This is a genomic window from Cytobacillus sp. Bva_UNVM-123, assembly GCF_046351715.2.
GTDB lineage: Bacteria > Bacillota > Bacilli > Bacillales > Cytobacillaceae > Cytobacillus.
On sequence record NZ_CM177772.1, the window covers coordinates 3,051,252 to 3,279,461 of the forward strand.

282 protein-coding genes, 1 pseudogene, 2 riboswitches and 2 other annotated features are annotated in these 228,210 nt (G+C 33.6%); of the genes and pseudogenes, 93 read left to right on the plus strand and 190 right to left on the minus strand.

Going from position 1 to position 228,210, the window contains the following annotated elements; all coding sequences use genetic code 11:
* Positions 1-7: 7 nt before the first annotated feature.
* The gene (locus KDN24_RS15445) at positions 8-415 is read right to left on the minus strand and encodes a hypothetical protein (protein WP_409971769.1); all 408 of its coding nucleotides are present in this window, start codon (positions 413-415) and stop codon (positions 8-10) included.
* Positions 416-1,266: 851 nt separating this feature from the next.
* On the opposite strand from KDN24_RS15445, the gene KDN24_RS15450 reads away from it, so the two are divergent.
* Positions 1,267-1,455 carry a hypothetical protein gene (locus tag KDN24_RS15450; protein WP_491348068.1) on the plus strand — a complete coding sequence of 63 codons (189 nt, stop codon included), beginning with the start codon at positions 1,267-1,269 and terminating at the stop codon, positions 1,453-1,455.
* 45 nt (positions 1,456-1,500) lie between these two features.
* On the opposite strand, the gene KDN24_RS15455 is transcribed toward KDN24_RS15450, so the two are convergent.
* The 3 genes from KDN24_RS15455 to KDN24_RS15465 form a co-directional block, all read right to left on the minus strand.
* The gene (locus tag KDN24_RS15455; RefSeq protein ID WP_409971768.1) at positions 1,501-1,788 is read right to left on the minus strand and encodes a hypothetical protein; all 288 of its coding nucleotides are present in this window, start codon (positions 1,786-1,788) and stop codon (positions 1,501-1,503) included.
* A gap of 60 nt (positions 1,789-1,848) precedes the next feature.
* The gene (locus tag KDN24_RS15460) at positions 1,849-2,031 is read right to left on the minus strand and encodes a hypothetical protein (protein WP_409971767.1); all 183 of its coding nucleotides are present in this window, start codon (positions 2,029-2,031) and stop codon (positions 1,849-1,851) included.
* Positions 2,032-2,312: 281 nt separating this feature from the next.
* Positions 2,313-2,516 carry a hypothetical protein gene (locus tag KDN24_RS15465; RefSeq protein WP_409971766.1) on the minus strand — a complete coding sequence of 68 codons (204 nt, stop codon included), beginning with the start codon at positions 2,514-2,516 and terminating at the stop codon, positions 2,313-2,315.
* A 119-nt stretch (positions 2,517-2,635) separates the two neighbouring features.
* On the opposite strand from KDN24_RS15465, the gene KDN24_RS15470 reads away from it, so the two are divergent.
* On the plus strand, positions 2,636-3,310 hold the full coding sequence (locus KDN24_RS15470) for an SOS response-associated peptidase (RefSeq protein ID WP_409971765.1): 675 nt from the start codon (positions 2,636-2,638) through the stop codon (positions 3,308-3,310).
* A 98-nt stretch (positions 3,311-3,408) separates the two neighbouring features.
* Here the strand turns inward: KDN24_RS15470 and KDN24_RS15475 are convergent, their stop codons facing one another.
* Complete coding sequence (locus KDN24_RS15475; RefSeq protein ID WP_409971764.1) at positions 3,409-3,585, minus strand: hypothetical protein; 177 nt, start codon at positions 3,583-3,585, stop codon at positions 3,409-3,411.
* 279 nt (positions 3,586-3,864) lie between these two features.
* Positions 3,865-4,107 carry a hypothetical protein gene (locus KDN24_RS15480; protein WP_409971763.1) on the minus strand — a complete coding sequence of 81 codons (243 nt, stop codon included), beginning with the start codon at positions 4,105-4,107 and terminating at the stop codon, positions 3,865-3,867.
* A gap of 231 nt (positions 4,108-4,338) precedes the next feature.
* Here KDN24_RS15480 and KDN24_RS15485 point away from each other — a divergent pair, with 231 nt between their 5' ends.
* Positions 4,339-4,551: a helix-turn-helix domain-containing protein gene (locus KDN24_RS15485; protein WP_409971762.1), complete on the plus strand. Its 213-nt coding sequence runs from the start codon at positions 4,339-4,341 to the stop codon at positions 4,549-4,551.
* A gap of 307 nt (positions 4,552-4,858) precedes the next feature.
* Here the strand turns inward: KDN24_RS15485 and KDN24_RS15490 are convergent, their stop codons facing one another.
* The 4 genes from KDN24_RS15490 to KDN24_RS15505 form a co-directional block, all read right to left on the minus strand.
* Positions 4,859-5,857, minus strand: coding sequence for a phage lytic cycle repressor MrpR family protein (locus KDN24_RS15490; RefSeq protein WP_409971761.1), 999 nt, complete (start codon positions 5,855-5,857; stop codon positions 4,859-4,861).
* 26 nt (positions 5,858-5,883) lie between these two features.
* A complete protein-coding gene (locus KDN24_RS15495) occupies positions 5,884-7,230 on the minus strand; it encodes a DNA sulfur modification protein DndB (RefSeq protein WP_409971760.1) in 1,347 nt (448 codons plus the stop codon).
* Between the two features lie 68 nt (positions 7,231-7,298).
* A complete protein-coding gene (locus tag KDN24_RS15500) occupies positions 7,299-8,345 on the minus strand; it encodes a tyrosine-type recombinase/integrase (protein ID WP_409971759.1) in 1,047 nt (348 codons plus the stop codon).
* A 1-nt stretch (position 8,346) separates the two neighbouring features.
* Entirely contained in the window at positions 8,347-8,496 is a 150-nt protein-coding gene (locus KDN24_RS15505; RefSeq protein WP_409971758.1) for a hypothetical protein, read from the minus strand.
* Between the two features lie 392 nt (positions 8,497-8,888).
* On the opposite strand from KDN24_RS15505, the gene KDN24_RS15510 reads away from it, so the two are divergent.
* Together KDN24_RS15510 and KDN24_RS15515 are read left to right on the plus strand one after the other, a co-directional pair.
* Positions 8,889-9,191, plus strand: coding sequence for a hypothetical protein (locus tag KDN24_RS15510; protein ID WP_409971757.1), 303 nt, complete (start codon positions 8,889-8,891; stop codon positions 9,189-9,191).
* A gap of 176 nt (positions 9,192-9,367) precedes the next feature.
* On the plus strand, positions 9,368-10,192 hold the full coding sequence (locus tag KDN24_RS15515; protein WP_409971756.1) for an ATP-dependent DNA ligase: 825 nt from the start codon (positions 9,368-9,370) through the stop codon (positions 10,190-10,192).
* A 183-nt stretch (positions 10,193-10,375) separates the two neighbouring features.
* Here the strand turns inward: KDN24_RS15515 and KDN24_RS15520 are convergent, their stop codons facing one another.
* From KDN24_RS15520 to KDN24_RS15610, 19 genes are all read right to left on the minus strand, one after another.
* Positions 10,376-10,546, minus strand: a complete 171-nt coding sequence (locus KDN24_RS15520) for a hypothetical protein (protein ID WP_409971755.1) — start codon at positions 10,544-10,546, stop codon at positions 10,376-10,378.
* 235 nt (positions 10,547-10,781) lie between these two features.
* On the minus strand, positions 10,782-10,979 hold the full coding sequence (locus tag KDN24_RS15525; RefSeq protein ID WP_409971754.1) for a hypothetical protein: 198 nt from the start codon (positions 10,977-10,979) through the stop codon (positions 10,782-10,784).
* A gap of 31 nt (positions 10,980-11,010) precedes the next feature.
* Positions 11,011-11,298 carry a hypothetical protein gene (locus tag KDN24_RS15530; RefSeq protein WP_409971753.1) on the minus strand — a complete coding sequence of 96 codons (288 nt, stop codon included), beginning with the start codon at positions 11,296-11,298 and terminating at the stop codon, positions 11,011-11,013.
* 48 nt (positions 11,299-11,346) lie between these two features.
* The gene (locus KDN24_RS15535; RefSeq protein ID WP_409971752.1) at positions 11,347-11,556 is read right to left on the minus strand and encodes a hypothetical protein; all 210 of its coding nucleotides are present in this window, start codon (positions 11,554-11,556) and stop codon (positions 11,347-11,349) included.
* A 55-nt stretch (positions 11,557-11,611) separates the two neighbouring features.
* A complete protein-coding gene (locus KDN24_RS15540) occupies positions 11,612-12,001 on the minus strand; it encodes a hypothetical protein (RefSeq protein WP_409971751.1) in 390 nt (129 codons plus the stop codon).
* Between the two features lie 21 nt (positions 12,002-12,022).
* Entirely contained in the window at positions 12,023-12,145 is a 123-nt protein-coding gene (locus KDN24_RS15545; protein WP_409971750.1) for a hypothetical protein, read from the minus strand.
* 28 nt (positions 12,146-12,173) lie between these two features.
* A complete protein-coding gene (locus KDN24_RS15550) occupies positions 12,174-12,662 on the minus strand; it encodes a DUF3841 domain-containing protein (RefSeq protein ID WP_491348069.1) in 489 nt (162 codons plus the stop codon).
* A gap of 103 nt (positions 12,663-12,765) precedes the next feature.
* Entirely contained in the window at positions 12,766-12,966 is a 201-nt protein-coding gene (locus KDN24_RS15555) for a hypothetical protein (protein WP_409971748.1), read from the minus strand.
* Positions 12,967-13,000: 34 nt separating this feature from the next.
* Positions 13,001-13,264, minus strand: coding sequence for a hypothetical protein (locus tag KDN24_RS15560; RefSeq protein WP_409971747.1), 264 nt, complete (start codon positions 13,262-13,264; stop codon positions 13,001-13,003).
* Entirely contained in the window at positions 13,261-13,422 is a 162-nt protein-coding gene (locus tag KDN24_RS15565; protein ID WP_409971746.1) for a hypothetical protein, read from the minus strand. The genes KDN24_RS15560 and KDN24_RS15565 overlap by 4 nt, the downstream gene beginning before the upstream one ends.
* A gap of 28 nt (positions 13,423-13,450) precedes the next feature.
* The gene (locus KDN24_RS15570) at positions 13,451-13,657 is read right to left on the minus strand and encodes a hypothetical protein (protein WP_409971745.1); all 207 of its coding nucleotides are present in this window, start codon (positions 13,655-13,657) and stop codon (positions 13,451-13,453) included.
* Positions 13,658-13,706: 49 nt separating this feature from the next.
* The gene (locus tag KDN24_RS15575) at positions 13,707-14,051 is read right to left on the minus strand and encodes a YolD-like family protein (RefSeq protein ID WP_409971744.1); all 345 of its coding nucleotides are present in this window, start codon (positions 14,049-14,051) and stop codon (positions 13,707-13,709) included.
* Between the two features lie 12 nt (positions 14,052-14,063).
* Positions 14,064-15,293, minus strand: coding sequence for a DNA polymerase IV (locus tag KDN24_RS15580; RefSeq protein ID WP_409971743.1), 1,230 nt, complete (start codon positions 15,291-15,293; stop codon positions 14,064-14,066).
* Between the two features lie 131 nt (positions 15,294-15,424).
* Entirely contained in the window at positions 15,425-15,574 is a 150-nt protein-coding gene (locus tag KDN24_RS15585) for a hypothetical protein (protein WP_409971742.1), read from the minus strand.
* A gap of 11 nt (positions 15,575-15,585) precedes the next feature.
* Positions 15,586-15,741, minus strand: coding sequence for a hypothetical protein (locus KDN24_RS15590; protein ID WP_409971741.1), 156 nt, complete (start codon positions 15,739-15,741; stop codon positions 15,586-15,588).
* 148 nt (positions 15,742-15,889) lie between these two features.
* Positions 15,890-16,075, minus strand: a complete 186-nt coding sequence (locus KDN24_RS15595) for a hypothetical protein (RefSeq protein ID WP_409971740.1) — start codon at positions 16,073-16,075, stop codon at positions 15,890-15,892.
* 124 nt (positions 16,076-16,199) lie between these two features.
* Entirely contained in the window at positions 16,200-16,334 is a 135-nt protein-coding gene (locus tag KDN24_RS15600; protein WP_409971739.1) for a hypothetical protein, read from the minus strand.
* A gap of 31 nt (positions 16,335-16,365) precedes the next feature.
* Positions 16,366-17,532, minus strand: coding sequence for an AimR family lysis-lysogeny pheromone receptor (locus KDN24_RS15605; RefSeq protein WP_409971738.1), 1,167 nt, complete (start codon positions 17,530-17,532; stop codon positions 16,366-16,368).
* 202 nt (positions 17,533-17,734) lie between these two features.
* The gene (locus KDN24_RS15610; protein WP_409971737.1) at positions 17,735-18,340 is read right to left on the minus strand and encodes a helix-turn-helix domain-containing protein; all 606 of its coding nucleotides are present in this window, start codon (positions 18,338-18,340) and stop codon (positions 17,735-17,737) included.
* 150 nt (positions 18,341-18,490) lie between these two features.
* Here KDN24_RS15610 and KDN24_RS15615 point away from each other — a divergent pair, with 150 nt between their 5' ends.
* Complete coding sequence (locus KDN24_RS15615; protein ID WP_409971736.1) at positions 18,491-18,652, plus strand: hypothetical protein; 162 nt, start codon at positions 18,491-18,493, stop codon at positions 18,650-18,652.
* 81 nt (positions 18,653-18,733) lie between these two features.
* Here KDN24_RS15615 and KDN24_RS15620 read toward each other — a convergent pair whose 3' ends face one another.
* From KDN24_RS15620 to KDN24_RS15660, 9 genes are all read right to left on the minus strand, one after another.
* Positions 18,734-18,907, minus strand: coding sequence for a hypothetical protein (locus KDN24_RS15620; RefSeq protein WP_409971735.1), 174 nt, complete (start codon positions 18,905-18,907; stop codon positions 18,734-18,736).
* A gap of 42 nt (positions 18,908-18,949) precedes the next feature.
* On the minus strand, positions 18,950-19,138 hold the full coding sequence (locus tag KDN24_RS15625; protein WP_409971734.1) for a hypothetical protein: 189 nt from the start codon (positions 19,136-19,138) through the stop codon (positions 18,950-18,952).
* A 24-nt stretch (positions 19,139-19,162) separates the two neighbouring features.
* On the minus strand, positions 19,163-19,483 hold the full coding sequence (locus tag KDN24_RS15630; RefSeq protein ID WP_409971733.1) for a hypothetical protein: 321 nt from the start codon (positions 19,481-19,483) through the stop codon (positions 19,163-19,165).
* 31 nt (positions 19,484-19,514) lie between these two features.
* On the minus strand, positions 19,515-19,748 hold the full coding sequence (locus KDN24_RS15635; protein ID WP_409971732.1) for a hypothetical protein: 234 nt from the start codon (positions 19,746-19,748) through the stop codon (positions 19,515-19,517).
* A 31-nt stretch (positions 19,749-19,779) separates the two neighbouring features.
* Entirely contained in the window at positions 19,780-20,010 is a 231-nt protein-coding gene (locus KDN24_RS15640; protein WP_409971731.1) for a hypothetical protein, read from the minus strand.
* Positions 20,011-20,039: 29 nt separating this feature from the next.
* A complete protein-coding gene (locus tag KDN24_RS15645; protein ID WP_409971730.1) occupies positions 20,040-20,354 on the minus strand; it encodes a hypothetical protein in 315 nt (104 codons plus the stop codon).
* 35 nt (positions 20,355-20,389) lie between these two features.
* Entirely contained in the window at positions 20,390-20,569 is a 180-nt protein-coding gene (locus KDN24_RS15650; protein ID WP_409971729.1) for a hypothetical protein, read from the minus strand.
* Between the two features lie 327 nt (positions 20,570-20,896).
* Positions 20,897-21,451, minus strand: coding sequence for a hypothetical protein (locus KDN24_RS15655; protein WP_409971728.1), 555 nt, complete (start codon positions 21,449-21,451; stop codon positions 20,897-20,899).
* Positions 21,452-21,501: 50 nt separating this feature from the next.
* Positions 21,502-21,699: a hypothetical protein gene (locus KDN24_RS15660; RefSeq protein ID WP_409971727.1), complete on the minus strand. Its 198-nt coding sequence runs from the start codon at positions 21,697-21,699 to the stop codon at positions 21,502-21,504.
* 134 nt (positions 21,700-21,833) lie between these two features.
* Here KDN24_RS15660 and KDN24_RS15665 point away from each other — a divergent pair, with 134 nt between their 5' ends.
* On the plus strand, positions 21,834-21,998 hold the full coding sequence (locus tag KDN24_RS15665; RefSeq protein ID WP_409971726.1) for a DUF8096 family protein: 165 nt from the start codon (positions 21,834-21,836) through the stop codon (positions 21,996-21,998).
* A gap of 52 nt (positions 21,999-22,050) precedes the next feature.
* Here KDN24_RS15665 and KDN24_RS15670 read toward each other — a convergent pair whose 3' ends face one another.
* The 23 genes from KDN24_RS15670 to KDN24_RS15780 all read right to left on the minus strand — a co-directional run bounded on the left by KDN24_RS15670 (position 22,051) and on the right by KDN24_RS15780 (position 30,062).
* Positions 22,051-22,218: a hypothetical protein gene (locus KDN24_RS15670; RefSeq protein ID WP_409971725.1), complete on the minus strand. Its 168-nt coding sequence runs from the start codon at positions 22,216-22,218 to the stop codon at positions 22,051-22,053.
* 245 nt (positions 22,219-22,463) lie between these two features.
* Positions 22,464-22,697, minus strand: coding sequence for a hypothetical protein (locus KDN24_RS15675; RefSeq protein ID WP_409971724.1), 234 nt, complete (start codon positions 22,695-22,697; stop codon positions 22,464-22,466).
* Positions 22,698-22,782: 85 nt separating this feature from the next.
* Positions 22,783-22,989 (minus strand): hypothetical protein, encoded by a 207-nt coding sequence (locus tag KDN24_RS15680; protein WP_409971723.1) that lies wholly within the window; start codon positions 22,987-22,989, stop codon positions 22,783-22,785.
* A gap of 37 nt (positions 22,990-23,026) precedes the next feature.
* Positions 23,027-23,386: a beta barrel domain-containing protein gene (locus KDN24_RS15685; protein ID WP_409971722.1), complete on the minus strand. Its 360-nt coding sequence runs from the start codon at positions 23,384-23,386 to the stop codon at positions 23,027-23,029.
* A gap of 28 nt (positions 23,387-23,414) precedes the next feature.
* Entirely contained in the window at positions 23,415-23,804 is a 390-nt protein-coding gene (locus KDN24_RS15690; protein WP_409971721.1) for a hypothetical protein, read from the minus strand.
* Entirely contained in the window at positions 23,785-24,108 is a 324-nt protein-coding gene (locus tag KDN24_RS15695; RefSeq protein ID WP_409971720.1) for a hypothetical protein, read from the minus strand. The genes KDN24_RS15690 and KDN24_RS15695 overlap by 20 nt, the downstream gene beginning before the upstream one ends.
* A 71-nt stretch (positions 24,109-24,179) precedes the next feature.
* Entirely contained in the window at positions 24,180-24,308 is a 129-nt protein-coding gene (locus tag KDN24_RS15700; protein ID WP_409971719.1) for a hypothetical protein, read from the minus strand.
* A gap of 44 nt (positions 24,309-24,352) precedes the next feature.
* A complete protein-coding gene (locus tag KDN24_RS15705; RefSeq protein WP_491348070.1) occupies positions 24,353-24,688 on the minus strand; it encodes a hypothetical protein in 336 nt (111 codons plus the stop codon).
* A gap of 23 nt (positions 24,689-24,711) precedes the next feature.
* Entirely contained in the window at positions 24,712-24,879 is a 168-nt protein-coding gene (locus KDN24_RS15710) for a hypothetical protein (RefSeq protein ID WP_409971717.1), read from the minus strand.
* Between the two features lie 32 nt (positions 24,880-24,911).
* Entirely contained in the window at positions 24,912-25,382 is a 471-nt protein-coding gene (locus KDN24_RS15715; RefSeq protein WP_409971716.1) for a hypothetical protein, read from the minus strand.
* Positions 25,383-25,631: 249 nt separating this feature from the next.
* Entirely contained in the window at positions 25,632-25,895 is a 264-nt protein-coding gene (locus tag KDN24_RS15720) for a DUF7446 family protein (protein ID WP_409971715.1), read from the minus strand.
* Between the two features lie 50 nt (positions 25,896-25,945).
* Positions 25,946-26,335, minus strand: a complete 390-nt coding sequence (locus KDN24_RS15725; RefSeq protein ID WP_409971714.1) for a hypothetical protein — start codon at positions 26,333-26,335, stop codon at positions 25,946-25,948.
* Between the two features lie 46 nt (positions 26,336-26,381).
* On the minus strand, positions 26,382-26,642 hold the full coding sequence (locus tag KDN24_RS15730; RefSeq protein ID WP_409971713.1) for a hypothetical protein: 261 nt from the start codon (positions 26,640-26,642) through the stop codon (positions 26,382-26,384).
* Positions 26,643-26,676: 34 nt separating this feature from the next.
* Complete coding sequence (locus tag KDN24_RS15735; RefSeq protein ID WP_409971712.1) at positions 26,677-26,913, minus strand: YodN-related protein; 237 nt, start codon at positions 26,911-26,913, stop codon at positions 26,677-26,679.
* Positions 26,914-27,164: 251 nt separating this feature from the next.
* Positions 27,165-27,515, minus strand: coding sequence for a type II toxin-antitoxin system PemK/MazF family toxin (locus tag KDN24_RS15740; RefSeq protein WP_409971851.1), 351 nt, complete (start codon positions 27,513-27,515; stop codon positions 27,165-27,167).
* Between the two features lie 112 nt (positions 27,516-27,627).
* Positions 27,628-27,843, minus strand: a complete 216-nt coding sequence (locus KDN24_RS15745; protein WP_409971711.1) for a hypothetical protein — start codon at positions 27,841-27,843, stop codon at positions 27,628-27,630.
* Positions 27,844-27,865: 22 nt separating this feature from the next.
* On the minus strand, positions 27,866-28,324 hold the full coding sequence (locus tag KDN24_RS15750; protein ID WP_409971710.1) for a hypothetical protein: 459 nt from the start codon (positions 28,322-28,324) through the stop codon (positions 27,866-27,868).
* A gap of 117 nt (positions 28,325-28,441) precedes the next feature.
* Positions 28,442-28,657: a hypothetical protein gene (locus KDN24_RS15755; RefSeq protein ID WP_409971709.1), complete on the minus strand. Its 216-nt coding sequence runs from the start codon at positions 28,655-28,657 to the stop codon at positions 28,442-28,444.
* A 36-nt stretch (positions 28,658-28,693) separates the two neighbouring features.
* On the minus strand, positions 28,694-28,939 hold the full coding sequence (locus KDN24_RS15760) for a hypothetical protein (RefSeq protein ID WP_409971708.1): 246 nt from the start codon (positions 28,937-28,939) through the stop codon (positions 28,694-28,696).
* A gap of 36 nt (positions 28,940-28,975) precedes the next feature.
* Positions 28,976-29,209, minus strand: a complete 234-nt coding sequence (locus tag KDN24_RS15765; RefSeq protein WP_409971707.1) for a hypothetical protein — start codon at positions 29,207-29,209, stop codon at positions 28,976-28,978.
* A 43-nt stretch (positions 29,210-29,252) separates the two neighbouring features.
* Positions 29,253-29,447 (minus strand): hypothetical protein, encoded by a 195-nt coding sequence (locus KDN24_RS15770; RefSeq protein WP_409971706.1) that lies wholly within the window; start codon positions 29,445-29,447, stop codon positions 29,253-29,255.
* Between the two features lie 36 nt (positions 29,448-29,483).
* Positions 29,484-29,786 (minus strand): hypothetical protein, encoded by a 303-nt coding sequence (locus KDN24_RS15775; protein WP_409971705.1) that lies wholly within the window; start codon positions 29,784-29,786, stop codon positions 29,484-29,486.
* Positions 29,787-29,846: 60 nt separating this feature from the next.
* On the minus strand, positions 29,847-30,062 hold the full coding sequence (locus KDN24_RS15780) for a hypothetical protein (protein ID WP_409971704.1): 216 nt from the start codon (positions 30,060-30,062) through the stop codon (positions 29,847-29,849).
* 343 nt (positions 30,063-30,405) lie between these two features.
* On the opposite strand from KDN24_RS15780, the gene KDN24_RS15785 reads away from it, so the two are divergent.
* The 3 genes from KDN24_RS15785 (at position 30,406) to KDN24_RS15795 (ending at position 32,135) form a co-directional block, all read left to right on the plus strand.
* On the plus strand, positions 30,406-30,816 hold the full coding sequence (locus KDN24_RS15785) for a hypothetical protein (protein WP_409971703.1): 411 nt from the start codon (positions 30,406-30,408) through the stop codon (positions 30,814-30,816).
* A gap of 154 nt (positions 30,817-30,970) precedes the next feature.
* The gene (locus tag KDN24_RS15790; protein ID WP_409971702.1) at positions 30,971-31,489 is read left to right on the plus strand and encodes a matrixin family metalloprotease; all 519 of its coding nucleotides are present in this window, start codon (positions 30,971-30,973) and stop codon (positions 31,487-31,489) included.
* A 19-nt stretch (positions 31,490-31,508) separates the two neighbouring features.
* Positions 31,509-32,135 carry a hypothetical protein gene (locus tag KDN24_RS15795; RefSeq protein WP_409971701.1) on the plus strand — a complete coding sequence of 209 codons (627 nt, stop codon included), beginning with the start codon at positions 31,509-31,511 and terminating at the stop codon, positions 32,133-32,135.
* Positions 32,136-32,451: 316 nt separating this feature from the next.
* Here KDN24_RS15795 and KDN24_RS15800 read toward each other — a convergent pair whose 3' ends face one another.
* From KDN24_RS15800 to KDN24_RS15930, 27 genes are all read right to left on the minus strand, one after another.
* Positions 32,452-33,078 carry a hypothetical protein gene (locus tag KDN24_RS15800; protein WP_409971700.1) on the minus strand — a complete coding sequence of 209 codons (627 nt, stop codon included), beginning with the start codon at positions 33,076-33,078 and terminating at the stop codon, positions 32,452-32,454.
* A gap of 51 nt (positions 33,079-33,129) precedes the next feature.
* The gene (locus KDN24_RS15805; RefSeq protein WP_409971699.1) at positions 33,130-33,321 is read right to left on the minus strand and encodes a hypothetical protein; all 192 of its coding nucleotides are present in this window, start codon (positions 33,319-33,321) and stop codon (positions 33,130-33,132) included.
* Between the two features lie 35 nt (positions 33,322-33,356).
* Positions 33,357-33,686 (minus strand): hypothetical protein, encoded by a 330-nt coding sequence (locus KDN24_RS15810; RefSeq protein WP_409971698.1) that lies wholly within the window; start codon positions 33,684-33,686, stop codon positions 33,357-33,359.
* Positions 33,687-33,741: 55 nt separating this feature from the next.
* The gene (locus tag KDN24_RS15815; RefSeq protein ID WP_409971697.1) at positions 33,742-34,131 is read right to left on the minus strand and encodes a hypothetical protein; all 390 of its coding nucleotides are present in this window, start codon (positions 34,129-34,131) and stop codon (positions 33,742-33,744) included.
* Between the two features lie 117 nt (positions 34,132-34,248).
* Positions 34,249-36,090: an LPD25 domain-containing protein gene (locus KDN24_RS15820; RefSeq protein WP_491348071.1), complete on the minus strand. Its 1,842-nt coding sequence runs from the start codon at positions 36,088-36,090 to the stop codon at positions 34,249-34,251.
* A gap of 206 nt (positions 36,091-36,296) precedes the next feature.
* Positions 36,297-36,917, minus strand: a complete 621-nt coding sequence (gene lepB, locus KDN24_RS15825; protein WP_409971695.1) for a signal peptidase I — start codon at positions 36,915-36,917, stop codon at positions 36,297-36,299.
* 175 nt (positions 36,918-37,092) lie between these two features.
* Positions 37,093-37,539, minus strand: coding sequence for a hypothetical protein (locus tag KDN24_RS15830; protein WP_409971694.1), 447 nt, complete (start codon positions 37,537-37,539; stop codon positions 37,093-37,095).
* A 92-nt stretch (positions 37,540-37,631) separates the two neighbouring features.
* Positions 37,632-37,856: a hypothetical protein gene (locus KDN24_RS15835; RefSeq protein ID WP_409971693.1), complete on the minus strand. Its 225-nt coding sequence runs from the start codon at positions 37,854-37,856 to the stop codon at positions 37,632-37,634.
* 94 nt (positions 37,857-37,950) lie between these two features.
* Positions 37,951-38,151: a hypothetical protein gene (locus KDN24_RS15840; RefSeq protein WP_409971692.1), complete on the minus strand. Its 201-nt coding sequence runs from the start codon at positions 38,149-38,151 to the stop codon at positions 37,951-37,953.
* Between the two features lie 82 nt (positions 38,152-38,233).
* Entirely contained in the window at positions 38,234-38,371 is a 138-nt protein-coding gene (locus tag KDN24_RS15845; protein ID WP_409971691.1) for a hypothetical protein, read from the minus strand.
* A gap of 105 nt (positions 38,372-38,476) precedes the next feature.
* Entirely contained in the window at positions 38,477-38,746 is a 270-nt protein-coding gene (locus KDN24_RS15850; protein WP_409971690.1) for a hypothetical protein, read from the minus strand.
* A gap of 117 nt (positions 38,747-38,863) precedes the next feature.
* Positions 38,864-39,280: a hypothetical protein gene (locus KDN24_RS15855; RefSeq protein WP_409971689.1), complete on the minus strand. Its 417-nt coding sequence runs from the start codon at positions 39,278-39,280 to the stop codon at positions 38,864-38,866.
* A gap of 38 nt (positions 39,281-39,318) precedes the next feature.
* Positions 39,319-39,807 carry a hypothetical protein gene (locus KDN24_RS15860; protein WP_409971688.1) on the minus strand — a complete coding sequence of 163 codons (489 nt, stop codon included), beginning with the start codon at positions 39,805-39,807 and terminating at the stop codon, positions 39,319-39,321.
* 109 nt (positions 39,808-39,916) lie between these two features.
* The gene (locus KDN24_RS15865) at positions 39,917-40,084 is read right to left on the minus strand and encodes a hypothetical protein (RefSeq protein WP_409971687.1); all 168 of its coding nucleotides are present in this window, start codon (positions 40,082-40,084) and stop codon (positions 39,917-39,919) included.
* 120 nt (positions 40,085-40,204) lie between these two features.
* Positions 40,205-40,441 (minus strand): hypothetical protein, encoded by a 237-nt coding sequence (locus tag KDN24_RS15870; protein WP_409971686.1) that lies wholly within the window; start codon positions 40,439-40,441, stop codon positions 40,205-40,207.
* A 58-nt stretch (positions 40,442-40,499) separates the two neighbouring features.
* Entirely contained in the window at positions 40,500-40,907 is a 408-nt protein-coding gene (locus tag KDN24_RS15875; RefSeq protein WP_409971685.1) for a hypothetical protein, read from the minus strand.
* 62 nt (positions 40,908-40,969) lie between these two features.
* The gene (locus tag KDN24_RS15880) at positions 40,970-41,494 is read right to left on the minus strand and encodes a hypothetical protein (protein ID WP_409971684.1); all 525 of its coding nucleotides are present in this window, start codon (positions 41,492-41,494) and stop codon (positions 40,970-40,972) included.
* Positions 41,495-41,882: 388 nt separating this feature from the next.
* Positions 41,883-42,521, minus strand: a complete 639-nt coding sequence (locus KDN24_RS15885; protein ID WP_409971683.1) for a hypothetical protein — start codon at positions 42,519-42,521, stop codon at positions 41,883-41,885.
* 423 nt (positions 42,522-42,944) lie between these two features.
* Positions 42,945-43,220 (minus strand): hypothetical protein, encoded by a 276-nt coding sequence (locus KDN24_RS15890; protein WP_409971682.1) that lies wholly within the window; start codon positions 43,218-43,220, stop codon positions 42,945-42,947.
* Positions 43,221-43,353: 133 nt separating this feature from the next.
* A complete protein-coding gene (locus KDN24_RS15895) occupies positions 43,354-43,509 on the minus strand; it encodes a hypothetical protein (RefSeq protein ID WP_409971681.1) in 156 nt (51 codons plus the stop codon).
* 231 nt (positions 43,510-43,740) lie between these two features.
* Positions 43,741-44,145 (minus strand): hypothetical protein, encoded by a 405-nt coding sequence (locus tag KDN24_RS15900; RefSeq protein ID WP_409971680.1) that lies wholly within the window; start codon positions 44,143-44,145, stop codon positions 43,741-43,743.
* A gap of 467 nt (positions 44,146-44,612) precedes the next feature.
* A complete protein-coding gene (locus tag KDN24_RS15905) occupies positions 44,613-44,804 on the minus strand; it encodes a hypothetical protein (RefSeq protein WP_409971679.1) in 192 nt (63 codons plus the stop codon).
* 1,211 nt (positions 44,805-46,015) lie between these two features.
* Positions 46,016-46,360, minus strand: coding sequence for a hypothetical protein (locus KDN24_RS15910; protein ID WP_409971678.1), 345 nt, complete (start codon positions 46,358-46,360; stop codon positions 46,016-46,018).
* Positions 46,361-46,398: 38 nt separating this feature from the next.
* Positions 46,399-46,971, minus strand: a complete 573-nt coding sequence (locus KDN24_RS15915; RefSeq protein WP_409971677.1) for a hypothetical protein — start codon at positions 46,969-46,971, stop codon at positions 46,399-46,401.
* Positions 46,972-47,000: 29 nt separating this feature from the next.
* On the minus strand, positions 47,001-48,221 hold the full coding sequence (locus KDN24_RS15920; protein WP_409971676.1) for a ParB/RepB/Spo0J family partition protein: 1,221 nt from the start codon (positions 48,219-48,221) through the stop codon (positions 47,001-47,003).
* Between the two features lie 312 nt (positions 48,222-48,533).
* A complete protein-coding gene (locus tag KDN24_RS15925; RefSeq protein WP_409971675.1) occupies positions 48,534-49,646 on the minus strand; it encodes an FtsZ/tubulin family protein in 1,113 nt (370 codons plus the stop codon).
* A gap of 1 nt (position 49,647) precedes the next feature.
* Positions 49,648-49,932, minus strand: coding sequence for a hypothetical protein (locus tag KDN24_RS15930; protein WP_409971674.1), 285 nt, complete (start codon positions 49,930-49,932; stop codon positions 49,648-49,650).
* A gap of 219 nt (positions 49,933-50,151) precedes the next feature.
* Between KDN24_RS15930 and KDN24_RS15935 the strand changes: the two genes are divergently transcribed.
* From KDN24_RS15935 to KDN24_RS16085, 31 genes are all read left to right on the plus strand, one after another.
* Positions 50,152-50,376 carry a helix-turn-helix transcriptional regulator gene (locus tag KDN24_RS15935; RefSeq protein WP_409971673.1) on the plus strand — a complete coding sequence of 75 codons (225 nt, stop codon included), beginning with the start codon at positions 50,152-50,154 and terminating at the stop codon, positions 50,374-50,376.
* A complete protein-coding gene (locus tag KDN24_RS15940; protein WP_409971672.1) occupies positions 50,369-50,854 on the plus strand; it encodes a nucleotide excision repair endonuclease in 486 nt (161 codons plus the stop codon). The genes KDN24_RS15935 and KDN24_RS15940 overlap by 8 nt, the downstream gene beginning before the upstream one ends.
* A 50-nt stretch (positions 50,855-50,904) precedes the next feature.
* Positions 50,905-51,108 (plus strand): helix-turn-helix transcriptional regulator, encoded by a 204-nt coding sequence (locus tag KDN24_RS15945; RefSeq protein WP_409971671.1) that lies wholly within the window; start codon positions 50,905-50,907, stop codon positions 51,106-51,108.
* Between the two features lie 163 nt (positions 51,109-51,271).
* Positions 51,272-51,451: a hypothetical protein gene (locus KDN24_RS15950; protein ID WP_409971670.1), complete on the plus strand. Its 180-nt coding sequence runs from the start codon at positions 51,272-51,274 to the stop codon at positions 51,449-51,451.
* A 145-nt stretch (positions 51,452-51,596) separates the two neighbouring features.
* Positions 51,597-54,212 carry a hypothetical protein gene (locus KDN24_RS15955; RefSeq protein ID WP_491348072.1) on the plus strand — a complete coding sequence of 872 codons (2,616 nt, stop codon included), beginning with the start codon at positions 51,597-51,599 and terminating at the stop codon, positions 54,210-54,212.
* Positions 54,213-54,391: 179 nt separating this feature from the next.
* Entirely contained in the window at positions 54,392-54,529 is a 138-nt protein-coding gene (locus tag KDN24_RS15960; RefSeq protein WP_409971667.1) for a hypothetical protein, read from the plus strand.
* Between the two features lie 62 nt (positions 54,530-54,591).
* Positions 54,592-54,873: an HU family DNA-binding protein gene (locus tag KDN24_RS15965; protein WP_409971666.1), complete on the plus strand. Its 282-nt coding sequence runs from the start codon at positions 54,592-54,594 to the stop codon at positions 54,871-54,873.
* A gap of 105 nt (positions 54,874-54,978) precedes the next feature.
* Positions 54,979-55,635, plus strand: a complete 657-nt coding sequence (locus tag KDN24_RS15970) for a PhoH family protein (RefSeq protein ID WP_409971665.1) — start codon at positions 54,979-54,981, stop codon at positions 55,633-55,635.
* 66 nt (positions 55,636-55,701) lie between these two features.
* Positions 55,702-55,908: a YonK family protein gene (locus tag KDN24_RS15975; protein WP_409971664.1), complete on the plus strand. Its 207-nt coding sequence runs from the start codon at positions 55,702-55,704 to the stop codon at positions 55,906-55,908.
* An 11-nt stretch (positions 55,909-55,919) separates the two neighbouring features.
* Positions 55,920-57,251 (plus strand): hypothetical protein, encoded by a 1,332-nt coding sequence (locus KDN24_RS15980; protein WP_409971663.1) that lies wholly within the window; start codon positions 55,920-55,922, stop codon positions 57,249-57,251.
* A gap of 67 nt (positions 57,252-57,318) precedes the next feature.
* Positions 57,319-57,846, plus strand: coding sequence for an NUMOD4 domain-containing protein (locus KDN24_RS15985; protein ID WP_409971662.1), 528 nt, complete (start codon positions 57,319-57,321; stop codon positions 57,844-57,846).
* A gap of 129 nt (positions 57,847-57,975) precedes the next feature.
* Positions 57,976-58,236: a hypothetical protein gene (locus KDN24_RS15990; RefSeq protein WP_409971661.1), complete on the plus strand. Its 261-nt coding sequence runs from the start codon at positions 57,976-57,978 to the stop codon at positions 58,234-58,236.
* Between the two features lie 356 nt (positions 58,237-58,592).
* Positions 58,593-59,522, plus strand: coding sequence for a YonG family phage-derived protein (locus tag KDN24_RS15995; RefSeq protein WP_409971660.1), 930 nt, complete (start codon positions 58,593-58,595; stop codon positions 59,520-59,522).
* On the plus strand, positions 59,515-61,305 hold the full coding sequence (locus KDN24_RS16000; RefSeq protein ID WP_409971659.1) for a hypothetical protein: 1,791 nt from the start codon (positions 59,515-59,517) through the stop codon (positions 61,303-61,305). The genes KDN24_RS15995 and KDN24_RS16000 overlap by 8 nt, the downstream gene beginning before the upstream one ends.
* Positions 61,306-61,353: 48 nt before the next feature.
* Positions 61,354-62,847 (plus strand): hypothetical protein, encoded by a 1,494-nt coding sequence (locus KDN24_RS16005; protein ID WP_409971658.1) that lies wholly within the window; start codon positions 61,354-61,356, stop codon positions 62,845-62,847.
* A gap of 192 nt (positions 62,848-63,039) precedes the next feature.
* On the plus strand, positions 63,040-64,536 hold the full coding sequence (locus tag KDN24_RS16010; RefSeq protein ID WP_491348073.1) for a DUF8531 domain-containing protein: 1,497 nt from the start codon (positions 63,040-63,042) through the stop codon (positions 64,534-64,536).
* A 45-nt stretch (positions 64,537-64,581) separates the two neighbouring features.
* Positions 64,582-65,022 carry a hypothetical protein gene (locus tag KDN24_RS16015; RefSeq protein WP_409971655.1) on the plus strand — a complete coding sequence of 147 codons (441 nt, stop codon included), beginning with the start codon at positions 64,582-64,584 and terminating at the stop codon, positions 65,020-65,022.
* Between the two features lie 48 nt (positions 65,023-65,070).
* A complete protein-coding gene (locus KDN24_RS16020) occupies positions 65,071-66,051 on the plus strand; it encodes a YonB family capsid-like protein (protein WP_409971654.1) in 981 nt (326 codons plus the stop codon).
* Between the two features lie 82 nt (positions 66,052-66,133).
* Positions 66,134-66,568, plus strand: a complete 435-nt coding sequence (locus KDN24_RS16025) for a hypothetical protein (protein WP_409971653.1) — start codon at positions 66,134-66,136, stop codon at positions 66,566-66,568.
* A gap of 15 nt (positions 66,569-66,583) precedes the next feature.
* On the plus strand, positions 66,584-67,003 hold the full coding sequence (locus tag KDN24_RS16030) for a hypothetical protein (RefSeq protein WP_491348074.1): 420 nt from the start codon (positions 66,584-66,586) through the stop codon (positions 67,001-67,003).
* A 2-nt stretch (positions 67,004-67,005) separates the two neighbouring features.
* A complete protein-coding gene (locus KDN24_RS16035) occupies positions 67,006-67,308 on the plus strand; it encodes a hypothetical protein (protein WP_409971651.1) in 303 nt (100 codons plus the stop codon).
* A complete protein-coding gene (locus KDN24_RS16040; protein WP_409971650.1) occupies positions 67,305-67,976 on the plus strand; it encodes a hypothetical protein in 672 nt (223 codons plus the stop codon). The genes KDN24_RS16035 and KDN24_RS16040 overlap by 4 nt, the downstream gene beginning before the upstream one ends.
* Positions 67,976-68,482: a YomW family phage-derived protein gene (locus KDN24_RS16045; RefSeq protein ID WP_409971649.1), complete on the plus strand. Its 507-nt coding sequence runs from the start codon at positions 67,976-67,978 to the stop codon at positions 68,480-68,482. Before KDN24_RS16040 ends, KDN24_RS16045 begins: the two co-directional genes overlap by 1 nt.
* Positions 68,479-69,195 carry a YomV family phage-derived protein gene (locus KDN24_RS16050; RefSeq protein WP_409971648.1) on the plus strand — a complete coding sequence of 239 codons (717 nt, stop codon included), beginning with the start codon at positions 68,479-68,481 and terminating at the stop codon, positions 69,193-69,195. The genes KDN24_RS16045 and KDN24_RS16050 overlap by 4 nt, the downstream gene beginning before the upstream one ends.
* 47 nt (positions 69,196-69,242) lie before the next feature.
* Positions 69,243-69,977 carry a YomU family phage tail tube protein gene (locus KDN24_RS16055; protein ID WP_409971647.1) on the plus strand — a complete coding sequence of 245 codons (735 nt, stop codon included), beginning with the start codon at positions 69,243-69,245 and terminating at the stop codon, positions 69,975-69,977.
* Between the two features lie 98 nt (positions 69,978-70,075).
* Positions 70,076-70,582, plus strand: coding sequence for a YomO family phage-derived protein (locus KDN24_RS16060; protein ID WP_409971646.1), 507 nt, complete (start codon positions 70,076-70,078; stop codon positions 70,580-70,582).
* 49 nt (positions 70,583-70,631) lie between these two features.
* A complete protein-coding gene (locus KDN24_RS16065) occupies positions 70,632-71,048 on the plus strand; it encodes a YomN family phage-derived protein (RefSeq protein WP_409971645.1) in 417 nt (138 codons plus the stop codon).
* 28 nt (positions 71,049-71,076) lie between these two features.
* Positions 71,077-71,736 carry a tyrosine-type recombinase/integrase gene (locus tag KDN24_RS16070; RefSeq protein WP_409971644.1) on the plus strand — a complete coding sequence of 220 codons (660 nt, stop codon included), beginning with the start codon at positions 71,077-71,079 and terminating at the stop codon, positions 71,734-71,736.
* Positions 71,737-71,793: 57 nt separating this feature from the next.
* Positions 71,794-72,060 carry a tyrosine-type recombinase/integrase gene (locus KDN24_RS16075; protein ID WP_491348075.1) on the plus strand — a complete coding sequence of 89 codons (267 nt, stop codon included), beginning with the start codon at positions 71,794-71,796 and terminating at the stop codon, positions 72,058-72,060.
* A gap of 137 nt (positions 72,061-72,197) precedes the next feature.
* The gene (locus KDN24_RS16080) at positions 72,198-72,497 is read left to right on the plus strand and encodes a hypothetical protein (protein ID WP_409971643.1); all 300 of its coding nucleotides are present in this window, start codon (positions 72,198-72,200) and stop codon (positions 72,495-72,497) included.
* A gap of 79 nt (positions 72,498-72,576) precedes the next feature.
* Positions 72,577-73,293 carry a type II toxin-antitoxin system PemK/MazF family toxin gene (locus KDN24_RS16085; protein ID WP_409971642.1) on the plus strand — a complete coding sequence of 239 codons (717 nt, stop codon included), beginning with the start codon at positions 72,577-72,579 and terminating at the stop codon, positions 73,291-73,293.
* A gap of 283 nt (positions 73,294-73,576) precedes the next feature.
* Here the strand turns inward: KDN24_RS16085 and KDN24_RS16090 are convergent, their stop codons facing one another.
* Positions 73,577-73,951 carry a YlcI/YnfO family protein gene (locus KDN24_RS16090; RefSeq protein WP_409971641.1) on the minus strand — a complete coding sequence of 125 codons (375 nt, stop codon included), beginning with the start codon at positions 73,949-73,951 and terminating at the stop codon, positions 73,577-73,579.
* 200 nt (positions 73,952-74,151) lie between these two features.
* Between KDN24_RS16090 and KDN24_RS16095 the strand changes: the two genes are divergently transcribed.
* The 20 genes from KDN24_RS16095 (at position 74,152) to KDN24_RS16190 (ending at position 98,052) form a co-directional block, all read left to right on the plus strand.
* A complete protein-coding gene (locus KDN24_RS16095; RefSeq protein ID WP_409971640.1) occupies positions 74,152-74,361 on the plus strand; it encodes a hypothetical protein in 210 nt (69 codons plus the stop codon).
* A 185-nt stretch (positions 74,362-74,546) separates the two neighbouring features.
* Positions 74,547-76,247 carry a homing endonuclease associated repeat-containing protein gene (locus KDN24_RS16100; protein ID WP_409971639.1) on the plus strand — a complete coding sequence of 567 codons (1,701 nt, stop codon included), beginning with the start codon at positions 74,547-74,549 and terminating at the stop codon, positions 76,245-76,247.
* Positions 76,248-76,330: 83 nt separating this feature from the next.
* A complete protein-coding gene (locus KDN24_RS16105; protein ID WP_491348076.1) occupies positions 76,331-76,984 on the plus strand; it encodes a hypothetical protein in 654 nt (217 codons plus the stop codon).
* A 49-nt stretch (positions 76,985-77,033) separates the two neighbouring features.
* Positions 77,034-83,816 carry a phage tail tape measure protein gene (locus KDN24_RS16110; RefSeq protein ID WP_409971637.1) on the plus strand — a complete coding sequence of 2,261 codons (6,783 nt, stop codon included), beginning with the start codon at positions 77,034-77,036 and terminating at the stop codon, positions 83,814-83,816.
* The gene (locus tag KDN24_RS16115) at positions 83,816-84,580 is read left to right on the plus strand and encodes a phage tail domain-containing protein (RefSeq protein WP_409971636.1); all 765 of its coding nucleotides are present in this window, start codon (positions 83,816-83,818) and stop codon (positions 84,578-84,580) included. Before KDN24_RS16110 ends, KDN24_RS16115 begins: the two co-directional genes overlap by 1 nt.
* 12 nt (positions 84,581-84,592) lie before the next feature.
* Positions 84,593-87,433 carry a phage tail spike protein gene (locus KDN24_RS16120; RefSeq protein ID WP_409971635.1) on the plus strand — a complete coding sequence of 947 codons (2,841 nt, stop codon included), beginning with the start codon at positions 84,593-84,595 and terminating at the stop codon, positions 87,431-87,433.
* 11 nt (positions 87,434-87,444) lie between these two features.
* Positions 87,445-87,600 (plus strand): hypothetical protein, encoded by a 156-nt coding sequence (locus KDN24_RS16125; RefSeq protein WP_409971634.1) that lies wholly within the window; start codon positions 87,445-87,447, stop codon positions 87,598-87,600.
* A gap of 23 nt (positions 87,601-87,623) precedes the next feature.
* A complete protein-coding gene (locus KDN24_RS16130) occupies positions 87,624-87,806 on the plus strand; it encodes a hypothetical protein (RefSeq protein WP_409971633.1) in 183 nt (60 codons plus the stop codon).
* A gap of 16 nt (positions 87,807-87,822) precedes the next feature.
* Positions 87,823-87,993: a hypothetical protein gene (locus tag KDN24_RS16135; protein WP_409971632.1), complete on the plus strand. Its 171-nt coding sequence runs from the start codon at positions 87,823-87,825 to the stop codon at positions 87,991-87,993.
* 39 nt (positions 87,994-88,032) lie between these two features.
* Entirely contained in the window at positions 88,033-91,380 is a 3,348-nt protein-coding gene (locus KDN24_RS16140) for a sialidase family protein (protein WP_409971631.1), read from the plus strand.
* Positions 91,380-91,541, plus strand: coding sequence for a hypothetical protein (locus tag KDN24_RS16145; RefSeq protein ID WP_409971630.1), 162 nt, complete (start codon positions 91,380-91,382; stop codon positions 91,539-91,541). The genes KDN24_RS16140 and KDN24_RS16145 overlap by 1 nt, the downstream gene beginning before the upstream one ends.
* Positions 91,542-91,594: 53 nt before the next feature.
* A complete protein-coding gene (locus tag KDN24_RS16150) occupies positions 91,595-91,744 on the plus strand; it encodes a CD1375 family protein (RefSeq protein ID WP_409971629.1) in 150 nt (49 codons plus the stop codon).
* Between the two features lie 116 nt (positions 91,745-91,860).
* On the plus strand, positions 91,861-94,770 hold the full coding sequence (locus tag KDN24_RS16155; RefSeq protein WP_409971628.1) for a hypothetical protein: 2,910 nt from the start codon (positions 91,861-91,863) through the stop codon (positions 94,768-94,770).
* Positions 94,767-95,030 carry a hypothetical protein gene (locus tag KDN24_RS16160; RefSeq protein WP_409971627.1) on the plus strand — a complete coding sequence of 88 codons (264 nt, stop codon included), beginning with the start codon at positions 94,767-94,769 and terminating at the stop codon, positions 95,028-95,030. The genes KDN24_RS16155 and KDN24_RS16160 overlap by 4 nt, the downstream gene beginning before the upstream one ends.
* Position 95,031: 1 nt before the next feature.
* The gene (locus tag KDN24_RS16165) at positions 95,032-95,262 is read left to right on the plus strand and encodes a hypothetical protein (protein WP_409971626.1); all 231 of its coding nucleotides are present in this window, start codon (positions 95,032-95,034) and stop codon (positions 95,260-95,262) included.
* 246 nt (positions 95,263-95,508) lie between these two features.
* A complete protein-coding gene (locus KDN24_RS16170) occupies positions 95,509-95,937 on the plus strand; it encodes a hypothetical protein (protein WP_409971625.1) in 429 nt (142 codons plus the stop codon).
* A gap of 12 nt (positions 95,938-95,949) precedes the next feature.
* On the plus strand, positions 95,950-96,252 hold the full coding sequence (locus KDN24_RS16175; RefSeq protein ID WP_409971624.1) for a hypothetical protein: 303 nt from the start codon (positions 95,950-95,952) through the stop codon (positions 96,250-96,252).
* Positions 96,253-96,600: a hypothetical protein gene (locus KDN24_RS16180; RefSeq protein WP_409971623.1), complete on the plus strand. Its 348-nt coding sequence runs from the start codon at positions 96,253-96,255 to the stop codon at positions 96,598-96,600.
* A 72-nt stretch (positions 96,601-96,672) separates the two neighbouring features.
* On the plus strand, positions 96,673-97,593 hold the full coding sequence (locus KDN24_RS16185) for an N-acetylmuramoyl-L-alanine amidase (protein WP_409971622.1): 921 nt from the start codon (positions 96,673-96,675) through the stop codon (positions 97,591-97,593).
* A 102-nt stretch (positions 97,594-97,695) separates the two neighbouring features.
* Positions 97,696-98,052 (plus strand): hypothetical protein, encoded by a 357-nt coding sequence (locus KDN24_RS16190; protein ID WP_409971621.1) that lies wholly within the window; start codon positions 97,696-97,698, stop codon positions 98,050-98,052.
* A gap of 193 nt (positions 98,053-98,245) precedes the next feature.
* Here KDN24_RS16190 and KDN24_RS16195 read toward each other — a convergent pair whose 3' ends face one another.
* Both KDN24_RS16195 and KDN24_RS16200 read right to left on the minus strand, forming a co-directional pair.
* The gene (locus KDN24_RS16195; RefSeq protein WP_409971620.1) at positions 98,246-98,554 is read right to left on the minus strand and encodes a recombinase zinc ribbon domain-containing protein; all 309 of its coding nucleotides are present in this window, start codon (positions 98,552-98,554) and stop codon (positions 98,246-98,248) included.
* Positions 98,555-98,556: 2 nt separating this feature from the next.
* Positions 98,557-99,528, minus strand: a complete 972-nt coding sequence (locus tag KDN24_RS16200; protein WP_409971619.1) for an asparaginase — start codon at positions 99,526-99,528, stop codon at positions 98,557-98,559.
* Between the two features lie 162 nt (positions 99,529-99,690).
* Here KDN24_RS16200 and KDN24_RS16205 point away from each other — a divergent pair.
* Positions 99,691-100,173 (plus strand): annotated as a pseudogene (locus KDN24_RS16205) (L-asparaginase family protein); the annotation flags it as partial.
* 48 nt (positions 100,174-100,221) lie between these two features.
* On the opposite strand, the gene KDN24_RS16210 reads toward KDN24_RS16205, so the two are convergent.
* From KDN24_RS16210 to KDN24_RS16260, 11 genes are all read right to left on the minus strand, one after another.
* Positions 100,222-101,199: a YpdA family putative bacillithiol disulfide reductase gene (locus KDN24_RS16210; RefSeq protein ID WP_409971618.1), complete on the minus strand. Its 978-nt coding sequence runs from the start codon at positions 101,197-101,199 to the stop codon at positions 100,222-100,224.
* Between the two features lie 119 nt (positions 101,200-101,318).
* Entirely contained in the window at positions 101,319-102,593 is a 1,275-nt protein-coding gene (locus KDN24_RS16215) for a Glu/Leu/Phe/Val family dehydrogenase (protein ID WP_409971617.1), read from the minus strand.
* Between the two features lie 272 nt (positions 102,594-102,865).
* Positions 102,866-103,444, minus strand: a complete 579-nt coding sequence (locus KDN24_RS16220; protein ID WP_409971616.1) for a genetic competence negative regulator — start codon at positions 103,442-103,444, stop codon at positions 102,866-102,868.
* 109 nt (positions 103,445-103,553) lie between these two features.
* Complete coding sequence (locus tag KDN24_RS16225; RefSeq protein ID WP_409971615.1) at positions 103,554-104,336, minus strand: metallophosphoesterase; 783 nt, start codon at positions 104,334-104,336, stop codon at positions 103,554-103,556.
* 138 nt (positions 104,337-104,474) lie between these two features.
* Positions 104,475-105,829 (minus strand): IS3 family transposase gene (locus KDN24_RS16230; RefSeq protein ID WP_491348077.1). Its coding sequence is split into 2 segments (ribosomal slippage): positions 104,475-105,376 and positions 105,376-105,829, totalling 1,356 coding nucleotides; the frame shifts between segments, so codons are not numbered across the junction.
* A gap of 94 nt (positions 105,830-105,923) precedes the next feature.
* Entirely contained in the window at positions 105,924-106,556 is a 633-nt protein-coding gene (locus KDN24_RS16235; protein ID WP_409970573.1) for a CBS domain-containing protein, read from the minus strand.
* A 196-nt stretch (positions 106,557-106,752) separates the two neighbouring features.
* Positions 106,753-107,211: a YpbF family protein gene (locus KDN24_RS16240; RefSeq protein ID WP_409970574.1), complete on the minus strand. Its 459-nt coding sequence runs from the start codon at positions 107,209-107,211 to the stop codon at positions 106,753-106,755.
* 117 nt (positions 107,212-107,328) lie between these two features.
* On the minus strand, positions 107,329-108,036 hold the full coding sequence (locus tag KDN24_RS16245; RefSeq protein ID WP_409970575.1) for a LysM peptidoglycan-binding domain-containing protein: 708 nt from the start codon (positions 108,034-108,036) through the stop codon (positions 107,329-107,331).
* Positions 108,029-108,628, minus strand: coding sequence for a CPBP family intramembrane glutamic endopeptidase (locus KDN24_RS16250; protein ID WP_409970576.1), 600 nt, complete (start codon positions 108,626-108,628; stop codon positions 108,029-108,031). Before KDN24_RS16250 ends, KDN24_RS16245 begins: the two co-directional genes overlap by 8 nt.
* Before the next feature lie 9 nt (positions 108,629-108,637).
* Positions 108,638-110,131 carry a RecQ family ATP-dependent DNA helicase gene (locus tag KDN24_RS16255; RefSeq protein WP_409970577.1) on the minus strand — a complete coding sequence of 498 codons (1,494 nt, stop codon included), beginning with the start codon at positions 110,129-110,131 and terminating at the stop codon, positions 108,638-108,640.
* Complete coding sequence (locus KDN24_RS16260) at positions 110,128-111,195, minus strand: YpbB family protein (RefSeq protein ID WP_409970578.1); 1,068 nt, start codon at positions 111,193-111,195, stop codon at positions 110,128-110,130. The genes KDN24_RS16255 and KDN24_RS16260 overlap by 4 nt, the downstream gene beginning before the upstream one ends.
* Positions 111,196-111,430: 235 nt before the next feature.
* On the opposite strand from KDN24_RS16260, the gene KDN24_RS16265 reads away from it, so the two are divergent.
* Complete coding sequence (locus KDN24_RS16265) at positions 111,431-111,679, plus strand: ferredoxin (protein WP_409970579.1); 249 nt, start codon at positions 111,431-111,433, stop codon at positions 111,677-111,679.
* A gap of 105 nt (positions 111,680-111,784) precedes the next feature.
* Here KDN24_RS16265 and KDN24_RS16270 read toward each other — a convergent pair whose 3' ends face one another.
* The 17 genes from KDN24_RS16270 to KDN24_RS16350 all read right to left on the minus strand — a co-directional run bounded on the left by KDN24_RS16270 (position 111,785) and on the right by KDN24_RS16350 (position 127,760).
* Positions 111,785-112,369, minus strand: coding sequence for an ECF transporter S component (locus KDN24_RS16270; RefSeq protein WP_409970580.1), 585 nt, complete (start codon positions 112,367-112,369; stop codon positions 111,785-111,787).
* Positions 112,370-112,532: 163 nt separating this feature from the next.
* Positions 112,533-112,705, minus strand: a riboswitch (FMN riboswitch).
* A 67-nt stretch (positions 112,706-112,772) separates the two neighbouring features.
* Positions 112,773-112,919, minus strand: a complete 147-nt coding sequence (locus KDN24_RS16275; protein WP_409970581.1) for a hypothetical protein — start codon at positions 112,917-112,919, stop codon at positions 112,773-112,775.
* Between the two features lie 172 nt (positions 112,920-113,091).
* Entirely contained in the window at positions 113,092-114,327 is a 1,236-nt protein-coding gene (locus KDN24_RS16280) for an RsiX family anti-sigma factor (RefSeq protein WP_409970582.1), read from the minus strand.
* On the minus strand, positions 114,314-114,853 hold the full coding sequence (sigX, locus tag KDN24_RS16285; RefSeq protein WP_409970583.1) for an RNA polymerase sigma factor SigX: 540 nt from the start codon (positions 114,851-114,853) through the stop codon (positions 114,314-114,316). The genes KDN24_RS16280 and sigX overlap by 14 nt, the downstream gene beginning before the upstream one ends.
* Positions 114,854-115,047: 194 nt before the next feature.
* On the minus strand, positions 115,048-116,829 hold the full coding sequence (locus KDN24_RS16290; protein WP_409970584.1) for an ATP-binding protein: 1,782 nt from the start codon (positions 116,827-116,829) through the stop codon (positions 115,048-115,050).
* The gene (locus KDN24_RS16295; protein WP_409970585.1) at positions 116,826-117,542 is read right to left on the minus strand and encodes a response regulator; all 717 of its coding nucleotides are present in this window, start codon (positions 117,540-117,542) and stop codon (positions 116,826-116,828) included. Before KDN24_RS16295 ends, KDN24_RS16290 begins: the two co-directional genes overlap by 4 nt.
* Before the next feature lie 199 nt (positions 117,543-117,741).
* Positions 117,742-118,926 (minus strand): c-type cytochrome biogenesis protein CcsB, encoded by a 1,185-nt coding sequence (ccsB, locus tag KDN24_RS16300; protein WP_409970586.1) that lies wholly within the window; start codon positions 118,924-118,926, stop codon positions 117,742-117,744.
* A gap of 28 nt (positions 118,927-118,954) precedes the next feature.
* On the minus strand, positions 118,955-120,607 hold the full coding sequence (resB, locus tag KDN24_RS16305) for a cytochrome c biogenesis protein ResB (protein WP_409970587.1): 1,653 nt from the start codon (positions 120,605-120,607) through the stop codon (positions 118,955-118,957).
* A 20-nt stretch (positions 120,608-120,627) separates the two neighbouring features.
* On the minus strand, positions 120,628-121,152 hold the full coding sequence (locus KDN24_RS16310; protein ID WP_409970588.1) for a thiol-disulfide oxidoreductase ResA: 525 nt from the start codon (positions 121,150-121,152) through the stop codon (positions 120,628-120,630).
* Between the two features lie 302 nt (positions 121,153-121,454).
* Positions 121,455-122,180, minus strand: a complete 726-nt coding sequence (gene rluB, locus KDN24_RS16315; protein ID WP_409970589.1) for a 23S rRNA pseudouridine(2605) synthase RluB — start codon at positions 122,178-122,180, stop codon at positions 121,455-121,457.
* 160 nt (positions 122,181-122,340) lie between these two features.
* Positions 122,341-122,874, minus strand: coding sequence for a spore maturation protein (locus KDN24_RS16320; RefSeq protein WP_409970590.1), 534 nt, complete (start codon positions 122,872-122,874; stop codon positions 122,341-122,343).
* A gap of 9 nt (positions 122,875-122,883) precedes the next feature.
* Positions 122,884-123,468 (minus strand): nucleoside recognition domain-containing protein, encoded by a 585-nt coding sequence (locus tag KDN24_RS16325; RefSeq protein ID WP_409970591.1) that lies wholly within the window; start codon positions 123,466-123,468, stop codon positions 122,884-122,886.
* Positions 123,461-124,609, minus strand: coding sequence for a D-alanyl-D-alanine carboxypeptidase family protein (locus tag KDN24_RS16330; protein ID WP_409970592.1), 1,149 nt, complete (start codon positions 124,607-124,609; stop codon positions 123,461-123,463). Before KDN24_RS16330 ends, KDN24_RS16325 begins: the two co-directional genes overlap by 8 nt.
* A 261-nt stretch (positions 124,610-124,870) precedes the next feature.
* Positions 124,871-125,761: a superoxide dismutase gene (locus KDN24_RS16335; RefSeq protein ID WP_409970593.1), complete on the minus strand. Its 891-nt coding sequence runs from the start codon at positions 125,759-125,761 to the stop codon at positions 124,871-124,873.
* 167 nt (positions 125,762-125,928) lie between these two features.
* On the minus strand, positions 125,929-126,348 hold the full coding sequence (locus tag KDN24_RS16340; RefSeq protein WP_409970594.1) for a hypothetical protein: 420 nt from the start codon (positions 126,346-126,348) through the stop codon (positions 125,929-125,931).
* 64 nt (positions 126,349-126,412) lie between these two features.
* On the minus strand, positions 126,413-127,000 hold the full coding sequence (scpB, locus tag KDN24_RS16345; protein ID WP_491348078.1) for an SMC-Scp complex subunit ScpB: 588 nt from the start codon (positions 126,998-127,000) through the stop codon (positions 126,413-126,415).
* Positions 126,987-127,760: a segregation/condensation protein A gene (locus KDN24_RS16350; protein WP_409970596.1), complete on the minus strand. Its 774-nt coding sequence runs from the start codon at positions 127,758-127,760 to the stop codon at positions 126,987-126,989. Before KDN24_RS16350 ends, scpB begins: the two co-directional genes overlap by 14 nt.
* 206 nt (positions 127,761-127,966) lie before the next feature.
* On the opposite strand from KDN24_RS16350, the gene KDN24_RS16355 reads away from it, so the two are divergent.
* The 4 genes from KDN24_RS16355 to ltrA all read left to right on the plus strand — a co-directional run bounded on the left by KDN24_RS16355 (position 127,967) and on the right by ltrA (position 130,520).
* Positions 127,967-128,062, plus strand: coding sequence for a YjcZ family sporulation protein (locus tag KDN24_RS16355; protein ID WP_409970597.1), 96 nt, complete (start codon positions 127,967-127,969; stop codon positions 128,060-128,062).
* A 109-nt stretch (positions 128,063-128,171) separates the two neighbouring features.
* The gene (locus KDN24_RS16360) at positions 128,172-128,684 is read left to right on the plus strand and encodes a DUF309 domain-containing protein (RefSeq protein ID WP_409970598.1); all 513 of its coding nucleotides are present in this window, start codon (positions 128,172-128,174) and stop codon (positions 128,682-128,684) included.
* A gap of 377 nt (positions 128,685-129,061) precedes the next feature.
* On the plus strand, positions 129,062-129,316 hold the full coding sequence (locus tag KDN24_RS16365; protein WP_409970504.1) for a hypothetical protein: 255 nt from the start codon (positions 129,062-129,064) through the stop codon (positions 129,314-129,316).
* Positions 129,258-130,520, plus strand: coding sequence for a group II intron reverse transcriptase/maturase (ltrA, locus tag KDN24_RS16370; protein ID WP_491348469.1), 1,263 nt, complete (start codon positions 129,258-129,260; stop codon positions 130,518-130,520). The genes KDN24_RS16365 and ltrA overlap by 59 nt, the downstream gene beginning before the upstream one ends.
* Before the next feature lie 65 nt (positions 130,521-130,585).
* Here ltrA and KDN24_RS16375 read toward each other — a convergent pair whose 3' ends face one another.
* The 6 genes from KDN24_RS16375 to KDN24_RS16400 all read right to left on the minus strand — a co-directional run bounded on the left by KDN24_RS16375 (position 130,586) and on the right by KDN24_RS16400 (position 136,055).
* Positions 130,586-130,948, minus strand: coding sequence for a GNAT family N-acetyltransferase (locus KDN24_RS16375; RefSeq protein ID WP_409970519.1), 363 nt, complete (start codon positions 130,946-130,948; stop codon positions 130,586-130,588).
* 488 nt (positions 130,949-131,436) lie between these two features.
* Positions 131,437-132,756, minus strand: a complete 1,320-nt coding sequence (gene lysA, locus KDN24_RS16380) for a diaminopimelate decarboxylase (protein WP_409970520.1) — start codon at positions 132,754-132,756, stop codon at positions 131,437-131,439.
* A 190-nt stretch (positions 132,757-132,946) separates the two neighbouring features.
* The gene (locus KDN24_RS16385) at positions 132,947-134,401 is read right to left on the minus strand and encodes a spore germination protein (protein ID WP_491348490.1); all 1,455 of its coding nucleotides are present in this window, start codon (positions 134,399-134,401) and stop codon (positions 132,947-132,949) included.
* A gap of 1 nt (position 134,402) precedes the next feature.
* Positions 134,403-134,990, minus strand: a complete 588-nt coding sequence (gene spoVAEA, locus KDN24_RS16390) for a stage V sporulation protein SpoVABEA (RefSeq protein ID WP_409970521.1) — start codon at positions 134,988-134,990, stop codon at positions 134,403-134,405.
* A gap of 32 nt (positions 134,991-135,022) precedes the next feature.
* Positions 135,023-135,448: a stage V sporulation protein AB gene (locus KDN24_RS16395; protein ID WP_409970522.1), complete on the minus strand. Its 426-nt coding sequence runs from the start codon at positions 135,446-135,448 to the stop codon at positions 135,023-135,025.
* Positions 135,435-136,055, minus strand: coding sequence for a stage V sporulation protein AA (locus KDN24_RS16400; protein ID WP_409970523.1), 621 nt, complete (start codon positions 136,053-136,055; stop codon positions 135,435-135,437). Before KDN24_RS16400 ends, KDN24_RS16395 begins: the two co-directional genes overlap by 14 nt.
* A 326-nt stretch (positions 136,056-136,381) precedes the next feature.
* On the opposite strand from KDN24_RS16400, the gene KDN24_RS16405 reads away from it, so the two are divergent.
* The 5 genes from KDN24_RS16405 (at position 136,382) to KDN24_RS16425 (ending at position 141,470) form a co-directional block, all read left to right on the plus strand.
* On the plus strand, positions 136,382-137,494 hold the full coding sequence (locus KDN24_RS16405; RefSeq protein ID WP_409970513.1) for a tyrosine-type recombinase/integrase: 1,113 nt from the start codon (positions 136,382-136,384) through the stop codon (positions 137,492-137,494).
* Between the two features lie 13 nt (positions 137,495-137,507).
* Positions 137,508-139,619, plus strand: a complete 2,112-nt coding sequence (locus KDN24_RS16410; protein ID WP_409970512.1) for a tyrosine-type recombinase/integrase — start codon at positions 137,508-137,510, stop codon at positions 139,617-139,619.
* On the plus strand, positions 139,612-139,992 hold the full coding sequence (locus KDN24_RS16415; protein WP_491348079.1) for a DUF6262 family protein: 381 nt from the start codon (positions 139,612-139,614) through the stop codon (positions 139,990-139,992). The genes KDN24_RS16410 and KDN24_RS16415 overlap by 8 nt, the downstream gene beginning before the upstream one ends.
* Positions 139,993-140,107: 115 nt before the next feature.
* The gene (locus KDN24_RS16420) at positions 140,108-140,884 is read left to right on the plus strand and encodes a DUF3888 domain-containing protein (protein ID WP_491348080.1); all 777 of its coding nucleotides are present in this window, start codon (positions 140,108-140,110) and stop codon (positions 140,882-140,884) included.
* A gap of 139 nt (positions 140,885-141,023) precedes the next feature.
* Complete coding sequence (locus KDN24_RS16425) at positions 141,024-141,470, plus strand: hypothetical protein (RefSeq protein WP_409970505.1); 447 nt, start codon at positions 141,024-141,026, stop codon at positions 141,468-141,470.
* Between the two features lie 119 nt (positions 141,471-141,589).
* On the opposite strand, the gene sigF is transcribed toward KDN24_RS16425, so the two are convergent.
* From sigF to KDN24_RS16500, 15 genes are all read right to left on the minus strand, one after another.
* A complete protein-coding gene (gene sigF, locus KDN24_RS16430) occupies positions 141,590-142,345 on the minus strand; it encodes an RNA polymerase sporulation sigma factor SigF (protein ID WP_409972474.1) in 756 nt (251 codons plus the stop codon).
* Between the two features lie 12 nt (positions 142,346-142,357).
* Positions 142,358-142,798, minus strand: coding sequence for an anti-sigma F factor (gene spoIIAB, locus KDN24_RS16435; protein ID WP_409972473.1), 441 nt, complete (start codon positions 142,796-142,798; stop codon positions 142,358-142,360).
* Between the two features lies 1 nt (position 142,799).
* On the minus strand, positions 142,800-143,150 hold the full coding sequence (gene spoIIAA, locus KDN24_RS16440; RefSeq protein WP_409972472.1) for an anti-sigma F factor antagonist: 351 nt from the start codon (positions 143,148-143,150) through the stop codon (positions 142,800-142,802).
* 249 nt (positions 143,151-143,399) lie between these two features.
* Positions 143,400-144,566, minus strand: coding sequence for a D-alanyl-D-alanine carboxypeptidase family protein (locus KDN24_RS16445; protein ID WP_409972471.1), 1,167 nt, complete (start codon positions 144,564-144,566; stop codon positions 143,400-143,402).
* A 175-nt stretch (positions 144,567-144,741) separates the two neighbouring features.
* Positions 144,742-146,046 (minus strand): pyrimidine-nucleoside phosphorylase, encoded by a 1,305-nt coding sequence (locus KDN24_RS16450; protein ID WP_491348081.1) that lies wholly within the window; start codon positions 146,044-146,046, stop codon positions 144,742-144,744.
* Positions 146,043-146,861, minus strand: a complete 819-nt coding sequence (locus tag KDN24_RS16455; protein WP_409972469.1) for a purine-nucleoside phosphorylase — start codon at positions 146,859-146,861, stop codon at positions 146,043-146,045. Before KDN24_RS16455 ends, KDN24_RS16450 begins: the two co-directional genes overlap by 4 nt.
* A 49-nt stretch (positions 146,862-146,910) precedes the next feature.
* Positions 146,911-148,095, minus strand: coding sequence for a phosphopentomutase (deoB, locus tag KDN24_RS16460; protein ID WP_491348082.1), 1,185 nt, complete (start codon positions 148,093-148,095; stop codon positions 146,911-146,913).
* Between the two features lie 218 nt (positions 148,096-148,313).
* Entirely contained in the window at positions 148,314-149,207 is an 894-nt protein-coding gene (gene xerD / locus KDN24_RS16465) for a site-specific tyrosine recombinase XerD (RefSeq protein WP_409972467.1), read from the minus strand.
* A 7-nt stretch (positions 149,208-149,214) separates the two neighbouring features.
* Positions 149,215-149,445, minus strand: a complete 231-nt coding sequence (locus KDN24_RS16470; protein ID WP_409972466.1) for a YqzK family protein — start codon at positions 149,443-149,445, stop codon at positions 149,215-149,217.
* An 87-nt stretch (positions 149,446-149,532) separates the two neighbouring features.
* On the minus strand, positions 149,533-149,688 hold the full coding sequence (locus KDN24_RS16475) for a hypothetical protein (protein WP_409972465.1): 156 nt from the start codon (positions 149,686-149,688) through the stop codon (positions 149,533-149,535).
* Between the two features lie 71 nt (positions 149,689-149,759).
* Positions 149,760-150,254 carry a ferric iron uptake transcriptional regulator gene (gene fur / locus KDN24_RS16480; RefSeq protein ID WP_409972464.1) on the minus strand — a complete coding sequence of 165 codons (495 nt, stop codon included), beginning with the start codon at positions 150,252-150,254 and terminating at the stop codon, positions 149,760-149,762.
* Between the two features lie 212 nt (positions 150,255-150,466).
* Complete coding sequence (locus KDN24_RS16485; protein ID WP_409972493.1) at positions 150,467-151,081, minus strand: MarR family winged helix-turn-helix transcriptional regulator; 615 nt, start codon at positions 151,079-151,081, stop codon at positions 150,467-150,469.
* Between the two features lie 102 nt (positions 151,082-151,183).
* Positions 151,184-151,423 carry a thioredoxin family protein gene (locus KDN24_RS16490; RefSeq protein WP_409972463.1) on the minus strand — a complete coding sequence of 80 codons (240 nt, stop codon included), beginning with the start codon at positions 151,421-151,423 and terminating at the stop codon, positions 151,184-151,186.
* Positions 151,424-151,769: 346 nt separating this feature from the next.
* Complete coding sequence (locus tag KDN24_RS16495) at positions 151,770-152,453, minus strand: MOSC domain-containing protein (protein ID WP_409972462.1); 684 nt, start codon at positions 152,451-152,453, stop codon at positions 151,770-151,772.
* Entirely contained in the window at positions 152,450-153,106 is a 657-nt protein-coding gene (locus tag KDN24_RS16500; RefSeq protein ID WP_409972461.1) for an HAD family hydrolase, read from the minus strand. The genes KDN24_RS16495 and KDN24_RS16500 overlap by 4 nt, the downstream gene beginning before the upstream one ends.
* A 304-nt stretch (positions 153,107-153,410) precedes the next feature.
* On the opposite strand from KDN24_RS16500, the gene asd reads away from it, so the two are divergent.
* Positions 153,411-154,211 (plus strand): archaetidylserine decarboxylase, encoded by an 801-nt coding sequence (asd, locus tag KDN24_RS16505; RefSeq protein WP_409972460.1) that lies wholly within the window; start codon positions 153,411-153,413, stop codon positions 154,209-154,211.
* Positions 154,212-154,236: 25 nt separating this feature from the next.
* Here the strand turns inward: asd and spoIIM are convergent, their stop codons facing one another.
* Positions 154,237-154,881: a stage II sporulation protein M gene (spoIIM, locus tag KDN24_RS16510; RefSeq protein WP_409972459.1), complete on the minus strand. Its 645-nt coding sequence runs from the start codon at positions 154,879-154,881 to the stop codon at positions 154,237-154,239.
* 236 nt (positions 154,882-155,117) lie between these two features.
* Here spoIIM and KDN24_RS16515 point away from each other — a divergent pair, with 236 nt between their 5' ends.
* Both KDN24_RS16515 and argS read left to right on the plus strand, forming a co-directional pair.
* Positions 155,118-155,681, plus strand: coding sequence for a GNAT family N-acetyltransferase (locus tag KDN24_RS16515; protein ID WP_409972458.1), 564 nt, complete (start codon positions 155,118-155,120; stop codon positions 155,679-155,681).
* A 46-nt stretch (positions 155,682-155,727) separates the two neighbouring features.
* Positions 155,728-155,936: a binding site (T-box leader), on the plus strand.
* Positions 155,937-156,004: 68 nt separating this feature from the next.
* A complete protein-coding gene (gene argS / locus KDN24_RS16520; RefSeq protein ID WP_491348083.1) occupies positions 156,005-157,702 on the plus strand; it encodes an arginine--tRNA ligase in 1,698 nt (565 codons plus the stop codon).
* A 73-nt stretch (positions 157,703-157,775) separates the two neighbouring features.
* Here the strand turns inward: argS and KDN24_RS16525 are convergent, their stop codons facing one another.
* The gene (locus KDN24_RS16525; protein ID WP_409972456.1) at positions 157,776-158,939 is read right to left on the minus strand and encodes an endonuclease Q family protein; all 1,164 of its coding nucleotides are present in this window, start codon (positions 158,937-158,939) and stop codon (positions 157,776-157,778) included.
* Positions 158,936-159,490 carry an NUDIX domain-containing protein gene (locus KDN24_RS16530; protein ID WP_409972455.1) on the minus strand — a complete coding sequence of 185 codons (555 nt, stop codon included), beginning with the start codon at positions 159,488-159,490 and terminating at the stop codon, positions 158,936-158,938. Before KDN24_RS16530 ends, KDN24_RS16525 begins: the two co-directional genes overlap by 4 nt.
* A gap of 75 nt (positions 159,491-159,565) precedes the next feature.
* Between KDN24_RS16530 and mciZ the strand changes: the two genes are divergently transcribed.
* Positions 159,566-159,703 (plus strand): Z-ring formation inhibitor MciZ, encoded by a 138-nt coding sequence (gene mciZ, locus KDN24_RS16535; RefSeq protein WP_409972454.1) that lies wholly within the window; start codon positions 159,566-159,568, stop codon positions 159,701-159,703.
* Positions 159,704-159,857: 154 nt separating this feature from the next.
* Positions 159,858-160,769, plus strand: coding sequence for an aldo/keto reductase (locus KDN24_RS16540; protein WP_409972453.1), 912 nt, complete (start codon positions 159,858-159,860; stop codon positions 160,767-160,769).
* A 207-nt stretch (positions 160,770-160,976) separates the two neighbouring features.
* On the opposite strand, the gene KDN24_RS16545 is transcribed toward KDN24_RS16540, so the two are convergent.
* From KDN24_RS16545 to KDN24_RS16585, 9 genes are all read right to left on the minus strand, one after another.
* The gene (locus KDN24_RS16545; protein WP_409972452.1) at positions 160,977-161,735 is read right to left on the minus strand and encodes an ABC transporter permease; all 759 of its coding nucleotides are present in this window, start codon (positions 161,733-161,735) and stop codon (positions 160,977-160,979) included.
* Positions 161,732-162,481 (minus strand): ABC transporter permease, encoded by a 750-nt coding sequence (locus KDN24_RS16550; RefSeq protein WP_409972451.1) that lies wholly within the window; start codon positions 162,479-162,481, stop codon positions 161,732-161,734. Before KDN24_RS16550 ends, KDN24_RS16545 begins: the two co-directional genes overlap by 4 nt.
* Positions 162,478-163,191, minus strand: coding sequence for an ABC transporter ATP-binding protein (locus tag KDN24_RS16555; protein WP_409972450.1), 714 nt, complete (start codon positions 163,189-163,191; stop codon positions 162,478-162,480). The genes KDN24_RS16550 and KDN24_RS16555 overlap by 4 nt, the downstream gene beginning before the upstream one ends.
* A 92-nt stretch (positions 163,192-163,283) precedes the next feature.
* Complete coding sequence (locus KDN24_RS16560) at positions 163,284-164,294, minus strand: histidine kinase dimerization/phospho-acceptor domain-containing protein (RefSeq protein WP_409972449.1); 1,011 nt, start codon at positions 164,292-164,294, stop codon at positions 163,284-163,286.
* The gene (locus KDN24_RS16565) at positions 164,291-164,968 is read right to left on the minus strand and encodes a response regulator transcription factor (protein ID WP_409972448.1); all 678 of its coding nucleotides are present in this window, start codon (positions 164,966-164,968) and stop codon (positions 164,291-164,293) included. Before KDN24_RS16565 ends, KDN24_RS16560 begins: the two co-directional genes overlap by 4 nt.
* 299 nt (positions 164,969-165,267) lie before the next feature.
* Entirely contained in the window at positions 165,268-165,513 is a 246-nt protein-coding gene (locus tag KDN24_RS16570) for a YqkE family protein (protein ID WP_409972447.1), read from the minus strand.
* 100 nt (positions 165,514-165,613) lie between these two features.
* Positions 165,614-166,282 (minus strand): CoA transferase subunit B, encoded by a 669-nt coding sequence (locus tag KDN24_RS16575; RefSeq protein WP_409972446.1) that lies wholly within the window; start codon positions 166,280-166,282, stop codon positions 165,614-165,616.
* Between the two features lie 24 nt (positions 166,283-166,306).
* Entirely contained in the window at positions 166,307-166,996 is a 690-nt protein-coding gene (locus KDN24_RS16580; RefSeq protein WP_491348084.1) for a CoA transferase subunit A, read from the minus strand.
* Positions 166,997-167,082: 86 nt separating this feature from the next.
* Positions 167,083-168,270 carry an acetyl-CoA C-acetyltransferase gene (locus KDN24_RS16585; protein ID WP_409972444.1) on the minus strand — a complete coding sequence of 396 codons (1,188 nt, stop codon included), beginning with the start codon at positions 168,268-168,270 and terminating at the stop codon, positions 167,083-167,085.
* Between the two features lie 179 nt (positions 168,271-168,449).
* Here KDN24_RS16585 and KDN24_RS16590 point away from each other — a divergent pair, with 179 nt between their 5' ends.
* The gene (locus KDN24_RS16590) at positions 168,450-169,358 is read left to right on the plus strand and encodes a hydroxymethylglutaryl-CoA lyase (protein WP_491348085.1); all 909 of its coding nucleotides are present in this window, start codon (positions 168,450-168,452) and stop codon (positions 169,356-169,358) included.
* Positions 169,359-169,439: 81 nt separating this feature from the next.
* On the opposite strand, the gene KDN24_RS16595 is transcribed toward KDN24_RS16590, so the two are convergent.
* Positions 169,440-170,036, minus strand: coding sequence for a hypothetical protein (locus KDN24_RS16595; RefSeq protein WP_409972442.1), 597 nt, complete (start codon positions 170,034-170,036; stop codon positions 169,440-169,442).
* A 70-nt stretch (positions 170,037-170,106) separates the two neighbouring features.
* Positions 170,107-170,237: riboswitch (molybdenum cofactor riboswitch) on the minus strand.
* 188 nt (positions 170,238-170,425) lie between these two features.
* Here KDN24_RS16595 and KDN24_RS16600 point away from each other — a divergent pair.
* Both KDN24_RS16600 and KDN24_RS16605 read left to right on the plus strand, forming a co-directional pair.
* Positions 170,426-170,557, plus strand: a complete 132-nt coding sequence (locus tag KDN24_RS16600; protein ID WP_409972441.1) for a hypothetical protein — start codon at positions 170,426-170,428, stop codon at positions 170,555-170,557.
* Positions 170,558-170,696: 139 nt separating this feature from the next.
* Positions 170,697-171,650: an alpha/beta hydrolase gene (locus KDN24_RS16605; RefSeq protein WP_409972440.1), complete on the plus strand. Its 954-nt coding sequence runs from the start codon at positions 170,697-170,699 to the stop codon at positions 171,648-171,650.
* Here the strand turns inward: KDN24_RS16605 and KDN24_RS16610 are convergent.
* The 5 genes from KDN24_RS16610 to KDN24_RS16630 form a co-directional block, all read right to left on the minus strand.
* Positions 171,647-172,177 (minus strand): hypothetical protein, encoded by a 531-nt coding sequence (locus tag KDN24_RS16610; RefSeq protein ID WP_409972439.1) that lies wholly within the window; start codon positions 172,175-172,177, stop codon positions 171,647-171,649. The two genes, KDN24_RS16605 and KDN24_RS16610, sit on opposite strands and share 4 nt — an antisense overlap.
* 83 nt (positions 172,178-172,260) lie before the next feature.
* Positions 172,261-173,214 (minus strand): hypothetical protein, encoded by a 954-nt coding sequence (locus KDN24_RS16615; RefSeq protein WP_409972438.1) that lies wholly within the window; start codon positions 173,212-173,214, stop codon positions 172,261-172,263.
* Complete coding sequence (locus tag KDN24_RS16620; protein WP_409972437.1) at positions 173,207-173,731, minus strand: RNA polymerase sigma factor; 525 nt, start codon at positions 173,729-173,731, stop codon at positions 173,207-173,209. Before KDN24_RS16620 ends, KDN24_RS16615 begins: the two co-directional genes overlap by 8 nt.
* A 202-nt stretch (positions 173,732-173,933) precedes the next feature.
* Positions 173,934-175,220, minus strand: a complete 1,287-nt coding sequence (locus tag KDN24_RS16625) for a histidine--tRNA ligase (protein ID WP_409972436.1) — start codon at positions 175,218-175,220, stop codon at positions 173,934-173,936.
* A gap of 253 nt (positions 175,221-175,473) precedes the next feature.
* A complete protein-coding gene (locus tag KDN24_RS16630; protein ID WP_409972435.1) occupies positions 175,474-175,797 on the minus strand; it encodes an iron-sulfur cluster biosynthesis family protein in 324 nt (107 codons plus the stop codon).
* Between the two features lie 120 nt (positions 175,798-175,917).
* Between KDN24_RS16630 and KDN24_RS16635 the strand changes: the two genes are divergently transcribed.
* A complete protein-coding gene (locus tag KDN24_RS16635) occupies positions 175,918-176,130 on the plus strand; it encodes a CDGSH iron-sulfur domain-containing protein (RefSeq protein WP_409972434.1) in 213 nt (70 codons plus the stop codon).
* 90 nt (positions 176,131-176,220) lie between these two features.
* On the opposite strand, the gene KDN24_RS16640 is transcribed toward KDN24_RS16635, so the two are convergent.
* A complete protein-coding gene (locus tag KDN24_RS16640; protein ID WP_409972433.1) occupies positions 176,221-177,363 on the minus strand; it encodes a glycosyltransferase family 4 protein in 1,143 nt (380 codons plus the stop codon).
* Positions 177,364-177,508: 145 nt separating this feature from the next.
* Entirely contained in the window at positions 177,509-177,961 is a 453-nt protein-coding gene (locus tag KDN24_RS16645) for a hypothetical protein (protein ID WP_409972432.1), read from the minus strand.
* Between the two features lie 192 nt (positions 177,962-178,153).
* Between KDN24_RS16645 and KDN24_RS16650 the strand changes: the two genes are divergently transcribed.
* The 3 genes from KDN24_RS16650 to KDN24_RS16660 all read left to right on the plus strand — a co-directional run bounded on the left by KDN24_RS16650 (position 178,154) and on the right by KDN24_RS16660 (position 181,334).
* On the plus strand, positions 178,154-179,281 hold the full coding sequence (locus KDN24_RS16650) for an MGDG synthase family glycosyltransferase (protein ID WP_409972431.1): 1,128 nt from the start codon (positions 178,154-178,156) through the stop codon (positions 179,279-179,281).
* A gap of 139 nt (positions 179,282-179,420) precedes the next feature.
* Complete coding sequence (locus KDN24_RS16655) at positions 179,421-180,638, plus strand: MFS transporter (protein ID WP_409972430.1); 1,218 nt, start codon at positions 179,421-179,423, stop codon at positions 180,636-180,638.
* Between the two features lie 30 nt (positions 180,639-180,668).
* A complete protein-coding gene (locus KDN24_RS16660) occupies positions 180,669-181,334 on the plus strand; it encodes a PadR family transcriptional regulator (protein WP_409972429.1) in 666 nt (221 codons plus the stop codon).
* 77 nt (positions 181,335-181,411) lie between these two features.
* Here the strand turns inward: KDN24_RS16660 and KDN24_RS16665 are convergent, their stop codons facing one another.
* Both KDN24_RS16665 and KDN24_RS16670 read right to left on the minus strand, forming a co-directional pair.
* Complete coding sequence (locus KDN24_RS16665) at positions 181,412-182,401, minus strand: ABC transporter substrate-binding protein (protein ID WP_409972428.1); 990 nt, start codon at positions 182,399-182,401, stop codon at positions 181,412-181,414.
* Positions 182,402-182,513: 112 nt separating this feature from the next.
* Positions 182,514-184,097 carry an AraC family transcriptional regulator gene (locus KDN24_RS16670; protein ID WP_409972427.1) on the minus strand — a complete coding sequence of 528 codons (1,584 nt, stop codon included), beginning with the start codon at positions 184,095-184,097 and terminating at the stop codon, positions 182,514-182,516.
* A gap of 192 nt (positions 184,098-184,289) precedes the next feature.
* Here KDN24_RS16670 and KDN24_RS16675 point away from each other — a divergent pair, with 192 nt between their 5' ends.
* The 3 genes from KDN24_RS16675 (at position 184,290) to KDN24_RS16685 (ending at position 187,005) form a co-directional block, all read left to right on the plus strand.
* Positions 184,290-185,105, plus strand: coding sequence for an ABC transporter substrate-binding protein (locus tag KDN24_RS16675; protein ID WP_409972426.1), 816 nt, complete (start codon positions 184,290-184,292; stop codon positions 185,103-185,105).
* Entirely contained in the window at positions 185,102-185,242 is a 141-nt protein-coding gene (locus KDN24_RS16680) for a hypothetical protein (protein WP_409972425.1), read from the plus strand. The genes KDN24_RS16675 and KDN24_RS16680 overlap by 4 nt, the downstream gene beginning before the upstream one ends.
* Positions 185,243-185,346: 104 nt before the next feature.
* On the plus strand, positions 185,347-187,005 hold the full coding sequence (locus tag KDN24_RS16685) for an ABC transporter substrate-binding protein (protein WP_409972424.1): 1,659 nt from the start codon (positions 185,347-185,349) through the stop codon (positions 187,003-187,005).
* Between the two features lie 228 nt (positions 187,006-187,233).
* On the opposite strand, the gene KDN24_RS16690 is transcribed toward KDN24_RS16685, so the two are convergent.
* From KDN24_RS16690 to KDN24_RS16740, 11 genes are all read right to left on the minus strand, one after another.
* A complete protein-coding gene (locus KDN24_RS16690; RefSeq protein ID WP_409972423.1) occupies positions 187,234-188,061 on the minus strand; it encodes an energy-coupling factor transporter transmembrane component T family protein in 828 nt (275 codons plus the stop codon).
* On the minus strand, positions 188,058-189,782 hold the full coding sequence (locus tag KDN24_RS16695) for an ABC transporter ATP-binding protein (protein ID WP_409972422.1): 1,725 nt from the start codon (positions 189,780-189,782) through the stop codon (positions 188,058-188,060). Before KDN24_RS16695 ends, KDN24_RS16690 begins: the two co-directional genes overlap by 4 nt.
* Entirely contained in the window at positions 189,769-190,392 is a 624-nt protein-coding gene (locus KDN24_RS16700) for an ECF transporter S component (protein WP_409972421.1), read from the minus strand. The genes KDN24_RS16695 and KDN24_RS16700 overlap by 14 nt, the downstream gene beginning before the upstream one ends.
* Before the next feature lie 169 nt (positions 190,393-190,561).
* Positions 190,562-192,313: an ABC transporter ATP-binding protein gene (locus tag KDN24_RS16705; RefSeq protein WP_409972420.1), complete on the minus strand. Its 1,752-nt coding sequence runs from the start codon at positions 192,311-192,313 to the stop codon at positions 190,562-190,564.
* A complete protein-coding gene (locus KDN24_RS16710) occupies positions 192,313-194,085 on the minus strand; it encodes an ABC transporter ATP-binding protein (protein ID WP_486303956.1) in 1,773 nt (590 codons plus the stop codon). The genes KDN24_RS16705 and KDN24_RS16710 overlap by 1 nt, the downstream gene beginning before the upstream one ends.
* Positions 194,086-194,164: 79 nt before the next feature.
* On the minus strand, positions 194,165-195,133 hold the full coding sequence (locus KDN24_RS16715) for a helix-turn-helix domain-containing protein (protein WP_409972419.1): 969 nt from the start codon (positions 195,131-195,133) through the stop codon (positions 194,165-194,167).
* 532 nt (positions 195,134-195,665) lie between these two features.
* The gene (locus KDN24_RS16720) at positions 195,666-197,381 is read right to left on the minus strand and encodes an ABC transporter ATP-binding protein (protein ID WP_409972418.1); all 1,716 of its coding nucleotides are present in this window, start codon (positions 197,379-197,381) and stop codon (positions 195,666-195,668) included.
* Positions 197,382-197,939: 558 nt separating this feature from the next.
* Positions 197,940-198,911 (minus strand): ABC transporter substrate-binding protein, encoded by a 972-nt coding sequence (locus tag KDN24_RS16725; protein ID WP_409972491.1) that lies wholly within the window; start codon positions 198,909-198,911, stop codon positions 197,940-197,942.
* Positions 198,912-199,010: 99 nt separating this feature from the next.
* Positions 199,011-200,567 (minus strand): ABC transporter substrate-binding protein, encoded by a 1,557-nt coding sequence (locus KDN24_RS16730; RefSeq protein WP_409972416.1) that lies wholly within the window; start codon positions 200,565-200,567, stop codon positions 199,011-199,013.
* Between the two features lie 193 nt (positions 200,568-200,760).
* Positions 200,761-202,353: an AraC family transcriptional regulator gene (locus KDN24_RS16735; RefSeq protein ID WP_409972415.1), complete on the minus strand. Its 1,593-nt coding sequence runs from the start codon at positions 202,351-202,353 to the stop codon at positions 200,761-200,763.
* A gap of 86 nt (positions 202,354-202,439) precedes the next feature.
* Positions 202,440-203,426, minus strand: coding sequence for an ABC transporter substrate-binding protein (locus tag KDN24_RS16740; protein WP_409972414.1), 987 nt, complete (start codon positions 203,424-203,426; stop codon positions 202,440-202,442).
* Between the two features lie 300 nt (positions 203,427-203,726).
* Here KDN24_RS16740 and KDN24_RS16745 point away from each other — a divergent pair, with 300 nt between their 5' ends.
* Positions 203,727-203,870, plus strand: a complete 144-nt coding sequence (locus KDN24_RS16745; RefSeq protein ID WP_409972413.1) for a hypothetical protein — start codon at positions 203,727-203,729, stop codon at positions 203,868-203,870.
* Between the two features lie 209 nt (positions 203,871-204,079).
* Here KDN24_RS16745 and KDN24_RS16750 read toward each other — a convergent pair whose 3' ends face one another.
* The 5 genes from KDN24_RS16750 to KDN24_RS16770 all read right to left on the minus strand — a co-directional run bounded on the left by KDN24_RS16750 (position 204,080) and on the right by KDN24_RS16770 (position 208,759).
* Entirely contained in the window at positions 204,080-205,078 is a 999-nt protein-coding gene (locus KDN24_RS16750; protein ID WP_409972412.1) for a helix-turn-helix domain-containing protein, read from the minus strand.
* Positions 205,079-205,169: 91 nt separating this feature from the next.
* The gene (locus KDN24_RS16755) at positions 205,170-206,339 is read right to left on the minus strand and encodes an MFS transporter (RefSeq protein ID WP_409972411.1); all 1,170 of its coding nucleotides are present in this window, start codon (positions 206,337-206,339) and stop codon (positions 205,170-205,172) included.
* Between the two features lie 169 nt (positions 206,340-206,508).
* Positions 206,509-206,769, minus strand: coding sequence for a hypothetical protein (locus KDN24_RS16760; RefSeq protein WP_409972410.1), 261 nt, complete (start codon positions 206,767-206,769; stop codon positions 206,509-206,511).
* Positions 206,770-206,983: 214 nt separating this feature from the next.
* Positions 206,984-207,712 (minus strand): SDR family NAD(P)-dependent oxidoreductase, encoded by a 729-nt coding sequence (locus tag KDN24_RS16765; protein ID WP_491348491.1) that lies wholly within the window; start codon positions 207,710-207,712, stop codon positions 206,984-206,986.
* Positions 207,713-207,793: 81 nt separating this feature from the next.
* Positions 207,794-208,759 (minus strand): MBL fold metallo-hydrolase, encoded by a 966-nt coding sequence (locus KDN24_RS16770; RefSeq protein WP_409972408.1) that lies wholly within the window; start codon positions 208,757-208,759, stop codon positions 207,794-207,796.
* Positions 208,760-209,092: 333 nt separating this feature from the next.
* Between KDN24_RS16770 and tagU the strand changes: the two genes are divergently transcribed.
* The 3 genes from tagU (at position 209,093) to namA (ending at position 212,622) form a co-directional block, all read left to right on the plus strand.
* Positions 209,093-210,019, plus strand: coding sequence for a polyisoprenyl-teichoic acid--peptidoglycan teichoic acid transferase TagU (tagU, locus tag KDN24_RS16775; protein WP_409972407.1), 927 nt, complete (start codon positions 209,093-209,095; stop codon positions 210,017-210,019).
* A 459-nt stretch (positions 210,020-210,478) separates the two neighbouring features.
* On the plus strand, positions 210,479-211,312 hold the full coding sequence (proC, locus tag KDN24_RS16780) for a pyrroline-5-carboxylate reductase (protein WP_409972406.1): 834 nt from the start codon (positions 210,479-210,481) through the stop codon (positions 211,310-211,312).
* A 290-nt stretch (positions 211,313-211,602) separates the two neighbouring features.
* Entirely contained in the window at positions 211,603-212,622 is a 1,020-nt protein-coding gene (gene namA / locus KDN24_RS16785; RefSeq protein ID WP_409972405.1) for an NADPH dehydrogenase NamA, read from the plus strand.
* A 56-nt stretch (positions 212,623-212,678) separates the two neighbouring features.
* On the opposite strand, the gene KDN24_RS16790 is transcribed toward namA, so the two are convergent.
* Both KDN24_RS16790 and rnz read right to left on the minus strand, forming a co-directional pair.
* The gene (locus tag KDN24_RS16790) at positions 212,679-214,019 is read right to left on the minus strand and encodes a sodium-dependent transporter (protein WP_409972404.1); all 1,341 of its coding nucleotides are present in this window, start codon (positions 214,017-214,019) and stop codon (positions 212,679-212,681) included.
* Between the two features lie 219 nt (positions 214,020-214,238).
* Positions 214,239-214,455 (minus strand) — a binding site (T-box leader).
* A 51-nt stretch (positions 214,456-214,506) separates the two neighbouring features.
* Positions 214,507-215,436, minus strand: a complete 930-nt coding sequence (rnz, locus tag KDN24_RS16795; RefSeq protein WP_491348086.1) for a ribonuclease Z — start codon at positions 215,434-215,436, stop codon at positions 214,507-214,509.
* A gap of 239 nt (positions 215,437-215,675) precedes the next feature.
* On the opposite strand from rnz, the gene zwf reads away from it, so the two are divergent.
* On the plus strand, positions 215,676-217,145 hold the full coding sequence (gene zwf / locus KDN24_RS16800; protein ID WP_409972490.1) for a glucose-6-phosphate dehydrogenase: 1,470 nt from the start codon (positions 215,676-215,678) through the stop codon (positions 217,143-217,145).
* A 143-nt stretch (positions 217,146-217,288) separates the two neighbouring features.
* Here zwf and gnd read toward each other — a convergent pair whose 3' ends face one another.
* From gnd to mce, 6 genes are all read right to left on the minus strand, one after another.
* A complete protein-coding gene (gene gnd, locus KDN24_RS16805; protein ID WP_409972402.1) occupies positions 217,289-218,698 on the minus strand; it encodes an NADP-dependent phosphogluconate dehydrogenase in 1,410 nt (469 codons plus the stop codon).
* Between the two features lie 81 nt (positions 218,699-218,779).
* Positions 218,780-220,066, minus strand: a complete 1,287-nt coding sequence (locus KDN24_RS16810) for a DNA polymerase IV (RefSeq protein ID WP_409972401.1) — start codon at positions 220,064-220,066, stop codon at positions 218,780-218,782.
* Positions 220,067-220,246: 180 nt separating this feature from the next.
* A complete protein-coding gene (locus tag KDN24_RS16815; RefSeq protein WP_409972400.1) occupies positions 220,247-220,723 on the minus strand; it encodes a chemotaxis protein CheW in 477 nt (158 codons plus the stop codon).
* Positions 220,724-220,889: 166 nt separating this feature from the next.
* Positions 220,890-222,008 (minus strand): tripeptidase T, encoded by a 1,119-nt coding sequence (locus KDN24_RS16820; RefSeq protein ID WP_409972399.1) that lies wholly within the window; start codon positions 222,006-222,008, stop codon positions 220,890-220,892.
* Between the two features lie 327 nt (positions 222,009-222,335).
* Entirely contained in the window at positions 222,336-223,886 is a 1,551-nt protein-coding gene (locus tag KDN24_RS16825; protein ID WP_409972398.1) for an acyl-CoA carboxylase subunit beta, read from the minus strand.
* Positions 223,879-224,301: a methylmalonyl-CoA epimerase gene (gene mce / locus KDN24_RS16830; protein ID WP_409972397.1), complete on the minus strand. Its 423-nt coding sequence runs from the start codon at positions 224,299-224,301 to the stop codon at positions 223,879-223,881. The genes KDN24_RS16825 and mce overlap by 8 nt, the downstream gene beginning before the upstream one ends.
* Positions 224,302-224,480: 179 nt before the next feature.
* Between mce and prli42 the strand changes: the two genes are divergently transcribed.
* Positions 224,481-224,576, plus strand: coding sequence for a stressosome-associated protein Prli42 (gene prli42 / locus KDN24_RS16835; RefSeq protein ID WP_409972396.1), 96 nt, complete (start codon positions 224,481-224,483; stop codon positions 224,574-224,576).
* Positions 224,577-224,717: 141 nt separating this feature from the next.
* Here the strand turns inward: prli42 and KDN24_RS16840 are convergent, their stop codons facing one another.
* From KDN24_RS16840 to KDN24_RS16855, 4 genes are all read right to left on the minus strand, one after another.
* Positions 224,718-225,713 carry an aromatic acid exporter family protein gene (locus KDN24_RS16840; RefSeq protein ID WP_409972395.1) on the minus strand — a complete coding sequence of 332 codons (996 nt, stop codon included), beginning with the start codon at positions 225,711-225,713 and terminating at the stop codon, positions 224,718-224,720.
* An 88-nt stretch (positions 225,714-225,801) separates the two neighbouring features.
* On the minus strand, positions 225,802-226,524 hold the full coding sequence (locus tag KDN24_RS16845) for an amino acid ABC transporter ATP-binding protein (RefSeq protein ID WP_409972394.1): 723 nt from the start codon (positions 226,522-226,524) through the stop codon (positions 225,802-225,804).
* The gene (locus KDN24_RS16850; RefSeq protein ID WP_409972393.1) at positions 226,517-227,176 is read right to left on the minus strand and encodes an amino acid ABC transporter permease; all 660 of its coding nucleotides are present in this window, start codon (positions 227,174-227,176) and stop codon (positions 226,517-226,519) included. The genes KDN24_RS16845 and KDN24_RS16850 overlap by 8 nt, the downstream gene beginning before the upstream one ends.
* A 125-nt stretch (positions 227,177-227,301) precedes the next feature.
* Positions 227,302-228,090 (minus strand): transporter substrate-binding domain-containing protein, encoded by a 789-nt coding sequence (locus KDN24_RS16855; RefSeq protein WP_409972392.1) that lies wholly within the window; start codon positions 228,088-228,090, stop codon positions 227,302-227,304.
* Positions 228,091-228,210: the final 120 nt, after the last annotated feature.

The window sequence follows — 228,210 nt, forward strand, 5'->3', positions numbered from 1 at the left end:
ATGGTGATTAACAATTAATACCTTCAATTTCAACTCCAAGAATTTCAAGTGTCCTCTTAACTGATTGCCAGCCTTGTCTAAATTGACTGCCACTTTGACCGTTATTTTCTAAACAGTTTTCACATTGAATCAAATCATGATAGTAAGCATGTAACTTATCTTCAGGCGTATTAAATTCAAACAGATACCCATCAACTAATGCATTATAATAATTAAGTCGATTCTGATTAGATTCCCTCACATAATTGACAACTGCATTAATACTATTTTGTAATTGCACATCATCATTATATTTCGTGCTACTCTTATAATGACTTAAAAGGTTCTCGATTTTATACAGTATATCTTCACCTAGTGTCTTTCTAATAAACTCAAGAGGTCTAACAATCTTGTATGGTAAAATCACTTTATTCATTGATATCTAACTCCTTTAATTTATTTCCTTTTAAAACAATCTTTTTATCTTACTCTTCCTTTAAAAAATGCTTCTTCAAGACTAATCGAATGTGGATATTCATGTATTAACCATTCTTCAGAAGGATAGTACATACTGCTTCTGTCATAAGGCTGTGCTTCTCCATTTTCGACTTCAATACTTCCGAGATATCATCCAGCAGCAGATTCCATTCTTACATGACCAATTAAACGAGCTTTTTTCATTTATACTTTAACTCCCCCTATAAACATTCTTTTGATTATTTTTCTTTTGAAGTAATCACATTACTTATTAATATCAATTGGAGGTACTAAACTTATGTGGGTAATTTCATTAGCTGCTGCAGCCTGTGCCCTATTTTTAGTCAGTAATGCAGAATCTAAAATTAAAAAGCTAGAAAAAAGAATTTCAGAACTAGAGAAACAACAGTAACATTCAGACCAGTACATAAACTGGTCTTATTTAATTAACTAATTTACTCTTTTGTTTCCTACTCTCCTCCATCATCACAATCTAGAACTTTGTTAATTTCGTATTTACTTTCATTCATACTGTAAATTGAAAATCTTCTTTGCCATTTGATTTTCAAATAAAATCAGGCAAGGTAAAAGTTTCAAGAACTTTCTCCCTTTCTTTATGATTTATTAGAAAAAATATTGTGACAACAACTGCTACTGCCAATAATTTCATAACCTCACTCCTTTATGGTCAGTATATATTTTATTAGAGTGAGGCGTGAGGCTAAACTAAGCTCACCTTTTGTTTACAAAAAATGCCTTTTTTATTAATGTTAGATTAATATTGTAAATATTTTCATGGTGGTGTGATATATGCAGTTAATTAAACGTCTAGCCTCTACTCTTCTTGGTTTAACAATAGGTTACATTATCGTTTATTTTTTATTTGGCGAAAGTAGTATTGATTGGGTGTTTGTTGGATTCCTTGTTGGAATTAATCTTATAGTTATGATATTAGCCAATGGTAAGCTTGGTAAAAAACTTAAATCGAAAAATAAATAACCAACTGAGCTATCAGTATGTTTCGCTAAAATTTTGTAACGTGTATTATAGTTTTGATGGATAGCTAAATCTAATTTGATTTGCATAATTTCCGACAACTATATCGGCAACAAAATCAGCAAATAAATTTTGCTTTTTGACCACTTCTGCATAAGCCTCAAATTCTTCTTCACTTGTTTCTTCTGGCATTGGAACATCACGTTTTATGCGAAGCAATACATCATCTAAGCCATCTTTAACAGAATGCTTAACTTTGAATTCGATGCCTAACTCCTTAGCTTTTTCAGTTACCTTCTTAGTAATCACACCTTCATAAATTTCACTAATCTTCATTATCATTCCCTCTCTTTCTTGCTTCACATTTTATTTAAGTGAATATACTGCTTATTTTTATTATCTGAACCTTTTAGAAATCAGTTCATTCTTAATTCGTTGCGCCTTTTTAGGATCTTCATTAAGTCCTAAAAAATAAATGCAAGATACGACGCCAACACCTTTTTTGACCTCCAAATGCCTTATTGCAACCCCACATCCACTCGGAATACTGTTCATCTGACAAACATTACATATTGACACTTTCTTTCCTCCTTTGTTTAGCATTTTTTCAATTGCGAAACTCGCTGCTTAAATAATTTCCTTATGGTTAATTATTGATCCATACGATCTAATCTGTTTTTTCTTCAGTCTTCTACCACACTCATTACATTTGAAAACTAGTATTCTTTCATCTTCATCATCTAATCCATTTGTTGTTCGAAATGTTGGAATCCACTCGTATTTCTTAATTAGTATCATATCGTCGTGATGACAAAATAATTTTCTAAACAACTATATTCATCCTTTCCAAAACTTTATTTTTACTCCAATCCCTCTACAACTATTCTTCCTTCTCTCCAAGCGTCAACTTCTTCTTGAAGCTCTTCAATTTTATATAACATTGAAAGTATAAGATTATCTCCAACAAGGTTTCTCCATTCTTCTCCATGTCGCAATGCTTTAAATACCCCATTTGGTAAATCCTCGATGACAGTATATTTATTACCTAATTCAACTTTTACCATTTATCTAACCTCCTTTCTCATCATTCACTATTTCAATAAATAGTATATTTCAATTTTAAATTTGTACACATTACTTCATTTTGCTACAATCACATTAAATAACTCTTGGATGTGATTGTATGTGTGGTAGATTTACTCTTTTCACAGAATTTGAAAAAATAATTAATCGATTTGATATTCAAGCTTCTATAGATGGAGAACAATATTCATTTAATTATAATGTAGCACCTTCACACTCTGTTCTATCAGTTATCAGTGATGGCAATGTAAATCGTCTAGGTTATCTTAGATGGGGTTTAATTCCTTCATGGGCTAAAGATATGAAAATTGGATATAAAATGATAAACGCTCGTGCTGAAACTCTCACTGATAAACCTAGCTATCGTAATGCATTTAAGAAAAGACGCTGCTTAATTCTGGCTGATTCATTTTACGAATGGCAAAAGTCTCCTGACAGAAAGATTCCTATGCGTATTAAACTAAAAAATGATGAACCATTTGGAATGGCTGGTTTATGGGAATCTTGGAAATCTCCTTCAGGTGATACGATCTATTCTTGCTCAGTAATTACGACAAAACCGAATGAACTGATGGAACCAATCCACGACAGAATGCCAGTTATCCTAAATCCAGACGATGAAAAATATTGGTTAGATCCTACAAATGAAAATACTACTGAACTAAGTAAATTATTAAAGCCTTTTGATTATAAAATGATGGAAGCTTTTGAAGTATCAAATGATGTAAATTCTGTAAAAAACAATTCCATTCATTTAACTCAGCGAGTTTGCTAATTATCATGTTGGCAAACTTCTTTTTATTTATGTTTAACACCCAATGACAACCATATCCTTATGTAATAGTTCTCTAATTAATTTTCTAATCTTCCTCGTCAAAGCTTCCCCTCCTGTTCAATTACTTCATTTATTAGTATCCATTTGGCAGCCTCAATGTCATATTCAACCTCATCAATCAATCCTATTGTTTTACGCTTTTCACATTCCTTAAGTGCCTCCAATGCTTTATTACAACTCTTGATGGCTTTTTTAATTTTTTCTTCAGCAGACACTTAACAGTATTCCCTCCTTTTTAAATTATTTTATATTATAACCTTATATTAGTTTAATTGTTTTATAATGTCAAGATAAAAAACTAAAATAATAATTTAATTGATTTAAATAGATGTTGTAAAGCTCACCATCGAATCCTCTCCCATTTTATGACTCAATGATGAACTTATTTACATTTGTTGTAATTTGATTAGGAGTTCTACTTTTAATCGTTTCTCATTTTATGGTATTATTGTCTTGACAGTTAAAAGCACCCAGTTATAACTGTTACTTCGCTACTATGCAATATGCTTAGTAGCTTTTTCTTTATCTATATTTTGATCCTCAAAGTCTACTAATGTCAGACTGTTTAAATTGACAAAGCTGGCTTTATGTACGCTTCCATCAGGTAACGTAATTTCAACCTTTGAATTGATTATAGTTTCAGTTGTTATTACATTTTTAATCTCATCTTCGTTTAAATTTGTTTCAAAGAGTAAGTATAATCCTGCTTCAAAATGTGCCGAATTTTTCATCTTCAATTGACTCCCCCTTAAACGTGATTTTTTATTTACTTTAGTTTAAATAAGCTAAACTATTATTCATAACATCACTCCCTTCAAAAAACAGGAACTAACGTTCGTATTTTTGTGTTAATCTCATTATAATGCGAACATTGTTCGAATACAATGTAAAACTAGGTAAATTTTTCTTGTCTAGCATGGAAATCATTGCTATGATATACAGAGACTTTTGGTTTAGGAGGATTTTCCGTGACTAGAGAAATAGTCGGAAAATGCCTGCTCCTTGAATTGTTAAATAAATCGTATATGACTCAAACAGATTTATCTATAAAAACTGGCATATCAAAACAACAGATAAATGAATACATAGGTGGAACACGTTTAATGTCGATTTATAACGCAAAACTTATTGCCAAAGCTTTAGCATGTAAAATTGACGATTTATATGAATGGAAGCTATAAGGAGTGGGCTAGGGCTAATTTTTATGATTAGTCCTAGCCTTTTGTTCACGAATAAGTTAACTTTTTATCAGTATTCTAACGTAATAACCTAATATTACAATACTTAACAGGTTTTGTCTTTGCTGACTTTTGTCGAATCTAATTATTGTTTGTCGAAAATTCGAAAAATATAGGAATTCATTATATGAAAAAATCCAAAATTTACTTTTGTAAAAATCGGAATCGAATAATATGTAATAGTATCAATTTAATTGTTTTTTTTATGTAAGTCAACACCCCCGATTTGAGGGTGAATATGTTAACTTTATTAGAATTTTATCTTTATCCCATAAAGCTCAAATAACTTTTCTTCGGTTAGAAATGTTTTCATTAAGTTAGTATTATAATACACATGGGAAACAGTGTGTATTTTACTGTAATCATATTTTATACCTATTTTTTCAAAATCTGCATAACTCATATCAATTTCTTTATTATTTTTTTTCTTCTCTTTAATTATCTCAGCAGCCATATGAATCATACCAGATTGTTTAAGAGCATTAGGTGTTAAATATTCTAAATCAAATTCACCTTTAATGTTATTTAGTCTATTATAAAACACCTGAAGTGAAACTGGTTCACCTTCTTTTGCTCTACTTTTAATATTTCTGAAGATATAATTTGAATCCAATAAATCTCTTTCTTTATAATCTCCAGTTTCTTTGTCATAATTACGATAAGTTTGCGCTTCATAAGCATTTTTAATATATCTCATAAAAGTATTATCTAGCTTGATTTTAAAATTATCTCTATTCCTGATTGTCAATTCATTATTATTCCAATCAACATCATAATAGCTAATGTTTCTCAATTCTTCAAACTTATCACCAACTACACCTTCAAACATTAGTGCCAAAAAAGCTTGGTCTTGAGCATTAGGAAGTCGCTCAATTAACTCAATAAGCTCATCTTTCGAGTAATGAATTTTCTTTGTTTTGTCAACTAAAGTGTCATACCAAGAATCGTTTATTCCCTTCATGGGGTGTATGTTATTTTCCCTTAATCCCATTGGTTCGATTGCCCATGAAATATATTTTGAAATAATTCTACCGTGTGATCTTGCAACACCAATTGAATGAGGGTTGGCATTTTTAATTACTTTTCCGATTTCAGGTAGACTAAAATTGTATAAATCTTTATTTAAGACATCCTCAATCAGTTCTGCACTTTTGAATACATATTTAATAGTAGTTCTACTGTCCTCATTCTCAAATCTTTCATTTAGATATCTTTCCTTAATTTCATTATTATAAAGCTTGGTAGACATAACAATTCACCCTTCGGTATTCTTCTTTAAATCTCAATGCTTTCAAAGTAGTTAGTAATAGCCTCTCTAACTTTATCAGTTTTCGAGAACTTACCATCAACCTCAATAACTCCAATTTCTTGCCAAAGTTTATTCTGTTTACTAAAATCAATATTTTCCACTATTTCAAGTATTTCGGAGGGATCAGCGTTCTTCTCCATCAATCTTCTGGCTAATACAATATATCCAATGAACATATTCTGATTATTTATTAAGCTTTTCTCTCTAAATTCATGATATTTATTAGTAAACTCATCTTCAAATGCACCTAATAAATAATTAAAAGTTTTCGTTAAAAATTTTGCAACTTTATACACATTAATCATCTTATCTAACTGAAAATGCTTAAACTGACTTTCAATTGTTTCTGCCAACAATTTATATGCAACAAGTTCATTATCTATTTTACGAACATGTCTACTATCTGAAACTCTGTCTCTTAAGTCTGATTTTGGAAGAAATTCTTGCATTACTGCATCGGCTTGTCTTGACCCAAGTAATTCTTCAGCTCTTTCTTTAGCAATTGGAGTAGCCTGTGCAAGTTGTCCCTGATATCTCCTAGCTCCTTCGTCAGTATCATTAAGAATTAGCAAAGTGAAAGTAAAATCTAGTTCACCTTGCTCATGATAAGCCATTTCAGTACCCTTAGCTCTATGATAACCGTCAACAATGTCTAATATTGTACCTCTTGTTATTGTAAGTCTTCTTGTCTCAGAATCATAAATAATTTCGTTTTCACCATAATCAGCAGTACCAATTGCAGCATTTAGCACTATTTGAGTAGGCTCAAGAGTTCCATTTTTTAAGTGATCTTTTATTTCAATAACGTTTTGCATAACTAACTTTGCTTCAGTGATCACCTCTCCTCTAACTTTTCTCTTAACTGATTCCCTTTGAATATTGAAATTATAATGAAGTTTCATTGAAGCAGAAAGTTTAGCTAATAAGTTTGCAGAAATAGTTCCAGCATACCTATTATGAGTAAGCCTTGTGAAATTCTCTAATGTTAATGGAAAGTCAATTTGATCGTCTAAATCATAAGTTCCAATATATTGCCTAGACTTTTTCATCTCTTGATCTGTAAAGTAATTTTCGGGATTAATATTCATTATTCCTGTCTTTAAGAATACTTGTTCAGTTAATAAGAATAATCCTCGTGTATCTAATTTTGGAACATGTGTTTCAGGATCATTTATCCACTCTTGAGTGTTGATTATTTTATATTTCCTAAATTCATTCTTTATGTCATTTACTGTTTTCTTCTTTGTTTTTAACTGGGAGGATTGCATAGCATTTATTAGATTTTCTTCTAATTCTTTCCGTTCTCCAATCAAATGTAACACCTCTTTCTAAGTACACTTTCTAATAAGTTAATTCTATATGACTGACCATAAATTGTAAACTACTGTGATTTAATTTCTTTTAAAATTTCTTTAATCTTCAAGTTTAAAATTGTTTGAAAGTCTTTTTTGCACATTCCAATAGCTTCAATTAAAATATCCTTATCTACTTTTTTGTATAATCCCATGTCTAAATTACCTTTTGTTGAAACAGCTCCCATAGCACCATAATCTTCAGCTTCCAAATATATCCTAGTTGTGTCGAGCCTAGAATGCTTTGCTGCTCTTTGTGCCTCAAGAATATCACCAGTCATTCTATATCTAAAATTCACACCAGCTTTTTTGATTGAATGAAATACGATATTTCTTTCTTTGGGTATTTTCATCTTATCGTCCCTAAGTCTTGCAAACATACGATCAATTGATTTTGAACTAATATTAAAAACATATTCAGATTTGTTTGTTTTAATTCTTTTTAATTCCTCGAAAAATTCTAACGATATACTTTCTCTAAAATGCTTATTACCTTTATCAATACCTTGTACGACTACAACATCTTCTTTTTCTATAAAGTTTGCCCATTTTAAACTTAGTAGTGCTTCTTTTCTAATACAAGTATCGAGTGAAAATAGTATAGCTAGGCTTTTAATATCTCCATCATTTCTCTCATTTGAAGCAAGCCTTGCCATTTCAAACACCTCGTGAGCCTCAAGTGCACCGTAATGATTTTTTACTTCTGGAAGAAATCTAATTAAAGGTAAATATGATATATCACTGATAAGTTTTTTAGCAGCCAAGTATTCAACTAGTCCTTTAACCGCTGTAACTTTCCGATTAATTGTTTTATTGGTATACTCCCTTTTTTGATTTTTGCTTTTTAAGTTATAAAGGTAATTAATAAAATCTTCGAAATCATCTAAAGTTAACTGAATATCATTATGTGATAAGTATTTAATTTCTTTATTTTTAATAATACTAAAAAATAACTTAATGTCTGCTAAATAAGCTTTCGCTGTACCTAAACTGTTATAACTATGATTATCAATAAATTTCTTTATCTGCTCATAAACTTCAGTGTTATTTAACTTAATTACTTTTTCAGATAACATTTTAAGCAGCTCCCTCTATTCTCTTTAACTTACTTTCCAAATTTCTTTGAATTCTTTCGACTTCTTTTAAAAATCTCTTTATTTGCTCCGCACTCCATCTCTTTGAGTTTCTATCTATAAATTGGAACAGTTCATTAGGTTTCATCATCATAGCACTTCATCCCCTGATAATTTTATTTAAATTCATTATAATCAAATTTTTATTTTTATATATTTAGTTTAAGTTAATTACTTTTATAACTAAAGTATACATTCAATCCAATTTTTTGTAAAGTAAAAACTGGATTGAATGTCCTATATTTCCTCTTAATAAAGAATATAATTATTTTTTGAAGTATATAAAACAGATGTTTTATAAAAATGGCTCTGTTAAAGATGAATGTTGATATTTAATACTATCCTAAATCCATAGTATAATCACCATAAGAACGTATATTCGTGAATGAGAGATAATAAGCAAAGCGTTTAGCATTGCGAAAAGACCTACCAATAATTAAGACATATGTTAAACTTAATTTAAGGACGACTATACGGAGGTGGCTTTTGAGAGTATTATTAGAGTTAATAAGAACTATCGTGATATTTGGTATTGTTGGTGGCATTTCCAGCTACTTACTTAAACATGTATATTTAGCGTTTGGTACTGATACGAATAATTACGGTTGGATAGGTTTTATAGCAATTCTCATTTTTCTTTTTGTTCTATATAGAAATAAATTGCAGTTTAGTGGATGGTATAAAGGAAAAGGACGGGAAAAACTTCCGAAGAAAGTATCACAATCGCTTAAATTTGGTGTAATTTTACTACTATTATTACCTCCTATTCTTAGTTTCGTAATGAAATAACAGTAACGTGGATACAAAAAGGGGAAGTCCTAAAAAATAGGAATTTCCCTAAATTTATTTTGGAAAATCAACATTAAAAATTTAACAGAGCCATTAATATTTATACTAATATTTACCACCGCTAATCCAGCAGACTAACTTCCAAATAAATGTTAAAATTGCTGTGAGGTGTTTTTATGTTCATATCCCCTATGTTATTACACAAATCAAATGTGCCATTTGACAATAACGACTGGATCTCGGAATTAAAATTAGACGGTTTTCGTTGCTTATGGACGAAATTTAATAATAAAGTAAAAATCTATACTCGCCATAATAATGAAATCACATCAATGTTTCCTGAGTTAATTAATCTAGAAGTATCTGATGGAACTGTTTTAGATGGAGAAATAATTGTATCAAATAATGAGGGTAAGCCTGATTTTGAGGCTGTTATTGAGAGGTTAAAATCTAAGAAGTCTCAACATAAAATTACATTTTGTGTCTTTGACATTCTTTATAGTGAAAACAAAAGAGTAACTTACATGCCTTTACTGGATAGAAAAGAAATACTCTCCCAAGCTATTCCTGTAGATTCAAGCTTACTTACTAAGACAAAATGGACACTCGGTAAAGGAGAGTCATATTTTGATTTAGTAAAACAACTAGACCTAGAAGGAATTGTCCTCAAGAGAGCAAGCTCAATTTATCAAATTGATAAACGCTCAAAAAACTGGCTGAAAGTGATTAATTATAAATATGCAAATGTCTATGTCTGTGGACTTCGTAAGGATGAATTTGGGCTATTGCTAAACTTTGAAGATGGCTCTTATGCAGGATTACTTGAATTTATGCCACCATCTAATCGAAAAGAGTTTTATAAAGTTCACAGTAATTTAATTATTAAAGAAAATGATAAATTTAAATATCTCAATCCTAAATTGAAGATGAGTGTTAAATATCGAAATTTGACAAGTCAGGGTTTACTTCGTATACCAAGCTTTGTGGAGTGGGTTTCATAAGCTCCACGCCTACATAAATTATTTGAACTACATCAAATCCGTCTGATTCCTATCTATCATTATTAAACAAAAATTCTCATAAGAGTATTTATTGAACAGACTACAGCAACTAACCAAATAATGAATATAAATATTAATGTTTTAAATTTCATCTCACCTGTCCCCTTTTATAAAATGAACATTTTAACTAAGCATTTCTATAACACCTTGACCAGTCAAATAGACAACAGCCAGTACAAATATAATTAAAATTGAATAAGCAATTATTTCAGGCTTTTTCTCCCACACTAAAATCACACCAACAAACAGTCCCACTGTCAGTAAACCAATTAATAGTGAATACAAGTGAATCATTTGACCACCTCATAATTATTTATTGTATGTATAATTTGACAAGTAGCACCAATTCCTAAGAATATGTACCAGTATACTATCGTTGAAATAGGCTTATTTAAAATTTCAGACAATCCATGAGCTACTATCTGATCAAATTCAAATAACCAAAGGAATATTGCCATTATCAAAAACATAATTAATATCAATTTATTTCTCCTTTTAACGAAATTCAATTTTTATAATGATTTATTATTTATGTAAATAGCCAAATTGCTTTATTACACTTTTCACAAACTATTCCAACTACATCATGCTGCTCCCAAAAAGAAAATTTCGAATGATCTATTCTTACATATTGTCCTTCACCTTCTGTATTTTCATTTTCTTCACCAGTATCTTCGTCAATATTGTTGAATTCCATTTCATTACCACAATCGCAAATGATTTTCAAAGTATTCACTCCTTTTATATGTATTTAACTACTAAATAAATGAGTCGTTTATTAGCTTCCTGTAACCCTGAATCTCTCTTCTTCGTTCGTCAGTTAGTTCTCCTAGTGCTTCATTCGCAATTTCTTTTGCACGATTAACATTTGTAAAGTCATATTGCCTTGTAATCTCTTCTAATGCTTTTTCATAAGTGTAATTTTTCTCTGCCTGTTCGATAAGCCAATCATAACTATCTAAGGAAATTATACATTGACCTCCACATAAATACTCAAATGTATTCAGTTCTTTCAATTCCTCTTTTACTTCATCTAATTTACTCATTTCTACTCTCCTTGTTTTATAATTTAATTTCTATTTAAAAGCATTATTTTAATTCCTATTTACTAGCTCTTTAATTTCCTTCAGTCTATTTCTACATTTCCTTAAATTGTTAGCCGTTTTCTCTTGTAATCTATCTAGTTTTTCAAGCTTTTCAGCTTGCTCTACAAGCCAGTCAAATTCGACCTTAGACAGACAAACACTAGGAAATACACCTTGATGACTAACTACAGCCCAATGCTTTACATCATCCAAATTCATTATTTTCAACCTTTCTAACTTCAATATTCATGTTAAAATCGTTCTTATAATTAGTTTAACTAAAAACGTACTCGACTCTCACTGGTAAAGTTGCAGTGTCCCTCATTCCGTTAAAGTGCTTTACTTTAACTCCATATTCTGATTCTAAGATTATGTCTCCAATTGTATAATTAATATCAGTTACAGTCTTTAATTGAGCTTCGGTTATTGTGTTTTTACTATAAGATTGCTTTTTAATAATAGGAAATAAAACTTCATCTATTAAATTTTGAGTAAATAAAAGTGTTCCATCATGTTCTAGTGATCTAATTATCTGATAATCATAAGAACTATTTACATTCTCATTGTATGTAACGTGTCCAAGTCTAAGATTTTCTCCATAACCACTAGAACTTAATATGTCTGATATACGCCCTAATGGGTTAATTCGATTAGTTTTATTCATTTTTTCGACTCTCCTTAAAATCTACTCTTTATCAGGTTTTTTTCTTTTGATTTCCTCTAGTTGTTTTCTTTCTACTTCGAGAATTTCCTTATAATATTTACCCTTATTTTCTTCGATAAAATTAAGAAGTTTTGTAAATTTCAAATACAGTCCACCTTTTTTTCTAGAAAATTTATTTTGCTATGAATCTATTAACCTTCTTAACTTGTTCCATCGAAATTCTAGGTGTTACCCCTTGTATCCATTCCTCATTAAATTCTCCACGCCAATCTTTATCACCATTTCTTAAATATTCGAAGTCGAATATTTTTTCCCAAGTTTCCTCAACAGGATAATTATATTCATCCTTTAAATACTTTTCCCAATCTTCTTCATTATCACAAACAGGGGAATTGTTAAGTACGCTATGCCATGAATCGAAATCTGAAAATAAAATTTGATCATCAGGAATTTCTAAAGTTAAAATTACACCACGAGTTCCTCTTTTAAACAAAGCTTTTTCATTTCTATTTGGTCTCCTTTTCCATACCCAAATTGGATAGTTCTCTCCTTTGAAATTTGGAATTCTAGTTTTCATTTTGGATACCATCCATTTATATGGTTTTTCAAAGTAATCCCATGCATACTTTTCTTTTCCTATTAGGTAACCTTTTTCACGCATTTCTCGGTATGCTTCAATTCGCTGAACAGTATATACTCGCATTGTTTTACTCCCTGTTTTTTAACATATTTTATCATTAAACTATATAAAAGAATCAATTTATTTAGTCTTGAATATCTACAATGATATAAAATCCACCTAACATACCATCATAGTATGAATCTATATAGACATACTTTTCATTACTATACATTACCCTTCTGTCCTTAATCAGCCTTAGAAAGTCTTCAATCTGTAATGGGGTCATTCTACCAACATTTTTAGAAAAATTAACTCCTGATTCTTCAATATAGACATTTATCATTTTAATTCCTCCTTATCCTTATGAAATAAATGTTTTATGATATTTCAAAATTAATTTTCAATTCCTTGACCTCTTTTGGTGGATTTTCTTCATCAAATAAAACTAATAAATTGGTATTTCCTGATATTGTTTCATCAATACACCTTTGAGCATTCTCTCTTGTTCTAAATAAGTCAGCATCTATAGGATTGTCTCTAGTATGAATATGTACTCGCATTGAAACCAAATCATCTAAGTCTTGAATCATATAGTCTCCATTATTCATTTTGACTACATATCTAATTACTTCATTCATCATTTATCACTCTCTTTTTCCTTTCCATCCTCTATAATTTGTGCAATTTGTCTTGTTGATGTAGCCAATACATAAAATAACTCTTGTAAATCATTTGCAAAATCATTAGCTTCTAATGAGATTTTGCCTTTATGATTCAATCTAATCGTGACTGCTCTCATGTTTGCCCCTCCTTATAAAACTAATCTTTTATCTTGATGATTCTAGTTTAACTTCTAGCTTTACATTTTCAGTAATTAATCTTTTTATTTCCCCTTCTTTTAGCTTGTTGCCATTTTGTAGTTCTATTACATATTCCTTAATCTCTCTTATCGTAAAATTATTAAATATTTCATCCACTGACATTGTAAAGTTATAGCTGGATAAACTGCTTAATGATTCGCTAATTTTACTCATTAAAATCCTCCATTTATTCATTTAATTATATTAAAAACTATAGGACTGTCTAAACAATCCTAATATCAATCACATTTTCTATTTTCACTTTTTCAATGCTATCCTCAACTGTGACATTCAGCTCTCTCAACATTTGATCTATCTTATTTATATAACACTTGAAAGTTTTTATGCTCCCCTCGTGAAAGACATCCAAATAAACAGGCGTGTAATCCTCAATAGCAATTCTTAAGACATCATTGATCTCCTCAATTTTTTGTTCATCTAATATAGGCTTTGTAATTTTTCCGTTATCTCTTCTATATTGTATAAATTGCTCCACATGCTCTGGTAACATCATTCTTGATGACTCCCATCTTAGGTTATGCCCTTTACTTAATTTATTTACCGCCATCCTAAATCACCTCTATTTGTAATGACCGCCTATTTTCCTTGCTCTCTCTGAAGCTTGCCCTGCCTTTGTTAAAGAAGAAGCTCTATATATTGCTGTGCGTCCATATTTATCCCAAATGGCGTCCAAAGCTGTATTAAGGTTTTCCCTGTTTAAATAATTGTCAAACAGATCAATTTGATAATTATCCGATGTTTGCAAGTTTGTTATTGATACTCCCAAGCTTCGTATTGGTTCTCTGTCCCAAAATTCGAGTAACAATTTAAACGCTGCATTAAAAATATCCATGTCATAATTTGTAGGAATCGGTAATGTTGTTTGTCTGTGAAATCCAGTAGGATTATCAAAGTCAACTCCACGTATTCCACAAGTGATTGTCGTTCCCATATATCCCTTTAACCTACATCTTCTCGCTACCTCAGTACTCAATTCTAAAAGGACTGTCTTGATCTCATCTAATTTTTTATAGTCTCTAGGAAGCGTCATATGATGACCGACAGCTTTTTGTCTGTTATGTGTAGCTGGCTTAACAGGTGAATAGTCAATACCATTTGCTGTTTGCCAAAGTACCTCACCATTTATCCCCCAACGTTTTCTAAGAGTTTGTATAGGTGTTCGAGCTAATTGCCCTATTGAAAAAATCCCCATACCTTGTAAATGCCTCTCCATTTTTCTCCCTACTCCAAACATTTTACCAATAGGTAATTTCCATAATCGATCCATGCTTGAATCATCTAACTTAAATATCCCATTCTCATTTTTCTTAGCAAAGTTATCACAAGCTAGTTTAGCAAGGATCTTATTCTTACCTATACCGACACGAGAATATATTCCTGTGTCAGTCATAATTTTTTGTTGTACTTTCTTAGCTATTTCATACTCATTACCAAATAACTTCTGACTGCCTGTTACATCCATAAACTGTTCATCGATCGAAAATGGCTCAATTACATCTGTAAATTGCTCCATTATTTGACTAATTGCAATTGATACATTTATATAGTCCTGCATAGCAGGCTTTACAATCACTAGATCGGGACATTTATTCAATGCTTGCCACAGTGTTTCAGCAGTCTTTACGTCAAACTTTTTAGCGATTGGACAAGCAGCTAATATGATTCCACTCCTACGTTCAGGATCTCCAGCTACTACTAGAGGTTTATCTTTGTATTCATCATTTTTTACTTTTTCAACGGATGCATAGAAGGATTGCATGTCTACTAAGAAGATAACTTTCTCTTTCATCTTATCCACCCTTTACGGAACGTTTGTTCCTTATTATTATATACGAACGTTAGTTCTTTATTCAATATAATAAAAATGTTTTTCGTTCCAATTATTGGGTAAATCTTACGGCATTTCAATTATGTATTAAATTAATTATTTTCATTTGGGTTTATTATTTTAGTTTCTCCAATAAAATGCAAACCTCGCTTCTTCAAACAATCAAAAAGGATAGTTAAAAATTCCTTATGTGTTAAATCATCATATGTATTAATCCTCCCTTTAATTTCAAACTCTTTCATTTTTTCACCTCCTATGATGACTTTAATTTATTTTTAATCTCATACACACTTTTTGGAGCACTTCCCACCATACCTAAAGCACGATTGTAGTTTTCAGTGTTACCGTAGAACTCTTTATATTGCTTTTCAATTTGAAATCTTTTTAGTGACACTATATTATTTTTCATGAGTCACCCTCCCTAGACTTAAGTTATAAAACAATTAAACTATATATCTAAATTATAGCACTTTAGGTATTTTTGTCTAGTATTAATTTAAATAATTTAAAAATAGATGTAGACAGTATTAGACTAATTCTAACACCGTCTACATCTATTAGACATATTGTAACTCTTCTTCAGTAAGATTAAGGAAATAATCAGTTTCAACATTTATATTTGTATTGCATTCACAATTAGATTTCCAACATAATACACATTTTTCATTTTGTTCACTTACTTGTTCTCTCAGTGTTATTGGTAAATACGCTGCTTGAAGAACTCTTAATGAGTATTTTTTCATTTTTATCTCCCTTTCGTTCCAATTTTTTATTTTTATATTTTTGGATTAGTTTTAATAAAATACTAATGGCGTTACCCGATAAACAGGTAACGCCACTCTTTTAATTTAATTATTTTTGATTGTCTTAGCCACCCATTGGAGGATCAGCTAAATTCTTTTCACTTGTTGGAACATTTACAACATCTTTAATTGTAGCAACTCCTAAACCTAGTCCTAATACAAATACTACTACTGCTATAACCTTTAAAGTCTTCTTCATAAATTTCTCACCTCCTTTCAAATCCCTCCTTTTAAATTGCCCTAATTGACATTAAATCTTCTAATAATGATTGATCATATCCATTTTTAAGTAATTCAATTTTTGCAAAGTTTGCTAAAAATGCATCCCCTATCTTTAAATAATTAACAATAGATTTCAACAAGAAATCATTATCCTTTTTGCTAACTCCTTTAAGGTAATAATAAAAAGGCTTTTCTATTTCATTTTTATGCATTTCTAAAAGTGAATCAATATCTCTACCTTCAAGGGCATTCATTAATAAATAATTTTTTATATATTTGCAATTGTTCTTTTCCTTTTCCCAATATACAGCAGCCAACTCAATTTTTTCCATGATGTCTTCTACTATTGAGGATTTTCCCATTTCATCATAAATAGATAGACATTTATTTAAATTAAACAAAAGTTCATCATACGAAGAAAATAGATAAGAATAACCTTTTATAAAATAAGCAAATGCTTTAAACATTTTCCCAGTATTCTCAGAGTTTAAAACCTTGTCGGCATGGATTCTAGATGTCTCCTGTTTATCATATACTCTTAGTGATACATGTGACATTACCTCACTAAAACGACACTCATACCTTTGTTTGATGTATCCATTTTCAATTAAATCTAAATCTGCTTCGACTTCTTCCGCAATCATCATAATTACATTATGTGCGCTCTTTTGTTGATAGCAATAAATCTTGAATAGATTTAAAAATACATTTAATTCTATTACATTTGTTCTAATCATTCTAGCTCTCTTTAACAACTCATCGTAATTTATATTAGGAAAATTAACTTGATGCTCATATTGTAACCTGTAAACTTTAGACCACTCTTTACTTTCCTTGTTTGAACACTCATCCATACTGTCTAATAAATATTTAAAACCGTCCATCTGCCGATTAGATGATAAATACTCTAGCATGTTTCTAGCTGTTTTCTTATTTGGGTCAATTTGCTTAGCGTATCCATTCATTTTATTTGGTGCTTCATTGCTCCAAATATATGTAACTACATTAAGTAATCCTTGAAACTTATCAAATTCTTTCTTTTCCTTTTCTAATACTCTAGTAAAATTACTACCTGATGAATACCCAGCGACACAGGCTAACTCTTCTGCATATCCTCTTGGTTGTTTATCAATTTCATTTAATAGCATTTGCTTCAAAGTTAGCTCAGTTCCCATTTTACTCACCCTTTTTCCATTTATGTAAATCTTATGTTAATATCAATAGTACAATAGACCCATTATCATTGTCAATATATTTGTTTAATTTAATTATTTTATTTATTATCCTATTTCAGCCCTACTATTTACACCTCTTCCTATATTATATAAGTTTAATTACTTTATGTAAAGAGGGAATCGGAAAATATTTCCGATATAATCACTGTTTTAATAGATCTTCAAAATAACGTATTTTTTCATTTGCTTCTTCTACATTATCATAGAATCCAATAACACATTCAAGACCTTCTCTCCCTCTTATTGCAACTTCTATACTTTCGCCACCGAAAACTTCTTGCTTTTGAATTTTAAAAGGAGAAAAAGCATAAATCCAATAATTATTATGAAAGTTTGAAATTGGCACTTCAGAAAACTCTAAGAGAAATTTTAGATACTTTTGATTAAAATCTATTTCTACACCCCTTATGTTCTCAGATAAATCACTTTTAAACTCTTCATCAATTTTATCATTGAACATGACACTCAAAAAATCATGAGTTCTAATATCTCTTATTTTCCTAAGTTCATATAATTCTTCACTTAAATACTGTAGATCTTCAGTATAATCACTTATCCCTAATAAGAAATCTGAACTAACCTTAAAAAATCTTGCTAGCTCGATTAACGTATCAATTTTGGGATTTGTCTCATTATATTCAATTTTTTGATACCCACTCAAAGTAATACCAATGTTTGCAGCTACCTCTTTTTGACCAAACCTATTTTTTTCTCTTAGCCATTTTAATCTTTCAGCTAAAATTTTCATATACACACCCCACAATATACATAGTAATACTGTGCAAAATAATATACCGAACAATCTAGACATAAACATTTACTCTGTGTAATACTATAGATAAGAAATGACAACTTGTACCACTATCACTATTTTAATACACACAGGAGGTGTTGGCAAATGGCTAAGATTGGCGAAATTAAAATTGTTGTATTTGGAGAGGAGTTCGACAAAAATCTTCCAGTTAGAGGAACCCTATCATTCGAATTCCCTGATGGTTCACAATCAGAATTAGACGTGCTAGATATCCTTGAAGCTGGTTGGTATGAAAATATAGCTTAAAAGTTAAATAGTTTCTGACCTGCTTCTAGTTGCAGCTATTAGCAGGCTCTATCTTATAAAATATCTCTTTTATATTTACTTCTAACTATCTTCTTTCTCGCACCAAGAGCAGCTATCGCAAATCTGTTCAATCATCCAATTTGCAAATTCATCATTAATCTCTTGTTCTGTTGCATCATCATCAAATTCTACTTCTTCTACTACAACATCGTGACCACTAAAATCACGTTGATACTTAAAAATAATTGTTTTCATTATCCATATCTCCTTTTTCTTATTTTCATTAAAACAAATATTTTATTCTGCTTCAATGAGACTTCTGTCAATCTTTACGCCTTTTTCCCAAACGGAAATCTCTATATCCTGATTATCAAATTGACTAGGCGTAAAAGATTTTACAATGTTTTCATCTGTCCCAACATATTCGATATTTCTTTCCAGACCGCCACTAATACTTTCAACTACGAATATTAATATGACACTCACTCCTTTCCTCATAAAAGTAATTTTTTAAAACAATGTCTTTATTATCTGATCTTCACTTCTTTTTAGTTTTTCAGACATACTCTTAATATCACGAATTACACCTATAAGCTGAATAATAGGTATTTTAAAATCCGCTAATTTTGTTCGGTACTCGTCAATTTCAATTATTGAAAGATTATATAAAGCAATATTACTTTCATCAGTTATACTAATTAAATTTTCTCTTTTTGAGCTTAATTCATTAATAAGCTCATCTTTATTATTAATAGTACTCAGTGATATGTACGCTACTCCGAATTTATCAAATTCCTCAAGTAGAAATTCCAATAATACTTCATCAGCCATATCAATATCCTCCTATTATAAAATTAAACATTTATCTTAAGTAGCATTTATCTTTAAATCTCTTATTTATAGTAATTAGGACATTTTGCATATTTCCATTAAATACTTTCGCCTCATTTACTCCATCAGTAAATACCTTTATTTCATATTTACCGCCACTTTTCTTTTTCATTGAGGTATAGCCGTCAGTTGTATCATAATAAATAACTTTTCCTTGATTTAATAATTTTATGGCTTCTGCTGATTTTAAGTATTGTTTATCCATACTGTTCTCCTCTCACACTGAATCTAAAATTTTATCTCACATATAAGCTCTTTAAATCTCTTGCTAAGTTTCCTAAAAACAATTTAAAATCACTTTCTGTTAAAGTACCTTCTTCACTCAATATCTTCATCATATCGTTGATAGCATCATTTATTAGCTCATCTTTGTAATTGTCTTTAGCTTGTTCTAGCTCACTTAGTTTATCATCTAACTCAAACTTTTTCTTACTCATCTCATTCCAAGCTGCTTGTTTGTTATCCATATATACCAACTCCTTATAAATCAATCCTTTTATTTCAAAATTGCTTTGTAGGCTTTTAAATTATATCTACCACAATCTTGCTGAAGAATATCATCTGGTAACTCATGGGTTTTCACTTTCGTTAAATACTCAAAGAAATCTTCTCTCTTTAACCCTATTCGAGTGATAATTGCTTTTAATGCAACTTGTCTTGAATCTCCTGAATTGAAGTAACTTGATGCCTCTAAATCACTTTCTATTTTCCTCAAAAGGATCTCAACATCTTCATATTGAAAGCCATGAGTTTCTGCTGTAGGTGCAACTCTAGGATAATGTTTGAATAATTCATCTTCTAATATATGCATTATTACACTCACTTTCTATTAAATGATTTCTTTTATCATTTTTTCAATATTTTTCTAGCTTCTGTTATTGCATGTTCCAACATATTTAGAGTTTCTTCATTTGTTTCTATATTTACTTTACCATTCTCGGTGCAGATGTATAATTTCACTCCATCTCTATACAATATGTCTCCACCAATGTAAGTTATCTCTTTCCCATCAATATTCACTTCCATTTAAAGCACTCCTTTATTATTCAATCCACTATCTGATTGGTATTCAACACTCAATCAATGAATCTTTTATAAGCTTGCCTTCAGAATCTATCTCGTAGTTAAAACTTTGAAAACATTCAGCATTTTTACATTCTAAGTAATCTTTTTCTGTATCGAATTTCTGTGTACTTGTGGGATGTTTGTGTATCTTCCCATCCTTAGTGATTTTGAATTGGTTTACCAAATCGTATTCTTTGTACAACATTAAATTGCCTGTTTTACACTTGGGGCATTTCATTTTTTAGACCTCCAAACTAGGCATAATCAGTCTGTTGCGAAACTGATTGCTTATATTATTGCTCCATTATTTCTTAAATTTCTCATGATTTCAGGATTGTCGTTTTCTACACTGTAAAAGAATACTTGATCCACATGATTTTCAATATCCCAATTTTTTATACTCCATTCATTTGTTGTTATCAGAATAACTTTATTTGATTTAGTAGTTTTCACGTCACTCAAGAATTTTTCATATTTATTAGGTTTATCTAGTGCCAACTGAACAGGGTGAAACAAAGTGAAAGTATTTTCATTTCCGCTAGGATTTGATCTTGTGTGTGAAGTATAGCTGTTTATATTGACAATCATACTACCTAAACTATAATTAGTAGTTGATTTAACCGAATTTGGTAAAAGCTCCTTATTAAAAGCACGATTAATATGAAATGATATATCGGACATAGAACTAGTTCGAATAATTCCCTTATCAAACTCTCTATTTAAACATGCAAGAACCACTCTAAGTTTAGCATCATTATCATAACCTCTTACCAATAATATCCTTTTAGAATCGTCTTTCAAAAAAGCTGTTATTATTTCGATAGCCTTATCTTTATCAGTCATTGGTCAACCCTCCAAATAAATTGATTATTTTGTTATCATTCAGTTCTTTTTTACTCCTCTATTCCATTATCTTTATAAATAATAAGTGCAGTTCTCTCATCTATACTGTTTGTTGAATACTTAATATCAATAAGATCGTTTATATCATTTAATGTCATTAAGAATTTATTTGTTTCGCCTTCTATTCCGACATATCTACCATTATAATACCCTGTTATTTCTTTTACTTTTACTTTAACATTACTCATTATAAACACCTCTTAATTGTCATTATTATAGTTACTATTTTACCTTAATCCTTCCAATTCTTATATATCAATTCACCTAATTGTTTGCTATGATATCTTAGTATGAATATCTACCTCGGAGGTTTTCATCCATCATGAAAAAAGAATATGATTTTGAAAAAATTTATGATTTTTTAGAATACCCTGACAAGGTTTCTGGACGATGTGACAACTGTGGTAAAGCTCATTTTAAGTCAAAAATTGAGAATAGAATGCTTATACGGGAATGTCGTAATTGTGGCTTAAAGAAAAGAATTTAATCGTTTCAGTAGCTTGGTAAAAGGGAACTATCTCTTAACAGGCTACTGAAAATTAAAGCGACTTTAAATTATACCTTTTCTTTAAATCTTTTAATATTTGGATTTTTAATTCAAGTTCTTCTTTTTTTCTAATAAGTTCCTCAAGTTCACTTTCTTTAATTGCGATAAATTTAATGATGTCATTTAATTTACTTTGCATTGCCTCGATATTACTCTTCATTATACAATTTCCCTACACATTCTTTCTCTTAATAATCTTACTGTAAGTATCTTGGTCGACATGTCCGTTTTCAATATGAATAGTTCCCGTTACCTTTTTACTATTTTGTGTAGTATTTATTGTATCAATGATAGTCAAAGCGTGTAAAATTATGCCAAATACTTTTTTATTCTATTAATTTATTTTTATTTTAAAACTTGGATTTTAAAAAAATTCTCACTGAACTCTTAATTCGGACTACGGCATTAAATTACTTCATAGTAATTTACTAAACACTTCATTAAATCAGATGTTAATATCTTGTTTAATGCTGTATATTGACCTTCCTCATATTTAGCCCAATCTTGCCCGTAATGTTCAGCTACAAGAACCGCTTTACTTTGTTCAATACTAAACTTCATAACTCTCACACAATCGTCTAAAAATAATTCAATTGCTTCCGCTACATCTATTTCAATTTTCATTTTTTTGTTCACCATAGTTCCATTCCTTCTATGTCACTTTATCTTTCTAGTATTCACTATGAATCTTTCATTTTATTAATTCTAGCTCATATGTCATTTTTTAGCTTACAACAATTTCAAAATATTGTTGATCTAAATTAAGTCTAGAACTTTCATAAGAATAATCCAATAAATCTTCATTTCCTTCTTCAGTAAATACACCAAATTCTTCTACTAACTTTACTAAACTTTTAATTTCACTTGGTGGAAATTCTCCAATTTCAATCCCATCTGACCAAGCATTGTGACGAATGATAACTTTTAACATGCTTCTTCCTCCTTATAATTTTAGTATAATATAATATTTATTCAGATATGATTTGCTTGATTCTTCTTAACTGATCTAATGTTAATCCGAGTTTTCCATAGCTACCAAATTTCAATCTAATATCTTTACTTAATTTTTCAATTTCTTCATCGTTCAATATTTCTTGCTCAGAAAAATACAGCTCCCAGTCATCTGAATACTCTGTAACTTGTCGTAAGTCTTCAATATTAAATTTAGTCATCCATCTTTGGTTAATAGCTCCTTCTGAACCAACAAAGAAGTACTTTCTTCCAACTTTTAATATTGTGGATTTCTTTATTTCTTTATTTCCGTATCTTGCTGCATTATTTACTGGTTTTAAAAAGACTTTTGTTCCAACCTTAATTCGTTCATCCATTTCACTAAACTCCTATTAAAAGATATTTTTATTGAAATTTTCCATTTAGTTTCATTTTGGCTGTAAATATTTCTATATAACTAACAATATTAGTCTTTGTTTCATGTAGCCCAATACTAGCTGCTAACTCGGTTGCCCTCATGGTACGTCCTTCTTTTGATGACATACTGTTAAACAACTTGTCAGTTTCTAGTAATTTATAAAGCTTATCTATCAATCTTTTTCTATATTCTTTTTCTTCATTTCTAATTTCACTCAATAATTCTTGCTCTCTTTCAATTTGATTGAACTCTCTAGCTTCTAGAAAACTTTCGGTAATATCATCTAAGGCATAGCTGCCATCTGCATAAATATCATCTAGTAAATATAATTCAACTTTTAGGGCGTCATGATTGAAATTATATAAATACTTCGACAAAAATCAAATTACCGATATTCATCTCAACCATTTTGTTATACTCTTTGGCTTCCTTTTTAATTCTTTTATATTCAAAATCATACTCTTCTTCAGTAATTAGATTTAAATCTATTAATGATTCCTTCGACACTTCTACATAGCTATAAAAAGCGTATTTAATGTTATTCAATTTAATAAACTCAATAAATTTGTCTAGTTTGTCAGTTCCATTGAAACTAATATCAGTTTCGTTGTGATTATCAGCATTAAACAATAAAATATCATTGGCTTTAAATTTACTCATTAGTTCAGCAACAGTTTTCATTTGCAATTCTCCTGTATATTATTGGTAATAATATAATCTCACCCCAAAGGAGAAATATCAATTTATATCGTTCATTTGTTTCCTTTCTTAACTTTCTTCTTTGCAATAATCTTTTGAATCTCCTCTGTTAAACTATGTTTATCTCCAATGTGAGTTAAGCATAGAAAATTTATTTTACTTAGTTTCTCTTTATCTGTCATTTATTTCACCACCGATAGAATGCACTGCTTTTAAAATCAATCTTTTATTTGATATTTTCTATTGCCTCTGCAATAGCTTCATTAAAACTACATCCGCCATTATAATACCTAACCTCAAACTCAATTTCTCCACTATCTTTAATAGAGGAATTAAAAATTTCATCGTATGGATCTAATTCTTCTTTTTCTATATGATAAACAATACCACCTTGAACTGTAATCTCTTTATAACACTCATCCAAAAGATACTCTTCATAAGTATCGAAGTAAGATGGAAGCTCTTTATTATCTAACAATCTCTTACACTGCTCTTCTAAGCTCTCATTTTCATATCTTTCTATCTTTCTTAAAGCTCCCTTATAATGCACTGTTTCGCTCATATTATTTTCTCCTTTTTAATAACTCAATCATTTATTAACTTTTGAATGTCAGAAATTGCTCGAAATAGTTTTTGTAAGTTTTCCATTATCATTTCTTCCGTTTCGGGCAAAAGGTGTCCTTGTTCAAGTAAATCTTTTTTAATCTCAATGTCATTTTTTAATATACATACCGCATACTCAATATGATTCATAATCAAAAAACACCTCTATTAAAATGGATATTTTATAAAGACTTTATAAAGTCTAAGTTATTCTTTACATATTCAATTATTGCCTTTTTAGTGGTATAGCTTATTTCTTCCTCTTCCAATTTAGTTAATAACTTATCCTCCAAGATTTCCTCCTCTGATAAATGAATCTTATCCGAAGGCGAAACGTATTTCCATTCGTCACTACAGTCATTTTCTTTAATTTCTCCACCATACATTTCAAGGATACCCCTCATTAACTCAATGGATGATCCCCACATTCCAAGACTCATATGTGTTCCAGGTTTCCCATCATAATCATCTACATAATTTTCAAAAACTGATAGATTTCTATTCTCACCTTTGTAATCAAATGAAAGTACATAGTAATCTTTTGAGTGAGTGTCTGAAATATTATTATTTATATTAAATTTATGCTTTAGTGCTCTTTGAATATCTTTTACACCATGTTTATTACTTATACGTCCATCTGTATCAACGCCCATTATTTACATCCCCTTTTCTCAATACCCATGTATTTTTTCATGTTCACTAGTAAAATATTCATTATAGACTTTAAAAAGTCCTCGTTTATATAAGTTATGGAAGGTGTCTCCAGCAACATTTACACCGAAACCAAACTTCGTTAGCATTCTAGCAAACGCTGCTTTTTCCATTGCAGAAAGATGAAGTTATTGTCGATGGTATTTCATTTTCGTATACTTTGAAATCGCTCATAGCATTCGTCCTTTCCATTATTCAATTCTTTCACATGTAGCCCTAAATTTCATTCCATCTACTTCAAACTCAACTTCCTCTGTACAGTATCTTGCTACACATCTTAAAAAACTTTCTGTTATATCTGTTACCTTATGTCCATCATCATTAGACATCCCTTTCTTAGCTTTTCCTGCAAAAACCTTTCCATTGTGAGCTGCGCAAGATAATTCCAACTTATTTTGACTACGTTCATCTAAAGCCTTAAAAGCATTCGAAAGTAACTTTGCATGATTGGTCATTATGTAAATACCACCCTATTTTCTTGATAAATTCAGATTTTTAAATTGATTTACACATACATTCCACGATGATACCCATTTATAATTCCATCATTTTGGAGCTTCTCTAATATTTTATCTACATTATCAAATACACCTTGAGCATACTTTTGATGTCTATTCTTCATTAATATACTTTGATAGTCATATGGTTGTAGAAAATTTTCATCCAAAATATCAATAGAAGTTATTTTTAAACTTTCTTTATCTAATTTTAGGCTAAATGACTCATCATCCCCAACCATTCTCATAAAGTATAGCGTTGATTTATGATTGTTTGAAAATCCGTATTCTAAAAGCTGCTTAACTGTAACACCTTCATTTATCTTAATTCTTTTTGTGAAGCCTTTTTCAGTCAGTTCTCCCTCTTTTGGTGGTGTAATTGTGTAATCATTATTCATATATTCACTCTCCTTTTTATGATAAATGTCGCATTATATTTAGAAATTAATATTCTCCTAATTTTCTACTTGGATACAGTGAACTGTAATATACCTTCCCATCTCTTAATTGACCAACCGTTTTATAAATGTCATCTAGTAAATAATATTCTCTTGCACCGAATAATAAATCTTGAAATCCCTCTCTAGACATTACAATATGATTGTCATAAATTTTTATTGGATGTTCAGGACTGTCACCATATTGATGACGATATTTTACTGTTGCCTTTGGTTTTTCTTTTGTATAAGGTAGCTTACTTGTCATTTTTTAAAACTCCTTTTCTTATAAATATCACATTTTAATGTATCTGCTTTAATTCATTCAATACTTCTTCAGCCATAACCTTATATTCTTCATCTGCAAACATATTATATAAAGTCATGTAGTCATTATACTGGTCAAGTAACATGTCGATAGAATGATGTTCTTTTTCTTCTTGGAATTCTTTTGTAGTATCCATCCCTATTAAATATTTATTAATGATATTAAGATCGTAAATAATTGATTCGAAGGGTCTTTTATCTTTATTATTCATTACTGTTTACCTCTTTCTTTATAAAATTAGAATTGTATTTCAAAATCCACTAACCATAATTGCTCTTGGTGTTATGTACAATTCATTAGTTTTTATTTTAATATTCATTATTAGTTTAATTATTTTTATTTACTTTGAACAAATCGTTTACATCTACATCAAAAATAAATAATCCTGCTGCTATCCCAGAAAACAAAATAGTTAGAATCAAAAATGTAAACATATATCCCACTATTTCACCCCATTTTAATTTAAAAACCGTCAACCATTCCTAAGCTGATCATTATTGAATAATCAATCTTACTCATCATATCTTCATCAAGCCTCGTTAACTTTTCAGACAGTCTTGACTTATCAATCGTTCTTAACTGTTCCATTAGTATTACTGAGTCCTTTGGAAATCCAAATCTATTCGCTCTAATTTCTACATGAGTAGGTAACTTCGCTTTTCCAATTTGACTTGTTATTGCTGCAATTATGACAGTAGGGCTGAACCGATTTCCAATATTATTTTGAATTACAACACAAGGTCTCATTCCTCCTTGCTCTGAACCAACAACAGGACTTAAATCTGCTAAATATACATCACCACGCTTCACAATAAATTCTCCTTAGTTTAATTTAATTATTAATATCATTATAACATGTGTTAATGGTAAAAGATAGATTTATTTCTATATTTGTTTATTTTTTTAAAAATAGTTATTTTATCATCTAGTCTTCCTTGTCATACTTCTTTAAGAAATCAATAAAACCTATATCATCACCATGTCCCATTTCGATACGATCAATCCAGTTATCATGTACTGTATCATTATTTAAACCTTGTTCATCTAACCAATCCCTTATTACTTTTTCATATTCTCTTGCAATTTGAAAAGCTGTTGCAGACTTTCTAATTGCATCTTGAATCTCTCTTGGTAGTTTCATTAAGTCCACTCCCTTAAAATTGTCATTTTAATTTAAATTTTAGTTCCTCTAATTTACTTAAAGCATCTTCAACGAAAGGTACTTCTCCTTTATTGTACTCTTGACGTTCTCTTTTAATTGTTTCAAATCCTTTTTCATTTGCATACAATGGATTTACGCTATATGCTCTTGCCTTTTTAAATACAGTCATGAAGTCATTTTCTAGGTAGGTTAAAAAATCTAAAATATGCTTTATTTCTTCTGCTGTAAAAAAATTAGTTAATTCAAAGTTTCTAATATGAGCCATTGCTTCTTCAAAATTCGATTTTGAATTCTGTGGAAACCCACTTTCAATACCATGAGAAAGTAAAATATTTTCAATTTGAGATAGATTATATCTTACTAGGTATCTATTTTGGTTTTCAATGGCACGCTTCTCATTTTCTCCAGCTTCCTTTATTGCTAATGCAGTTTTATTGGAAGTTACAGTTGCTCTCCACAACAAAAAACTAAAAAAAACTAGTCGCTAAAATGTTTAATCCTACAAGAATATCAGAAATTGTTACTGTAGTAGTTTCAATAACCATGAAAATGCTCCTCATAAAATATTCGTTTTATATTAATCTTTACTTAATGTGATTCGATTACTAGCTTCCTTAAATAACTTATTCATTTCTTTTTTAAATTCATTTATATGTTGATTCCAATTACCAAATTCATCAGGGCTTAATTTGGTATCAGGATTTTGGAATGTCGCTGAAATGCTCCCTAATTTAAATTCTAAGGCTTTAAGTTTTTCATAAAAATCTTGATCTGTATCAACTTTAAATAACATATTATCCATCTCCTTTTTAACATTAAAATACCTGTTTTATACTATCTCTCCTTTTATTTGATAATCTATTTCTAAATATTGAAAGGAGAAAAATAATTCTTTTTCACAAAAATCCTCCCAAGCTAATTTATCATCTTGATAATCACTCTCTGAAAAAACTGCTGCCTCTAGTAAATTGTCAGTGTAATTCACTTTATTAATTTCTACTTTGCCCTCATATGAGAGTATTGAAGGATTCTTGATGTATCCTTTGTCAGTTAATATAACGTGATTTCGTACCATTCTTTTTCCTCCTGCTCCCGATCAAATACTTGTTTTTTATATTGAATAATATATAAGACTATTATCTTTATATGGGGACTTCTCTAACTTAACCTCTTTTAAATCACCAGTTTTTATTAGTTTTTCAGCTTTAGCTTTCGCCAAAACAGGAGAATGACTATGCCATCCATTCCGCACTTCTCTAGTTAATAATTGATAACATGCTCCGTTATACATGATGATATCTTTTTCATTTAATTCAAATTCATCTCTTCCACATTTTATCTTCATGATAATTCCTCCCTATCTATGTAATACATCTGTTTTGTAGATCTTAATTGTAGCAGATTTCTCTAAGATCGATATCGATCTTATTCCCTTTTTCATCCTCTACCCATTCACCATTAAAAATACATTTCTTCATTACATTTTCCAATTGCTCTAATGTTTCAAAAGTAGTAGAGTGTGGTACACCTCTAAATCTTTCAGGTGTATTCCATCCAGTAGGAATCCAGCATAATCTATACATATCTCGTTGCCTCCTTTTCATTGTAAAAGACTTGTTTTAATGTATTATTAAATTATTATTAATTTCCTTGTTAAGTTGTAAAAATTCATTAACTTTAAAATCTATGCCATGGATCAAAAAACTTAATCTTAGTTCTATTTGCTCTAATTCAATAAGCACATCATTCTTTCTTTTCTTATCATGGCAACTGATATAAAGATCATGTAATTCTTGAAGTCTATTATATGTTGGCTCATATAGTTCTTTATGAGGGAAAAGATCGCAATCCATCATTTTCTTTAGCCTAATTTTCATATCAAAAACCTTTTTGATAATTTGTAACTGCTCTTGCTTTTTCAATACACTCACTCCGATCTAAATCTATACTTCGCTATATATTTTCTTAATAAATGAGAAGTTTTATTGATGCCCAGTTAATAAATCAACTGACAGTTCTTCTCTTTCCTCCATGTATTGTAATAGTATTTTCATTGGCATATATGACCTACGATAATTTTTGCCTATCAACGTAAAGAGATTATTATTTACTTCTACAATGAATTCGTCTCCATTGAGATCTTTCCCAATTAATTGTATTCCACCGTCAATAAATCCACAAGAAAGAGTCATCGCCATCTCGTCACCTCCTTTTTCCCCAACCTTATAAAAGGGAGATTTTAAACAAGAACTACATAATCTTACAATTCTTGAAACTACATTTGCATTATCCTTAAGAAATACAATAGTTACATATGTAGGCACTTATTTTCTTCCCCCATTCATTTAATTATTTAATTTAATTATATCAATTTAATTATTTAATTTCATTATATCAATTTAATTATAATATATCAACGCTTAATTTGAATTTAATGATCGGCAAAATAAAAACAAAACCCATTTTGAGGAAATATTTACATATAAATGAAACTTGAAAGAACTTAATACGTCTAATCATTAAAAGGAAAAGAGGTTACATATGTTTAAATTTAAGAATATATTTGTGTTTATATTATTGATATTGATTACTACAAGCTGCTCAAATAAGCAAAATATAAATGTTCAGAAGCTTAATGATAATGGAAATTATGAAGATTTCAATGTAATTTCTAAAGCAAATACAGTTTCAATAGTTAGAGAAATACTCAATAAAGTTAAATGGGAAACAATGGAGTCAGAAATGGAGAGAGAAGCTGACTATCTTTTTTATTTTCAATTTGTAAATCCAGATATTGAAGCAAAACCAGTCTTATACTCTGTTTGGATTAACCCTAATAAAGATTCACTTGAGGTGACTCAAGGAGATACAAAATATGTCCATTTAAATGCTGATGAGTCAGCAAAACTATATAAAGCAATAACAGATACTAATCTTTCAGACATAAAATAAGGATTTCCTTTTTCAGGATGTCCGTTTTTTTATGTTCAATACACTAATTCAGAAAGTATTTCTAACTTTTTAAAAAATAGTCTTTTATTTTAATAGTTTTACTGGTATTATTTAACATAGATGTAAATAAATATCATTATTAGGAGGAGTATAAGTGAAAATTAAAAAAGTGTTTATGTCTCTATTAGGATTTGGTGTTCTTATAACATTAATTCCACAGTCTGGTAACGCTTATAATCATAATTCTAGTAAGCTATATGAGCCTAAAGATGCATATTATTGGATTCATGGTGTTTTTGCAGATTATGGATTAACAAGCGAAATTAGAAGAGGGTTAACTGCATGGAACACTCTTCCAGAGATTGAATTTACCAAAGAGGTTAGTTTGCCTGGGGGCGCAGATGTAAAAATGGAATATGTAGATAGTCTTTGGAGTGATAATTATGCAGTACACAGGGGAAATGGAAATATTACTTTTTATAAAAATTGGAGAACAGATTTGAATTCAACACGTCGAAAGGAAACGGCAGTTCACGAAGTTGGACATGCTATAGGACTTGCACACACTCAAAAAGCCAACAATTCTATAGCAGTAATGAGGGAATATGATTTTAATGATAAGGACTATCCTCTATCTGATGATAAAGATGGAGTTAAAGCAAAATACAAATAAAAAAGAGGAGGCTTAAGAAATGAAAAAAATTGCAATTGTTGCTATATCTGTTATAGTAACCAGTATTATGTTAATTTTTACCTTTGGAAATCCACTCTCTAAAGCCAAAGATGTCGTTGGTGCAGAAAATGCTTCACCAAAAGATGTTATTTTTGAGGGTAAGACCCATTCTTTTGAAACATTAAAAGAATTAGAAAAAGAGACAAGTATTATTGTACGTGGTTCAAAGATCGAGGAAGAAGGAGCTGTAATTTCAAGATCTGAAATCGATGGCTCAGTGAATAACGGATACACGAAAACAATATTTAATATTGATGAAGTATATAAAAATAATGATAACAATGAGCAAATTAAATCTGGAAATAAAATAATTATATCAGAACCAGCATACTATGATAAGGAAACAAACACAACGTACCGTGTAAATGGATATGAAAACATGGTTAATGAAAATGAATATATTTTATTTTTAATTCCAGTAGATGAGGGTATGTTTTCTCCACGTGGTGTAACTTTTGGGAAAGTACCTTTAAATACTAAAGAAATAGAAGCAGTTCGACAAATCAATAGTTACTCAAATGACGATAGTTTAGATATATTTATTAATCTTTTCAATGAGGTAAGAGAAAAATATAGTGATAAATAGTAGTTTTAATATATGGGGCTAGTAAAATTTACTAGCCCCATATATAGAATCAAATCTGAATTTTATCCTAACTTAGCAATCCTATTTCCTATATGATTGGTACGTTTACCACATCGTTTACACCTAAATGAATACTTTGATGTGAAAATCCATCCTCCGCCTATGAAATGCCAGTCATGATCTTTTAACTGACAAATGAATAGTCGTGAATACAGTTGTTTCCATACGTCAAATAATATGTATTTAATTACTTTAAATAAAATTTCACATAGTGTAAGAATTGAATCTATTATAACTCTCATTTACTCACCTTCCTTTATTTAATATCGGTAAACGTATAACTTTCGGGTAAGTGAACCTTTGTGTTATATATTCCCTTTTTAATTCCATGTCCTAAATCTTTTTCTAAATACTGATACTCAACATACGGCTTTTCTTCATCAGTTAACTCCATATAAGCCTCGTACCAACTTGTTTTAGTTACTATACCTTTATCCTTATATGAAACTGTTAAAGGCGTTCTTTCTACTGCCGTGCTGCGTGTGTAACCTGTTCCCCACCATGCTTGACCAGTTACTTCATGACTTAATTCTGGATCAATTTTTATGTAGATTATTTCTTTCTTCTGCTTTGGTAAAGATTCAATAAATGGCTTTACATACTCATTTTCCCATTCAATTACTTTAATATTAAAAATTTCATCTTCTTTTACCCATGCTTTGCTGACAGTTCCCATGAAAACAATAAACGAGATAAAAAATAAAAACACGCCTATGATCCCTCTACCGATTCCTAAATCAGAGTATCCCCACAAAATAAGAGCAATTCCAATGAATATTGCAAATAAAATAAATGACCACAAGCCAAATGTAAATTCTGAATACCAAGGAAAATTTGGCTTAGATATCTCTTGTCCAATCTTTATAACTTGTTCAATATCCACCTTTTCAACTCCAATATAAATTTATTTAATTAATAAAACACTGGTTTCATTTTAATACCGTACATTAAGAAATTCTAAATCATTTAATTCTTTGTAATTGCAGCCTAAATTTAGACCTCCAGTTACGCAAACAGCCTTATTTCTACTTAGTACTGGTTCTAGCCAACATCCTCTTAAATCATTTATAAGCCTAAGTCTGTATTCTTTATTGTCTATTTTAAAAATGTCGCCTTCTATGTACATTGAATTTCTCCTCCTTTCTTAATAAATCAGAGTTTTTAAAGAAATTTACAGTAGTTTAATTTTTCATCTAAAACCTCGTATTCTATGTATTTAATATATTCAGCTCCGTCGTATTCCTCTATTGTCCAAGGCTTTGTAGTGTCTATTTCTACAATTGAAGCATATTGATAATATTCTTTTCCTACTTGAAAAACATTAATATTCCCAAGTCGATTTTGTTCAATAAATCCAATAATCTCTAGATCTGTTCTTGCTTTTAATTCCCACCAACTCATTCCTTTTTTCCTAAGTAGTTCTTGATACTCTCTATTCGGCTCAAAGAAACCGTGATTTTTACTTAGAATAACTTTTACGCTTTTACTCATAATCTCAATCTCCTTTTAAAATGTGTATTTTACTTAAAAATCCATTCTTACATATTTATATAATTTTCTTAAAGTCATAAATGAACGACTCCATTTTTCTTTTGTTAAATTGGTACAACTTGTTACTTTCTAAAAATGGTCTTTCAATTATTAATTCATTTTCTCGAACTCTTAAATAGCCATTATTATCAAGTTCTCTGTCATAATACTCATAATAGTCAGCTCCAAGACTATCAGCTTCTTTAGGTGAAAAATTAGCCCAAGACTCATGAGAGATAGTTTCAAGATATTTATATAATTCATTAAATTCATTAGGTGTAAATTCAAATGTAACTCCATGTTCACTGTTCAGTTGATTATGATTCATTTCGAAAATCACTGCTGACTTTCTATTTTTAATTATTAGCTCCATTCCACTGGAACTTGAAAACATTTTACTTTTCATTATGAAATTCCCTTTTTTTAGAAATAGCCAGCTCGAAAAATGACTCGCTGTTATATGAGTTTTAGCTAGGTATAGGACTAGTTCGTCAATTCACATACCTTCATAGTTTAATTATTTTTAAATTGCCTCTTGACGATCTTTTTTGACTAATATAGAAATATAGGCTTTTGCATCTTTAAGCGTTCCATTTGATTTAGCTGACCATAATTCTTTACCTGTTGCAGATTCATAAACTCTAAACGCTCCCCAAGCCCTCAAGGTAAAATAGCCTTCACATTCATAAATTCGACTTTTTACTTTACTACCATTTCCGTAAATATCCACTTCTTTTGTTGTAGTTTTAAATGTTAAATCTGGCAAATGCTGCTTTAATTCTTTTTGTAATTGCTCTTTTAACTTGTTTTCTTTGTCTTTTCTAGCCTTATTTTTGTAATATGAAATAGTATTCTTTAATTCCTCTGGAAGTCCTACAAGTTCAAACATCCATTTATCTTGTCTACTTGCTATTTTGTCATATCTACTCTTGGATAAATTTCCACGTCCCGAAACTGCCCAATGAGGTTGTGCACCTTTTGCAGATAACCATTTAACATATGCATTATGGTATTTCTTTTTGAAGCTCTGTAAAGCTGATTTTATTTTATATATGTAATAATCATTTTCTAACTCATTTACAATCTTTTTAACTTCATTTGTATAATGTGAAAAAATAGATTGTATTTCTTTATTATGATCCGTTTTAGATTGTCTAAATATCCAATTTGCGTCATGTTCTTGATCTTGGATAGATTGAGGAATATTATATTTTTCGTTAGTAGAATCATCAATTTCAACTTCTGGATATTCATATTTTTGCCCGTTCGAATCTTCTGCGCCTGTTATAGCATTTTCTTGTTGCTCCTCCCCTGTTAATTGTTTAGCAAGGGAAATAGTTTCATCTGTTAAAATTGCCCACCAGATAGAAGGACGGTTTTTCCCTCCCCATTTATACCCATTAGCTTTCATTGCATTTCTCAGTTCCTCAGATGGTTTTTCACTAAATTTTACTTCAATTCCGTTACCTTTTGTTCCTGTGCCTGTTATGTATGTTACTGTGTTTTCTTTGGCATTTTCTACTGATTCTGATATTTGTGTTTCATTATATTTATTTAATTTACTTTGATTCGTTTCTAATGACTCTTTAATCGTTTCATTTTCCTCAACGATTGTCTGTTGAAATTTTTCTTTATTAACATCTTCTAACATATAAGTATCTAAAAATAATCTATATTCCTTCTTATCGTCTTCAGTAATTCCATAAGCTCTTAAAGTATTTTCATAATCTTCCATAGTTACATGATAACCTTTTCTCTCACCTGCGAAAAATGTACAATGATTTTCAATATGTTTCTTTAATTCCTGTCCGCTCGTATGGCTAGAAAGAACGTCAATTCTACCAGTATAAGTGTGACCGTCTTCCCATGTAATTTTAAATTGTGTCTTATCATAACCGCCAGTATCTTTATGAATAGCAATGTTAAATATAATTTGTTCAGCTTCTTCAAATGTTTTAACTGTTGTATTGTCTTTTACTTGATTAGATTCCGACCATAAAAAAGTAATTTCTTTTACTTCAATTTTCTTTTCAGGGGTTTTTAACTTTTCATCAGTTTGAAAGTATTCTGATACGTCAACCATTTCGCCTTTACGATTTTTAATTTCCATTGGCTTGTGCATTGAAACTTCTTGATCGCTTTTCACAATACATACAAGTGTTGTTCTACGAATATCGAATATATGATAATTTTCTCTTTCTGAGTCAAATGTTATCAATGTTAAAGTCTTAGAGGATTTCTCAATAACCTTTACTACCAATTCAAGCGATCCAAAATTATACATTCTCATATCACCTTCACGAATTTCTGAAGCCTCAACTGCTGAAACGCTTCCGACACCTTGTAATTGAATAGTTTTAGTCATATTCGAACACTCCTTTAAATAATTAATTTAATATGTATAACAGTTTTCTTAATTACTATTATACATCATTTTAAATATAAATCAATATTAATTTAATTATTTTAAACCTTATTCTTTTAATAAATTTTCTATTTTAAAGTGAAAATAAGTCTTATTAAAAGTGTGATTTTATTTTAAATAAAAAAGCCATATCTGAATGATATGACTTAAAATTTTCTTATTTTATCAAATGGGTAAATTCTAAATAAAACTTTACCTACAATATTATCAATTGGAACTGCTCCTATTTCCCTACTATCACGACTGCCATTTCTATTATCACCCATAACAAAAACATGATTTTTTGGGACAGTTATTTTTTCAAAAGGAAATGCCATGTCATCTTTTATGTAATCTTCAATTAACGCTTCCCCGTTTCGATATACCTTTCCATCTTTGTATTCTAAAATATCTCCTTCTTCACCGATTATCCTTTTAATCCAGAGCCTTTGATCAATATCACTATCTCCAAAAATCACATTAACAATTGGACTTTCAATAATTTTGTCTTTTATGTTCCTTTTATTATTGATTCGGCTATCTATGATTACTATATCATTATATTTTGGTTCTTTACCTAGAATATCTCCTCCCTTATATACAATAACTTTATCTCCAATTTTGGCTTTATCATAAGGGTCTTCCCCATCCAACGTTGGCTCCATAGAACTTCCACTAACCGTAAAAGGTTGAATAATAAACACACTAACAATTATTGAGATTGTTAGTCCAAATAAAAGTGCCTTACTCCAACTGAAAACTTCGCTCAATACCTTTTTGATTGTCATTAATCAACATCCTTTCCTATAAATAATTACGCTTTTTCACATTTTAGCTTTTAATTCCTAAATATATTATAATATATAAAGAAATATTTTCCATTTGTTTTACATTTACTTTAATCCTTAAAAGCCACAAACTTTATGAAAACAGTTAAAGAAAAAGACAGCCTTTGATGGCTGCCTAATTATCTTTTACTATTAATTCAAATCTATCGGCTATTGCTTCAGTGTAAAAATATTCTTCGAAGTCTTCTAATGTATCCAGTAAAGTCATAATCATATGTTGTTCTGGTGTCATACTAATTTTAAAAACTACATATCCTTCACTGTCCTTTTCGATCTCATAGTCACAATTGGAACTGCTAAAATGCATCATTTCATAATTTACTTTAGGGAATCGAAATTCAATCATATCTTTAGTTCTGAAATCGAACTTATGAATACATGTAACCATTGCTTGCTCCATAATATCCATAAATGTAACCGTGTTTTGATCGCCTTCCATAAATTCAATTGCATCTGCAACTTGCTCATAAACTTCATCAGATAAATTGTATATGTAATTCTCTTCACGCTCACCGTTAGCATATTTTTTAATCATTTCTTCTCTAGACATCAGTGCATTCATTTTCTATTCCTCCCCAGATATTTCTATTAATTTTTATTCTAGGTTATTTATGTAAATATAACAATCTACCTTTGACAACTGTCCCGATTATTTTATGCTGTCCATCTAGCAAAGTATAGTTTTATATTTATTTTACTTAAAGCTTTTTCATCTAACTGATCTATTTCATCCTCTGAAACAACATCTGTGAAATATTTATCCTCATCTACACTAAATCTACCATCAATAAAATCTTTTATCTCATTGATTAATTCATGTTTACTTGTTCCATTATAAATTTGCTCTTCATCATTATACCAAGTTTCGTAATTAATCATTTTACCACTTCCTTTTATTGCATTTATTAATTTAATTTTATCATGTAATTTTAGTATAACAAAAATAAATAAAAATAGTCAATATTAATTTAATTTATTTAAAAAATAATTCTGCATCGATAATAACTTTTAAAGTATTCCAATCAATAATTCTCATATGTGGTTGTTTAATTTCCTTAAGTGCTTCTATGCTGTCTGATATTGCAACCTGCTTCCATCTCACAGTTTGACATGTTCTATTTTTAGTTATTTCTGTTGGCACTACATAGGATTCCGAACGTTCTAGCATATACAATTTATATTCCTCCGTAGATTTCCCATAATGATATTTTAGGTTATTTATGTATTTATAAAAATCTATCTTGGATGGTTGTATATTACTTTAGTGTTGCGTCATTGCTATTGTCTAATGATCTACAGCTATCATGGTCACATACCCAAGTACCACATAATGCGGTCACACCTTCTTCATCAGAAATAAACTTTCCGCATTTTTCACATTTATACTTTTTCATATTATCAACCTCTTAAAGTTTATTTAATTATTCTTTATAAATGTTCTATTTTATTCAAATGCCCAGTTAATAGACTAGGCATCCTTTATTGTTAATTCAAACCTATCAGCAGCTATGAATACCAATACAATCATTAACGAATTGATCTAACTCTATTTCCATAAAAGCAACTTCATTTTCAGAATATCCACAGTCCCATATTAAATCACGGTACATGTCTGCGATAAAATTAATTAATCTTATGTTATTACTCGTATTCTCATTTTTAGATAATTCAAATAGGTGTTTAATTTGTTTTTGTGTATCAGCATTATTGACATATTTTTTAGCGACATAACTTTGTACTTCTTTTCTATTATTTAATATTTCTAACATTGAGATCACTCTCCCTATTGTTTTTGGTTCATTGTAAATATTATACATTGTCATTAGACTTAAATAACAATATTTCATATATCAATAAATTTATTTTTTATTGTGAAATGGGGATGTTTACTTAAAGAATCCTTCTATTATTTCTTTTAACTTTGAATCAAATTTATCTGTAATTTTAAATAATAAATACTTTTGTTTGTCGGATAATCTCATAAATTGTTTGTCGGATAAGTCAGAAATGAAATTATATTCCCATTCTGTCATTTTTGATTCGTTTCTATTTCTGAATGAATACATTGTTTCAGTGTAATTGTTTTGTGGTTCTTGCTTTATTCTTTTTTCATTTTGATACGCTTCCACTTGTTTTCTATATTCAGTTGATACTTCTTCTTTCTGCTCAATCTCTTTTAGTTTGTTTTCGTCTAAGAAAAGAAAGCCTGCGCCTCTACATTTGAAGCATATTCCCTCTTCAATATGATAGTATTTAGTTTTTCCCTTGCTACAATTATCACATTCAACTTTAATTTTTCTCATTCTGGAAACATCCATACATTAGGGGAATTCTTCCTTAATTATATTGCAATGCTTATGTATTTTGTACCGCAAATAATTTCATTTTTAGTTTCATTTACTTTTCTTTCAATTGATTTAATTCTATTTAATAATGATGTTTGATAGTCCATTTCAATTAATTTGTTTCTTAATGGTCTAATTACATTATTCATATACTCATCATCTGTGTATCCAGTATAAACTCCATCTTCTAGCTTCTTCTTCCAAGCCTCTACAAGCTTATCAAATGTATCATTATAATCATCTACCATTTCAATATATGCTTGTTTTTGCTCTTTTAGTGTTTTTAAAGTGTCAGTTTTATTTAATTTAACCTTTTGTTCTTTTAAATCTTTTCTTAATTGCTTAACTTCTTTTTCAAGTGTGGAAAGGTTAGGATATTGTATTCTATGCATTCTGCAAAATATTGTTTGAACGTGAGTTGCCGCAATATCAATTTGATTTTTAGTTACCACTTCACTTGTCATTTGAATTTTTTCTCTAGTCATTTCTTTTTCTCCCTATTTTTAATTTAATTATTATATTGTAACCTTAGAAGGTTTTGACACCCTCTAAACGCTTCGGACTTAATGCGGTTTATAGTCCTCCAGAAGACTGTTAAGCTTTTTCGATAGTTCCCCAATCTTCTTGATCATATTCTTCAGCAATACCGTAGGAGTTTTCATGCCTATCTTCACACCTGTAGATATCCCATTTTGTATGGGTTTCTTCTACATGTGAAAATTCCGCTTTCTTTCCGCACCAACAAACATTTTTATTAAACATTTTAATTCCTCCTATGTAAAGCCAAATTTTTAAATACTACCCTAAGAGGATTATACCCCTTAGACGCTGTGAGCTTAAAGTCTATTTTAAGTCGCTCACACGACTGTTAATTTTTTTATCTTACCTTTTTAATCCAATCAATCCATTTTCATTAATCTTTAAGGTAGTAATACCGATATGTTCTAAAATTTCAACTTCTAAAATCTCAAAAAAATCTCCGCTGGGCTTACAAAATTTATCATTCACAATTCTTTCAAAATAATTAACACTTCCATCTTTTCTTTTTGCTTTAAATTTAATCTTATAGCCTTCAAATTCATCTTGTCTTTTAATAAATTCGTCTATAGTCATTTTCATTACGATATCCTCCTAATTGTTAATTTAATTTGTTTATAAAATATTGTTTTTATTGAATTTAGCTAAATTTTGAATTTATTATATCACATTTTCTTTTAAGGTTATTTCTTGCTCCTTCTCCACCATCTTCATCTAATATCTCATTTGTTCCTTTGTCGTAAATATACCAAAATGGTATAAATCTATTCCTTTCATCATCGAACATTGCGTTCTCAATTCCTAGCTCATAGGAGTTTTTCGTTACAAACCTTTTACCATTGTATTCAATTAATTCTCTTTTTGCTATAAGTTTAATATAGTATATTGTAACTTCCCCATTATCATGGCTTGATTGTACTTCATATTTCCAATCGTTTAACTCTATTACACTTGAGAGAGAAAATCCTTTATGGTCTATTCTGATTATATTGCCTACTTTCATAACTTCATTAATTTTCTTACCTTCTAATTGAATCTTATAAGACATTTGATTCCCTCCTAATCACTTTAAGTTTATGTATTCTAGAGGGGAATTTCTTCCCCTCTTAATTATTCTATTACTAATAAATAATAACTTAATGCTTTTTCAAATTCTTCTTTGTTGTAAGCTAGTTCCATTAACTTATCATTCACTTTGCTATATTTATCAATAAAATTATAAACCTTTTCTATTAACTCATTACTTTCAACAAAGTTACAAATTAAGATTTCTAATTGTTCGTTTCTTTTTTGTTTATCGAATTCCTTTATGCGTTCTCCCTTTTCTTTTTTGTCAATTTGATTTGTCAAAAAATTGTTTGTTGTTTTAATAATTTTATCGCCATCAAGCTGTGTTAATGAACTGACTATGTATCCTTTTTCAGTATTAACCATTTCGAGTAAATAATTAGTTTGATCGTATGATTGGAACTTTGCTGGAGCACATCCAGCTTTATATTCAAAATGAAAAATCACTTTGCTATCATAATCATTTACTGACACTTCGACATTTTTTTGTGTAATCATTTTCTTTACTTCACTGACTAAATCATCATTAGAGACATTGAAATATTTTTTAAAGTTAACATAAATCATCTTTATTCCTCCAAGTCCCTAGTGGGAAAATTTATGTATTCCTTATCCTTAATTACATTATACATTACCCTTAAAAAAAATACAAGTATTAGTTTAATTATTTTATATATTTTTCAGTTTATAAAAGAGACAATTTATTATGAATATGCCTGTATTAAAAACGTTGATTTAAAGCCATTTCCTCCTAAGTCGATTTTATGCAAGGGTAGGTCGAAATTATGCAACCCTAGAAAGAAAAAATGCAAAGGTAGATTCGATTTAATGCAGCATTAAACCGTATGTATATATAAGTTATATAATAATTAATAATCATTAAGAATCATATAATAATCAGTATTTAAAACGAACAAGTAAATTGTCCGTTTCGATGAAAAATTTCTGTGTAGTTTTATAAGTTTTCAGTTTTTACATAATAGTGATTATTATATTTTGTGAATAACGGATTATCTAAATTATCATATTCGCCATTACATTCCAATTTTTGTCTTCTTATTTTAATTAATTTATTTCTTTTTAATAACTCATTATAATCTATAATTGTATCTTTACTTAATCCTAATGTTTTGGATGTTGTTTCAATAGAAGGAAAAGCAAATTGACTCATAACATCATCTTTCCTATTAATAAATGATTCATAATAGAATAGTAGTCTTAATCCTATTGTCCCGATATGCTCCATCCTATTCAATACAGTTGCTGGAAGCTGTGTAAATGTTTTAACTTCAAAAGGAATTGGATCGAAAGTAAATGACAAGCTTCCCTTTGTAGGAAATTTAGTCACGCATTCAAGGATAATTTGATTTTTATGTAAATTAGATAGACATTTTTTAAATGTGCGGTTATCAGATATAAGTAATTTATGTTTAAATTTATTATGATCAATTTTCATTTCACTATTATTATAATTGCGAAAGTGTAGAAATTTTAGATATGCGTATACTGCGAAGGTGTTCGAATCCATTTTAAAATATTCATTTCTTATTATTTCATCTGGTATTTGAATAATTAACTTTTTCTTATTTTCCATATTTATTTAATCTCTCCTATTTCACTAATTATAAATTTCACAACATTTCACTATTAAACTATCAATTTGATTCAATTCCTTTAAACAATCTATTATATTCTGTTAGTGCTTCCCCAAGATGTTCGGATTGTTCATATAGCCAAAATTTCCTATCATCCTTTTCGTTCTTAGCTGTACATACGTAAGGTATCTTATAATTAATATGTATAAACTTATGTAACACTTTTGAGTAGCAAAAGAAATATTTACCTTTGTTCATTATTCAATCATTCCTTTGTAAATTATTTATAGTTCAATCTGTTAGAAATGGGAAAAGACCAGCCTTAATTGACTGGTTGAAAATTGATTATAGAATCTCTCTTTTTCTCAAATTGACGAAAGGTAATTTCTTTAAGTTTATTTTAGCTCGCTTTGTTAGAATGATCATTGTACTACCTCCTCATTATTAACAGAAATAATATCTCCATGTGAATCGAATGTCATTGTGATTGTTTCGTTTATATTTAGAGATGAAATATGATAATTGTTAGCTTCAGTTAATGTTATAAATGCTCCAGTGTCGTCTGTATTGGACTGGAAATGATAGCCTTCATTGTCTATCGAGACAAGTGTTAATGTGTCAGTAATGGTCTTAGGTTGCGTGCTACAAGCTGACAGGATAATGATTGATGTAAATAAGATAATTTGAATTAGTTTCATTTTATAGGTCTCCTTAAGAGTTATTATAGATTTGCGAATCTTAGTTTAATTAGTATTGTCATTATGATGGATAATACAATGAGTAGAATTGTATATGAGTTACTGGAGATAAAGCGAAATATGATTGACTTCATTAGCATGTAAACTCAACTTTATCAACTGATACGTTATAATAATTAGCATAATCTTTGATTGCTTCGTATTCTCCAAACGGAAAGAATTGTATATGTGAGCCGATAGATGAATTAAAAGTAACTTTTACAAGTGATTGATTAAGATGGTTTTTCATTCCGAACTACCCCACTTGTTTAATTTAATTAATTTATATATTTGTTAATATTAATTGTGTCTGATAGGTCAGATAAACGACTGTTTAGAGCGTTGTCTAGTTCTTCAGACAGTTCTATAGGTGTTAGGTTAAGTTGTGTTAGTGAAGTGTGTAAATCGGCTTTGATTGAGTTTTGAATGGTCAATGGTAGTTGATTGATATAGGATGTTAGCATTTTATTCTCCTTTGAGGTTATTTATTGTATTTGGTAACTTTCATTCTAAAAAACTCTTTTCCAGTGCTACTTATTGTCAGATATTGCCGTAAGAGTACTGATCCCTTTGTTCCTGTGACTGTGCCAATTATGTCATCATTTCCAATACATAGCATACATTCATATACTCTTCCTATATCATGCTTATCTAAGAAGTTTATTAATCTAATTTTGTGTTTAGTGTGAGCTTTAGGAGGTAAATTTGAGATTAGAAAAGTATAATCATTCCCCTCATTCTCGATTAAACCTAGTTGATTAGCTTCATCAATAGTAATAATTTCTATACATTTGCCCTCATTCCAAGATACTTGAACCATGTCATTTGAAAGAATTTTTACTTCTAGTTTTATTCCACACTCTAATGCGAATTTTAGTTCATTCATTTTTATTATCCCCTTTTATCCTTAGCGGATATGTGCTATTTGATTGATTCGTTACACTTATTATAACATGAATAACTATTTATGTACAGTATTAGTTTAATTATTTTATATTTTGTATGTTATAACATCCACTAATAAATAATGGTTGCTATAACTGTAGAATAATAAAAAAGTATGGTACAGATAGTCAGAAATGATCTAACTATCTGTCATTGTCTTTTCGACTGAGTACCATAACTATAATTGTGGTAATCGTTGATATAGCTAGTAGTATATCTGCTGTAATGGTCAAGGTAGAAGTGTTGTCAGATGTGAGTCGTGTAATGATATAACAGACTACAAAGACAAAGAATAATAAATTAGAGTATTTTTTTAATATTTGCATATTGTTTCGAGTGTGGTATATAATATCACTTGAAAAGGAACTATATAAGCTTCCCTTTCAAGCTTTGGATTATGGTATAGTCTTATCGTTTGTGCCTTCTTCTAGTCCTGCTACGACTTGGAGAAGGTTTTTCTTTTTGCTTATCCTTATGTCTCATCCCTTTGATTCTTTCTATGATGATTAGATACTTTTCTATAGCTGTTAGGATATGAACGGTAAGGATTGCAATAGCTGTCGCAATTCCGACTATACTCATTATTTTTACTAAATCCACACTCGCTTGACCTCCCTTCTATGTAAACTATTTCCTTTTATCTATTGTTCACCTCCTTTGTCTATGATTCTATTATAACATATTTAGTAGATTTAGTATAGTTATTTAGTTTAATTATTTTATAATTATTGATTATTAATAGGTTGGTAGTGTTAAATATATGGATAGATGTAGTTATTGAAACTATATTGTGGTGGTATGAATACTATTTGATAAGGATAGATGAATGATTGAGTTATTAGATGATGAATTGAATAAATTGACTGATTAAATATTGACTGATTGACTAAAATAATACTTTGGTCATTTTCAGCATGTTATTTGTCGATTTTAACGCACAAAAATATACTATAGTGTACTTTGTGGATTTTGTTTATTTTTTTAAAATTTTAAGTGAATATCTGTAATATTGTATTATTTGCTACATTATAAATTTTGTTGGTATTTAATGGATAGAAATGACCTAGAATGATTCTTCTAGGGACACTTTAAGGGTATAGGGGGGATATTTAACATATATTAACCCCCTAAAATATGGTAAATAAAGGTAAGCACATGTACTTTCACACCTTACCAAATTTTACGAACGATAAAAGATTATCACCTAATTTTTACCATAAATATATGTTTTTTAAGTCAATGTCATCGTAAATGCTATCGTAAGACAACGATACAACCGTTGATACTATTGACTTCTCATTTTCTTATTTTCCCCAATGTCTGCGAATAATCCATAAATTCACTGTATTTTAATACTTAATCCCTTGTCCCATAAGGCCTTGAACGATACACAGGCACTACTAACCACTCTAACGAGCAATTTTACCTGTCTAAATCACCTCCAAACCCTTACCATACCTACCTTTCTACTCACTCTCTAATTCAATCCTGAGCAACTTGACGATAATGCTCTATCGTTACATCATAAAATTCTATATATTTGTCATTAATCACTCCGAATCTTACTGATACCAAGCTCTATTCCACTTTTACTTCCACAATTTATAAACACTACATTAAAATTATCTACTCACGATAACACATTTTTCATCTAATTTTAACCATTAATTTACTATTTTTATCCGAATATTCTCCTTTTCAAAATTTAGCACATAAGGAGGGGATATTTATTAATCCAAAATAAAAAAGGCAGCCTGTATAAGACCACCATTTTAAAATTGTTACAAATATATTTTATTAATTTAATTACTTTACTTAAACCCCATCATTAGCAGATCATCACTCTTATTTTCTTCTAGCAACTCAATCAAATACTTCCTGTTTTCAAACTTATCAATTGGAATAAATCTGTGATTTGGGTACTCAGGATAATAGAATACTGTGATTTCAACATTGTTAATTAAAATATTGCCACTTTTCAACGTATTAAAATATAGTCTAAGTGTTGAAATTGAATCACTCAATACTACATAGTCATCTGTTAGTTCATCAATCTTTCTGAAACCAAGTGAATTTCTTCCATCTCCTTTAAAATTAAAGGTAAACGTTGGCACATATCTATCTAATGTATTTTCAAAGCATGTTTTATGATTCATATTATTAATCTCCTTTTATATACATATTTAGTTAATGCTTATCCTTCAATCAATGTTAACTTTGGCTTTGTATTCCCAATAACCTTTTCAATTGTTATTTTCTCATTATCTAATGGCTGCTCAAAATGAAATTCTTTAATGTCTCCCCATCTCTCATCCCTATATGCTAAGTAATCAGCAACAGTTAAACATTTTATGTATTTTAGAGCTTGCTCAAATTTAACTTTTGGTGTTCTATCATAAGGAACACTCACTCCGTTTACATTTCTCTTAAATATTGACCATAAACCTCTATTCACTTTTACCCACTCAATTAAATATTCTGATCCTCGTTTTCTACTCTCCGGTAATCTAGGACATAAAATTTTAGTAATAGCAGAAGTAACTTCATGCTGTGCTTCTTTTAATTCTTTAACCTGTCCCATTGTTAATGCATCATGTTCACGGTATTCATTATAGAAATCAATTAAAAATGAACCAACTTTCATTACCTCATCCCTTGTTTTCCTAACTTCTCGTGCAACTTCTTCTACGTATTTTACACTTTCATACAGAACATCACCTTGAGTTTTCATTTGTTTCGCCATTTCCATTAATTTAACATTACTCATATTTATCAATCTCCTTTTATTTTTAATTTTTATAGAATTTCTGCATCAATAATATTACTTTGTTTCACTTCAATCTTTGAATCTAAAATATCTCTAAGTGACTTTGTAAACTCTTCTAACGCTATCACTGAATCAAGTAGATCATCTTTTAACTTAAAGCTACTAGAAGCCACTGCACCCTGTAAGAATACACTTGGACTAGCTTCATTAATGAAATTATGTATCTTAATCTGTAAGTCAAAAATACTTATATGTGCTTGATGTTTTAATTGTTCTTCTTTTAACTTCAATTCTTCAATTTTACGTTTCTCTTTGTTATCATATGAATTTAATTCATTTAATTTTTTTTCTATTTTTACTTTTTCTTGTAATGATGCTCTTAATGCGTTATTCAATTGCTCTATTTGTCTTTTACTGCTTTCTGCTTCACTTTTAAACTTATCGTATTCATTTAATTTGGTTTTAATATGATCGGGTATCACCTCCTTAACAGTTTCAACAACTTTAGTTTCAATTTTTGATGGCTTATTTTTTTCTTGTTCAAGTTGGAAACTTAAATTTTCTACTTTTTGTTGAAGCTTTATGTACTCATCAGTTTGTTTTTGCGTCATTTGTGAAATTCGTTCTTTACCAACTTCACTTAAAAATTTTTCCTGTTCTTCTTGTGGAAGTTTAGCCCAAATTTTATATGCTGTTGTAGCTTTAAGCTTACCTTCTTCAACTAGTTCTTGAAATTCAGGGATAAGTTCGTTTAGTTTTTTATACTCGTGTAACTGTTGCTTACTTATCCCTAACTCTTTCGCAAAATCGGATTGTGTTTTTAGCTGAGTAATATTATCTGACTCAGGTTTTTTATATGCGCTCCCTTGTCTAATTCCATAAATTCTTTCTAACTCAACTATACATCTCGCCATTTTCATCGGGTTAACATTCCCTATTCCACGTTGAAGAATATTTGTGCTAATTAAATCCTCAAGAATCATATCCTCTTTTGGATTACCTGTTTGTGGATCATTTTCAGGATAGTGTGTCACTCTACAAGGTATTTCTAATATCCCTAGCTCCTTACATGCTCTTACTCTTTGATGACCTGATACAATTATCAAATCTTGAGTAATTACTACTCCTTCTACAACTCCTCTCCTCACAACCGACTTTTTGAAATCCTCCCATTTATCACCAGTAATATCATCAAAGAACTCACTATTTCGTGGATGAGGGACTAAATCATTTATTGATATGTATTGCATATTTATATTCTCCTTTCATATTTGGTTAATATAAGAATAAAACATTTAAAACTAATAGTCAATAGTTTAGTTTAATTAGTTTTAACAGATCATACCCAATATGCTTCCAGTTTTATTTCTCTTAACCAATTTATCACAGATAATACGGCATTTTAGTTTTTATCAAAGTTATTCTTTGTGTAACTCAAACCATTGATAATAATATATTTCTAATAATGTATTATATTAATTTATTAAAAAGACTACTCATATTTAAGTAGTCTTCTCCTCATAATGAATTCAAATTAATTGCTTACTTAAAGCTATCATTTTTCAACGAGCATATTTATCAAAGATTTCAGAAACTGATCTATTTCTTGTTTCTGGCTTTTTAGTTACTGAATCTAATAATGCTGTTTTGCTTGTATTTTTAGATTTATAAACCCTGCTTTCAGTGCTATTTAGTAATTCTTTATGCTTTTCAATAATATTGTCTACTTCCTTCACTCTATCATACATCCAATCTAATCCACTTAGGATAATAATTACGCTACCCTTCCCTTCGTGATAATAACCCTCAAATAGCTCTAATGGTGGATGAGCAAATTTCTCAAATAGCAAATCATACTGTAAATATTCCATAAGTTTTTCATCACCATCAAAAATGATTCCAGCTCTTATTATCTTTTCGTATTGAATTGGAGCAAAAATCGAATTATCCCATGACGTATGAATGATATTTTTAAATTGTTCTCTTTGTAATTTAAAATTTGATATACCCGTAATATTAGCTTCAGAAATATGCATTACTCCACTTGTTTTGAATAATTGTAATACATCCCTTTTATCAATAACGCCATTCTTTGAGCTTTTCTCAGTATACGAATTGATCAAATCAATAAGAGATGTAAATGTAATATTTATTTTCTCATATTGCTTATTTTTGGGGATCTTATTAAATTGTTTAACTTGTGATTGATTATCCAGTGGAATTACGCAAATATCTATCTCTGACAACTCTTCTGTTGCTTCTTGATTGTTTAATTGACTTCCTATTACTTCGTTATAGTCTGGTAATATTGGACAAGCTACAAATACCTTATTTTCCATTCTGCCTTTTAAAACTTCAGTAATAAAAGGTGCAATTCCACTCCCTGTTCCACCAGCAGTCGAAAATACAATTAAAATAATTTCTATTGAAGGCTGCGAGAAATTTTGAACTATATGTTCAATAGAGGCTTCCCAATTAGTTTGCATTTGACTCATTGCTAAGTTTCTTTGTTTACCTACTCCTTCACTACCAAGAAGTTGAAATTTATTTTTCACATGTGTTAATGAATCTAAATCACTTTTTGAAAAGTTAATTGCAATTGTTGGATAATTTAACTTAGCAAATTCCTCAGCTATATTTCCTCCTGCTTGACCAATACCAACTACTCCAAACATATTAAATTACCTCCTTAGAAATTGAACTAAACAAAGCTTTAATACCATAGTTAGTGATGTAAACTTTGTGATCTTTTTGACCAGTTGCGATTTCTATGAATTTAGCAATTTCTAACCTATAAAGCGATTTACGGAAATTTGCAATCGAAAGCTTACTTATCTCACATAAACTGCTCTTTTTTATTGCCTTGAATTTAACTTCTGCTTCGTTGTCGTTTAAAGCACTAAGAATTTTTAAATCTTCTACTGATAAGCTTGCTACAATTTCTTCAAAATAGTTCTCCATAGTTACCTCCTTTATATTCAAGTATCTTTGTTGATATTTAATGATACTTAAGAATATTTAACTATCTCGGTAACATTATATATCGTAATTATAAAATATTACAAGTTATATTATAAAATTTTATAATTTTATGTGTTCTTTTTTAAAATTCTTTGGTATAATTAATAATGAAGGATATAATTAGGAGGTGAATATTACATAGATGAAGGTTGGATTATTTTGAAGAATAAAGTCAAATCAAATTTAGGAAACATATTAGATGAAAAAGGATTGAGATTGAAATGGGTAGCTGAAAAAATTGGTGCTACGCCATCTCAGCTATCAAATTGGTGTAAAAATGATAATGCTGGATGTGCAAAGTCAACCCCAAGTGTTATATATGTATTAAGATTACAGAAGTTATTAAATTTGAGAGTTGAGGAGATGTTTGAAGAAAATGATTAAGATAGAAATACCTGATTGTATTACCATAACTTGCGAAAATATAAATATGTTATCGCCTAGTGACAGCGGTGTTTATTGTTTCTATAGTAATGATGATAAATTATTGTACATTGGTAAAGCATCCGAATTAAAGCAAAGATTACAAACTCATTTTTCTGGAGGGTCTAAAGATAATAATACAAGTAGATTTAATTATTTAATTGACTACGCAAAAGTATTTTTTGAGAACTGCCCTTTGAAACGTGAAATATATGAAACTTATATGATCAATAAAATGAAACCATTATATAATAAACAAAAATGTATTTTATATAAGTCAAAGTATTATCAACTACCGAGATATCCCAATAAACAAAATAAATTAAGAAACAGTAAAAATAAAAACAGATGTGTCGCAATGACTATGCAAGGAGAGCAGTGTAAGTGTAATGTAGTTCAAGGAACGACTAAATGTAGAATTCACACAAAAATAAATTAAATTAAAATTATCAAAAGAGTACATTAAGGTTCGGAGGGATAAACTATTTGTTGAAACCAAGACTCAAGGTAAGATTAGCCGAATTAAATATAAAGCAGCAAGATCTTTGTAAAAAGCTAGGTGTCACTAAGCAAACTTTAAATGCATGGGTAAACGGTAGAGCTACACCAACATTAGAGATGTCATTTAAAATTGCAAACTTATTAGATTGTAAGGTTGATGATTTATTTACATATATAGAAGAAACAGAGTAATCCTATCTTTTGAAAACATCAACGATTAAAAAATACTTGATTTAAATTAATTAAACTAATATAGTTATTTATATAAACAATCTATTAATCTTTTAGAATGTTTGTCGATATAATAAATATAGCTTTAAATTAATTAAACTAATAATTATAAGGAGGTGAAAAAATGAAAAAAGTTGAATTCAGAGTAGAGGAGGTTTTGGCTTATCTTGAATTACTCGTAATTTCGGATTTAGCTGATGAAGATGAATTGGAACTGTATCAGGATTTTCAATGGAAAAATAAACTCAAAATAAATACATATAATAAACTCATTATGAAAATGAGAAATGAATATAACGGTTAAATGCATATTATTCTGTTGTAATGATAATAAATAAACTGCACAACACTAAATTGAATACTAATAGTCTAGTTGAATGTATAAGAAGATTTTTTATAAGAGTTGACAATGAATAAATGAATTAAATTGATATTAGGAGGAATTATTATTGAAGAAAGGCTTAGATAAGCAAGTTTATATATTTAGCATTGGAACTGAGGCATTTTATACTAACTCGGAAATGAAAATACATAATAAACTGTCAAAGAATCGTATTCTTAAAATAAAAATCAATGATAAACTAAAAAGAATTGAACATGAATTAAAAGCTAATGACATTGATTTAGAGAATAAAAAGCTTCTGACAGATAGAAAGATTAGTTTAGTAAAAGGAGTTCAAAGAGTTAATAAATCTATAAATAAATTAAAAATAGAACTTGTGTATACACTTAATAAACATAAAGGTTCAAGATATTTGAGAGAAGAAGCACTGCAAATCAACAAGAAAATTGGAATGTTTGACTCTGCCCTCACTAGAACATTAGGAATGAAAATTAATTCTACTTCAACAGACATTATAGTTGTTCGTGTTTATTATTATCAGATTTTGGAAGAGTTAATTTCAAATGGATTTATATATAAAGGTGAAAAGTACATCTACTTCTCTTCGAGTGCTGGACAAATAAGGACAAAAAAGGGAGTCTGGATTAAAGAGAGTCTTTGGAATAAGCATAAAGGTGCTCTAACATGTGGGTTAGATATTGATGAGATAAATGCGAAAGGAGGTTGTAATGTAAACAAACTTTTAGCTTATAAAGCACTCACCGCTTCTGCGTCTGTTAAGTGGACTGATTTTAATATTGATAAGACTATTGTTGTACCAGATCTAGAAACAAAAGTAACATCTATGTTTGATTACATAAATCGTCATACTTATGAAATTAAACGTCAAGAAATGAGCGTTCCTATTGAACATACTGACGGTTGCGGAATGATACTTCCCAAAAAGTCCAAAAAGGCTTTTATGGTGCGATTGCCTTATGTAAAAGGATTACTCGTCCCCTTCCCTTTTGATCAGTTTGCAAAAGAAAATGGAAATACCAAAGTAACGGATATATACGGGAATGAATGGGATATCATCAAAGATGATATTCATGTAATTTTTACAGCTTCTCAATTCAAAATGAAAAAATACTATGCTAATTGGGGCGACTATAAGAAAAGATTCAAAGAAAACAAGTGTCAAGCTGTAAAGTTGAATGAGGAAGATGTTGGAGCTAATGCTAATCTTAATTATCAAATGTTACAGACACTAACTGATATTACTAATAAAGAACTGAAACACTTAGCTCAACCAACAGTTGATGATATCTTAAAAGTTGGATCAGATAAAGAAACCATGCTTAGAATTCTAGGTGCTACCAAAGAAAATACAAGAAAAAATTATTATCAAGAAGCCTTATACATATATCCTGAACTTTTGAATGATGAACATTCTAAGAAAATTATTAAAGACAAGAAAAAGTCGATGGTACGTGATGCCAGAGCTGCTAAACTTAGAATTAATGGTAAATACATATATTTAATCCCAGATTTGTATGCATTTTGTGAGAGACTATTTTTAAACAAAGAGAAACCAACAGGACTTTTAAATAACGGAGAAGTATATTGTAATATCTACAAAGAGGAAAAGGTTGACATATTAAGAAGCCCGCACCTATTTAAAGAACATTGCGTGAGACAAAATATACTTTCTAAAGATAAAAGTAAATGGTTTATCACTAACGGAATTTATACAAGTATATTCGATCCTATTTCGAGAATACTGCAATTTGATAATGACGGAGATAAGGCGTTAGTTATACAAGATGAGCCATTTGTCAAAATTGCCGAAAGAAACATGGAAGGTATTGTTCCCTTGTATTATGAAATGGGAACATCAAATGCAGAACAGGTAACAGATAAAAGAATATACGATAGTCTTCTTCTCGCTTTTAAAGCCAATATTGGCGAGATTAGTAATAATATAACAAAGGTTTTCAACACTGAAAACATTGACTTAAGGGTTGTTAAATGGCTAACTGCTGAAAACAATTACATTATTGATTTTGCTAAGACGTTATATATGCCTACTCGTCCTCAATGGGTAAATGAAATTATCAAGGGGTACATAAAAAGCAAAGTCCCCTACTTCTTTATCGAAGCCAAGGATAAAGAAAAAAAGAATGTTGAGTCTATCAATAATAGTACAGTGAATAGATTGAGGAAAATCATACCTAATAAAAGAATTAGATTTGAAGAAATTGCAGGAACACTTGACTATCAAATGCTAATGAGTGAAAAAGTAATTCGAGTAGATAATGAGGTTATTAATAAATATGTCGAATTAGATAGGAGTAAAAAATGGCTGATAAAAAACCTAGATAAAATTAGATCGAATAATAAAATGTACATATATAAGCATATTAGAGAAGAATTATTAAAAGTCCATAGTGATGAAAATAGAATAGTAAATATTCTTGTTGAACATTTATACGGGAGAATCAATAGTAGTTTCAAAGATACTCTTTGGTGGACGTATGGAGATGTTCTTTTGGCTAATTTAAAAGAGAATCTTGAAGGCTCAATGCAATGTGAATGTTGTGGAGTAAGGATTGAGGAATATAACACAAAAAAATATTGTGAAAACTGTGCAGAAAAAATAAAAAAAGAACGTGATAGAATTGCAGATAGAAAATACAAATTTAAGAAAATGCGAGAAAAATCAAACATCCCAAACCATTGATATGATAACATTCTACTAAAATAAGAAACAAACTAAACTCTTTGAAACATTAATATATCAAGCTTTTTAAGACTTTTTTAATAATAGTCTACAAAGGAAGAAAAAGCTAAAGTACAAGTTTTAATGGTCAATATCTTCCCTCACATTCAACAATGGAACAAGGAGGATAAAATGACCCAATGGAAAAAGATGTACAGAACAAACAAGAATACATATCAAATGAAATGATTGATGAACAAATGAAGAAGTTTAAATTCATCGGCAATGATGGTTTATTATACAGTAGGTCTAAAAAATATATTTTAAATGATAATTAAACTGATATAAAATAGCTGTTTTAACAGCTAGATAAAAAAGGATTAAGAGGAGGATTTTTTTAATGACAGCATATAAAACTGATTTAGTTTCGAAGGTAAAAGAGGAATTAAGCTTAGATAGGAAAAGTGCAATTCAAGTTGTGGATATTGTTCTTGAAGCTATTCAAACATTGACGAAAGAACACGGTAAACTTCAATTGAAGGATCATGGTAACTTTGAAGTACGTGAGCGCGCTGCTCGTAAAGGTCGCAACCCACAAACAGGTGAAGAAATTCAAATCGCTGCAAGCAAAGTTCCTGCTTTCAAACCATCCAAGGCATTTAGAAAATTAGTTAATCAATAATTAAATAAATATCATACACGAAAAAGGTATATAGAGTAGGGTTATCTCCCCTACTCTTTTCTATTTGTAATTAAAATTTACCGATTAGGTATTGGAGGAAATCATATGCCACTCCCGAAAAATAATCTGTTCTTTGGATATGCATCAAAGCTAACTAATGAACAGAAAGAGTATATCGATTCAATTATTGATAATCAATTAACAATCGTAAATGCTAAAGCTGGCACTGGTAAAACAACCCTAGCTGTAATGGCTGCAAGATTTCTAGAAAGAGATTTAGTTTACATATTCTCCCCTGTTGAGGAGCGCACGTTAGGATATACTCCAGGTTCTGTAGAAGAAAAAGAGGCTAAGTATATAGTTCCGCTAAAAGATGCCTTATTAGAAATTAATGAAGATCCAGATAAAGTACTAGTTTATGAGGACAATATCGATAATGTAAAGAATGGCAATGCTTGGGTTAAAGCTATGTCTCATACATTCGCAAGAGGAACAAATATCAAAGGTAACAAATTAGTGATTATTGATGAAACTCAAAATTTCACTCGTGGAGAGTTAAAAAAGGTTTTAACAAGGATACATAATGATGTAAAGGTTGTAATGATTGGACACGATGGACAAATAGACTTAAAAGATACATCAAAAAGTGGTTTTGTCCCTTACTTAGAACACTTTAATAACGAACCTTATGCAAAAGTATGTAATTTAAAAGTTAACTTTAGAGGAAAGCTTGCTCAACATGCAGATGAATTAACTTGGTAAAAATTTGAGTTGCTTCGAATTAAACCATAATTAAATTAAAAAGGGAATTTAAGGAGGAAATCTTAGGTGGCTAAAGATACTTTAAATAGAAAATACACTAATGTAATTATTGATTTGGAACATATGACATTTACTGAAATGCCGAAAAAGAATGGTGAAGAAGAAAGAGAATTTGACTTGATGACAGAGTTAGCAAAATTTGCAGGTAACGACAAGCGAGTAGATATCACTTTTGTTGAAGTTTCAGAGCACTTACCTTCTGGTGATGAATAGGGGGTTGTCTAGTGTCGGAATTTAATTTTAATAGATTACAAGGTGAAACTAAATTTAGACAATTAGTAAGAATTTCTGTTGCAAAACTTAACAAAGAGCATTCAATGGATTGGCTAGATGTTAAAGAAATGTTTGATTTTCAACATTCTGCGGAATCACTGCGTAAGTACGCTTCAGGTTGGAAGTTATTGCTTGAAAACGAAGAAATTGAACAATTGAACAGTGAAGAAAAAGTTACGTATAAAGAAACAACTGAGATTTTATCAGATGGTTCTCATAGATCTGACAAACTGGTTAGAATGACTGCTGAACAATCGAAAAATGTAGATTATTTACTTGAAGCACATGGATTTAATAAGAATACTTGGGAACTAGTAAATGCTAAGAATAACATTTGGAATGTTTATAGTAAGCAAGACGGTATTCAATCATTATATTCTAGTAGAGTAACAGTTAAACCTAAAATAAAAGAGTTCTCAATAGATGATATAAAAGATGCTATTAGAGATTTAATGGAAAACTATGAAGCCCCTATCCTAAAGCCAATTAAATTTTCTAGCAATGGAAAATTACTTGAGGTAAATGTTTCAGATTTACATTTAAATAAATTAGGGTACATAGATGGCGAGTACGATCATGAGTTAGCTGAAAAAGCATTTTTTCACATACTTAATACTGTAGTTAATCAAACTGAGCATTTAAAATTTGAAAAAATACTATTCATTTGGTCTCATGATTTCTTTAATGTTGATGGATTAACGAAAACAACTACAAATGGAACTCCTCAAGATGTCAGTACAAGATTTGCGAGTATGTATAAGCAAGGTAAAAGGATGTTAATTCAAGGAATTGACTTACTGAAACAAATTGCACCTGTCGAAACAATTCAAGTTGGAGCAAACCATGACCGTCTGACAAGTTACACAATGTCAGAGGTGTTAGAAGCTTGGTATAGAAATGATGAAAGTGTGACCATAGACAATGATCCATTATCAAGAAAATATAGACGCTTCGGAAAATGTTTAATTGGATTTAGTCACGGTGATAAAGAGAAGAAGCGTCTAGGAAAGATTATGCCAGTTGAAGCAAGGAAAGACTGGGGAGAGACTTTATATGCTGAAATACACGCAGGTCACTTCCACAGTGAACAAGCTGTAAAAGAAGAAAATGGAATAATTGTAAGGTATCTATCTTCCCCAAGTGGTACGGATAATTGGCATTATGAGTCAGGATACGTTGGAGCAATTAAAAAGGCACAATCGTTCGTGTGGGATAAAGATAAAGGATTAGAACTAATGATTAATACTACTGTAACTGAAGATGAACTAACTTATATTAATTAAATTAATATTGGGTAACGCATGGAGGGGTATGCTCCCTCTACCCTAACTTTAAGGGTGGGATAAAATAGTGAAAGAAATTTGGAAAGATGTTGTGGGATATGAAGGAATCTATATCGTAAGCAATCTAGGAAGAATGAAGTCACTAGAAAGAAAAGTTAGAAATAATTTAAATGGTGGACTTAGAACTATAAAAGAAAGTTACCTAAATACTTATACAAAAGAAAATAAGTATAAAAAAGTCGGATTACAAGGGAAAACATTTAGAGTCCATAGAATTGTCGCAGAAGCGTTTCTAAAAAACCCGAAAGGTCTTCCTGAAGTTAATCATATCAATGGGAAGAAGAATGATAACAGAGTAATTAATTTAGAATGGGTTTCATCTAGAGACAATTCAATCCACTCCTATGATAATGGTTTAAACCATAGCGGTGAGAAACACCCAAATTCAACCATGACGAACTCTCAGGTTATTGAAATAAAGAAAAGAACAGCTAATAAGGATAGACTTGTAGATATTTCGAGAGATATGAAGGTATCAATCAAGGCGGTAGAGTTCATAAATCAAGGTAGAACATGGAAAAGAGTTGTGCAATGAAGGCTTTGTGGGCGCAAATAAACGTTTCCAATTGTTTGAGTACTCCCCTACTAGCTTGGACGCTATATATTATATATAATTTAAAATAAAAAATAAATACATATAAATATTTATTAACAAGGAGAATATATGAATAACTTAATTAAATTCAATCATGAAGACCAAGTTTGTAAGAAATGTGAGCTGATTAATTCATACTTTGACGATATCGTTAATTCAAAATCACCTGAACAACTATTTACATCTCTAAGTGATTTAGTGAATGATGCACTTGAATATTTTGGAGAAGAGTTATTTCAAGATGGTTTTGATGTCGGTTCTAAAATTGGTTGTGTGGAGTTACTCAAAGAAAATATTAAGGCAAATCAAGAATTAATCAAAGAGAAATAGAAGTTGCTTATTGTGAAGACTAAAATATCAATTAAATAAATAATATGAATGAGGTGATAAAAATGTACTATATCAAACAACTTTTTCCAATGAAATATAACACTGTCTACAAAGATGATGAGGGAAATTGGCATTATTCTAAATGGAATATGTGGATGGGAAAATGCTTCAACATTAGCGATAGAACTTTAATGTGAAATAAATTAATATAGATTCTCACACCTTAACAAGTGATGATTCAAGTAAAATACTGTTTTTATGAGAAATCCTTACAAGCGTCTGTTAGCTGTTAGTCTAAATGCGGCTAACGGGCGTTTTCTAAGGATTTTTTGTTTTTATTTAGGAAGGTGAGATGATTGGCTAATAAAAAAGAAAAGCTTACTTGCTTAGAGTGTACAAAGAATAAGGATAAAGAATCTGGTTTTTATAATTCTAATAGTGATTTATATAAAACGTTAGGGAAAATTCCAATTTGTAAAGTGTGTCTTCGCTCAAAAGTTGATTATAACAATATGGATACTATTTACAGTATTCTTAAACAATTCGATATTATGTTCGATATTGAATATTGGAAAAGAGCAGAGAATAGTAAGACTGATACATTTGCTAGATTTATAACTATGGCAAATTCACTCCCTCAATTTGAAGGTAGAGGATGGGAAGACAGTGTTTTTACTCGCAGTGAAACAATCGATGAAGAAGAAACTTCTCTGTTGGGTATAAATGAAATGGTTGATTTAAATGTTCTTGAAGATTTAAAAGAAAAATACGGTCACGGATATCCAGATAATGAGTATTTACTATTTGAAAAAAAATTTCAACAATTGAAGCCAAGTTTTCAATTAGTTACTACTATGCATGAAGAGTATCTTAGGGAATATTGCGTTAACAAAGTAAAAGAAACTCTTGCTAAAACCAAGGGGAATTTCAAAGAAGCTAAAGAATGGGCTGCAATGGCTAAAGAATCTGCCGAAGCTGGAAAATTAAAACCTTCCCAAATGAGTAAAGCTGATCTATCTGCTGGACTTGATGGGTTCGGTCAACTCTCAAGAGTTGTTGAAGAAAAACATGAGCTAATTTCATTGTTACCTAAATTCACTCAGCAACCCAAAGACAAAGTAGATGTAGTTTTGTGGTTATATATAAACTACATAAGAGATTTGAAAGGATTACCAGAAGTCGATTATAAGGATATTTGGGAGTTTTATGAAAAAAGGCGAGAAGAATATGAAAAACAGGAATTAGACAATCTTCTCACTGTAGAAGAGAGTGACGAAAATGTCTAGTTTTAAACATTTTCAAGATGACAATTTTAAACATACTAAATCAAGTTCAAGAACATCAAACCATAATCCTGCTTTCAATAGTAATGTCAATCTTGATTCAAAACAAGATTCAATTGATGAAAATTTAGAAAAATGGATAGAATTTGTTCAATGGGCTAGATGGTTTCCTGACCTCTGGTATGACTTAATAAAGCCAGAAAAAGGCGGCATGAGGCTAGACTTAGATCAACGAGTATTTCTTCGATGTATGAGTAGATTTGTAAGTACGTATGGTGTCTTCCCTCGTGGATTTGGTAAAACCATGTTAGAAATAATGAGTATATACCATACTTGTATTTGGTTTCCTGACATAACTATAGCAATGTCTGCCCAAACTCGTGAAAATGCTGCCTCTATCAGTGAAGAGAAACATATGGAGATCATCAAATGGTTTCCATTAATCAAAAATGAAATCACAAAAACAAGCTTTACTAAAGACAGTGTAGAAGTAATTTTTACTTCAGGTGGCACATATTCAGTCTTAGCAAACTCTCAAAGTAGTAAAGGGCAAAGGCGTAGAAGGCTCAACGTCGAAGAATCTGCATTGCTGAATAATGAATTATTCAAAGATGCTTTAGAACCTGTAGTCAACGTACCTAGAAGAACTATTGGAAAACTAAGTACAATTAATCCATTCGAATTAAACGGTATGATTAATTTCTTAACCACTTCTGGATATAGAGGATCGGATGAATATTTAAGGCTAATTAATATGGTTGATGAAATGGCAAATCTAGAAGGAAAAATGGTGTTAGGTGCAAGTTGGGAACTCCCCTGTCACTTTGGTAGAGGTGAAACAAAGAATCAAATATTAGCCAAGAAAAATGATCCTACGACTTCATCAATTTCTTTTGCAATGAACTATGAATCACGTTGGGTTGGAGCGTCTGACGGTGCATTAATTAACATAAATCAGATGCTAAAAGCTAGAACACTATTGAATCCAGAATTAGAATGTCCTAAAGATAAAAAGGGAAATTTTCTACTACATGAATATGTTTTTGGAATTGACGTTGCTCGGTCTAGTTCAGAAAGTAATAATAAAACAGTAATTATTGTATTGAAAATAATTAGAAATAAAGAAGGAGTTATACGTCAAATTCAAGTTGTAAACATTGTAACACCTCCTAATGGATTGAATTTTACTCAACAAAGCATAATAGTTAAAAAATTATTTTATCAGTATGGTGGAAATTTGAATCTAATGAAATCAAGAGTAAAAGCTATAGTAGTTGATGGAAACGTAATTGGTAAGGGATTGATTGATAGATTGTTAGAAGAAGTTACTGATCCAGAAACCAATGAGGAATTAGGATGCTTTGCAACTATCAACACTAGTCAAGAAAGTGAGACTTATGATGCTCCTGAATTAGTGTATGACTTAACAGCTCAAGGGATTAATGGAGATATCATAAGGACTTTCATGGACTATATTGAATCAGAAAGATTGAAATTCCTCAATTCATTCCAACATGTAAAAGAAAAATTACCTAAAGACATCGATGATCTTCAAGTTGAACTTGCTTGTGCACAAACTCAAAGGTTAATTGATGAAGTTTCTAATTTACGCTTAAAAAAAACTACCAATAATATAACAGTTGAACAAGTTGTTAGAAAAATTGACAAGGATAGATACTCTGCATTGGTCTATGCGCTATATTACATATCGATGTTTTTAGAAAAAGAAAGCTCCGACAGTGAAAATATTGATGATTACCTTTTCTTTATGCAATCTGGTTTTTAAAAACACAAACACAATAATTAAATTAATAAAGAGGAAGGAGGTAACATTGTGTCTGAAACAAATTTTTACGCAGATGAATGGATAGAATTAGCGAATATGACCGATTTTATTACTCAGTATGGATCTGGTGCATCACTAACAGACATCAAATTATCAGATTTATATAGATACTTGAAAAATCCATACGCAAACATTAAAGATATTCAAAAAGCATCAAAGTATTTGACAAATAAACATGGAATAATAAAAGAAGTCCTTCGAGCTTTAAAGTCACTCCCTACATTAGATTATGTGTTGTCATGGTCAGTTATTGATGATGATAAAAAACTTAAAAAATATGAAAAAAAAGTACATGACTTTTTAAAAGAAATTGATCTTAAAAATATGATCAGGGATGGTCTTTATGAAGTTGGCGAAATGGGAACAGTGGTTGCTTGCTTAAGAAAAGATAAATATGTACAATTCTTAGATTTAGATGATTTGAGAATTAATAAACAACGTAATGGCAAATGGGTTGTTGAATTTGATTTGAAATCAATAGATACATTAAAAAGTACACAAGAAAAAACCGCAATAATTGAATCACTCCCTGAAGAAGTAACAATTGCTAAATTTAATTTATTCAAAAATAAGGGAGAAGATTATCGATATGTTGAACTAAAAGATTGTGATGTAGTAAATACTGATGCCCATCGAAATTTTCCATATGGATTACCATTGACAATGGGTGCTTGGTCTTCCCTATTGCAAAAAGAAATGATTAGTCGAGTTGAGAGATCGGTAGCAGATAGATTGATAAAGCAGGTATTAATTTTAGCTGCTGGACATCTTGATAAAGCTGGTGAAAAACCTGTTCCTAAAGAAATCATCCAAGCGTATTTTAAAGAAGTAAGCAGTCTAATGCAGAAAAAAGAAGGTATCAATCAAAGAGGAAGTGTTGAATCTTCTGGAACAGGAACGATAGCTCTTCCCCACTTCTTGTCTTTGAAGACTTTAGATGTAAATACTGAAATGTTTAAAAAAGAACTTTACCAAAAAATAGATAATGACATTTATAGTAATCTAGGCATTAGTCCAGCAGTAATCTGGGGTGGTGGTGAAAGTGGCAACTTTAGTTCAGCCACTTTAAACAGTCAAAAGTTCTTTAGGTACATTTTTACCCTATTAGAAAAATTCGAATCATTAATTAATAGATATATTAAGAGAATTCTTCCTAGTAATATATCATGTGAGTTCGTATTTTCAAAAACTACGATGCTAGATAAGGACGCACATATTGATAAATTAAAGGAATTGTATATGCAAACTGGAATTTCGAAATTTTGGATAGAATCATTAACTGGGCTACCTTATGAAAATGTTATTTCACAGGCTTCTTATGAGAAAAAGTTCCTCAAAACAGGTGAGATACTTTCACCTCCTGCAAATGCTTATACACAGTCTGGTAAAAATGGTCGTCCAAACGAAGAAAATCCAACAAATCAAAATACAATTAAATCTAAAGGTAATGGCGGAAATAATAACCCCTCCCCTTCCGATTGAAGATAGGAGTTGATATTCAAATGAAAGGTTATTCTCCAAATTTTAAAATCAATAAAACTGAATTAAATTCAAAGTATTCTTTTATAGAATTGGGAGCTAAAAAAATTCAACACGATCAGCAATGTAAATGCGAAAAATGCATTTTAAAGAGGAATTAAATTAATGTACATAAACTTGAAAGGAGGTGAATTGATGGAGAAAGAAATACAGTCAATAAAATCTTCTATTATTGAAATTTCAAGTATAAATAATGTGACAAAAGAAGTAACAATGCTCATTCACAAAATAGATATTACAAATGGCAATGGTCTAGATTTTAAGGAAGAGTATGTTGAAAAATATAAAGATACTTTATTAAATAAACCTGTAGTTGCAAAATATTATCCACTTAAAGATGACTTAGGTGATCATGAACCTATTTTAGATTCAAATGGAAATATTATTGGTTTGGAAACCATAGCAATCGGTACAATAAAAGATTCTTATATTGATGAATTTAAAATTGATTCAGAAACAACGGGTAAAGCATTGTATGCCAAAGCTGATTTATGGAATTATAAATACCCTGAAATTATTGCATGTGTAGAAAAACTATTCAATTCAAATAACGCAGAAAGTTCCGTTGAAGTTGAAATTTATAGCTATGGTGCTAACCCTACACAAGAATATAGGTATGCAACTGATTATACATATATCGGGAACTGCCTCTTGGGAAGTGCTATATTACCAGCAGACAATGATGCAGGTGTAATTAGTGTTTCTCAAAAAGAAATTGCAATGGCTGCTAAATTTGATTTGCAAAATTTAAAAGGTGATACGGAAGGAGAGAAAAAAGTGCCTGAGACTGAAATTTTTAATAAAGGTTATGAAGTTAGGTATCATGGAAAATTAGAAACTTCCTCATTAAAGTTTTCTGAAGTTAGAAGTCAAGTTTATAATCTTTTAAACCCCATTAATCCAACAAGTGGAAATCGGACATACAACTATTACATAAGAGATATGCATGTGGATTATGCAGTTGTTGAAGACTGGTATGATGAGAAGACTTTATATAAGATTCCCTATTCTATTGTGAATGATCAAGTAGTGATTTCACCTGACAGCGAATGGCAAAAAGGATCTCTTGGATTCATTCCAGAAGGAGTTGAAGTTGCTACTCTAATTTCTGAGAAAGAAACAGAGATTAATAATTTAAATGATCAACTAACAAATGTAAAGGAGGAATTGGCTACAATGAAAGGTAATAAAACACAGGAAGTAGTAGAATTAGAAGCCAAAATTGTTGAACTTGAATCTAAAATTACAGAATTAAATTCAACAATCGTTTCACAAGAAGAATCAAAAACAGAAATGGAAGGTAAATTTACTGAACTTAATTCAGAAGTTGAAACTTTAAAGCCTTTTAAAGAACAAGTAGAAACTGCTGAAAAAAAAGCTAAAGTAACTGAGCTATCTTCTCGTTATGAGAAGTTACTTTCGGAAGAAACTTTCAAGTCTGATGAAGTTCAAAATGCAATTCAAGAATTAAATTCACAAAAGTTAAATGAAATTGTAGTAAGTGAAGTTGCAAAAGAAAAGACAGTTGAAGTTTCTTCAACTAAAGATGGTGCAGTAACTATTGTTGCAAGTAAGCAAGATGATTTGCTACCTAGAGATAAACATGATTACTGGACTTCCCCACGCTCATAATTAATAAAAGTTAAAAGTTAAATACAAACTAGGAGGAATTATATAATGGCAGGTTTTGTAGCTTTATCAACAAATAATGATGTGTATCTTGGTTCTTTTAAAAATGCTGAAGCAGATGGAGTAGAGAATGGACAATGGGTGACTTTGAATCATACTGCTAAAACAGCTTCATTAGCGGATGCTACATCTGGAGATGGTGATATTCTATTTGTAGCAAATGAGATTACAACTATCCCAGAGTATGGAATTGATGATATTGACTTTAAAGTTAAGAAAGATGAGTATTTACGTTTGAGTGCTCCACAGTCTGGAATGATCTATGTAACAACTAAATTTAACGGTTCATTAAACGAAGGTGATGTTGTAGCTGTAGGCGTAGGTGGGAATGTCGAAGCTGTAGGTGCTCGTACACCAAAACATAAATTTACTGTTCATAAGAAATCAAATGAGTATGGAGTAGATACTTTACGTTTACTCGTTATTTAATATTAAATACATATTAAATTATCATTATATTAATGGAGGAATATAAAAATGGCTATTAACAAAGACTCTCGCATAGTCGAGGTATTTTCTAAAAACATGCTTAATAATGAGGTTGATAAAAAAGAACTGAAAGATGCTCATGAATTTATTAAAGAACTAGCATCTAACCCAAATCCTAATAATCGATATGAAATCGCACAAATTATGTCTTATGTAATTAATGATGGTTTGCAGCAACGAGTGAACTATCTTGAGCAACTTGCAGACGTAAAACGCACTGGTATCCAAGAAAAAGCACAGTTTAAAATTGAAGTCGATGGAATTAAAGCTATGTTTCAAGCAAAGTCTGCTTCTACTGAGCGTTCAAAAGTAAGCACTAAATACGTAACTCTTGATACTGAAGAAGTATCAGCTCGCCCAGTAGTGAACTTCCTTGATTTACAACAAGGTAAAGTTAATTTAGTAGAACTTGCTCATAAAGCTACTACTCAAATGGAACTTGCAATCGTTAAAAGAATTCAAGATTCTATTTACGCTGCTTTCTCTTCTATGTCTACTCCTAACTATGCACCGGGTTCGGGTATTGCAAAAGCCACATTTGATCCAATCCTTCATGCAATGTTACGTGTAGGTGGCTCTGCATCAGTTGTTGGCGATATTGAAGCTTTAAGTAAGTTCACAGGTGTTGCTGGATTCAGTGATAAAGTTGCTGATGCATTAGCTATTGAACATAATCAAAATGGAATGATCGGTACATATTTAAGTGGGAAATTAGTCAAACTTAACAATCCATTCCAAGCAAATTCTCTAACAGATACTATACTACGTAAAGATTTAATTTATGTAATTCCTAGCGGAGATGAGTCTTTACGTCCAGTTAAAGTTCAATTTGAAGGTGGAGTTCAAACTACTGATGCACCAGTTAATATCAACTCTAAAGAAGTTGAATTCCGTTTCGATCAATATGTTGGAGTCGGTACTGTCGGTGTTCGTAAGCTACTCGGTGTTTATGAGGATACTACATTATAAAAATTAAATTAATAAAGCAGAGTTAGCGCTTTCACTTTCTCTGCTTTACTTATGAATACTATGAATACAAGGAGGATATTTGATGAGTAATAGTATTAAAGTTGTAAATGATAATAGATTCAATGTGGGAATTCGTTTTGAGAATGAAGCTAATCGTGAAATTACAGTTCGTGCAAAGTCGTTTGTACTAATGTCGGAAAATGATATTTTGTATGTTGATTCAGTAAGTAAGCTAATTAGGAATGGGATTTTATCAGTAGAGAATGATGAGTTAATGCAGAAGATGGGATATATGGAGAAAAGCCCGAATGCCATTACAGATGATGAAATTGATAAAATCTTCAAGTTACCAGTAAATAAACTAAAAGCAGAATTAGAAAAAATTGATTCTAAACATGCTATTGATAAAGTTGCACATGCAGCTAAAACTGCTGATCTGCCTCAATCAAAATTAAAGGTAATTAAAGAAGTATTAAATGTGGAAATTTTTGAAGAAATAGACCAAGAAATTGTGTAGAAGTAGGTGGAATTTATGACCACTTATGATAATGTTTATGAATTATTTCTATCAAAAGTTGAAGACTTCGAATTACAAAAAAAGCTAGAACTTGAACTTAACTTTGCCAATGAAGTGATGTTTGACTTCTTAAAGTCTGCAATCCCTAAATTCACATATTCAGTAAAAGACTTATCTAATAGAGATGATATACTACTACAATTTAATTTCATTCTATCTGAAATCGAAAAGGAAATACTTGCAACCTTAATGGTCGTTGAATACTTGTCGCCTAAAATATTGAGAGACGAATTTCTTGAGAGTCGCTTAGGATCAAAAGATTATCGAGAGTTCTCCCCTGCTAACCTATTAAAAGAATTAAAGGATTTAAGGAAGATATTCAAAGATGAAGCTAACCTATTAATGATTGAATACTACTACAGGCAAGGAATTTAATTATGAAAGTATCACAACAGTATTACAACACATTGAAAAATAAACTATTCAAGATTCTTTGCCTTTTCGAAGAAAAGAATCATGGGTTAACTCAGTTTATCGATTCATTAATTTATGAATTATATGGTTTGCAATATTTAATTGAGAATGACAAGTATGACAGTATCACTAGCATCATTGCTATATTAGAGCATTTTTATGATGATAGTCTTCAATCGGAAGTAAGTATAGGTGTAATAAGACGGGAAGTTTTTCACTGTATGGATTTGATTCAAAAATTAATTAAGGATGGTGAGAATAAATGAATTATATTGATAGGTATATTCATCGCCTTAAGAGTAAAGGTGATAATATGTCAACTTCCCTCATTAATAGGTCAAAGAGAAAAACCAATGACCAATTTCATACCTCACCATCCTATTCTATTGTAAAAGTAAATGGAATTGAAACTGATTCAATAGTAAACAACACTAAAGAATACACTGAGAAACAAATTTTCTTTAAACCTGATGTAATCAAGGATATAGGTTCTATTGTTGAGTATAAAGAAAAAACTTATCTACTTATGAGGTTTATTGAAAATGAAATCTATCCAACTGCAACATTAAGATTATGCAACTCTACCTTCCCTATTGAGACTAATAAAACCCCTGTTTTAATGAGAGATGAAGATGGGAATCCCAAAAAGGATAAATACAATAGACCTATACTTAGTCCATCAAGTGGACTTCCAATAAATAAACCTTGTATTGTTGAAACTAAATATTACTTCAATAACAGAAATGAGCAGGTTACACTTCCTGAAGATAGGATTATGGTTACTCTTAAATATCAGGAAGCTCCAAATATTGAAATAAATGAAGAGTTCGAAATGTATAAGTCTAGATTCCGAATTACATTTATTGATTACTCAAAAGTTGTTAATACAGTTGGAGTTATGACTCTTACTGGTGAAAGGGTGATGAATAAGTAATGGGAATGTATCAGAACATACGAGATATTCTTGATGTGGTTTGGAATGATGAGGATTTAAATAGATTGCTTTATTATAAACCAGAAGATGAGTCAACAAATGTACTTGACCCACTCTCCCCTACGCTTCCAAATATTTTAGATATAGATGAAGACTGGAAAATTCGCAATGATACAATCATGATTACCCCAAAAGATGATGATTTAACGAATAAAGTTAAATGTAGACTATTTGTTTATTTAGGAAATAGACGACCGCTTGGGGGAAGTCGTAGTTTTCAAACTGTAAATCAAGAACTTATAATCGATGTCCTATGCCATGCTGATTTTGAAAATGGCGACATGAGAAGTAATCGAATTGGTGACAGGCTTAATGAACTTTTTTCTCTTAATAACATCACAGGGTTAGGAAAAATGGACTATGGTGGTGGGCGAATCATTTCAAGAGTTCCTAGTCAATATGCTGGCTATCAGCATACGTATGAGTTTGGAGGAACTAAAAGATGATAGACATAAAAGAATTCTATATTCTTGGCGAACCAATTGATACTGAGATTGGAAAGTGTCACTTTATAAAAGTTAAAGAATATCCTGATTACTTTATGGATTTACAGGTGGTTGCTCTAACGAAGAATCATATAATTAGTAAATATAGTGAATTAAATAAAGACAATAGTTTAGATGAGTTTATTAATGAATTAAATAAAGTTGACTTATATGATATTGCGATAGGGATTCCAGACATTGCTATTTCATACAAGAGATTATTCAATAAGGTTTTTCAAGAAGAAGATATCTTTCAATTTATAACCAAGCATACATTTGACTCATATAGAAAACTTATTTTGACAATGAGCTGCCTTAAGGAAGAAATAGTCAATCCAAATCCTGAAATACAAAGAGCTTTAGAAAGAAGTCGTAGAGTGAAATCAAAGGATGGAGAAAAACTTGAATTTGCTGACATTGTTACAAGTATAGTCGGTTATAACGGATTGACCTATGATGACATTAAGAAATTCACACTATATCAGTTTTATATGACTTACTATCGAATTGCTCAATTTAAGAACTATGATACATCAACATTGTTTGCCACTGTAGCAGCAGATAAAGTGAATATTGAAAGTTGGAGTAAGCATATTAATCTATTTGAAGATGAGAAGCACTCCATGTCATATGGGGAATTCACAAATTCTATAAGTAGCGTTGTTGAAGAGTAGAGATTCTACTCTTTTTTTTATTTTAATTAAAATTAGGAGGTAAATAAATGAAACTATTAGTAATTGATACTGCTGACGTAGTAATGAGAAGAAAATCTGATGGTCACATCTTTATTACAACTGAAGCACAGCTAACATCAATTAGCCAAACATTAGGAATAAATGACAAAATTTATGGTGGAATTGGAAATAAACCACTAGCTATTATGAAAGGTCAGAAAGAAGTTACGTCTACCCTACGTAACGCATTCTACGATCAAGAATTCCTTTCACTTACTCAAGGTGTAGCAATTAAAGAAGATGGAACTGCAACAATTTATAGAACTGAAAAATCATTAAAAGTAACCGATAATGCTGACTCTCTAGAAATTTCCATCACAGGAACTCCTGTTGATGATACTGTCTTTATTCGAAATGCAGTAGGTGCTGTTGAAAAAGCTACTGCAACTGATGGAAAAGTTGTCATCCCTACTGGTCACGCTGTTGAAGGAGAAATTGTTTCAGCAACTTATCAAGAAGCTGTAACAGGAGATATTGTTGAATTAGACGGTGAAAAATTTGCAGAAGCGTATACCCTTGAATATCACACTATTGCATACAATCCAGATACAAATAAAGTAGTAAAGGATATTTATATCCAATTAGACCATGTAGTGCCTTCTGATGAATTTGAAATGTCATTAGAAAATGGTAATGCAATTGCACCAGAAGTTAATTTCGAGTGTATGGCATCTCCTAACTCAACAAGTATTGGACGTATCATTGAAGTGGATAGAGTTTAATAGACAAATATGTACATATGAGTAGGTGGACTTCCCTCCCCTACTCTTTCTTATTATAAAATGACGTTTTTAAAAGGATAATAAAAGGAGGATGAAATATGAGTAAGCAAGTTAAGAAAACAAATACTGATATCAAGTTTTCTGAAATTAAGAAAATTGCCAAGGAAACAAAGCAAACAGAACAATATGAATTCGAAGATGGAGCAACCATCACATTCTACCCTACTTTTCCCCCAACACTTATAGAGGAAATGATTAAAGAGATTTCCACTGTTCTATCACAAGAAGGAGATGAATTGCAATTATCAGAAGAGATGAAGCACAAGTTTATACTCTTCCATTGTATTAAAAAATTTACCCATCTATCTAAACAATTGAAAGCAAACTCCTTCGCAGGGCAACTATCTGAAATGGAAGATGTAATTGATTCAGGATATTTCGAGAAAATTATCGATGAAGTATTTTTACAGACTGAGATTTATAAGGTTTTTGACGCTATGAGTAAAATTAGCAGCAATTATTTATTCTTAGAAAAAATGACTAAAAAAATGCATGACGAAGTAGAAAAACTTGAACTAAAAAATAGAGACGTAATTGAAAATTGAATATAGATAAAATCGGAAAAAATTTTGTTCAATAAGCGAGTTGAAATAAATGACTTCATTTAACAATCTAAAAGATTTACAGCGTTTTGTTAATCGTATGGCGAAAGAGTCTATGGTTAGAGGTAATGCTGTTAAATCAGAGGTAATTGAAACAGGAAAAAAACATGTTCAAGAAGACGTGTACGATGTCTATACCACTCGTGTATATCAACGCTCTGGACAACTAAAAGAAAATTGGGAAGTTGAAGAAACTGTTGATGGAATAGCTGTTTTTAGTAATAGAGTTGATGAAGGTAGAAATGTAAGTGAAATTGTTGAAACTGGTCAGGGATATCAGTTTGATTTTGAGTTTAATGGAAAACCAAGACCATTTACCGAAAACACAAGGAAAGAGTTAGCAGAAGGAGCAAGGTTAAAAGATGCTTTAAAGAAGGATATGAAGTCTATAGGATTAGACGTTACATAATTAAACTAACATCGGAGGTTTGTTATGAGTGAGTAAAGTCATAAAACTAAGCGAAGTAACTGATCAAGAATGGAATGAAGTACAGGATTTTAATAAGACGATAACTCAGGAATTTTTAGAGCAGCAACATTTATCCCCTCAAACTTTAACGCAATACGAATCAGGAATTAAGCAGTTCTTCAGATGGGTTAAGGATAATTGTGGAAATAAATCAATCATAGAATTGAAGCCTCGTGATGCTTTACGCTATCAGAATTTCCTCATGAGCCGTAATTTATCTTCAAGTGCAGTTAAATTTAAGCGGTCTACAGTATCTAGTCTTTGTGGATATATTGAATTATATTACGCTGAGGAGCACCCACTCTTCAGGAACATTTATAACAAGAAAATTCCCAATCCACCAAAAGCTCTTAGAAATGAAAAGCAACCGCTATCCAAAGAAGAATTAGATTTATTGATTGATACGTTAAAAGAAAAAGAAGAATGGCAAATGGTAGCTTATATTCTGTTTAGTTATTGGTCAGGATGTCGAAGAAGCGAAGCAGTTCAGTTAAAACGTGAAGTTGTAACATATGAAAAAGTTAAAGATAATAAAACTGGAGAATATAAAGATTACTATATGACTCACCCAATAAGATGTAAAGGTAAGGGGCGTGAGGGCAATATTCGTAAACTTGTTTTAGGATAAGAAGCTATAGATGCAATTATCAAATGGCTAGAAATTCGTGGAGAAGATGATTGTGAAATGGTTTTTGTCAAAAAGACTAGAGAAGGAAAAGTGACCCCTTTGACAGCTAATGCTTTTAATTATTGGTGTTCAGAGATATTTACTGAAATTGTAGGAAGGCGAGTCCATCCTCATCAACTAAGGTCTACTAGAGCTACTCATATAGTTGCTTTAGATGGTAAAGATATAAAAACTGCTCAGAAAGTGCTCGGACATCAATCATCTGAAACTACTGAAATATATGTTGTTCGTGATGATGACGATGATATTGATGATGCATTTTAATTAATAAAACCACAATTTTATGACCTCTACTCTAGTAAAGTATGAGGTCTTTTCACAGTTATTAACATAATTCACAGAATATTCACAAGGCATAACTCACCTTCTATAGAACTTATTACCTATAAGGAGTGATGAAGATGAATATTGAATTAGCAAAGAAAAGAATAGCTGAATTACAATATTTTGTTGATTTAACAGAATCTTATCAGCCTAGAACACTTAATGAGATAATCATAAAAGAATATGCAATCACTGGAAGCATTGAAAAGACGACTAATAAGCTGAATGAATTAGGATACAAAATTGATGATCGTAATTACGAAACTAGAGATGTATCTGCTGTGATAAATTCTAATCCTAGAAAAAGTGATGATGAATTACATAGAATTGTTAGGAAGTTTTATAGGAAAAAGATAAAGAATAGTTCATTCTTGTAATTTCTACACAACCCTCCAAAATACTCCTATTATTCTCAGATTATGGTAGAATATAGGGAAGATTGGAGGTGAATGAAAAATGGCAAAAATAAATTCAATAAAGTTATTTGAGCTTCTTGAGGATATAAACATAATTAATAAACAAGCAAAAGATATAGATGATATTGCAATAGAAATTGACAAAGTAACTTCAAATCTAAATCATTGGTTAAAAAATTTAGAAGCAGAAAAAGCTATAAAGAAGATATTGTGGGAAGGAATACTAAAACAATATGGTACATATGGAACAAAATCTGGACAAGTAAAATCATTTAAAAAGAAGAATAAAAATAAAGAAATTGTTGAATTTGATTTTAATGAGCAATTTTCTAAAGGCAAGTTATTAAGTATTGATTTTGGAACAAGTAATATAGACCGAGAGCTTTCATTAACTCACACTGGAATTGTATTAGCTGATTATACAGGTTTTGTACTCGTTGTCCCTATAACTTCTCAAAGTAGTCTAGAATTTGAAAATTTAGCACCTGATATTCAAAAAGACATTATTCCTATCTATAAAATGGATTATAATCAAATTGAAAATAACTCTTACATTTTAATACACCAAATGAGAGTAGTATCTAAGAATCGAATTACAAAAAAAGGTATCATTGGTTCTTTAGCAGGAACAGAGATTATGAAAGTAATCGAAGATAAATTGATAAAAATCATTGCATTTGATTACTATAATAGTCAACAAGAAAAAATACTAAGTTTAGAAAAAGAGATTGAAAATTTAAAATTACAGTTGACTTAAGAAATTTTATCAGTTATTATTAAACTATACATATGCAGCCTTAAGGGCGTGACTTTAAAAAAGTCCTTATACATCTAAAAAAACCATTTGGTTCCCTCTTAGTTTAAACTAAGAGGTTTTTACATTTTATTAAAGCTTAGACCTCTACATTAAGTTGTGGAGGTCTTTTTCGTTGTTATGGGAATCTCTCCCCTACCCCAACTTAATAATGTAGATAGAAATAAGACACTCAAATTGCTGAGTGTCTTATTTGTGTTTATTGTGATGGTGTTTTATTAGGCATTTAGTTATCTTCATTTTTGTCAGCACTAGGCTTATATGGAGAGCTGTTTTCAGCAACTGAGGTGCTTTTTTTAGCTTTATTTGCTGCAGTATATTCATCAAGCATTTTGAAAAGCTCATATGCGTCAAGGGTTCCTCTTGAACTTTTATTACCTACTTGATTTCGTTGCTTATCTATGGTTTGAGGAGAAATAATTTCATCTGTGGTGTCAAAATTCAAACTTAATTGAATTAAACTATCGAGATGTTCCTCTAGAACATTCACAACATAGTTACTTAAGCTTCTATTCTCAAGTTCTGCAAGCTCTTTTAATTCATTCTTCATCTTTTTTGAAATGATTATTGTCAGCCTATCATTTTCGTCTGAAATAGCCATTGAATCACTCCTTGATATTGCAAATTACTAATAAGTAAATTCATTATACACTATCGAATAATGAATATCCACACTATTTACAAAAGGTTTATAAACCCTTTATGATAAACTGTTGACAAAAGGTTTATAAACCCTTTATACTTACTTTAATAGCAATCAACATAAAAAATATTACAAACTAATACATAGGAGGAATAAATGTGAACAATGTATATGGGAATTTAAACTTAACAGTATCAGTGCCAGTTGAAGCTAAATCAGAGACACTAGGATTGTTGGAAGCGAATTATAAGTATAATGATAAAAGATTCATAGCTTACAAAGTGGTAGCAATTGACCATGATGGCTCAGAAAGAGAAATTAGTGCTTATGATGGAAAATTAGAACTCGATGAGTTCATTTTAGCTTAGTAAAATAGTAGATTATAATAGATACATAGAATAACGATATCCTCGTGAAGAGGTCTAAAGATGTTCGTTACTTGTGAGTGCAGTTACAGATTAGCTACCTGTAATATATGCCTATTCCCTTCGGGCTTGCACTCACATGTTTTTTATGAGGGGAAATAAATTAATGTGAAGGGATGATGTGGAGATTGGCTATTGTTGAGGGACAGAAAGTTAAGGTTAAGTGGAATGGTAAACATAAGAAATATTATGAATCCATTTTAGATGAATATGATAATCAAAAATACTTCTGGAAAGGAAATGCTCAAGAGTTTGAGGTTGATTTAATAGATTTACCTAAAAATAGTCAAGCAGATGTATTAGTTGAGTGTGATTACTGTTCAAGTAAACTAAAAAAGAAATATATAAGCTATTTGAGATCAAGAGAAAACAATTTTAAACATGGAATTCATAAAGACTGTTGTGATAAATGCTATTCCTTAAAAATGAGAGAAATAAATGGCACTTTAGACGAATTAGATTTTACTGACACTGAACCAACATCACAAAATATTTACACAAGAGATTTTCTAATAAGTGAATTTTACAGATATAAAAATGAGAATGGCACTTATCCAAAGAAGAGTGATATTAATGGTACTGATGGTTATCCAAGTGCAGAGGCTTATAATACAAATTGGGGAACTTGGGGTAACTTTTTAAAAGATATTGGGGTTCTAGGTGACTTTGGATGGTATAAAGAAGATGAGGACGTTATAAAAGAACTGTATCCAAAAGAATATGTCTTAATGAAAGAGATTAATGGTAGGTTAATTGTAAAACGTTCTATTTATGAACTGCAAAAAATAGCACAAAAGATGGGATTAAAGAAAAGAAATTTATTAATAGCAAGAGAATATGACATAAATTTAAGTGATTTAGAGATTTTTTATGAATCATTAAATGATTTGAAAGAAGATGTTGATAGATGTCCTGTTGTGATGGATTATGATGCCTATACGAAATTAAATAAAATTACTAACAGAAGACTGATTGAAAAAAAATTGAACAAGTCATTTGGTGAGATATGCACTGAGATTTTTGATCAAAGTAATAAGATAAAGAGCGATGATGAGTTATTGAATGAACTTAGAGATTTGAAATACAAACTGGGACGAACTCCAAGAGCTAATGAGTTGAAGTTATACGGATTGGCTGAACATAAAACATATAGAAGAAGATTTAATATGACATATCAAGAACTAATAGATACATTAGGCTGGGAGTTAGCTAGTCCTAGAATGAGGTTTAAGAGTGAGGAAGAGATGCTTGCTGACTACGAAAGATTACATAATGAACTAGGAAGGCTACCTAACGAGGCAGATTTATTAGATTGTGAGTATATCTGTTCATATCAAACTTATAATACAAAGTTTGGCTCACTTCAAAATGTTTGGGATATTTTAGAACTTGTTTATAATCCAAATCAAAAAATGAGTGCAGGATATGTTTGTATTAATAAAAATAATGAGATTTGTCGTTCAAGTTCTGAGTTAGCTATAAGTAATATATTTATAGATAATGCAATTTCCTACATTCCTGAGTTAAAATATTCAGATTTTGACAGTAGTCTAAAAAGCAGATGGCTAATGGATTGGTATTTAAAAGATTATGATATTTATGTTGAATATTTTGGGATGTACCAGGAATCACAATTGAAAAGAAACACCAGAATAGGAAAATATTCGAGAAAAGCAAAAAGGAAAATTAATTATTGTAATAAGAATAATATTAAACTGATATCACTATATAGAGAAGATTTAACACATAATTTTAAAGGAATGTATGAAGAGTTCTTAGAAAATGGCATAAAATTAAATATTAGAGAATTAATTAAAAAAGTTGTCTAATTACATTTTTAGATGACTTTTTATTTTGGTCAAAATTTACTATAATGGGATTAATTAAACTCTTTAAGGGGTGATTCCATTACATGGCATTATTATTTATTACATTAATTATAAGTATTGGAGTAATAACTTATTACGTTAACAAAAATGAAAAAGAACGCTCTAAAAAACTTAGAAATGTTAATATCACTAATCAAAATAAAATAAGTGAATACCTAAAGTCAAAAGAAATAACAGAATCTAAAAAGTATATTTCCAAAGACTACTCAAATGCTATTATTCTTGATGAGAGAAATAATGAAATTTTGATTATCACTAAAAAATTCAAAAGAAAATCTGATGGAACATTTGAGTATAGTTTTAATCACTATAATTTTGATAGGTTGATTGAAACAGAGCTTGCAATTGATAATCAAATAATTCATAAATCAGTCAGAACAAATCAATTAGTAGGTGCAGCAGTAGGTGGTGCAATATTTGGTTCAGTTGGAGCCATAATTGGAGGCTTGTCAGGAAATAAGGTCGAAGCTCAAAACATTAAGAGCATAGAATTAAAAATATCAGTTGAGGATATTGACTCCCCTATTCATAAAATAAGCTTTTTATCTAGTGAAAATAATAAAAATGGATATTCGAAGGACAGTAATGAAGTAAAAGTGGCTTTAAAAAACATCGAAAAGTGGTATGGAATTTTAGAGATAATTATTAATCAACAGAATAAGGCGATTGACAGTTAAGGAGTGCTATTGAGGCACTCCTTTTTATTATGTAGAAAGGAGTGTTTAAGTGGCTGGAGAAAATTTGAAAATTCTTATAACTGGGTCTCTAAATGTAGGAAGCACATTAGGAGAAATAAATAATCAGATAAAGGCTCTTGAAAAAAAGATAAATTCCATAAAGTTGAGTGTTCAAATTGATGAGAAGATATCCAAGACTCTTCAGGATTTTTCTCGCTCAATGGAGAATCATAAGAAAATTACTCAAGACCTGAATAGAGTTATCAAGGAAGAAAAAACTGTTACCAGAGAAGCAGATGGGGTAATAAAGGAAAAAATACGACAACACTTAAAAAGTGGAGAAATTATTGAAAAAGAAATAAAACGAATAAATGAGCAAACAAAAACTACTCAAAAACAAACTGATGAAACAAGAAAATTAATTGTCGAAACTGATAAGTTAAAAAATAAACAAAGGCAGATTACTAAACTTGATGGTCAAGGTAATTATACTGGTGGGTCAGTAAATGTTGGAGATAAATTTAAAAATACTACTTTAAATTACAATGCTAACAATGAGATAACTGGTCAAAGAACAACAGAAAATTTAAAGCAGCAAGTTCAAGCAGTTGAAAATTTGAAACAGAAGTTACTTCAGCTTAGTAATACAGGAACAATTACAAACTCTTCACTTGGAAGAATGACATCCGCATTAAATGCTGCTCAAACAGAAAAAGAATTATTGAGAATTGAGCAAGTTTTAAATAGAATCCAAAATAGTTCTAAATCTAGAGAAAAGACAAAGGAATTAGAACATCAATTAAAACTCTATCAACAACAGGCACAAATCAACGCTCAAAATCTCAATAGACGCTATGGAAGTTCTTTAGGTGAAGATAATCAAAGAGCAATAAATAACTACTTACAATCAGTAAATAGATTGACTTCTCAAACTCCAAATCTTAACCGACAAATGCAACAATTAAGTATGCAGTTTAGAAGTATTTCTTCAAATGTAAATGCTGCTACAAGTCATGTTTTATCTTTTGGTCAACAATTGCAAGTTGCAATGCAGAGGATACCATTATGGAGTATGGGGATGGCTTCATGGTATTTACCAATTCGTGGGATGAAAGATGCACTACAACAAATAGTGGAGATCGACTCCCAATTAACAGTGATTGAACGTGTTTCCAATGGTCAGGCAGATATCAATGAGGTATTCCAAGAAAGCATTAGACTTGCAACAGAGCTAGGAAACAGAATTTCACAAGTCAATGAAGGTATGATAACTTTCGCTCGTTCTGGATTCCGTGGACAGGATTTATATGCAATGAGTGAAGTTGCTACTCTCATGTCAAATGTAAGTGATTTATCAGTAGAAGAATCTGCCTCAAGTATCATCGCAGCAATAAAAGGGTTTGGAATTGAAGCTTCCAAGGCAATAACCATCGTTGATCGCCTCAACGAGATAGACAACAATTTCGCAATTTCAACGCTTGATTTAAGTCAAGTCTTGATGAAAGCAACGGGCGCAGCTAATACCTTCGGAGTGAGTATGGAGGCAATGTTGGGTCATGCGACAGCGATCGGGCAAGTTTCAAGAGAATCGGGAAATATTTTAGGGAATAGTCTGAAAACTATATACAGCAGAATAACTACTATGGATAAATCCATTGAAATGTTGGAAAGTGTTGGAGTCTCAGTCAAGGATATGGCAGGAGAAATGCGTCCTGTAGAACATATTTTAGACAATTTATCAGAACGCTGGAATGATATTAATTCAGAGACTCAGCAGATGATTGGCTTACAATTAGCTGGTCGTTTTCAATTATCGAGATTTTTAATCTTAATGCAACAGCAATCTGAGAGTTTAAAAGCTCGAAGTGCTGCTCTCAATAGTGAAGGATCGGCTTATAAAGAAAATGAACGTTTTTTAGATAGTTACCAAGCAAAATTAAATTCCCTTTCTAATTCTTGGACTACTCTTTCCACTACAATGGGAGAAAAGGTTCTTGGAAGTGGTATTGTAGTTGTTTCTGAGAGTTTAATGTCAATTGCACATGCAACGTCATTTGTAATTGATAAAGTTGGATTACTCCCTCCCCTCTTCACAATTGCTGGTGCAGCATTTTTAGCTTTAAATAATCACACTAGGAGTTCAATTGTAAATCAAGGAATGTTGGCAACGAGTTTAATTCGGACAGGCGATTCAATGTCAATTGCAACTGGTAGATCTAGGATACTACAAACACAACTTTACAATTTAACTCTAGCAGGAAGAGCAACCGCAGCCTCATTTTCATTTTTGGGAAAATCAATTGCAGGTGCTTTTACATTTTTAAGCAGAGCGTTTGTTCCATTAGCAATTTTTACAGCAGTAGGAGCAGGGATATCATATATTACAAATAAAGTTGTTGAACATCAACAAGAACAAAAGAAACTAAGAGAAGAAACTGATAAACTAGTAACCTCATATAAAGATAATGAAATGCAAATTCAATCATTAGTATCTAGATATGAACAACTAGATAGTCAGGTTAAAAGTGGAAATCTAGTAAAAACAGATGAAGAGTATTTAAAAGTACAACAAGAGCTTTACACATTGTTACCAAGTGTTGCAGAGTCGGTCGATGAAAAAGGACAGGCTCATTTGCGTTCGGCTAGTGCAATTCGTGAAGAGTTAGGATATTTAAAGGAACTCTCCAGAGTAGATGCTGAAAAATTTATTACTAATTTTCAATCAAATTTATCTGAATTAAACGATAAGATTTCCGAAACACAAAATAAACTTAATGAAATTAAGGATAGACAAAATAATAACTATTCTGGATTACTACCTTGGTTTGGAGTAAGAGAAAAAGCACAGCTTGATGATATGGCTAATAGTATTATCGGTAGAAGAGATATAGAAGCCAAATTAGATGAGAGAAAAAGACTTTTTCAAGGATTGGGTAAATCATATGCAGAATATTACGGAGTTCAGTCTAAGGTTACAGAAGAAGATCAAAAACATATTAGTGCAATCGTGGAAAAGAACGCAAAGCTTCTTGATTCAAAAAATGGAATAAAGCAGGTTGAAAATGAAGTCAAGGCTTATATAGGTGCGGTTGGTGAAATTAGAAGTGTTTCAGGTAATTTATTTGATACTTCTAGAATTCAAACAATCGTCAAATATAATCAAGAAGCAGTAAAGTTATTTAATGAGATGTCAACTGAAATGAAGAATGGGAATCAAGATTGGGACAAATATAGTGACAAACTAGAAAAAGCTGGCTTTAAACAAAAAGAAATTTCTTCCATTCTCAATTTACTAAAAACAGGTAAAGATGAATTAACTGGTGCAACATTAACTTACATAGATGCTTCTGAGGAAATGGTTGATGTTGAAGAAGATAAAATTTCTGCTACAAAGAAGTTAATTGGAATAAATTCCGAACAACTCGACTCAATGTACGAACTCATTGGAATGTACAAACTCCTGTCAGAATTAGAAGCAGACTCCACTGAAAAATCAGCAGAATTACAATCAATTACTGAACAATTGGCTTCAGCTTACCCTCACCTAGTTAAAAATAAGCAAATAAACATTAAAGCTATTGAAGATGAGGTTCGAGCTAATGACGTTCTTCTTAAAGCAACTGATGAATTGCTCAAGGGAACTTTAACAACAGAGCAAGCAAAAACTACAACCACAGCAATTCAAGCTAAAAAACGTATCGATATATTAAAACAAGAATTAGCAGCACAAAACCAAATTGTTCAAAAGTTTAATGAAATGTCTAAGACACTATCCGATAATGCCAATACACTAGAACAAGAAAAATTGGCAATGAAAGCTTATGATCGTTCAAAGAAATTAGTTAAGGATATAGATATTGATTTACCAGATTACCAAAAAACAATAAATGATCTAGCTAATTCAATTGACTATCAAGGTAGAAATGCAGAAGCCATAAAGAAATCCAATAAAGAATATGAAAACAGCATTTATATATCAGATAAATTCAAAGCTGCACTCGAAAAACTCAACGCAGAACTAGAAAAACAAAAAGCAATCCAAGCACAATTCCCAAAACACTCTCAACAATATCAATCTGCACTCAAAAATGAAATCTCACTAATGCAACAGAAAAAACAATTATTAGAAGATCAAACTAAATCACTTAATGAACAAATTAGAGCAGGTAAAATTCAATCAACTGGAAAGATTTCAAATACATCTAGTACTTCTTCAACAACCACTCCTTCAGGCATGTCAAAATTAATAGCAGAAGCTAGAAAGCAATCTAATTTAGGAACTTTCACCTATAAGCAAGTTGGTGGAGAATTTACAGGTACATATAAAGAATTTCTAAATCGTGCCTTATCTGACTGTTCTCAGTTTGCTCAAGAGTATTTCGAACACTTCTTGAATATTAAACTTCCTAGAACCGCAGCTCAACAATGGAATGCAGGTACGGCAGTAAAAGATGGTCAACAGCAAGTAGGCGACCTTGTTTTTTGGAATACTACTGGGAAGACAAATTCTCATGTAGGTATTTATACGGGCAATGGAAAAGCTATGCAAATGGGACTCAGTGGATTAAAAGAGATAAACGTAAGTGATATTAAAGGATTCGAAGGATACAGAAGGATAGTAGGTGCTACTGACAGTAGTATCTCTAATGGAGCAACTGGTGTTACAAGTAATACTCAAGAATCCATTGACCAAGCAAAGTCAGAACTATTACAGTTACAAGGCGATGTTTTAAGTGTAAATGCAGATATTCAACGCTTACAACTTGAATTAGTCAAAGCCCCTCTCTACCAAGCAGAGCATAGATTTAGTCAAATTGATTCACATATGAAGATTATCGAATCTAATATGTCTAAAATGGATCAGACATCCAAAGCTTATCGTCAAGAGCTAAATAGCCAAGTTAATCTTCTTAATGAAAAGAAGAAAATTACTGAACAAAATATGGCTTTTATTGAAAATGAATTAAAGAAAAATAAAGCCTTAACAGAGAATCAAAAAGCTGAATTACAACAAACATATCGTGATTTACGTGATTCATTGGTTGATTTAGAGGACAGTATTTATAGCAATAGAGATAGCTTTCTTAATTCAGCCCTAGACGGATTAAACAAACGCCTAGATGAATCAAATCAAAAATACATAGACCAAATTGAAATAATTGAACACTTAATGGATGTTTCAGTTGGCAACGAAGACGAACAAATCAGATTACAAGGACAAAAAATCTCCTTACTCAATAAACAAAAATCTGAAATCGAAGCTAATATCCGCCTTCTCGAATCTCAAAATAAAAACTTAGTCAACAATAAAGCAGCACTTGAAAAGAACGTCAATGAAACTAAAAAATGGCGTGATGCTCTTATGGGTGTCGAAAAATCAATCCAAAGTATCTACTCTGAAATTGCAGACAAAGTAATCAATGCTCAAAAAGACTTCTATCGTGAGAAATTAAATGCTGAATTAGATGCTCTTGAACAACGAGACAAAGCTATCCAAGAATCCTATGATAAAGAACGAAAATTAATGGAAGACAATCATAAGCGTGAAATGGATTTATTGGATGAGGAATTGAAACAGTATCAAAAAATCATCCAAGCAAAATTAGATTCCATTGATAAGACTGAATCTGAACGTGATTACAATAAAGAGCTTGAAAAATTATCTGCTGAGAAATTGAAAATTGAATCTGAGAAAAATAAATTAGCATTGGACAATTCTTTTGAAGCAATCGCTAAGAAAATTGAATTAGAAGAGCAACTTCGAGATAAAGTTGAGCAAATCGAGGAATTAAAGCATAAACGTGAAGTAGAGTTAAGGAAAAATAGCTTACAGGATGAATTAAATAAAAAGCAAGAAGAAATTGAAAATGCTAAGAAAGCTTTAGATAAGAAGCAAAATAATGAAAAAGATGCCTTAGAGAAATCTAACAAAAATCTAAAAGACAGTTTAGAAGCTGACAAGAAAGCAATTCAATCCCACTATGACAATATCATTAACGATGAACGTAAATGGGCAACAATGCGAGAAGATATTATGAAAGGTAATATCAATAATCTTACTGGTGAATTAATCGGATTTTCAAATGACGTTAATATGAATATGTCTCACATGGGTAATAGTATTAAAAATAATCTAATTGACAAACTTAAAGAAGCCATTGATCTATTACAAGAATTTAGTCAAATTGGTGTTGGTAGTTTTGAAACTGGTATCAGTAAACCAAACAGTCCTTCCTCTCCTTCTACTGGTGGAAGCCAAAACTCAGGGAATCAAAACACAGGAAGCAATAATCAAACTTCTCCTAACAATGTGTCTGGAAAAATCACAATAGTGAAGCCAATTAACTTGTGGAAACGTGAGCGAAACAGTGACAAATTAGAATTTGTAAAAGTTTTAAAAGCTGGAGAAGAATATAAAGTATACGGATATGACGATAAATTCGGTGGGCAGTATGACGTAGGTGGTAATCACTGGATAACAAATATGCCTGAGCATATAAAGCTTAAGAAGTATCATGATGGTGGAATTGTTGGTGGAAAAGGAAACAGACTGACAGAACTAGCGAATAAGCTATTCAATTCTAAACCCAATGAGCAAACTGTCTTGGCTTTAAAAAATGAGTTATTTGCACCAGAAAAGAACATGCCAAATTTCTTTAACAATATCGGTAATCTTGTTTCTAGTATGACACCAAGCGTGGCAGCTCCACAAGGAGCTACTATTCAAATGGATATTCACATTGAAAACATGAACGGAACAAAAGCAGATGTTACATCTTTCTTCAAGAAAGTAACAAATGAATTTAAAGGAGCAGGGGTGATTATTAAGTAATGAAGGAAAATTTAGAGTTTGTTTACGATGGACTATCCTCTCGTCATATGGGGGTAATCCAAGTCCATATAAATAGTGGATTATTTGAAGAAGCATTCATTCCAACACGTTCCATTCAAGAGGAAAAAATCAGAGGCAATGACAAACCATACTTTTATGGAGTTACTTATGAACCCCTCTCCTTTCCTATATCATTATATTTTGATGGAGAATTAGACAGTAGAAAACTGAGAGAAATTGCAAATTGGTTTAATGTTCATTATTATAAGCCACTATACTTTTTAGATTACTCAGATAGAATATTTTACTGTATGCCAGTTGATGATTCGCAGCATATTCATAATGGGTTAAAGCAGGGATATTTAACTTTGAATATGAGATGTGATTCACCATTTTCATATACACCAGATTACACAACAAAAATTTATACATATAAAAATAATAATGGAACAATATTAGAGTTTAACAATAGAGGGGATGTTAATTGCTCCCCTCTTCTTTTATTGCAGAAAATTGGTGATGGTGATATTTCAATAACGAACTTAAGTCTAAATGGTCGAGAATTTAAATTCACTCAATTATTAGATGGAGAAGAATTAATTATTGATAATGAAAAACAAACTATCGAAACCAACATTCCTCTCACCTATCGATATGATAATTTCAATTTCAATTATCTTGTAATGACCAGAGGAATGAACAGACTTCTTATAAACGGAGATTGTAAACTCCAATTTAAAGGTAGATTTAAGACACTTCAATGAGGAGGTGAATAAATGAAACAAATAGATTTATTCAATGAAGAAAATGAACCATGTATTTTTCTTTGCAAACCTAATCGCACAACTATATATCCAATTTTAGGGTCTATTGGACTTAATAGAATTGTTAATATTGGTAAGTTAAATGAGTTAAGTTTTTCTTTAACCTATGAATCTGAAAAAGACATGCAAGTAGTGAGAAATCCAGTTGTAGATTTAATCAGAGAAAGATATTTTATCAGATTTGAACAAGGCAATGAAAAAGAATGGTTTGTCATAAATGAAATTGCTGAAGGCATGGATGAAGACAAAGATAGAATGTCTGTTCATGCTTTTTCTCTTGGGTATGAATTGAATGACAGGGAGTTAAGGTTCTACGAGGCAGCATCAAAGAATGTCACAGAAATTATGAATGAAGTATTACAAGAAACAATTTGGACTCTTGGATATGTAGATGCAGATTTTGATATACTGTATCGGTCATTTGAGATATCTGATCGGTCTATTCTTGATTTCACATATGAAGTTGCGGATAAATTTGGTGCGAATGTTGTCTTTAATACAAATAATCGAACTGTTAATTTTTATAACTTTGAGAATATAGGAAGTTTTTATGGCTTAACAGTCTCTCTTGGAAAATTACTTAAAACATTAAACAAATCATCTTATCCTGATGAAATGATCACTGTTTTAAAAGCTTTTGGTAAAGATGGATTAACTTTTAATGATGTAAATCCAAGTGGAACTAATTTCATAGAAAACTATGACTACTTTATGTACCCTTTTGAATTAGCAGAAGATGGAGTAACTGTTTTAAAACACAGTAACTATATGAGTGATGAATTATGTATTGCATTAATCAAATATCAAAAACTAATTGAGGATAATAACTCAGTATATCAATCTCTGTTAAAACAGAAAGCTGAGAAACAAAGTATTCTTTCTACTAAAGAAAACGAATTATCAGCATTAAATGCAGAATTAGAGATGATAGAAGATAGATTAGCTGTAGCTAACGCAACTGATAAAAATACATCTCAAATTATTGCCGAAAAAGAGCAAATGGAATCTAGGATAAATACCAAGAATATTGAGATTAATGAGGTTAAAGACGAGATTCAATTGGTCGATAATCAAATCACTGAACTCAAAAATTTATTTTCAATAAATAATAACTTCACTCAAGAAGAATTAGATGAAAAAACGAGGTTTGAGTTTGTTAGAAATTGGTCAAATGAGAACATTATTTACTCAAAGGACTTATATTCTGAAGCACAAAAACATTTAGAAAAAGTTAAAGTACCTAGAGTAAATTTTGAAATTGATATTGTAAATTTCCTTGATGTAGTAGAAGAAAAACATAATTGGGATAAATTGCATATTGGTGATACTATTTTAATTGACTATGAGAAGTTCAATGTAAAGGTAAAAGTCAAAATAATCAAAATTGATTATGACTATGATAATCATTCCATCAAACTAGAAATCGCCAATTTTGATAACTTGGGTGACGACTGGAAAAGGATGATAAGACAGTCTTATACAGTATCATCTGGTCTGAATTCACAAAAGGATAAATGGAATGAAACTGCTGGAAAAATGGGAGCAATTAATGATCTCGTAGATGGAGAATTTGATGCAAATAAGAGAAGAATAATTGCTGGAGTTAATGAGTCTGTTATGATTTCCAGAAAAGGATTAACTATTACAAGTATTGATAACCCTAATGATTTACTAGTTGCTCAAGCTGGTATTCTGGCTATTTCTAACGATGGTGGAAACACATATAAAAATGCAATAACTACCAGAGGTGTAATTGGTGAGAGAATAATCGGGAAAATATTAGTGGGTGTTAATTTAGTTGTTGAGAATGATTCAGGAAAGTTCACTTTCGACTCTAACGGAGCAACAATTAAAAATGCATCATTCAAGTTAATTTCCGAAACTGGTGGAAATGGAATAACTATCTCCCCTTCTGATGGGTTAGTGTCTACAAAGAGCGACAATACAATTAAAACAACACTAAATGCTACTGAAGGAATCAAGATTGAAAAAAATGAATTTGGTGTGTGGAGAAAAAAATTCTATGTTGATACTAATGGAACATTAACTGCTGAAGATTTAATAGCAAATAGACTTATATTCAGAAGTGGAAATGACATTTTAATTGACGGTACAACTAGAACAATAGATTTTAGTAAATTCACAACTAAGTTAGGTTCAGTTCTAATTAATAATATACCAATTATGGATCTGATTTGGGATTTCAATAATAATCGTCAGAATCAATTTAATGGTGGAATTATTCAAACTGGAACTTTAATAGCTGATAAAATCACAACTGGAACATTGAATGCTGCTTTAGTAAATGTAACTAATTTGAATGCTAGTAATATTACAACTGGAACTATAACAGCTAGAGTGTCAAATGCTTACGATGCTGAAGTTGGTGGTACTCTTACTATTGGTAATAATGGAAACCCAAGGATGACACTATATACACAATCAGGCTCTCATAGAATTGTAAGTAATGATTCGGCAGGATTAAGAATACAAGCAAATTCAATTGGACTAGTAGCAAGTGGATCAAATGGTGTTTATGTTGACTACACCCCTCTTGTTGCTAAAAGTGGATTTCGAGTTGATGGAGGAATATCTCAATTTAATAATAATGTTACTGTAAATGCAACATTAAATGCTTCTTACATTCAACAGCAAGGTATCCCTGTGGCAACCATTAATTACGTTGATTCAGTACTTAATGGTCTTGTAACGACTTCCCAATTGAATGCCGCTTTACGCCAAAAAGAAAGTGAAATTGTTTCATGGGCTAATAATAAGTTTGTTTGGAAGTAAGGAGGGTTAGTATGAAAATAAATTCAAACTCAAACGGATTTCGTATTTATTGCGATGGAAATGTTACTGTTAATGAAAATATCAAGCCTAGCTTAATCTTCAAGTTAAATGAGGCATTCAAGAAAAAAGAAGAAGAAATAGTGGAGTGGGCAAACAATATTAAATAATTTGATAAAATGGAGGTTTTATAATGGTGAAGCTTGTAGTTCATCTTAATAATGGTAAGGAATTTATCGCAAATGTTGAGACTTATAATAAAGAAAAAATAAATGAAGATATAAATAATCAACAATTAACTAGTGTAATAATTGGAGACGATATTTTCAACCGACATTCAGTAATTGCAGTTACACAGTATAAAGAATCAGTTTAAATGCTAGGAGGATTAAATGATTATGGAAGTTAATGTTGAATTGAATGATTTAACACAATCATTCTTAAAACAGATTGCTACTTTGAGTGAAAAATTGGCTTATCAAGAAGCAATGAATAGCACTCTTGTAAGAGAGAATTTAGATTTAAAAGAAAAAATTAAAGAAAAAGACAAAGACGAAGCTTAATTGTTTCATCTTTTTATTTTATAGGAGGTGTATAAATGAATGTTTGAATATAACAGTCCTATTATCACTATGATGAGAAAAGGTACACCTGATGATCCACATGCGCCCTATGAAGAAACACTACAGATAGGTAATGGTAAAGTTTCCCTTACAGAAATACCAACTCGTGATGAAAAAGTTGTAGTATTGGGCGAAGATATTATGTGGATTGAGACTGATGGAGAATTGAAGCAAGATAATTGGTTTCAAGTTGACTATAATCTTGGAGTTGTTCATTTTAAATCTGTACATAATGGAAAATCTTTAACATTTAAGTATTCTGGTAAAGGAAGTCAGTATGTTCCTGCTGATAGAGTTTATACAAAACATGATAATGGTAGTGTCACTGAAACACTTGAGCAAATTATAAAGCAAGGAACTGGTGCGATTGAAAGCTTGGAGGAAGTAAATATTGTTATAAATAAAGCTGAGACAGCAATATCAGACGCAACCAACGCTGCAAATTTAGCAAATGAAAAAGCGAACTTAGTAGATACGAAAATTATATCATTCGATAATAACGAATCTATAAGAGAATCAAATGAAGCCTCAAGAAAATTAAATGAAGCTACAAGAGAAGCATCAGAACTATCTCGTACTGATGCAGAATTAACTAGAATTGCAAATGAAGACTCAAGGGAATCAAATGAGTTAATCAGACAAGCAAATGAAGACCAAAGACAGTCAGATACTTCCACTGCATTATCGAATACAGAAGCAGCTATAAATGAAGCTAAGACAGTATCACAAAATGCTCAAGATCTAATAGACACCTCGATCCATCTGAGAGAATACTCCCCTATTACAAACTATGTCGTTAATAATGAAGTCAGATATAATGGTTCAACTTGGAGATGTATGCAAGATTGTAAAGGAGTTGTACCAACTGAAGGAGTAAACTGGACTCTTGTCGCTCAACGTGGAGTTGATGGAACTGGTTCTGTTTCAACTGTTAATGGTAAAAGTCCAGATGAAAGTGGAAATGTAGAAATTACCTCCACAGAACTAGGTTTAATAACTCGACAAGAAGCTGAAGATTTAGCTAATCAAGCTGAAACAAACGCAAAAAATGCAAGTATTTCCATTTCTCAAAAAGGCATTGCTGGCGGTGTCGCTGTATATAATTCGGATGGTAAAGTTATCGATGCAAATGGTAATGAGGTTGAAGGCAAAGTTAAATCTGTCAATGGTCAAACAGGCGATGTAGTAATCGATGTTAACACAACCGAAATGGCTCATTTTGACTACATTATTGAAGCTACCCAAGAAGATCAATCTGTATTCATCATTCCACTAGAAACATTTTCTGAAAAAGATATGGTTGAACTTTATATTAATAGAATACCATTACAAGTTGATGACTTTATAGTTTCAGATAAAACAATAACTCTACTCAATGACACGGTTACCTTGGGTGAGTCTTTATATGTAAAAATTATAAAAAATATACAAAAAATAAATCAAGATACATTAAATGGAAGCTATTTATCTAATAACACTGTATCAAAAGAAAAGTTAACGCAAGATATTAAAGATAGTTTAACGAAAGCAGATAACTCTATCTCCTCTTCTGATATCGGAAAAACTGTAGCAGGTTTTAATGAATCAGGTCAAGTATTGGATAAAAACGGAAATGTTGTTGGTGGTGGCAGTGACCCATCTGAATTGATAAAGCAAATCAACTCACTCTATCGTCAAAATACTAATCAAGATAGAGAAATTGCATACCTAAAACTTAAACAAGAAGCGTCTGAACGAGTAGAAGGCGGTACAGTGTTTGCACATGACATGCGTGGAAACATCATAGGTATGACACTTGATGAAGTTAACAGTGAAAACATCGTTATTCGTGATGGTAAGATGTTGATGATTAATCAATCAGAGGAAACGAAAACTATAACAGATGCTACAGTGGTATCAAGTGCGTATGATACGAGTGGTAATGGTGGTAGAAGGATGGTCAGGTTGAGCAATGGTTGGATTGTAGCATGTGTAACTGACTTATTAGTAACCAGTTCACAGAGCATTAAGTTTTATGTTAAAAAGACGCCAAATTCAGAATTTGAACTTTTGACCACTATATCTACGTCTAATTATAACTCCTATGTGTCCATAGCTTCAAAGGAAACAGTTGTAACTATTCTTATTACAATGACTGACAGTACTGTTGTAGGAAGTTTTGATTTTACAACAGTGGAGTCTAGTATATCTATGTTGTCGAAAAATTTCAAAACAATTAGTAATAACCAACTTGGACATAGTGGTAATTCGCTAGTAGTAAATAAAGAGGAAACAGAATTACATGCGTGTTGGGCAAGTAAAGATCCTTCTCTTCCTAACAGTTTTAATATTCACTATGTGAAGGGTATTATTAGTCAAGTGGATGGGAGTGTAACTTGGAGTGCAGTTGAGCAACTCTCAACTGCCGATGTTTCCACTCAATCGTGGACTAATCCATCTATTATTGTAAGAGCAGATGGAAAGCCTAGTGTTTTCGTACAAGTTCGTAATGGTGCAGGAAATTACGGAATATATTCAATAAACTACAGGGGATCAACTTGGTCTAATTCAGTTGTTTATATTGCTAATAATATACATGTTCCAACCTCACCATCCGCAATATTCGTACCGAAAAGTGTAAATGGATTAGACAATGGTCGTATTTGGGTATCATGGCATTCGAATGATTCTGCTTCACCAAATGGAACAAATATATTCGTGTCTTATTCAGATGACGCAGGATTAAATTTTAGTGATCCTATCAAATTAACGTCTGACGCAGGATTTGTAAGCAATAAATTTGTAACTATAACTGCAAATAATATGAATGAAATATTTGTAGTGTATTACAGTAATTCGACAGGTAATGCTTTAGTGAGGATGCGAAAATACAGTAATGATAGTTGGGGAGCAGTAACCAATGTCACTAACACTAACATACAAACAGCAGATGCTCAACCTTCAACACTTGTAGATATTTCGCTAAGTTTTACAGTCCCTCTAGTGATATATAAAACTTCTACAAAAGTAGTGTTTTCTGGAACATGGCAGGAAACAGTCGAAGAATATTCTCTAACAGCGAAAGCAGTATATAGGATTCCAAAGACAGATTATATTGGATTATTTGTTCGTAAATCATGGGTAACTCCTATATTTACAAATTTATCATTATTTGTAAATGGTTTACCGATGGAAACTGATAATGATCCAACTGAAAAAGTTGAGAGAGCTTACAAAATACAATTGCCTGTGGAAACTGATGTTGAATTAGTAATAGATATGAGTAGAGATAGCACTGATGCACAAGATGCCAATTCAATCACAAGAATTTTGGGAGGTCGAAGTTGATGAATGAGTATAAACTTAAAATACCTTCAAAAGAAGAAAGACGAATTAAAGAATTAGAAAAAGAAAATACCTTATTAAAAGCACAAAATCAAGCTTTGGCTGAACGAACGGACTTTCATGAGGAAGTATTGACAGAGATTATTCTGACGATCAATTCATGATAGTCCGTTTTTTAATAAAAATATTAATTAAGCTATTAGGAGATGATGAAGATATGATGGCATTATTGTTAGCACAGAGAGTGATTCTAGGAAAATTAGAGTTTAATGCTGTTCCAGAAACTCTCAAACCACAGGCATACGAACATTTGAATGATAGTGGAGTGGGCTTTTTAGCTGGAGATTATCAGCCACAGACAAATTAAAATATGTAGTATGTATAAACACATTAACAAACTATAAAGTAAATAATATTAAGCAGATTAAAGAAGAGGATGATTACTCCCCTCTTCTCTTTTTTTATTTGAGAGGTGAAAAAGTTATGTCAAATAAACCCAAGTTAAAAGATCTAGATAGATCAATATCTAATATACTTGATAAAACAGAAAATGATATTATTAATATTTCTGATAAAATAGGCATTTTAAATGATTTATCAACCACAGAAAAAACTGATTTAGTTAAAGCCATTAATGAAGTAAATGCAAAGCCTACTGGCGGGAGTAATCCAACAGAAACAACATATACAGAGTTAGAAAAGGTTAATATCTTGGATTCTCCAATCTATTCGCCTGTAGATATTGAACACTTAGAAGGGAAAACATATATTAATCATGTTCCGCTTTTTGATAGTCGTATATGGACAGGTTCAACGACAGGAGTCACAATTGTAAGTCCAAATGAAATTAAGATGACAGCAGATGGAAAGTGGAAATTTATCACATGTGACGTTAAAGCAGAACAGAACGCAGAGTATACTATTTCTGCAATAATCTTAAATGATAATGAAGGCTTTGCACATATTGAAATATCTTGTCTAGATTCAAATGAAAATACATTGTTATCCGTTGGAAGTGTAACAGGAGCATTGAGAGAAAAGACTTTTACAACTCCCCAAAATACAAAAACATTTAGAATACGATGTAGTATAGAATCGGACTTAAAAACAGGAGATTATATATTTAAGGATATAATGCTCAATGCAGGAGCAGTCGCACAGCCATTTGTAGCAAACGTACAAGGGGTAACTAACCCAACTATTGAAGTTAAGGGGAAGAATCAATTAGGAAATTTTAATCAAACATTTAAGTTAGATAGATTTACTCAATCTACAATTTATGAATCTAATAACCCTTACCATGTGAAATTTATAAGTGGAAGCGCACTTAGAACAGTTAAAAAACTTTTAGAAGATGCTACTTATACCTTTAGTGCAAATGTCAAAGGTACAATTAGTTTAACAACATCTAAATTAAATGATAGTTCAGATTCAGCAGTTGTAAGTACTTTATATGAAAGTCCGTTATTCACAGAAGAAACAAATGTCACTTTCACATTTAACGCTCCAAATGGTGAGCCATATTTAAGGTTACGTTTAGCAAGTGAAGGAACAGAAATATCTAATTGGCAAATATATATAGGTGACACAGCGTTACCATTTGAGCCAAACAACGACAATTCTATAACTCTATTAGAAACATTCTATGAAGGTGACGTTTTAAATGCAGATGGCACAGGAACTTGGAAGAGCAAAGAAATAGTTTTAGATGGTAGTTTGGAATGGGTATTTAACTCTTATACCCTTGCACTTAAAGTCGTAAAGTTTCCAATTCCTAGTGACGTAAACAGCAGTTCAATAGTTGGTGTAAAGTATAACGGTGTGATAGTGCCACGTGCTACTGTTGCGTCTTCGGCAAAAGACCAAGTGACGGTAGACGAAACACATATCTATTTATCAATTGCAACAGATGATAGCGGTTGGGGAACTAGTGTTGACCCTACTAGTGCCGAAATAAAGGCATACTTTAATGGATGGAAAATGTCTTCAAGTAATGTAGATGGTGTTGCTCCTTACAATGGAACGGGAACGAAGTATTGGACACCTCTAGGTAGCTTTGATGGTACGAGGTATCATGGTTTATATGATGGGACAGGAGTCCCAACAGAGCCACCAAGTCCAAGCAACACAAGAGGTTTTAATGCTTTCATTACAAAACCATATACCCCTTACAGACTTATATATAAATTAACAACACCTATAACAAGAAAAGCTAACATATATGGCGATATTTATCTTCGTGAAGGTGCTAACCAAATTGAGTTGACCGAGGGAAGGATTGTAAGGGAAAGAGTTAATCCTGTATTAAATAATGAATTTTATAAAATAAATGAAAAAAACTTACCAACATCACATTTATTAGTGAAAGCTAAAAATATTCTACAAGTTTATAAAAATGGAAAGCCTGACTATACTTGGGAACATGGTGAAGGCAGCTCTTATTATCTTGGTGGTGGATATGCATATACAAATAAAAGTAATTTCGATCCAAACGCCATTTACGAAGTAGACTATATTCCTTTAGAGCCTTATAAATTAACTGCACCATTTAACGAAGTTATGATTTCAGCGTATAGTAATATAGAAAGTGTTAGTATGGGGTTAGTTAATAACAGCACAAATCAAAAAAGCGAAATCAATGAGATAAAAAGACAACTGCCTAATATTAAACAAGACCTTAATGACGCAAATAGAAAAACTGGAGATTTAACAGAATTAAATACTGAACATAAAGAGACATTAGTAGGAGCAATCAATGAAGTGAATTCAAAGCCTTCAGGTGGAGGTATTGATGAGTGGGAGTTACTTGACGCAATTGAATTAAGTGACACCAACAAATGGTATGCTATTGGACATGAATTTAAAAATAAACTAAAGAAGCTTAAATTTGTTTTCAAAACAGTGACCAACCATTGGACAACTACGGGGAATACTCCTGCTTCTAATTTATATGTCCTTTTCCAAGGTGGTGGCGATGCAGGAAAACATAGGCCTGCTGGTTATATAGCGAATTTTAATACTACAGGTACCGATTTTTTTAAATATCAATACAATGGTACAGCGAAAGATAATCACATTTTATTATCAGTACCATCATCAACCGCATATCCTTATCCTGAAATACATGGTGAGTTAATATTTGAGAGTAAAAATATGTCGGCTGGTCGTGGATCGGGATATCCGAATTCCCTATTTATGAATGGATGGATGCATATCGTAGATACTAAAAACACTACCCATAGGGTCCCGATAAATTATAGATACGACATGGAGTTTATGTCATATGATCCTAATGGTAATCACGGTACATCACCTTTTAGCATAATTATCAGGATTGATAGAAATCCGGAATTCACGGAGGGTACTATAGAAGTGTGGGGTGTATCATTATGATCAATAAAGATTATGAAAATGAATTTACAGATGAGAATGGGAAATGGTTAGTTTTAGAAGGTGGAACTTTATTTCTAGTCGATCCATCAGATGAATGGAAAAATAAAGATTTATCAAATGAAGAGTCAGCACCCGAACCAACTCTTGAGGAAAAACTGGCAGCATTGGAACAAGAAAATTCAACACTGAAAGAAGCACAAGCAGAGACAAATACAACTCTATTAGAGTTAATGGAAACTATCTTAATGGGAGGAATGTAAAATGAATATTATACCTTTATTAACAAAGCAATATGCAGTTTGTGTCTATGTGTACGGTACACGAAAATTTGAAACAGTTGTCGCAGATTATCATGAGCCAGTAAAAGAATTTGCAGCTAATACTTATACATTGGAACAAATCGATAATGCCTTGGTTAAAGGATACATCACTGAATCCGAATATATCGATACAATGAAATATACAAAGGTTGAAGAAGCACCTACTGAATAAGGTGTATTTTTTTATGTTAAAACACAAGTTTTATCTTAAAAAGTATGTGATTTCATCTTTATAAACCCTAATTTTAAAAGGTTTGTAGAGTTGGATTTTCACATACTTTTTATTTTTTCATTAAAAAAGAAGATTGTCACGGTTAGGTAAACAATCTTCTTATTGGGTAGATACCCACTTTCATTATATCACAAAATGGAGGTGGTTTTTTGTAAATAACTAAATTGTCATCGGAGTGTGTTGAAAATGTCAGAAGCAGAAATCTCTGTTTTAAAAGAGCAACAAAAAATGACCAATAAGAGACTGGAAAAAATGGAGGATACCATTCCAACTATTGAACGTTTAACTACCCTCATGGAGTTGACTACAGAAACTAATAAAGAACAGAGTGCGACATTGGCTAAGATCAATGAAAATTTAACTAATCTTAATTTTAGCATGAACGATTTGTCTGACCGTGTGACAGAAATTGAGAATAAGAATACTAATGAAAATATTAATAAATTACAACAATCAGTTGAGAAGCTTGATGACAGAGTTAAAAACATAGAAAAACGCAAGATTGATTGGAATGAATTTATTAGTAGCACATCAATGAAAATTTTAGGGACTATTGTTACTTTAGCTATCTTAGCATGGTTAGCCAGTCAATTTGGCTGGAGCTTCTTAAAGTAAGGATGTGAAGAGTTGGAAAAATCAAAAAGACATAAAACAGAATTCTCTAAAAAAGTAATAATGTTTAGTTACGCTATAGGGATAGTAATAATCCTATATGCAATGTACATACAACTTCTGATCATTACCAAAGACTATCATGGTGATTCAGGAATTGTGATAGCACTAATTAGTGGTGCTTTTGCTGAAATGGCTACTGTGACAGGCTTCTATAAATGGAAGGCAATGCAGGAAAATAAAATTAAACTAACAGAAATATATGGCAAAGAGATAGTAGAAGGTTCAAATATTGAAATAGATCAGGAGGAATTTTAGATGAATTATTTAATTGAAAATTGGTACATGATTATTGGATTTTTAGCTTTATTGGGATTAATTATTACTGTTATCTATCGTTATATTAAACTACCAAATAGCAAGCAAATAGAAAAAGTTAAAGCATGGTTACTTTTAGCAGTAGTTAATGCTGAGAAAGAACTTGGAGAAAAAACTGGTCGCTTAAAACTACGCTACGTATATGATCTTTTCATTACACGCTTTAAATGGATTTCTATAATTATAAGTTTTGAAATGTTTAGTACATTAGTCGATGAAGCATTAGAAGAAATGAGAGCAATGTTAGCAGCAAATAAAGCTGTAAGTCAGTATGTCGAGAAGAAATAAATATATTAATACATAATCAGAGGACATGTCGAAAAGGCATGTCTTTTTTTTATTTTTAAGGAGGAATATTAAGTGACTAAAGTATTTAAAATAGCTGTTTGTGCAGGTCATGGTGGCTATAAAAGCTTAAATCCAAAGTTATATGCTACAGCAGGTAAACGCACTCCTGATGGTGAACCTGAATGGACATTTAATGATAAATTAGTTCGTGCTTTTATGGAAGAAATGAACAAGTATAATAATGTGGAAGTAAGGCGATTTGATGATCCTACTGGTAAGACTGATGTGTCACTAAATATTAGAACAAATTTAGCAAATGCTTTGGGCGCAGATATTTATATTTCATTTCATCATAATGCAAATACTGCTAAATGGGGAAATTGGACAGGTGTGGAGACATTCGTATATACTACTCCAGATTCTAAATCGTTGGAACTGGCAGAGTGTGTTCATCCTGAACTTGTTAAAGCATATGGTCTAAGAGATAGAGGTATTAAAAGAGCAAACTTACACATTGTTAGAGAAACTAAAATGCCTTCCATTTTGATCGAGGGAGGTTTTATGGATTCGGTTATTGATATTAAGAAACTTCGTGATGATAATGTATTAAAAAATGCTGGTATTGGTGTTGCTTGTGGTGTAGTTAAATATGCAAATTTAAGCAAGAAATCTAACTCAAGTAATAATATTACTTCCCCTATCCTGCCTCAACCAGAAACGCTCATGTGGGGCAAAACCATATTCAAAAAAGGACAGATTGGAAAAATCACTATTACTAAGCCTATTAATCTTTGGTCAGATAAAAATGGACAACTTAAAATGGAAAGAATTTTACTTCCAGCAGAAGAATTTCGTGTCTATGGATACAGAGAGAAGCATGGTGGTCAATACGATGTTGGCGGAGGAATGTGGATAACAAAAATGCCTGAACACATTAAATACGAGACACCATCAAAAGTGTTACTTGCTAAAGCTAAAGAATTATATGGATAACATTAGGAGAAGGGTTAATCCCCTCTCCTTTTTCATGGAGGAATCATGTTGTAGGAAATATTATTACCTAACTAAAAATTTCTATGTATTGGAGATGATAAAATGAAATATAAAATAACGAAAAGTCCATACAATGGCTATACTCAAAAGATTGAATTTACAATTGATGAGTCAAAGAATACATCTGCTATTTATAGTTTAAAGAAAGAAATTACTGCAACAAATGAAATACCACCAATTGGTGAAGATGAGATTAATACTACACAAACAGAACAAATTACTACAATTGTCGATTTTGATTATGAAACAAAAGAAAATGAAAAAGTCACAAGAAAATTCGTTGAGAAGAAATACATCGACAACGACGGTGTTCCTTTTGAAATAATACAAGAAATGGATATTGAAGACGTTGCTTCTGAGATTGAAATGCTCAGAGATTTAGCTAGAAGTATGAAATAAAAGTTAATTTTTATCAAGAAAAGTTTGTGAAATTTAGGGATAATCTTAGTATAAGAATTCTACATTTAACCCCTCTTTTTACAAACTTTTCTTGAATATTTGTCACCCTAAGAAAAATCAAGGATTGTTATTAGATTGGTACTTATACCTCTCCCCTTCTATTTTAATTTAGTACCAAGTCGTCACCCTAAAATTAAAATTGGATGAAAGTACCTTTGCAAAGTATTGGCTCAGTCTTATCTTTGAAATGGATTTCTAAAAGAAGCTTGTCTTCAATTTCTATATAATCTACAACTTCCCTTATCTCTTGGTCAGTCATTTCTTTCTGATATCTTCGTTGTATTAGCCCTTTTAAAAAATCTTCTTCTATAGTTATTCTTTTACATTTTCCATAATTATCATACGATGAACAGATATATTTATGAACGAGTCTTTCCTTCTTAAATTTCATATTCTTTCCACAATGCTTACATCTACATTTCTTACTTAGAGAATTCCCCATCTTTATCCCCTACTAAAATTAACCTGATTAACTTCTACTCCTGAGGCTAACATCGCAGCCAACTTTATTCTAGCTTTTTTGCTATCATAATCTTCACCCAATATTACACCCATAAGCTTCAGATCGTTAGCACTGCCTTTGTATCCATAAGAAGGATAGACTTTGCCCTCTTCAGCACTTGTTGTAATAATTATTTTAACACCATTATCCAATGCTTTTTTAATTGAGTCAGTCATAAATGGTGTGGTTTGTCCTCTTCCCACTCCTTCTAAAACAATACCTTCAGCTCCTGCACTCACAGAAGCGTCTATGAACGTTCCATCTGCATTTGTATGACATTTAATAATATCGACTCTTGGAATTGCTCTAATAGGCTCATAAGTACTTCTATTGACTGGTTTTTGATAAACGTTAACCTCATCATTATCAATAATTCCTAAATAACCATATCCAAAACTTGAGAATCCCTGTAAGTTTGAAGTGTGAATCTTTTTAACATACTTAGCTGAGTAAATGCGTTCATTAAACACCACAACCGTACCTGCATTTTTAATTTGCTCGTCCACTGCAACACTAATTGAATTCCTCATGTTCGAATAAACATCTGTTCCCACATCTTGAGGTGAACGTTGTGATCCAGTTACAACAACAGTTCTTGAATCAGATATTGTTAAATCTAGAAAATATGCAGTTTCTTCAAGTGAATCAGTTCCATGAGTCACTACTACCCCACTAACCGAATCATCTTTAAATTCTTCTATAATTACATTTCTGAGATGTGTCATTAGATCAAATGTAATATGCATACTAGGAAGATTCATAGCATCAATGATTTTTATTTCTATATCATCAGGTAGCTGACAAAGAGAAGCTAATTCTTCACCAGATAGCACACCTGAGTCTAATAAACCTTTTGACATTTCTTTACTTGCAATAGTTCCACCAGTAGTTATTAAAGAGACTTTTTTCTTCATAGGAATCCCCCTTTTAATGCTTATATTATATACTAAAATGAGGTTGTGGATAACTAAAAAAGAAAAACACACTGATAAAAGTGTGTCGGAATGTTGATATATCAATGTTTACGGGGATAGACCAGTCTCTTTCTTTCAAAAGGTATTAATCATACATTTGATACAAGCAATGTGTCAACCTTCCAAAGTCCTCAATATGGACCAATTGGAATTGTCACAAAGAGAGGCGTGTTTTTTCACCATCTCCCTACTAATCATGAGCATTATGAAATAAAGGATGTGTCAAAGCGTGTAGCTTTGATTAAAGCTCATGCTGGAATGGATTCAACCCTTTTATCAGCCATTGGGGATCTTCATTATCACGGTGTTGTGATTGAAGCGTTAGGACAAGGAAATTTGCCTCCAGCTACTGTTGAGGGCATTAAAGAGCTTATAGGGAAAAATATTCCTGTTGTCCTCGTTTCCAGATGTTTCAATGGGATTGCTGAAGATGTCTATAGCTATGAAGGTGGCGGAAAAGATTTAAAAGATTTAGGAGTCATTTTTTCAAATGGACTAAATGGGCAGAAAGCACGAATAAAACTTCTTATAGGTTTAGCACAAACGACAGAACTGAAGAAAATTGAAGCGATGTTTATGGTATAGATATTGAAAAAAGAAATCGGTGAATAGCCGATTTCCCTTTTTTACTATTTAGTTATTATTATTTTCTTTATTCTTAATCGCTTCTGCAATTTGGTTGCCATGATAGCGACCGTTTTCAATAAATATTTCATTTGCATTATTTCCAGCTGCAATTACTCCTGCAATATAAATACCTTCAATATTTGTTTCCATTGTCTCACTATTATATAATGGTCTTCCCGTTTCAGCATCAAAATGAACTCCCATGCTTTGAAGAAAATGATGGTCAGGGTGATAGCCTGTCATGGCAAAAACGAAATTATTTTTAATTTCATACTCAGTATTATCTTTCATATAGATTAACCGATCATCAAAAATTTCTTTCACATGAGCATTAAATTCCATTTTGATCATTTTATTTCGAATTAATGAATCAAATTCTGGTAAAATCCACGGTTTAATACTTGGAGAATACTCACTGCCACGATAAATAACTGTCACTCTTGCTCCAGCCTTTACTAGCTCTATAGCGGCATCAACACTTGAGTTTTTTCCTCCTACAACGACAACATCTTGATCAAAATACGGATGTGCTTCTTTAAAATAATGAAAAACCTTCGGCAAATTCTCACCTGGGATATTCAAATAATTCGGATGATCATAATAGCCTGTCGCAATAATAATTTTGCTCGTCAAATATTGTGCTTTATCTGTCATGACAACAAATTCATGATTTTGCTGTTTTGAAACTTTCATTACCTTTTCATACGTATTCACACTTATTTCTTTTCTTTTAACGACTTCCCGGTAATATGATAGAGCCTCATTTCTTTTCGGCTTATACTCGACAGAAATAAAAGGTACATCCCCAATTTCTAACTTTTCACTCGTACTAAAAAAAGTTTGGTGTGTTGGATAGTGATAAATCGAGTTTACAACATTTCCTTTTTCAATCACTAACGGTTCTAGCCCCATTTTCTGTAGAGAGATTGCAGCAGCTAATCCACATGGGCCACCACCAACAATAATGGCATCTTTCTTTATCATTTTTAAAAACTCCTTTAGAAAAACTTGGCGTTCGCCAAGTCCTTTCGACGAATGCCTCAGCTTAAAAAATCTCCTATCAATAGGATAGGAGATTTTTCGAAAATATTCAAATGAAGACCTTAAACCCAACCGCGGAATCTTGAAGCCTCAGCCATTTTTCGAACACCGACCATATAGGCTGCAAGACGCATATCTACGCGACGAGATTGAGCTGTGTCGTAAATGTTTTTGAAAGAATCAACAAGAATTTTTTCGAGTTTCTCATCAACTTCTTCTTCAGACCAATAATAACCTTGATTATTTTGAACCCATTCAAAATAAGATACAGTTACTCCACCAGCAGAAGCTAATACGTCAGGAACGAGTAAAATTCCACGTTCCGTTAATATTTGTGTTGCTTCTAAAGTTGTTGGACCATTTGCCGCTTCAACAACAATTTTCGCTTTAATATTGTGAGCATTTTCATCTGTAATTTGATTTTCGATGGCAGCTGGAACTAAAATATCACACTCTAATTCCAACAGCTCTTTATTCGTAATCGTATCATTAAATAAGTTTGTAACAGTACCAAAACTATCACGGCGGTCAAGTAAATAGTCAATATCAAGACCATTCGGGTCATGCAAAGCTCCGTAGGCATCGGAAATACCGATTACTTTTGCGCCAGCGTCATGAAGGAACTTCGACAAGAAGCTTCCAGCATTTCCAAAACCTTGAACAACAACACGAGCACCTTCTAACTCTATTCCACGCTTTTTCGCAGCTTCTCTAATACAAATTGTTACCCCTTTAGCTGTTGCAGATTCCCTTCCATGAGAACCTCCTAATACTAATGGCTTTCCAGTAATAAAGCCAGGAGAGTTAAACTCATCCATTCTACTGTACTCATCCATCATCCACGCCATAATTTGCGAGTTTGTAAATACATCTGGCGCAGGAATATCTTTCGTTGGTCCTACAATTTGACTAATTGCACGAACATACCCACGGCTTAATGCCTCTAGTTCACGGAATGACATATTTCGAGGATCGCAAATGATTCCACCTTTTCCTCCACCATATGGAAGATCAACAATTCCGCATTTTAAGCTCATCCAAATCGAAAGTGCTTTAACTTCTTTTTCCGTTACACTAGGATGGAAGCGAATTCCACCTTTAGTTGGTCCCACTGCATCATTATGCTGAGCCCGGTAGCCAGTAAAAACCTTCACTGTTCCATCGTCCATCCGGATTGGAATCTTCACTGTCATCATGCGAATCGGCTCTTTGAGAAGCTCAAACATTTCGTCTGAATACCCTAGTTTCTCCAACGCTTTATGAATAACAGTTTGGGTTGACTTTAAAACATCCAGTTTGTCTTCATTATTTGTTTCAGTACTATTATTGGCTACCATTCGTAAACCAAACCCCCTAAAAATCTCATTCATTTGTTGTCCGCTTTCATGACATAGTATACACCTTTGTTTAATTTATGCAAGATGAAAAGCGTATTTTTTGATAATTTTATGTAAACGTTCCCAATCAAATCCTGATCATTATTTTCATATAATATACAACTTAAAAAAATACACTATTTTCCTGTAAATTAATTCTCCATAAAGTAATTTAGGGTAAAGTTAGACTTTACCCCATTTTGAATTTATTTCAATTAAATTGCCTTTATCACTTATGAAAAATAATGGACGATCTTTTCAACAGCATGATTTCCAATAATTTCTTTACCATATTCTTGCAAAACATGATAACTCAACATGGATGGATTTCCGTATTCAGCGAGGATAGCAACAAGCTTGCTTAATTCTTGCGGGTTTTGGTTTATAAAGTGAATATAATACTGGTCCTTATAAGCAAAAAGACTTCCGCTCATTAAATTCATTAACGCTAAGCGCTTAGCTAATTGGACTACATTTTCAAATTCATTAAATTCAAAAATAATTTCCTCACTGCGATCCATTATTACCTGCATCTCAATAAAACCATCCTGAAGTATGTCCTCTTCATTCTCGTCTTCCATCGTAACAATCATAATCATACCTTGAGCCTGCATTGAAAAGATTTCTACCGCAACTGGACCTTGAATTTCAAACCCGAATTCTTCATTTGCCTCTTCAAGCATTTCATGAAAAAGCTGTTGCCATTTCATAGAATCCTTCCAAATATCATCTTTCGTTAATCCTCGTTCATACAAGTCATCTAATGATAAAAATATTTTGATTTTATTATAATTTAAACGTTCTAAGTGCATGCGAATGCCCCCTGCCAAAAACCAACTCTTATGAATAGTGTATGAAATAAGCATAAGATGGTGAGTCGTACATTTATTTTACCCGCTACGCTTATTTCCAATATTCCAATTAGTTGAAGTGGGAAGAATTCTTAATTTTAATAATGTGCGTTTCTGCTTTTGCACCGAGACGAAATGGCAGTGCCGTTGTTCCATAACCATTACTAATTAGTAATGTTGTTTGCTTTAACTTTTTTATTGTTCCTTTTTTATAAGGACTGTACCCAAGTATATGAATTTGCCCCCCATGAGTATGTCCACTTAATACAAGGTGAATATTGTGTTCTTTTTTTATTTTGGATACGATATTCGGATTATGGCTAATTAGGATTTTAAATCCATCTGTTTCAATGTCTTGTAATGCTAATTCGAGATCATCCCGTTTTTGATTTATATCGTCTACTCCTATTAGGATTAGACGATCACCTTCAATCGATTCAAATGAAACAGCGGTATTATCGAGAATCTTAACTCCAAGATGGAGTAGCATTGCATCTAATTTTCGAAAATCAACTTCATAATCATTATTTCCCCATACGAAATAAACAGGGCCAAGCTTTTTCAATGTATCAATATTGTTTTTTACCCTTTCAAAGGGCACTCTTTTTTCCATTAAATCCCCGCCAATAATAACGATATCTGGCTTCATATCCAACACTTTCTGAATAAGATCTTCGGATATCACTCTTTTATGAATATCTGAGATAAAGAATATTTTTATCTCGCCAAAACTTTCTGGGAAATCATGAAAAAAAACTTCATTTTGAATGACCCTATTTGCAAATGCCTCTTTTAGCATAAATAAAATAAGTCCAACTCCAGCTAATAAGGCGATTGTTATGACATACCACATAGTTCCTCCTACATAAACCATTACATTTTCTAAACAATCATAATCTTATAATCTATAGAAATAATATCATACATATAAATGAAACGAAAAACCCCTTTAAACTGAAGTGACCCCTAAAAGTTAGACACGGTTATTTCATCAGGCAGCTTGAGTAAAATGAGTTCGGTATTGCACCGGACTCATTTTTAATTTTGCCTTTATTCGTTTCGTATTATAGTAATTGATATATTTTTCTAATTCTAATTTAAAATGTTCTACACTTTCAAATTCCTTTAAGTAGAGGAATTCCGACTTCATAATACCAAAGAAATTCTCTATTACCGAGTTGTCGTAACAGTTGCCTTTACGAGACATGCTTTGCACAATGCCCCTGGACTTAAGCGCATGCCGGTATTGATTCATTTGATAATGCCAGCCTTGATCTGAATGCATTAGTAGCTGATGATCCTCTGGTAAGCGCTCTAAAGCTTTCACCAACATATCTGATACAAGTGAATACGTTGGTCTAGAGCCAATTGTATAAGTAATAATTTCTCTATTAAATAAGTCTAAAATAGGAGATAAATAGAGTTTCTCGCCGAATAATTTAAATTCCGTAATGTCTGTTACCCACTTTTCATTTGGGACATTTGCGGTAAAATTACGGTCTAAAATATTAGGCGCAATTTTACCAACTGTACCTTTGTATGATTTATATTTTTTCATACGCACTAAACACTTTAAACCTAACTCTTTCATGATACGTTGAACCTTCTTATGATTTACTTTTTGTCCACGATTCGCTAGCTCATCACGAATACGACGGTACCCATAACGACCTTCATGTTCTTCATAAATCGCTTTGATTTCCACTTTCAAATCGGCATCTGGGTCTGGTTGATTCATTCGCTTCACTAAATCATAATACGTGCTACGTGGAATGCCAGCGAGTTTTACAAGTGCTTTCACCGAATATTTATGCCTTAATTCATAGACTACTTGTGCTTTGTCTTGTTTGGTGATTTTCCCTTGTTTTGAACTAAGGCATTCAACTTTTTTAAATACTCATTTTCCATTTCTAGCTGTTTAATACGTGCTTCAAGTGCTTCGGTAGACCCTTTGACCGGTGCTGGTTTAGGTTGTTGATTGGATTCCTTTTTCATGGATGGACGCCCCTTTTTCTTTGATTGAAGGGCATCTAATCCTTGTGTTTCAAATAGATTTCTCCAAACAACAATGGTTGAAGGGGCAGGGATCTTAAAAATCGCTGCTGTTTCATTTAAGGACGTACCATGTTCAATCATGTAATTTAGTACGTCTAGTTTATACTGTTGTGTGTAATTTGTACAAGGTTTAATAAAGGCTTCAACACCATTGTATTCGTATTGTTTGACCCATTTAAGGATAGCTTTATGATCAGTCCCGAACGATTTCGCTATTTCATTTGAACTCTCATTTCCATTTAAATATCGCTCAACTGCTTGTAATTTATCTTCTGCAGTAAATTTAGCCATAGAAAAACTGCACCTCCAATTGTTAGATGGTGTCTAACAATTGGGGTGCAGTTCAAACATATTTGATTAAAAGGGTTTTTCTAAGAGTTATTATTTAATCCTCATGCACATCAAGAATTCTGAAACCTGAATCCTCAAGCTTTTCTATAAACTTGCTGATATTCTCATTCTTTTCGACTTTAATCACGATCCTACGGATCAATTTGTCAGTCTCATCAAATGTAACAAGAGAAATAATTTGTTCATGGAAATTTTGTGCAATTTCTGATAATCGAGCAATTCTTCCTTCTGCCTCAGAAGTTGTGAAGGCGATTCTCACTCCGGATCGATTCATCCCAAAAGCTGATTGGAATTGAAGCAGCACGTCGAAACGAGTTACTATGCCCAAAAACTTTTTATTTTCATCGAGAACCGCGAACAAAGGTGTATTTTTCAAACTAAGCAAGGTTTTTTCAAATATTTCATTGCCCATTAAATACTCATCTTTTTGCTTAGCAATTTCCTTCACCTTTGTGTTTTGTAAATAATCATCTTTCCCTTTTCCAATGGAAAAATAGCTTTCATAAATTGCATATCTCGTAACAATTCCAATATAGTTATCCCCATCAAGAACTGGCAAGCCATCAATTTTATGTTCTTCTAATTTTTCAATAGCTTCCTTTACAGATTGATCATGGTTAATTGTATAGCAAGAATATTTAGGAATCATAACACTTTTTACAAACATCATTATCACCTCGAAGTATTGGATACTCTTACATTGTTAATAATTCAACGAGAATTATTAAATTCCCTTTTAAATAAAAAAATTTCATTATAGAATGAAATTGCATTTAATTGAAAGATGTGCACATTACAAGAGTAAAGATTTTGAACGAATGTATAGATTACGTATGATTAACTAGATATTCTATTTATGAGTACTACTTGTTTTCATGGTATAAATTAATATCATAATTTGCCTTCATGATTTCAAAGACAGTATGGCGATTCTTCCACTCCTCTTCTTTTTTCCAAAGATCTTTACTTTTATCAATAATTTCACATCGAAGTGCGTGAAATTCTTTTTCTGCTTTATCTTTTTTCGTTTTTAACATATTCATCAACCCATATAATCCAACAACTATTACTAGTAAATATAAATTGGAAGATTTATGAACAAATATAGAAAACATCGCAGCAAACGAATAGGAATAAGGAGAGAACAAAGTATAATACAAATAAACAAAATAGAAAAAGGCAATAAAGATTGTCATCCACATGACGATTAAATGACGAAGCTTTAATTTATCAAATTTCCTCTTTCGTTCAACAACTTTTTGCAGCATTTGCTTCGTCGCCTCGTCCGTACGATTATCAAGCATTTTAATTGATAATTCCATATTTCACCCCTCCATTTTCACATTCGATAAGGAGAAGTGAACAGTATCTTATAGCCTCCCCTTATCCATAATCGTATGAGCTTGTACATCAATTTATGAATAAAGGGGAGGTAAACTTTATTTGTTCGGAATGACAAGAACTTGGCCTGCTTGTATATTCTCATTTTTTAAATTATTCGCTTTCTTTATGATTTCAATACCTGATGGTGATTTATAGTAGTTCATGGCAATTCGATACATTGTTTCTTTTGGTTTTACAGTATGATATACAACCTGATCTGCTTTTTCATCTTCTGGCTTTTTCTGCTCGGGTTTCTCCTCAGGTTTATCATCATCTTTATCTTTATCTTTATCTTTATCAGATATTAAACCATCTTGATTAGTAGAACTGTCAACTACCGGTGTTTCATGTATCGAAGCCTCAGAATCTTCTTTCTCACTCTTGTTTGCATCAGGAGAATTGGAATCCTTCTCTAATTCTTGTTCTTCAATGGACGTTCCTTTGCTTTCTTCTTGATTCTCAAAGCCAACCATTTCAAAACTATTTCCTGACGTGGCCGCTTTTTCCGCATTTTTAATTTTTTCTAATTCCCAATACTTATACATGCTAAATATCGTGATCGGCAATAAAATAAAAAACAAAGCAAGCAAACTAATGACTGGATGCTTTAGTTTCCACTTATTTTTCTTTCTTCTTTCTTGATGATGTCTACTTCTTGGCGGTAATTCTTCTTTTTGGATTTTATTATCACCTAATTCTGGCGCTTTATCGATTTTTTTTCTTAGTCTTTCAGCTTGATCTCTATAAGGATCTTCTCTATTCATGGAACATCCCTTCCTGTCTATTATTACGGTATTTAATGATAATACCGAGTAAAAAATCAATTACAAAATGCATAAATATCGTTACAACCAAATTCTCCGTCATATAGAACACAACACCGATAAAAAAGCTTAATACGATTATATTTAAAAATAAAAACCAATTAAACAAGTATCGATAATGGACAACAGCAAAAATGATACTTGAAATCAGAAGACCAGCATGGGTTTGGATGATGCCACGAAATAATATTTCTTCACAAAAAGCAACGATCGCGGCAATAAAACCGGTATGGATTATACTTCGATTGCGAAAAATCCTTTCATTCAGCCCTCCATCATCATAGAAAGAAGGGGGTAACAATTTCATTAAGACGACATCAAGCAAAACAACGATAAGACCAGCTGTTCCACCGATTAATAAAATATCAATGTCATTCCATCTAAACAATTTGAAAAAGTCCTCAAAACGATTAAACAAAATAAACCCTAAAATACTTGAAATCACAAGGAGGATTATTTGCGTTAAATATAAATGAAACAAAAGCTCTTTGTCCGAAAGTTCTTTTATTAATCCATTATACTTATCATTCATTTTATCCGCTCACTTACTTAAAAGAATCTCTGCTAAATGTTTTTTCCAGTCATATGTACGCCTCTCAGCTTCTTTATGAGTTGAATTCGCATAAAAATGGCTCAGTTCAACTCCACATTGATCACAGCAGTATCCTTCTTTTTCTATTTTCATATCTTCGTCAAAATACTTCAAGATTTTTTTTCTTCGACAGTCTTTCTCTTGCGTCCATTTAAACATATCATAAATCTTTTTTCGCTTTATTTGAAGGCGTTCACTGCTATAAGTCTTATATTTTTTAATCGCCTCTTCTAAATGCAGCCCATTTTCTACTTGCAGAAAATCTGCCACCATTCTCCATTGAACTTCTGTAAAACCAGTAGCTTTTCTCAGTTCACTTTCAAAAGCAGCTAGTTTATTAGTTAAATGGGGGTGATCCTTTATTACTTCGATTAACCAGTCAAGTTGCTCAGGACTTGGAATCTCCCCTTCAGTCAGCTGATGAGCAAGCTGTTCATCACCTGGTGAATATAAAAGAACCGCAATACTCCTTTTTCCATCCCTTCCTGCCCGTCCGATTTCCTGTAAATAAGCTTCCATTTGCAAAGGCATATGAAAATGGATGACATAGCGAACATTTTCTTTATTAATCCCCATTCCAAACGCACTCGTTGCACAAATAACTTGTAGCTGTCCATGAATAAATTGTTGCTGAATTAATATTCTATTTTCTTGCTCCATTCCGCCATGATAAGGCATTACATTTTCAACGCCTCGGTCTTTTAATAAAGCTGCTATTTGTTCACTAAGCTTTTTGCTATTAAAATAAATAATCCCCGGACCAGCCAAACGGTTAACCAATTCTACAAGTCTGTCTATTTTCTCTTGATAAGAATCCATTGTTTCAACAGTAAGAGCGATATTCGGACGATTAACGGAATTAATAAATTCATTCCAATGATCGAATGCTAACGTTGAAATAATATCATCCTTTATCTCTTTTGTTGCCGTTGCTGTTAACGCAAGTGTAACTGGATTCCCTAATTTCTCCCTAATTTCACCGAGTTTTAAATAATCTGGCCGAAAATCATAGCCCCATTGAGAAATACAATGAGCTTCATCAATAACAAATAAGGAAATGTTAAGTTTTTGTAGCTTGTTCACAACGTAATCCAACTTTAACATTTCAGGGGAAAAGAAAATAAATTTATATTGATGTAATCGACGAATTGCTGTGGATTTCTCTTTCTGTGATAAAAAGGAATTAAATGCGACTACACTTTTTTCGCCATTCATCATCAACTGTTCTGCTTGATCTTGCATTAACGATAGTAGTGGTGAAATAATGACAACTTGTCCATCGAGTAAAAAACCAGGCAATTGATAACATAGGGATTTGCCAGTCCCAGTAGGCAGCATGGCAATTGTATGATTTCCTCCTAAAACTGAAGAGATCACTTCCTTTTGACCAATTCTAAAAGCTTCATAGTTAAAAAATCGCTTTAATTGTTTTTCTAGTGTCATATTTTTTCACCAGCCTGAGCTAATACGAGTCGAATTTGAAAATAATCTGCTTCTGGAACTAGTTTTCTAATTTGCTTTAATTGTTTCGATTTAATATTTTCGAAAGCAGCTGCAATTAACTTACGCAGCTCTTCACTAATAAATGGAGAAATATCGAATTCCATAACATTTAAAGCTAGTTCAACGATATGATCTTCAATTGTACTTTTCTTCAGCCCTCGGATTTGAGCAATTTCTTCGATCTGATACTGTTTTTTTAATAGTGAATACGTTTTTCTTGTCGATTCGGTTAAAGGGGCTGAAGCGACTAGATCCGCAATCAGTAAAAATAATAATGGAAATTCACTTTTCCGCTCATTCAGAAAACTGATCATATAGTGTAGAATGTTTTGAAACTGGATGTCGTATAAATAAAGATCCATATTATGTAAACGAGCGGACTGTTCAGCTGTTAGCCCAATCCTCTGAAATCCTGTTAGTCTTGACACTAAAATCGAAGGATTTAAATCTTGATTTGCTTCAAAACAATGTACGATCTCAAGAAATAATCTTTTACTTAGTTCGTCTCGATTTAGACATGTATGAGATAAATAACCTTTAAGCCAATAATGGTATTCCCTTTTTCTTTGAATAGGTATGTATTTTGTATCTCGATAGCTTAAATGAGAAATAACTTGCACAGCAAGAGTTAACCTCTCCCAAAACAAATTTGCGCTATGATGAAATTTCCATCCATCTAAATATTGCGGCAATAAATTTTCGTTCACAAAAAATTTTACATGCTCATTCCCAGCTTCTGTTAATTGATATTTTTGCTCAAATATTTGGTCAATGAGATTTTCTCTTTCTAATTTTGCAATAAAGCTTTCTAAATCAGAACGGGTGATACTTGGAAATACACCAAAAAGATTTGTTAGTTGAAATAAGTGTGCATCTTGAATCGTCTGTGAAGTTTTTTTTCCATTAAAAAGATGAAGGATGGAAAAAATTGTTCGCTGCTTATCAAGCTTATGTAAACAATATAAAATTAACTGTTCAATAAAAAAGATATTTTTATTGTTCATTCTACTTTCACATCCGAAAATCATTTACCTTCATTTTATCATGAATAAAATAATACAGTTCGAAAAAATCGAACATTTGTCGAAATCGCTCGACGTAGCTATGATAAGCATTCTCAATACTTTTCCTATTGAAAAGTTGACCATTCAGTTTTACAATAGAGGTGAAGAAAGTGTTTTCACTTTCGAATTGCAAGACATTAAGAATATTTTGTTTAATAATTTGGGAGGTTTTTTCATGGCAAAGTATACAATTGTTGACAAGGAAACTTGCATCGCATGTGGGGCGTGCGGCGCATCAGCACCAGACATTTATGATTATGATGACGAAGGCATTGCATTCGTTACTCTAGATGATAACCAAGGTATCGTTGAAATTCCAGATGTATTAATTGATGATATGATGGATGCTTTCGAAGGCTGTCCAACAGATTCCATTAAAGTAGCTGACGGCCCATTTGATGGTGACCCACTTAAATTTGAATAGTTTCATAACATTTACAAATAATACTCCCTATTAGTGGGAGTATTTTATTTTTATTCATCAAAAAAGCAACAGTGCAGGCTGTTGCTTTTTTACTCTCATATATAATTAAACAGCATTACTATTCAAGCTTTGCTTTTTCAACCAAATACTCATTCGTGAGAATATTAACATAAACACGATTGCAATGATAAATCCTTTAATGATATTAAACGGCAAAATTCCAGTCACAATCATCGTGCGCATTTCTGGTGCAGACATTAAAGGCGTATTCAAGAAGAATGTATATGCTGGTAAAATGATAAAGTAATTTAACACACTCATCGTAAACGCCATAATTAGCGTACCGATCACCAATGCAAATGTCATGCCTTTTTTTGATTTCATCTTGCTATAAATAAAATATGTCGGTAATACAAACAGAATACCAGCAACGAAATTAGCAATATGACCAACCGGAACACCAGTCGCACTTCCTGTCATAAAATAATCCAAAATATTTTTAATTAATTCCACTAATATGCCAGCTAATGGGCCAAAAATTAACGCAGCGATTAATGCAGGTATATCGCTAAAGTCAATCATCAAAAATTGTGGAAATGGTGGTATTGGAAAATTCAACAGCATTAAAATATAAGAGATACTGCTCAACATTCCAATTGCCACTAAAGCTTTAATTGAAAGTTTTTTCATGTTATTCCTCTCTCCTTGTTAGGACTATCTCTCCTAAAGAAGAAAGGTTCAGCAGCTATTGCCTCGCAAAAGAAAACCCCCAAGCTTCACACTTGAGGGAGTTTTACAAAGGCTCACTAAATAAACGTTCAATAAACCTGCATTTTTTGAACGTCTGCAGAACCTCCATCTTCTCCCATCCAGACTGTACTGTCGGCTTTGGAATCGCACCAAATCCTGCCTTAGCTATGCACATCCCTAAATTGGAAAGCACAAACGCTTTTTATAGGCTCGCGGGCTTAGAGATTAATTCTCATCACCGCCGGTCGGGAATTTCACCCTGCCCCGAAGATAGACCGTATATAATTTTATACAGCTATTATTATACTAAAGAAATGTAAAAATAGAAAGTGGATTTAACTATTTAACTTTTCCGATAGTTAGTGAGCTCATCTTTAATCTCTTTTTCAATGTCCAAGTCGGCTTGTACCATTTTTCCGCCAAGAAATAATAAACTAACACATGCTCCCATAATACAAGCAATTAATAAACGTCTTATGTAATCTACCATCTTATCCTTCCTCCTAATTTCAACTTACTTTTTGCGCCTACGTCACTTCTGCTTATCATTTCACCCTATGTTCGCCTTCCTTTTTTTAGTACGAAAGATTTGAAAATCTTGATATTTGCTTAGCTCTTTCAATAAATAAGGAGACAAACCGAATGGTTTATCTCCTCTATCATTAGTATGGAAGCTGCTGTTTATTCGCAGCAATCGGAACTTTAATTTCTTCATTTAAATTAAATCTTCCAATCATTTCTATATGAACGTTTTCCAATTTAACTGCACGATAATTAAATTCCTTCGCTGTAAGAAGAATCGCTTCTATTGTATGAACAGTAGACTCATCATTATTTAAATTGGAATCCTCGGAAAATGTCAGTGTTAATAATTGTTTCTCGGGATTTTCGACCGCTTCAAAATTCAATTCAGAGGGAATGGAAGCATATAAATTCGCGACTTCACGATTATATTTCATTTCCTTTAGCGCCTCTGTAATGGAACTGATCTTCTCACCAAACGGAATAATAAATGGCTTTTTGTTTGTTTCATTAGGATAATAAAAATAAAAAGCATGATTTCCTGGCTTCTCATCTACTACAAATTCAGTATGGAAACCATTATGTCCAAAATCAATTCCAGGTTTGCCATCAGTCATTAAAGAAATTTTGTCAATATTATATTCAATCATAGTGTTTGTCAGAATTTTTTTAAAGAAATTTTCATTTGTAAGCGAAACATCATAATCATTAACTGCGGGGACATCAACAGTTAAAATCCGACTATCTTTATCTAACGATAATTGTGCCTTTAATGGATAATATTCACTTAACCCCCATTCTTCTTCTCTTAAATTTTCCATGTTTTCTTCGAAAAGCTCGAACTTTGATTTATTCTCTTGCTTCTCGACAAGAATACTGACAGGGACAATCGCTTCTGCATTTTTATCTGGAATTTCGTAAGTTAATACTTCCATTCCATTCAAATCTTCCTCATAAATAGCAGTTGAGAAATCTTCTGTAGAAATAGATTTATAATTTATTTTATCCTCATTTTCATCAAAATTACTTATATCAAAACTTTCTGCACTTTTTTCTTTTTCAGTGCTTTCAATCGCTACTTCGCTATTATCAGCTTTTTCCTCTTTCATTTGTTCAGACACAGAGCGACTCACTGCGTCCCCCATTGATTTTTCCTCTGATAGCTGCCAATTAAATAGGTTAGGAGCAAGAATGAAAAACAAAAGCAAAGCTGCCGCTGTAGCTGCCGTTGGCATGAGCCATACACGTTGCTTGCGCCGATTTAATTTAATCGTCATATTTTGAAAGATCTCTTCCTTACTACGATTATCATTAATTTTTGGCATCCGACTTAATAAATCCTCAAGCTGTTCATCGCTCCACTTATGCTTCTTCAATATCCATCTCCTCCTTTCCTATATTTTCCTCCATATATTTCTTAAGCACCTTTAATGCTCGATGCTGTGTTGTTTTTACTTTACTCTCTGTCCACTGTAAAGCTTCAGCTGTTTCCACAATGGAAAGCTCATGAATATATCTCATGATAATAACCATTCTTTGGTCCACTGTACACCGATCTAAACATTTATAAATAAGTTGTATTTCTTCATTTTGAACAGCAATTTCCTCAGGGATCGGGCAATCATCTTTTACTTGCCCAGTTGACCAATCAAATTTCTCTAATATTTTTTGTTTCCAGCCTTTTTCTTTTCTGAATGAATCAATTGCTACATTTCGCGCAATCGAAAAAAGCCACGTTTTCTCGCTGCTTTTCCCCTCAAATCGTTCATACGATTTCAGTACTCGAATATAAACTTCTTGAACAAGATCTTCGGCATGCTCTTTGTTTTTTACCATATAAAACAAAAATTGAAAAACATCTTGATGATATTTTCGATATATTTCATCAAAAACGGAGTCCATCGATTCCCCTCCCCGTTCAATAATTATAGTCGTTAATTATTAATTAAAAGTTACATCTTATAATATAGTATTAACTATGTAAAAAAGGAAGGATTTTCTGAAAATCCTTCCTTCACTGTACAAAGTGCGTTAATATCTTTTTTTGAGCAAGAATGTTTCGTGTGAATCAAGAACAATCGGCAGCATTTTCTAAATTATTCAATATTTCGTGGAATAAAGATGGAAAATGTTGTTCCATGACTTATTTTGCTTTGGACGGTAATTCTACCTTTATGTGCATTGATGATATTTTTTGCAATCGCTAAACCTAGGCCTGTCCCAGACCTTCCTCTTGTTCTCGCTTTATCTGCTTTATAAAATCGTTCAAACACAAATGGCAAGTCCTCTTCTGGAATTCCAGAACCTGAATCGATTACGTCAATATATAATCCACGTTCATCACTATATTCCGAAACAGTCACCTTACCAGTATTCGGGGTATGCCTAATAGCATTATCAATTAAGTTCGTTAAAACTTGTTCAATTCCATCTGGATCAAATTTAAGCAACATCATTTGGTCATTTAATTGCAGATTTAATTGAATGTCTTTTTCCTTTGCTAATCCTTGAAACTTACGTACAACCTTTTGAAGAAATGGATTTACGTCTATATCATCTTTTGTTAACTGAATATGACCTGCTTCCATTCGGGCAAGATCAAGCAATTCATTAACGAGTCGACCCATTCTTAGTGATTCATCGTAAATAACACTCGCCATTTCTTTCTTTTCCTCATCGGTTCCGGCAATATCATCAACAATTGCTTCACTATACCCTTGCATCATCGCAATCGGAGTCCTCAATTCGTGTGAGACATTTGCAATAAAATCTTGTCTTAACTTGTCAAGCTTCCGTTCCTCCGTCATATCTCGAATGACAGCAACTGCACCACGAATATGAGTGTTATTATAAAGTGGACTAACGATCATCACCCAAAATCTACCTTGAATTGAAATTTCACCCACTTGTTCCTTTTCAGTATTGACCGCTTTTTCAAAGAGCTCCATTACTTTCGTAGGCACAGCAGAAGGGTTTTTGTTTTCCTCGTCTTGTTCATAATACCAATTTTGTAAAAACTGCTCTGCAGGAGGATTGGTTATTAAGATTGTCCCATCTTTACTAAATGTAATAACACCATCAGCCATTCCACTTAAAATACTAGCAAGCTGCTCCTTTTCTTGACTGAGTGCATTAATATTGAACTTTAACTGTTTCCCCATTTGATTAAACGCTAAAGCTAACTCTCCAATTTCATCTTGGGAGGTTAACGGAATCTTCGTATCGAATTTCCCCCGAGCCACCTCAAATGCTGCCTCTCTCATTTTGCGCAAAGGTGCAGTAATTCGAGTGGATAAGAAAAAGGCAAAAAACGTCGTTAATATGATGGCAACACCAGCGGCAAGAAAGATGAATTTCGTCGTAGTGCGAGTTGTTTCCTGAATAACTTCTAATGATTGATAAATATAAACAGCACCGTCTTTACTACTCGTTTCTTCTAACGGAACACCAATAATTAATATTTTAGACTCATTATTTTTGAGTTGAATATTGCTAGAAACAGATGAAATCTTCTGAACCGTTTTATTTTCGGTAAAAACTTTTTTAAGATCCCCATCTTCAAGAATAAAAGAAAGTGGCAATTGAAATGCATGATTTTGATTCGGTGAATAGTATATTTCATCTGGACCATTAATAATGACTACATTTGTTACATCATCAACTAATTCCCAAGAAATTTCCAAACCAATTTCACGCTCATGCTCATTAAAAATACGAGCAATTTTCTGTCCTGAATTGGTTAGCCCCTTTTCTAATTCCTTCACATGGTAGTTCTCAAAAAACTCCAAAAGCAAGATCGTTAAAATAAACAATACGAAGGAAACAAGTAAAAGTATCGTAACCGAAAGCTTACCAACTACACTCCGCCAAAACATCACTCATTTATTACCTCGAATTTGTAACCTACACCCCATACTGTCACAATCATTTTTGCTGCTTGCTCAGAAACTTTATTCAGTTTTTCACGTAAGCGCTTAACATGTGTGTCAACAGTTCTCAAATCCCCGAAAAATTCATAGTGCCATACTTCTTTTAGCAGTTGTTCCCGATCAAATACTTTATCTGGTGATTTTGCTAAAAAGTAAAGTAATTCATATTCTTTTGGAGTGAGGCTCACTTCTTTTCCATCAGCTGTTACTCGATGGGCATCATGATCAATCGTTAAATGCGGAAAGACGATAATATCTTTTGTTGCTGATTCAGTTTGAATATAAGTCGTATTTGAAGAACGTCTTAGCAACGCTTTAACACGGAGCACAACCTCTCTTGGACTAAATGGCTTAACGATATAGTCATCCGTACCAACTTCAAAGCCTTGTACCCTATTAACCTCTTCCCCCTTAGCTGTTAACATGATAACAGGTGTTGCTTTCTTTTCCCTTAATTCTCTACATACTTCAATACCATCTTTTCCAGGCATCATAAGATCAAGAAGAATGATATCATAATCATTAGCAACTGCTTTTGATAATGCCGTATTCCCGTCCTCTGCTTCATCAATTATGTAGTCTTCCCTCTCCAAATACATCTTTAATAAACGTCGAATTCTTTCTTCATCATCAACTACTAAAATTCTAACGTCCTTTTCCATAGCATAAATCCCCCCTGAGTTAATAGAGGCTGTTCAATTAATTGAACACCTAATGAGACAAATGTTTTTGCAAAGTTCTGTCTTGCTTTATTATACCGTTTTTTTGTTCTAAACAATGAAAAAAATGTCGTTTTCTTTAAAAATAGCCTTCACCAATGTGAAGTGAAGGCTATTTTTTACATTCTTTGCGTATGTTTCATTATCCTGCGTATGAGTGTAAGCCAGCAATAACAAGGTTCACAGCAACTAAGTTAAACATTATAATAACAAAGCCAAGTACAGCTAACCATGCTGATTTTTCCCCATGCCATCCTTTTGATAATCTCAAATGAAGGAAGGCAGCATAGAAGAGGAACGTAATAAGCGCCCATACTTCTTTCGGATCCCAGCCCCAAAACCTCGTCCAAGCAATTTGTGCCCAAATCATCGCAAATATTAAAGCTCCTAATGTAAACACCGGAAAGCCAATTAAGACAGAACGATAACCAATTTCATCTACGAGATCAAGATTAATATTTTTTACGAGCGGTTTTAAGGCAGCTCCGATTCGTTTTCTTAATATTAATCTAAGTAATAAATACAATGCCGTACCTACTAACAATGACCAAATATTAGTGTTTAATTTTTTTGCATTAATTAAAGCAGGCATATCAACAAGCGGTTGAAATTTCCCTTCCGTTAATAGTTCACCTTTATGTGGACCTGTTATTGCAGGAAGATTGTATTCAATTTTCGCAGGCTGATCATTTTTATCTATCCAGTTAAATTCAGCTTTATAATCCATCATTGAAAATGTTGTAGAAATTAGAACAAAACCAAGTGTACATACTAATCCAAACATAATTGCTTCTAAACCAAATGTCTTTAAACTAAATTTTGATTGATCAATAACTTTGACTAAATAAATTAATCCTGCAATAAAACTAATCGCTAATATCGCTTGTCCGACTGCTGCTGTTGTAACATGAATATGTAGCCAGTCACTTTGTAGAGCCGGAATTAATGGCGAAATCTCGCGTGGAAACATACTTGCATAGGCAATCATTAAGATTGCAACAGGCAATGTAAACGCACCAAGCATAGGTGTTTTATACATAAAGTAAATAATGATAAATGCCCCGACGAGTGACATTCCAAAGAAAGTCGTAAATTCAAACATATTACTTACTGGCGCATGACCTGCAGCGATCCAGCGTGTAATGAAGTAGCCCAGTTGAGAGATAAAACCAATAATAGTTATAAAGATCGCTAACTTTCCCCATTTATTTTGGCCTTTCTCTTTTTCTTTTGCTTTTTTGTCTTTAATGGCACCAGCAAAAAGGACTGTTGCAACTAAATATAGAAAAAATGATGCATATAATAAATTCCCGCTTATGCTTACCATTCATGGTCCCCCTTTTGTCTAGCTCAAATTAACTTTTCTCATCTAGTGATTGCTCACTACTAGTTATTTCTTTTTGTACTTGGTCTTCCGGTTCATTTATGCCAGTACCATCCAAAATGCTTTCAATTTCTCTTTTTAACCCATGCCAGTTTTTATTCGTATGACCCGCAACCCAAACTTCATCATTGACGCGACGAATCCAAATACGTCTATGATTCCAATAAGAACCTTGTGCAACACCAATCATGAAAATAATACCACCCAATATGATGATCCCTAATGTTAGATCTTTACGGACAGTTAATCCAGACACATTTTTTGTTTCTATTCCAGTGAATGCCATTTTATATTCATTATCCCCAAATGGTTCAATTGTTTGTCTAATGGCAACAAAGCTAATTTCACCATCTGGTTTATCAGGTGTTAACATTTTAAATACAAATGCTGGGTTATTAGGTATTCTTGATTTCGTAATCGGCTCCCCATCCTCAGCAAATTCAAAATCAGGAAAATAACTAACAACTTCAACAGAATATCCATTTCCAAGATCATATCGATCTTTCGGATCGAATAAATCTATCGTTATACTTCCGAATTCAGCGTTTGACTTTTTGTTAGCAAGAGTAAATGACATTTTGTTTAACTCGTCTAACTTATATTCCACTTGATAAATAGCAAAGCTACCAAATTTTAAAGGGTCGTTAACGCGAATCTCCTTATCCTTTAACTTTTCAAGTTCAGGCGTTTCACCAGCAATCGTTTCTCCTGACTTTTTGTATAGGGTAACATTTGACTGGAAATTTTTAGCAACCATCCCGACTTTATCGAGAGCCTCACTAAATACTTCTTTGTCTTTCTCTTTATCATACACTTCAAGGATGAATTGATTATTTTTTAAATAATATTCCCCTTGTGTATCTGGAATCACTTTCGTTTCTCCTTCACGGAGCCAAAGCACTTTATCAATATACATTCCTGGAACAAATCGAAGCATACCACCAATCAAGAATATGATTAATCCGATATGGTTTACATATGGACCCCATCTAGAAAAGCGGCCTTTTTCAGCAAGGATATTTCCATCCTCTTCACGAATATGATATCTTTTTGTTTTCAAATTCTCTTTCACTTGAGAATAGGAGACATCTAAGCTTTCAACCTTTGTTGCACCAAAAAGTCTCTGTCTCTTTAAAAACCCTTCATGCCTTGTAACTCGCTGTGCTTTTAAAGCACGATAGAGAGGTACGACGCGATCAAGACTACATATAACAAGGGAAACACCGATTGAAGCAATTAGAACTAAATACCACCATGAACTATATAAATTATGAAATCCAAGCTCGTAATATACTTTTCCAAACCATCCGTATTGTTCCTTATAATACTCAGAAGCCTGCACAACAGGAGGAATATACATTTCTTGCGGCAATAACGTTCCTAAAGCAGATGCGATGAGTGTAATAACAATTAGCCAAACTCCAACTTTAACAGACGAGAAAAAATTCCAAATCTTATCAACAATCGTTTTGTTATACGTTTGAGAACGTCGAGCGCTTCCCTCATATCGCATATCAACGAGTGCTTTCTCTTTTTCCTGCTCCTCAAGAATCTTTCCACACGCTTCACAAAGTATCGTTCCAAGCGGATTCACATGTCCGCATTCACATTTTACGTCCTTCATTTTTACAAACCCCTTATATCTTATGGTTTAACCATTTCCATAAGATCTTTAATCATTTCTTCTGTTAACTGGCCCGTATGGTATTTCACTACCTTCCCTTCTTTATCAATCATAAATGTTGCCGGAAGTGCTCCAATTCCATAGGCAGCCTGCACTTGTCCATCCTTATCAATGACTACTGGAAAAGAAAGATTATGCCGTTCAATAAATTTATTCACTGAAAGCTCTGACTCACTCACATTAACAGCTAATGTTTGTACACCCTTATCCTTAAATTGCTTATATTGATTATCCATATAAGGCATTTCTCTTTCACATGGTTTACAATATGTACCCCAAAAATTCAAAAACACACCTTGCCCCTTATAATCGGAGAGTTTGTGCTTTTCTCCGTTCATATCTACTAATACGAAATCAGGAGCAATTTCCCCCATTGTAACTTTTTTTACGTCTTCTTTCGTAAAATTTGCATATAAAGTATAAGCAACCGCAGAACCGAGTAGAATCAAGATAATCGTTCTTGTTAGTAAGCGCTTTTTTTTCATATAAATCCCCCCCAAAAAATGCGGCATTTTCGTAATAAATGTGATCGTTCAACTCAGAAAACTATGCAGTTTGAAATTAATTATATCACTTATCACCATATTGATAATGTTTATAATATGAAGGAAGTATGACTTTTCTATGAAATTTATTAGAAAAACTTAGTGTTCGCCAAGTCCTTTCGGCGAATGCCTTAGCTTTTCTTATGCGGTGTTATAAGCAATATTTTATTTGAATGTAATTTTACTTAGCACGTTAATAAACTTAAACTTTCCGACTAGCCAAAAAAACGATAAAGAAAATATTATCGCTTCTTAAGTGCCAGTGCACGCAATTGTTTAACTTCATGAATCGTTAATTCCCGTGCTTCTCCCACCTTTAAACTTTGAAGAGTTAAGAAGCCATACCTTTCTCGTTTTAACTTCACTACAGGGTGACCGATCGCATCAAACATTCTTCTTACTTGACGGTTACGTCCTTCATGAATCGTAAGTTCAACGATAGCTGTTTGCTTTTTTTTGTCCAAAGAAAGAAGTTTCGATTTTGCAGGTGCGGTCTTTCCATCTTCTAAGCGAATCCCTCTTTCCAGATTTTTCAATTCTTCTCGAGAAGGAATCCCTTTTACTTTCGCTACATAAACTTTTTCAACTTCACTTTTCGGATGCATAAGAAGATTAGCAAATTCCCCATCATTCGTTAAAATTAAAATACCTGATGTATCAAAATCTAAACGGCCAACTGGATAAATTCGCTCCTCAATACTTTGAAAATAGTCCGTTACTACTTTTCTACCTTTATCATCTGCGACACTCGATATAACGCCTCTTGGCTTATAAAGGAGGTAATAAACATGCTTCTCTCTTTCAACAGGAATTCCATTTACTTCAACACGATCAGACGGTGAAACTTTTATCCCTAATTCCTTCACAATCTCTCCGTTTACTTTAACATGCCCTTCTAAAATCAACTGTTCTGCCTTCCTACGGGATGCAAATCCAGCATGGGCAATTACCTTTTGTAATCTTTCCATATGTGTCACCTCAACTAAAGTACAAATACTTATAAAAAATTATACCTTTTTCTTTCCTTTTGAATTATGACACAAATCATACCTTTTTCAAAGTAGACTTAATTTGATTGAGAAAAAATAAAAAGATACCCAATTAAGGTATCTTAACAAAATCAATCATTTAACTACCGAAAACAAGTGTTACAACAACAATTGCTGCAATAATTCCAACTAAGTCAGCCAAAAGACCAACCTTCAAAGCATCTCCCATTTTTCGTATGCCTACCGCACCGAAATAAACAGTCAGTACGTAGAAAGTTGTGTCAGTACTCCCTTGCAGCACCGATGCCAGACGTCCAACAAAAGAATCTGGCCCATGAACAGCGATAAGATCACTCGTCATTCCAAGTGCAGCTGTCCCTGAAATTGGGCGGATAAGCGCTAGTGGAAATATATCTGCTGGAACGCCAATCGCTTCTAGCACCGGTTTAAGAAATTGCATAAAATATTCTAATGCACCAGAAGCACGAAAAACAGAGATGGCAACCAGCATTCCGACTAAAAATGGAATGATTGAAACAGCAATTTTTATTCCTTCTTTACCACCATCAACAAACTTTTCATAAGTAGGAACTTTTTTAATTGTACCATATACTAATATAACTGCGATAAGAACTGGTATAAACCATAGAGAGATAATTGATATTACTTCCATCCGACCTCATCACCTTTTAGTTCTTCGATAATAATAATACCGATCAATTAAGATGGCGCCCAGTGCGGAACAGATAGATGCAATTAATGTCGGGCCGACAATTTCAGTAGGGGATAATGAATCATAATTCATTCGAATTGCAATAACGGTTGTTGGAATGAGCGTTATACTTGATGTATTAATTGCAAGAAAGGTTATCATTGAACGACTGGCTTCATTTTTACCACCATTTAAGTTTTTTAATTCTTCCATCGCTTTAATTCCAAGTGGGGTTGCAGCATTTCCTAGCCCGAACATATTCGCAATCATATTGGACAAAATATAGCCCATTGCTGGATGCTCATTTGGCACTTCCGGAAACAATCTTTTGACGATCGGCCTAAAAAAAAGTGATAGTTTATTTAGCAGTCCAGCTTCCTCTGCGATTCGCATGATTCCGAGCCAGAATACAAGGATACTAATTAATCCGATACATAAAGTAACAGCTTCACTTGCTCCTTTAAATACTGCCTCATTTACTTCAGCCATTGTTCCATTTAACATGGCAAAGATTACGCCAATAACTGTAAGTAAAACCCAAATAATATTAACCATTTTGTTTCACACCAATGATAGAAGTAAAAAGACTTCGGAATCGCTCAAAAAATGATTCCTTTTCTGTGTTTCCTACTTGCTTATAATAGACTGGGATTTTTGTGATGGGCTCATTATCAAAATAAACGATTGCTTTACCCACAATATTCGGAATAACCTTCCCATCTTTCCAATCTTTTCGAGGTTTTTTTAACTGATATTCAATCCGGAATAGTTCTCTTTCTTCATCGTAAACAGGGTAATTAAATCCGTGGGTTACATACACCTTTTGTTTGTAAAATGGATCCTTCACATCTTTAATGGTACCCTTCGATAGAATTTCAGCAAAATGATATGTACGATAGCCCATTTCATACATTTGAATATGATCATTCCAATCGTTTGAAGCATTTAAGGTTACAGCTATTAAATCCATTTCCCCCTTTGTTGCCGTTGTTACTAAAGTTCGTTTTGCTCGCTTTGTAAATCCTGTTTTTCCACCCGTACAATATTCATACATTTCTAAAAGCCTATTTTTATTTTTCCATTCCCGCTCCCAGCTTTCAGTTGGATGTGGGGTTCGATGAATTTTCGTACTGGAAATTTTCTTATATTCGTCATTATTCATCGCATAGCGCGTAAGCAAAGCCATATCATAAGCTGTTGAATAATGATTTTCATGATCGTCAAGTCCATGAGGATTCGCAAAATGAGTGTTAACCATGCCAATTTCTTCAGCTTTCTTATTCATTAAATACACAAATCCATCCAAGCTTCCACCTACATGTTCCGCAATAGCCACAGCCGCATCATTTCCAGAACGAAGCATTAATCCATAGACTAAATCCTCCAGTTTAATTTTTTCTCCTGGAATTAAATAAGCTGAGGAGCCTTCCGCTCTCACTGCGTTTTCACTAACTTTAACGATTTCTTCCATTTGTCCAGACTCAATGGCTATTATAGCAGTCATAATTTTCGTTATGCTTGCAATTCTGCTTCGTACATGCGCATCCTTTTCAAATAAAACACGTCCCGAACTTTGCTCCATTAAAATTGCACTTCTTGCACTAACAGAGACAGAGGCAGCCGTACGCTCTGGGAAAAGTGCAATTAATATTGTTGTCATAACAAAAGCTATTAGTAGCTTATTCTTTTTTTTCATTGCATTAACCCCGTCTCCCATCGACTATCTTCCAGCCGCTTCTGCTTTTCTTTTGTCTAGCATTAGCGGCTAGGGGCTCGAGGTCTTAAGCCAATCTGTCATGAAGGTTAAAGTACAACCTTCATGACAGCTCGTCTTAAGCTTGTCGCCCCTGAGCAAGCCGCTTCTGCTTTTCTTTTTACAAGTTTATGCTGGACAAGTATGGTTATGACAAAAAAAGGTGAAAAACAAAGTTGTTTTCCACCTTAATGCTAAATGAACTTAATATGGCTTCCACTTTAGCTCAGACGCCTTCATAAAGCGTTCTTGCACATTATGCCAGTTCACGATATTCCACCATTTATCTACATAATCGCTGCGGTTGTTTTTATATTGGAGATAATAGGCATGCTCCCAAACATCTAATACTAACAGCGGAATTGTATCCCATTGTGTTAAATTCATATGCATTTCAGTTTGCAATATTTCAAGATGACGTGAACGCGGGGACCAAACTAACACTGCCCAGCCAACACCTTCTACTTGTTTAGCAGCTTCTGAGAAATGCTTCTTAAAAGCTTCAAAACTGCCAAAGTACTTTTCAATTTCAATTAATAACGCCCCAGATGGTTTTCCCCCTCCCTTTGGGCTCATATTATTCCAAAAAATCGTATGAAGATAATGACCAGACCCATGGAAAGCTAGTTCACGCGACCAATGTTTAACGAGTGAAAAATCACCTGCTTGCCTTGCTTGTTTCAACATTTTCTCCGCTTTATTCAAGCCATCCACATATGATTTGTGATGCTTATCATGATGTAGTCTCATAATTTCTTCAGAAATATACGGTTCCAATGCATTGTATGCATATGGCAATGGGGGAAGTGAATGTTGACCAGCAGCTACATTTGGGGAATGTATATGAATACTTCCAATATGCTGCCTTTCCAAAAAATATTTCTCCATTTCAGTATGAAGCTCTTCAACTTGATTTTGAATATTGATTAGTTCTTCATCATTTAAAGGGCTATTAATCCCTTCCATAATGGCTGAGAATCGATTCATCCTTTTCCAAAGTTCATCCTCTCTATCAATATTTTCCGACTCTAAAAACTCTTTAAGTTGCTTGTTCCATGTAAAGACACTTTGAATATATTCTTCGAAATTACTCATTTTTTCTTTCCCTCCTCCTCTTCAGTCCCTTTTTATCCTATGAGTGATTGGTTGGCCAAATTGCACAAGAAACGTGTAGGAAAAAGAAAAAGAAAAATAAGTCTAACTCATTTAAGAATTAGACTTCTTTCAACTTTGTTATTTCCTTTTATGTACCTCTTGAGCCATTACTGTGGCTGAACAATAAATTCCAATGGTGAACGAAGATGGTAGCTCTTTTTGTTTTCCAATTCCTCAAATATGGTAGGAATTTTAGAAAAATCAACGTCTTGAAAATAGGATGCAAACTCTGTTTGAGAATTAATATAAATACGTTTGCGATGACGAAGACCTGGATTTTTCAATAAACAAACAAGTGCTACTATATCTTTAAAATCAACTTCTCTTGTACCAGCTTTAAATAATGGATTCGTCTCAAATGGTGTAAACTCTGGAAAGAATTCATCGAAGTAACGAACATACAAAACATGTAATGTTTTTTCTTGTCCATCTTCTTCAAACGTAATTTCACTCCGATTGAAAAAATCTTCGGACGTATTCGATTTTTCCTTTTCAAGTTCATATCCTTGGCATTCTTTAATAAACAAATAAATCCCTCCCAAATCTATTGTTCAACTATCATATTAGCACAAATAAGCAACTTGAAATATATTAAAGCTCGATTGTATCCTGAAACTTGTTGAAGAATAAATCTGCTTCCTCTTGAATAAATTCATTATCGACGTTTTCTGGGAGAGGAGGAAGCTCTTCTATTTTTTTCAAGCCAAAATAATCAAGAAATTCCTTTGTCGTTCCATATAAATAGGCTCGACCCGCCCCTTCTGCTCTGCCAACTTCTTTAATCAAAGCTTTGGCGGCAAGTGTTTGCAAAGGACGTTCTGTCTTAACTCCCCTTATTTCTTCAATTTCCATTCTTGTTATTGGCTGTTTATAGGCAATAATGGCTAATGTTTCAAGAGCTGCCTGTGAAAGTGTTGTATTTCCTGGAGAAATGACAAGCTTTTTCAAGTAGGCAGCATTTTCTTTTTTCGTCGCTAGCTGATATGTGCCGGCAAGCTCGACAATGACAATACCTCGTGTTGAATTGTCCTGATAATCTTCGATAAGTTCTTTTACAATTGTCTCCGTCTGAACTTCATCCAACTCGAGAACGAGTGAAATTTGTTTTAAAGTAAGACCTTCATCTCCAGCTGCAAACAGAAGACTTTCTACAATCCCTTTCCAATTAACGATTCCCACTAAACGTCACTCCTTCCTCAGCAGCTGATAGAAATATTTCCGCAAAATTATTTTCCTGTTCAATCTGAATTTCTTTTCGCTTAATAAGTTCTAAGATTGCCAAAAATGTCACTACTATTTGTTCCCGATCAGGGACAGGGAATAAGTCATTAAAACTTCTTTTTCCTTTAATACTTCTCAATTCATTAAGAATTTCGGCCATCCGTTTTTCTATTGGAATTTCTTGACGGGTAATCTTTGTTGAGAGAGGCTTTTGTAATTTCTGTTTTCTGAGTAATTTTTGAAAAGCTCCAATCATGTCATATATCGTAACATTTAAATCTATTTTTTCGATTTGAATATCTTTTGCATAATCTGATAAATCACTCGGTGGCTTCGTGAATATTAAGCCCCTTTCTTGCTCTAATACCTTAAAATCTGTTGCTGCTTCTTTATATTTTCGATATTCAACTAATTTTTCGACAAGCTCATCCATCGGATTTTCATCTTGTTCATTTTCATAATCATCATCGTAAAGCTCTTCCTCATGTTTCGGAAGCAGCATTTTACTTTTTATCGCTAGAAGAGTTGCGGCCATCACTAAATATTCGCTAGCAACATCAAGCTGCAGCTCCTGCATTGCGTGAATATAAGATAAATATTGCTCAGTAATTTCAGCAACTGGAATATCATATATATCAATTTCCAGTCTGTTAATGAGATGAAGAAGCAAGTCTAAAGGCCCTTCAAAGGCGTCAATTTTCACATTATAATGCTGCATAACTTACCACCAAAATTTCTAAATATACACCAAAAAAGCACTGGCTAATTCTAGTATAAGTTATTCATAGTTGATATCCAATAGAAAATTCACTGTCAGTACTTTACAAAGGACCGAAAAAACTTTAATCCGCCCATACAAATGAATAAACACATACATAATATGAAATAGAAACAAGTAAACCGAAAAAACAGGAGGTAAGTTGCATGTCAAAAGTTAGGTGCCATGAAGGTACTGGCTTCGCCTTAATCGTTGTGTTATTTATCTTATTGGTCATTGTAGGAGCTTCATGGTGTTTTTAAGAGTGATTAAGAGTATAATTTAAGATAAGCATTCACCCGGGTTAGCTGCCGGGTTTTTATTATGTAAATTTATGAGACAATATTGAATATTGGATAAGGGGGTAGACGATTGTATCCAAAAGAATACATCGAATTTTTAGTTCACTTTCATGGAGATCGAGACTACTTCGAATGTCATGAAGTGCTAGAGGAATTTTGGAAAATGACTGAACCACGCGACAAACAATCTATCTGGGTAGGATTTATCTTACTAGCAGTAGCGAATTACCACCATCGCCGTCATAACTTTATCGGTGCAAAAAGAACTCTTACAAAATCAATTGAAATTCTTGAAATAAATAAAAAACAATTAATAATTTTAGGATTAAACCAAGATAGATTATTACAAAACCTTCAGGAAAAACTGAATCAAATCTCTAAAGGTAGTCCATATTCTAGTTTCAATTTACCAATTATTGATCCATTATTAATTTCTGAATGTAAGGAGCTTTCTCAACAAAAAAGCCTTGAATGGTGCAGGGAGAGTGATTTAACGAATCAGGGGCTAATTAATCGCCACTCACTTCGGGATCGAAGTGCTGTTATTAATGATAGACTAAATGCATTGAAAAAAAGGCAGTGAATTCACTATTCGCTGCCTTTTTCGTGCGCCCAGCATGGGTGCAATCTATAGGGTGAAAGTCCCGAACTGTGAAGGCAGAAGTAGCAGTAGCTTAACGCAAGGGTGTCTGTGGTGACGCAGAATCTGAAGGAAGCGGGCGGCAAACCTCCGGTCTGAGGAACACGAACTTCATATGAGGCTAGGTATCATTGGACGAGTTTGCGAAACAAAACAAAGTCCTTTCTGTCGAAGGTGATACAGAGTAAATGAAGCAGATAGGTGGAGGGAAAGATTGCACTCTTACCTGGGGAGGTCTGATGAGAACATGAAGTACCCTTCATAACCTACTTGGCGACAAGTAGCTGAATCATCAGAAGTCAGCAGAGGTCATAGTACAAATGGGTCTAGAACCATTTGGAAGGACTGAACAATTAAGAGAGAATAGCCCTTGGCATGCCGTTCTGGATGATGGAACACAGAAAACAGAGAAACCTCACATGATGAAGGTAGTGGTGAATCCCATGAGGTGCTTCATGGAGGGTGTAGTTCAGGCGGTTATAAGAAGACAAGTTATTCACGGAAAGGAACGAAATGGTGAAATTGAATCAAATTTTAGCACGACTGAATATGATACAAGCACTCAAGCGAGTTGAGGCGAATAAAGGAAGCCATGGAGTAGACATGATGCCCGTAAAATCCTTACGAGAGCACATCCTCGAAAATTGGGAATCCATTAAATCGCAGATTCTAGCGGGAACCTATGAACCGCAACCGGTGCGTCGTGTCGAAATCCCGAAACCAGACGGCGGTGTGCGTTTACTAGGTATCCCCACCGTGACAGACCGTTTGATTCAACAAGCTATATCGCAGATATTATCAGAGGAATATGATCCAATATTTTCGGATAATAGTTATGGATTTCGACCAAATCGGAGTGCCCATGACGCTGTCCGAAAAGCGAAAGGTTATTTGAAAGAAGGATATCGATGGGTTGTCGATATGGACTTAGAAAAGTTCTTTGACAAAGTCAATCATGACCGCTTAATGAGTACATTAGCAAAAAGAATTCAAGATAAGCCATTACTCAAACTCATCCGAAAATATCTCCAAGCCGGTGTCATGATAAATGGAGTGATTTCAAGTACAGAAGAAGGAACACCACAAGGTGGTCCACTCAGCCCGTTACTTTCAAACATCGTGTTAGATGAGCTCGATAAAGAATTAGAGAGACGAGGTCATAAATTCGTTCGGTACGCAGATGACTGTAATATTTACGTGAAAAGTAAACGTGCAGGCGAACGTACGATGGCAAGTGTACAGCGATTTATTGAAGGAAAACTACGACTTAAAGTAAATGAACAAAAGTCAGCAGTAGACCGACCGTGGAATCGGAAGTTCTTAGGGTTTAGTTTTACCTACCATAAAGAACCGAAGGTTCGTATTGCGAAAACAAGCCTACACCGAATGAAGAAAAAAATACGAGAAATTACCTCAAGAAAGATGCCATTTCCAATGGAATATCGCATTGAAAAACTAAATCAATATCTAACTGGCTGGTGTGGTTACTTCGCGCTCGCAGAGACACCAACAATATTTAAATCTTTAGACAGCTGGATTAAAAGAAGATTGCGAATGTGCCTTTGGAAGAATTGGAAGAGCCCACGAACAAGAGTCAGAAATCTCGCTCGCTTTAACATTCCTTATGGAAAAGCATATGAGTGGGGAAACAGTCGAAAAGGCTACTGGCGAATTTCAAATAGCCCCATATTACACAGAACCCTCGGCATTTCCTACTGGGAAAAGCAAGGGTTAAGAAGTCTGCAAGTTCGTTACGAATCTTTGCGTTACTCATCTTAATTGAACCGCCGTATACGGAACCGTACGTACGGTGGTGTGAGAGGTCGGGGGTTAATCACCCCCTCCTACTCGATTGTATCAGTATGATAATCACATTTATCTAGAAACGCTTCTGTATTTTCATTTGCTGTTAAGCTTTTTTCTGGATACATCTCATGTAATGCCTTAACCATTGATTTTCCAATCCCTTGATGTCGATGAGAAGGATTGACAGAGATATGCTGAATCATAATGAAATCATTATCAAATGAAGCGCCTATTAATCCAATGATATCTTCTCCTTCTTTCCATAAAAACAAACTTAAATCCTCTTCACATTCATACTGCTTCATCGTTTGCTGTAGTATTTTCAAGTCCTTTTCATTTGGCATAAAAGATAAGAGACCCATTGCAATTTTCTCAAAAGTTTTCTTATATCGTATTAACATCATTATCCCTCATTATGATTAAACGTTCCATCCATATTTTCCCCCAAACTTCACCAATTCAAACCTCTTTAGCATTATATAGATTGTGCGCTTCGTTTGTTCCGAAACTTTAAGCCTGCTTATGATGCCGAGTTTTTTGGTCCTTACTGAGATGGAACAATGAAAAACCAATAATATAATCCCCATGAGAGACTAAAAATGAAAAGTATAGCAAAGAGAAGCCAATTTTTTTTCTTCATAAATCGTTTAGTGTCCTCCCAAAAAAACATTATCACTATTTCTTTCTATATTCATTGATTCGTGGATTATTCTTATTTTACACGAAATGCCGCTAGATTACCATTATGCCAAATGGAATAGGAGCTTTTTCACTTAAATGGCATTTCCTGTTTCGGCACGATGAATGACCATTTAAACCTTTGGTCCATCGCCTTTTTCTTTGTTTAATGCAGCTAGTTGTACAAAAAAAAGCACCTGTATGAGGGTGCTTAATATTTTATCATTTCTTTCAGGGGCAAATCCATTCGAACTATATCTTCGAACGACTCTCTTCGAACGACGAGCTTTGCCTGCCCATTTTCAACAAAAACAATAGGTGGTCTAGGTATGCGATTATAATTATTGGCCATTGCATAACCATACGCACCTGTACAGAAAACCGCTAGTACATCATCGCTACTACTTTTTGGCAACGGTAAATCCCAAATAAGCATATCTCCTGACTCACAACATTTTCCAGCAATTGAAACCGTTTCTTCAGCTTTATCCAGTACTCGATTTGCCAGCACAGCTTCATATTTTGCTTGATAAAGAGCCGGACGGATATTATCACTCATCCCACCATCTACGGCAACATATTGGCGAATATTAGGCACTTCTTTTCTTGAACCAATTTTATAAAATGTCGTACCAGCATCACCAACTAAAGAGCGTCCTGGCTCAATCCAAATTTCTGGCATATTTAAAGCAAATTTTGCAACTTGTTTCTGAACCTCTTGAATGATTTCTGCAACGTATTGTGCTGCTGGAAGTGGCTTATCCTCATCTGTGTATCTTATGCCGAATCCACCACCTAAATTTAGCACCTTTGCTTCAAAGCTTAGTTTATCTTTCCAATCATACAGCTTTTGGCTAATCTTTTCTGCTGCTACAATAAAACCCGTTGTTTCAAAAATTTGCGATCCGATATGGCAATGTATTCCTAACATTTCTATTTTTGAAGATTCAAGTGCGATTTTCAATGCTTGCTCAGCTTGTCCATTTTGCAAATCAAAGCCGAATTTCGAATCTTCCTGACCTGTTAAAATATAATCATGTGTATGTGCTTCAATACCAGGTGTAACTCTTAAGAGGATTTTTGTTGTTTTCGCCATGTTTTCGCATAATGAACTTAGTAGCTCTAATTCATAGAAATTATCAACAACAATACATCCTATATTATTTTGTAAAGCCATTTCTAATTCAGCTTTACTTTTGTTATTCCCATGAAAATGAATACGTTCAGGTGGAAATTCAGCCATTAATGCTGTATAAAGCTCCCCACCAGAAACAACATCTAAAGATAATCCTTCTTCGTTTGCAAGTTGCGCCATAGCAATACAGGAAAATGCTTTACTCGCGTATGCTACTTGTGCAGCAACCCCAAGATTTTCAAATGTTTGCTTAAAGCCCCTTGCTCTCTCTCTCATTAATGCGACATCATATACATATAACGGCGTACCAAACTCCTGCACAAGTTCTACTGTATCCATTTCGCCTATTTCTAAATGTCCTTTAGCATTCACTTTCATCGTCCCGTGAAAATACATATTTTCCCCTCTTCCTAAAAGCATAGAATGCCTGTTTCCTTTACTATTTTATTCAAAAAAATGCAAATGTGACATATAAATACACCCTTTATTGTTCCGCAACATTAAATAGACAGAATTCATAAAAGAATTAAAAACACTTTAACATAAATATACATGAAGCTCAATTACTTTGTAAAAGTAAGTCCCTTCATTTGACCGGCTGTCTTACACGATCTTCAGTACGATTAATACTTGGGCGAAGCTTCGAACCTGGAATTGCACGACGAACTAATATTTGTAAAAATGCTTTTGGATAAAATGGAATAAATGGCCATAAATATGGTGTGTTCAGTGGTTTTTTACATGCAAGCCAAATAATGAATATTGTAATGGAGATAACAAAACCTGGAACGTGAAACAAAGCAACTGCAATTAAGAAGCAAAGCCTTGTGATCTTATTGGCGACACTTAATTCGTAGCTGGGAGTCGTATATGTTCCAATAGCAGCTAATGATACATAAAGGATTACTTCAGGAACGAAAAGTCCAACATCAATCGCAATTTGTCCGATCAAAACAGCAGCAATTAATCCCATAGCTGTCGCCAGTGGAGTCGGCGTATGAATGGCTGCCATTCTCAAAATCTCTATTCCAAAATCCGCAATGAATATTTGAAAAATGATGGGGACATTTGTTTCTTTGTTCGGTCCAATAAATGACAGCTTTTCTGGTAACAATGACGGCTCCAACACAAATAAAAACCAAAGGGGGAGCAGGAATAAGGATGAGACTATTCCAATAAAACGCATCCAACGTTCAAAAGTTCCTACAGCAGGGGATTGTCGATACTCTTCCGCATGCTGCATATGATAGAAATACGTTGTAGGTGTAATAATTACACTTGGTGATGTATCTACATATACAAGCACATGACCTTCAAGTAAATGGGTTGCAGCAACATCTGGACGCTCAGTATAACGAACATAAGGGAATGGATCATATCCTTGTTTAAATAAAAATTCCTCAATTGTTTTATCGGCCATTGGAATTCCATCAATTTTAATGGTTTCAATTTCTCGTTTTACAATTTCGATCAAATCTTTATTTGCAATGTCCTTTATATACGCAATCGCAACATCTGTCTTCGATCTTTCACCAACCGATGTAATTTCAAAACGGAGCCTTTCATCCCTGATTCTTCTTCTTGTTAATGCAGTATTCAATATAATGTTTTCAACAAATCCATCTCTAGACCCGCGAATAACTTTTTCCGTATCAGGTTCCAGAGGCGTTCTTCCTGGATAGCTACGGACATCTACAGCAAATGCAGTCGTTTCTCCCTCGATTACGACAACAATGAGTCCAGATAGGACTTGATCAACAAGTTCATCCATTGTCTTTATTTTCTCAACAGAATCATGTACAAGGCGATTTTCAATAATTTCAAAAATTTTCGAGGTTTGCTTTTCATTATCATTTATTTCAACAAGCTCTTCAATTAATCGACTTATAATTAGTGAGTCGGTTAAACCATTTACATAATAGAGGTCGACCCCTTTGCGAAGAATCTTTAGTCTCCTTAACCCTAAATCACAGCATACTTCTAGTCCAACTCGCTCTTCCATATATTTTTCTATTTTTTCTAAAGATTCAGGGATAGGCATTTTATTCTCCTGCTTGTTGTCTGACACGATAACCGCTCCTTTCTAATATAAGTTCAATAGCTTTCATTGTAATTGGAGAACCGTTTTCGTAATGATCCTTTTTCGCCATTTTACCAATATCACCGATTCCAACAATAATGGGTACGTTCAGTTCATCAAGACAATAAACTGTATCACCATTTAGTCTTCCTATTTCCAATTCAGGTATCCCAAATTTGTCGACCCCATATGGTGTAAGCTCTCCATTACAATCAATCGAAATATCAATTCTCGTCCATTCTGCCTGCTTTGTTTTCGCAGCTACAGCCAATATACCTAAAACATGAATATCTTCATGTCTCGCAACATATTTTAATGCTTTCTCTCCAGCACCTTCACCGACAAGCCCACTATCATCAAACATGACAAAAACAGGATCGTTTGCTGCTTTTTTAATGAGTTTTACAATTAGGGGACCATCTATAGATGTTGGATTGCCATGGGACAATGAAATGCACCTGCCTCCTACTTCCTTGGCGACATATTCAATTGATTTTCTAGCATAGTCATCCCCATCAGTTATTAAAATAACGTGCCGCTGCTTTTCCATAGCTAGATTATCCTCTCATCTACGAATTTAACTTACTTCCCTACAAAATAAATCCATTGAAATAAAGACCCGAATATTTTACCAAATACAATTGCCATTAACAGGATGATAATCTTTCGCTCAATCCCAATTCTTTTTGCCAGAATAGGTAAGACATTTAATACCTCGGTTAATGCTGCAGCTAACATACCTACAAATATTCCTGTAGCAAAGCCAATGAATATTAAAAGATAAGGGGTGAGTCGAAAGTAAAAATCCCATAAAGTAGCTAATCCACCTATCACCGCACCTAAAACGACTGCCCACTCATAGAAGCGAATCATTTTCATTGTTTTTGTAAGCTGAGTTAATCTTGGAATAATGCCTAAGACTGTCAAAAAAGCAACAAAACCAGAGCCAACCGCAAGCCCACCCGCTAAGCCGATAAAAATAACAAATAAAACATTAATCGTCGTCAAGACTTTTCATGCTTTCTTTGTTTTCATTTAATGAAATATACTGATCTAAATCCATCTGATAATTAAACATTTCAACTTCTAAAGGGCTTGGCTCTTCATTTAATCGCTTTTTAAAAAGATGATTAAAAAATAGAATCATTCCTAAACCTAATCCGAAGGAATATGGAATTTGAAAAATTAAAGGCTTTTTATCAACTTCACCCGTTATGATTGTATAAATACGCTGTTGGACTCGCTGCATACTAACATCTTCATGAAAGTTCATAATTGTAAGTGCTGCCCCAAAAAACAAAAGAAGCCACACGATTAAAAACAGTGGAATCGATACTTTACGCTTTTTCGAAATGACTTCAATAATTACTTGTGATGGACCGATCGTTTGAATATCAACGGGCTGAATCTTTTGGTTTACAAAACGAATTATTTTCATCACATCGATAACAATTATGTTTTGATCAAGTTCTGTAACTTTATAAATTGGGAGTTTCTCAAGCTTCTCAATGATAGTTTCAGCAGCGATAATTTGGGCAACATCTTTTAATAAAATCGTTTCGTGCGGTCGTACCTGTACTCGGTGGCACAAGCGAATATAAACTGTATGTTCCATTTCGTTCACTTCCCACACTTAATTTCCATATATAATAGTATGAGTTAGATATATTTTCTTCATGTTGGCCAAAAATTGGAAAGACCGCATGGATTACATTTAAATAGACTAAACTAATAAGAGGATATTATGTTCAATATATGAGCATATATCCTCTTATTTTATACATACTTGATTTATTAACTAATTATTGAAAATATAGTCTAATATGTATATAATAAAGAGAACATACGTTTGCTACAGCAAGGTGGAGGACGTAGCCCACACCGGGAGGCGTAGTGAGGTCTTTAGACCGAACGTTACTAAATTTTCGGAGGTGAAATGCTATTAGGGTTCAAGAGGTTATCTTGGAGAATAACAGTAAGAGGTACATATTATTGGATCAAAATGGATTCCCTGTAATGCCAGTTATGAAATATATAAAATATTTAGATAAGACAGGGAAAAGTCCTAATACTCAAAAAACATATTGCTATTCCATAAAACATTTTTTCACTTATTTGGAAGAAACAAATATAGATTATTGGTCTATTAGGTTAGAAGATTTAGTAGAGTTTGTGGGTTGGTTAAGAAGTCCTTATGAGAGTTCAAAAGTCACTCCTCTACAAAAAGAGAAAGCAAAGCGAACAGAAAAAACAATTAACCTTACAATTACAGTTATCGCAAACTTCTATGATTACCTCTACCGAAATGAAGAAGTACAAAATGACATGATGGAAAAGTTAATGAGGCAAGTTTTTACAGGAGGACACTCACGCTACAAAAGTTTCTTACATCATGTTAATAAGGACAAGCCGTCAATCAGAAACATACTAAAATTAAATGAACCACGCAAAAGAGTAGAAACACTCTCAAAAGAACAAGTATTACAAGCAACTACTAATATAAGAGATAGGTTCTTAATTCAATTGTTATTTGAAACAGGATTGCGTATTGGTGAAGCTCTCGCTCTTTTCATGGAGGATTTTGTTTATGATCATGGGAAGGGGCATCGGATTCGTTTAGTAGATCGTGGCGAGTTGAAAAATGGTGCTATGTTAAAAACAGGAGAACGAGAAATATATGTGTCACAATCCTTATTGGACTTATATGATGATTACTTGTATGAAGTGATTGACGAATTGGATTTAGATTCAAACTTTGTTTTTGTAAAGTTGCGAGGTAAAGATGTAGGGAAACCAATGGAATACTGGAATGTAGAATCCTTATTTAAGCGTTTAAAAAAGAAAACAGGGATAAACCTACACCCTCATCTATTCCGCCATACTCACGCTACAATCTATTATCAGAAAACGAAGGATATTAAACAAGTGCAAGAACGGTTAGGACACTCACAAATCCAAACAACCATGAACCTATACCTACATCCTTCGAATGAAGATATTCGAGAAGATTGGCAAAAGGCACAATCCGAATTTAACTTAAAGAAAAATAGCTGAAAGGAGTTAATGGATGAAGCAAATAAAGAATGTTCAGGTAAAAGGAATAGGTTTTCATGAAGGTTTACAAAGAGAACTTTCAATGTACTTCGAAAAAACAGTACATGAAGATGGTTCTGTTTCATTTGAAGAAGTAAACAATCCATATTTCTTAATCAACGACATATGGAGTATCTATGATATAGGTAAAATTAAGCAATTTAATAAAATGGTAACGAACTATAAGGATTCACTTAAATTTCTTAAGTTTCAATTCATCAATCCATCTATCAATTTACAAGTGAAATATGTGTATTATAAGAAACTGTTTAATGATTTGTGGTCAATCCAAACTGCATCTGAATATCAAAAATTGTTAAATAACTTGACGAAGTTCTTTAACGAGAAATATCCTAAACTATCATCTTTCTTGGGGTTAGATATTGATAAAGTAGAACGTGAGTATTTGTTTTGGTTGAATGAAATTGGACTGAAGACCCATTTTATTAAAAAACGAGAAATAAGAAAAGATTCTATCATAAAAACACCAGTAGCTAGTTTTTTGAGACTCATTTATAATGCCCTATTACGATTCACTGATAAACGTGAAGAATGGAAAAAAGACAAATGGGATATTCGTAATTTACATGAAAAATACGGTATTTATTACAATAAATCCGATAAAAATTATTTCCTTAATATTTACAATATTGACCCAAGAGTTCGTGAGCAAGTTAAAAAATACTATAAACAACGGTTATTAAGTAAAAATAACTTCTCTTGGAGTACAGCAATAAAATATCTTTATTCTTTATCTGAATTTTTCAAGTTTATCTTCTCTAAGGAAAAATCATGGTTTGATATAAAATCCTTAAAACGTCATCATATTGAAGAGTACGTTGAATACTTACATGAATACGCTAAAAACAATCTAAAACGACGAGACTCGAATCCTGAACTGTATGTATATCAATCATTAACATACTTACAAAAGTTTCTTGAGGATATTCAACGATATGAGTATGAAATGGCTCCCGCCACTCATGTAAGATTGTTAATCTATCCTGAAGATAAGCCTAAAATAAGAAAAAAATCAATTGATGAAATTGATTACATCCCTGACTATGTATTAGAGCAACTCTTTACTCATATTGATGACTTGCATAAAGATGTTATTCCTGTTGTCATGGTTGCATTTAAAACAGGCCTTAGAATTTCCGATGTATTAGGGTTAACTTCTGATTGCTTGGTGAAACTAAATGGTCAATACTCCATTGAAACTGATATTGAAAAAACCTATGTTAAAGGGCACCGAATCCCCATTGATGATGAATTAGCTGGAATCCTTGCGGTTTTGATAGAAAAATCTAAAAAGCATAGCAATCAAGATAACAATCCCGAAGGTTATATTTTCGTTCGTTATCGTGGTCAAAGGAAAGGAAAACCTTTTGATCAAGATTTTATAAGAGTAGAATTAAACGTATTGGCAATGAAAAAGAATATCACTGATGAAAGTGGAATCTTATTTCATTTTAAAACTCACCAATTCCGACATACTTATGGGGTGAAGATGTTAAACGGTGGTGCGGATATACTGACGGTACAGGAGCTTTTAGCACACGCTTCACCAGAAATGACATTAAGGTATGCAAGACTATTAGACGATACGAAAAGAAAGGCATTTGAATCGGTAATCAGGCAAGGAGTTTTCACATTTAACCTAAACGGCGAAGTACAGGAAATCAGGGCAGATGAAGACATACCAACCGATATATTAGATGCCTTATGGCAGGATCACAAGCTGAATGCGATGGACAACCCTTATGGAACATGTCACGCTCGATTAAACGGAAGCTGTCCTTATATGGAAGCCCCACCCTGTCTTACTTGCGGTGACAATCAAACACCATGTAAGGATTTAGCTGTTGGCTTTTCAGAGTTAGATAAGGAAAAATATGAGCTTCACATTAAAACAACTATAAAAGCAATTGAAATAGCAAAACAAAGAGGTCGAAAAGATATAGCTGAGAAAAACGAAAGAAATTTACAACGGTATCAGAACATTTTAAATACCCTTCAAGGAGGAAATATTATCTTTGGTAGACAAGCCCGTATCAAAAGAAATTTAGGTGTTCAAAATGGCTGAATATGATCGTTCAGCCCACTTGAAAGCCATTCATGCGATTCGTAGAGCTAACACCTATCAGAAGGTAGACGAAGCCATTAAAAGGCTTATTAAAGCTAATGAAAAAATAAATTTCAACAGTGTATCCAATGAAGCTGGTATATCAAAAGCAACACTGTATAACAACAAGGAATTCCGTTCGAGAATTGAAACATTACGAAATCAGCAATTACAAGTACCTACACCGAAACAAGTAAAACGAGAAATGAACGAAAGCAATAAAGATGCCCTTATCGCCTCACTAAAAAGAAAGAACAAAAAATTGGAGGAAGAAAATAAACAACTCAGAGAGCAACTGAAAGTTGCTTATGCAGATGTTTATAAAAAGTTATAAAGGAGAATAACCTTCTACCCCTCTTCTTCACCTAACGGGCAATTTAGTTGAAGAATAATTTAAAGATTTCAGTGAAAAATACTCATTAATTAAATCTATATTAAAGGAGTTTTCGATGAAGAAATTCCTGGTAATATTATCTGTTGTTCTTCTTAGCATCCATATTAATAACCATCAAGTGGTTGCGGAAAAACTTTCAGGAAATCTTGATGCCCAAAGTGAGCAACCTGATTGTAAACTTATATATGATACATTGATTACATCACTTGAACCATCCATACAAAAGGAAATAATTAATTACTATGGATATCCTAAACAATATGGTTTATATGATGCTAAGATTTTGAGTATCATCAGAGGGCATGAGGGTCAGTTTAGCTTTATTGCAAAAATCCAAGTCACAACATTTGACCATGCACATGACCCTCCTTATGGTAAGGAAACAATGACTTTCAAAATAGACACATTTGGGGTTAAAACAATTAGCTTTCAACATGAGGGAGATAAATTAGAAAAGGATATAAATGAATTTTATAAAGCAACACTTTCAGATATAAAACAGTCTTTTAATTTGAATTCAGAGTCTTACTCTTCTTACACATACAATCAATTGCAATACCAAACAGAAATAAATAAGGAATTTAAATCTTTATTTAATATTGCAGAAGAAATCGTAACAAACGTTTTGCTTCCTGAGAGAGAGATACCCTACAAAAATGTTATTGACCCTGTAACCATTATTAAAGGAAATACAGGTTATATTCTCTTTAAAAAGTCTGATGGTACAAATGTAAATTATCAAGTACAAAAGAAAGATGGTAATTGGATAGTAACAGATAAAAATAGTAAACAAGGTAAGAAAATGGATTATAAATTACCATGGTATGTATGAAAAAAATTAAACCTACTGATTAATTCACTTAAAACGAGGGCTATTCTTCAAGAAGGAGAATAGCTCTTTCTTATTGAAGTATTGGAAGTTTAGTTGAATGTCTCTATGGACAGCTTAAAAACCAAAAGGGAGTGTCCTCATGAAGAAGCTTTACTTAATCATTTTGTCTGTGTTTATTTTTTCAATAGTTCACTTGCAAAATCCAATTCACATCTTGGCTAAAGATAATTATCTATTTCCAGATAATAAGGAAAAGCAATTTATTAGTGCCGAGGAGTATTTTCTTAATGGCAGCCTAACGAATTATACCGAATATAAGGAAGCTGATATAAATTTTCGGCAAAAATTGCTTTACAAGGACTTAAAATCGTTTATCAAATCCAAAGTGACTGATTATTACTACATAAATTTATACAATGTTTATGCCGATCCACATAGTGGAGTTAGTCCTAATCGCCAAGTGTATTTTTATTGTTCCATACTAAACACTGATAAGTCCCTCAAATATAAATATATAATTTTGGATGCAGAAACCTTTAAACAAATAGTAAAAGGTGATGGAACAAGTTTTAAATTTAAGGATTGAATCTTCTTGTACTATTGGGGGAGTTAGTTCAACAAGAAAAGACATAACATATTAGTCATATAAAATATGTTATGTCCTTTATTTTATCTAACTTTTAATAATTTTGGTCTTGATTAACGTTAATCCATGCGGTCTTTCATTTGTTGAAGAATCTTTTTCTCAAGGCGAGAAACTTGGACTTGTGAAATACCAAGCCTGACAGCAACTTCTGATTGTGTTTGATCCTTATAGTAGCGTAAATACACGATTAATCTCTCTCGATTATCAAGTTCATTAATCGCTTCTTTTAAGGCAATTTTGTCAAACCATTTCCCTTCATTTCCATCATCAATTTGATCGAGAAGCGTAATCGGATCTCCATCATTTTCATATACTGTTTCATGAATCGAAGTAGGTGTTCGGCTTGCATCCTGAGCTAAAATAATATCTTCAGCAGGGATGTCAAGATGCTCGGACAATTCATTAATGGTTGGAATCCTCCCGAGGATTTTTGACAATTCATCTTTAGCTCGCCTAATTTTATTGCTCATCTCTTTTAAGGAACGACTTACTTTTATTGTGCCGTCATCTCTAATAAAACGTTGAATTTCTCCAATTATCATCGGAACTGCGTACGTTGAGAATTTCACATCATAACTAAGATCAAATTTATCAACTGACTTTAATAAACCAATGCAACCGATTTGAAAAAGGTCATCTGGTTCATATCCCCTGTTTAGAAAACGTTGCACGACTGACCAGACGAGTCTCATGTTTTTTTGCACAATTAAATCACGTGCTTCTTGATCTCCATCTTGGCTTCTCTTGATGAGTTCCTTTACTTCATGGTCCTTCAAAAACGTTTGGCTATTTTCCGTTTTAACCTCCACATCCATAGCAAGACTCCCTTAATTGCATAGCATTTTATTTTTTGCTAGATGCTTTCTTAATCGGATCTCTGTGCCTTTTCCAAGTTGTGAACTTATTTCAATTTCATCCATAAAGTTTTCCATAATCGTAAATCCCATTCCAGATCTTTCAAGTTCAGGCTTTGTCGTATATAACGGTATGCGTGCTTCATCAATATCTGGAATTCCTAAGCCATCATCCTTAATCGAAAGTTCCACTAATCCATCTTCGATTTTGACCGTAATGTAAATGATACCATTCGGATCTTGTTCATACCCGTGAATAATGGAGTTTGTTACTGCTTCTGACACAACGGTTTTTATTTCGGTAAGCTCATCCATTGTCGGATCAAGTTGACTGACAAATGCTGCGACCGTAACACGAGCAAATGATTCATTCTGACTTAATGCACTAAATTTAAGCTGCATTTCATTTTTCATCTTACGCAACCCCCAGTCTTTGCAAAGCAAATTCTTCCGTCGGTTCTAAACTAATGATTTTAAAAAGGCCCGACATGTCAAATAATCTTTGAACGGCTGGAGAGATTGCACAAACAACCATTTCACCATGCTGTTGTTTAATTTGTTTATATCTGCCTAGAATAACACCTAGTCCAGAGCTGTCCATAAAAGTTAAATGCTCAAGATTTAAGATAATATGATGAATATCATATTCTTCAATCGCCTTCGTTGCTTGCTCTCTAAGAATATCGGCAGAATGATGATCAAGTTCTCCGGTTAACCGAATACATAGAACGTCACTTTTTACTTCTAAGTCGATCGTTAGACTCACTATATTAGCCTCCTTATTTCAAATCCTACCACGTTTTATCATGATAGCCTTTTGGCCCCTTTATAGTGAATCCAATTCGCTGTTCAAATGCAGATTTCCTTCCTACAGACAAAACTAGTGTTCATTCGCTAAAAATATAAACAATCTTAACCCTTTCGACAAAAGCGGTGCCAGGCACTACCAAAAGACAGTTTGCCCTATTTGTCCACGAGTGGTGCCTGGCACCACAAAAAGACAGTGGATGTGTTTTTAACTTCCTGCTTTTGTAAACATACCCATTGATCGTTTGTATAACGTCCACCAGCTTGCTTTAGGGCTAGATTCTTTTGCAACAAGAGGGCTTTCGACTAATGTTTTTCCATCTTGCTCAAGCTTTAAAACACCCACTTTATCTCCTTTTTTTACAGGTGCTTTTATGTTTTTATCTAAAATGACTGTCTGCTTAATGTGTTCTAATCCTTCGCCTTTTTTCGTTAAAAGGGAGATTGGTTCGCTTGTGAGTGCCTCAATTCGCTTCTTTTCACCTTTGCTTACTGCCACTTGCCCAAGTGACATATTTCTTTTAAACATTGGATGTGTTTTATATTGGCTAAAAGCATAATCTAGCATTTTCGTTACTTGAGCATTCCGCTCTTTTGATGTTGGTGCACCAAATACGACGGCAATGACTCTCATTCCATCTTTTTCTGCAGTAGCGGTTAAACAGTATTTAGCTTCATTCGTAAAACCTGTTTTTAACCCATCCACACCTGGATAAAATCGAACAAGCTTATTTGTATTGACGAGCCAAAATTTCTTATCTGTATCTTCACGAAGATATGATTCATAAACGCTCGTAAATTTAGTTATCTCTTCATACTTAAGGAGTTCCTTCGCCATTATTGCCATATCATGTGCTGTACTATGATCATTTTTCCCTGGTAAACCAGTTGCAGATTTAAACTCTGTATTTTTTAATCCTAGCTCTTTTGCTTTTTTATTCATTAACTTGACAAACTCTTCCTCAGAGCCTGCCAACCTTTCTGCCATCGCCACTGATGCATCATTTCCTGAAGCAATCGCAATGCCTTCTAACATTTGCTTTGTTGTCATCTCTTCTCCTGGCTCCAGAAATATTTGTGATCCTCCCATTGAAGCTGCATATTCACTTGTGCGAATTTTCTCGTTCATTGATAGTTTACCTTTGTCAAGTGCTTCCATTATTAGCAGCATTGTCATTACCTTCGTCATACTTGCAGGAGGAAGTTGCTCATGACTGTTTTTTTCAAATAATACTGTTCCAGTATCACGCTCGATTAAAATAGCAGATTTCACATTTTCAACTAAATCTACTCCTTCTTCTCTTGCTAGTGTAGAAGGAACGAAGACTGAAATTAATAAGAAAGACATTACAATAAATGAGACGATCCGTTTCATCACATAACCCTCCATTCTATATAACTCCCATTCTTACCACATAAACCAAATTTATACTTTTTATTCCAATAAGGTTTGGATAAATTTTTAGAATGGTGCATAACCTAATATTTGGGTTAAATAAAAAAAACGCTAGTGAATGTTCATTCTACTAGCGTTTTAAGTAATTTTTTATTTATTTTGTTATTTCTTCATGAATGAGTTTTGGTGCAGCTATTTTTTCACTTGAAATCATAATATTTTCATATAGCTTCGTTTTTACTTCGTCGACATTAGCAAAATTACTATAAATCGTGACGATGGACTCACCTTTACTCACCTTGTCGCCAATTTTCTTACGTAGTACTAGACCAACCGCCAGGTCAATAACAGAATCCTTCGTTGCTCTGCCTGCTCCAAGAAGCATCGCGGCCGTTCCAATTTCATCTGCAACGATTTCAGAAACATATCCATCCGTAAGTGCAGGAAGTTCAATTATAAATTTGGCTTGTGGAAGTCTCTCAGGATGGTCAACGACAGATGGATCTCCTCCTTGAGAGCTTAAGAATGTTTTAAAAGTGTCTAAAGCTTTTCCATTCTTTATCACTTCCATAAGCATTTCACGAGCTTCTCCTAATGAACTGGCTTGATTAGCGAGAACAACCATATGACTTCCTAATGTTAAGCTTAATTCAGTTAAGTCTTCTGGTCCTTCTCCTTTTAAAGTGTCGATTGCTTCTTTTACTTCAAGTGCATTTCCGATCGCATAACCAAGCGGTTGGCTCATATCTGAGATGACTGCCATCGTGTTTCTTCCAACACTATTGCCAATTTGAACCATCGCCTTCGCCAGTTCACGAGAATCATCAAGTGTTTTCATAAATGCTCCTGCACCTGTTTTTACATCAAGAACAATGGCGTCAGCACCTGCTGCAATTTTTTTACTCATAATCGAGCCGGCAATCAATGGAATGCTATTGACTGTTGCTGTAACATCTCGAAGAGCATATAGCTTCTTGTCAGCAGGTGTGAGGTTTCCACTTTGACCGATTACCGCAATTTTATTTTTATTCACAAGATTAATAAATTCTTCATTTTCTAATTCAACATGAAAACCTGCAACAGATTCAAGTTTATCAATCGTACCGCCAGTATGCCCAAGTCCGCGACCTGACATTTTTGCTACTGGAACTCCTACAGCTGCGACTAATGGTCCTAAAACAAGAGTTGTCGTATCACCAACTCCCCCTGTCGAGTGTTTATCCACTTTAATTCCATTAATTTTCGACAGATCAATTTTGTCACCTGATTCAACCATTTCCATTGTCAAATCAGCTCTTTCTTTTTCTGTCATCCCTTGAAAGAAAATAGCCATTAATAGTGCACTAACTTGATAATCCGGAATTGTCCCATCCGTGTAGCCTTTAGTAAAAAATTGAATTTCTTCAGTTGTAAGTTCTTTGCCATCCCGCTTATGCTCAATTATATCAACCATTCTCATTTTAAATCACCCACTATAGCTTTAACATAACGCAAAAAGTCAACCTTTACTTTTTCAGTCGTTTCAATTACGTCCTCATGATTTAAAGGTTGATCCAATATTCCAGCTGCCATATTGGAAATACAAGAGATTCCTAGGACATCCAAGCCCGCATGTCTGGCGACAATCACTTCAGGTACAGTAGACATCCCAACAGCATCTCCTCCTAAATGACGGATCATACGAACCTCTGCTGGGGTTTCATATGTTGGACCTGTATTCCCAACATAAACACCTTCACGAATAGGAAGATTTAACGAAGCAGCAATCTCCTTCGCTTTGCTCCTCAGAGCACTTGAATATGCTTCAGACATATCTAGAAAACGAACACCCATCTGATTGTCATTAGGTCCAATTAATGGATTGCTGCCCATATTATTAATATGATCAGTAATAAGCATTAAATCTCCTGGTGAAAAATTCTCGTTCACTCCACCTGCAGCATTCGTGACAATTAATTGCTTAACACCGAGTTCCTTCATAACCCGAATTGGAAAAGTTACTTTATCGAATGAATACCCTTCATAATAATGAAAGCGTCCTTGCATAACAACAACTTGAACTCCATTGAGCAATCCAAAAACAAGCTGTCCAGCATGTCCTTCTACTGTTGAAACTGGAAAATTTGGAATCTCATTATATGGGATTTTAATCGCGTGTTCGACTTCATCCCCTAAAACACCTAGTCCTGAGCCAAGAATTAACCCAATTTGTGGCTGCTGATCATATTTTTCTTTTAAAAAGTTTGCAGCTTTTTGAATCTTTGAAAGTTCCAAGTTCTATCCCTCCTATAGCTAGTTTTGAAAACGAATGATGAATTTATATCTATTTCAAATCCGCCAAAAAGCTTTTCCCATGCTTTGGCAATTTCACTTTAAAGTTATCTGCTATCGTTGCACCAATATCAGCGAAGGTTTCTCTTAATGGAAGCTCTTTTCCTTCCTGCATATTTTTGGCATAAACTAAAAGTGGTACATACTCTCTCGTATGATCGGTTCCAGGATGAGTCGGGTCATTTCCATGATCAGCCGTGATGATTAATAAATCACCTTCCTGCATTTTTTCAAATACTTCAGGCAGACGTACATCATATTCCTCTAAAGCTTTGCCATACCCTATTGGATCGCGACGATGTCCATATAAAGCATCAAAATCTACTAGGTTTAAAAAGCTTAAACCAGTAAAGTTCATATCAAATGTTTGTAATAATTTGTCCATTCCATCCATATTCGAAATCGTGCGTAGTGATTTAGTTATACCCTCACCGTCAAATATATCAGAAATTTTTCCAATTCCAATGACATCGAACCCAGAATCCTTTAATTCAGACATAACCGTACGGGAAAAAGGCTTTAGTGCATAATCATGGCGATTAGAGGTTCTTGTGAAGCTGCCAACTTCCCCAATAAACGGCCTAGCAATAACCCTTCCAACCATATATCTTTCATCTAAAGTTAATTCCCTTGCAATTTGGCAAATACGATATTGCTCTTCAATCGGAATTATTTCTTCGTGTGCAGCTATTTGGAGAACTGAATCTGCTGAAGTATAGACAATAAGTGCGCCTGTTTTCATATGTTCTTCCCCAAGCTCAACAATTATTTCTGTTCCACTTGCAGGCTTATTGCCAATCACCTTTCTTCCAGTTCTTGCTTCTAGTTCAGATATTAATTCTTGCGGGAAGCCTTCCGGAAATACTTGAAAAGGTGTTTGAATATTTAGTCCCATAATCTCCCAATGCCCTGTCATTGTGTCTTTTCCATTGGATGCTTCTTGCATTTTTGTATAAAAACCTAATGGATTTTCGGCTTTAGCAATTCCCTTAATTTCGCGAATATTACTAAGGCCTAACTTCCCCATATTAGGCATATGTAAACCATTCATTTTGTCCGCTATATGGCCAAATGTGTCGGCTCCCTTATCACCAAATCGTTCGGCATCAGGTGCTTCCCCTATTCCAACTGAATCCATGACAACAACAAAAATTCTGTTATATTCGTATGAAGACATATTGCATTCCTCCTAAATTGTGACTACGGTTACAAGATAAATCGTTCGAGCGAATCTTTTACTAGCTCAAAAAATTGTATCTTCTCCAAAAATAGGTTGCCCTATTTGAGATGATTAACATCCAACCATTTTTAATATGTCAGAAGTCTGACATCTATATTCTACATAAGGTTTTCATAAAAAGAAAGAAAAAGCTGCCATTTTTTTGGTCAGCTTTCCTATGCTCGCGGATGATGTTGTTTATATACATCTTTTAATCTAGTTTTTGATACATGCGTATAGATTTGCGTTGTTGAAATATCGGCATGTCCGAGCATTTCTTGAACTGCACGCAGATCTGCACCATTCTCAAGCAGATGAGTGGCAAAAGAATGCCTTAATGTATGAGGCGTTAATTCTTTTTCTATTCCCGCTTCCTCCGTTAAACGCTTCAATATTTTCCAAAAACCTTGTCTAGATAGCCTTTTCCCGTGATGATTTAAAAATAAAGCTTCATCTCTATATTTTTTTGAAACAAATCGACTTCTACCCTCTTGTAAGTACTGCTCCAAAACCATTGTAGCAGTTCTTCCAATTGGAATAATTCTCTCCTTGCTCCCTTTACCAATGCACCTAACAAATCCCATAGTTAAATGAACATCGCCCATATTTAGACCTATTAGTTCGCTAACCCGTATCCCTGTAGCATATAATAGCTCAAGCATTGCTTTATCACGAAGACCATAATGATCAAGTGTTTTAGGTGAGTCTAATAATGTCTCAACCTCTTGCATATTTAGCACTTTTGGGAGTGACCTTTCGAGCTGAGGTGTTTCTATATGTACAGATGGATCGTGATCCACAGCCTTTTCCCGAAGAAGAAATTGGTGGAATGATCGAACTGAAGCAATATGTCTTGCCATTGTTTTCGTAGACTTCCCTTGCTCTTTAAGAAACTTAAGAAATTGAACAATTTGCGTACGCTGTACTACGTTCAAATCTTTAATACTTTCAACATTTCGTAAATATTTTACATAGCTTTTTAAATCTCTTTCATACGAAATAATCGTATTTTTGGCAAGTCCCTTTTCAACGATTAAATAATGTATGAAATCTTTAAGATTGTCTTCCATTACAGCACTACTCCCCATTTAAAAAGAAAAGAATTAACCGTTCAAACCAACTTGATGATTCACTTATATTCCCATATGCAATTACTTTTACTGCTGCTCCCTTTGGCTCTTCATAACGGTGGTAATCTTGATATTCCTCATTTAACCACATAATACCATAATAAAAAAGGATCGTGCATCCCGTGAATAGGATGAACACCTTTACCGTCTGTAACGCAATCTTAAGCCAGGATTTCATTGTTTATTGTCCTCCGTACAAGCATTTATAATACAAGATATGCCAATAAGGACAAGTTTTATACCTAGTAACAAGCAATCAGATTACTTATTTCTTTTCTGAAAATAGTAAAATTAATGTTGCAATCGGCCCAAGAAAAAGGGAAAGCAAAAACCAATTTAAGCCTGTTCGATTTTTTCCTTGTGCTAAGCCTGCGTTAATGAGTGCAAGTGTTCCCCAACCAACAAAATAACTGTTTTCCATCTTTCATTCCCCCATATTATGAATATAAAAAACCTTCTCTATCATTTATATATAGAAAAGGTTCAGGATGATTATTCTTTAATATTCTCTTTATTACTTTCTTCTGTTTGAGCCTGATTATCCTCTACTTTATCATGACAGCGATGGCAAATGCCATGAAATGTTAAACGATGGTCTTTTATTTGGAAGTTCCATCTTCGCTCGACAATTTCCTCAACATCTTCTAATAAATCCTCTTGGATTTCATCAACTGCACCGCATTCAATACAGACTAAATGATGATGAAAATGTGCTGCACCTTCTTGACGAAGATCGTAACGAGAAACACCGTCACCAAAGTTAATTTTATCAACAATTTTTAATTCCGTTAACAATTCTAGTGTTCTGTACACAGTTGCTAAGCCTATCTCAGGCGATTTTTCTTTAACAAGGAGGTAGACATCTTCCGCACTCAAATGATCCTCTTCATGTTCTAATAAAACACGGACGGTCGCTTCACGCTGAGGCGTCAACTTATAGCTAGATGAATGCAACTGTTTCTTTATTCTATCAATTCTGCTTTCCATACTGAAGTTCCTCCCTCGCCAATAACATTCTCATTATAACAGATAAAGGGATAGAATCAAACTAAAATCATTATAAATAAAACTATGCAATCATTATTATATAGTAATAATTATAAATTGTAAACTGAATTCTCTTTGGATAAAAACCATTTTGGCTTTCCTAAAAGCCTCATCATTAAAAGCAAATGTAGTCAATGAAAAGTAAGCTTTTGTTAGCTACCAGCTGAGGAGGTATGTTCAGGACATTCTTTCAGTGAAGCCTCATGAGTAAGGTATTTTTGAATGAGCCCACAATAATGTGGTGTTTCCTCATTACCAGTGTTCGGATGAAAATGAATACATCCTAAACATGGTTCCGATACGGCGAGATGGCCTTGGTTATGCATGATTGAAATAATAGAGCCGAGACCAAGCTCAAAGTCTGCTAGTATTTCATCAGAAATGGAGTCGAGCGCTTCTTCTAGTGTGCCACCCCAATGTTCAAGCTTCACCGTTATTTCCCTACCTTTAGACGTTAATTGTAGCAAGGTCACTCGACGATCCTCAGGCTTTTGTGTTTTATAAATCAGCTCTTTTTTAACTAGCTCATTCACAACCTTTACGGCTGTTACATGTGTCGTACCGATTGCATTTGAAAAATTGCCTACTGTTGCAACATCTTTTCTTGTATGTAAACAGAACAATAATGCTTGTATTTGTATCGGTGACAATCCGATCGCATCACTTTCCGCCTGGGTCACCTTTTTTATTGCCTGAGATATCCGGAATAGAGCCATACTAATCCGAGCTGAACGATTTTCCTTGCGGTGCTGTGGATCGAATATCATCACATATCGTACCTTCCAAGTTCATTCTTTTATCCATTTTACATATAAATTTGCTCAATTAAAAGAAGGAGACACCGGCAAAGGCACCTCCTTCTTTAAACATTAACCTTTTTTTACGTCTTCTAAACTAGCACCGAAGTTGATGTGATAAACATTACCGCCAATCACAAGGGCAGGAACTGATTTAATACCTGCGCTTTCTGCTTCCTCAATCCGATTTCGATCAGTACCGAGATGCACGATTTCTGTATCGACTTTTGATTTGTCAAGGTACTCCAATACAACTTGTTCTGCATCTACACAAACCGGGCAACCTGCATGATAAAAAACTGCTTTTGACATAACAATCAGCTCCTCTAATCATTTATGTAGCCTTGCTACACATCTATAGTATAGTAGAGAAATGAAAATAAGAGCAATTACATATTGCCTATCGTTATTATAGGTAAACATAATGGTTTATGAAGACAATTCAAATTACTATGAAAGCCTGTCATTTGCTTTAATATAAGCCATTTGGCCCTCGATTTGTTTTAGCAAAAATTCGCACTCATCAATTTCATACTTGTTATTATCTTTCTTAAACCATTTTAAACAAAATAAAACATGCTTTTTCCATTCCATTAAGTCTTTATACGTACAGCTCTTAACTCTCTCGGTAACGTGTTCACGATGCAGTTGTATCACCTCACTGTTTACCAGTTAGTCTAATCTGGGAATCAACTTCGGTACCTTCCAAACGTTTCAAAAATCTTATTCTCCAATTTTGCGACAGTTCCTCCACTTCAAGTATCTTCTTCATACTCTCGATCTGATCTTTTTCACGGTGCATAATATGGTTTGCAAATGCAACCGATATTGCTTTCGGATGGGAATGGGTTTTTATCAAACTATCGGACTTAGATACGACTCCTTCTTCAAGAACACGAAAATAGAACCCGGTATAACCTGTTTCCTGTACTTTTTGTGGCAAATCAAGTTTTCCGTACTTTACAGACAATTTGTAACAAGGCTGCCTTGGTTGAGTAACTTGAACAACTGCATCACCAAGCTTAAAAATATCGCCAATGTTTACATCAGATTCCAATAATCCTCTAGTTGTTATATTTTCTCCGAATGCGCCGTATTCCAATGTTTTTTGCAATTCATTTTCCCAAAAAGGATAGTATTCAGCGGGATAAACACAGACCGCCTTATCCCTGCCTCCATGATGTACAAGATCTGCTTGCCCATCTCCTTCGAAGTTCAGGGTTGATAAAAATAGAGTTTTTTTTGTAGGGTTTTTAAAAATACCTGTAGAAACTTCTTTATTATTAAATTGTACTTGCCTAGGTTTACCTATATTAATCGAAAGGATTTCGACATGTTTCATATTAAATCACCTCGACTTCCACAATGCTGTATTAAATGCATAAATCGATAAATATCTTCTGGATGATCCAATCGGTGTGTAGCTGATATTGCTTCTGGTTGTTTTGCACCCCACAAGGCCAACCCAAAATCAATCTTTGCTTCATTGGCACATATTTGGTCAAATATAGTATCTCCAATATAAATGGCGGTTTTCGGATTCACACCTGTTTGTTCCATATATTTTAATAGTGGATCAGGTTCAGGCTTATGTTTTGCTGTATCATCCGCACATATGACATGTGAGAAATATTTAAGTAATCCGAATGGAATAAAATCAGCTTTAAATTCCTCACGCGTTTTCGAAGTCACGATGCCAGTATGAATTTTATTTTCCACCAATTTCTCAAGCATTTTTTCAATTCCAGAATAGATAGATAACAAATTATGATAGACACCTAAATAATGAAGGAGTTTTTCATTTGCGCGCTCAATATTTGAAATTTCAAGCATTCTCAAGCTATTCACACTTGTCATACCTAATAAATAAGTAAGTTTTTCAGATGGATATTCGATATCCATCTCTTCTTGTAGAACTTTTTGCAAAGCTAGTATGATCGCCTGATCCGAATTGAGAAGTGTACCATCCACATCAAATATGACTGATTTATACATTTTTTGTACCTCCTATGTCTTACAAATAGTTATTAATTCTGAGCTTGTTCCATATGCTTTCTAATCAACTTTAAACAACTTATCAAACTAAGATTCTGTATTCGGGTCAAGTATATTCTGAGGATAATGATTGTTCAATACTATTATTAATATAATGTAGATAGTTATTACCTATAGTTCAGAAATGAACAAACCATTATTTTACTAGCCTATCATTATGATAAGAAATATGTATTAGAAGCAAAAAATGACTCTCTATATAATCTAATGTAGATTGACTTTCCATTAAAGGAGGCTTGCGATTTTGAGATTAAATCAACGTTTTTTGCGCACGTTGACCGAGCTAACATCAAATAAAGAGCTATCTCATTTAATTGGCGCATTTACAAAAACTAAGATAAGCCGATTGCTAATTCCTTTATATGCAAAAACATATGCGATCCGTGTTGAAGAGGCTGAAAAGCCTTTGAATGCTTACCGAACATTAAATGATTTTTTCATCCGCCGTTTGAAAAGCGGGGTTCGAAAGATTGATCAAGATTCGTCTTCTCTTGTCAGTCCAGTCGATGCCACCATTACTGGTATTGGTAGAATAGATGATCATTTAACATTTACTGTTAAAGGCCAATCTTACAAAATAGAAGAATTATTGGAGCATTCGCCCTATACACAAAAGTACAATAAAGGTTGTTTCATCGTTTTGTATTTAAGTCCAGCCGACTATCATCGAATCCATTCACCTGTCACTGGAACGATTATTGAAAAAAAACATGTTTTAGGAAAAACTTACCCTGTCAATGAATTTGGTTTGAAACAGATGCACAAAGTATTAAGTCGGAACGAACGACTCATTACTTACATAAGGCACAAAAACGGGACGATCCCAGTTATAAAAGTTGGAGCTATGAATGTTAGCAGCATTAAATATTCAGAATCCCTTCAAATTCACCCCTCTAAAGGTCATGAGCTTGCTTATTTTGAATTCGGTTCCACTGTCGTGTTATTAATCGAAAACGGAATATTTGAATTTTGTAAGGGGTTGGGGTTAGGTAGTAAAGTTTTCGTAGGTGAGCCTCTAGGCTATTGGAGAGTAAAAGACGAATAAACCATTCTGTTTATTCGTCTTTATTTTATGATTGAAGAGAGTGAATGACTGATTTCATTAATATGGGAGAAATAAATGCTTCTATCCCTGCAGCAGCACATATAAAAAGAATGGATACAGCAAAAGTAGCCATATACCTTCCAAATAACGGCATCATTGGCTGTCCTACCCTCTTCATAAATTGTCTGCTAATCATTTTTAAAGAAAATGAAACTGAAAGGGTTGTTGCAATGATGAAGATCGGAATGATAATTAGATTTTGGGGCAGCACAGAAACAAATGATAGCATAAATCCATCCCATCCCATTTGATTAACTAAAAATCCGACCGTAAATCCAACAACCATCCCTTTCATAAATAAAAGAACTAAAATAACTGGCAGTCCAATAATTGATATTCCTAAAATCCACATAAGACTAATAAACTTTATATTGTGTAAAAAACTTTGCTTGAATAAATCACGTGCCCCTGCAATATTCTCCTCAGAAACTTGGCCGAAAAATTGAGAAAGATAATAAAACAAATCTTCTTTTTGTGAAAAGCTTAAACTATTAACCACAATTGCACCAAATATTACCCCCATTAAAAACAATACAATCACAAATAAATAAGTTGAGGAATGCTCGCGGAAATGATTTGCGACGACGTCCTGGTACATTTTTTTTCTCATTGCTATCCTCCCTGTCTAGCTTAAGCGGCTTTCAAGAACCGAGTCCTATACTTGTGACACAAGCGCAAGCCACCTATTAAAATTCTGTTATTAAATTGTATGCTCGTCCTTTAAACATATGCTAAATGCTTTTTGTTTTAAAAAAATACCTTGATCACCCCAAAATCTTCCACTATACTATTATGAATCTTAGTTACTATTCATTTTCGTTTTAGCATAAGGAGGTCTTGCTAAAGATGAACCCGATTTTTGTAGAGTTTCCAGAAAAAATTGAAACAGAAAGACTTTATTTACGTGCTTGCTTACCTGGTGACGGAAAAATGGTTTATAACGCTATTCAAGCTTCAGTCGAAGATTTGAAAAAATGGCTTCCCTTCGCCAATAAAGAACAAACAGAGGAAGAAGCTGAAATAAACGTAAGAAAATCATATGCTCAATTTTTATTGCGAGAAGATATTCGGATTCACATCTTTCGCAAAAATGATGATGCATTCATCGGCTCAACCGGACTTCACCGGATTAATTGGGAAGTAAGGAAGTTCGAAATTGGCTATTGGTGTGATTCACGCTATCAGAAAAAAGGATATATCTCTGAGGCAGTCGAAAGCTTAGTCGATTTTGCTTTTTTGCATCTTCAAGCTAATCGAATTGAAATTCGCTGTGATCCTAAAAATGAGAACAGCCGAAAAATCCCTAAAAAAATAGGCTTTACCCTTGAGGGAATTTTGCGAAGTGATAGCTTAAGTGCTGATGGCAAAGAACTTAGAGATACTTGTGTGTTTGCAAAAATTAAAGAATAAAGTGATTGTATTTATTCCTATTATCTCGTATGATAGTAAAAATATGTTAAATTCAATGCGGAAGAGAGTAGTTATGAAAAATAAGCTTAAGCGAATTAGGGATGGTGAAAGCCTAATAGCTTTTTCATAATGAAACGCACTTCTAAGAAGCAGCCTGAAAATAGTAGGGTGTAGTCGGATAATATCCGTTATCAATTTTGAAGCTGGTCCAATTGGGCCAAACAGAGTGGTACCGCGGGTAATCTCGTCTCTATTTAGAGACGGGATTTTTTTTTATCATACTTGTTTTACAAATGCCAATGAATTGAAAGGGTGATTTTTTTATGGGAAAATTATTAATGGCTTTTGCAGAAGAGATTTCGATCTCTTTAGATAAAGGAATCCATACTAGCGTCATACAAGAATTACTTGAAAAACCAAAGGATGTGAATAAAGGAGATATTGCTTTTCCATGTTTTCGATTAGCAAACCGTTTAAAAACTTCCCCAGTTACAATTGCTTCAGAAATAGCGTCAAAATTTCAGCACCCACTTTTCGAAAAAGTTGTGGCAGATGGACCATATGTAAATGGTTTTTTTAATAAAGAAGTAGTTGGCCAAACGATTTTAAAAGAAATTTTGAGAAAAGAAGCCAATTATGGTTCCAAGACACTTGACAAAGAGCAAAGAATTGTCATTGATTTTTCATCACCAAATATTGCAAAGCCTTTTTCGATGGGACATTTAAGGTCTACTGTTATTGGTCATTCATTAGGGAACATTATCGAAAAATGTGGATATAAAGCGGTTAGAATAAATCATCTCGGTGATTGGGGCACACAATTTGGAAAACTAATTGTTGCTTATAGACGATGGGGTAATCATGAGATAATTGAAAAAAATCCGATTAAAGAATTATTAAAATTATATGTAAGATTCCATGATGAGGCAGAGTCAAACAAAGAGCTTGAGAAAGAGGCGCGGATTTGGTTCAAAAAACTTGAAGATGGAAATGAGGAAGCAAAGCAGCTTTGGCAATGGTTTCGTGATGAATCTTTGAAAGAGTTCTCAAAAATATATACATTATTAAATATACAGTTCGATTCATTTAATGGAGAGGCATTTTATAATGATAAAATGGAGCAAACGATAATAAACCTCCAGCAAAAAAACTTGCTTGAAACTTCAGAAGGCGCGGAAGTTGTAAAGTTAGAAGAATACGGCTTACCTCCCTGCTTAATTAGAAAATCGGATGGAGCTACTCTATATGCAACGAGAGATCTAACTGCTGCTATTTATCGATACGAGAACGAGCCGTTTGCTAAAACATTATATGTGGTTGGTCATGAACAAAGTCTTCATTTTAAACAAATTTTTTTAGTGCTCGAAAAGCTTGGATACTCCTTTGCAAAAACTCTCGTTCATGTCCCTTTTGGTTTTATTCTGAAAAACGGAAAGAAAATGTCTACGAGAAAAGGCAGAGTCGTTTTATTAGATGAAGTATTAAATGAAGCAATCCAATTAGCCAAAAAAAATATTGAAGAAAAGAATCCCTCTCTTTCTAACAAAGATGAAATAGCAAAAATGGTTGGGGTCGGTGCCATCATATTTCATGATTTGAAAAATGAAAGGCAAAACAATTTCGAATTTTGTCTTGAGGACATGTTAAAATTCGAAGGAAATACAGGGCCATATATACAATATACACATGCAAGAGCATGCTCCATCTTAAGAAAAGCACAACAAACCATACAAGTTGATAAATTAACTGGATTAAATGATAAAAGCAGTTGGTTCGTCATAAAGCTTCTAATGGAATTCCCTACAGTAATTGAAAGAAGCTTCACCTTAAATGAACCATCTCAAATTGCAAAATATGTAATTGATCTGTCTCAAGAATTTAATAAGTTTTATAATAACGTCAAAATATTATCAGCTAATTATAGCAAGCTGAATGATAAATTAGCTTTAGTTAAAGCAGTAACGATTGTTTTGAACGAAGGCCTTCGACTTCTCGGGATAAAAGCACCTAGCGAAATGTAAAGTCAAAATTCAGATTCTAAAAAAGGATAGAAGCTTAATTAAGAAGCTCTATCCTTTTAAAATATTTTATGCTTTAATCAGCGATTTTCCCATACTTCCCGCCACCACCGGCAGTTAAACTAAGTTTGCCTTCTCTCGCTTTTACGATGAGTTCTGCAAGTTTAGGAGGAATAATTTCCGCAAGTTGTTCGAATGGGACCTGATGTAAAATTGCCATTTCTGTACCGAAATGATTCAATAGCTTTTCAAGCATTTTGGGCCCGAGTCCTGGAATAAATTCTAGTGGAACTTGATGAATATAGACAGCGCGATTCACTGGTGATGAGCTGGCAGTCTTTAACTCAGCAATCCTATCTGCTACCCCTTTGACAAACTTCGTGCTGTTACAATGCTTGCATACTTTGCTATTAGGAACAGCAGGCTCGAAGCACTGTGCACAAGTTGTTCCATGATACTTTCCTAAAAGCGGATCTAAACCGTAATTAGCCTTCACCTTTCGCCCATCTTTCCCTTTTAAAGCTTTCTCTAACTCTTTAAAAGTTGGCTCTTTCAAGGAAAGAATCTGATATTCCCGTGCAATCTTTTTTAAGGAGTGAGCATCTGAATTCGTAATAAACGAATAATTGTGAAGTTCCTTAATTTGATCAGCCATATTAGTGTCGGAGCTCAAGCCAAGCTCGATCGCATCAATTTGTTCTTTATTGAATACTTCTGTTAAAGAGTAATTGACTCCTTTACCATACAAGCTTTTAAAAGGAGTAAATACATGAGCTGGAATAAATAAGCCGCCAAGTTCCTTCACTTTATATTGTAATTCCAAACCAGTTGCGTATATTCGTTGCGAACTGAGTGTAATATTCTTCAAATGTTGTGAGAGCCACAATGAAAATTCCTTCATGATGTCTATGCTTGGAAAAAAACAAAGAACATGAATTGGGCCTTTGCAATTCTCGTCGTATATTTCGAGTTCAGAGCCAGGAATAATTGTTAAATCCCCGAACATTAATCCACCATCGACATGTTGTGTAACATCTCCTGTCTTGATTAGTTGTTCTATTTCAATGATGACTTCTGGCGAATGACAATCGATAATGCCAATCATATTCAGGCCTTTCTCATTACGAGAGTGCTCAATAATATTCGTAAACGTTAATGATTTAGCTCCCGTTATTTTTACTGGCTTACCAGACATCGTTCTACCAATATGAATATGTAAATCTGCATAATACTGATTCATTTATTATTCAACGCCCTTTGCAACTGCAAATATTGAATAGCATATATAGACTTTGCATCATAAATTTTCTGTTCCTTTATGAAAGCTTCCGCTTCTTCAAGTGTTAACTCAAGTAAATCTACAAATTCATCTTCATCTAAGGAGGCCGCATTTTCTTTCTTTTCGAGCCCTTTAGCTATATATAAATGGATAATTTCATCTGCGAATCCTGGAGATGTATAGAAGGAAATAAGCCATTCCAGTTCGGTACATCCATACCCTGTCTCTTCTTCCAACTCTCTTTTTGCACATTCTGCTGGATCCTCACCTAACTCAAGCTTACCTGCAGGTATTTCTACAATCGTTTTTTCAAGTGCTTTGCGATATTGCTCGACCATGATGATTTTATCATTATGTGTCTGTGCCAAAACTGCTACTGCTCCTGGATGCTTAATAATCTCTCGTTTCGCTATTTTTCCGTTTGGCAGCTCCACATCATCCACTTGAAGACTGACAACTCTGCCTTTAAAAATCTGTTCGGATTTTATCGTTTTTTCCTCTAGTCGATCCATCGTTCAGCCACTCCTGTTCTATTCCGTTTATTCTCACTCATACATATTACCATACTTTATTTGGAGGAGGATGGCATGAAAATTCACTTACATAAAAAGGGAGTTATTATCATCGGAAAACCTTGGGAGATTCGTGAAAAATTAAAGGAATACCGAAAAGAATACGATTTTTTGCAAGAGTGGATTTTTGCAAAAAAGAAAAAGATTAAATGAAGGCTTCCTTATTTATTTGTGTAAAACTGAATAAATATAACAATAAAATTAATCTTTAGTTCCCATATCAAAGTTAAAATTGTCCAATTTATTTGATGTAAGATAGAAACTTTCGTTAAAATAAAAAGAAAAGGTGGAAAAAGAGGTCATTTTTATGAAAAAGAGAAAATTAGGGAACTCCGATTTATATGTTAGTGAATTAGGACTTGGCTGCATGTCTCTCGGTACTGATCCAATAAAAGCTCATGAAATAATCGAAGAGGCTATACGAGTTGGTATAAATTTTTTCGACACAGCTGATTTATATGATTACGGTGAAAACGAGATGCTTGTCGGTCAAGCATTAAAAAGGTATAGAGAGCAATTAATTATTGCCACAAAGGGTGGAAACCGCTGGAACGAACAAAAAAATGGCTGGAGATGGGATCCTTCGAAAAAATATTTAAAAGAAGCAGTTAAAGACAGCTTGAAAAGATTAGGGGTTGACTATATTGATTTATACCAACTACACGGTGGTACGATCGAAGATCCAATCGAAGAGATAATTGAGGCATTTGAGGAACTAAAAGCAGATGGCTATATCCGATATTACGGAATCTCGTCAATTCGGCCAAATGTCATAAAGGAGTTTGTAAAAAAATCAAATATTTCATCTGTAATGATGCAATACAGCATCTTGGATCGTCGACCAGAGGAAGAAGCTCTACCACTTCTTCAGAATAAGGGCATAGGGGTTATGACAAGAGGACCACTCGCCAAAGGGCTATTAACAAATAAAATGCTCGAAAAAGCAATTGAAAATAGCTATCTAGATTACAGCGCCACAGAATTGAAGGATGTTATTTATCAGCTAAGAGAAAAAATCTCAACACGTAATTCAATGACTGAAATAGCCCTTCACTATAATTTAGCCAATCCTACTGTCTCTTCTGTCATTACAGGTGCCAGTTCAGTTGAACAAATTAGAGAAAATGCAAAAGCTGTTCAAGCGACTCCGCTATCTGACAAGGAGCAGGCTGTTATTCAATCCATTGTGAAAATGAATACTTATGGGGAGCATAGATAATAAGTAAAGACTGATAAAAGTAAATGTGATTTCTTTATTTTGAAAAGATGAAAAAGACGACGCCTTTGTTTCATTATGTAGCGTCGTCTTTTAATGTTTTAATTGACGATACCATGTCAAAGCTTTACTTTCAATTTCTTTTACAATGGAACCTTTTGCTTAACGCCCTTGTCATTTCCTTATTTTGTCTAAATGATAAAACCTAAACTAGGCATCTCGTTTACGGTAAAATACAATAGCTACTGTAATAAAGATCAGTGTCCATAACATTGTAATACCTGTCCCTTGCATTGCTGTAAGGACATTTATTTTATCAGAGGAAGGCGGCATATACATATAATATCCTGCCGCATCCGGAAAATAATTTTTAATACCAGGTTGAAAATCTCTCGACAATGGACTGACAATAAAATAATAACCAAGGAGTACCACTAAAGCAGGAGTGGTTTGTCTAAATAAAGCACCTATAGCTGCACTGAGAAGTGTGGTTAATGCTAGATATCCTGTTGCACCTACTAATGTTTTTATCATTGTGTCTATTTCAATTTCTACTGCTGTTTCTCTCATCATCATAAAAGTATATAGTACACCTGATGCAGCAATAGTAAACGCCACAGGAATGGTTATAATTGCCAAGGCCAAATGCTTCATGGATAATTGAAGCCCACGCCAAGGTATCGTAGTTAAAGTAGTTTGAATCTGACCACCCGTATATTCCGAACAAGTAGCTAAGATACCAAGAATAATGAAACCCGCTTGAAGATATCCCATAGAAGCAAGTCCTATATTCATTATACTTTGCGTTCCTGCTGCCCCTTGTAGACCAGCAGAAGTAAAAGCTGCGACTAAAACTAAATTAAGAATGAATGTACACATAAGAGTAAGCCATATCAATGGTAATGTAATTAATTTATCCAGTTCAGCACCAAGAATTTGTGTTATCTTTCTACTAGATGAGACACTCATGATGCAACGTCCCTCCTATGGAATACAATGGCTGCTACAATGAAAAGAACAGTTACCCAAGCAAACATGATTAAACCACCTGTGAATGGGGTGTGAAATCTGTCGCTCGTAACCATAAACATATCAAGGCCAGCCATATCTGGTAAGTAAAACGCTAATTTTGTAATCTTAGTAAGGAGGTAAGAGACTGTCACAACAGATGAATTTATCATGAGCACAGCAAGCGGGATAATGCCATTCTTAGTTAGAACCGTAATCCCAAATGCTAAAAGAGCAGTAAATACCCAGTAACAAACCGCACCGATCAGTCTAGATGCTTCAAATGCAGGTGCGTATTCACCAAGAATAAGAATTGTTGCTGACACAGTTGTTAGAATAGCAACAATGGAAAGCAGCATGCTGATCACTGTCACAGCACTTGCTTTTGCCAGCAAAAAGTGGAAACGGGATGAAACAACGGTTAAACTCGTTGTAATCTGATTCCCTCCACCAGATTCACTGCTCTCTGTCAAATACTCACTGCTGACAGCAAGCACACCAAGAATGATGATACCTTGCACACCAAGACCTAATCCAATATAGCCAATTTCCGATAGTCGTGTGCTAACTCCAGCTATAATCTCCTCTTTTTCTACTATACTGTCCAAGGCAGCAATGACCGCTGGGGCAAATGCCCCAATAAGAAAGGCTAGCCAAATGCCCGGCAGGGAGAACAATTTAGATAGTTCCGCGTTGAATGCTCTCATACAACATCACCCGTATTTTCAGATGTCAGGGCAAAAAAGGCTTCCTCCAGCGTGGAATGGTTACCTATTACTTCTTCCAATGTTCCATCTGCAACGACTTTTCCATGATTAATAATCACCACATCATCAACCGTCTCTGCAAGCTCACCCATTAGATGACTGGATAGTAACACCGTTTTACCAGACGCAGCACGTTCACGTAAAAATGTCCGAATCCAACGAATCCCTTCTGGGTCGAGCCCGTTTACGGGTTCATCTAAAACCAATATTTTTGGATCACCAAGTAGTGCAGCTGCCATTCCAAGTCTTCTCCCCATACCAAGGGAATAATTTCCAACCTTTTTCCCAGCTGCATTCGTAAGACCTACTATTTCCAGAACTTCCTCGACACGTGAGCGAGACAATCCTGCGGCACAAGCAATCCAACGCAAGTGTGCCCGTCCTGTTCGCATACGATGAGCTCCAAATCCATCAAGTGCAGCACCTACTGTTGCTAGAGGATTATGTAATTCTGCGAATGGCACTCCATTAATTAGTGCACTCCCTGAGGTGGCACGATCTAATCCAAGCAGGATGCGAAGTGTAGAACTTTTTCCTGCCCCATTTGGACCTAAAAAACCAGTTACTCTACCAGGTCTAGCTTTAAAACTGACACCTGATAAGATTTCTTGATTTCCGCGTTGTTTGACTAAGTTATTAATTGTAAGCAACCATAACACTTCCTTTCTGTTATGGTTCTCATTATAAAGAAGCAAAGTTACATCTTGGTTATCATGTTGTTTTCTTCTGGGTTAACTTTAGATTAAGCTCTGCCAATAGCTACTCTTGTGCCATTTTCAGTTGATATAAAGTCAGCTTTCAGCTTCATTTTTTTCAACATATAATTTGAAGCCGATAAACCAATCCCCGCCCCACGCTCATGGGAAGAGTGATCCATACCTGGACCTCTGTCTGCAACAATGATCTGTTCTTTTTCTACATCAACTACAATGTTTGCATACTTTCCCTCTGCTGCATGGCGAAGAATATTCTGAAATAAATTATCCAGAACCCGTGTCATCCATGTAGGATCTGCTTCCCAATAAAAAGTCTCCTCTGTCGGTAAATCAACATCAAGCTGAATTTCTTTTTCTTCAAATACAGGATACCACGCAGCAACAGATGCTCTTACTAAACGTACAATATCTGTTGAAGTTGGCCCGAAAGGATGTTTCCCTGAGGTAAGCAATGTATAGGAAAGTAAATCATCCATTAGATCTCCGACTCTTGTAATCGTATGGTTTATCTCTGTTAATGAGTTTTGTCCTTCTAAACTTATTGATTCTTTATTTAATTTGGTGATATGTCCTCTCAAAATGGTAAGTGGCGTTCGTAAGTCGTGAGATAAATTCGCAATGAGTCGATGTCGTAATAATTCCTCTTCATATTCTCGCTTGCGACTGTCTTCAAGCTGCTGAATCATCCAATTAAAAGAACTTCCTAGCTGGTCTATTTCATCCATACGATTACTTTGAACAGATATTGGTTTAGGAAATGAGTTATGATTAGCTGAAAATGACATGACTTCTTGTAAGCAGGTTAGACGTTTACGAAGTCCCAAGAAGAACAGCCAAGACATTACAACAAATGCGACAATAATAAGACCAAACAAAAGTAGTATAACGTAAAATTGATTTAACATATTGAGATCTTCTTCATTGATACCCGGAAAATCAACGAACGCAAAGAAGAAAATAAGCACAAGTGGAGGAAAAAAGATAAATAGAAAATGTCCTTTTAGAAAACGACGAAATAATGATCTAGTCTGTTTCATAGTTTCACCCGATAGCCTATTCCCTTCAACGTTTCAATAATCTCTGGGGAATCTGGATGACGTTCCAATTTTTGCCGCAGTCGATGGATATGTACCATTAATGTTTTATCGCCAGTTATGTAAGGTTCGTTCCAAATCGCTTCATAAATTTGTTCTTTTGGTAAAACTCGATTAGGGTGTCGTAAGAAGTACATTAAAATTTGATGTTGTTTCCCTGTCAATATAATTTCTTCTCCTGTGTGTTTGTCAAATACCATTTGGACTTCTGGATCTACTTCAATATGATTTCCTAATGAAACGCGTTCGGAATGTGTTCCACCACTTCGACGGATTAATACTTCTACTCTTGCAATTAATTCATCCGTATGGAATGGTTTCGTTAAATAGTCATCAGCAAATTGTAAACCATCTACCTTATCATCTATCGATGTTCGAGCAGATAAAAGCAAAATAGGAACAGCTGGAGCTGCCTTTTTTAATCGTTTTCCCACAGTAAATCCGTCTAAACCGGGTAACATGATATCCAAAATAACTATTTCATGCAGATTTACTTCTTTTTCGGCTCCTTCACCAGAAAGCAGCCACTGAACTGAAAATCCTCGCTGTTCCAATTCTTCTTTTACCCAACTGCCTATTTTCTCATTATCTTCAATATATAATACGTTTCTTTTCAAGTAACATACCTCTCTCTAAATTCCAAAATTTCCTTGTATTATAACATAGTAATCTAATTTCCAAGCAGAGTAATGAGCTTGCCTATCCATATAAAATTGTAAATATATTTGATACTAAAAATATGAATAACTATTTTATATTGGAAAGAAGATCAAAGGTAAATCACAACGTGTCTAATTTCTATTTGCTTCAAATATTAAATTTTTTCTTTATAGATTAAGTTCATGAAAAAGAAAGAAGTATTCCTCTCCTTGAATAGAGAAATACTTCTTTTGTGTTCACTTTACCCTTCAATTTGTCATTTATATTCTTTCCAGTTAAGTTCACTTTCACTAAGCAATTGTTCAAAGCTTTTATTCTTTTCTCGCAGTCTTCTTTCTTCTCTCTTTTTTTGCTCATCTTCTTCTTTTTGTTTATCTTCTACTGCTTTTAGTTCCTGTTTCTTTCCTTTTAATTGTTCCATTATATCTGTGTTCAGCATATCACCAAGTGTTAAAGGCTTATCATCTTTTTTTACTTGCACAGATTGTCTTTTCTTTTTCATTCATATCGCCTCATAAATCTTTTTTTGTGGTTAATTATATCATAAATCTTTAAAAACGAACGAAAAGCACAGCATCAAGGGCTGAGCTTTTCTAAAAAGGCTAATACGCATCTGTTAAAACATGTTCGTCCACCTGCAATGCAGCTTCTGTCGATTGAATAATATCCTCCACTGTAAATCCTTTCGCAACTTCAATGAGCTTTAAACCCGATTCTGTTACATCGATAACAGCTCTTTCCGTAATAATCCGATTTACAACAGCTTTTCCTGTCAGTGGAAGTGTACATTTTTTGAGGATTTTCGATTCGCCCTCTCTATTCGTGTGATCCATAATAACAATTATTTTTCCTGCGCCATGAACAAGATCCATGGCACCACCCATCCCTTTAATCATTTTTCCAGGAATCATCCAGTTTGCCAGATCACCAGTTTGAGAGACTTCCATTCCACCAAGAATGGCGATATTCACATGTCCCCCGCGAATCATCGCAAAAGATTCAGCACTATCAAAATAAGCAGCACCTGAAATGGCTGTTACCGTTTCCTTGCCAGCATTAATTAAATCTGGATCAACTTCCGCCTCAGTTGGATAAGGTCCAATGCCAAGCAAGCCATTTTCCGATTGCAGTACTACTTCCTTATTGGCTGAAATATAGTTTGCTACTAAAGTAGGCATCCCAATTCCTAAATTAACGTAAAAGCCATTTTCTATTTCTTTTTCAGCACGTTTAGCTATTTTTTCTCGAACAATCGCTTTTTCGTTACTCATTGACAACATCTCCTTTCCTAATGGTTATTTAGATAATGTAAGTCTTTCGATTCGCTTTTCCTGATTTCCTTTAATTAATGCTTGAACATAAATGCTTGGTGTATGAACATAATTCGGATCGATCTCACCTATTTCATACAAGTTTTCCACCTCTGCTATTGTCACTTTACCAGCGGCAGCAATCATTGGATTAAAGTTTCTCGCAGTCTTATGATAGACGAGATTCCCCATCTTATCACCTTTCCATGCCCTTACTAAACTAAAATCTGCTGTCAATGCTTCTTCAAGCAAGTATTCCTTGCCATTAAAAATTTTTGTTTCTTTACCCTCAGCAATAGGTGTGCCTACACCTGCTGGCGTATAAAATGCTGGGATACCTGCTCCGCCTGCACGAATTTTTTCTGCTAATGTTCCTTGTGGTAATAATTCGACTTCAATTTCTCCTGAAAGAACTTGTCTTTCAAACTCTTTATTTTCCCCTACATAGGAACCGATCATTTTTTTAATTTGTTTATTTTTTAATAACAAGCCGAGTCCCCAATCATCAATCCCACAGTTATTCGAAATAACCGTTAGATCCTTCACACCCTTTTCCACTAAAGCAAGGATAAGGTTTTCTGGAATTCCACAAAGTCCAAATCCCCCAACCATTATCGTAGTACCATCTTGAATCCCCTCTACTGCTGCATTAAAGGAAGTACAGATCGTTTTCATATTGTTCATCTCCCTTTCCCAATCACCCGTATTATGGTGCATTAAATTTTGAATGATAGCTCCATTTTATCTAGCAGACAGATCAATCAAGCTAATTCAACAATGGTGGCGACCCCTTCTCCACCACCAATACATAGAGTAGCAAGTCCTGTCTTAGCCTGTCTCTTCTGCATTTCATGAATTAATGACACTAGTATTCTAGCCCCACTTGCTCCGATTGGATGTCCTAATGCAATAGCTCCCCCATTCACATTCAATCTTTCGTTTTTAAAATGAAGCTCTCGACCGACAGCTAAGGATTGAGCGGCAAATGCTTCATTTGCTTCAATTAATTGAAGGTCTTCCATTGAGATAGCTGCTTTCTCAAGCGCCTTTTTAACGGCTTTAACAGGGCCAATTCCCATAATACTTGGATCCACCCCTGCACTTGCATTTGCTTTAATCGTTACTAAAGCCTGAATATTAAGTTCATCGGCCTTTTTCTTACTCATGACAATGAGGACAGCTGCCCCATCGTTAATTCCTGAAGCATTTCCAGCCGTTACACTGCCATCCTTTTTGAAAGCTGGACGTAAAAGTGCTAGTTTTTCAGTTGTCGTCCCTTTTTTCGGATACTCATCTGTATCAAAAATGATCGGTTCACCTTTTCTTTGTGGAATCACAACTGGAATAATTTCGTCCTTGAATTTACCTTTTTCCATTGCCTTGATTGCTTTTTCCTGACTTTGCACCGAAAATTCATCTTGTTCTTCTCTTGTTAGATCATATTTATCGCAAAGGTTTTCAGCTGTCATTCCCATATGATAATCATTAAATGCGCACCATAATCCGTCCGCAATCATTGAATCTACCAGCTGTTGATTTCCCATTTTGAAGCCGTTGCGAGCATTTTTTAGAATGTACGGAGCTTGGCTCATATTCTCCATTCCACCTGCTACTACAATATCTGCGTCACCTGACAAAATGGCCTGTGTTGCGAGATGAACGGCCTTCAATCCAGACCCACATACTTTATTAATCGTCATTGCGGAAACGCTTTCAGGGAGTCCCGCTTTTAGTGCTGCTTGCCTAGCGGGATTTTGACCAAGTCCAGCCTGTAGTACATTTCCGAGTATTACTTCATCTACAAGCTCAGGTTTCAAACCGACCTTCTCAAGTGCTCCTTTTATTGCCACTGCACCAAGCTCAGGAGCAGATATATCTTTTAAACTTCCATTAAAGCTTCCGATTGCTGTCCGAACAGCACTAACAATTACTACTTCTGTTTGCGACATATTTTTCATCCTTTCTTCATCTTTTCCTTCACTTATTTCGAGAATTAAAGAAAAAATCCTTTAATTTTAGCAAAATTTCTATTATTCTTGCATTTACAAAATCATTCAAACTAAAATAAAGATAGCGATTACAATCCAATGCTGTACCTGTTAAAAACTATGAGAGGGGAGAAGAAAACATGACGCTACAATTGCCTAAAAAAGTAACGATTATTGAAGTAGGTCCACGAGATGGTCTACAAAATGAAAAAGTATTTGTTCCGACAAATATAAAGAAAAATTTTATTAACTACTTAAGAACAGCTGGGATAACGGAATTAGAATTAACTTCCTTTGTATCACCGAAGTGGGTGCCACAAATGGCTGATTCAGAGGAAATTGTTTCTGAATGCTTGGATGAGAGTACACGTAATATTGTACTTACCCCAAATAGAAAAGGAATTGAAAGGGTCTATTTGACTAATTGTACAGCGGTTGCTGTATTCGTAGGGGTGAGTAATACATTTAATTTAAAAAACATAAATAAACCAACGATGGATAGTATGAAAGAGTTAGTCCCTATCATTGCTGAATTGAAGGAAAAGCACTATTTTGTACGGGCTTGTATATCGACAGCCTTTTATTGTCCATATGAAGGAAAAATGGAGATTGATGACACATTAAGCTTATGTCGTCAATTTGTTGAAGCAGGTGTTGATGAGTTAAGTGTTGCTGATACAATCGGCATGGCTGCTCCACATGAATCATTTTTACTATTTAGTCGTTTAAAAGCAGAATTTCCAAATACGTTACTGACTGCCCATTTTCACGATACGAGAAAGCTTGCTCTTACGAATATTTTTGCTGCTTTACAAGCTGGAATCGAACGTTTTGATTCTTCAGTTGGCGGACTTGGTGGCTGCCCATTTGCCCCTGGATCTGCGGGAAATGTGGCAACAGAAGATGTTGTTTATATGCTTGAAAGGATGGGAATAGAAACGAATATTGCGTTAGAAAAGCTGATTATGGCCATTGACATAATTAAACCATACGTAAATCGTCCGATTGATAGTCATTATTATCGGCTAAAACAAATGAATTTGAATTAAATAGAAAATGAACAATTAACAGTAGCGCTTTAAGCAAAGTTACGAAGCTCAAGCGCTACAAAATAATAAATAAGCATGTATCTAGATTGAGAATACTTTTCCTTTTGGCTTCCATTCAACAGATGGAATGTTAAAGCAATAGCCTATCATATCACTTTCTTTAGCCATTTTAGCCCATTCATGATCTTTCAAATTATTTAAAGCCATTGGAAAAAGAAAATTCTCTTCGCTTTTTATAATTTCCCTTATTTCATATAAAATAGTATTTAATAAAACAATAACGGTCTGTTTTTCACCTTTATAATGGATTAATTTTTGCATAACATAGCTTAAATTATCTCGAATAAAGTCGTAATGTCGCCACATTTTATTAGAATGGACCCTATTTACATAGCTCTCTAAAAATGGAGACAGAAGTTTTTCAATACGAAGGTAATGCTTGTCAATTTCAAATAATAGAAAGCAATCATCAAAAAGCTGATTTGTATTTTCAACTGTATCTTTTTTTGCGAACTCATCCAAATGAAGTCGAATTTTCGATTCTATTAATCTTTCCAATTCGCGGTTTTCTAGCTGAAATAGATGAATAGGATGACCAAATTCCTGTTCCATTTCATGAAAAATTCCTTCATCTAATTTTAATAACCTTAATGTACGACTATTTATTCTTGCTCTCATTACAAACACCCCTTTCAAGCTTTTCTAGAAAAACAAAAAAATCCAACACAAAAAGGTTGGATGATCGTCAATTCCAAAATATCCTCCTTCTTTATAAATGTGAAAAGCATTTCAGTTTCCCAAAATACCCTGTGGGCAATGGCCCAGGCTTTTATCCATGAGTTTCCTTTTAGGAGTCCAAGCTCGAAGAAATAAGTATTCAATTTACCTAATTATAACTATTTATGACTAAATATAACAAATAAATAATTATGAATATTATGTGACAGGCTCGTTACTTCATGATTCATTATAAAATAAAGCGACTAACGTATTCCTTACTAGATGAATAAACTCGTTCATGTTTAACCATCCTAACAAATGTAAAATATGAGAAAGGGGAAAAAGTCATGAGTCAAAAACGAGACAAAGGTTATAGCCAAAAGGGAAAGCCAAATAGTGAAACAGTTAATCAAACAATTGCTGCTGAGGAATTAGAAAAGGCCATCCATCCAACAAAAAGAGAAAATTCTAAGCAATAAGCTGCTCCCTGAGTAGCTTATTTTATTTTAGCTAGTAAGAAATCCCGTTAAAAGCAAATTAAAATCCTCTTTCTTGTTTTATTTTTTTCCAAAATGGTAAAATAAAACAAGGGAATTTTGTGTATTGGAGGAGAAAAATATGAAAAGACTACTTCGTTTGACAAGATACTTTATTTCTTTCCTTCTCTTTTTGACATCAATCGGTTTGTATTTTACGAATAGACTAATGTATATGAAAAAGAAAGCGGATGAATTTATTGTAAATAGGGAAAAACAAGCTGGTCGCTACAATCCAATCGAGTTTGAAAATTTACCGAAGGAGGAAGTGCTCATATCTTCTCCATTCGGCTATAATTTAAAAGCAATTGTTATTGAGCCTCATCCTCATAATCGCTATATGATTATTTCACACGGAGTAACAGAGAACAAAATCAATTCAATTAAGTACATGAATCTTTTTTTAAAGCGTGGATTCAATGCGGTTATTTATGATCACCGCCGTCACGGTGAATCTGGAGGAAAAACAACGAGCTTTGGCCATTATGAAAAATTCGATCTCCAAGCAGTAATTGATTGGTTAAAAGATACAAAGGGGCCTCATATTCAAATTGGCATTCACGGTGAATCAATGGGTGCTGCCACGATGCTGTTATATGCTGGAATGATTGAAGATGGTGCAGATTTCTATATTGCTGATTGTCCATTTTCCGATTTTAAAGAGCAGCTTTCCCATTTATTAAAAAAGGGGATGAAATTACCACCAAAAGTCATCCTTCCTGTTGCCGATTTAGTATTACGAATGCGGCAAAAATATTCCATAAAAGATGTCTCACCTATTTCTGTTATCGAAAACATTAAAAATCCAATCCTGTTTATTCATAGCCAAAAAGATGATTTTATTTTGCCAACCATGTCTGAAGCATTATTTGAACGAAAAACAGGTCCAAAAAAGCTTTATATTGCCTCAAATGGTGTTCATGCACAATCATTGAATGAAAATAAAGACGACTATGAAAAAGCAATTGATGAATTTTTGAATGATTATGTATTTCCAAAACAGAAAGGGATGAATGGGCAGACCAGTAGCTCCTAATCTGGTCTGCCCATTCCCGCTCCGTCATTTGAAATTCCTCTTGCCGATTTGTAGTCTCCCACTTTAATATAATAGCGCCCGCTTTCTTTCTTAATGATCCGAGCGCTGTCTACTCGCTCCTCCGCTCCTAACACTTCCACTCGATTAAATTCCTTGTTTTCAATCTTTCCAAAAATGACTGGATGCCTTGTTTCTACGTTTCCTTCGCGATCATAAACATAAAATACTGTCGTATAGACAGTAAGCTGTTCATCTTCCTCATATTCCCAATGATTATGGCCAGCATTTTCCCATCCATCTTTATCATTTCCCTTTAAAAACGCAACAGTTAAAGCATCGAACTCACCTTGCTTGTTTTTCTGATGTGTTAAATAAAGTAAAATGACGCCATCCTTAACCTTTTCTTTGTGGATGACTTCTTTTACATTAAAGGGGATGTCTTTTTCAATGACCTTGTTCATTGGTACAGCTGTACAAGCTGACAGGAAAATAACGATAAAAATAAAGACTGTCTGTTTCCTTCTCATGCTGTTCCCTCCGCTTTACTAACATCTTTAACATTTAATGTTCATAAAGCGGGAAACATGCATCATTTTTCACAATACCATTTTTAATTTAGAAAAGTCTTGGCAATTTCGATTAATCCCTCAATCTCTTCACTTTCTACGAACTTATCTGGCCACCATGAAGTAGAAATAGAAATTAAAAATTTCCCAAATTCATCTTCTTTTACAAAATATATTTGATGTCGCTCTTTATTATATAAAAAGTCAATTCCATCTTTCGTTATTTGAGTATGTATTGATAAATCATCTGTTGTCGACAACTTCTCTTTAATAGGTTGTATAATGATATGAATGCTTTGCCGATCTTCTATTTTCGTGCTCTCACTTTCATAATGAAGAGTTAAATTTGACAAATCAGCTGTTAAAGTTCCTTCCCTTGTAATGTACTCTAAATTCTTTTCCTTTGCTTCCTTGTACATTTCCTCCGCTAATTTTAAATGATCTCTTTCAGTAGGAACCTCGTAATACATTGTTCCTGATTGAAGTTCTAATTTATTTTGTAACTCATCCTTTAAATGAAGAAATTCCTTTATATCAATTGGTATTTCCGTTACACTTTTTAACTCTTTGCCACTGTAAAGCGCTGTTAATGCTGATACACCAATTTTCTCATAAGCATCTACTGGTAAGAAATAATTAAACTTTCCAAGTGGAATATCCTGACTAATCTTGTCTTTTACACTTCTATATTTTGCCATTACCTCATCATACTTATGGTGCGGTTCTGCTTCTTCATCTGTCATTTCATTCATCTCAAAAATTTGCTTTCCATCTGAGCTAAAAAACTTCCACCCTGTAAAATGTATAGCCGCCGTAGCAATTGAAACCGAAGCAAAAATCGTCAAAAATGCTGTAATGAATGATGCCCGTAAAAATATCGGTCTTTTTTTCTCTTTTACTATTTTTGCAGTCAAATACTCATTCGAATGCATTTCGGGAATTGCTTGTTTCTTAAATCTTTGCTCAAACTCTTCAAATGATTTAATTTTATTATTCATCGTGGGTTCTCCTTTCGATCGTTTTTTGGATTTTCAGCTTAACTCGTTCAAATCGTTTTCTAGCGGCTGGTACTGAAATATTAAGAATTATGGCTATTTCTGCAAAATCTCTATCCTCGATAATGCGGAGAACGATAATTGCTCTTTCCTTTGCTGATAGTTTAGCTAGTATGTAATCCAATTCAAGGTCTTCATGCTTTTCATACTGGATTTCTTTCTGAGAACGATTTTTCTCGGTAAAAGGAATAAATTCAATGATTGCCCTTCTTCTCACTTTATTTATGCAATGGTTATGAGCAATTTTATACAACCAGGCACGATGATTGTCGATTTCACTTAACTTATTACTCTCATAAACCTTTAAGAAAACGTCTTGCACAGCTTCTTCTGCATCATGAGTATTTCTTAAAATGTTATAGCAATAGACAAATATTTGCCGATGGTATTCCGCAAGTAATTCTTCTACGCTAATCTCACTTATTTCCTGAATACCATATTCTAGTTTGTTAGAATACACGCCACATTCACCCCCTCTATTAAGTATGACAAACCATGGCTTACTAATGTGACAATTTTTAACGTAAATAATTAACTATATTAAACATACCTGTTGATTTCCGCTCCAATCAACAAAATAGCATAATCAAAAAATTGATTTTCATAGCCATATAAAAACAGGCACTTATCCTTTAAAGAATAGTGCCTGATTCATTTCACATCTATTTATCAAAAAAGAATGTTTCGATTCCTTCCTTACCAGTCTGCATATCTTTCATTTTGTAATGATTATTTCTTACCTCCTCTTCACCAATAATAATAACATTGCGGATGTTCTCTTTATTTGCTTTATCTAAAGCTTTTCTTAACCTTTTGATTCCCATTTCAAGTTCTACCTTATAGCCCTGTTCCCTTAAAGCTTTCGCAACTAATAGGGATTCTTTCAATGTATTTAGCGGAATAACATAGAAATCGATAGTAGAATCATTCAGCTTTTGTTCCTTCAATTGATTGAAGGCCGTGTAGATGACATCAAGTCCGAATGATATGCCGACTGTTGAAAAATTCTCATTTGTTCCGATTAATCCACCAATAGCGTTGTCATATCTTCCTCCACTGCCAATGCTAGATTTAATCGTTTGATCCGTTAGAAATATTTCATAAATCGTACCAGTATATATTTCTAAGCCTCTTGCTAAAAAGGGATTAAATACACATTGAGCTTTGACACCTAATGTTTCTAAATAAGATTCTAACTCCTTTAGCTCTGCCAAGCCTTCTTTAACCAGTTCATTTTTGTTAGCAAATGGCTCAAAATATTGATAGCTTGTATTCTTTTTATCCAATAAAAATTGATTAATATATGAAACGGTTGCAGTTGAAAGTCCTTGTTCTGTAAGTTCGAATGTTACTGCCTCCAGCCCTACTTTTTCAAGTTTATCGAGGATCAGAATTACTTTATTTACCTTTTCTTTTTCTGTTTGAAACACTTCAAGTATACCCGTTAATAATTTTCGGTTATTATATTTGATCGTAATGTCTAATTTAAGTTTAGCAAAGGCATCTAAAGCCATCATCATTAATTCCGCTTCCGCAATTTGTGATTCTACGCCAACAATATCAACATCACATTGAGTAAATTCACGGAATCTTCCTGTTTTGATCGGTCCGTCCCTGAATACTTTTCCAATCTCATATCTTTTAAAGGGCAGCTTTAAGCTTGGATTCATAGCGACAACCTTTGCAAATGGAATGGTAAGGTCATAGCGCAATGCTAACTCCCTTTCACCCCGGTCAGTTAGCGTATACATTTCTTCTACTATTTCCGCACCTCCCCCATACTTAGAAGCGAGGAGCTCTGTGTAATTTAAGATTGGGGTTTCCAATGGCTTGCAGCCATACTGGATAAATACATCTTCTAATGTTCTCCTAATCTCTCTGCGAACAACCTCTGCATCCGGTAAATAATCCTGTGTTCCCTTAACATTTTGATAATCCATTTTTTTCATTAAATTATTCCTCCAATTTTTTTAAAAAATAAAAAAACCGCATTCGATTTAAGTTATATACTTAATCAATGCGGTTTCATGATAAATAGCCTTCCTATTAACGATTTATTAAAAATCGGATAGCAAGACTATTTCATATGATGATGTAATTGTGATAAGGAAATCGTTATTATTTGCATTTTTCCCACCTCTAATTTCTATTTAATTTATCACATTCCAAATTGGATTGCAATTTCTACTCAGCATTTTTTATTTATGTCCGATCGTAAAAACTCATTCTCGGGTTTAAGTATTCATTCGTACTTTTCAATTGAAAACAATTAGCTTTTTCAGAAAAGTCAATTGTCATTTTTTCATCGAAAAAGACTAACTGCGATTTTTCAATATAAATGCTTCCGGCTTCCGTTTCTATTTCCTTGTCGTCTTTCTCTAATTCGTTTACAAACCAAAGTACTGGTACACCATTCACACCACACCCGCAGTCATCAATATCATATTTCAGCTTTAAATAGCCACTCTTTGCTGCTAGCCGAGCTTTTAGTTTATTTCCTGCTAATTTCGTGATGATTATTTTCATCATTTCCACCCTTTTTGCTGTGATATTTTCATGCTTTATATATAACGATATTGCTTTTTTCCTCTTTTCCTTATAACATTGATTATAAATTGTGGCAAATTTGTGAAAGGGTGGTTAATGATGTCTAAAGTAACAATTAAAGTGAATGATAACGGTTCTTATCGAATTACTGGAGATGTTGAATTAGTTGATGCAGAGGGAAATAAATATGAAACGAAACAAACATTCTCCCTTTGTCGTTGTGGCATGTCTGCAAAAGCACCATTTTGCGATGGTACTCATAAAGGAAAATTCGAGTCTGTTGTTCGGGCACCTATAGTTGCGAATGAATAAATAGAAGCTATTCGTCATACACATGATGCTTTCCAAATAAAAGCTCACATGTGTATTTTTTTACTAAAGAGGGAATTATCTTTTTCTTAACTAAGCATATTCCTGTTTATTTTCTTTATCGATTACAGTTGTATATGAATGAAGCAAGTTTTCAAATATCGTATCCCATTTTTGAGTGAGTGCATACTTTCTGCCCTCAATCCCCATTTGGTTTCTTAATAAGTGATTATGCAAAAGTTCTATTACAGCATTTGTAAAATGCTGTACATTTTCTGGCTGACATAGCCTACCCGTAATCCCTTCTTGAATAATACATTTCACTCCGCCTGAATTTGCACCGACAACAGGTGTTCCGCTAGCAAATGATTCGAGAACAACATTTCGAAATGTTTCGGTTGGCGATGGAAACACAAATAAATCTGCTGCTGCATAGATTTCTGCTAAATCCCTTCCTTGTAAAAAACCGACAAAATCCATATTTTCAAGAGCATCTTTTTGCATTTGATTTCTGCTAGGACCGTCACCGACAATTAACCACTGAAGATTTTCATTTATAGATGGAGGCAAGGCTTTTGCTACTTCTAGTAGTGTTTTGATATCCTTCTCCGGTGCCAGTCGTCCTACATAAATAAGAAGAAACTTTTTGCGAATTTGATATTTTTGCCGAACAGCGAACTTATCATAATGAGGATGAAAAAGTTGACAATCCACCCCTCTAGACCACACTTCCATATTCGTAAATCCCTTTCTCTTTAATTTTTCTAACGTGTCAAATGTTGGAACAAAAGTTTTCCTTAATGAGCGATGAAACCAATTCATATATTTCCATAAATACTTTGACATAAATTGCAAATCGTAAAATTCTAAATAATAGTCAAAATCAGTATGATAAGAACCTACTAATGGAATATTCAGTTTTTTTGCGTAATATGCTCCACATTGCCCCATATTAAATGGAGTAGCGACATGGATAACGTCTGGTGCGAAACTAATTAATTCCTCTTTCATTTGGAAAGGGTTTGGAAAGGCTAAACGGCATTCAGGATATAGAAAAAAAGGAAGACTTTTAAAACGGTGAATATGGTTCGTCACATATTCACCCTCTAGAGCAGTTGGAGCAAAAACCTTATACGAAATATTTCGGCTACTTAAATAATCAGTATACCGTTTTAATGTTCGAGCAACCCCATTTATATCCGGGTAAAAGGTGTCAGTGAAAAAGGCGATTTTCATATGATCCACCTCCAAATAATAAAACCTTATACGTGCTGATTTCATCATCCTAATAAATTGTAGCTCATACAGCCACATATAACCCCTAGTATTCCCGCTAGGTCTACCAATAGAAACGTAAGTAATTCCATAGTGTTGAATTTTTTCAAGTGAATAACAATTGCGCCCATCCACAATGACTGCATCCTTTTCGTTGAATTAGCATATCCATTCGATCATTGGTTCCTATCGGAACTGTACTTTTCGTACAAATAATCATGTCATTTTTGGCGTTTATCGCAATTGCATGTGAAACGTTAAATACAGCATCGAGATTTGCCGTTCCATCTTCGTTCTCTGGTGTTCCGACAGCAATAAAAATAATATCTGCATTTGAATAAGCATGTTGAGGATTCGTTGTAAAAAATAAACGGCCATTAGAAAGATTTTTGTGTAAAAGCTGTTCAAGCTCTGGCTCGTATATGGGGGAGCACCCCGTTTGCAGCATTTTGATTCTTTTCTCTTGAATATCGATGCATGTAACTTCGAAACCCATTTCTGCTAAACAAATACCTGTCACAAGCCCAACATACCCTGTTCCAGCAACCGTGATTCTCACACAATCCCTCCCGTTATAAACTTCTTCAAGCTTATTTTATAAAAGGAATATAAATTCTTTCTTGACGCAGTGTTAAATCATTGTAAAAAAAATCTAGATAATTTTTCAAAAAATTTATATTACGATCAATTTCCTTCATACTACCTAAAAATTCACTTGGTAAACTAAAGAAAACGACGGAGGTTTTCCACAATGAGACGTCCTACAGCTTTAATTCTTACTGCGAAATATGGCAATGGACATGTGCAAGCTGCCAATGTCCTTGAAAGTCATTTAAAACAAAGAGACATCGATCCGATCGTTTCTGATTTATTCGAGGAATCCTATCCTGCCTTTTCAACTATTACACAATCATTGCTAATCAAAAGCTATTCTTCTCATACTACTTTCTATAAATGGTTTTATTACGGCACGAATAAACTGAATTCGAAAGGACTTGCACAATTTTCTAGTTACCTCGGCCGCAAGAGACTATTAGAACTCATTCATCAATATAATCCAAGCTTTATCCTATTAACCTTTCCACTCCATGCAGCACCATCACTTATAAAAAAATCAAGAATTTCAATTCCGACATATACGATTGTTACTGATTACTGCTTACATCCATATTGGATGAATCCATATATTCACCATTATTTCGTCAGCTCAGAAATGGTCAAAAACTGTCTATTAAACTACCATATTAGTGAAAAGCGTATTACGATTAGCGGAATCCCTATACGCTCACAATTTGAAATGCCAGTCAATAAACATTCTGTCTATCATAAATTTCAGCTAAATCCTTATAAAAAAGTGATCACCATTCTTGCTGGCGCTTTTGGCGTTTTAAAAAATGTGAAAGAATTATGCGAGCTGCTGCTCCACTTTCCTACTTACCAAATTGTCGTCATTTGTGGAAAAAACGATTCTTTATACAAGAGCTTACAGCCTATGGCCTCTTTATTTCCGGTATCTTTTCGATTATTCGGCTATGTAGAAGATATTCATGAATTATTTGCGATAAGCAATTGTTTGATTACGAAACCAGGTGGGATAACTTTAACTGAGGCAACAGCTACAAAGGTCCCGCTAATTTTGCATCATCCTATACCAGGTCAAGAATCAGAGAATGCAGTATTTTTTGAACAAAAAGGAGCGGCACTTATATCACACTCCATATTTGAAGTTGTCAAGCATGTTCATACTGTTTTGCAAAACGACGAAATATCAGAAAAAATGAAGATCGAACTACATCATATATATAAGCGCGATTCTGCCGCCATTATTGTTGATCATGCCATTAATGGAATGAAACTGCCTGATAGTAAATTAATCTAGTACAGAAAAAGTTCATAATAAGCCGAAAAGCCTCATCAATGTGATGAGGTTTTTTTCTCTGTTTTTATATATAAATATTTACATATAAAATATTATATATTAAACTATTGTATATTATCTCCAAGAAGGTGGAAAATGAATGATATTAAAAAACAATCCAGCATTTCGTTATTTATTTTTAGGGAAAATTTCTAGTGTTTTTGCAGATTCTGTGATGTTTTTTTCTTTATTAAAATGGATTGAAGTTCAATCAAATGGGACGGGGGCATATACTCTTTTCTTCGTTGCTTACTATTTACCCATCACTTTTTTTGCTCTGCCAATTGGCACATGGATTGAGAATAAAACATTACAAAAGGTTATGGCATATTCAAATATTCTTCGGATAACTGTCATTGCTGTTTTTATCATTTCGTTGCCGCTTATCAGTTATCAGTGGGCTTATTTGCTTTTAATTATGTTGAGTATTTTAGGATTATTTTTTATGCCTGCTAACCAATCACTATTACCTCATGTCGTAAAAATTGCAGAGCGGCCAACCGCTAATAGTTTCCTTTATGTCGGTCTTACTGCTGTAAAAATATGTGGACAAATCTTTACAGCACTCATGATCAAACTGTCTGTTCAGCCTGTTTTATTATTACTCATGTCTGCGACACTTCTTTTTCTTTCATTTATTTTTATTAATCAAATTAAGCCGCTCATTAAACGAGAACGAAAGGGAAAACAGCGGCCATTCACATTAATGAGTGAAGGAATCAAGTACATCATTCATCATCCTCAACTGAAGGCATTGTTTTCCTTTTTAGCTTTAGCGATTTTTTTTATCTCATCAGTTGATTTAATTCTTATCAATTTTTTGACTGAGCGATTATTAGTTGGTGTTGAAAATTTAAGCTTTATTGGAACGGCTTCACTTATTGGCATTGCAATTGGGGCTGCAATTGCCCCAAGATGGTATCGACAAGTTGAAAGAAAATGGCTTATCATCGCTCCACTCTTTGCACTAAGTATTAGTATTGGCTGCCTATTTTTTATTTCGAATTGGCTACAGATTCTGCCACTATTTTTTATGCAGGGAATTGCGGTAGGTTGCTATAATGTCACTATCATTACTTATCTTCAAGATACTGTTTCTAGTGAGAATTATACGAGAACCTTTAGTTTATTTAATATGATATCAAGTTCAATGGCACTGCCCGGTGTCCTTTTAATTGGTGTATTATTATCTAAGGTAGGTGTTTTAAACACGATCATTAGTTTTTCTGGAATCTTATTCATTATAGGGATATCTGGAATATTCGTTTTCCCACGACTTGGGAAGGGCTATTCAAAGGATTACATACAGGCTAGTTGAAATTATCTTTTTTTGAAAGGATGAAGTTCATTGTCTTTACGTTTTGGCATACTAGGGTTTTTAAGTAAATGGGAAGCGAGCGGATATGATTTAAAGAAAGAATTTGATGATATTATGAGTGTATTTTGGCATTCACATCTTTCGCAAATTTATCCTGAATTAAATAAGCTTGAAAAAGACGAGTTCATTAAAAGCAGGCTTGTAGAGCAAGAAGGTAAACCTGATAAAAAGATCTATTCCATTACCGAAAAAGGAAAGGGTGAATTAATAAACTGGCTTCTGACTCCACCTGAAATACCAAAAATGAAGGATGCTTTTCTTATGCAAACATTGTTTATGGATAATATTCCTGCTGATGAAGTTCTCCTTAAACTCCATATGTATAAAAAGGAAAGACAACAGCGTCTAAATAAAATGAAAAACATTGTTAGTGAGAGAATAAAAAGCTTGAAAGAACGAAATGTCATAAAACCAAGAATATTAATGAGTTCTGCTGTGTTAAAGCGGGGACTTGAACAAGAAATTCAATACATTAAATGGTGTGAAGACACGATCGGTTTAGTTGAAGCATGTAAATATCTTTGGAATAAGGAGGAATATATCCTAAATAATTCCACAAGCGTCGTTCCCTTTACCGAAGTTGAGGAAATCATCATGAACTATTTTGGTGACTTTAATATTGATAATAAAGCTTAAATCCCATGATAAAAAGTCCTCGTGTAATACGGGACTTTTTATCTTCTAAGCTTATCCTTAATAGAAAAACATTCAAATTATTGCAGTCTTTCCAAAATGTCATCGAGCAATAAGTTTGCTGCTTTAATTCCGCCTGCGGTATTCCAAATTGTTTCATTCACTTCATAAACTTGATTGTTTTTTGCGACATTTAAACTTTTAAATACTGGGCTTGCCAACCATTGGCTTGCCACTTCACCAGCTGCTTCTTCTGTTAGGAAGTAAAACATTATATCTCCGTCCATTACTTCCATTGCTTCTTCAGAAACGGTTTCAATAAAATTATCAACATCTTGTGAAGCTGGTCTAGCCATACCTAGTTGCTCAAGTAAAACACCACTGAAAGTATCTTTTTGATAGATTCTCACATCCTTAAGTGAAAACCGCACAATTGATACCTTTGTTGCTAACTTTTCTCCCAATTCTTCTTTAGCAGCTGCAACGCGGTCATCAAATTCTTTCATTTTCTGCTCGCCTTCTACTGTTTTATTCAATGTTTCTGCATAAAGTTTAAAGTTAACCTTCCATTGTCCTGATAATTCTTCCGAAAAAACAGTCGGCGCTATTTTATTAAGCTGTTCATATATTTTTTCATGACGTACTTTATTTCCAATTATTAAATCCGGATTCAAATCAAGGATCGCCTCAAGATTAGGCTCAGTCTCAAAACCTAGGGCTTCGACGCCTTCCATTTCATCTTGAATATGCTCATACCAAGGTTCCCCCGTCCATGATTGCACCGCACCAACAGGTTTTACTCCCAATGCAAGAAGTGCTTCAGTTCCTTCATTTGTTAAAATAACAACACGTTTAGGCGTTCCTTTTATTTCAGTCGTTCCCATCGCATGTTGAATTTGTCTAACATCACTAACAGTACTTTCTTCAGCCTCTTTCTTCTGCTCTGTCTCGGCTTGTTGCTCCGACTCACTACCTGTTTTCTCATTTACATTTCCACACCCAACAAGCAGTAGTATGAATAGCATAGATACAGCTATTAATAAGCCAGATGAATCTATTTTTTTCTTCATCACATGTTCCTCCTACTCCTCTATATAATTGAGAATGATTATCAAACTCACTATTTATTGTATTTGATTCCAAAGGAGGACACCATGGACATGATTATCTATTTTATATGGATTACATACTCAGATGTGCTTCAGTAGAGAAAAATTGAACGATAGAAGATATCATATGTTTTCTTCCATACGGCCCCCAAGGATCCCAGCTTCCACTATTCGGAACAAATACTTCGTTTCGTTTCACAGCATCTATCTCCCACCATAATGGATTTTGCGCCATCTTTATAATATCTGCTTGCTTACTCCATAAAATCATAATTCTCTCTGGGTTTAATGCTAGCATCTCTTCGATTGTAAAAAAGGAACAAGATATGAACTCTAGCTGATGATGAGCTTGAAAACCTAGACCAGTAAAGATTAGATCACTTGCAGAATGTCCAGTTACCCCATGTACTAGAAATTGATTATCTATTACCCGCAGTACAACCCATTCACCGACCTTTGTCACTTTCCTTAAGCAATCTCTCGCTTTACGTTCAGCACAATCCATTTCTTGAATGATCTTTTCCGCCTCTGCTTCTTTTTTAATGATGACAGCGATGCTTCTTTGATAATCTTGCCAAGTTAGTGCACGATTAATTTGGACAACTCCAACATCCATATTTTCTAATCGAGCATCATAATCGTTACGACGATTTGTCGTCAAGATAAAATGAGGATCTATCGCCATTACATCTGCTAAATTAACATCTCTCTCTACATTTACATATTTCGCCTCGGAAAAATGTTTTTGCAAATAACTAGGTAGCCCAAAATTATTTGGGAATTCACTTGGATAACATGGAACAACAACTGGTTTAACACCTAAACTAAGTAAATGATCTTGTAAAAATAATTTACTAATAACCGCAATCCTCGGCACATTATTTTTTCGGTATAAAGTAGGAGATTGCCCTTCTGTTCTCTTAAATAGCCTGCTAAAGTACAATTCATCCTCATAGCCTAACATAGCAGCAACATCCTTTATGTAGACAGCAGGTTGCATAAGCATTTCCTTCGCTTTTTTCATTCGAATTTTCCGCAAATACTCTGTTGGAGTTACTCCTGTCTCCTTTTTAAATGCACGGCAAAATGATTGTTTCGCCATTCCTGCATGCTTATGTAGACTGCCAATATCAATTGCACGATCATAATGGTCGTGCAAATACTTCATACTTAGCTCGATGCCCGTATCCATCGCCTGCCCTTTTTGTTCCTTATCATTTTGCAAAAGCCAAAGCAGCTCGAAAAATAAGGATTGCTGCTTCAGCCAAGTTAAATAACAAGCCGTCGAATTTAGACTGCTTAGCTTTCGCATTACCTCTAATACCTTCAATGTAGATTTAAGTTGATAAGTCTGATTGTTAATCATAAAAGCAACTTGCTTCTTACTTGAGAAGAAATCTGTTGTTTCACTATATTGCAATAAGTAATATTGCAAATTTTCTGCATTATGAAGTTCGATAGTTGCGCCCTTATAAAGAAAAATACATGTATTTTGATGAACACTATGCTTTATTCCATTTATCGAAATTTCTGCTTCTCCACCTATCACATAACAAATAAAATGAGACTGAATTATAAACCTCTTTCGTTTGGACAATGAATGATGTTGATGATGCTCCTTACAGGAATCGACGATAAGTCCTTTACGAAACAACAAGAGCACTCCCCTTTTTCATACGCATATTGTTAATTCATCCATTCCTCAGCTACTTATTCTCAATATATTTCTTCATTTTTGTACAAAAATTTTTCCTCCAAATTGTTTTTGTCCATTGTTGAGACAATATATCTACTCTATTCTATTATCAATGATAATCATTATCAAATAAAAGTTGGAAGGATTTTCAAAATGAAGATAATAAATAAAATGACACGAATCTTTTTCTCTATTCTTATCATAAGCATATTCACTGCTTGTAGCACAAAAACGAGTGAGTTTAATAGAAAAGAAGAAAGTCTATCAGAAGATAAGGTAGAAGAAACTCGAACTTATACAGACTATTTAGGGCATGTCGTTACAATCCCTACTTCCCCTGAGCGAGTCATTTATCATGGTGAAGGGTTTGGTGATCTTCTTGCTTTAAATGTAAATGCTGTTGGCGGAGGTTTCTCATGGATTACAGATTATGCATGGGAAGAGCGAGTAAAAAATGTAGAAGACGTTGGTTTTCCAATAAACGTTGAAAAAACATTAGCCTTAATGCCCGATCTGATCATTATTGCAACTTCTGATGAAAAAACTTATGAACAGCTTTCAAAAATTGCCCCAACGATTGTGTTTGATTCGTTCGCTCCTATCGAACAGCGAGTACCTGAACTTGGTGATATTTTAGGAAAAAAAGTCGAAGCAACTAAATGGCTTAGCAATTATAAACAAAAGGCTGATAAAATGTGGGAAAAACTTATCGATGATGGAACTATACAACCGAATGAAACAGCCTCTGTCTTAACATTTTATCCTGGAAACCGTTTATTCGTCATGGCCCGCGCTGGACTTTCCCAAGTTCTTTACGACACAAATGGCTTTATCCCAAATGAGAAAATTCAGGATATTCTTGACGAAGATAAAGGATTTGAAGAAATTTCAGTAGAACTACTCCATGAGTATGCTGGAGATCGAATTTTCATCCTTACTCCAGTAGATGAGGAGGCACAAATGATATGATGGAAAGTAATATTTGGAAGGAATTACCCGCTGTCAAAAATGGACATGTGTACACCCTTGAAATCAGAAAAAGTGATAGTGACGCCTCTTCTAGAGAATGGCTGATAGAAGAGATTCCTGCTATGCTAAAAAAATAGATTGGTTGTTAAGAGGCGTTTTACCTTTAGTTGAAATGCCTCTTAATCTTTTATACAATACTATTAATTGATAATCATTTTCATTTGTATAAAGGAGTAAAAAGTTGACGTATATAAATCAGACTTCTACAAAAACAACATTGCTTTTTCATTTATCTAACATTGACTATATCACTTGTCATTCACATGATAACTTTCAAAATGTAAATTCCACACAGTATACGTTAATCATTTTTATTACTGGGTGTGGGACATTGTCTATTGATGACAAGCCATATCTCATCTCAATAGGTAAAAGCTTTCTTCTACCGCCTAATTCCGTATTAGATCTGTCAGATATAGATAAGCAGAGTTATCGTTTTTATATACTATCTTTCACAACCATTCAATTGGAGCGGCAGGCACCCTCTACTTATAAAGAAAAATTGCTGTCTGATCAAGTAGAGTATGCCATCTATCCTTACTCCCGTTTTATCCGCCTCGCTGAAGAACTTTATAAGATGCAGCATAATCGCATGATATTCAATCCTTTTAAACTGCAAGGTCAATTTTATGAACTGCTTAGTATATTGTTTGAACCACATCTCCATCCCAATCAGAAGCTAGATGCTTCAAAAGCAGTTGAGCAAACGATTGAATACATGCACAAGCATTATCAACAGCCACTAACCGTTAAACAATTAGCAAGTTTAGCTCATGTCGTTCAATGGCAATATAGCGATATCTTTCGAACTCTAACTGGAAGAACTCCGCTTGATTACCTAACAGACATACGGATAAAGCATGCAAAGAAACTGCTGCAAAAAACGAATGCGCCTTTGAAGGATATTGCACAGCTTGTTGGATTTAACGACGAGTACTATTTTAATCGACGCTTTCGTCAGATCGTCGGGATTCCTCCAAAACAATTTGCCCACCAACAAAAGCACAAAATTGTCGTAAAGGATTGGACAGGACATGAAGTTGAAATTCCCTTATCTCCTCGCAGAGTTATTTACCATGGCGAAACGTTTGGAGACATGCTCGTTTTTAATGTCCTTCCAATAGGAGGCGCTAAAGAATATATTAATAAATCTGTTTATAAAAACCGAGTTCCTCTTATTCAAGATGTATCTTTTCCAATTGATTTCGAAAAATCATCTAAACTAAAACCTGATTTAATTATTTTTACGAATGCCAATGAACAGCAATATAGAGAATTATCAAAAATTGCACCTACTGTTACACATAATTCATGGGAACCACTCGAAGAACGCATTGTGACATTAGGTAAATGGCTTAGTAGAGAACAGGAAGCAGAGGATTGGCTCTTTCGCTTTAAACAAAAAGAAAATATGATGTGGCAGAAGCTACAAGGTAACGTTAAACCTGGTGAAACAGCTTCTTGTTTCATTTTTGATCATGGAAAACGCCTTTTTGTCATGGGATGTTCAGGCTTACCAACCGCTCTTTATCATCAACATGGTTTTCAACCCAAAAAAATAATTCAGAAAACGATTGATAATGGAAAGGGTTATATAGAAATATCACTAGATTTAGTACCTGAATATGCTGGCGATCGAATATTTATACTGCTCTCAGATAATCCAGTATCAAGGCTGGCTACAGAAGAATTAATAAATTCTTCGATTTGGCAAAGCCTCCCTGCTGTCAAAAATGGCTATGTTTATTTAGTAAATGCACAAAAATGGAATTATAGTGATGCCTTTACGAGGGAAAAATTACTAGGGGCATTACCTCTTATGCTTGGACATATATCTTAAAATTTTTCAAAATGATAATTGGTATTTATAAAACAAAAATATTCTATATTAGAATAAGTGTAGCTCAATGAGTGAATTGGTGCTTAATCTGAAGAAAAATAAGCCTTAAGTCTGAAATTACGACTCAAGGCTTCATATTCAGGATAAAAGCCTACCAAAGCAACAAAACTAAGTGCACAACTTACTGTCTACTAAAAGCAAGACTAATCGATAAAACTTATTGGAATGCTAATGGTACGTTTTGAAAAAGGAGAAATCTCCTAAAATATCATAATAGTGTAGTATAAATACAACAATCACTGATAGAAGCCAGAAAGCGCAAATGAAAATAAAATCTTTCCTAACCATTGATATTTGCCGATAATACGTCCGTGTAGGAAAAGCACCAAATGCTCTTGACTCCATCGAATAGGCAGTTCGCTCCGCATGGCGAATTGATGAGGATAATAATGGAAGGGCATATCGTTGGATTCGATCGATGAATCTACTGAACCCACTCTTTCCGGTATATCCTCGAACTTGATGGGCCATTTTCACAAGCTTGAATTGCTTCATTAAAATCGGAATAAACCGAAGAACAGCCAATGTACCATAACCAAAACGGTAATTGACCTTCCATTGTTGAATTAACGCACGAATAAAGTTTGATGTATCTGTCGTTAACGTAAACAACATAGACAAGACGAGCAAAGAAAGTAAACGCAGCCCTGTAGCAGTTCCAAATATGATTCCTGCTTCATATACATGAATGAAGCCAAATGATATCAATAACTTAGAACCTTCATTGACACTTTTACTTACCATTAAAGGATAAAAAATCATAAATCCAAGTACAAACAGCAGCATAGGAGCACAGCGCTTTAAATAAATGTTTAGTGAAATACGTCCAAAAATTATGGTTGTACAGCTTATAAGTAAAATAAATATGGCAGGTGTCCAAACATTCGTTGTCATTGTCAGAAAGAGGGCAAGTGGACCTATAGCGACAAGTTTGCTTAAAGGATTCAGACGGTGTAATAAAGAATCTGATTCAGATTGTACGGTACCTTGAATCATGCTTGTACCACCCTTACCCGTTCTTCCAATGCTTCCACCAAATTTTCGATCGAATACCCATTCTGGGGTAATTGTTCAAACTGTAAAGCCAGTTCTACAGACGGTGGCAATGAAAGCCCGTTTTCCTCCAATAGTTTTTGCTTTGTAAATAATGCTTGTACCGTTCCATGAAAAACCAGTTGACCTTCTTTTAAAACCGCAACGTTTTCGGCAAATTCTGCAATTAACGCCATATCATGAGATATTATGATAATGGTATGACCGGTCCTTTGCAATTGCTTCATAATTTGTAATAAAGCTCTAGCATTTTTCTGATCTTGTCCAAATGTCGGTTCATCAAAAATAAGTAGTTTTTGTCCTGTGATTAACATAGAGGCGACACTTAACCTTCTTTTTTCCCCATGACTTAATTGAAAAGGATGAATGTTTGCATACTCCTCAAGCCCAAAAAGTACAAGCATTTCTTGCACACGTTCAACAATCTCTGTGCGAGAAACATTTCGACATTTTAAACCAAAGGCTAATTCATCTGCAACACAACTTGTGATAAATTGATGTTCAGGATTTTGAAAGACATATCCAATCTCATTCACAATCTCATGCATAGGAAGTTCTACTAGATCTTTGCCGTTTAAATAAATGATCTCTTTCTCAACTTGCTCCAAGTTCATCATAAAACGAGTCAATGCGGATTTGCCAGAACCATTTTTCCCGACAATCGCTAAAAAATCACCTTCAGGTATACTCAGCTCCATTGGATGAAGTATTTTTGACAGCTTGTTAGAAAACTCCTTTTTTTTGATTTCCAATACAATATTTTTCCGGGATAAGTTCTGCTCCTTTAATGGCATGATTTCTGGATTTTTCACTGCCGAAAGGAACGGTTTTATTTTTGCCACCGTTTCCTTCACAGTCAACGGATTGCTAGTAAAAGGCAACACTCTACTTTGCAGCTCCATTTGCAATTTAACACAATAAGGCAACCAAACTCCTTCTTCAAGCAATTTCTGGTAATTTTTATAAAAAACATCACGTGGATGGCCATCAGCTATAATACTTCCATTTTTCCCAAGTACGACAACTCGATCAATTAAATCAATAACATCATCAAGCTTATGCTCAATCATAATAATCGTATATTCTCCACTTTGTCGAAGCTCACGTAAGATAGAAAATACTTCTTTTGTACCTGCTGGATCAAGATTGGCTGTCGGTTCATCTAATACAAGAATTTGTGGCCGCATACATAATATGGAAGCAAGTGCCAATTTCTGTTTTTGGCCGCCAGATAAAAGATCAACAGGCCAATCTCTAAATTTGGATAACCCAGTTTTCTTTAATGCAGTGTCTATTTGATCATTCATTTCAATGGGGTCTAGACAGAGATTTTCCATTCCAAATGCAACCTCATCTTCTACTTTCATTGTAACTAGTTGTGCGTCTGGGTCTTGAAAAACGATACCGATATGCTTAGTGAATTCCATAATTGGCGTTTCAGTTGTCTTTTTCCCTTCTACACGGATAGTTCCGCTAAAATCCCCATAAATACTATTTGGAATGAGGCCATTCAAACAATAAGCCAATGAACTTTTTCCTGCTCCAGAAGCACCTAGTAACAAAACCATCTCATTTTTTTTAAAGTTCAAATTAATCTTATTCAATACACTTTTTTTTGATCCTAAATATGAAAAACAAACATTTTCCATTTCAATTACGTTCAACTTTTCCACTTCCTGCTACATGATAGGATCTGTTGTACTCTGCAAGCATCCCTATTTTCATTACCGCATCTGCCAATAATTTAGACAACATTCCACCAATCATTCCGCCGATTATTGTTACGACAAACATCGTCACTTGAACACTTACCGCTAAAGAAGCATGACCATATAATGGGTATTCAAGAAGCATACTAATTAGTGTGGCAACCGCGCCACTGAACATTAAAAACACAATCGTATATTTTCGATAGAGAAAAGCTAAGAAAGGGATTTCACACTCAAATCCAGCCATTGCTGCCCAAAGAACACCAATCAACCCATATGGTGAAAATGGCAACATGACAATTCCACCAATTGTCATTGCTACTAGACCAGCTCCTGGTTTACGAATTAAGTAAAGTGCCATTAGACCTGGTATCATAAAAATTCCATCCGTTATTCTTGAATACCCTGGCCCAAGGAGTGCAGCGAGTGGAAAATACGCAAACGTCACTCCAAGCAAAACGAAAGCAAAAACAACACCGATCATTCCTGTAATGAGAATATCCTTTGTACTCCAGCGCCCCTTTCTACGCTGTAATGAGTTATTATTAGTAGTTTCTTTCATCATTAGTCCACATCCATTCTTTATTAATTATCTTGAATATTTCAATTTTCCTTTCTTGATAAGGAACTTCCATTTGTTCGAACATTTAAATTATCATAAAAAAAGAGCGGTTTATCCGCTCCGAAAGATCTATACATACTCCATTTAGACATTTTTATGCTGTCACTTAAATTTAATGGGAGATGCTCCATTCTTCTATTTTTTTGCGAATAGAACAAAATTTCTTATAAATTCCCTCCTCCACAATAAGTTGACTATGTGTCCCCTGCTGAGCAATTCCTCCTTCGTTTAAGACGAGAATTTGATCGGCGTTTTCAATTGTAGCTAGACGGTGAGCTATAATTAAAACCGTTTTTCCTTTTGTAAGTTCACTTAGCGCATTTTGTATTTCATGCTCGTTTTCGGGGTCTACACTTGCAGTTGCTTCATCCAATACTATAATAGGTGAGTCCTTCAGCATGGCTCGAGCAATGGATATTCGTTGCTTTTCACCACCAGATAGTGTTGAACCCCCTTCTCCAATGACACTTTCATAACCATCTGGTAAGTTCATAATAAAATCATGACACCTCGCTTTTTTGGCAACTTCGACTACTTCATCGAATGTCGCCTTTGGTCGCCCAAAGCAAATATTATTAAATACAGTATCATGAAATAAGTAAACATTTTGAAATACAATGCTAATATTCTTCAATAAATGCTCCGTCTTGACATCCCGAATATTTACACCCCCAATGTTGATTTCCCCATTTTTCACATCGTAAAATCGGGCAATAAGCTTACAAATCGTTGTTTTTCCACTTCCTGATGGGCCAACAAGTGCAGTTGTTGAATTTTCAGGTAAATGAAAAGACACATTATGGAGAATTCGACGGTTGTCGTAACCGAATGATACATTTTTGAACTGAATAGTATAATTCGAGATAACAGCTTTTTCACTGCCATCATCCAAAAACTGTTCGGTGTCTATATTCTTTAGCTTATCTAATGTTGCATTAATAACCTTTAAAACATGGCTTGCATTATTCATTGCTTCTATTTGCTGAAACATGACAAATGAAAAGATGAAAATCATAATCATTGAAGAAAGTAATAGCTCTCCATTCAATGTTAAAACAGAAGATGTTAAAACAATTCCAATTGTTGCACAATGGAGTGCCAAAATATGCAAACTATTGAATGGAGCATAATTTTTTTCGATTTTTACATTGATTTCTTTGCTTTTTTTAAATGCATTTTGAATGCCACTCTTTGAAACTCCTTGCTGTTTAAAAGACTTCACTTCTGCCATTCCTCTTATATATTCAATCGTTGAAGAGATCATTTCATCTTTAGCTTGTTGATAAACAGGTGCATTTCGTTCACTTTCTTTACTCAATAGATGTAAAAATAGTGCAGAACATATTAAAAATAGGACTGCCACGATAGCAATTGAATAATGTAAAAACGAAAGACCAATAATAATCGTTAACACACTAATATAACCATTTACAACAACATCAATCATCTTCATTCCATACATTTCAATAAATGATAAATCCGTTGTCACAGCTGAAGTAAGGTCTCCTGCTTTATGACGTTGTAAAAAACTTAATGATACACGCTTTAATTGATTACCAATTTGGATTCTTTTTTCTGCTATTACTTCATATCCTATACTCTCTTGCGTAGAAGCACGTAGATATGAAAAAATAAATCGGCCTAATACTGCTGCAACCATTGCAAGTGCAATAATCCAAATAGTCGATGGCTCGAGAGGCCTTCCCCCTTTCGCATCTTCCAACACAAAATTCAATCCAAATGCGGCAATAATAATTGGAAATGCAACACATATAGTATGAAAAATTGAATAGATAAATCCGATAAATATTCGCTTTTTTCGCGTCCCTGTCCATTCTACTAAACGATAAATTGATTTAAGCATTATTGCAGCACCTCCTTCCGCAGCATGCTTACAGCCCAATCTTTTGCACCGATATGCGCTTTCCACATCAATTGATACAATTCACACGTCCGAAGAAGTTGCTCATGTGTTCCAGCTTGTTCTACCTTTCCTTTATTTAAGACAATTATTTTGTCTGCATGTTGTATGGTTGATAATCGATGTGCAATAACAATTACGGTTTTCCCTTTCGTGAGTACTTCGATGGATTGTTGGAGTTTCTCTTCATTTTCTGGGTCTGTAAAAGCTGTAGCCTCATCCAAAATAACGATCGGTGCATTTTTTAATAACACTCTTGCAATAGCAATCCGTTGTTTTTCTCCTCCAGATAGTTTACTTCCCACTTCTCCAGCTACTGAATGATAGCCATTGTCTAATTTTTCGATGAATTCATGACAGCAAGCCGCTTTTGCTGCATTTATTACTTGTTCATCTGTTGCTTCGGGATCCCCAAGTCGAATATTTTCAAGCAATGTTGCATTAAATAAAAAATTGTCTTGTGTAACAAAACTGACCATTTCAGCCAATTGATTAAGAGGAATCTTTTTTATTGGAACAGTCCCAATTGTAATTTCTCCTTCGGATACATCCCAAAAACGAGCAATAAGCTTGGCAATTGTTGATTTTCCACTCCCTGAGGCTCCGACCAAAGCAATAAAATTATTTTCTGGTAAATGTAATGAAAAATTAGTTAAAATATTTTTTTCTGAGGCTTCCTCGTATGAAAAAGATACATTCGTAAGGTGCACATCATAATTTTGCAAATGAGCATATTCTGTAGTATCTTCCAATTGCTCTAACTGTAAAAATTGCTGAACTTCTAGAACAGCAAATTCAATCGTTTTTGCATTGTTCACAAATAAGGTGAAATTCATTAATGGACCTACAATGCCTAGAGAAAGTATAAAGCACATCGTTAAATCGACAGGAGTAAGCAAGCCAGAATAATAAAGATACATACCGATTGGTACTGTTCCAAGTAAAGTAGACGGGAGGACAGCAGTAGAAAAATTCATAGGTTTCCATGTGCTTTGGAACCAATTCAATGTGTATCCTTTAAATGATTGAATCGCTTTTTCGAATTTTTCATAAGAACTGGACGATTGACTAAACGTTTTAATAACTTCTATTCCTTCGATATATTCAACGATGACACTGTTTACATGATTACTCGCCTCCATATAATCGGCATATTGCTTATTAAATGACCTAGTTATATAAATGAATGGAATCGCTGCAATTGGAATAGTAAGAAGGGATACAAACGCCATTCGCCAATCAATAAATAGTAAATACACAAAAACCGCAAGAGGTAATAGTGAATTTGAAATACCTTCCGGAATAATATGTGCTAGAGGCAGTTCAATCGTTTCAACACGATCGACTATCGTATTTTTCAATTCTCCTACTGAATATTTTTGTACTGTTCCAAGTGGTGCTTTCATTAATTTTTCAGCAATTTCAAGCCGCATTGACTCTAATATTTCATAGGCCGATACATGTGCAAGTGTTGTTGAAATCCCATGAAATACAACTTTAATCATATATCCCATAAGACTAATTCCAACCCAAAACAAAATAGATGACAAGGTTGGTTCTTTTGTAATAAACAATTGAACGATTTTATAAACTCCGAAATATGGGACGATCCCTCCAGCTACACCAATAATGGCACAGCCTATTGAGAGCGCCATTTGTACTTTGCATCTTTCAGCGAATGACCATACTACTGAAAGCCAGTTTGATTGCTTCACACATCTTCACCTCTTTAATAATCTTTTTGTTTTATTATTCAAAAAAAAGAAAGGTCCAACCACTCCAAGGTGATTGAACCTACTCCATTCCGACAAAAGCTTTCTGATATTCAGTTGGAGGCATGCCTTTTATTTCTTTAAATGCCGCAGCAAACTTGCTCGGATTGCTATAGCCTACTTTACTAGCAATAGTGGTAACCGTATCATCTGTTTTTCGTAAAAATTGCGCAGCTTTTTGAATTCGATACGTGCGCATGTAGGCATAAATCGATTGTCCATATATAGCCTTAAAACAATTTTTCATTGCCGTTGAAGAAATGTTAAATTTCACTGAAAGTTCTTGTAGCGTAATATGTTCATCCATATGCTTGCGAAGAAAAGCCATAATCTCTTTTACGGTTTCAACTTGCCTTTTTGGAAAATACTGATGATTGTCGATATGGGTCTTTGTATTGACAACACTTAATAACAATAATAACTCGAGAACTTTAATTCGATAATAATGTATACAAATTTCATCTGGAACATCATACAGCTCCGAAAAAATATGATGCACCGCTTTTGTCGTTCGCATTAAAAACGATGAAGATCGAGAACAAAACTTCGCTTTTATTTGTTGAAGATTGATCGAAAACTCTTCAAATATTTGATCCATAGTGTCTAAAGCTTGCTCTATATATATGGCTACTGTAACTCCTTGATAATAAGCTAAAGGAAAACTAAAAAAATTATTGCCGTATTCATTTGTACTAATCTGTATATCCCCTTCATTTATATACATAAATGTTCCATTTTGAACCTCCCATTCAAGTCGACCTTCCCGACAATGATTTATTGTTAGCATCGGAACGTTCGGACGAAACTCTGAATGACCATGACACATTTGAAAGTTGTTGAACATAAGTTCAATTCCTGGAAATACAATATAGCTCTTCATAACTCCTTTACCAGTTTGATCCTTCATGACAAAGACTTTGCAATTTTCATCTTTTTCCTCCATTGAAATATTTCTTCCGAAAAATACTCGTTTGCTATTTGAGCATTTCATCAAATCCCATCCTTATTACAAAATTTACATAATGAATTACAAATCAGCTACTGATGCGTATGTAAATGCCTCATATTACTTCCAAACCTTTCTTGATGATATTCCCCTTATTATATAGATAATGATAATCATTATCAAATATAATGAAATTAGACTTGAAACTTGATCATCTTCTTTTATCAATTAATTTCCATTTGACAATTTTAACATTATGCAATATAATAAGTTCTTAATGATTTTGGTATTCGTTGACAAAACATTTGGCATTCTACAAAATGTTTTTGAAGACACTTATTCACACTGGCGCGACTTCGGGGTCGCAAGGACGCAAAAGATGGTAGGGTTTGCGTTGTTTGAGGATAGAAAGCACATAGTGGAACACTACCGCGGCAAAATTGCTTTATTATGAAAAAAGCAATCATCTATTATGAATGTGAAGATGAATGATTAAATAGAAAGTCAATGTTACCTAATAAACAAAGGGCTGCACTCAAATAATGAGGCTGCCCTTTTCCAATTTTTAATCATTTATTTATACTCCGAATTGCGCTTCATGCAGTCGGCTATATGTACCATTACTTGTTAAAAGCTGGCGGTGGCTTCCTTGCTCCTCGATACCATTCTTTGTAATCACAATAATTCGATCAGCGTCCTTAATCGTGGCTAGTCGATGCGCGATGACAAGCGTCGTTCTTCCAATTGTCAACTCAGCTAAAGCTTGCTGAATGGCTGCTTCAGTTTCCGTATCTAATGCTGATGTTGCTTCATCTAATATTAAAATGGAAGGATTTTTTAAAAATAATCGTGCAATAGCAAGTCGCTGTTTTTGTCCTCCCGACAATTTGACTCCACGCTCACCTATTAATGTGTTTAATTGCTGATCTTGGGCTAAAATAACATCTTCTAATTGAGCACGCCGTGCCGCTTCCCAAATTTCTTCTTCTGTCGCATCGAGTTTTCCATAGGCAATATTTTCACGGATCGTTCCATCAAATAAAAAGACATCTTGTTGAACAATGCCAATTTGCGATCGAAGCGAATCAAGCTTCATTTTTTTTGCATCGAAACCATCAATGGTTATTTTCCCCTCTTGTATATCATAAAAACGAGGCAGTAAACTGCAGATCGTCGTCTTGCCTGCTCCAGAAGGACCAACAAGCGCTACTGTTTCTCCTGCAAGAATGGATAGATTAATATTATTCAAAATATAGCTGTCTGGCTCGTAGCCAAAGGAAACATTTTGAAATTCAATATTTCCTTGTAAATTCGGTACATCTATTGCATCAGGCATATCTTTAATATCTGGATCTGATTCAAGCAAATCTAAATAACGTCTAAATCCTGCAATTCCTTTCGGATACATTTCAATGACTGCGTTAATTTGCTTAATGGGACCTAAAAAGATATTTGACAATAGAATAAAGGCAATAAATTCACCATAGGTCATGTGCTTTTGAATAACAAACCATGTTCCACATAATAAAACAAAAATCGAAATAACTTTCATTAAAATACTGCTTATTGATGAATTCCACGCCATAATTCGATAGGCAGCCAGTTTTGTTTGGCGAAAGCGTTCGTTATTTACTGCAAACTGAGCAATTTCATGGTCTTCATTCGCAAAAGCTTGAACAACTCTCATGCCACTAACATTGTTTTCTACTCGGGCATTATAATCAGCAACATTGGAAAACATGCTGCGAAATGCAGTTGTCATTTTTCTACTAAAAAATAGTGATAGATAAATAATAATTGGAATGATAACAAACGTTAATAATGCTAAGCTTGGATTTATCGAGAACATTAACGCAAAGGCACCAATTAACGTCATGATTGCAATAAACACATCCTCTGGACCATGATGTGCCATTTCTCCAATATCCATCAAATCATTTGTCATTCGTGAAACTAAATGACCGGTTTTATTATTATCGAAAAACCGAAATGACTGTCTTTGTATATGAACAAATAAATGTTTTCTCATATCCGTTTCAATATTAACTCCAAGCATATGGCCCCAATAGGTGACAATATATTGAAGCACAGAACTAACAATATAGATTGCTAGAAGCCCAGCACAAGCCCACAAAATAATGGACCATTGCCCAGATGGTAGCAAATCATCCACAACTCGATTGACTGCGAGCGGAAAAGCCAGCTCTAACAATGCCGCAAGAATTGCACAAGAGAAATCTAATATGAACAAACCCTTATACGGCTGATAGTAAGAAAAGAATTTTTTTAACAATAAATCACACTCCAAATTCGCTCATTATTGATAATGATAATCATTCCCTTTATAAAGTTTAGTATACTTAGGGATAATTATCAATAGAGGAATGAATATTTTATTATAAAGAAAAACCCGCGCTTTCCAATAAGTCATATTTTCATTTTTTGACTGCCTTTTTCAATACAATAAGAGCACTCCCCGACTAGCTACAGAAGAATGAATAAATAGTTCACTTTGGCAAAGCTTGCCTGCTGTCAAAAATGGCTTTGTTTATTTAGTAGATTCACGAAAATGGAATTATGGAGATGCCTTTACTAGAGAATATTTACTTGGAGTGCTCCTGCTTGGACATATATCTTAAAAGCTATTATTTCCAAAAAACAATTATTGGTCTTCAATAATCATTGAAATGATAATCGTAATCAATAAAACTTGTGCTAAATTGGAAGCTCTCCGGTCCTACCCATTCAGTGATCATTCTAGCTAGTTCCTTAAACTGAAGCTTTAGAGAAATCGGATCTGGGCCGAGCTGAAACACCCGGTTGTTCTTCACCACACCTATAAACAAGAAAGCTATTTTTTATTTTTTTGATTTGTAAGCCAAGAAGTTAATTCGTCAACCTGTGCTAATACCGCTGTCGGATCATAATACCAAGCGCGCTCTTCTGGCCAAACATATAGTCGATTATTTCTCACTGCTGGTAAACTACCCCAAATTGGATCTGATTTAAAATCTTCTACTGTCCGACTGTTAGAAGTCATTATAATATAGTCACCCGCATAGCTAGCCAGCAATTCCTCTGAAAGCTCTGCCCATTGCTTCTCCATCAGTTCATCTGCTATAGCAGCAGGCGGCTTGCGGTTAAGTGCTTGATAAATCGGCTGACCACCACGACCGAAATTATCACCATACACATATGTATTCTTTTCCGTGTACTCCATAATAGAGAAGCTTGCATCTTCTGGAATTGCTGCATCAACCTTTGCTTTCGCATCTGCAATCTTCTGATCATATTGCTCTAACCAAGCCTTTGCTTCCTTCTCCTTACCAAGCAACTGACCGAAATAAGTTAACTCTTCATGAGCATTTTTCAGTTCACCATAGGGGATAACGACTGTAGGTGCAATTTTACTTAATACCTCATAGTTATCTCCATTTCCAGTAATAATAAGATCTGGTCTAAGTGCAAGAATACCTTCAGTAGATGGAGCTCCGTAATCACCTATATCTGATATCCCTGTTAACACATCTTTGAAATAATAATTTTTTAACGTTAGTCCAGGAGCTCCGATCGGAATAGCATCTAAAACAATTAGGCTTCCTATGTATTCCTCGGCCACAATACGCTTCGGTTGTACAGGAATCGCAATCTCTCCATTTACTGTCGTAATCGTTTTGGTGATGCTCGTTTCATCAGTTTCTTCATTTTCTTTAGTTTTCGAGGTACTATTTGCTTCTCCACACGCAGTAAGCATTAGCAATAAAAAAAGAAATAGTACAACACTTAATTTTTTATAGTGATATTGTTGTATAAGCAATTCGATACCCTCCAAATATAACAATTGATAATAATTCTCATTAATTATTGTAAAATGGAGGGCTTAACTTGTCTATGCACTGAAATGATATTCAACTCTTCATTTTTATGATGTTAGTACATTCATTAGTTCTTGAAGCTGTGCCTTCGTGGACAAAGGATCATAGCCAAAAAATTTATGAGATTGGTTAATGATGTAAACTCGATTCTGCCGAACAGCCTCCATACTTTGCCAAGCCTTGGATTGAAACAGATGATGTACCCGTTTTTGGGCTACACTACTCGTAGGAAGTGCTGTGATAAAAATATAGTCGGCTGGATAATCTATAATTGCTTCAATTTCTTTCTCAATAAAGCCACTTTTTTCAATATTATGATTAAGCACCGAGATAGGGCGTTGAAACCCCATATCTTCATACAATATATGACTTCCTCTTCCATAGCTGCTATTAATACAATAAGCCGCTTCTGTACCAATTTCCCATACAATAGCCGTTCCTCTTATGCCTAGTCGTTGATCAAGCCACTCGTTACACATCAATATTCGTTTATCATAATGACTAAACCATTCCTCCACTTGCTCTTTTCTATCGACAATATTTGCAATAAGACGAAATTGTTCTCGCCAGCTAATATGCATAAAAGGAAGTCCAAATACGGGCGCTAATGAAAGTAAAGACTTATTTTCCTTTGCTGTATTGTAGTTAATAATTAAGTCAGGGTGAACGGCAGCGATATTTTGATAGGTAGAAGCTATATTTTGTTCATAGTTGTTTAATTTCTTTACTGGGCTAACTTGCTTTATATCTTCTAACCAAGGTGAGTACACACCCAATTCAGGTGTAATGCCAAGTGCAAGGAGACATGCAGTATGGTTCGTATTGAGTGCAACCACACGCTTTTGCTTATTGTAATAGGCAGTGGGCGAAATTCCCACCAACCGCTTAAATTTCCTACTTAAATAAGTTCCCTCTTTGTAGCCAACTTCATGAGCAAGTTGATCTAATTTTGGCATGTCATATAGCAGTTTTTGCTGTGATTCTCGAATCCGTAGCAATGTAAGATAAGCACTAAATGTATGTCCTGTATGTTTGCGAAAAACCCGTGAAAAATGCTCCGGGCTTACTTGTGCTCGTTCAGCCAAATACTCACGTGTTAAATCTTCATGAAAATGCATATCCAAATAATCCAGTACTCTCTCTATCCAAGATTCATTATGCTGATTGTCTTCCAGTCCGTTATATAGCTCTTCTAGTAGTTCTGCAAATAACTTTTGAAACCGAAATGGATTACTGTTAAAGAATTCTTTAGACATTTTTTCTAACTCTACTGCTAAACTTATAATCCTGTAAGAGCCGTCCAAAAGTAGTTTAGTCTGCTGTAATTGGGACGGCTTGGCACGTTCATTCTTGAAACAACGATATAGAATTAGCGTTCCCCGAAGTCTAACATGTGACAACTCAGATATATTCAATTCTTTTGCATTATGCCAAAGTACAACACATCCACGTGATAACGTGTGTTGCACCCCTTTCAGTGTACATAACCCAGTTCCATCAGATATAACAACAATGCAAGGCAATGAAGACATTTCCTCATGATTATTTATAATTTCCTCTAATTTAGTTACTTGAACGGGATGATAATACGTTTGAGAAAGCAAGATATCACCTTTACTTATATCATTGTTTATTTTCTCTTCCTAAAAATTTCCCCATTGCTAAACTTTCAATTTTTTCTATAGAATCATAAATTATTGACTTCTAAAGTAAGACTATGATTAGGAGACCTTCCTTTTTCAAACAAGACTGAAAGACTTCTTCTAAGAGCTGTTCAATATTAGCAAAGTTTAGCTTTTAAATACATGCTATTTTTTGCGCAAATACGCTCATCACATCATCAATTTTCTTTAAATTTGACAATACCCCATAATTCATCCAGGTGAAAAAATCTACTTCATATACTTGCTTTTTCTTCACAGCTGATAAATCTTGCCACACAGGTTCATTAAATAACGTAATCTGTTCTTGACCTTCACGATCAAGTGTAATGAATAAATGCTCAGCATCAAGCAGCGACAATTCCTCTAATGAAAGCTCAGCTCTCCTTATTTGAGGTGCTAAATGTTTTACACTCATCGGCAACTTTAAGCCGAGATCTTTATATAAGATTGGACCTGTATACCCATAATCAGGACCTGCATACAGAATAATTTTATGTGCAGAAATACGTAAACAAGCGACCGTTTCATCAACATTTTGAAGAAGCTGTTTTGATTCATAGGCTTTTGATTCATATTGCTCAATAATTGTTTCAGCCTGTCTGTCATGCCCAAAAAGATCAGCAATGGTTCGCAATATCATTCTCCATTGCTCCCCGGGATATGGCAGTATGTACGTTGGTGCTAACCGTTCATACTGAGCAATTGAAACCCAACGCTCCATACCGTCCTCAATCATGATGAGATCGGGCTTAAAGCTTGATAATGTCAAATAATCTTTTGCTGCAATATCAACAATTGGTGTTTGCAACAGATTCAAATAATTTTGTTTTCCCCATCCACTATGGAAGCTTTGGGCAACTGGTGTAATGCCAAGTGCTAATAAAAAGTCTTCTAAAAATGGGGCAAACACCTTTATATTTTTTTGATGATTGCGCCGATACTGCCCAGGGGTAATTCCAACAGACTGCTTAAATCTTCGATTAAAATAATATTCATTACTATAGCCAATATTTTCAGCAACCGTATGCAGCTTATTATTAGTCATTATCAATAATTCCTTTGCCTTCTCGATTCGTATTTGATTTAAATATTGGCTTGGTACTTGTCCTGTTTGTTTTTTAAATAGCTTCACATATTGCCGCCTGCTCGTTTTGGTCATTTCTGCCAGTGTATCAACAGTTAAATTTTGTTGATAGTTTTGCTTTAAATATTCGATGGAGTCCTCTAAATCTTTAACAGCATCCCTCTCCAATGTCGACAACTGATTTTGTTTAAAAATAAATAAAAGCAATTCCTGAAGCTTAATATAATTGTGATATTGGATGAGTTCATTTTCTATATCAAATTGTTTGTAAATGGCTTCTACTAGCTCAAGGCAAATAGAATGGGGTGTACAATTTATTTCACCTTTAGATCGAGCTAATGGACTGACTTTCTTACTTTGTCCGTATTCCATTTCCTTTATATTTAGCTGATAAAAACTTATATTCTCCTCATCTTGGATCATAAAGGCTTCATCGCACCCGATAATAAATCCACAGCCCATTTTTAGCGAGTGTACTACATTACCAATAGTAATTTTCCCAGTGCCGCTCTTAATAATGAACATAAGGTAATCACTTTGACATATTATTTCACTGTTATTAATATTCGATTGAATATACCGGATACTTTGTAATTTGTAATGAAATAAATGACTATTCGTTCCTGATTTTATTTTCTGCACAATTCCTCACCTTCAATTGAGAATGATTATCATTATTTTAAAGCAAAAAAGTAAGCTATTCAATAGAAAATAGCTTACTTTTATTTTTATTTCACAAATATTTTTAATAGATCATCAGTTTTCATCATATTCGCCGTAATGGCTCCAGATTGCCAGTATGTCCGATCAACGATATGTACATTTCCTTTCTTCACTGCCGGAACTGATTGCCATATTGAGTTTTCTAAATATTCTACTGATGCTTTGTTCTCTTCTGAATTCCACTCTCCGTTCGATGGGAATAATATAATGTGATCTGCATCCAGTTCCATAAGCACTTCCTCTGATAAAAGCTCATGAAACTCTTTCATATTCGCCGCAAATGGGTGTGGTGTTAAACCAAGCTCATGATAAATATTGCCGATATATCTGTTCTTAACTCCGAATAATGCTAATGTATTGTCACCAATGTTCAAACGAACGACAGCTACTGTTTCATCACCGATTGCTTCATGTAATTTCGCTTTCGCATCAGCTATTTTCTCCTCATATGCTTTCACTACTTCATCTGCTTTTTCTTTTTTCCCTAAAATATCAGCAATTGTTTTTGTTATTTCAATTGGATTGTCCAAAATTTCCTCTGGTAGACGGTAAGTTGGTGCTATTTTAGAAAATTGTTCATACTTAGCTGCATCAGCTGCACCATCGACGATAATTAAATCTGGCTTCTTATCAAGTAAAAATTCAATACTCCCTGTCACATCAAATTCAGGAGCATCAAGTTTAAGATGATCCTGTTTTCCCCAAAGTGGATGATACCACTGAACAACTGGCTCAACTTCTAATGCTTTAAGATAGTCTTCTAAATAAATTGCTGCTACCCTTTGTGGCTTAGTCGGAATTTCTACTTCTCCAAATTCATCTGTAACAATTCTCGAATTACTATCCAATTTCTTTTCTTCCTCTTTTTCAGTCTGCTTTACTTCTTTATCTACATTTTTACTAGCATTATTACTGCAGCCAACTACCCCACCGATAATAATAAGTAGAGCCATTAATAAGCAAATTGCCTTTCTTTTCATTTGTTTACTCATACCATTCACTCCTATAAAATAGTTTTCAATTGTTATTAATTGAAAATGATTATCATTATCTTTATAACAAAACTTATCATATCTTAAAAGATTCAGTAAGCTCAATACATTTTTTTTACTCTTTTTTATACTTTTGAGCTCTCAATATATAAAGTTAGCTGCAATACGAAAATGACAACTTTATGAAAATCATTCAAATAGCTATTGAAAATTGGACTTTCATGATATACTCATATTGTGAAATATTTCACAATATGAGTATGAGTTTACATCATTCCTAAGAATATGGAGGGATTGCTCGTGTTTAACTATATTTATTATGAATTGAGAAACTGGTGGCTTGAAGAAACGATTGATCAGACTGTTGAATTTGAACGATTGGAATCTAAACACACGAGGGTTCATTATAACGAAGACATTTACGAAAGCATTCGAGTACATTAATCTTTTATTGCTTCTAACAGCAGCTCTTCTATTAATGAAGGGCTGCTGTTATGTTCAAGAAAAAGGCTTAGTCATTGACCATAAGAAGTAAGGAAGAACGAAGCGTCCCTTATATAATTCTTCTATCCAAAAAAGCTGGCTATCTAGAATTAAAACTAGCAAGCAGCTTTAATTATTTACAATTTTGATTTAAATGATTTCCACACTTTTCATAGATTATTCCCCTCGGTAAATTGTTGAGAAAACTTCCTTAATACTTCTTTAGGATTCGTGCCGAACTTCCTTTTAAACGCCTCAGCAAAATAACTAGGGTTGGAATAACCGACTGCATTGGCAACCTCTGTTACATTCATTGAACCATCTTGTAATAAATATCTTGCCTTCTCGAGACGCTTTTCACGTAAATAGCCAAATACCGTTGTACCAAACATTTCCTTAAAGCCCTTTTTTAATTTATAATCATTTAATCCAATTAAACGAGACAATTCAATTAATGACGGTGGGTTTATCATATTTTCAATAATAATGGCCTGTGCTTGACGTATTTTTGCCCTATCGCTAATTGAAAATTCTGTTTGATTGATTGGTTGGCTAAGAAAAGTTCGAAAGGTTCTTGCTAAGAGCTGTAAAACTGTACATTCAAGCTCTAAATTAGTCATTTTTTTAGCAGTAATAGCATTCAGCATTTGTTTGAGAATGAGAGTATCTATAGAATTGATTTTTTCCTGAAACAAGCGATAGGATACTCCATTAAGAACATCTTGAAAATTCATGGAGCTCTCTCCGTTGCCTTCTATTTTATTCATATAATGATCAAAGGTTGAGACTGGTATCCCAATGCCAACCATTTGATAAGATTCATTTCTATTAAATAAAAAACTAGCCTCTACTTCTTCAATGAATTGCAACGAGCATGTCCCAGCAGTTATTTCATAGACACAATCGGAAATATGAACACCCCTTGTTCCTTGTAGACAGAAGCTAATCTCTACCATAGGCTTTGTTGTTAACATATCCAGTTTATGTTCTTTATGAAAAGAGTAATCAGAAACGATCACTTCCAAATCTTGACGTGGGCTAAGACGATAAATGGTGCCAGCCTTTTCCTTTGATTGAAAAACCATATATTCCTGTTGTGCTTCCTTTGGCCCCAGTATTTCTAATGCATGATAAAAATGATTAAAATTTTGATGAAAATCAACTTTCATTGAGGTTATCACCATCCTTTAGCTCTTTATTGAGAACGATTATCAATAACTAATCAAAGTATAGCAAACGAATTTACTTTAAGCTATAGAATTATTGCTCCTGCACAATTTCTGCCTTAAGAACTGTTGACAATAGCAGCGTGAAAAAGAAAACGACAGCGCCAAAACCATAAGCCATTTCAAATCCTCCTACGTACTCAATAAGCCAGCCTGCTAACCCCGGTCCTATCATCTGACCAATCGCATAGAAAATAGAAATGAAACCAATTGCAGATGCTACATATTTCGTTGACACCTGCTGGCTAGCCTTCATTTGAATGAGGACAAGAACCCCACCGAGTGAGGAGCCCCATATGATGGAAGAAAGTATAAACCCTCCAATATTTTCTAACGTAATGGGAAGTAAATCTCCGACAACTGATAACAGTAATGCCCCCATCAATGCTTTTTTTACACCGATTTTATCAGCGAGCATTCCCCAAAATGGAGCTCCTCCTATGGAAACAATCCCCGCAATCGCATAAATGGTGCCCGCTGTTGCTGTTGAAATACCGAGTTCCCTCATATAGCTTGTTTGATATAAATTAGGAATAAGGTAAACAAGCCCAACTGCGAAATACATAACTGCAATCATATACAACTCCTTACTTCGCCAAGTAGTTGTTTTTTCCTGTGTAGTATCCTTTTCAGCAACAACTCGTGGTTGTTTTATCACAAAAAATGCTAACAACACAACTATAATTGTCATTATCGCGAAAATTAACCATGCTCCTCGCCAGCCTAGCTCAGGAAATTTCTGCAGCATAAATGGTACGAGTAGACCTGATAATAGCATTCCAATACCTGCACCGCTCATTAACAGTCCCATCACGGTTCCTCGTTTCTTCGGATACAGGCTAACGGCTATGGACAGCAGCGGAGTATAAACAAGCGCACTTCCAGCTCCTGCCAAGAATAATGTGATAGCAGCCCGCCAGAAGCTTGTAACGAATACAAGACCACTCAAGCCTAAAATGACACAGCTCCCTCCAACTAACAGTACATTCTTTGCACCAATACGTATTGTTAGCATTCCTGAAAGCCCTACCGTTAGTAAATAGCCAAGGAAGAGTACTGTTCCTAATAACCCGGACTGTGTTGTAGACAGTGAAAGCCCCTGTTGCATAAAAGGTAAGATAATGCCATATGCCATACGTGCAAACCCTGTCGTTGTTACAATCAATAACATCCCCGTTGTAACAAACATCCAAAAATTTCTCATTTGTCTTCCCTCCTTACTGAGTGTTAGCTAGATTAATTGACATTATTTTTTAGATGAAATCATCCTTCCTTATATCGATAGCCATTATCATTTAAAAACATGGTTAGTTTAATATTCCTCGTATGCTCCTTTCCACCAATTAACGGATATTAATACGGTTATACGGATTTTATTTTCGATCCTTGTATGAAATTTTTTTGATATTGATCTTGGTTCCTTTTCCACTATGTAGTAGTTGAAATCCTGTTAACAAATATTCTGTTCGCTCTAACTGTACTTGAGCACTTCCACGTATTGAGAATAGAAACATACTTGCAGGAATTCGATATTGACTAAGATTTTCACCAGGCATCATTTTTACATGGCGAACGTCAAGAACTTTTACCATTACTTCGTTCCAAAGAAGAATCTGCCCATTATCCAATTTCACTTTTAACCAATTCCTTTCGAATTTCAGCATCATTTCATTGCAATTGATAATTATTCTTAACTAAGTTCTTTGTATAACCTAAAAAAGAAGTCCTTCAGTTAAGACTGATGGACTTCCCTGCACAATCTACATCCCTTTACCGAGAATGATTATCATTATTATAAAGAAAAAAAGTAAGCTATTCAATATAAAAATAGCTTACATCGATTATTCGTTATTTTTTCTCAAATGCCCTTCTTCCGAGACGCTCAAATAAAGAGGGAAAAAGCGCATATACAATACTTCCTGCATTCATCCAGTGAGGCAAATTAATTTCACGAGTAGGTGTCAGCATAGCATCAACTACTTTTTTTGCAACATACTCCGGTTTTAGCATAAATTTTTTCACGTTTTTGACATATGTTCCTTTTTCATCAGCAATGTCAAAGAAATTCGTTTCAATTGGACCTGGATTTACAGCTGTCACATATATATTATACTTGGAAAGCTCCAATCTCAGGCTATTCGTATAACCAAGAACAGCATGCTTTGTTGCTGAATACACACTTGATTTAGGTGTCGCAATTTTTCCAGCTTGAGAGGCAATGTTAATAATATGTCCGTTTTTTTGCTCTTTCATTTTTGGTAATATCATTCTAGTACAAGCCATTAAACCAACAACATTCACAGCAAACATCCCTTTTATCTCATCCATACTCGCCTCAGACGCTTCCTTAAAAATACCAAAACCAGCGTTGTTTATCAGGACGTCAATTTGGTCAAATTCGGTGAGAATCGTCGAAAAAATAGCCTCCACTTCATTTGAATCGGAAACATCGAGTTTATGTACGCTGACCTTCACTTGAAAGCGATTCTCAAGAACTACTTTGAGTTGGTTTAGCTTTTCAAGATTTCGAGCAAGTAAGATAAGATTTCCCCCTCTTTCTGCACAAAAAGTAGCCATTTCCGCGCCAATTCCTCCAGAAGCCCCCGTTATGATAATATTTTTACCAGATAAATCATGTGCCACGGTCTCACCTCATTTTCACAATGTAGCCGTATACAAAAATGCTTCATTCGTCTTATCTACCTTAATTTCCCCTAGCTGCAACAAATAATCAAGCTGAGCGATTGTTTCTGAAATGGTTAGCGAAAGTTCCTTCTTATATACAGCAGGAAATAATCGTTTGCAAATCTCAAAGACAGTAAGTGCCTCCACTTCAAGCCATCTCTTTACTTGCATTGCTCGTTCATGTTGACGAATAAGTCTTCTTTCTATCAGTTCATTAACTTGGTAAATCTCCTCACCATGCCCTGAATAAACATATTGAATCGGAAGTTGTTTCAACTTTTTTAAAGATTCATTATACTGCAGTTGCGGTCTCGGACGTTCTTTTGTTCCATGTAGAGGAGGCTCCAAGAGCGGATTAGGTGAAATATGAGCAAGAAGATGGTCACCGCCGACAAAAACACCGTCCTTTTCCCGAAATAATCCGATATGGCTTTGTGCATGACCTGGCGTTTCAATAACTGTCCAATTTCCTAGGCCAATTGGAGAATCTCCCTCCTTCAATTCCCCAGTAAGAGAACGATTGCATGTGTAGCGCAACGTCTTTTTCAGTGCACTAATGAGGAAAAAATATTGTTCAGGAATACCACATTCATAAAAAAGTTCACGATAAAACTCATCATGTTCAGTTAAAAAAGCCTCTGACCTGCTCAGCCATCTGTCGTTCAATCGATGGCCGTACACCTCTAAATTAGCTGAGAAATAGTCCAATAAGCCTGCATGATCAGGGTGGTGATGTGTGAGCACGACTTGTTCAATATCTTCTACAGATAATTTCAAGTCTTTTAACTGTCTGTTCAATGCATCCCATGCGATATCCGTTTTTGGACCTACATCGATAAGTGTTAGTCTATCACCTTTTACAACATATACATTTACATCACCGACAGGAAAAGGAGTCGGTATGATTAATTTTGCTATACCATCTTTCCACTGCAACATTTTTCAACTCCTCAAAAACATTATATTAATATAAATCGAGCATACTTGATTTAAGAGTTCGTATAACCTATTAATGATACACTAATTGTATATTATCGTATTTCTCTTAAATGAATATGATAAACAAAGTTTACCGTTTTTTCGCTCAATTGTCATTATTTTCACATAATTTTCTCCAAGTAAAATATTGAGTAAAACTTCAATATCTTGAAATATATTCCAAGATACTTATACTTAACATAAAAGCAAAATTAAATTTCTTATACAGTTGTTCTTTTTAAAGAACATGTGTTATCCTATATAAAATATTGATTTGTTATTCATTGGGGGACCATGCAAATGAAAGCAAAAAAGAAGAGAACGATTTGGCTCCGAGCCATATTCATTACTTTACTATTAATTGTTATAAGTACGGCCGTTTACGGGTATACGATTTATAAATCATTAACGACTACAGTGGAGACGATGCATGAACCACTTGAAAGAAAAATATCTGAAAAGAGAGTTGAGGAAATAACTTTAACAAAAAAAGAGCCTTTTTCTGTGCTCATCCTTGGAGTAGATGAGCGTAAAGGAGATCGAGGACGTTCAGATACGATCATTATCTTAACCATTAATCCCGATCAAAACTCGATTAAAATGCTGAGTATTCCACGTGATACACGAACGGAAATAATAGGCTACAATAAAGAAGATAAAATTAATCATGCTTACGCATTCGGCGGAGTCGAAATGGCTATGGCTACAATGGAAAATTTCTTAGATATACCTATTGATTACTATATGAAAATAAACATGGAGGGCTTTAAAGAAATTGTGGATGCAGTCGGTGGAGTTACCGTAAATAATGATCTTGACTTTACTTCAGATGGTACACATTTTCCAAAAGGTGAAATAACTTTAAATGGAGCAAAAGCTCTCACTTTCTCTAGAATGAGATACGAAGATGCTAGAGGAGATTTTGGGCGTCAATTAAGGCAGCGCCAAATTATTCAGGCAATTATTAAAGAAGGAGCTAGTCTTTCGTCTTTGACTAATTACCGTACGATTTTTAGTGCATTAGGTAATAATATAAAAACAAACCTACAGTTTGATGAAATGGTCGATATTCAAAGAAACTATCGAGCAGCAGCCAAACAAATATCCCAAATATCTATCGAGGGAAGCGATAAAAAAATGAATAGTATTTATTATTTTATCGTTTCAGATGGAGAAAAAAAGCGAATTCAAAATGAACTCAAAAGCCATTTAGAGATTTGAAAATGTTTTATTCATAAAAAGATTAGTTTTTCACCTATTTTCAGTTTTTTTTAATAATTCACCCTTGACAAACATACATGTCATCATCCATAATCACAATTAACATTTAACATTGACAAATTGTATGACTGAAAATGCGATGAATAAGGCCAGTAAATAGTTAATGACAAAAGAGAGTGAAGTTCAGCGGCTGAAAGACTTCACCGTCCACTTAACGATTGAACCTACCTTATGAGCGGTTAGGCAAACCTAAACGTGTTTCCGGCGTTAACGGATTTGAGATGCCTTTTTTAGATGAAGAAAAGCTTTGAGACAATGATTGTTACATTGTCTGCCTGTTTTTCAAGATCATAAAAAGGTAATTGAAGGTGGTACCACGAAAAGCATAGTCCTTTCGTCCTTTACGGGATGAGAGGACTTTTTTATTTACATTTATTTAGCTTGAAGGAGGAATCGTCAATGAAAAAAATAGCGGTAATCGGGGCAGGTTCCATGGCAGAAGCTTTAATATCCGGAATAATTAAAGAACAGCTGATTGACTGTAAATCCATCTGGGTTACAAATAAAACAAACCAAACGAAATTATCCGCATTTCAATCAAAGTATGGAGTTACCATAACCTATCAACTTGATGAATTATTTGAAGAGGCAGATATCGTTATTTTAGCTATGAAGCCTAAAGATGCGGCAGACGCAATCACACAGATTAAAGATTTTTTAACGAGTGAAATGCTCATCATCTCCGTATTAGCTGGTGTTTCAATCGAAACAATTGAACTCCTAGCAGAAAAGTCACTTTCGGTTGTACGAGCAATGCCAAACACATCAGCAGCCATCGGAAAATCAGCTACAGCCCTTGCCGTTAATCATAAAGTTTCTGAAAAACAAATATTACTTGCTCATAAAATGTTTACTACTGTTGGGCTCACAATGATGGTCGATGAAAAACAGCTTGATGCGGTCACTGGCTTATCAGGAAGTGGACCTGCCTATATATATTATCTAGCTGAAGCAATGGAAAAAAGCGCTACTGACATTGGACTTGAAAGAGGCCTGGCAAAACAATTAATCATCCAAACATTACTTGGTGCAGCCGAAATGCTCGAAAAATCTACGAAAGAGCCACAGCAGCTCCGTAAGGAAGTGACAAGCCCTGGGGGGACAACTGAGGCTGGCATCAAAATATTAGAAGCCTATAATGTTCAACACGCATTTATTGACTGTATTAAAGAAGCAGCAGCCCAATCAAAGCGGCTTGGTACATCATTTAATGCTGATTTAAAGCTCATTTAAAATTGCATGAGCTAGTGTTTTAAATTTTTTTTTTAAAATTGCTATACTAAAAGGAGGAGATTTTTTTAAATGAAGGCTGTGTTAAACATTGCAGTTGATTTCCGCTGCAGGCATTCGCTTTCCGTGGGCGGTCCGGGAGTCTCCTCGTCGCTGTCGCTCCTGGGGGGTCTCCCTTTGACTCGCACTCCCGCAGGAGTCTCATGCCTTCCGCTACAATCAACAAGATGGAAATATCAACAATAAACTTTAACAAAGCCTAAAAGAAAAATTTAAATAGGAGGCTCTTATTAATGAATTCGAAGCTTTTTTCCCCTTTTACGATTAAAAATACGACATTTAAAAACCGAATTGTCATGGCTCCAATGTGTATGTACTCTTGTGAAAATGAAGATGGCAAGGTCGAAAATTGGCACAAAACCCATTACACAAGTCGGGCTGTCGGACAAGTTGGGCTCATTATTACGGAAGCTACAGCTGTTACCCCTGCTGGGAGAATTTCACCAAAGGATTTAGGCATTTGGAGCGATGAACATATTGAAGGCTTAAAAGAATTGACTTGTTTAATGAAAGAGAATGGAGCACAGCCTGGCATACAACTAGCCCATGCAGGCAGAAAAGCAACGGTTGAAGGAGAAATTTATGCTCCATCTGCAATTCCCTTTAATGAAAAGATGAAAACCCCGAAAGAAATGACAAAGGAAGACATTCAGGAAACGATTAACGCCTTTAAGATCGGAGCAGAACGAGCAAAAAAATCTGGCTTTGAAGTCATTGAAATTCACGGTGCTCACGGTTATTTAATTAACGAGTTTTTGTCACCCCTTACGAATAATCGTACAGATGAGTATGGAGGTACCCAAGAAAATCGCTATCGTTTTCTACGAGAAATTATTGAAGAAATTAAAAAAGTTTGGAGCGGCCCGCTTTTCGTGAGAATTTCGGCAAGCGATTATCATGAGGATGGCTTAACTGTCGAGGATTACGTAGAAATGGGAATATGGATGAAGGAACAAGGAATTGACTTAATCGATGTCAGTTCTGGTGCAGTTGTACCGGCAAACATTCATACGTATCCAGGCTATCAAGTAAAGTTTGCTGAGAAAATCAAAGCGGAAGCCTCAATCTTAACAGGTGCAGTTGGACTTATTACGTCTGGTTTACAAGCTGAAGAAATTCTTCAAAATGGTCGTTCTGATTTCATCTTTATCGCTCGCGAGCTTCTTAGAGATCCTTATTGGCCTCGAACTGCTGCTAAGCAACTTGGTGTCAATATTGAATCACCGAAGCAATATGAGCGCGGTTGGCTGTAACTTTCTAAATCAAACAGAGATGAAGAAGTTGACCATTCATCTCTGTTCTATTTTTTTTACAATCCTTTTAATGAATCAATGAATACGACAATAATTACAATGGGAATTATATAACGAAGAAGAAAAAACCAAATTGAAAAAAGCCAATGAAAACCTTTAGATTGTTGTATTAATTCACTTTTCAAAATATCTTTCTTCATTTTAAAAGAGACAAAAATAGAAATTAAAAGTGCACCACACGGCATAAGGATATTGCTGACAAGAAAATCAGCACTATCGAAAATACTCTTTCCAAAAATAGAAATGTCCGATAAGGTACTAAAAGATAAAGCTGAGGGAATTCCAACGATAAATATCGCTGCCCCTGTAATCCAAGCAACCTTCCTTCTTCCTTTCACATTTTTTGTTGTGAGTGCTGCTACAACAATTTCGAGCATAGAAAATGCGGATGTTAGTGTAGCAAATAAAAATAAAGCTAAAAAAAGCAGTAAAAATACTTTACCGAAAATAATTTGCTCAAAAACTGATGGTAAAACAATAAAAAGTAAACCTGGACCGGCTGTTGGTTGAAAGCCCATTGAAAAGACTGCAGGAAAGATAGCCAAACCTGCCAAAATTGATATGAATAAATTCATCATAACAATTGAAATAGCTGGCTGTACTATGCTCTCTTTTTTTGATAAATAGGAGCTATATGTAACCATGACAGAAACCCCGACACTTAATGAAAAAAATGATTGTCCCATGGCATAAAGAACGCTCTCTGAAGTGAAACTTGAAAAGTCAGGCTTTAAAAAGAAGGTTACACCTTCCATTGCCTGATTTAAAGTAAGGGAGCGAGCGATTAATACGATGAACAATAAAAACAAAGCAGGCATTAATACTTTGCTGACTTGTTCAATTCCACTTTGTACTCCCCTTGCTACAACAACGATCGTTATGATTAGAAAGATAGCTTGAGAAATGATAACTATATTCGGATTGGAAACCGTTTGATTAAAAAATGCTTCAAAGTCCCCACCCTTAAGTCCCGTGAACCCTGTAATACCATAGTATAAATATTGAAAAATCCAGCCACCAATAACACTATAAAAAGATAATAATAGAAAACAAGTGAATACGCCTAGATAGCCAATCCAATGCCAGTTCGAGTTTGGCGATATTTCTTTATATGCTGATATGGCTTCCTTCCCAGTACTTCTTCCAATGACAAATTCTCCAAGTAAAAGTGGAAAACCAATCAAAAGAGAGAAAATTAAAAATAATAAAATAAATGCTCCACCCCCACTCATACCTGTCACATATGGGAGCTTCCATATTGCACCAAGACCAATTGCTGATCCAGCTGATGCCAAAATAAAACCAATTTTTGAAGACCATTGTTCACCTTGTTGCATAACACTTTCCTCCTAATTAATTAGAGCAAATATGCCTCGTTTATTGATGTATGTACTAATTTTTGAACGGGTTAAAAAAGAAACAAGCCATAAGCAAAGATTTTGTAGAATAATTTTGACAAATTTCTATACGTGTATATTGAATTCTCTTAGCGGCCTTGTCTATAGCAATATATTTCTTGCTTTAACCTATTTATATATAAAAAAAGCCACAACTTCAAAAGGGACGTGATCTCTCACGCGGTACCACCCTTTTTGAAAGTTGTGACTTTCCACTCAACATTTATAACGGAAATACCGTCTTTTCCGCCAATCTCTTGCAGAAAAGAAAAGCTCCAAGCCGAAATTCATCTTATCTTTGTATCAGTTCACAGCAACCACTGACTCTCTATTAACAGGGAAATAAGACTTAATAATAACTCTTCATTGCTTTATGAAAATAATATTTACAATTTATATTGAATTATAGTTTGCTCTTCATGGCATGTCAATATGATTTATGTTGAATAGGAATTTCTTTAAAATCTTCTGCAATATTCGTATTCGAAAAAATAATTTGTGCTTCCTTTTCAAGCTTCAACCAATCAGTCCGATCATATCTTGAGCTAATATGTGTTAAACATAGCTCTTTCACTCCAGCTGCTTTTGCAACCTCTGCAGCTTGAGTCGTTGTTGAGTGAAAATATTCATAAGCAAGATTTTCTTCCCCACTTGAAAAAGTCGCCTCATGTATGAGCAAATCTGCATCTTTCGCTAACTTTACTGCGTTCTTACATTTGCGAGTGTCTCCGAGAATTGTTACGATACGTCCTTTCTGGGCAGGCCCAACATAACGACTTGGTTCGATCATACGTCCATCTTCAAGTGTTACCGGCTCGCCGTTTTTTATTTTTTTATAATGAGGACCTGGCTTGATTCCTGCTTCGATAAGTTTATTTACGAGGAGCGTACCTGGCCTGTCTTTTTCTATAATTCGGTAGCCAAATGAAGGAATACCATGTTCCAGCAAATACGCTTCAACTATGAATGTATCATCTTCAAAAATGACTCCTTCCTCAATCTCAATAATTTGTAATTCATATTTAAGATTTGTTTGACTTACAGCCAATGATACATGTACAAAATCTTTCAAGCCTTTTGGTCCATAGACCATTACATCTGATTCTCCCCCTTGGAAGGAGCGGCTTGATAATAAACCTGGAATTCCATAAATGTGATCACCATGAAGATGAGTAATAAAAATTTTCTCTATTCGACGTGGTTTAATCGAAGTATATAAAATTTGATGCTGTGTAGCCTCCCCACAATCGAAAAGCCAAACCGCTCCTCGTTCTTCAAGCAGCTTTAAAGCAATTGAAGTAACATTTCTAAGCTTTGCAGGCACACCAGCTCCTGTACCTAAAAAAAGAACATCCACATGATTACCTCCGTTTCTCTTCAATATTTTCATCATACTACAGGGAAATAGCCGCTACAATCTTCCATCTTCCCAAATACTTTGGATATTAAGAAACTCTTCGAGAAAACTACTTTTAATGATTGAATTCCTGCGAATTTAATTGAATTATGGTATAGTTTTTACGTAACTTAATTCGAATTATTGTGAAAAGAGGTATATTCATCGTGGTACATACTGAAAAACAGAGTGCGTTGATTATGATTTTTGGGGCGACAGGGGATTTGGCGCAACGAAAATTATTTCCTTCCCTCTATAAACTATATAAAAAAAATAAGCTTGCAGAGCGTTTTGCAGTTATCGGGATTGCAAGGAGATCTCTTTCACACGAAGAGTTCCAAGCAAGAGTCATCGACTCCGTACAGTCTGCTATTGAAGGCTGTACGGATCTAGAGCAATTTGCCGCACATTTTCACTATCACTCACATGATGTTACTGATTCAAGATCATATTTATCCTTGAAGGAAATGGCTGCTAAATTAGATAAGCAATGCTCTTTAGATGGGAACCGCATTTTCTACCTAGCGATGGCACCAGAATTCTTCGGTACTATTGCTGAGCATTTAAATTCAGATGGGCTGACTGACGGAGAAGGTTTTAAACGCCTTGTCATTGAAAAACCTTTTGGACATGATTTAGAATCAGCTAAACAACTGAATGAACAAATTCGCAGTGCTTTTTCTGAGGATGAAATCTACCGGATTGATCATTATTTAGGGAAGGAAATGGTCCAAAACATAGAAGTCATTCGGTTTGCTAATGCCATTTTTGAATCGCTTTGGAATAATCGTTATATTTCAAATATACAAGTCACATCAAGTGAAATTCTCGGAGTAGAGGAACGTGGACGTTATTATGAAAAAAGCGGAGCTCTTCGAGACATGGTTCAAAACCACATGCTGCAAATGGTTGCCCTTCTCGCCATGGAGCCTCCTATTCGATTAACGACCGAAGAGATTCGTTCAGAAAAGGTTAAAGTATTAAGAGCCATGCGTCCGTTAGAGGGAGATATGGTAAATGAGTTTTTCGTGCGTGGTCAATATGACAAAGGCTCAATTGATGAAGAACCCGTTCAAGCCTATCGGACAGAACAAATGGTTGATGAGTTATCAAATACCGAAACATTCGTTGCTGGTAAGCTGATGATTGATAACTTCCGCTGGGCTGGTGTTCCAATTTACATTAGAACAGGGAAAAGAATGGAAACGAAATCAACTAAAATTGTAGTTCAATTTAAAGATATTCCGATGAACTTGTATGATCGATCTGAACAGAATGTAAATCCAAATTTACTAGTCATTCATATCCAACCAGATGAAGGAGTTACCTTGTACTTAAATGCAAAAAAAGCTGGACAAAATATGGAGGCTACACCAATAAAATTAAGCTTTGCTAATAAAGGATTTGATGGAATTAATACGCCAGAAGCTTATGAAAAATTATTACATGATTGCTTACTTGGGGATGCTACTAATTTTACGCATTGGGATGAAGTTGCCCTTTCTTGGAGCTTTGTAGATAAAATTTCTGACGTTTGGGAGAATTCACAAGCAAGCAATTTTCCTAACTATGAAGCGGGAACAATGGGCCCAAAAGAAGCAGATGTTTTATTAGAAAAAGACGGTTTCTTCTGGTGGCCGGTATCTGATTTAGACGTAGAAACTTGTTAACGGAAAAGCGCAAGCTAGACACTCATCTAACTTCGAAAATTTTCTTTCTTATCTTTTTAAAACAACGAGAGCATTCGCCAAATTTTTTTCAGCGAATGCTCTCGTTTTTTCGGTTACAATGACCAATGTTCATAAAGCTGGAATTATTCTATCCAATTTGTATGGAATACACCAGGTTTATCGTTTCGACGATATGTGTGCGCACCAAAATAGTCTCGCTGCGCCTGGATTAAATTCGCTGGCAATGTTGCCGTGCGATAACTATCATAATAAGATAAAGCTGCAGAGAAGCATGGAACTGGAATACCGTTTTGAACAGAAATACTAATCATTTCTCGGAGCGCATGCTGATAATTTTCAACGATCTCTTTAAAATAAGGATCAAGAAGCAAATTCTTCAAATTAGCTTCACGGTCATAGGCTTCTTTAATCTTTTGTAAAAATTGTGCTCTTATAATACAGCCGCCTCTGAAAATCATCGCAATATCACCATAACGTAAATCCCAACCATATTCTTCAGATGCCGCTTTCATTTGAGCAAAACCTTGTGCATATGAACAAATTTTACTCATATACAATGCTTTTCGCACAGATTCGATAAAAGCTTTCTTATCGCCACTATATGGCTGTTTTTCCGGTCCACGTAAATGCTGACTAGCATACACACGTTCATCTTTCATGGCTGAGATAAAACGAGCAAAAACAGATTCTGTAATGAGAGGAAGTGGTACACCTAAATCAAGTGCACTTTGACTTGTCCATTTACCTGTTCCTTTTTGTCCTGCTGTATCAAGAATAAGATCTACTAATGGCTTGCCAGTTTCCTCATCTTTTTTCGTAAAAATATTAGCCGTAATTTCAATTAAATAGCTATCAAGCTCTCCCTTATTCCATTCTGCAAACACTTCATTAAGCTCATCCGTATTAAGGTTGAGGACGTTTTTCAGAATAAAATAGGATTCTGCAATTAATTGCATATCTCCATATTCAATCCCATTATGGACCATCTTCACATAATGACCGGCTCCATCAGGACCGATATAAGTTGTGCATGGATCACCTTCCACTTTTGCAGAAATATCTTCAAATATAGGAGCAATTAGCTCATATGCTTCCTTTTGTCCACCTGGCATAAGTGAAGGACCGTTAAGCGCACCTTCTTCGCCTCCAGAGACACCAGTGCCAATAAAGTGAAAGCCTAATTCACTAAGTTCTTTATTGCGGCGTTGCGTATCAGTAAATAACGTATTTCCACCATCAATTAAAATATCACCTTTATCAAGCAGTGGCTTTAATTGCTCAATCATTCCATCTGTAGGAAGACCAGCTTTAACCATTAACATAATTTTGCGAGGTTTTTCTAATGAGTCAACAAACTCTTCAAGAGAAAATGTGCCCGTTATATTTTTCCCTGTCGTTTCCTTCAACATTTCAGTCGTTTTTTCGGGAGAACGGTTGAAAACAGATACAGAATATCCTCTGCTTTCTATATTCATGGCAAGATTTTTGCCCATAACTGCTAAACCAATGACTCCAAACTGTGATTTTGACATCGTTAACTTCCCTTCTATCCTATGTCTTGTTACGACAAATCCATTTTACTTTAACAAGGATTTAATTATTAAGCAAATCGATTATTTCCCTTTTTGCCGCTGTGGATTTGAAAAATCTTGCAGAAAATCTTTATTAAAGCTCGTTTCAGTCCCTATCGATTGCTGCTGCTTTTTTATTACGGGTAATTCCCCAGCATTGTCAATAATTTGCGAACCATATTTTTCACGTAAATTAGACAATACTTGAATAAGTGGTTCTTTTTTTGCTTCTTGCTCATAGCTAAAAAGATCAAGCTGTTTCACTGCTGCATTCTCTTCTATTAAATCCATTCCGGTAACACCTAGCAAGCGGATAGCATTTCCGTTCCAATGCTTCATTAATAATTGCTTCGCCACAATCCATATATCTTGCTCCTTCTGAATCGGATTGTTTAGCTTTTTGCTTCTTGTTATTGTTTTTCGATCTTTATATCGAATCATGATACTTAAGGAAGAGGCGAGCACTTTTTTTCTTTTAAGCCTTACCGCTACTTTTTCAGCAAGATGCTCTAACACTTTAAAAAGCTCCTGCTGATTGGCAATATCTCTTGGCAATGTGGTTGAATTGCCAATGCTTTTAAATTCTGTCGCTGCTTCTGGATCAACGACTCTTTGATCATGTCCATTCGCTCGATCCCTTAATCGCGGACCATTAATGCCGAGAATTCTTTTAAGTTGAATCTCATTTGCTCTAGCTAAATCACCAATTGTTTTTATCTGAAATCCCCGTAATTTCTCTCCTGTTTTTTTTCCGACACCATGCATTTTCTCCACTTCCAACGGCCACAAGACGGAAGATACATCTCTTTTCCGCAAAATTGTAATTCCGAGTGGCTTCTTCATGTCAGATGCCATCTTAGCTAAAAATTTATTTGGCGCTATCCCAATACTGCATGGCAAATCAAGCTGCTGCATAATTTGCTTTTGGATTGTTTCAGCAATTTGAAGTGGGCTTCCAAATTCATAGCTATCTGTAATATCAACATAGCCTTCATCAATAGATACGGGTTCAACGAGAGACGAATATTGATTTAAAATTTCAAACATGCCAATGGAGGCAGCACGATACCGCTCAAAATTCGGTTTTCTCACTATAAGGTGAGGACAAAGTTTCTTTGCTTCCCATAATGGCATCGTTGTTTTCACACCGAGCCGCCTCGCTTCATAGCTGCATGTTACGATAATCCCTCTTCTTTCTTCTGGATTACCAGCAATCGCCAAAGGTTTTCCTTTTAATGATGGATCATATGCCATCTCTACAGAAGCATAAAAACTATTCATATCAACATGTAAAATGACTCTTCCCTTTTTCGGATACATCTGTTTCATGTCGACACATCCTTGAAAAATTTCTAAGTAAATTCACCAAAGCAAACTATTTTTATCAAGTCTATTCAATAAATTGCCGCATACCCTTAGAAATTTATCGAATACCTGTTTGGGTGAATAAAGTCAAAAACACAGAGGTTCAATGTTCAACCCTCTGTGCAAGGTGAAATCTAAATCACATTAAACAGATTCCTTCTGTGATTTCATAAATTCTTGAATCTCCCTAATCCCCTCAAGTGATTGAACTAAAATCGTAGGGTCAATGATTGTGATAACACGGGAATTCAAATTTGCGATCCCGGAAAAATATGTCGTCTTGCTATAGGCTAATAACCCAAGCTGTTTAAGATGTTCAGCAGGAATATCGATAATTTCTTTCGCTTCATTCACAACGACACCAATTAAAAGATCCTTTGTTTGCAAAACAATCATTTTCGCCAATTCTCGATCTGTAACCGCTTGATTGTAAAGAATCATCTCAAAATCAATCACTGGGATAAGCTCTTCCCTTACTTTAACAATCCCATTCACATAATTAGGTAGGTGTGGAATCGGTGTAATTCCTTCAACTTTTTCAATAGACATGACAAATTGGATTGGTATTGCATATTCTTCGTTTCCAACTTGAAAAACGACAACTTTATTTATCTCTTCCAAAGTTAACCCTCCTGCATCCAAGTGGGTAATTATTCCCCTATTTGTATATAATCAATATACCATACTATACCTTTAGGCAACTATATCTTTCGTTTTCAAAAAGAGAACCTGTTTGAAGGTTCTCTCATGCTTTTTTATGAGTGAGCACAGTGCCTTTGAATTGTGCTTAAGCTGTTACTTCCTCAATGATAGCAATAACCATCTCAGCAAGCTTATTTAATTCCTCAATCGGCATACGTTCATTTGTCGTATGAATTTCTTCATAGCCTACAGCAAGGTTTACTGTTGGAATGCCAAATCCAGCAATGACATTGGCGTCACTTCCGCCTCCACTTTGTAAAAGTTCACAACTACGGCCGATTTTAGCTGCAGCTTTTCTAGCTACTTCAACAACATGATCCCCTTCACCAAATTTAAATCCAGGATACATTACTTGAACTTCAACTTCAGCTTTCCCGCCCATTTCTTCAGCTGCACTTTCGAACGCTTCCTTCATTTTGCTTACTTGCTGTTCCATTTTTTCATTAATTAATGAACGAGCTTCAGCTAAAACATCAACACGATCACATACGATATTTGTTTGTGTACCACCTTCAAAACGTCCGATATTTGCCGTTGTTTCCGAATCAATTCTTCCTAATGGCATTCTTGAAATAGCTTTAGCAGCAATTGTAATTGCAGACACACCTTTTTCTGGGGCCACACCAGCATGAGCTGTTTTTCCTAATATCGTTGCTTTTACCTTTGCTTGAGTAGGTGCAGCAACAATAATATTCCCAACTTTGCCATCACTATCAAGCGCATAACCGAACTTTGCAGTTACTAATGAAGAATCAAGAGCTTTTGCTCCAACTAATCCAGACTCCTCACCAACTGTAATAATAAACTGGATCGTTCCATGTGGGATGCCTTGTTCTTTTAATACTTTTATTACTTCTAGCATGACTGCTAATCCTGCTTTATCATCAGCACCTAATATCGTTGTACCATCAGTAATCACATAACCATCTTTTATTGAAGGTTTAATACCTTTACCAGGAACGACAGTATCCATGTGGGAAGTAAAATAAATCGTATCCACTCCATCTTTCGTACCTTGAAGTGTGCAAATTAAGTTGCCAGCTCCATGACCAGTTTCTGCAGTCGTATCATCTTCAAATACGTCTACACCTAAATCAGAAAATTTTTTCTTTAATACTTTCGCAATTTCTGTTTCATATTTAGTTTCTGAATCAATTTGTACAAGCTCTAAAAACTCATTAAGTAACCGTTCTTGATTGATCATTCTTCGTAATCCTCCCTGAATAGTAATTAATATTATTATTTAGACTCTTTTTCGTATATATTGTTGTTTTTGCCTTCAAATTTTGTCCGTTGATTTCCGCTGCGGTCACGCAGCGATCGCGGGGAGTGACGTGAGCCTCCTCGGCGCTTGCGCCTGCGGGGTCTCACGCTTCCCTCTGTTCCCACAGGAGTCAAGTGCCCTCCGCTCCGATCAACTCAGATAACTAAACAAAAGTTGCACGAATAGAAACAAACTTTACGAAAATAGCCTTTATTTATAACTATTTTAGTATACCGTTGTGCTCATATAAACGGCAAACGTTTTAGATTAAAGCGGAATATTTCCGTGTTTCTTTTTTGGTCTCGATTCTTTTTTATTTCTGAGCATTTCAAGTGCTTGAATGAGTTTTATTCTTGTTTCACGAGGATCAATGACATCATCAACCATCCCTCTCGCCGCTGCTACATATGGGTTAGCAAATTTTTCACGATATTCCTCTATCTTTTGTGCCCTCGTTGCTTCAGGATCCTCACTATTTTGAATTTCTCTAGCAAAGATAATATTTGCTGCTCCTTGCGGCCCCATCACAGCTACTTCTGCATTTGGCCATGCAAATACAAGATCTGCTCCGATTGCTTTACTATTAAGAGCTACATATGCACCACCAAATGCTTTACGTAAAATAACAGTTAGTTTCGGTACAGTCGCTTCTGAATACGCATATAAAATCTTCGCTCCATGACGAATGATGCCTCCATGCTCTTGTTTTACCCCTGGGAAGAAGCCAGTGACATCCTCAAAAGTAATGAGCGGAATATTGAATGAGTCACAAAAACGGATAAACCTAGCTGCTTTATCAGATGAATCAATATCTAAACCACCTGCCATAAACTTCGGCTGATTACAGACGAGGCCGACAACTTCACCTTTTATTCTCGCTAAGCCAACAACGATGTTTTTTGCAAAATCTTGATGGACTTCCATAAATGAATCCTCGTCAACTACTTGTTCAATTACTTTACGCACATCATATGGACGTACTGCATCAAAAGGAATTACATCTGTTAAATCTGGACGGTAATCATTCTCAGCTTTTGGAGCGGCGCTCGGTGGTTTTTCTTCATTATTTTGTGGCAAATAGCTTAGAAGCCGTCTAACTTGTTCAATCGCCTCAGCCTCTGTCTTACCTTTAAAATGAGCATTTCCACTTATTGTATTATGTACTTCTGCTCCCCCTAAATCTTCAGATGAAATTTTCTCACCTGTTACCGTTTCAATCACCTTTGGTCCAGTAATAAACATTTGACTTGTTTTCTCCACCATGAAAACAAAATCTGTAATTGCAGGCGAATATACAGCTCCTCCTGCACATGGGCCCATTATAACTGAAATTTGCGGTATGACTCCAGAGTATATTGAATTTCGATAAAAAATATGGCCATAACCATCTAAAGATACGACACCTTCTTGTATTCTCGCACCGCCTGAATCATTTAAACCTACAAAAGGAGCGCCATTTTCAGCTGCTAAATCCATCACATTTGCAATTTTCTTCGCATGCATTTCGCCAAGGGCTCCACCAAATACTGTAAAATCTTGCGAAAATAAAAATATTGGTCGCCCATTTACTTTTCCATAGCCAGTGACAACACCATCTCCAGGTCCTTTTTGCTCATTAAGACCAAAGTCTGTACAGCGGTGCTCAATAAACGGATTTAATTCAACAAATGTCCCTTGGTCTACTAGTAATTCAATCCGCTCCCTCGCTGTCAGCTTCCCTTTCTCATGCTGCTTTTCAATTCGATCATCACCTCCACCCAATTCAATTTCTCGGCGTCGATCATACAATTCATTTATTTTCTCATAAATGTCAGACATTTTGCTCTTTCAGTCCTTTCTTTTCACATAATTCATATAGAACACTCCCAGTTGATTTTGGATGCATAAAAGCAACTAATGCTCCTCCCGCTCCATCTTTTGGAATATCCTGAACCATTCTTATCCCTTTCTCTTTTATTTCATTAATTCTTTCCTGAATTGAATCAACACCTAAAGCAATATGATGAATTCCTTCACCACGCTTTTCAATATGCTTTGCTATTGGACTGTTTTCACTTGTTGGCTCTAATAGTTCCAGCTTTGTCTCTCCTGCCTTTAAAAATGCTATCTTTACCATTTCACTTGTCACTTCCTCAATCCCAAGTAATGGCAACTGAAGGATTTCAGTATAAAAAGGCAAAGCTTCATTTAGAGAACAAACAGCAATTCCAATATGATCAATTTTTTTAATCAATGTATAATCCTCCAGTACTATTTTTTCATTCTATTAAAAAGTTCCTAATACTAAAAATTATACACTTTTCTATCTTATAAATAATATGAATTCTTAAATTATTCGAGCAGTTGTTCATTTTCTCTTTTCCTAGTAAAATGAAGATAAATGAATGTGTTTTTACAAGGAGGTCATTTTAATTGAATAGTAAGAAAACTCGCAAGATAATTGTTTATTTAATGATCATTGCTATGCTTGCTTCAACACTTTTTTTAGGCTTAACGATGTTTTTATAATTAAGCTTAAACATACTATCTAATCGTCTTTCGTTCAAGTCCATTTCATGCATGTTCCATTTAGGAAGACTTTTTCAATTTCAACTTCATTCAACAGGTATAATTCTCCTGTTGAATGAAGTTAGATGCCCAATCTACCCCTTAATTTTCGCTTACGTCCACGATCTCATCTTTTTTCCTCTGATTATTTATTCCTTTAAAAGTACTTTTTATGATTAAATATTGCTCCATTTCCTGAACAAATTGGACAAGCGCAGCCCTCGCTTCGAATTCTTCCCTTGTTTTCGGAAGGGACATCTTTTTAAAAGCTGCTTTCATTTCTTGTAGCTTATCAAGGAATAAATAAGCGGTATTGCCTGGATGGATTTTTATTGATAATTCCTCCATAAAATCGGCAATCATTTCAGCCTGTTCAACTGTATATGAAATCGAAGTAACTATAGGCAAGACTCTTTCTAATATTTCAAACTGTTTTTCTCTCATTTTAAAATATTGATAATAAAGATTTTCACTGCGTAGAAAATGATTCTCGACATCACGGAAAGCAAGAGATTCTGCTTCTTCAATTAATTTTGCAGTTTCCGTAATTTCCAAACCGTCCCACTTGCTTTCATTTGTACGTAAATAGACAATAATTTCCTGGAAGATTAGTTTAAAGTTATCCTCAATCTGCTGTCGATACCCTTCTAGCTTCTGATCCAGACTTGGCATAAATAGATTTGCGATAAGCGCTACTCCTATCCCAATTGAAATGATTCCTAGCTCATTAAGGAGAAGTTCAGCTGTAACTTGCCCTGCAGAATATATGTGTAAAATGATGACGCTGCTCGTAACAATCCCATCACTAACCTTTAACATAACGGCAGTTGGAATAAACAATAAAAGAAGCAACCCAATCATAATTGGATGGAAGGAGATCCCTTGAAACAAAACAATACAAAATAACATGGCAAGTAAACATGCGTAAAAACGATCTAAAGATGTTTGAATTGACTTCTTTTTTGTTACTTGTATGCAAAGAATCGTTAATATTCCCGCAGAAGCAAAATTATTAAGCCCTAAAATTTGGGCTAGTATAATTGCTGCAGATGTACCAATAGCTGTCTTAATCGTCCGATAGCCAATGCGAAATTTCATCCTAAAACCCCTATTTGCTCTAGATTAAAATGATATGAAAAAGAGAAGACGACCAAAATCGATCATCCTCTCTACTAGAATATACTTTCTATAACATTTTTTGCAAGAAATCCTTTGCTCGCTCAGAAGTAGGAGTTGTAAAAAATTGTGCTGGTGCGGCCTCCTCAACAAGTAAACCGCCATCTAAAAAGAGAACTCGATCAGCAACTTCTCTTGCAAAACCCATTTCATGAGTTACAATTGCCATTGTCATTCCTGAAAGTGCAAGAGTTTTCATCACATCTAAAACCTCTTTAACCATTTCTGGATCCAATGCAGAAGTTGGCTCATCAAATAGCATAATATTTGGTTGCATTGCAAGTGCACGAGCAATCGCCACCCTTTGCTTTTGTCCACCTGAAAGCCGATTCGGATATTCATTCGCTTTTGCTGATAATCCGACTTTTTCGAGCAGCTCTAGTCCGATCTTGTCTGCTTCCTGCTTGGAAAGTCCCTTTACTTTCATTGGTGCATACGTTAAATTTTGCAAAACCGTCTTATGAGGGAATAAGTGAAAATGCTGAAACACCATCCCTACATTTTGACGAACTTTCATTATGTTTGTTTTCTTATTTGTAATATCTTGATCATCAATCCAAATCTGACCGCCAGATGGCTGTTCAAGCAAATTAATACAGCGAAGAAACGTAGATTTCCCTGAACCGGAAGGACCGATAATGGCAACGACCTCACCGTCATTAATTGTTGTTGAAATTCCTTTTAAGACTTCAAGTTTGCCAAATTTTTTATGCAAATTTTCAACTTTAATCACTTCTTCTCATCCTCCATTCAATGGCTTTACCAAGGAAAGTTAAAGTGATAACCATTATATAATAGATAATACCAGCTAATAACAACGGCTCTAAATATAAATATTTATCCGCCCCAACGACATAAGCCCTACGCATAATATCCATAACGCCAATCGTCGTTACAATTGCAGACTCTTTCGTTAAAGTAATAAATTCATTCATTAATGCTGGTAATATATTTTTTAATGCTTGAGGCAAAATGATATTAAGCATCATTGACCGATAAGGTACGCCAAGAGCCATTGCCGCCTCACTCTGTCCTTTATCAACAGCCATAATTCCTGCACGGATTATTTCCGAAATATAGGCAGCAGAATTTAAACCAAATGATAAAACCGCTGCAACATAGCCATCAATTTGAAAACCTAATAATTGCGGTGAACCGAAGTAAATGATCATCAACTGCAAAACTAATGGCGTCCCGCGAAAAATAGATGTATAAACATCAGCAAACCAACCAAGCGGCTTGATGGAGCTGATTTTAAATAAAGATAAAATTATTCCTAAAATAAACCCTAATATCGCTGCCAAGCCAACTATTTTCAGTGTAATTTTAATTCCTTCTAATATGAATGGCAGGGAAGGGAGAACGGAAGGAAAGTCAAGATTCATCCTTTAAACCATTCCTCTCAATTTCATTTTCATGGAAAAAACGTTCAGAAGTTTCATGCATCCTGAACGTTTTGACAGACTAGCAAATAGTAAAACTTCAAGCAAATTGAATTTTTACTTTTTTATTATTCACCATCAAACCATTTTTTAACAATATTATCAAGCTCACCATTCTCAATCATTTCTTTTAATACTTTATCAAATTCAGCAGTCAGCTTACTATTTTTCGGGAAAGCAATGGCATATCCACCATCAGCATCTTCAATTGTAAAGCCTTCTAAATCTTCATTTTTTTCAATAAAGCCTTGAGCTACAGTATCCTCTATCACAGCTGCATCAAAACGGCCAGATTTAATTTCTTGGATTAAATCAGGAATACGATTTCGGTTTTCAACGTTAATATTCAATTCTTCAGCTAATTCATTCGCTTTATCTTCTTGAATAGAGCCTAATTGCACCCCAACCTTTTTTCCAGTTAAATCTTCAAGTTTTGTGATGCCACTATCTTTTTTAGATACGATCATATGCTTTGAAGTGTAGTAAATATCACTAAAGTCTACATTTTTTCTACGTTCATCTGTAGCTGACATACCAGAAAGAACAATATCAACTTGACCTGATTGTAATGCTTGAATTAAACCACCAAAATCCATATCACGAATTTCCAATTCATATCCAAGTTTATCAGCAATTGCCTTCGCGATATCTGCATCAATCCCAATAATATCTGAACCTTTTGCCGTATCAATAAACTCAAATGGAGGGTAATCAGCAGAAGTTCCCATAACTAGTTTTTCCTTCTTTTCTTGACTTCCTTCTGAACCACTTTTTGAATCTTTTTCACTTGTACCACAAGCTGCTAACAAACCCATTAAGAGAATGCTAACAAAAAAATAAGAAAATATCTTTTTCATCTCTTATTATCCCCCTATAATTGTCTGAAAATTACTATAATTATGATATTATTATCAGTGATCTATAATTAATTTTCAAGTATTGCATGATTATTAATATTTATTCACTTTAACGTATTT

Bases quoted from the DNA above. Each gene is read 5' to 3' on its own strand.
- KDN24_RS15445 (WP_409971769.1), bottom strand. From the start codon at position 415: ATGAATAAAGTGATTTTACCATACAAGATTGTTAGACCTCTTGAGTTT.
- KDN24_RS15450 (WP_491348068.1), top strand. From the start codon at position 1,267: ATGCAGTTAATTAAACGTCTAGCCTCTACTCTTCTTGGTTTAACAATA.
- KDN24_RS15455 (WP_409971768.1), bottom strand. From the start codon at position 1,788: ATGAAGATTAGTGAAATTTATGAAGGTGTGATTACTAAGAAGGTAACT.
- KDN24_RS15465 (WP_409971766.1), bottom strand. From the start codon at position 2,516: ATGGTAAAAGTTGAATTAGGTAATAAATATACTGTCATCGAGGATTTA.
- KDN24_RS15470 (WP_409971765.1), top strand. From the start codon at position 2,636: ATGTGTGGTAGATTTACTCTTTTCACAGAATTTGAAAAAATAATTAAT.
- KDN24_RS15490 (WP_409971761.1), bottom strand. From the start codon at position 5,857: ATGTCTACCAAGCTTTATAATAATGAAATTAAGGAAAGATATCTAAAT.
- KDN24_RS15500 (WP_409971759.1), bottom strand. From the start codon at position 8,345: ATGTTATCTGAAAAAGTAATTAAGTTAAATAACACTGAAGTTTATGAG.
- KDN24_RS15505 (WP_409971758.1), bottom strand. From the start codon at position 8,496: ATGATGATGAAACCTAATGAACTGTTCCAATTTATAGATAGAAACTCA.
- KDN24_RS15515 (WP_409971756.1), top strand. From the start codon at position 9,368: ATGTTCATATCCCCTATGTTATTACACAAATCAAATGTGCCATTTGAC.
- KDN24_RS15520 (WP_409971755.1), bottom strand. From the start codon at position 10,546: ATGATTCACTTGTATTCACTATTAATTGGTTTACTGACAGTGGGACTG.
- KDN24_RS15530 (WP_409971753.1), bottom strand. From the start codon at position 11,298: ATGAGTAAATTAGATGAAGTAAAAGAGGAATTGAAAGAACTGAATACA.
- KDN24_RS15535 (WP_409971752.1), bottom strand. From the start codon at position 11,556: ATGAATTTGGATGATGTAAAGCATTGGGCTGTAGTTAGTCATCAAGGT.
- KDN24_RS15540 (WP_409971751.1), bottom strand. From the start codon at position 12,001: ATGAATAAAACTAATCGAATTAACCCATTAGGGCGTATATCAGACATA.
- KDN24_RS15550 (WP_491348069.1), bottom strand. From the start codon at position 12,662: ATGCGTGAAAAAGGTTACCTAATAGGAAAAGAAAAGTATGCATGGGAT.
- KDN24_RS15555 (WP_409971748.1), bottom strand. From the start codon at position 12,966: ATGATAAATGTCTATATTGAAGAATCAGGAGTTAATTTTTCTAAAAAT.
- KDN24_RS15560 (WP_409971747.1), bottom strand. From the start codon at position 13,264: ATGATGAATGAAGTAATTAGATATGTAGTCAAAATGAATAATGGAGAC.
- KDN24_RS15565 (WP_409971746.1), bottom strand. From the start codon at position 13,422: ATGAGAGCAGTCACGATTAGATTGAATCATAAAGGCAAAATCTCATTA.
- KDN24_RS15570 (WP_409971745.1), bottom strand. From the start codon at position 13,657: ATGAGTAAAATTAGCGAATCATTAAGCAGTTTATCCAGCTATAACTTT.
- KDN24_RS15575 (WP_409971744.1), bottom strand. From the start codon at position 14,051: ATGGCGGTAAATAAATTAAGTAAAGGGCATAACCTAAGATGGGAGTCA.
- KDN24_RS15580 (WP_409971743.1), bottom strand. From the start codon at position 15,293: ATGAAAGAGAAAGTTATCTTCTTAGTAGACATGCAATCCTTCTATGCA.
- KDN24_RS15585 (WP_409971742.1), bottom strand. From the start codon at position 15,574: ATGAAAGAGTTTGAAATTAAAGGGAGGATTAATACATATGATGATTTA.
- KDN24_RS15590 (WP_409971741.1), bottom strand. From the start codon at position 15,741: ATGAAAAATAATATAGTGTCACTAAAAAGATTTCAAATTGAAAAGCAA.
- KDN24_RS15595 (WP_409971740.1), bottom strand. From the start codon at position 16,075: ATGAAAAAATACTCATTAAGAGTTCTTCAAGCAGCGTATTTACCAATA.
- KDN24_RS15600 (WP_409971739.1), bottom strand. From the start codon at position 16,334: ATGAAGAAGACTTTAAAGGTTATAGCAGTAGTAGTATTTGTATTAGGA.
- KDN24_RS15605 (WP_409971738.1), bottom strand. From the start codon at position 17,532: ATGGGAACTGAGCTAACTTTGAAGCAAATGCTATTAAATGAAATTGAT.
- KDN24_RS15610 (WP_409971737.1), bottom strand. From the start codon at position 18,340: ATGAAAATTTTAGCTGAAAGATTAAAATGGCTAAGAGAAAAAAATAGG.
- KDN24_RS15615 (WP_409971736.1), top strand. From the start codon at position 18,491: ATGGCTAAGATTGGCGAAATTAAAATTGTTGTATTTGGAGAGGAGTTC.
- KDN24_RS15620 (WP_409971735.1), bottom strand. From the start codon at position 18,907: ATGAAAACAATTATTTTTAAGTATCAACGTGATTTTAGTGGTCACGAT.
- KDN24_RS15630 (WP_409971733.1), bottom strand. From the start codon at position 19,483: ATGGCTGATGAAGTATTATTGGAATTTCTACTTGAGGAATTTGATAAA.
- KDN24_RS15635 (WP_409971732.1), bottom strand. From the start codon at position 19,748: ATGGATAAACAATACTTAAAATCAGCAGAAGCCATAAAATTATTAAAT.
- KDN24_RS15640 (WP_409971731.1), bottom strand. From the start codon at position 20,010: ATGGATAACAAACAAGCAGCTTGGAATGAGATGAGTAAGAAAAAGTTT.
- KDN24_RS15645 (WP_409971730.1), bottom strand. From the start codon at position 20,354: ATGCATATATTAGAAGATGAATTATTCAAACATTATCCTAGAGTTGCA.
- KDN24_RS15650 (WP_409971729.1), bottom strand. From the start codon at position 20,569: ATGGAAGTGAATATTGATGGGAAAGAGATAACTTACATTGGTGGAGAC.
- KDN24_RS15655 (WP_409971728.1), bottom strand. From the start codon at position 21,451: ATGACTGATAAAGATAAGGCTATCGAAATAATAACAGCTTTTTTGAAA.
- KDN24_RS15660 (WP_409971727.1), bottom strand. From the start codon at position 21,699: ATGAGTAATGTTAAAGTAAAAGTAAAAGAAATAACAGGGTATTATAAT.
- KDN24_RS15665 (WP_409971726.1), top strand. From the start codon at position 21,834: ATGAAAAAAGAATATGATTTTGAAAAAATTTATGATTTTTTAGAATAC.
- KDN24_RS15670 (WP_409971725.1), bottom strand. From the start codon at position 22,218: ATGAAGAGTAATATCGAGGCAATGCAAAGTAAATTAAATGACATCATT.
- KDN24_RS15675 (WP_409971724.1), bottom strand. From the start codon at position 22,697: ATGGTGAACAAAAAAATGAAAATTGAAATAGATGTAGCGGAAGCAATT.
- KDN24_RS15680 (WP_409971723.1), bottom strand. From the start codon at position 22,989: ATGTTAAAAGTTATCATTCGTCACAATGCTTGGTCAGATGGGATTGAA.
- KDN24_RS15685 (WP_409971722.1), bottom strand. From the start codon at position 23,386: ATGGATGAACGAATTAAGGTTGGAACAAAAGTCTTTTTAAAACCAGTA.
- KDN24_RS15695 (WP_409971720.1), bottom strand. From the start codon at position 24,108: ATGAAAACTGTTGCTGAACTAATGAGTAAATTTAAAGCCAATGATATT.
- KDN24_RS15700 (WP_409971719.1), bottom strand. From the start codon at position 24,308: ATGACAGATAAAGAGAAACTAAGTAAAATAAATTTTCTATGCTTAACT.
- KDN24_RS15705 (WP_491348070.1), bottom strand. From the start codon at position 24,688: ATGAGCGAAACAGTGCATTATAAGGGAGCTTTAAGAAAGATAGAAAGA.
- KDN24_RS15710 (WP_409971717.1), bottom strand. From the start codon at position 24,879: ATGAATCATATTGAGTATGCGGTATGTATATTAAAAAATGACATTGAG.
- KDN24_RS15715 (WP_409971716.1), bottom strand. From the start codon at position 25,382: ATGGGCGTTGATACAGATGGACGTATAAGTAATAAACATGGTGTAAAA.
- KDN24_RS15720 (WP_409971715.1), bottom strand. From the start codon at position 25,895: ATGACCAATCATGCAAAGTTACTTTCGAATGCTTTTAAGGCTTTAGAT.
- KDN24_RS15725 (WP_409971714.1), bottom strand. From the start codon at position 26,335: ATGAATAATGATTACACAATTACACCACCAAAAGAGGGAGAACTGACT.
- KDN24_RS15730 (WP_409971713.1), bottom strand. From the start codon at position 26,642: ATGACAAGTAAGCTACCTTATACAAAAGAAAAACCAAAGGCAACAGTA.
- KDN24_RS15735 (WP_409971712.1), bottom strand. From the start codon at position 26,913: ATGAATAATAAAGATAAAAGACCCTTCGAATCAATTATTTACGATCTT.
- KDN24_RS15745 (WP_409971711.1), bottom strand. From the start codon at position 27,843: ATGAAACTACCAAGAGAGATTCAAGATGCAATTAGAAAGTCTGCAACA.
- KDN24_RS15755 (WP_409971709.1), bottom strand. From the start codon at position 28,657: ATGTTATTTAAAGTTGATACAGATCAAGATTTTTATGAAAAACTTAAA.
- KDN24_RS15760 (WP_409971708.1), bottom strand. From the start codon at position 28,939: ATGGTACGAAATCACGTTATATTAACTGACAAAGGATACATCAAGAAT.
- KDN24_RS15765 (WP_409971707.1), bottom strand. From the start codon at position 29,209: ATGAAGATAAAATGTGGAAGAGATGAATTTGAATTAAATGAAAAAGAT.
- KDN24_RS15770 (WP_409971706.1), bottom strand. From the start codon at position 29,447: ATGTATAGATTATGCTGGATTCCTACTGGATGGAATACACCTGAAAGA.
- KDN24_RS15780 (WP_409971704.1), bottom strand. From the start codon at position 30,062: ATGGCGATGACTCTTTCTTGTGGATTTATTGACGGTGGAATACAATTA.
- KDN24_RS15785 (WP_409971703.1), top strand. From the start codon at position 30,406: ATGTTTAAATTTAAGAATATATTTGTGTTTATATTATTGATATTGATT.
- KDN24_RS15795 (WP_409971701.1), top strand. From the start codon at position 31,509: ATGAAAAAAATTGCAATTGTTGCTATATCTGTTATAGTAACCAGTATT.
- KDN24_RS15805 (WP_409971699.1), bottom strand. From the start codon at position 33,321: ATGTACATAGAAGGCGACATTTTTAAAATAGACAATAAAGAATACAGA.
- KDN24_RS15810 (WP_409971698.1), bottom strand. From the start codon at position 33,686: ATGAGTAAAAGCGTAAAAGTTATTCTAAGTAAAAATCACGGTTTCTTT.
- KDN24_RS15815 (WP_409971697.1), bottom strand. From the start codon at position 34,131: ATGAAAAGTAAAATGTTTTCAAGTTCCAGTGGAATGGAGCTAATAATT.
- KDN24_RS15820 (WP_491348071.1), bottom strand. From the start codon at position 36,090: ATGACTAAAACTATTCAATTACAAGGTGTCGGAAGCGTTTCAGCAGTT.
- lepB (WP_409971695.1), bottom strand. From the start codon at position 36,917: ATGACAATCAAAAAGGTATTGAGCGAAGTTTTCAGTTGGAGTAAGGCA.
- KDN24_RS15830 (WP_409971694.1), bottom strand. From the start codon at position 37,539: ATGAATGCACTGATGTCTAGAGAAGAAATGATTAAAAAATATGCTAAC.
- KDN24_RS15835 (WP_409971693.1), bottom strand. From the start codon at position 37,856: ATGATTAATTACGAAACTTGGTATAATGATGAAGAGCAAATTTATAAT.
- KDN24_RS15845 (WP_409971691.1), bottom strand. From the start codon at position 38,371: ATGAAAAAGTATAAATGTGAAAAATGCGGAAAGTTTATTTCTGATGAA.
- KDN24_RS15850 (WP_409971690.1), bottom strand. From the start codon at position 38,746: ATGTTAGAAATATTAAATAATAGAAAAGAAGTACAAAGTTATGTCGCT.
- KDN24_RS15855 (WP_409971689.1), bottom strand. From the start codon at position 39,280: ATGAGAAAAATTAAAGTTGAATGTGATAATTGTAGCAAGGGAAAAACT.
- KDN24_RS15860 (WP_409971688.1), bottom strand. From the start codon at position 39,807: ATGACTAGAGAAAAAATTCAAATGACAAGTGAAGTGGTAACTAAAAAT.
- KDN24_RS15865 (WP_409971687.1), bottom strand. From the start codon at position 40,084: ATGTTTAATAAAAATGTTTGTTGGTGCGGAAAGAAAGCGGAATTTTCA.
- KDN24_RS15870 (WP_409971686.1), bottom strand. From the start codon at position 40,441: ATGAAAATGACTATAGACGAATTTATTAAAAGACAAGATGAATTTGAA.
- KDN24_RS15875 (WP_409971685.1), bottom strand. From the start codon at position 40,907: ATGTCTTATAAGATTCAATTAGAAGGTAAGAAAATTAATGAAGTTATG.
- KDN24_RS15880 (WP_409971684.1), bottom strand. From the start codon at position 41,494: ATGATTTATGTTAACTTTAAAAAATATTTCAATGTCTCTAATGATGAT.
- KDN24_RS15885 (WP_409971683.1), bottom strand. From the start codon at position 42,521: ATGGAAAATAAGAAAAAGTTAATTATTCAAATACCAGATGAAATAATA.
- KDN24_RS15890 (WP_409971682.1), bottom strand. From the start codon at position 43,220: ATGAAACTAATTCAAATTATCTTATTTACATCAATCATTATCCTGTCA.
- KDN24_RS15895 (WP_409971681.1), bottom strand. From the start codon at position 43,509: ATGAAAAACCATCTTAATCAATCACTTGTAAAAGTTACTTTTAATTCA.
- KDN24_RS15900 (WP_409971680.1), bottom strand. From the start codon at position 44,145: ATGAATGAACTAAAATTCGCATTAGAGTGTGGAATAAAACTAGAAGTA.
- KDN24_RS15910 (WP_409971678.1), bottom strand. From the start codon at position 46,360: ATGAATCATAAAACATGCTTTGAAAATACATTAGATAGATATGTGCCA.
- KDN24_RS15915 (WP_409971677.1), bottom strand. From the start codon at position 46,971: ATGAGTAATGTTAAATTAATGGAAATGGCGAAACAAATGAAAACTCAA.
- KDN24_RS15920 (WP_409971676.1), bottom strand. From the start codon at position 48,221: ATGCAATACATATCAATAAATGATTTAGTCCCTCATCCACGAAATAGT.
- KDN24_RS15925 (WP_409971675.1), bottom strand. From the start codon at position 49,646: ATGTTTGGAGTAGTTGGTATTGGTCAAGCAGGAGGAAATATAGCTGAG.
- KDN24_RS15930 (WP_409971674.1), bottom strand. From the start codon at position 49,932: ATGGAGAACTATTTTGAAGAAATTGTAGCAAGCTTATCAGTAGAAGAT.
- KDN24_RS15940 (WP_409971672.1), top strand. From the start codon at position 50,369: ATGATTAAGATAGAAATACCTGATTGTATTACCATAACTTGCGAAAAT.
- KDN24_RS15950 (WP_409971670.1), top strand. From the start codon at position 51,272: ATGAAAAAAGTTGAATTCAGAGTAGAGGAGGTTTTGGCTTATCTTGAA.
- KDN24_RS15960 (WP_409971667.1), top strand. From the start codon at position 54,392: ATGGAAAAAGATGTACAGAACAAACAAGAATACATATCAAATGAAATG.
- KDN24_RS15965 (WP_409971666.1), top strand. From the start codon at position 54,592: ATGACAGCATATAAAACTGATTTAGTTTCGAAGGTAAAAGAGGAATTA.
- KDN24_RS15970 (WP_409971665.1), top strand. From the start codon at position 54,979: ATGCCACTCCCGAAAAATAATCTGTTCTTTGGATATGCATCAAAGCTA.
- KDN24_RS15990 (WP_409971661.1), top strand. From the start codon at position 57,976: ATGAATAACTTAATTAAATTCAATCATGAAGACCAAGTTTGTAAGAAA.
- KDN24_RS16000 (WP_409971659.1), top strand. From the start codon at position 59,515: ATGTCTAGTTTTAAACATTTTCAAGATGACAATTTTAAACATACTAAA.
- KDN24_RS16010 (WP_491348073.1), top strand. From the start codon at position 63,040: ATGGAGAAAGAAATACAGTCAATAAAATCTTCTATTATTGAAATTTCA.
- KDN24_RS16015 (WP_409971655.1), top strand. From the start codon at position 64,582: ATGGCAGGTTTTGTAGCTTTATCAACAAATAATGATGTGTATCTTGGT.
- KDN24_RS16020 (WP_409971654.1), top strand. From the start codon at position 65,071: ATGGCTATTAACAAAGACTCTCGCATAGTCGAGGTATTTTCTAAAAAC.
- KDN24_RS16025 (WP_409971653.1), top strand. From the start codon at position 66,134: ATGAGTAATAGTATTAAAGTTGTAAATGATAATAGATTCAATGTGGGA.
- KDN24_RS16030 (WP_491348074.1), top strand. From the start codon at position 66,584: ATGACCACTTATGATAATGTTTATGAATTATTTCTATCAAAAGTTGAA.
- KDN24_RS16035 (WP_409971651.1), top strand. From the start codon at position 67,006: ATGAAAGTATCACAACAGTATTACAACACATTGAAAAATAAACTATTC.
- KDN24_RS16040 (WP_409971650.1), top strand. From the start codon at position 67,305: ATGAATTATATTGATAGGTATATTCATCGCCTTAAGAGTAAAGGTGAT.
- KDN24_RS16045 (WP_409971649.1), top strand. From the start codon at position 67,976: ATGGGAATGTATCAGAACATACGAGATATTCTTGATGTGGTTTGGAAT.
- KDN24_RS16050 (WP_409971648.1), top strand. From the start codon at position 68,479: ATGATAGACATAAAAGAATTCTATATTCTTGGCGAACCAATTGATACT.
- KDN24_RS16055 (WP_409971647.1), top strand. From the start codon at position 69,243: ATGAAACTATTAGTAATTGATACTGCTGACGTAGTAATGAGAAGAAAA.
- KDN24_RS16060 (WP_409971646.1), top strand. From the start codon at position 70,076: ATGAGTAAGCAAGTTAAGAAAACAAATACTGATATCAAGTTTTCTGAA.
- KDN24_RS16065 (WP_409971645.1), top strand. From the start codon at position 70,632: ATGACTTCATTTAACAATCTAAAAGATTTACAGCGTTTTGTTAATCGT.
- KDN24_RS16075 (WP_491348075.1), top strand. From the start codon at position 71,794: ATGGTTTTTGTCAAAAAGACTAGAGAAGGAAAAGTGACCCCTTTGACA.
- KDN24_RS16080 (WP_409971643.1), top strand. From the start codon at position 72,198: ATGAATATTGAATTAGCAAAGAAAAGAATAGCTGAATTACAATATTTT.
- KDN24_RS16085 (WP_409971642.1), top strand. From the start codon at position 72,577: ATGGCAAAAATAAATTCAATAAAGTTATTTGAGCTTCTTGAGGATATA.
- KDN24_RS16090 (WP_409971641.1), bottom strand. From the start codon at position 73,951: ATGGCTATTTCAGACGAAAATGATAGGCTGACAATAATCATTTCAAAA.
- KDN24_RS16105 (WP_491348076.1), top strand. From the start codon at position 76,331: ATGGCATTATTATTTATTACATTAATTATAAGTATTGGAGTAATAACT.
- KDN24_RS16115 (WP_409971636.1), top strand. From the start codon at position 83,816: ATGAAGGAAAATTTAGAGTTTGTTTACGATGGACTATCCTCTCGTCAT.
- KDN24_RS16120 (WP_409971635.1), top strand. From the start codon at position 84,593: ATGAAACAAATAGATTTATTCAATGAAGAAAATGAACCATGTATTTTT.
- KDN24_RS16125 (WP_409971634.1), top strand. From the start codon at position 87,445: ATGAAAATAAATTCAAACTCAAACGGATTTCGTATTTATTGCGATGGA.
- KDN24_RS16130 (WP_409971633.1), top strand. From the start codon at position 87,624: ATGGTGAAGCTTGTAGTTCATCTTAATAATGGTAAGGAATTTATCGCA.
- KDN24_RS16135 (WP_409971632.1), top strand. From the start codon at position 87,823: ATGATTATGGAAGTTAATGTTGAATTGAATGATTTAACACAATCATTC.
- KDN24_RS16140 (WP_409971631.1), top strand. From the start codon at position 88,033: ATGTTTGAATATAACAGTCCTATTATCACTATGATGAGAAAAGGTACA.
- KDN24_RS16145 (WP_409971630.1), top strand. From the start codon at position 91,380: ATGAATGAGTATAAACTTAAAATACCTTCAAAAGAAGAAAGACGAATT.
- KDN24_RS16150 (WP_409971629.1), top strand. From the start codon at position 91,595: ATGATGGCATTATTGTTAGCACAGAGAGTGATTCTAGGAAAATTAGAG.
- KDN24_RS16155 (WP_409971628.1), top strand. From the start codon at position 91,861: ATGTCAAATAAACCCAAGTTAAAAGATCTAGATAGATCAATATCTAAT.
- KDN24_RS16160 (WP_409971627.1), top strand. From the start codon at position 94,767: ATGATCAATAAAGATTATGAAAATGAATTTACAGATGAGAATGGGAAA.
- KDN24_RS16165 (WP_409971626.1), top strand. From the start codon at position 95,032: ATGAATATTATACCTTTATTAACAAAGCAATATGCAGTTTGTGTCTAT.
- KDN24_RS16170 (WP_409971625.1), top strand. From the start codon at position 95,509: ATGTCAGAAGCAGAAATCTCTGTTTTAAAAGAGCAACAAAAAATGACC.
- KDN24_RS16180 (WP_409971623.1), top strand. From the start codon at position 96,253: ATGAATTATTTAATTGAAAATTGGTACATGATTATTGGATTTTTAGCT.
- KDN24_RS16190 (WP_409971621.1), top strand. From the start codon at position 97,696: ATGAAATATAAAATAACGAAAAGTCCATACAATGGCTATACTCAAAAG.
- KDN24_RS16195 (WP_409971620.1), bottom strand. From the start codon at position 98,554: ATGGGGAATTCTCTAAGTAAGAAATGTAGATGTAAGCATTGTGGAAAG.
- KDN24_RS16200 (WP_409971619.1), bottom strand. From the start codon at position 99,528: ATGAAGAAAAAAGTCTCTTTAATAACTACTGGTGGAACTATTGCAAGT.
- KDN24_RS16210 (WP_409971618.1), bottom strand. From the start codon at position 101,199: ATGATAAAGAAAGATGCCATTATTGTTGGTGGTGGCCCATGTGGATTA.
- KDN24_RS16215 (WP_409971617.1), bottom strand. From the start codon at position 102,593: ATGGTAGCCAATAATAGTACTGAAACAAATAATGAAGACAAACTGGAT.
- KDN24_RS16220 (WP_409971616.1), bottom strand. From the start codon at position 103,444: ATGCACTTAGAACGTTTAAATTATAATAAAATCAAAATATTTTTATCA.
- KDN24_RS16225 (WP_409971615.1), bottom strand. From the start codon at position 104,336: ATGTGGTATGTCATAACAATCGCCTTATTAGCTGGAGTTGGACTTATT.
- KDN24_RS16235 (WP_409970573.1), bottom strand. From the start codon at position 106,556: ATGTTTGTAAAAAGTGTTATGATTCCTAAATATTCTTGCTATACAATT.
- KDN24_RS16240 (WP_409970574.1), bottom strand. From the start codon at position 107,211: ATGGAATTATCAATTAAAATGCTTGATAATCGTACGGACGAGGCGACG.
- KDN24_RS16245 (WP_409970575.1), bottom strand. From the start codon at position 108,036: ATGAATAGAGAAGATCCTTATAGAGATCAAGCTGAAAGACTAAGAAAA.
- KDN24_RS16250 (WP_409970576.1), bottom strand. From the start codon at position 108,628: ATGAATGATAAGTATAATGGATTAATAAAAGAACTTTCGGACAAAGAG.
- KDN24_RS16255 (WP_409970577.1), bottom strand. From the start codon at position 110,131: ATGACACTAGAAAAACAATTAAAGCGATTTTTTAACTATGAAGCTTTT.
- KDN24_RS16260 (WP_409970578.1), bottom strand. From the start codon at position 111,195: ATGAACAATAAAAATATCTTTTTTATTGAACAGTTAATTTTATATTGT.
- KDN24_RS16265 (WP_409970579.1), top strand. From the start codon at position 111,431: ATGGCAAAGTATACAATTGTTGACAAGGAAACTTGCATCGCATGTGGG.
- KDN24_RS16270 (WP_409970580.1), bottom strand. From the start codon at position 112,369: ATGAAAAAACTTTCAATTAAAGCTTTAGTGGCAATTGGAATGTTGAGC.
- KDN24_RS16275 (WP_409970581.1), bottom strand. From the start codon at position 112,919: ATGGTAGATTACATAAGACGTTTATTAATTGCTTGTATTATGGGAGCA.
- sigX (WP_409970583.1), bottom strand. From the start codon at position 114,853: ATGGACTCCGTTTTTGATGAAATATATCGAAAATATCATCAAGATGTT.
- KDN24_RS16295 (WP_409970585.1), bottom strand. From the start codon at position 117,542: ATGGAAAAGGACGTTAGAATTTTAGTAGTTGATGATGAAGAAAGAATT.
- ccsB (WP_409970586.1), bottom strand. From the start codon at position 118,926: ATGGTAAGCATAAGCGGGAATTTATTATATGCATCATTTTTTCTATAT.
- resB (WP_409970587.1), bottom strand. From the start codon at position 120,607: ATGAAGGACGTAAAATGTGAATGCGGACATGTGAATCCGCTTGGAACG.
- KDN24_RS16310 (WP_409970588.1), bottom strand. From the start codon at position 121,152: ATGAAAAAAAAGCGCTTACTAACAAGAACGATTATCTTGATTCTACTC.
- rluB (WP_409970589.1), bottom strand. From the start codon at position 122,180: ATGGAAAGATTACAAAAGGTAATTGCCCATGCTGGATTTGCATCCCGT.
- KDN24_RS16320 (WP_409970590.1), bottom strand. From the start codon at position 122,874: ATGGAAGTAATATCAATTATCTCTCTATGGTTTATACCAGTTCTTATC.
- KDN24_RS16325 (WP_409970591.1), bottom strand. From the start codon at position 123,468: ATGGTTAATATTATTTGGGTTTTACTTACAGTTATTGGCGTAATCTTT.
- KDN24_RS16330 (WP_409970592.1), bottom strand. From the start codon at position 124,609: ATGAAAAAAAAGAATAAGCTACTAATAGCTTTTGTTATGACAACAATA.
- KDN24_RS16335 (WP_409970593.1), bottom strand. From the start codon at position 125,761: ATGAGTAATTTCGAAGAATATATTCAAAGTGTCTTTACATGGAACAAG.
- KDN24_RS16350 (WP_409970596.1), bottom strand. From the start codon at position 127,760: ATGCAGCATTATAATGTGAAAATTGACGCCTTTGAAGGGCCTTTAGAC.
- KDN24_RS16355 (WP_409970597.1), top strand. From the start codon at position 127,967: ATGTCAAAAGTTAGGTGCCATGAAGGTACTGGCTTCGCCTTAATCGTT.
- KDN24_RS16365 (WP_409970504.1), top strand. From the start codon at position 129,062: ATGGGTCTAGAACCATTTGGAAGGACTGAACAATTAAGAGAGAATAGC.
- KDN24_RS16375 (WP_409970519.1), bottom strand. From the start codon at position 130,948: ATGTTAATACGATATAAGAAAACTTTTGAGAAAATTGCAATGGGTCTC.
- lysA (WP_409970520.1), bottom strand. From the start codon at position 132,756: ATGTATTTTCACGGGACGATGAAAGTGAATGCTAAAGGACATTTAGAA.
- KDN24_RS16385 (WP_491348490.1), bottom strand. From the start codon at position 134,401: ATGCCTATCCCTGAATCTTTAGAAAAAATAGAAAAATATATGGAAGAG.
- spoVAEA (WP_409970521.1), bottom strand. From the start codon at position 134,990: ATGGAAAAGCAGCGGCACGTTATTTTAATAACTGATGGGGATGACTAT.
- KDN24_RS16400 (WP_409970523.1), bottom strand. From the start codon at position 136,055: ATGGAACATACAGTTTATATTCGCTTGTGCCACCGAGTACAGGTACGA.
- KDN24_RS16410 (WP_409970512.1), top strand. From the start codon at position 137,508: ATGAAGCAAATAAAGAATGTTCAGGTAAAAGGAATAGGTTTTCATGAA.
- KDN24_RS16415 (WP_491348079.1), top strand. From the start codon at position 139,612: ATGGCTGAATATGATCGTTCAGCCCACTTGAAAGCCATTCATGCGATT.
- KDN24_RS16420 (WP_491348080.1), top strand. From the start codon at position 140,108: ATGAAGAAATTCCTGGTAATATTATCTGTTGTTCTTCTTAGCATCCAT.
- KDN24_RS16425 (WP_409970505.1), top strand. From the start codon at position 141,024: ATGAAGAAGCTTTACTTAATCATTTTGTCTGTGTTTATTTTTTCAATA.
- sigF (WP_409972474.1), bottom strand. From the start codon at position 142,345: ATGGATGTGGAGGTTAAAACGGAAAATAGCCAAACGTTTTTGAAGGAC.
- spoIIAB (WP_409972473.1), bottom strand. From the start codon at position 142,798: ATGAAAAATGAAATGCAGCTTAAATTTAGTGCATTAAGTCAGAATGAA.
- KDN24_RS16445 (WP_409972471.1), bottom strand. From the start codon at position 144,566: ATGAAACGGATCGTCTCATTTATTGTAATGTCTTTCTTATTAATTTCA.
- KDN24_RS16450 (WP_491348081.1), bottom strand. From the start codon at position 146,046: ATGAGAATGGTTGATATAATTGAGCATAAGCGGGATGGCAAAGAACTT.
- deoB (WP_491348082.1), bottom strand. From the start codon at position 148,095: ATGTCTTCATACGAATATAACAGAATTTTTGTTGTTGTCATGGATTCA.
- xerD (WP_409972467.1), bottom strand. From the start codon at position 149,207: ATGGAAGACAATCTTAAAGATTTCATACATTATTTAATCGTTGAAAAG.
- KDN24_RS16470 (WP_409972466.1), bottom strand. From the start codon at position 149,445: ATGAAATCCTGGCTTAAGATTGCGTTACAGACGGTAAAGGTGTTCATC.
- KDN24_RS16475 (WP_409972465.1), bottom strand. From the start codon at position 149,688: ATGGAAAACAGTTATTTTGTTGGTTGGGGAACACTTGCACTCATTAAC.
- fur (WP_409972464.1), bottom strand. From the start codon at position 150,254: ATGGAAAGCAGAATTGATAGAATAAAGAAACAGTTGCATTCATCTAGC.
- KDN24_RS16485 (WP_409972493.1), bottom strand. From the start codon at position 151,081: ATGATATTCGATCCACAGCACCGCAAGGAAAATCGTTCAGCTCGGATT.
- KDN24_RS16490 (WP_409972463.1), bottom strand. From the start codon at position 151,423: ATGTCAAAAGCAGTTTTTTATCATGCAGGTTGCCCGGTTTGTGTAGAT.
- KDN24_RS16495 (WP_409972462.1), bottom strand. From the start codon at position 152,453: ATGAAACATGTCGAAATCCTTTCGATTAATATAGGTAAACCTAGGCAA.
- KDN24_RS16500 (WP_409972461.1), bottom strand. From the start codon at position 153,106: ATGTATAAATCAGTCATATTTGATGTGGATGGTACACTTCTCAATTCG.
- spoIIM (WP_409972459.1), bottom strand. From the start codon at position 154,881: ATGAGAAAAAAAATGTACCAGGACGTCGTCGCAAATCATTTCCGCGAG.
- KDN24_RS16515 (WP_409972458.1), top strand. From the start codon at position 155,118: ATGAACCCGATTTTTGTAGAGTTTCCAGAAAAAATTGAAACAGAAAGA.
- argS (WP_491348083.1), top strand. From the start codon at position 156,005: ATGGGAAAATTATTAATGGCTTTTGCAGAAGAGATTTCGATCTCTTTA.
- KDN24_RS16525 (WP_409972456.1), bottom strand. From the start codon at position 158,939: ATGAATCAGTATTATGCAGATTTACATATTCATATTGGTAGAACGATG.
- KDN24_RS16530 (WP_409972455.1), bottom strand. From the start codon at position 159,490: ATGGATCGACTAGAGGAAAAAACGATAAAATCCGAACAGATTTTTAAA.
- mciZ (WP_409972454.1), top strand. From the start codon at position 159,566: ATGAAAATTCACTTACATAAAAAGGGAGTTATTATCATCGGAAAACCT.
- KDN24_RS16540 (WP_409972453.1), top strand. From the start codon at position 159,858: ATGAAAAAGAGAAAATTAGGGAACTCCGATTTATATGTTAGTGAATTA.
- KDN24_RS16545 (WP_409972452.1), bottom strand. From the start codon at position 161,735: ATGAGTGTCTCATCTAGTAGAAAGATAACACAAATTCTTGGTGCTGAA.
- KDN24_RS16550 (WP_409972451.1), bottom strand. From the start codon at position 162,481: ATGAGAGCATTCAACGCGGAACTATCTAAATTGTTCTCCCTGCCGGGC.
- KDN24_RS16560 (WP_409972449.1), bottom strand. From the start codon at position 164,294: ATGAAACAGACTAGATCATTATTTCGTCGTTTTCTAAAAGGACATTTT.
- KDN24_RS16570 (WP_409972447.1), bottom strand. From the start codon at position 165,513: ATGAAAAAGAAAAGACAATCTGTGCAAGTAAAAAAAGATGATAAGCCT.
- KDN24_RS16575 (WP_409972446.1), bottom strand. From the start codon at position 166,282: ATGAGTAACGAAAAAGCGATTGTTCGAGAAAAAATAGCTAAACGTGCT.
- KDN24_RS16580 (WP_491348084.1), bottom strand. From the start codon at position 166,996: ATGAAAACGATCTGTACTTCCTTTAATGCAGCAGTAGAGGGGATTCAA.
- KDN24_RS16585 (WP_409972444.1), bottom strand. From the start codon at position 168,270: ATGTCGCAAACAGAAGTAGTAATTGTTAGTGCTGTTCGGACAGCAATC.
- KDN24_RS16590 (WP_491348085.1), top strand. From the start codon at position 168,450: ATGACGCTACAATTGCCTAAAAAAGTAACGATTATTGAAGTAGGTCCA.
- KDN24_RS16595 (WP_409972442.1), bottom strand. From the start codon at position 170,036: ATGAGAGCAAGAATAAATAGTCGTACATTAAGGTTATTAAAATTAGAT.
- KDN24_RS16600 (WP_409972441.1), top strand. From the start codon at position 170,426: ATGAGTCAAAAACGAGACAAAGGTTATAGCCAAAAGGGAAAGCCAAAT.
- KDN24_RS16605 (WP_409972440.1), top strand. From the start codon at position 170,697: ATGAAAAGACTACTTCGTTTGACAAGATACTTTATTTCTTTCCTTCTC.
- KDN24_RS16610 (WP_409972439.1), bottom strand. From the start codon at position 172,177: ATGAGAAGGAAACAGACAGTCTTTATTTTTATCGTTATTTTCCTGTCA.
- KDN24_RS16615 (WP_409972438.1), bottom strand. From the start codon at position 173,214: ATGAATAATAAAATTAAATCATTTGAAGAGTTTGAGCAAAGATTTAAG.
- KDN24_RS16625 (WP_409972436.1), bottom strand. From the start codon at position 175,220: ATGAAAAAAATGGATTATCAAAATGTTAAGGGAACACAGGATTATTTA.
- KDN24_RS16630 (WP_409972435.1), bottom strand. From the start codon at position 175,797: ATGAAAATAATCATCACGAAATTAGCAGGAAATAAACTAAAAGCTCGG.
- KDN24_RS16635 (WP_409972434.1), top strand. From the start codon at position 175,918: ATGTCTAAAGTAACAATTAAAGTGAATGATAACGGTTCTTATCGAATT.
- KDN24_RS16640 (WP_409972433.1), bottom strand. From the start codon at position 177,363: ATGAAAATCGCCTTTTTCACTGACACCTTTTACCCGGATATAAATGGG.
- KDN24_RS16650 (WP_409972431.1), top strand. From the start codon at position 178,154: ATGAGACGTCCTACAGCTTTAATTCTTACTGCGAAATATGGCAATGGA.
- KDN24_RS16655 (WP_409972430.1), top strand. From the start codon at position 179,421: ATGATATTAAAAAACAATCCAGCATTTCGTTATTTATTTTTAGGGAAA.
- KDN24_RS16665 (WP_409972428.1), bottom strand. From the start codon at position 182,401: ATGAAGAAAAAAATAGATTCATCTGGCTTATTAATAGCTGTATCTATG.
- KDN24_RS16675 (WP_409972426.1), top strand. From the start codon at position 184,290: ATGAAGATAATAAATAAAATGACACGAATCTTTTTCTCTATTCTTATC.
- KDN24_RS16680 (WP_409972425.1), top strand. From the start codon at position 185,102: ATGATGGAAAGTAATATTTGGAAGGAATTACCCGCTGTCAAAAATGGA.
- KDN24_RS16690 (WP_409972423.1), bottom strand. From the start codon at position 188,061: ATGATTCAAGGTACCGTACAATCTGAATCAGATTCTTTATTACACCGT.
- KDN24_RS16700 (WP_409972421.1), bottom strand. From the start codon at position 190,392: ATGATGAAAGAAACTACTAATAATAACTCATTACAGCGTAGAAAGGGG.
- KDN24_RS16705 (WP_409972420.1), bottom strand. From the start codon at position 192,313: ATGCTTAAATCAATTTATCGTTTAGTAGAATGGACAGGGACGCGAAAA.
- KDN24_RS16715 (WP_409972419.1), bottom strand. From the start codon at position 195,133: ATGAAATGCTCAAATAGCAAACGAGTATTTTTCGGAAGAAATATTTCA.
- KDN24_RS16740 (WP_409972414.1), bottom strand. From the start codon at position 203,426: ATGAGTAAACAAATGAAAAGAAAGGCAATTTGCTTATTAATGGCTCTA.
- KDN24_RS16750 (WP_409972412.1), bottom strand. From the start codon at position 205,078: ATGAAAGTTGATTTTCATCAAAATTTTAATCATTTTTATCATGCATTA.
- KDN24_RS16755 (WP_409972411.1), bottom strand. From the start codon at position 206,339: ATGAGAAATTTTTGGATGTTTGTTACAACGGGGATGTTATTGATTGTA.
- KDN24_RS16765 (WP_491348491.1), bottom strand. From the start codon at position 207,712: ATGGCTACTTTTTGTGCAGAAAGAGGGGGAAATCTTATCTTACTTGCT.
- KDN24_RS16770 (WP_409972408.1), bottom strand. From the start codon at position 208,759: ATGTTGCAGTGGAAAGATGGTATAGCAAAATTAATCATACCGACTCCT.
- tagU (WP_409972407.1), top strand. From the start codon at position 209,093: ATGCAAATGAAAGCAAAAAAGAAGAGAACGATTTGGCTCCGAGCCATA.
- proC (WP_409972406.1), top strand. From the start codon at position 210,479: ATGAAAAAAATAGCGGTAATCGGGGCAGGTTCCATGGCAGAAGCTTTA.
- namA (WP_409972405.1), top strand. From the start codon at position 211,603: ATGAATTCGAAGCTTTTTTCCCCTTTTACGATTAAAAATACGACATTT.
- KDN24_RS16790 (WP_409972404.1), bottom strand. From the start codon at position 214,019: ATGCAACAAGGTGAACAATGGTCTTCAAAAATTGGTTTTATTTTGGCA.
- zwf (WP_409972490.1), top strand. From the start codon at position 215,676: ATGATTTTTGGGGCGACAGGGGATTTGGCGCAACGAAAATTATTTCCT.
- gnd (WP_409972402.1), bottom strand. From the start codon at position 218,698: ATGTCAAAATCACAGTTTGGAGTCATTGGTTTAGCAGTTATGGGCAAA.
- KDN24_RS16810 (WP_409972401.1), bottom strand. From the start codon at position 220,066: ATGAAACAGATGTATCCGAAAAAGGGAAGAGTCATTTTACATGTTGAT.
- KDN24_RS16820 (WP_409972399.1), bottom strand. From the start codon at position 222,008: ATGATCAATCAAGAACGGTTACTTAATGAGTTTTTAGAGCTTGTACAA.
- KDN24_RS16825 (WP_409972398.1), bottom strand. From the start codon at position 223,886: ATGTCTGACATTTATGAGAAAATAAATGAATTGTATGATCGACGCCGA.
- KDN24_RS16840 (WP_409972395.1), bottom strand. From the start codon at position 225,713: ATGAAATTTCGCATTGGCTATCGGACGATTAAGACAGCTATTGGTACA.
- KDN24_RS16850 (WP_409972393.1), bottom strand. From the start codon at position 227,176: ATGAATCTTGACTTTCCTTCCGTTCTCCCTTCCCTGCCATTCATATTA.
- KDN24_RS16855 (WP_409972392.1), bottom strand. From the start codon at position 228,090: ATGAAAAAGATATTTTCTTATTTTTTTGTTAGCATTCTCTTAATGGGT.